The sequence below is a fragment of the Nonomuraea sp. NPDC054003 genome (genome assembly GCF_055585125.1).
In genome coordinates, this window is sequence record NZ_JBVJKR010000001.1 from 444,447 (window position 1) to 673,391 (window position 228,945).

Consider the following 228,945-nt stretch of genomic DNA (forward strand, 5'->3'; position numbering starts at 1 on the left):
TGTCCTCCGACGGCAGCCGCTCGTCGGAGCACACGAACCGGGCCGCGTCGAGCTCGAAGTCGCCGGCGAACACCGACAGCCGCGCCCACAGCAGCCGCTCGGCGGGCTCGCACAGCTCGTGGCTCCACCCGATGGCCGCCCGCAGCGTCTGGTGACGCGGCAGGGCCGTGCGGCTGGCCCCGGCCAGCAGGCTGAACCGGTCGGCCAGCAGGCCCAGGATCTGCTCCACCGACAGCGCGCGCAGCCGCACTGCGGCCAGCTCGATCGCGAGCGGGATGCCGTCGAGCCGGCGGCACAGCTCGGCCACCGCGTTGATGTTGTCCTCGTCGAGCATGAAGTCGGGCTGGACGGCCACCGCCCGGGCCGTGAACAGCTGCACCGACTCGTTGGTGAAGAGGTTCTCCATCGGGTCGTCGTCGGGCACCTGCAGCGGCGGCACCGGCACCACCTGCTCGTAGGGCAGGTGGAGCGACTGGCGGCTGGTGGCCAGCACCTTCAGGTTGGGCGCCGCCTCCAGCAGCTCGTGCACCAGCTCGGCGCAGCCCTCCACGAGGTGCTCGCAGGTGTCGATGATGAGCAGCATGTCGCGGTCGCCGACCCACTCCGAGAGCGTCTCGGACTCGGCGCGCGAGGACTGGTCGGCGATGCCGAGCGCGGAGGCGATCGTGTGGCGGACCATGCCCGCGTCCTGAAGCCGGGCCAGGTCGGCGAACCACACGCCGTCGGGGTAAAGACCGCGGACCTGGTGCGCCAGCCGCAGCACGGTGCGGGACTTGCCGACTCCGCCGATGCCCGTGACGGTGACCAGTCGCGACTCACCGAGGTGTCGCTTGAGGTTGGCGAGGAGGCGGGTCCGCCCCACGAAGCTCGTCAGCTCCGCCGGTAGATTGCCGTCTCGCCGCCATCCTGTCGGGGTGGCCATCAACGACCTCACGGGGGATAGGCGACAACCTGCCCTCGCATCGTACCGCCGCTCCCGCGGGGTGTCCCGGCACCGGATTCCGGCCCGGGAGGGGGTTTGTAGCACCGAGTAGCATGATTGCCGTGCAGGATTTTCTCCCGGAGCAGACCTCCGACGACACCGACCTCGGCTGGGGCGACTGGCGCGACGACGACCCCGACGCCTTCTACCTCGACAACCGCCCCCCTCACTGGGGATAGTCCCGGAGCTCGCCGCGGGTGGCGAAGGCGTCGGTCAGCTTCAGCATGCCGCGCAGCAGCAGCCGCCGCTTGAAGACCTGGTTGCGCAGCGCGATGCGCGCCCGCGTCGGCGGGGCCAGGAACGGCCCCGCGTTGCCCTTCATGGCGGCCTTCGCGTAGGGGCGCATCACCTCCTCGTACTCCGCGAACGCGGCCCGGTGGTCCCCGCCCGCCGCGGCCAGCTCGCCCGCCAGCGTGTACGCGCCCAGCACGGCCAGCCCGGAGCCGAAGCCGCCCAGCGTGTTGCCGTAGGCGGCGTCGCCCAGCAGCACCACCCGGCCGCGCGCGTAACGGCCGAGTTCCGTCCGGCTGATCGCGTCCACGTACACGTCGTCCACGGCGGCGATCTCCCGCAGCACCTCCGGGATCCGCCAGCCACCGCCCCGGTACGCGTCCGCCAGGACGCGCCGCTGCTCGTCCACGTCGAACCTGTCGTAGGCGAGCGGCCCTGAGGCGAAGACGAAGAACGACGCCGCCTCCGGCCCGCCCAGCGACACCATCCGGCCGGGCTCGTTGTACATCTCGCCGGCGCCGTCCACGTCCAGCCGGGCCAGGGCGTAGTAGTAGCCCAGGTGCCGCACGTACCGCTCCTCGGGGCCGAACGCCAGCCCCCGCACGGTCGAGTGGATGCCGTCCGCGCCCACCACGAGGTCGAACACGCCCGGCGCGCCCCGCTCGAACGCGACCCGGACCCCGTCCGCCGCCTCCTCCAGCGCGGCGATCGAGTCGCCGAACACGTAGGCGCAGTCGCCGGCGGTCCGCTCGTGGAGCAGCGCCGCCAGGTCGCCGCGCAGGATCTCCACCTCACCGCCGGTGAACTCGGCCGGCATGACCGCCAGCCGCCTGCCCGCGCCGTCCACGATGACCTGGTCACTCCCGCCGGTCTGGCGGCGCCGCACCTCCTCCAGCACGCCCATCCGCGCCAGGACCTCCAGCTGCGCGGCGCCCTTGAAGTCCACGGCCTGCCCGCCGGGCCGCGATCCCGGCGCCTTCTCCACGACGGTGACCTCGCACCCGTACCGGCTCAGCCAGTACGCGACCGCGGGCCCGGCGATGCCGGCGCCGGAGACGAGAATCTTGAGTTTCCGCATGTGTCCGAGGCTGCCGCCCGCCGCTGACAACCCGCCCCCGGTCCGCTGACAGCGTCGTCAGCGTCTCGCGGGCGCTCCGCCCTCCAGCAGCGCGAGCGCCTCCTGCCTGCTCATCGCCTTCCCTCGCGCGTACGCCTCGGCGAAGGCCTCCGCCCCGGACAGCGCCCGCCCTCCGGCGGCGGTACGCGCGGCGTGCCGATCACCCGTCACCGGCGCCCCCCGCAGCGCGACCGCCGCCCCCAGCAACACCCCCACCAGCCACCCGGCGTCCACCTCACCGGCGCCGGGCTCCGCAGGCGTCGCGACCGGCTCCCCGGCGTCCACCTCACCGGCGCCGGACTCTCCGGCGGTGCGCGTGTCCGATGGGCGGGTCCTCGTCCCGGCGAGGACGGCGGCGGCCCGGGCCTCGGCGGCGTCGGCCAGGACCGTGCCGAGCGGGACATCGCGCGCGACGGCGAGGATCTCGCCGGAGACGGCGTCCGCGCCGAGGGCCCCGGCGTCGCCCGCCTCGGCCAGGCGGGCGAGCCCGAGCAGCACCCGCACGCGGGCGTGCCGGGCCCCGAACACCGCGCCGTCCGACGCCGCGAGCGCCGCCTCCAGGAGGCGGCGGGCCTCCCGCAGGTCCCCTTCGAGCAGCGCGACCTCCGCCAGCCCCGCCGACACCGGCACCGGCACCTCGCGCCCCGCCCGCCGGGCCGCCTCCTCGGCCCGCCGGTAGCCCGCCAGGGCCTGAGCCGGATCTCCTTCGCGCAGGAAGGCCTCGGCGCGGTGGGCCAGCACATCCGCGGTCTCTTCCAGGGCGCCCAGCTCGTCCAGCAGCTCCAGCGCCTCCCGCCACAGCTCACGCGCCCGCGCCCACTCGCCGCGCCGCCCGGCGATGGTGGCCAGGGCGTCGAGCGCCTGCGCGGTCCCCCACCGCTCGCCGACCTGCCGGAACAGCGCCAGTACCGCCTCCAGCTCCCGCTCCGCCGCCCGGGGCTCCCCGTCCAGCCACCGGACCAGCGCCCAGCCGAGCCGGCCCAGCGCCATGCTCCACGGATCGGACCCCAGCACCCGATCGTCGGCCGGCCGCACGCCCGAGGCGAACGGGCCGGCCGTCATCCCCCACAGCGCCGCGGTGAACGGGTTGCGCAACGGCCGCCGGAACCCCCGTATGTACGCTTCGGCCCGCGCCCAGTGCTCCCGGCCGGCGAGGGGCGCGGCGTGCACCACGCACAGCACGTACTCCTCCTCCAGCCCTTCGACCGGGCCGTCCAGCAGCGCGGCGGCCGGCGACGCGGCCTGGCTCTGCCGCCCGCTCAGCCACCAGTACGTCGCCAGCGCCGACACCAGCCGCAAGGCCAGCGGCCTGTCGTGCCGGACGGCCCAGGTGAGCGCCGCCATCAGGTTGCCGTGGTCGGCCGACAGGAGGCGTAGCCGGCCGATCTGCTCCCCGCGCCGCAGCCACGGGTCGGCCTCCCGCGCCATGCCCTCGAACCAGCCGGCGTGCCGCTCCCGCACCCGTTCCCGCTCGCCCGCCCGGTCGAGCCGCCCGGCGCAGAACTCGCGGATGGTCTCCAGCATCCGGTAGCGGTCTCCGTCGAACAGCACCAGCGACTTGTCCACCAGCCCTTCGAGCGCGTCCGCGGCGTCCGGTCCGCACACGCCCAGGACCGCCTCCAGCGCGGCGCCCCCGGTGAACACCGAGAACCGCGCGGCCACCGCCCGCTCGTCCGGCGTGAGCAGGGACCAGCTCCACTCCACGGCGGCCCGCAGCGTCCGGTGCCGCCCGACGGCGCCCCGCTCGCCCCGGTCCAGCGCCAGGAACCGGCCGTCCTCCGCCAGCCGCCGCGCCACCTCCCGCACCCCGAAGGCGCGCAGCCGGGCCGCTGCCAGCTCGATCGCCAGCGGTATCCCGTCCAGCGCCGCGCAGACGCGCACGACGTCGGCCACGTTGCCCTCGTCCACGGCGAACCCGCTCCGCACGGCCGCCGCCCGCTCCGCGAACAGCCTGACCGCCGGGTACCGCAGCGCGTCCCGTACGGGCGAGTCCTCCCTGGGCGGCAGGCCGAGCGGCGCCAGGTCCAGCCGGGCCTCGCCGGTGATCCCCAGCGCCTCACGGCCGGTGGCGAGGATCCTCAGGTCCGGGCACTCGTCGAGCAGCGCGCGCACCAGCTCGGCGGCGGCTTCGACCACGTGCTCGCAGTTGTCCAGGACGAGCAGCGCCGGCCTCCCCGCCAGCGCCGCCACCAGCCGCCGCACCGGATCCCCGCCGCCCGGCGCGCGCAACCCGCCCTCCCGCGCCCCGAGCGCCCACAGGACCACCCGCGCCACCTCACCCACCGAAGGCGTGCTCCCTGCGGAGGGGAAGGCCGGGAGGGTGGAGAGGTCCGCGAAGAAGGCGGGCAGGGGGTCACGGGAGGCGGCTTCGACGGCGAGACGGGTCTTGCCGGTGCCGCCGGACCCGACGACCGTCACCAGGCGGGAGCCGCGCAGGGCGGCCAGCCGGTGGAGCTCCCGTTCCCGCCCCACGAAGCTCGTCAGCCGCGCGGGCAGCCCGCCCCCGGCGGGCGGGGCGGACTCCGGGCCGCGCAGTACGGCGAGGTGGGCGGCGGCCAGCTCGCCGGACGGGTCCACGCCCAGCTCGTCGGCCAGCAGCCGCCGCCCCTCCTCGAACGCCCCGAGCGCCTCCGCCTGCCGCCCCTGCGCCGCCAGGGCCCGTACGAGGAGAGCGCGCAGGCGTTCCCGGAGCGGGTGGGCGGCCACCAGCCGCCGCAGCTCGCCCACGGAGGGGCCGCCGGGCAGGCCCAGTTCGGCCTCCGCGAGGTCCTCGGCGGCGGACACCCGCAGGTCCTCCAGCCGCGTCGCGGCGGCCACCGCCGACGGCAGGTCCGCCAGCGGCGGCTCCCGCCACAGCGCCAGCCCCTCACGGAGGAGGGAGGCCGCCAGCGGCGGATCCCCCGCCTCCGCCGCCCGCCGTCCCTGGCGGACCAGCCGCTCGAAGCGGTGCACGTCCACGTCGTCAGGGTCGACGTCGAGCCGGTAGCCGGCGCCGGTGAACCCGATGAGCCCCGGCTCCAGCACCCGCCGCAGCCGCGACACCTGGGCCTGCACCGCGTTGGCCGCCCCCGCCGGCGGGTCCGCGCCGTACTGCCCGTCGATCAGGTCCTGTACCGCGACCGGACGGCCGGCCCCCAGCAGCAGCATCACCAGCAGCGCACGCGGCCGCCGCCCCGGCACGGAGACCGGCTCGCCCGCCGCCCGGCGTACCTCCAACGGCCCGAGCACCCTGAACCGCATGGGCCGACCCTACTCAGCTGACGACGTCCTTCACCCGGAAGCGGCGGAAGGCGATCGCGATGAGGATCGCCGCGTACGTGATCGACACCGAGGCGCCCTTGGCCATGCCGCTCCAGTCGAGCTCGGGGGCCAGGGCGTCGATCCAGGCGTTGTTCCAGAACGTCGGCAGGAACTCGCGTAGCACGCCCAGCGCCTCCACCGCCTGCAGGATGGTGCAGACGATCCAGAGCCCCACCGCGCCGCCCACCGCGCCCAGCGGCGAGTCGGTGACGGTGGAGATGAGGAACGCCAGCGCGGCCACGACGAGCTGGCTGACCAGCGCGTAACCGATCACGATGCCGAAGCGGGGCAGCACGTCGAGCGCCGGGATGGTCTCGCCGGTGCCGGGCACCTGGATGTCGTCCCAGCCGAAGGCCAGCGTGCCCGCCAGCAGGGCCATCAGCGGCAGGCAGATCACCGCGGCGGCCGAGTAGCCGAGCGCCACGACGAGCTTCTGCCGCAGCAGCCGGTCGCGCGGCACCGGCGCGGCGAGCAGGTAGCGCAGCGAGGACCAGCTCGCCTCGCTGGCCACGGTGTCGCCGCAGAACAGCGCGACCGCCACCACCAGCAGGAAGCTCGCCGAGGCCGACAGCGCGAACGCGGCGAAGTTGAGCCCGCTCTCCGTCGCCAGGTCGGAGATCCGCAGCCCCTGGCCGTTGCCGGGGCCCTGCGGCCCGAACTGGAAGGCGATGACCAGGATCCACGGCAGCGCCAGCAGCAGCCCGAACGCGACGATCGTGCGCCGCCGCTTGAACTGCCGGACGATCTCGACCCGCAGCGGCAGCGTACGCCGCGGCGCGTAGCCGGGTGCGGCCGTCATGCCTTGTCTCCGATCAGGTCGAGGAACACGTCTTCCAGGCGCGGGCCGTGCCCGTTGGTCACGGTGGCGGTGGCGGTGGCCGTGCTGAGCAGCACCGACACCGGCCCGGTGGTGACGAGCTTGCCGCGGTGCATCACCACCACGTGGCTGCAGGTCTGCTCCACCTCGGCCAGCAGGTGGCTGGAGACGATCACCGTGCGGCCGTCGCGCGCGTAGCGCTTGAGCACCTCGCGCATCTCCCTGATCTGGGGCGGGTCGAGGCCGTTCGTGGGCTCGTCCAGCACGAGCAGGTCGGGCAGGCCGAGCATGGCCTGGGCGATGGCCAGGCGCTGGCGCATGCCCTGGGAGTAGGTGCGCACCGCGCGCTCCAGCGCCTTGCCCAGCCCGGCGATCTCCAGGGCCTCGTCGAAGCGGGCGTCGGCGGCCGGGCGGCCGGTCGCGGCCCAGTAGAGCTCCAGGTTGTCGCGCCCGGACAGGTGGGGCAGGAAGCCCGGCCCTTCGACGAACGAGCCGAGCCTGGACAGCACCGGCGCGCCCGGGGTGACGGGCTCGCCGAAGATGCGGACCCCGCCGCCGTCGGGGCGGATGAGGCCCATCATCATGCGCATCGTGGTGGTCTTGCCGGCGCCGTTGGGGCCGAGCAGGCCCAGCACCTGGCCCTCCTCGACGCGGAACGACAGGCCGTCGACGGCGAGCTCGCCGTTGCGGTAGGCCTTGGTGAGCCCGCTGATCTCCAGCGGCGGCGCGTCGTCCGGCGCCGGGACGCGCTCGGTCGCGGGCGGCACGGCGGCGCGGCGGGCGCCGGTGCGGCCGGTGGCGAGCACGACCGCGGCGACGGCGATCGCCGCCAGCGGCATCGCCCACACCCACCAGGCGATCCCGGACGGCGGGGCGGCCAGCGAGGACACGGTCGGCACCGACAGGGCGGGCGAGACCAGCCCGATCCGGTAGGAGGCGGGCTCGGCCGGAGTGGCGTAGGCCATGTCGGTCGTGGACACCACCAGCCGCAGCCGGTGGCCGGTCTCGAAGCGGTGGTCGACCGCCGGCAGGGTGACGGTGGCCTCCGCGCTGCCGGCGCCCTCGGGGATCGTCACCCGGAACGGCGCGACCAGCCCGGCGGGCAGCGCCGGCGGCTGGAACGAGTCCGGCACGTCGAAGAGCTTGGCGAACAGCGTCACCTCGCCGCTGCCGTGGACCCTGACCTTGACCGAAGGGCTGCCGGTGAGCTGGAGCGGCGCGGTGAGCGCGGCCGACTCGAAGGCGGCGCTCTGGCCGGGCATGTCGATCGACAGACCGGTGGTGCCCTGGCCTCCGCCGCCGAGCAGGCCGCTCACTCCGGGCACGGTGGAGACGGCGGCGGGTGAGCCGCCCGGCGGGTTGGCGACGTGCTGCTCCGGCCCGCTCAGCGTGACGGCGGTGACGTCGGTGCCGCCGAGTCCGGGGTAGGCGTCGGCCTCGGGGTGCAGGCGGATGCGCTGGCGGGTGCCGGGGTCGCGGCCGCCGTCGCGGGTGATGGTGAAGGCGCTCACCGCGGCGGTGTCGTCGCCCTTCAGGTAGCGGCCGAACCAGGCCAGCGTCTGCTCCCGCAGCCAGTCGGCCTCGCCGTCGCCGCCGTCATGGCCGCCGTCGTACCAGGCCAGGGAGACGGGGGTGCCGGCGGCGGCGATGGCCCTGGCGTTCGCGTCGGCGTGGCCGAGCGGGAACAGCGAGTCGCGCTGGCCCTGGATGAGCAGCGTCGGCGCCTTGACGCGGCCCGCCACGTGGACCGGGCTGGAGGCCTTGAGCAGCTCGACGGCCTCCGGGGTGGCCTTGCCGGTCGTGGCGACGTCCTGGTAGATCTCGCAGATCGAGGGCAGGAAGCGTCCGCACCGCGCCTGCTCGGCGGTCATCGGCTGCGGCCGGCGGGTGAGCGCCTCCAGCCCCTCGGCGGCGCCGCCCTGGACCGCGCCGCCCTGGCCGAAGAAGATGCCGGCCCACATGCGCTTGAACACGCCGTTGGCGGGCCCGCCGCCCGCGGCGTCGGGGAAGAGCGCGTCGCCCAGGTCGGACCAGGTGATCTGGGGGACGATCGCGTCCACGCGGGGATCGTGGGCCGCGGTCAGCAGCGCGATGGCGCCGCCGTAGGAGGCGCCGGTGATGCCCACGCGCGGGTCGCCCGCCGCGTCGAGCAGCACCTCGGGACGCCCGGCCAGCCAGTCGATGAGCTGCTTGACGTCCTTGACCTCGTAGTCCGGCGAGTTCAGCGCGATCTCGCCGGTCGAGCCGCCGAAGCCGCGCGCCGACCAGGTCAGCACCGCGTAGCCCTGCCGGGCCAGCTCCGTCGCCTCCGCGCGGACGCTCCGCTTGCTGCCGCCGAAGCCGTGCGCGAGCAGCACGGCGGGCGCCCTGCCGCCTTCCGGCGGCGGGAAGAAGGTGACGTCGAGCTCGACCCGCTGGTCGTCGGACGGCCCGTCCACGACGGTGATGCGCTGGGCCTGTCCGCGCACCTCGGGCACGGACGGCCACACCAGCCACACCGTCACCCCGAGCAGAGCGAGCACCGCGACCAGCGCGGCCGTACGTTTCATGCGGGGAGCCTACTTTCCCGACCTGAGAAAACTCTGAGACGGCCCGCACACCGCCCCTGAGCCCCTCACAGATCGTCGGCGGACAGGCCCAGCTCCCTGGCGGCGGCGGTCTTGACCAGCTCGGTGACCCGGCGCCGGGGCAGCACGCGCCCGTGCACGTTCATCTGTATGGCCAGACCGTCGCCGAGCGCGAAGATCCTCCAGGTGGCGCCCTCCGGGTCGGGACAGGTGAAGTCCCCGGCGGCCACCCCCGCCTCGATGATGCTCTGCATCACCTGCCTGCTCTGCACGTCCAGCCTGCGGGAGGTGCGCTGCAGGTCCTTGTTGCGCATCGACTCCGCCCAGGCGTCGATCCACAGCCGCCATCCCTCGGGGGAGGCGGTGGGGGAGGAGAGCCTGAGCAGCGCCCGCAGCCGGTCGAGCGGCGGCTTCGGGGAGTGCTCGACGGCGGCGAGCGACTCCATATGGCGTCGTGCGGCGTACGCGAAAGCCTCGGCGAACAGCCGGTCCTTGGTCTCGAAGTGGTAGAAGAGCAGCGCCTGGCTGACGCCGGCTGCTCTGGCGATGTCGATGGTCCTGGTGTGCCCGAACCCCTGCGCGGCGATCACCTCGCAGGACGCCTTCAACAAATCATCACGCCGTAACCGGCCAAAACCTGGAGTCACAGGCCGTAACTCTAATCACCCCGCAGAGGCAATCGTAGGACGAAGCGGGCACCGCGGTCGGACTCTTCGATCGTGAGCCTTCCGCCGTGCTCGTGGGCGATCCCGCGGGCGATGGGCAGGCCGAGCCCGGTGCCGCCGACGTCGCGGCTGCGGGAGGCGTCCAGGCGGGCGAACCGCTCGAAGACGACCTCGCGATCCTCCGGCGCGATGCCGGCGCCGTCGTCGAGCACCTCCAGGGTGGCCTCGCCGTCCTTCCGGACGGTGATGATGATCGTGGACTCGGCGTGCCGCTCGGCGTTGTCGACCAGGTTGGTGATCAGGCGGCTGAGCCCCAGCCGGTCGCCGGTCACCAGCACGTTCGGCTGCAGGGTGGTGACCACCCGCTTGGTGCGCTGCCTGGCCGCCTCCGCGCGGGCCACCTCGGACAGGTCCAGCGGCTCCCGCTCGCCCGGCGCGCCCGCGTCCAGCTTGGCCAGCATGAGCAGGTCGGTCACGATGGCCTGCAGCCGGTCCAGGCTGTCGAGCAGTTCGCGGCCGGTCGTCGGCCAGTCGGTCTCGTCGGGATACAGCAGCGCCTCCTCCACCCGCGTGCGCATCGCGGTGATCGGGCTGCGCAGGTCGTGGGAGGCGTCGGAGACGAACCTGCGCTGCCGCTCGGCCGCGGACTCCAGCCGCTCCAGCGTGTGGTTCGCGGTGATGGCCAGCGCCCGGATCTCGTCGTCGTGGCCGGATACCGGCACCCGCATGCCGACGTCGGTGGCGGTGATCGTGGCGAGGCGGGCGCGGATGCGGTCCACCGGCTTCAGCGTCTTGGTGACCACCCGCCACGCGCCGATCGCGGCCAGCACCACCGGCGCCAGGAAGATCGCGGTCAGGGCGAGCGGCACCCGCGGCGTGACGTACCAGGGAACGATCTTCTCGGTCGTGTAGACCAGCCAGTCGCCGCCCGATGGCCCGGCGAAGCGGTGGGCGACGACCCAGTTGCACTGGCCGGGGTAGAGGGGCAGGTCACACTGTTCCGCGGTGGTGCTGACGGTGTTCTGCGGCGGCACCAGCGTGCTCATCCGCGGCTTCCCGGCGATGTCGGAGTTGGAGAGGAACACTCTGCCCGTCTCGTCGACCACCTGGATGTCGATCTGATGGTCGGACGCGAGCCGCTTCGGGGCGTCCCCGTGCTGGATCAGCTCGACCACCCGCATGGTCCTGCGCTCCAGCGCGTCGCGCTGGTAGCCGGCGGCCGACTGGTAGAGCGCGTACTGCAGGTAGCCGCCCGCCGCGGCGCACAGCACGGCCATGTACGCGGTGGCGATCATCGTCAGCCGCCCGCGCATGGACCTTATGAACCGTTTGACCACCTGCTCCCCTCCGTGGCCATGTCATCACATAGAGTCATCTTAATTCCAATTAGCGGAGATTCGGCGACAAATGGTGCAAATCTCCACCAGATCATTGCTCTGTACGGTCCGCGAAGGCGTGGCTAGAGTAAGTGAGCACTGATGCGAGGGAGTCGATGTGAACCCAGCGGACTACCAGCGCGCCGCCAGGGACTGGCTGGAGCGGAACGTCCCGTCGGAAGGGCGCGCGGACGGTGACCCGATCGCCCAGGCCAAGGACTTCATGGCCCGGTTCTACGACGCCGGATACTCCGGCATCACCTGGCCGGAGCGGTGGGGAGGCCAGGGCCTGACCCAGCAGGAGGAGCGCGCGTTCGCCGCCGCGGCCCGCGACTTCACCCTGCCCGTCTACGTGTTCTCCATCGGCCTGGGCATGACCGGCCCGACGCTGGTCGACCGGGGCACCGACGCCCAGCGCGAGCGGTTCGTCCGGCCGCTGCTGCGCGGCGAGGAGATCTGGTGCCAGCTCTTCTCCGAGCCCGGGGCCGGCAGTGACGTGGCCAGCCTGCAGACCAGGGCCGAGCGCGACGGCGACGACTGGATCGTCAACGGCCAGAAGGTGTGGACGTCGGTCGCCCAGCACGCCGACTGGGGGCTGCTGCTCGCCCGGACGAACGTGGACGTGCCCAAGCACAAGGGCCTGACCATGTTCGTGGTCGACATGCACCACCCCGGCGTCACCGTCAGGCCGCTGAAGGACATGAGCGGCCGGTCCAACTTCAACGAGATCTTCTTCGACGACGTGCACATCCCCGACGAGCACCGGGTCGGCGACGTCGACGACGGCTGGAGCGTCGCCGTCACGACACTGCTGCACGAGCGGCTGTCGATCTCCGCCGGGGTCGGCATGGGCGGCCAGAAGGACAACCCCGCCTCGCTGGAGGCGCTGCGCCGCACCGTCGACACGAGCGACCCGCTGGTCCGCGACGAGCTCGTCGAGCTGCACATCCGCTCGCGTGCCCTGGCCCTGTTCAACCAGCGGCTGGCCCAGGAGACCGAGGCGGGGGTGTTCCCCGGCGCCCGCGGCAGCGCCGCCAAGCTGCTGCTGGCCGAGCTGACCCTCTACCAGGCCGACCTCGCCACCCGGCTGGCCGGGCCCGAGTCGGTCGTCGGCGGCCACCCGCTCGGCACCGTGCTCGCCACCGCGCCGGGGCTGGCGCTCGGCGGCGGCACCAACGAGATCATGCGCAACATCGTCGGCGACCGGGTGCTCAACCTGCCGCCCGAACCCCGGGTGGACAAGACCGTGCCGTTCAAGGACCTGAAGGTGGGGACGCAGGCGTGAAACTCGTACCCAGCCAGGAGCAGCGCGAGCTGCGCGCCGCCGTCCGCGACTTCCTCGCCGCCGCCTCGCCGCCGGCCAAGGCCCGCCAGGGCCACGACCCCGAGGTGTACGCGCGGCTCAACGGCGAGCTCGGCCTGTCGGGGCTGATCGTCCCCGAGGAGTACGGGGGAGCGGGCGCGGGCTTCGCCGAGCTGGCGGTCGCGCTGGAGGAGACCGGGGCGGTGCTGCTCCCCGGCCCCTTCCTGGCCACCGTGTTCGCCGCGGTCGCGCTGACCCGGGCGCCCGACAAGGAGCTGCTGTCCGGCATCGCCGAGGGCCGCGTCGCCGCCACCCTCGCCCTGCCGGGAGCGGACGTCACGGCCGACGACACAGGCCGGCTCAGCGGCACGCTCCCGCAGGTGCTGTCCGGCATGGAGGCGGACGTGCTGCTCGTGACCGCCGGATCCGCGCTGCACGCCGTCGACCTCACCGCCGAGGGCGTCACCAGGACCCCGCTGGAAACCCTCGACATCACCCGCGGCCAGGCCCGGGTCGTCCTGGACGGCGCGCCCGCCCGGACGCTCGGCGAGCCCGCCGACGGGATCGCCGACCGGCTCGCCGTGGCGCTCGCCGCCGAGCAGCTGGGCGTGCTGCGGGCCGCGCTCGACGCCATCGTCGGCTACGCCAAGATCCGGGTCGCGTTCGGCCGCTACATCGGCTCGTACCAGGGCGTCAAGCACAAGCTCGCCGACATGCACGGCAAGCTGGAGCAGGCCGAGTCGATCGTCCGCTACGCCGCCTGGGCCGCCGACGAGGCCCCGGACGAGCTGCCGGGCGCCGCCGCGCTCGCCCAGGCGTACGTGGGCCGCGCCTGCTTCGAGGTGGCCCGCGACAGCCTGTTGCTGCACGGCGGCATCGGCTACACCTGGGAACACGACGCCCACCTCTACTTCAAGCGGGCCAAGACCGACGAGGTGCTGCTCGGCCCGCCCCGCATCCACCGTGCCAGGATCGCCGACCTGCTGGAGCTGTGATGGACATCAGCCAGTCGCCCGGCTTCTACGCCATCGCCCAGGCCGACCCCGACCGGGTCGCCGTCATCGACACCGACGGCTCGCGCACCACGTACGGCGAGCTGCACGCGCTGGTCAACCAGGTGTCCCACGGGCTGCGCGCGCGCGGCCTCGGCACCGGGGACGTGGTGGCCGGCGTGCTGCCCAACGGGCTCGACCAGGTCATCATGCTCATGGCCACCGGCCAGATCGGCCTGTACTACGTGCCGATCAACTGGCACCTCGCCGCGCCCGAGATCGACTACATCGTCAAGGACTCCGAGGCCAAGCTCGTCGTCACCAGCCAGGAGTACGCGGTCCCCGGCGCCGAGATCGGCACCGCGGGGCTCGCGGACGGGCAGCCCGCCACCGCGCCCGGCGACCGCACCGCCGGGGCCGTCATGTGGTACACCTCCGGCACCACCGGCCGCCCCAAGGGGGTGCAGCGGCCGCTGCCCGGCGCCGAGCCCGAGGCGATCGTGCCGATGTACACCTGGTTCCTGGGCGAGGTCGTCGACCTGAAGCCGGGCGACGGGATCCACCTGGTGACCTCGCCCATGTACCACTCCTCGCCGTGCGCCCACACCCAGTTCGCGCTGCACTTCGGCCACACCGTGGTGATCGCGCCCCGGTTCGAGCCGGAGACCGTGCTGGAGCTGATCGAGCGCCACCGGGTGACGAACGCGATGATGGTGCCGACCATGTTCCACCGGATGCTGCAACTGCCCGCCGAGGTCAGGCGGCGCCACGACCTCTCCAGCCTCCAGCAGGTCATCCACACCGCCGCCGCCTGCCCGGTCGCCGTCAAGCAAGGGATCATGGACTGGTGGGGGCCGGTGCTCTACGAGTACTACGGCTCCACCGAGTCCACCATCGCCTTCTCCGTCAAGCCGCACGACTGGCTGGCCAGGCCCGGCACCGTCGGGCGGCCCGCGCCCACCTTCGAAGCCAGGATCCTCGCCGAGGACGGGACCGAGCTGCCCCCGGGAGAGCCCGGCCTCGTCTACGTCAAGTCCAGCCTCGGCAAGTTCGAGTACCGCAAGGACCCGGCCAAGACCGCGGCCAGCATGCGCGGCGAGTGGTACGCCCCCGGCGACATCGGCTACCTGGACGAGGACGGCTTCCTGTTCCTGTGCGACCGGCGCACCGACCTCATCATCTCCGGCGGGGTCAACATCTACCCCGCCGAGATCGAGGCCGCGCTGCTGGAACACCCCTCGGTCGCCGACGTCGCCGTCATCGGGGTGCCCGACGAGGAGTGGGGCCACAAGGTGGTCGCCCTCGTCGAGCCGGCCGAGGGCGTCGCCGCCGGCCCGGAGCTGACCGCAGAGCTGCTCGCCCACTGCGGCCCGCGCATCGCCAGGTTCAAGCACCCGAGGGTGATCGAGTACCGGGAGCGGCTGCCCCGCACCCCGACGGGCAAGCTGTCGCGGTCCAAGGTCAGGCAGGAGTACCTCGACGCGGGCTGAACACCAGCTCCTCGGTGTAGCGCTCCGCACCCAGATAGAAGGAGGTCGACAGGGTCCGCTCGGCGGTGTCGAAGACGGTGCTCCAGAGCGTGCGGAACGGCCCGAACTCGGGCTGCCGCACCGCCTCCAGGCTGTCACGCAGGTCGCGGCCCGACAGCGTGACGCCCTTGCTGCGCTCGTACAGCGCGCGCAGCCGCCCGTACGTGCCGAGCGTGTTCCCGGTGTCGGCGGGCAGCGCCATCGGGTCCGGGTTGCGGTGCAGCAGGTGGTTGGTGACGCACAGCGGCCCGCCGCCGAACTCCACGACGTGCTCCGAGCCGTCCCTGCCGCGCTCCCACACGAACGCCCCGCCGTGCGCGTCGGCCACCAGGTAGTGTAGCGGCGTGCCGTGGTCGTACTGCTTGGCGCAGAGCAGCGCCTGCTTGGCCTGCTCGGCGGTCTCGCAGGTCTCCACCAGGAACCGGGGCAGCTGCACGCTGCTCAGCCCCACCTGGGGGGAGACGTTCTCCGGCGGGGACGCCTGGTCGATGTCGGCGATGAGCAGCGTCACCGCCAGCCCCGCCTCGTTGATCCCGTCCATGCACCCGTCCAGGTCGGACATCGTGATCACGGTGGAGGCCAGGCCGTCGTCCGGGACCGTGGTGATCACGTACGGGCGCGACGCCATCGGCAGCTCGCCCGGCGGCGGATCACCGCCCATGATCTCACTGGTGGTCAGCGTGAAGAAGTCGTAGTTGCGGCCGATCCTGCCGTGCCCGTCCGCCGACGCCGACGGCGGCACCCACAGGGCCGAGCAGGCGGAGCCCGCCGGGACGTACCCGAGCCCGTCGAGCGCCAGCTCGTCCTGGTCCGGGTCCAGGCCGAGCGCTTCGGCCGCGCCGTCCATCCGGGCGTGCTGCTGCGGCCAGTGCCGCTCGAACCAGGCCCGCCTGGCCCGGTTCACGGTGGGGTGCGACGGCTGCGGCCGCCAGCCGAGCCGCAGCGCCTCCTCGGTGAGGCGGCGGCCGATCTCGGTCTGGCCGCCCTCCACGGTCATGTGGCGGACGAGCTGGAAGTCGTCCCTGCTGCCCGCGACTTGGGTGATGTTCATGCCGCCGAGGCTGCCGCCCGCCGCTGACCGGGCCCTTACCGCTCGCTGACCGCCCGCCCGTAACGCTCCGCCAGCCGCCGCACGGCCTCCGCCAGCTCGGGCGGGTCCAGCACCTCGAAGTCCAGGCCCAGGAAGCCGATCCAGACGGCCATGCCGTCGAGGTCGTCGCTGCCCAGCTTGAGGACGCAGGTGTCCGGCCCGGCCGGCTCGATCTCCATCCGGTCGCCCAGCCCCAGCTCCCGCACCCGCTCGGCCGGGGCGTGCAGCAGCACGGTGCCGCGGTGACGCCACATGGCCGTGTTCACGCCGCGCTCCACGTACGCGGCCACGTCCCCGTCCTCCGGCAGCTCCCGCGTGGTGAACCGGGGGCCCGACGGGACGCGCGGCCTGAGACGGTCGACCCGGAACGTCCGCCAGTCCTGCCGGGTCACGTCGTAGCCCACCAGATACCAGCGGCCGCGCCGGTGCACCAGCCGGTACGGTTCCACGTCGCGGACGGTCGCCGACCCGTCGTGCCCGGTGTAGTCGAAGCGCAGCCGCTCCCGGTCACGGGCGGCGTTGGCGATCGTGGTCAGCAGCGCGGGCGGCACCGACGGGGCCTCGCCGGGGATCTGCACCGTGTACGCGTTCAGCGCGCCCACCCGCGCCCGCAGCCGGGACGGCAGCACCTGCTCCAGCTTGGCCAGCGCGCGCACCGACGACTCCTCGATGCCCTCCACGCCGCCCCCGGCGGCCCGGCCGAGCCCGACGGCGACGGCCACCGCCTCCTCGTCGTCCAGCAGCAGCGGCGGCAGCGCCGCCCCAGCGCCCAGGCGGTAGCCGCCGGCCACGCCCGGCGTGGCGTGCACCGGATAACCGAGGCTGCGCAGCCGCTCGACGTCGTTGCGAATCGTCCTGGTGGTGACCCCGAGCCGCGCCGACAGCTCGGGGCCGGTCCACTCCCGGTGCGCCTGGAGCAGAGAGAGCAGCTTGAGCAGGCGGGCGGAGGTCTCCAGCATGCCCGCCAGTCTGCCCCCTATCGCGGAAAGCGCGGTTCCTCGTTCAGCGGTCAGCCGCCGAATATCCGCTGCGCCTGCTGGATCAGCGTGAGCACGGTCACAGGTGGCTGTTCTGTTTACTGGCCGTTGAACTGTCAGTGACGATATGATTACCGAGTCGCTCGTCGAATGTATGCCTCCCCCGGCGCAGCGTGCGGCCTCGGGTGTCAGCGGGACTACTCGACACATGATGAGCGTCCAAGGCGGGTGAGCGTGCGCGGGTCCTACAAGTTCCCCCTCCGCCCCACCAGCAAGCAGGCCGTCGCGCTCGCGCAGTGTCTGGAGGAGCATCGCCAGTTGTACAACGCGGCGCTGGAACACCGCCGCACCGCCTACGCCAAGGCTGGCGTGAGCATACGATACGGCGATCAGTCGGCCGACCTCAAACACATCCGTGCCGGCGATCCGGACGGTCAGGGCCTGTGGTCGTTCTCCTCCCAGCAGGCCACGCTGCGCCGTCTGGACAAGGCGTTCGCCGCGTTCTTCTCCCGGGTCAAGGCCGGGCGCACGCCGGGCTTCCCCCGGTTCAAGGGGCGCAGCCGGTTCGGCACGGTGGACTGGCCGAAGGACGGCGACGGCTGCCGGTGGGACTCTCAGCCGCAGGACCCGTCCGCCACGTTCGTGCGATTGCAGGGCATCGGCCACGTCCGGGTACACCAGCACCGGCCGGTCCGCGGCCGCGTCAAGACGGTCAGCGTGAAGCGGGAAGGTAGCCGCTGGTACGTCGTGCTGTCGTGCGACGACGTCCCCACCGACCTCTTGCCGCCGACCGGCAGGGCGGTCGGCGTGGACATGGGCGTAGCCTCACTCGTGACGACGAGCGACGGCGCACAGGTGGGCAACCCGCGCGCTACCTGGTCGCATCCATGGGCAAGCTCGCCGCCGCTCAGCGTGATCTCGCCCGCAAGAAGCGGGGGAGCGAACGCCGCCGTAAAGCGGTCGCCCGTGTGGCCGCCCTCCATGCCAAGGTTCGGCGGCAGCGCCTCGATCACGCGCACAAGGCGGCGCTGGCCCTGGTCCGCGGCTACGACCTGATCGTGCGTGAGGACCTGCGGATCGCGAATATGACCCGCTCGGCGTCCGGCACGATCGAGCGGCCTGGCCGGAACGTCGCTCAAAAGTCGGGCCTGAACAGGTCGATCCTGGACGCGGGCTGGGGGGTGTTCTTGCAGATCCTCGCGTACAAGGCTGAAAGCGCCGGTCGAGAGCTGATCGCGGTGACCCCTGCCGGCACCTCCCGCACGTGTGCCCGATGCGGGCACTGCGCGAAGGAAAACCGCGTCACCCAAGCCGAGTTCGTGTGCACGGGGTGCGGGCATACCACGCATGCCGACGTGAACGCGGCGGTCAACATCTTGAGGGCAGGGCTTGCCCTTCGCGACACCGCGCAAGCGGCCTAGCGAGAAGCCGCTCCCTCCCCGGGAACGGAGGAGTCACGTTGATGAACCACTGCAAAGAAATCAATCCCGCTCCACGACATATTCCCCGTGACGGGTGAAACCGGTTACGCGAGCGCCCGCGGCCATGAGCCCGCCCAGCGTCTCGCGGGTCGCCAGCCGCCACTCCCGGGCCGCGCCGGGGTCCTGCCCGCGCAGCGTCTCGATGTCGGGCGGCGTCGCCACCAGCACCGTGCGCCCCTCGGCCGGCTTGACCAGCGGCCGCCCGCCCGCGTCGGCGAGCACGGCGGGGTAGCGGGCCTCCACCGCCGTGCCCGGCGGCCGGTCCAGCCGCCACACGGCCAGCAGCCGGTCGGACTCGTCGCCCTCGTTGATCTCGTCGGCCATCACCCCGTAGAACCGCTCCAGGTACGCCTCCGGCCTGGCCCCCAGCTTGACCAGGTTGAACCAGGCGTTCCTGCGGACCAGCGGGTCGAACGTCCAGGTGATCCGCTCCAGCCCGCGCCGCAGGCACCACTCCCGCTGGTGCAGCTTGAGCGCGGACCCGGCGCCCCGCCCCGGCAGCGCGCCGGTCACGTGCGAGTGCAGGGCCCGGTCCGCCGCCAGGAAGCCGACGGACGCGCCCACGAGCCGGCCGCCCTCGAAGGCGCCCGCGACGTAGCCGCCCGCGTGCGCGAAGGCGATCATCAGCTCGACCGGGACGGGCGCGTTGCGCGGGTCCGGGTGCCAGATGTCGTCGAAGAGCCGGTACGCCGCGTGGAACTCCTCCAACCGGCGCAGCTCGTGTATCTCCACCTGGTGGGTCTACCCGAGCGTGCCGGTGAGGAAGCGGTGCACGTTGCCGCCGATGATCTTCTGCACGTCCTTCTCCGGCAGGCCGCGCCCGAGCAGGCCCTCGGTCACCATGGGCAGCCCCGACGGGCCCTCCAGGCCGGGGATGGCGGCCAGCACGTCGACGCCGTAGCTCACCTCCTCGCACGGCGGCATCACGTCGGCCATCACCTCGCGGATGAAGTCCGGGCCCAGGCCGACGTGGTCGATCCCGGCCACTCCCGCGACGTGCTCGATGTGGTCGAGCAGGTGGTCGAGCGTCGCCTCGTGCTCGTGCTCGGTGAGGAACCCGGCGAAGAAGTTCACGCAGATCACCCCGCCGGTGGCGGCCACCCCGCGCAGCTGCTCGTCGGTGAGGTTGCGGTGGTGGTCGCGCAGCGCCCGCGCGGAGGAGTGGGTCGCCATGACCGGCCGGGTGGCCAGCTCCAGCACGTGCGCCACGCCCGACGCGCCCAGGTGGGACACGTCGAAGATCATGCCGAGCCGTTCCATCTCGCGCAGCGCGGCCACGCCGTGCGAGGTCAGCCCGCTGCCGGTGGCGTCCTCGCCGCTACCGTCGGCCAGCGGGGTGCGGCCCCAGTGGGCGATCGAGGCGATCCGCACGCCCAGCCGGTGCAGGGTGGGGATCAGCTCGACGCTGGCGTCCAGCCCCGGCATGCTCTCCATGGCCAGCACCAGGGCGATCAGCCCGTCGTCCAGCGCCGCGTCGACGCCCGCCGCGTCCGTGCAGAGCCGCACGTCGCCCGCGCTCCCCTCGGCTATCACGTGCGCGCACTCGATCATGCGCAGCGTCCGCCGCAGCGCGCCCTCGGGACGGTACGGATCGTCGATGAAGACCGGCAGCACCTGCAGCCGCACCCCGCCCTCCTTGAGCTGGGGCAGCCAGCGCTCGCGGAAGAACGCCGCCCAGCGCTCGGGCGGCCTGGCCGAGACCGCCATCAGCAGGTCGTTGTGGGTGTCGGCGACGACGGAGCGACGGTGCAGGGAAGACGTCATGAGCCGGACGCTACCGCGCGGGCCCGCGCCGCCGCCATGTCGGTCCGCACGAGCTCCGGCCCCCTTCTTGGTCGGCGGATTCAAACCTCCCTGTAGGCGGCGCGCGGGGGTTTGGCGGTCAGCCTGCGGTAGAGCATCGTGGTGCCCGGCCAGTTGTTGGTGACCCGGCCGTCGGCGGTCTTGTACCAGCTCCGGCAGCCGTCGCCCCACACCATGCGCCCCATCGCCTCGTCCAGCCGCCGGCGCCAGGCGTCCATGACCTCCGGCCGCACCTCCAGCCGGCGGCCGTCCGACAGGTGCGGCAGGCAGTTCATGATGTGGTTCACCTGGCATTCGATCATGTAGATGATCGAGTTGTGCCCGAGGTTGGTGTTGGGACCGTACAGCAGGAACATGTTCGGGAAGCCCGGCGCCGCGATGCCCAGGTAGGCCTCCGCGCCGCCGGCCCACCGGGTGGCGAGGTCCACGCCGTCGCGGCCCGTGACCCGCATCGGGGCGAGGAACTCGGTGCTGCGGAAGCCGGTCGCGTACACGATCGTGTCGGCCTCGTGCACCGACTCGGTCGTCTGCACGCCCTTCTCCGTGATGCGCACGATCTTGTCGGTCACCACGTCCACGTTGGGCCTGGTCAGGGCCGGGTAGAAGCGGCTGTCGATGACCACCCGCTTGCAGCCCGGCGGGTAGTCGGGGGTGAGCCTGGCCCGCAGCTCGGGGTCCTTCACCTGGTCGCGCAGGTGGTTCAGGGCGCGCCTGCGCAGCAGGTCCTCGCTCCAGCCTCGGGCCAGCGCCGGGTAGAGCGTGGCTTCCGCGTACCGGTAGATGTACTCGCGGTAGGCGCGCTGCAGGCCGGGCACGAACCGGAACGCCAGCCTGACCGCGGCGTTGAAGGTGGCGTCGGGCTTGGGGATCACCCAGTTCGGGGTGCGCTGGAACACCTCCAGGCGCTCCGCCTGCCGGGCGACGGGCGGGATGAGCTGGGCCGCCGACGAGCCGCTGCCGATCACCGCGACCCTGCGGCCGGTGAGATCCTGCGAGTGGTCCCAGCGGGAGGAGTGGAAGGACGTGCCGGCGAAGTCGTCCATGCCGGGGATGTCGGGCAGGCGGGGGCGGTTGAGCTGGCCGACCGCCATGACCAGGACGTCGAAGGCCTCGGTGGTGCCCGAGGCGGTGAGCTGCCACCGTGAGCCGTCGAAGGTGGCGTCGGTGACCTCGGTGCTGAACCTGATTTTTCGCCTGACGTCGTATTTGTCCGCGCAGTGTTCTAAATAGCCCAAGATTTCCGGCTGTTCCGGATATCTCCGGGTCCAGCTCGCGTACTTCTCGAACGAGTACGAATACAGATGCGACGGGATGTCGCAGCCCGCGCCGGGGTAGCTGTTGTCCCGCCATGTGCCGCCCAGCCCGCCCGCCTTCTCGAAGATCGTGTACGAGCGGATCCCGGCGCGTTCGAGCCGGATCGCCATGCATAGTCCGCCGAAGCCCGCGCCGATGATCGCGACCCTAGGTGTCATGCCACCCCTCCACCGAGTCAGGATCCACTTACATTACGCCGAACCAGGTTCAGTGCCCACCCCTCGCCCGGACTCGCCGCCATGACCGACGGAGATCGCGCCGGCCGATAGTCTGCCCTGGTGGCTGCATGGAACCTGACCGACGTGATCGACGTGCTGGAGGCGGCTTACCCGCCCGGCCGGGCCGAATCCTGGGACGCCGTGGGCCTGGTCTGCGGCGACCCGGCCCAGAGTGTGGAGAAGGTGCTGTTCGCGGTCGACCCGGTCGCCGCCGTCGCCGACGAGGCCGTTGAGTGGGGCGCCGACCTGATCGTCACGCACCACCCCCTCTACCTGCGCGGCACGACCACCGTCGCCGCCACCACGCCCAAGGGCAGGCTCGTCCACCGGCTCATCAAGAACGACATCGCCCTGTTCACCGCCCACACCAACGCCGACGTGGCCAACCCGGGCGTTTCCGACGCCCTGGCCCGCGCCGTCGGGCTGACCGGCGACCTGGTGCCGCTGCAGCCGTTCGCCGACGACCCGTGGCGTGGCCTGGGCCGCGTCGGCGACCTGCCGGAGGAGCTGACGCTGGGCGAGTTCGCCGCCCAGGCCGCCGCCGGGCTGCCCGCCACCGCCTGGGGCATCCGCGTCGCCGGCTCGCTGTCCCGCCGCGTCTCGCGTGTCGCGGTCAGCGGCGGCGCCGGCGACTCGCTCCTGGCCACCGCGCGCGCGGCGGGCGTGGACGTGTTCCTCACCGCCGACCTGCGCCACCACCCGGCCAGCGAGTTCGTCGAGGCGGGCGGGCCCGCGCTGATCGACGCCGCCCACTGGGCCACCGAATGGCCCTGGCTCGACACCGCCGCGTCCATCCTCACCGCCAGGGGCGTTAACGTTGAGACACGTGTCTCCGCCACGGTCACCGATGCTTGGACAAGAGGATATTGATCATGAAAGCAGCCCCCGAGGTCCAGAAGAGGCTCCTCGACCTCGCCGAGCTCGACTCCGCGCTCGACCGGCTGGCCCACCGCCGCCGCAGCCTGCCCGAGCTGGCGGAGATCGACGACCAGTCCAAACGCTACGCCAAGCACGCCACCGAGGTCATCGAGGCCGAGACCGAGGCCGGTGACCTGGCGCGGGAGCAGACCAAGGCCGAGAGCGACGTCGACACCGTCCGCACCCGCATCGAACGCGACCAGCAGCGTCTCGACTCCGGCGCCGTGTCCTCCGCGCGCGACCTGGCCGGCCTCCAGTCCGAGATCGTCTCCCTGAACAAGCGGCAGAGCGACCTCGAAGAGGTGGTGCTGGAGATCATGGAGCGCCGCGAGGCCGCCGACGCCCGCGCCGCCGACCTCAAGACCCGGCGCGACGAGGCCAGGGCGACCCTGGCCGACGCCGAGTCCCGCCGCGACGCCGCCCTCGCCGAGATCGACAAGGAGACGGGCGAGGTCCGGTCCCGCCGCGCCGCCGTCGTCGGCGACATCCCCGCCGACCTGCTCAAGCTGTACGACAAGCTGCGCGAGCAGTACGGGGTCGGCGCCGCCATGCTGCAGGGCGGCCGCTGCCAGGGCTGCAAGGTGGCGCTGTCCATCGCCGAGATGAACCAGATCAAGGCCGCCGCCGACGACGAGGTGGTGCGCTGCGACGAGTGCCGCCGCATCCTCGTCCGCACGGCGGAGTCGGGCCTGTGACCCCGTCCCCCCGCGCTGAGAGGAAAGAGTGACCGCCTACATCGTCGAGGCCGACGGTGGCTCCCGCGGCAACCCCGGCCCGGCCGGCTACGGCGCCGTCCTCCGCGACGCGGCCGACGGCCGGGCCCTCGCCGAGGCGGCCGAGGCCATCGGCGTCGCCACCAACAACGTCGCCGAGTACCGCGGCCTCATCGCCGGCCTCCGCCTGGCGCTCGACGTCGGCGGCGAGGGCGCACGGGTGGCCGTGCGGATGGACTCCAAGCTCGTCGTCGAGCAGATGGCGGGCCGCTGGAAGGTCAAGCACGAGGGCCTGCGCCCGCTCGCCCTCGAAGCGGGCAAGCTGGCCAGGCGGCTGCGGGTGACGGAGTGGACCTGGATCCCGCGCGCCCGCAACGAGCACGCCGACCGCCTGGCCAACGAAGCGATGGACGCGGCCGCCCAGGGCCTCTCCTGGAAGTCCGGCGGGACGCCGTCCGGGGGCGCGTCCGTTCTGGACACGGGCCCGCCGTCCGGAGGCACGCCGGCGCCGGGCACCACGCCCCGGTCCTCCACCCGAGCCCCCCGCCTCGTGGAGCAGACCGACCTCCTCGACCTGTCGGGCCCCACCGCCTCCGTCGCCACCACCCAGCAGCGCACCGCCAAGGGCACCGGCTGGGCCCCGCCCACCCGCGTCGCCACCTCGCTCGTCCTCCTGCGCCACGGCGAGACCCCGCTCTCCGTCGAACGCCGCTTCTCCGGCCTCGGCGACCCCGAGCTCACCGCCAACGGCCTCGCCCAGGCCGCCGCGGCCGCCGACAGGCTCACGCGCGACCCGTACAAGCTCGACGCCGTCGTCACCTCCCCTCTCACCCGCGCCAGGCAGACGGCCGAGACCGTCGCCGAGCGCGCCGGCCTGGACGTGGAGACCGACGAGGACCTCAGGGAGACGGACTTCGGCGCGTGGGAAGGCCACACGTTCACCGAGATCCAGCGCCGATGGCCCGCCGAGCTGGCCGCCTGGCTCGCCGACCCCGACGTCGCCCCGCCGGGCGGCGAGAGCTTCACCGCCGTCGCCGACCGCGTCACCCGCGCCCAGCGCCGCCTCATCGACAGGTACGAGGGCCGCACCGTCCTGCTGGTCTCCCACGTGACGCCCATCAAGACCCTGCTGCGCCTGGCCCTGGACGCGCCCCCGGCCGCCCTCTACCGGATGCACCTGGACCTGGCCTGCCTGTCGCTCATCGAGCACTACGCCGACGGCAACCCGGTGGTGAAGTCCTTCAACGACACCGCCCACCTCCGCTGACGGTTCGCGCTCTCGTACAAGTCCAGGAGCCGGTCGTGCCGGGCGCCGCCAGAACACCCGGCACGACCCCTGGCGCCACCGCCCCCCTCAGGCGATGACACCCCGTCATCTCATCGTGCGGATCTTGTCATTTGGTTGCGGACCGCTTGCATGCGCTAACCTCGACACCGGACGAGCCGGCCGGGCGACCGCGTCGGGCCTCTTCACGAGGCCCGCCGAGGAAGGTCCGGGCTCCACAGGGCAGGGTGGTCGGTAACGCCGACCCGGGGCGACCCGCGGGAAAGTGCCACAGAAAGCAAACCGCCTTCCGGATATCCGGGAGGTAAGGGTGAAAGGGTGGTGTAAGAGACCACCAGCGCCCACGGTGACGTGGGCGGCTCGGTAAACCCCACCCGGAGCAAGGTCAAGAAGGGACGTTCCCCCCGGGGACCGTCCCGCGTGCGCCGCTTGAGGGCTGCCCGCCCGAGGCGCACGGGTAGACCGCTCGAGGCCGCCGGCAACGACGGCCCTAGATGGATGGTCGCCCCTTCGCCTCGGCGAAGGACAGAACCCGGCCTACAGGCCGGCTCGTCCCCTCTCCGTCCCTGTGACCAGGGGCGGAGCACCGTTCAGGATTGCCTGTTCCGTCAGATTCGGACGCAGAAGCGCGTCAATCGCCCCGCGCCCGAGATCGTCTTGGTCCGGGAAGAGGCGCCCGTAGGTGTCCATCGTCTCGGCGATGGTGGCATGACCTAGACGGGTCTGGATCGCCTTCGGGCTGAGGTTCGCCTTCGCCCCATCACGACCGACCTCGGCGCACGACTGGGCAGCCCCGCGGCTGGCCCGCTACCCGGAGGGTGGGACGACCGCACACGGGCAGCTCAGGCGGTTGCTGCGCTTTGATATCGCGTTCAGACTTGTGAGTTGCCTCTGCGATCAGCCGAAAGTGATTCATCCTGCCAACCGTTATACGATAGCCTTACTTTCGTCGCTTATTAGGCGATTGTGTCCGATATATGAGCTTTCCTCTGTCGCCACTTAAAGGAGTGAAACGAGTGTCTGCCTCCTACCCTGACAACGGAACGGACGACACCTCGTCTCGGTACCCCAGTCGCACACCGTTGTGGCCCGCTCTGGCAATGGTCGCCTCTTGGATCCTTGGCATCCTGTGGATCGTCGTGTACTACGTGAACCCAAACCTCCCGCTTCTCAGCGAGCTGGGGAATTGGAACCTGCTCATCGGCTTCATGCTCCTCATCCTGGGTGTGGTTTTCGCGTTGATTCAAACAGTAGTAGCCATCGCGTCGGCACGCCGTAGACCCTGACCCCGCTGCCCGGCCAGAGACGACGCATCAATGCAGAGACGTGATTGGGTGATGAGCCCATAGGGCGCCAGTCCGGGAGTCGCACCAGGTGAACCTGCTAGAAGCAATTCCTCAGGTCAGAACCTCGATCGCGGATCAACACCAGGTCGGCGGAACCTTGCGACCAGAACCCGGCCTACAGGCGGGCTCGTCCTCCTCTGCCTCTGTGACCAGGGTGGAGCGCGGTTCAGAATCCGCGGTGGTGCTTGAACTGTTCTGAATGCAGAAAGCGCTGGACAGCGGCACTCTTGGCTTGAACGACAATCGGGCCGTCAAGGGGTGCGGGCCATATCTGAAGATAATGGTCATCGACGCCGTCATGTCTCGCGCCTTCCCAGTCCATGCCCTTGACGTGATACCGAATGCGGTAGGTTCCGGGCCCGGCCTGGAGAGGGGGCAGGGGCCACATCACGGCCGTGTCGTAGGTGAACCCGCTCATCTCCACTTCGCCCGACTTGGACACGTAACTGACTTCCACGATGTCCTCGTAGGTAGCGAGATCTGCCCCGGGGTCCCGGTCGGCGATTGTCACGGTGAAGTCGGCCGGCCCCCACTGATGGGTGATATGGAGGGTGACCCAACCCTTCTCCACCTCGATGATCCCAACGGACTGGGCGGGTGTTTCGGCGTAGCCGTCGGGTTCCCTGTCCTGCAGACCGGCGATGCCACAGTCGGCGACTTCGACTGTCACGCGTACGGTCCGATATCCGGCGTTACTCATGAGTGGAGAGCATAAATGCCACCACCGACAAGATCGCCTGGAGTCCAGTTCGTACAGGGCTGGATGTGCTGAAAGGACTTCGGTTTGTCTCTGTTCCACCACGAACCAGACGACGCCAGAAGCCCCAGGCAATAGCTGAAATCCAGTTCCGCAGCTGTGAGACGAGATCAAGGAGCACCCAAGGTCACGCCAGATGCGCAAAGCATCGTCTTCGCCCACCAGGCGCTCCGCGCCCAAGAGCTCAGGCTGTGTTTCCTGGGGGGCACGGCCCCCCAGACCCCCGCTCAAACCCGCTTCGCCGCGCCGTTGACCGTAGCCGTTCGATCAACCCCTCACGTTCACGTCCGTGCCTTGGTTGCCTTTCTGAACAGCTCGATAGACACATGCTGAGAACGGCGCGGGTCTGAGGCCACTGCTCAATGTCGGAGACCGTTGAACCCGGATGCCGCCTGCCAGTCCTTGACCTGGACGGATTGCGGGAACTTCTCGCCGAGGACTGTGCCCAGATCCTTGCTCCGATCAGCGATGGCAGAAGCCGGGCGCGAGAGCTGCAAGGCGGAAGCGCCCAAGGAGAGGGCGCTGTCGAGGTCGCGGAGCTGTGCTTTGGCGATGGCGAGGTCGAGCAGGCTGATTGCCCGCCGGGTGGGGGAGCTGCCGGGGGCGGAGGCGTAGAGGTCGAGTGCTTCCTTCGCGTGCGTCTCGGCCGACCGCGGATCACCCAGCCACAGGTACGAGGTGGTGGCGAAAGAGTGGAAACGGGCGACGTCGGCGGAGAACAGTCCGGCCTGGTGAGCAGGCAAGTGATCTGGCGCGGAGCGCAGGGTTCCAAGGCCTCTGCCGAGCCTGGCGTTGATCCGCATCGTCTGAGAGACCAGGCGCGCGGCGGCTGATCCGCCGGCGGGCGCGCGGGCTGCACCGGTTCGCGCCGCGCGAAGGGCCTCGGCCGGGCGATTGCCGTACAGCAGGATGGTCGCCTCCACGTCCTTGGCCCACCCTGCCGTTTCGGCGTGCTCTGCCTCGTCGGCGTGTCGCCAGGCGTCATGGGCGTAGGCGAGGGCGGTTCGTTGCTTGCCACCGTCGTGGGCGAGCCAGGCGAGGATGGTCGAGAGCCAGGCGGCGTCCACGTAGAGATCACGGCGCTGGCGCAGCGTGGTACGCCGCTGGAGCAGGGCGGCGACGCGACGACGGTCCTGCCGCGCTGGTTCCCACAACTCCGAGGCGGGTTGCGTCGCGTAGTCGGTGCCGTATGTGGCGATGGCCTGCCGTAGTTGGTCAAGTGTTGCCGCTCCCACGTCCGTTTCCTCGCTGTGGCGGGTGAACTCGCGGGGCTCGGCGTCCTCCGGCAGGCTGGCGAGAGCAGGCAGGAGGGCGGCGAATCTGAGGGCGTCTCGGCGGTTCGTAGGATCACCGTCCTCGGTGTCGGTCTCTTCTCCATTGATGGCAGCCGGCCCTTCAGGGAACAAGGCCGGTTCGTCGATCGACAGCGCGCGACAGTAGAGCAACCGGTAGCGCTCGCTCAGAACGGTGATCTTGCCTGACTCCCAGCGCCGGATGGAGCGTACGAGAGCATCATGATCGGGAAGGGCGTCGCGCTCGGAGCCTGCCGCTTGGCGCAACTGCCGAGCCATCGTGTGGACGTCCCAGCCGAGGGCCTTTCGCTGTGTACGGATGAGCGTGGCCCACTGGGGGAACCACGCGCTTCCTCGCACCATTTCACCTCCGTAAGCGCGCTAACACTGCAGTGCTCCTGATGCTGTCGATTGTCGCCCTTGTCGAAACCGCGGTCACCTCAAAGACACACACGGACACGGAGTGTGTCCGTCACTGCTCTTGATTGTCGCCCTCCGCGACCGCTCAGGCATGTCCTCTACTGGAATCCATGCGCTTTCGGCGGAGCGAGGGATGGGACATGGCGGAGCCGGTTGGGGTGGCGGATCGCTCACACTCTCTTGGGCAGGGCATGGTCTGGCGGCTCCGGGACGATGCGCAGGCGGTGGGGGACGCCCGCGACCTTCTCCGCCGTGCGCTCCTGCTGGTCGGTCTGCGGCCGGACCTCGTGGACGACGCGGTTCTGATGGTCAGCGAGCTGGTCACCAACGCGGTGCTGTACGGTGCCGCGCCGTACGAGCTGGTGGTACGGGTCGATCCGGTCGAAGTGGTCTGCATGGTGGTCGACGCCGGGGCCGCTCTCCCGCAGCTGCGGGGTACGGATGCTCAGGCCGAGAACGGCCGGGGGTTGTTGATCGTGGCGGAACTGTCGGCCGGGCTCTACGGCTGCATCCCACAGAGGTTCGCCACGTGCCCTGAGGTGGAGGGAAAGGCGACCTGGTTCGCGCTGCCCCGTACGGAGGGCTGGCGATGAGTATCACAGCTTCCACGCGACCCCTGTCTCGGTAGTCGGCGTTGATGGTGCGCCGGGCCAGGGCTTGGAGCGGTAGCAGGTCATCTACAGGGTGATGGCGTTCTTGGCGCGGTCGAGCGACTCCTCCGAGGCCGGCCCGCCCGGGTTCTCGGTCGCCAGCGCCTGGTTGAGCTCGACGAAGGGACGCATGCGCGTCTCGTACCGGGAAAGCGCCGTCGCGTGGTCGGCTGCGGCGAGTTCGGCGGCGAGCACGTACGCGCCGACGAGGGCGAGGCCGGTGCCCTGGCCCGACAGCGGCGAGGCGCAGTAGCCGGCGTCGCCGAGGAGCGTCACCCGGCCACGCGACCAGGAGTCCATCCGCACCTGCGCCATGGCGTCGAAGTAGAAGTCCGGCGCCGTCTCCATGGCCGCGAGCAGCTTGGGCACCTCCCAGCGCAGCCCGCCGCACCGCTCGGCGACGAGCCGGCGCTGGGCGTCGAGGTCGCGGTGGTCGTACGGTACGGGATCGGACTCGAAGCCCAGGTTGACTCGCAGTTCGGTGTTGTCGCGCACGGGGTAGACGCCGCCGCCCGCGCGGCCCTCGCGGATCCAGACCTGCCAGTCGTCCAGGCCGAGGAAGTTGTCGGCGGTGAAGATCGACAGGTAGGTGCCGAGGTGGTGGACGAACTCCTCCTCGGGGCCGAACGCCAGCCGCCGCACCGTGGAGTGCAGCCCGTCGGCGCCCACGACCAGGTCGAAGGTCCGCGGCCCGCCCTTCTCGAACGTCGCGCGCACGCCGTGCTCGTCCTGCTCCAGCGCGATGATCGAGTCGTCGAAGACATACTCGACGTCCTGCCTGGTCCGGTCGTACAGGAGGGTGGTCAGGTCCTCGCGCAGCAGCTCGATGTCGTCGTTGTCGAGGCGGCCGCTGCTGATGGCGTGCTCGGTGGACCGCATGATCTCGTTGCCGTCGCCGTCCAGCATGGACATGCCACGCATCCGGGTGCGTACCTCGCGCAGTGGGGCCAGCAGGCCCATCCGGTCGACCACGTCGAGGGCCACGCCGCGGATGTCGATGGCCTGACCGCCGGCGCGCGGCGCGGGCGCCCGCTCGACGACGGTGGGGGTGATGCCGTGGCGGCGCAGCCAGTAGGCGAGGGCGGGGCCGGCGACGCTCGCGCCGGAGATGAGGACGGTGGTCATGCTCGCTCCTTGTGTTGCGGTCTTCGCGGACCTGAATGTACAGCGTACTAATTGCGAGTGCAACGCTCTGACCTGCATTTATGTACTAGGACAGCGAGGGCTGTGCTAGTTTCTGTGCTAGTACAGATGGATGAAGGAGCAGGTCGTGACCGATCCCACCGGGCCGCCCTATCTGCGCATCGCCGCGGAGATCCGCCGGAGCATCGCCGACGGCCGGCTCAGGCCGGGCGACCGGGTGCCGTCCACCCGCCAGATCGCCAGGGAGCACGGGGTGGCGCTCGCCACGGCCACCAAGGTCCTCAACCGCCTGCGCGAGGAAGGGCTCGTGCACTCCAGACCCCGCGCCGGCACAGTGGTCGCCGCCCCCGCCGAGCCGCGCGAACCCGCCGAGCCGCCTGGCCCTGCTCAGCCCCCCGATCCCGCAGAGGCGGGTGATCACACCCCCGTCTCTGCGCGTGCCCCGGCGCGGGCGCGCGAGCCCGGGGACCAGCCGCGGCGTCGCGGGCCGCGACCGGCGGGGCAGCCCGACAGCGAGCTGAGCCGGGACCGGGTCGTGCGCGCCTCGATCGACCTGGCCGATGCCGAAGGGCTGGACGCGCTGTCCATGCGCGGCGTCGCCGCACGGCTCGGCGTGGCGACCATGACCATCTACCGCTACGTCGCGGGCAAGGAGGAGCTGGTCCTCCTCATGGCTGACGCCGCGTTCGGCGAGCTGGGCTATCCGGGCGAGCCGCGAGCCGGGTGGCGGGCCCAGGTCGAGCGCGCGGCGCGCACCCTGTGGGCGGTGCATCGCCGCCATCCGTGGCTCGCCCAGCTCAACTCGCTCTTCCGGCCGCTGCCGCTGTCCAACCTGCTGGCCCACGGCGAGCAGCTGCTCGCCGCGCTGGAGAGCCTCGGCCTGGACGAGACGACCAGGATGGACCTCCAGGTGGTGATCTACAGCCACGTCCAGGGCCTGGCCGTCCACCTCGAACGCGAGGTCCTGGCCGAGGCCGCCACCGGCCTGTCGGAGGAGCAGTGGATGGAGAGCCAGGGGCCCGCCCTCGGGTCGATCGCCGCGACCGGCGCCTATCCGGCCTTCTCGCGGCTCATGGCCGCGTTCGGCCGCGACGGCTACGACCTCGACCTCGACCGGCTGTTCGAGCTCGGCCTGCGCACCCTCCTCGACGGCCTGACGGTGCTCGTGGAGGAGCCCGGACAACACGGAAGGTCACGAATGAGATCGATGTCTTGATCGGCCCGACACCGGGCTGTTAGACAGGGGCAGCGGTTGCTCAGGCCCGAGGAACGGTGGTCCCCCCATGCAGCAGTCCGTTCTCACCACAGTCATGCTCCCCGCCGCGCTCGCACTGATCATGTTCGGGCTCGGGCTGTCCCTCACCCTCGGCGACTTCGCCCGCGTGGCGACCCGGCCCAAGGCCGTGGTCGTGGCCCTGGTCGCCCAGGTGCTCGTGCTGCCCGCCGCCTGCTTCGGCCTGGTCGTGCTGTTCGGCCTGGACCCGCTGCTCGCCGTCGGGATGATGCTGCTCGCCGCCTCACCCGGCGGGACGACGGCCAACCTCTACAGCCACCTGTTCGGCGGCGACGTGGCGCTCAACATCACCCTCACCGCCGTCAACTCTGTCCTGGCCGCCTTCACGCTGCCCGTGGTCGTCAACCTGTCGCTGAACCACTTTCTCGGCGACGGCCAGGACATCGGGCTGCAGGCGGACAAGGTGGTGCAGGTCTTCGCGATCGTGCTGGTGCCCGTCGTGATCGGCATGCTCGTACGGCGGCTCAGCGTGCGGTTCGCCGACCGGATGGACAAGCCGGTCAGGATCCTGTCGGCGCTGGTGCTGGCGGCGGTCATCGTCGGGGCGATCGTGCAGGAGCGGGAGCGGCTGGGTGGTTACATCGCCGCCGTCGGGCTGGTGGCGCTGCTGTTCAGCGTGATCAGCCTGACCGTGGGCTACTGGCTGCCCCGCCTGTTCAAGGTGGAGCGGCGGCAGGCGATCGCGTCCGGGATGGAGATCGGCATCCACAACAGCACACTGGCCATCACGATCGCGCTGAGCCCCTCGCTGCTGGCCAACTCGACGATGGCGGTGCCGCCCGCCGTCTACGGGGTGCTGATGTTCGGCACCACACTGGTCTTCGGCTATCTCGTACGCCGCCGCGCCGGCCTCGCCGAACCCGAGGAGCGCCTGCCGGCGGAAGCCTGAGCGTCCGCCGGGAAGGCGACCGCCGGTCAGCCGTCAGGAGGACGACCACCGGCGCGTCCGCGCCCTAGCTTGGGCGGAATGTTAGGCAACCCCGTGACCTTCCGCCGCACCGCGGCGGGCATCCTGCTCATCCTGGCCCCGCTGCTCCAGGCCGTCGCCGTCGTCGTCGACCCCGGCACCTGGGGCGACGACAGGGAAGCCGTCAGCTTCGGCGACAACCCGGCGCTCGCCCAGCTCCAGTCGGTGCTCTACCACTGGAGCTGGATCCTCATGGCCTTGGCCGCCCTCGGGCTCGTCCATCTCACCCGGCGCAAGGCCACCGCCTTCGGCCACGTGACCGGTGCCTTCACGGTCGTCGGCTACATCTCGGCCTCGGCCCTGTTGATGAGCGACCCCGTCGAGTGGTGGCTGGGACAGCGGTACCCGCCGGAGGAGTCACAGCGGATCATGGAGGAGATGCTCGGCCTGCCCGGCGTCATCTGGGGCTTCCAGCTGCCATGGTTGCTCTTCGGGACCCTCGGGCTGCCCCTGCTGACCGCGGCGGTGTGGCGGGCCGGGTTCGTCGGTTGGTGGGTTCCCGCGCTGGTCGCCGGCGGGTACGTGCTGTCCTTCCCGGTGCCGTACGGACCGCTGACAGCGGTCTTCTGGGCCCTGCCCGTCATCGGCCTCGGCTGGACAGGGCTGAAGATCCTGCGCATGGGGGACGCGGCGTGGGCCGCGTACTATCCGGCGGCCGTGCGGGCCGACGCCTGAGACCCGGGGGCTTACGCGGTGAAGGGCGGAGGCGGTGGTCCCACCGCCGCCGGCGGCCCTCGTCAGGGGACGCGGCTCGGCGGCGAGCGCCTCCGCCCTCCCGGCCCCTGGGAGTCAGGACCTCCGCGAAGAGCCACCTCGCGTACCCCGCACGCTAACCCCGGGCGGCCGGTCGAGTCTGTGCAGGAATACGCAGAACGGGCGCCCTAGGCTCACGCCTTCACGGAGAGCGAGGACGACACCGGCGGCAGCATGTGCACCCGGGCCGAGCCGATGTCGAAGTAGAGTCCCACCAGCTTCAGCCGGCCCGCGCGGACCTGGTCGTCGACCTTCCGGTAGGTGCGCAGGTTGTCCAGCTGCTGCTGCACGTTGACCTTGCAGAGCAGGTCGAGCGCGTCGGCGTCGAGCCGGTCGCCCGCGGTCTCGATGAACCTCGCCAGGCTGTGGTTGCCGTGACGCAGCCAGCGCCGCATCGACGGCAGGCTGCCCGCCTTCACCCCGCCGCTCAGCAGCCCGGCCATCGCCCCGCAGCCCGAGTGGCCGCACACCGTGATCGTGTGCACGCCCAGCACCTGCGTCGCGTACTCGATCGCCGCCCCCATCGAGTCGTCGTGCGGCTCGGTCCCGCGGCGCGGCACCAGGTTGCCGATGTTGCGCACGGTGAACAGGTCTCCCGGGCCGCTCGCGGTGATCAGGCTCGGCACGATCCGCGAGTCCGCGCACGTGATGAACAGGTGTGTCGGCTGCTGCTTGCGCGCCAGCTCGGTGAAGATGGGCCGCACCAGCGGAGCCGTGCGCCGGTGGAACTCCCGCGCGCCCTCGGTGAGCCGGCAGTCGGCCTGACCGGGCGTGCCGTGCGGCGGCTCCACCCGCTGCGAGGCGCGGGAGCGGCGGTGCGCCCACGGCAGCCACGACCGGTCGGGGCCGCTCGACAGGGTCTTCGCCGGATACATGCGCACCCCGCTGGCCGCCATCGCATACCACTCGTCGTGCAGCTCGTCGATGTCGACCGTGCCGCCGAGCCGTTCGTGGTCCAGCCGCCACGCGTGGATCGCCTCGAAGGCGGCGTTGTCCATGAAGTCGATGTTGAGGTCCAGGTCCACCGGCGCCCCGGCGGGGATGGCGCGCAGCTCCTGCGTCAGCCTCGGCACGCCGAGGAACGTGAGCGAGCCGGAGATCGTCGCGTGGTAGCGGCCGTCGGGCTGCTGCCGCGTCCGCACCGTCACCCCCGTCAGCCTGCGCAGCGCCAGCAGCGCCGCCAGCGCCAGCCCGAACAGCACGCCCTCGGCCAGCCCGAGCAGGATCACCGCCGCCATGGTCACGATGTAGACCGGCACCTCGCCATGGCCGTGGACCTTGCGGATGTGGCCCAGGTTGACCATCTGCACGCCGATGAACACCAGCAGCGCCGCCAGCGCCTCGATCGGGATCAGCTGGATCGACCACCCGAACCCGATCGCGAACACCAGCACCCACACCCCGTGCAGAATCGTCGAGACCCGGCTGCGGGCGCCCGCCCGCGCGTTCGTGGTGCTCCGCACGATCACGCCCGCCAGCGGCAGCCCGCCCAGCGCCCCGGACACCATGTTGGCCACGCCCTGCCCCGTCAGCTCCTGGTCGAGGTCGGCGCGCGGCCCGGTGTGCATGCTGTCGACCGCCACCGAGCACAGCAGCGACTCCACCCCGGCCAGCAGCGCCACCAGCAGCACCGCCCCCACGACCATGTGCCAGTCGCCCTGCGGCAGCACCGGGAACGTCCACTCGGTGAACGCGCCGGACAGGTCGATGCGGGTGACGTCCCACCCGAACGCCCAGGCCGTGACCGCCGCGACCAGCAGCGCCGCCAGCGGCGCGGGCACCACCTTGACCTGCTTGGGCAGCCGCATCCAGAGCGCGAGCACCCCGATCGTCAGCATCCCGACCGCGATCTTGTGGCCGTGCGGCTCGACGAGCTGGCCGGGCAGCTCGATGATGTTGGCCAGCGCCGAACGCTGCGGGCTGCCGCCGAGCACCACGTGCAGCTGCGACAGCGCGATCACCACGCCCACCCCGGCCAGCATGCCGTGCACGACCGCGGGGGAGACCGCCAGCGCCGCCCTGGCCGCCCGGAACACCCCCAGCAGGAGCTGCACCGCCCCCGCCAGCAAGGTGATCATGCAGGTGGCCCGCCAGCCGTAGGTCTGCACCAGGTCGGCCACCACCAGCGACAGGCCGGCCGCCGGGCCGCTCACCTGGACGGCGGAGCCGCCCAGCGCGCCCGCGACCACGCCGCCCACCACGGCGGCGATCAGCCCCGAGGCGAGCGGGGCGCCCGAGGCCATCGCGACGCCCAGCGAGAGGGGCACCGCGACGAGGAAGACCACGATCGAAGCGGGCACATCATGGCGGAGTGTGCTCAGCAGGCTACTCTGCGTAAGGCGGACCATGCGCAAACCCTAGCGGGGCCGACCCTCATTTGAGTGGCCCGCTAGGGGTTTTACGGATTCCTGTCTCGCTCCCGCGACGCCGATCAGCGGTAGTAGTCGGGGAACTCCTGCTCGGGCGTGGTGCGCCGGTGACCGCCGCCGTCGCGACCGGTCTCGGCCGCGCCGTACGTGTCCGCGCCGTAACCGGCGTTCGCCGGAGGTGCGGGCCAGGCCGCCTGGGAGGTGGCCGGGTTGGCGAAGTCGCCGGTCTCGTACGCGAACGACTGCGGCGACGGGGCGGGCATCGGCGTGGACGTCGGCGCGGCGAGCACGTCGTCGTAGGCCGGGACGGGCCTGGCGGGCGCGGCCGGGGCGGCGCTCGCGGGGGAGGGCCCGGACAGGGCGTCGGAGTCGTCGGCCACCGCCCAGCCCGCGCGCACCTCGTAGGAGGAGCGGTACGGCTGCTGCGGCTCCTGGAAAGCGGGCCAGGAGCCGCTCGTGGCGCCGGGCGCCGGGTCGTCGAGGATGTCGGGCGACGGGGTGGCGGGCCAGCCTCCGGACGCGGTGGTGGCGGGCTGCGCGGGCCAAGAGCCGCCCGGACCGGCGGCGGGGGAGCCCCCGTTGTAGGCGGGGAACGGGTCGCTGGTCGGCGCGGCGTTGATCGGCGCGGCGGGCACGGCCGGGAAGGAGCCGCTGGAGGCGGGGTCGACCGCGGGGAAGGAGCCGCTGCCCGCGCCGGGCGCGGCGGCGTATCCGCCGGTGGACTGCTGGGGGGCGCTCTGGGCGCGGCTCTGGCCGCGGCCCTGGGCCGCGCGGGAGCCGCCGGTCTGCCGGGCGTCGGGGCGCGGCGACGGCACCGGCTGGGCGCCCGCGCCGAGGATGCTCATCACGTCCGATGTCTGCGCCGAGAACGTGACCGTGCGCTGGTCGGCCAGGTCGGAGGCGGACGGCGCGGGACGCTGCACCGGCTCCACCAGGTCGGCCAGACCGGCGGCGGCGGGGCTCGGCGCCTTCGCCGGCCGCTGGGGCAGCGGAGCCTGGACGGTGGCCGCGTTGGGGTCGACGGCGGCGGCGTCGACCGGCGTGGGCCTGGTGCGACGGGGAGCGGGACGCTGGGCGGGGCGCTGGGTCTCGGTGGAACGGTCCCTGGCAGCCGGCTCACTCTCGCGCTCGGCCGGCCTGGACGCCGCCTTGCGGGCCGCGACCGTGCCGCCGGCGCCGAACCCGCCCTCCTCGGCGTCGCTGCGGATGTTGGCCCAGAACTCCTCGTCGTCGTCGTCCGAGCGAGGGTTGCCCCACTCGTCGACGCCCCGCTTGCCGCGTTGGCCGGTGCGGACCGGCTTGGGCTTCGGTTCGTCGATGGGGCTGAAGTCGGGGCTGAACTTGGTCATCTTCGGCTCGGCGGCCGCGAACTGATCAGTGGAGCGGGTGACCGTCCGCTCCTCCTTCTCGGCCATCTCCTTCAGACGTTCAGGAGGAAGCGAGCTCTCCCTGCGATTCATCGAACGCATGCCCAGTGCCACGACGACAAGCACGAGGAGCACAACAGCGACCAAGCTCACTACGACCGCAGTCATTGCACCACCCTCAAAGCCATGGCCTGCCTTCGGCACCGGTGAGATCGCGCGGCCATCGACGCGACCTGCCCCCTTTGATCACCAGCACCTAACAATTGGATCTGATTCTGTCGGACCACGACGAGCGTTGTCACACCCTAAGTGAAGAATTGGTAACCAGAACTACGCTCCGTGTCGTCCGTCTCACTCGATGTTCACCGCCGTGAGCCGGCCACGGGCGATGGTGCGATCCGCGATCCTCTTCAGGACCGTGGAAAGGGACGCGCCCTCCTCCACGTCGACCTTCCCGCTCAACGTGTAGACGCTGAAACGGTAGGTGCCCTTGCCCACGCAAGGGGGCTCGTAGCCCGCCTTGCCGCTGGTGACCTTGGCCTGACCTGACCCCTCCGGCGGGCTCTCGGCGGCGTTGGGCCCCAGCTCGGTCGTGGTGGCCGGGATGTTGTAGAGCACCCAGTAGACACCTGACGACTCGGCGGAGTTGGAGTCGACGACGATCGCGACGGTCTCGGCCTCCTCAAGAGGCCGGCTCGACCAGCGCAGCGGCGGGCTGCCCTGGCTGCCCTGGCACGAGAACTGCCGCGGCAGCGGCCTGCCCTCGCGCAGATCGGGGCTCGAGACGTTGATCCGCGCGATCTCCTGCGCCTCGGACGTGCCGATGATGGTGCCGCAACCGGACACGGTGAGCACAGACGCCACCGCCGTCACCATGACGGCGGCACGTCGCACTCGCCTCGTCCTGTTACACAGCCCCATGCCGCACGATGCTACGCGCGTCTCGGGCATGCGCCGACCGTTTCGGAAGGGTCGGTGGCCGGTAAAGCCCGGCAAATCCGCCACCGGCCGGAGCGGCAGAGGGGTGACGGTGGGCGCGGTCGCGAGCTCCGCCGTCCTCGATCAGGGGAAGCGGGGGCGAGACGTCCCGCCTGCCAAGATCACCTACCACCGCCTCCGCGCCGTGTCTGGCCTGCCGCTTCTCGACGCGGGCCACCCCGCGCCGCCGGACCGGATGATCGCCCGTTTCTGGGACGACCGGACGCTGTCCGCGGCGCGAAAAACGCCGCGGGCACCGCCTCCGCGCCCGCGAACCACCCTCCGAAAAAACCGCCCCCGAAGCCCTCGCCGATCACCACCCGACAACCACTGACCGATCCGTACGCGATCCGGCCCGCTGATTCGATACTGCTCGATCCAACCACGGGTCGAGCGGCGTGGCGGACGCGCGCCGCGTCGCCTCCGGGGGCGCTTGGGAGCTACCCGCCTTGAGGATGGTTTCCGGTGGGACGCCGGGCGTCCGAGGATGGCTCGGAAGGTCGTCCCTTCTTCAGAACCGGGCGGTCAGTGCCTCCCGAGCGATGCCCGAACGGCAGTCTGAATGGCCGGCTTCGTCGGTTAGGGGAAGGGTTCGTGCCAACGCCCGCCCGCCGCCGGCGAACAAGATGGTCAGCCTCGGATCGTCGGGCGTGAATGAGATCATTCACGCCCGACGCCGGAACACCCTGATCGCCAGCGGCGCGAACACCACCATGAACCCGGCCGCCCACAGCAAAGAGATCAGCGCCGGCCGGGCCACCTCGCCGCCGATCAGCAGGCCGCGGATCGCGTCGGAGAGATGTGTCACCGGGTTGACCCCCGCCCACGCCGCCAGCCAGGAAGGGAACGTGTCGGGGTTGACCAGCGCGCTGCTGGTGAACGTCAGCGGCATCATCACCGAGAAGGAGAACATCTGCACCTTCTCCGGATTGGACGCCGTCAGCCCGATCAGCACCGACATCCACGACATGGCCAGCGCCACCACCACGAGCAGCGCCAGCGCCCCCAGCAGGCCGGTCACCCCGGTCGTCACCCGGAACCCCAGCACCATGCCGAAGCCGATGAGCAACGCGAACGCCCACACCTGCTTGAACGTGTCGGCGATGATCCGCCCCGCGAGCGGCGCCGACCGCGCGATCGGCAGGCTGCGCAGCCGGTCGAAGACGCCCTTGGCGATGTCGGTGTTGAGGCCGATGGCCGTGGACAGCGTGTAGAACAGGGCGTTCTGCACCAGCAGCCCGGGCAGCGCGAACTGCAGGTAGTCACCGGTCGATCCGGAGATCGCGCCGCCGAACACGTACGTGAACAGCAGCAGGAACATGATCGGCTGGATGCTGAGATCGAGCAGCTCCCACGGGTTGTGCTTGATCTGCACCAGGCTGCGCCAGGCCAGCGTCAGGGTCTGGCTCACGGTGGCGCCGGGGCTCACCCGCCTGGGCGGCGCCGGCAACGTGGTCGCGGTCACGCGTAGGCCTCCTCGTCGTCCTTGGCCGGCTCCTCCGCGCGGTGCCCGGTCAGCGCCAGGAACACCTCGTCGAGGCTGGACTTGCGCAGCGTCAGCTCAGAGGCGACGATCCCCAGGTCGTCGAGGCGGCGGACCACGGCCGGCACCACGGCGGGGTCGCGCACGGCCACGGTCAGCCGCCCGCCCGACACCTCTGGAACCTCGCCCACGATCTCCTCGACCACCTCCGACACCACCGGCACCTGGTGTCCGGCCATCGGCCGCACCTCCAGCACCTGCGCGCCCGTGGTGGCCTTGAGCTCGTCGGACGTGCCCGAGGCGATCACCTTGCCATGGTCGAACACCACGATGTCGTCGGCGAGCTGGTCGGCCTCCTCCAGATACTGGGTGGTCAGCAGGACGGTCACGCCGTCGGCCATGAGCCCCCGCACGACGCCCCACAGCTCCGTGCGGCTACGCGGGTCGAGGCCGGTCGTCGGCTCGTCCAGGAACAGCACCTGAGGGCTGCCCACCAGGCTCGCCGCCAGGTCGAGCCGTCGGCGCATGCCTCCCGAGTAGGTCTTCGCGGCCCGCCCGCCCGCGTCGGACAGGTCGAACCGCTCCAGCAGGGCCGTGGCCCGCCCCCGCGCCTCACGCCTGGACAGGCCCAGCAGCCGGCCGATCATCACGAGGTTCTCGACGCCGGTCAGCATCTCGTCGACCGCCGCGTACTGGCCCGTCAGCCCGATCAGCGAGCGGACCTGGTGGGCCTGACTCGTCACGTCGAACCCGAGCACTGACGCCCGGCCGGCGTCGGGCGTCAGCAGCGTCGCCAGGACGCGCACGGCGGTGGTCTTGCCCGCGCCGTTGGGGCCCAGCACGCCCAGCAGCCTGCCGGGCGGCACGGCCAGGTCGACGCCGTCGAGCGCCCTGGTCTCCCCGTAACGTTTGACCAGGCCTTCGGCCTCGATCGCGTAGTGGTTCCCCGTCATGGGGACACTCTGCCTGAGCCCACCGACATTCTTCGGATCCGGATCCGGACACCGGTGACAGATCAGCGATATGCCACGAGCCCTAAGCTGGCCTTGTGACGTCATCAGGTCCTTTGCGCGATCCCGCCAACCGCGTCTCGCCCCGGGCCCGCGGGCTCTGGCTGCTGGAGGCGCTGATCGGGTTCGTGCTGCTGGTCGGCGGGTCGGTGCTGGTCGCCGGCTGGGTCGGCGGCAGCGGCTGGCCGTGGGTGCCGCAGTGGTTCGCCGCGCGGCCGTGGCTGCTGCCGGTCACGGTGGCGGTCCTGACCACGCCGTTCCTGCTGGCCGAGCCGTTCGTGCGGTACGCGGTGCACCGGTGGGAGCTCTCTGGTGACGTCGTCTACGCCCGGCAGGGGTTCCTGTCCAGGGAATGGGTGTTCGTGCCGGTGAGCCGCATCCAGACCGTCGACAAGGGGCAGGGATGGATGGAAAGGATGCTGGGGCTGGCGACGCTGGAGATCCGCACCGCCTCCCACGCCGGATCGTCGACGATCAAGGGGCTGGACTTCCGGGTGGCGGCGGAGCTCGCGGAGGCGCTGGCGCACCGCGCCGAGCAGCTCAGGGACGACGCGACATGACCGGCCCCACCGGCCACCCGCAGCCGTCCCCCGACCCACCGCCCGAGAGGACTCCCGGCGAAGACACCCCGGCCCCGAGCGCCGGCCCCACAGAGCAGACGCCTCATAAGAACCCTGCACCCCGCGAGGACGCCGCACCCCGCGAGGACGCCCCACCCCGCGAGGGCGTCGCGCCTGGGGAGGACGCCGCGCCTCGGGAGGGCATTCCAGCTCGCGATGACACCCCGCCTCGTGAGGGCAGCCTCTCTGAGGTGGGTCCGCATGGGGAGGCCGGGTCCGGTGCGGGTGGGGCGCCTTACGGGGGTGGATCTCCTGAGGGGCCGTATGCGTCTCCTGGCGGGCCGTACGGGGGTGGTGGGTCTCCTGGTGGGCCGTACGCGTCTGCTGGAGGGTCGTATGTGGGAGGGCCGCCGGGGCCGTTCTCGGTGCCGCTGCGGTTGAGCCCCAAGGTGCTGCTGATCGATCCCGTACGGATGCTGCCCTCGCTGCTGGTGCCCCTGGTCGGTGTGCTGGTGGTGGGCGGGTTCTCGCCCAGGTCCTACCTCTGGGCGGCGTTCGGCCTGGTCGGGACCGTGGTGTTCGCCCTCGTCCGATGGGCGACGTTCACGTACGAGATCGCCGGCGACCGGGTGGAGATCAAGCGCTCGCTCATCAGCCGTTCGATCCGCACCATCCCGCTGGAACGGGTGCGCGGCGTCGACGTGTCCACCCCGCCCATGCACCGCCTCCTCGGCCTGGCGGTCCTGAAGATCGACACCGGCGCGAGCGGGGGCGACGGCGAGGCCACCCTCGACGGCGTCACCGTCGGGGAGGCCGAACGGCTCAAACCCCTCCTGCTGCGCCGCGCCCGCACAGAGGCCACCCCCACCGCCAGACCCGAGGAGGAGAGGCACGCGGAGGGGGTGCCGTCGGAGCGGGTCATCTTCGCCGTCCCGCGCAGGTGGCTGCTGTACGGGCCGCTGTCGGGCGCGTACCTGCTGACCCCGTTCGCGCTCGCGGGCGGCGCCGTCGGCCTGGCCTTCCAGTGGGGCGACGACCTCGGCTTCGGCCGCAACGCCGCATGGAGCGTCGGAGAATGGCTGTGGCAGCGCCCCTCGCTGCTGGTGGCGGCCATGGTGCTGCTGATCGTGGCGATGCCGATCGCGGGCGGCGTCATGTACGCGGTCTTCAACTGGGACTTCCGGCTCAAGCGGCGCGACGGCTACCTGGTGGCCGAACGCGGGCTGATCAACCGGCGCAGCGTGTCGCTGGAGTCCCGGCGGGTGCGCGGCTACGAGATCGTCGACGGCCTCGCCGAACGCTGGGCCGGTGTCGTCCGCGCCTGGGCCATCGTGACCGGGCTCGGCGACTCAGAGACCCGCGGGCAGCTCCTGCCGGTGGTCCCCCGCGCGGACGCCACGGCGGTCACCGGCGACGCCATCGGCCCCTACCAGGCCGAACTGCGGCCCCACCCGCCGGTCGCCCGCAACCGCCGCCTGTTCAGGGCCGTCTTCCCGTGGCTCGTCCCGGCGGCGCTGGCCGGCCTGCTGCTCCTGCTGACAGGGCTGACCGTGTGGTGGGTGCTGCTCGTGGTCTCCCTCGTCATGGCCGCCCTGGGCGTTCCCCTGGGCCTCGACCGCTACCGCTCGCTCGGCCACGGCTACGACGGCGACCGCGTGGCGGTCCGCTCGGGCTCGCTCAGACGGTCGACGGCCGTGGTGGAACGCCGCGCCGTGGTGGGCTGGCGGCTCCACCAGACGTGGTTCCAGCGGCGGGCGGGCGTCCTCACCCTGACGGTGGGGGCCGGCGCCGGCAAGGGCGGATACTCGGCCATCGACGTCTCCGAAGCCCAGGGCAGGGATTTCCCCGCCGAGGTGACACCCGAGTGGCTGGCCCCGTTCCTCAACCCTCCACCCGGCCCGCACACCCCCTCCGATCCTCCGTCCACCGGCTGACCCCTGCCCCGGGTGTGACAGGGCACGGGCAGCCCTTCAGAGGCACTTCTTGTCAGCGGTCAGGACTGCCGGGTCACGCGTACGGTGAAGCGGGCGGCCAGGCGTCCGCCGCTTGCCTGGGCCGGGCAGGTGAGGCCGCAGTCAGTACAGACCCTGGCGGGCCCTGTGAGCTGAGGCCGCGGCGCGCTCGTACCTTGGCGGGCCCTGTGGGCTGGGGCAGTACAGACCGGGCGGGCCCTGCGAGTTCAGGCGGGTGCGCTCACGTGCATCCGTCGCTGTCAGTCCTGGCGGCGGGCGCCGAACATGATCTCGTCCCAGGTCGGCACCGAGGCGCGGCGTCCGCGCGAGCCCTTGCGGGACTGGCGGGCCGGCTTGGGCGCGGGCGTCGGCGCGGGAGGCTCCTCCTTGGCCGGAGGCTCCTCCTTGGCCGGAGGCTCCTGCTCGGCCTGGTCGTCCTTGCTCGGCCTGGCCGCGGGCACCGCCTTGGCCGCCGGCTTGGCGCCCTTGGGCTGATGCTTGCGGCCCCCACCGGTCTCCGTTTCGGCCTGGACCTCGGGAGCCTTCTTCTCCGCCGCCTCGGTCTCCCGTACGGGCGAGGCGGCGCTTTCGGGAGCCTTTCGTGCGGCGGGAGCACTGGCCGCCATGGGTCCCTCCGTGGCGGGCCCGGAGGCGTCGCCGGGCGATCCCGAACTCTGCGTTTCAGCGGCAGCGGGAGGCTCGGCGGCGGCAGCATGGGTCTCGGCCGCTGCGGCATCGGCGTCGGACACCGGGGCCTCGGCAGCCTGGGTCGTCGTGTCGGCGGCGGGTGCCGTGGATGTCTGCGCCTGGGCGGGCGCGGATTCCGGCTCCCGCGTGGGTGACGTACCGGGCTGCTCAGCCGTAGGCGCCGACTGCGCGGCGGGTGCGGTGCCCTGGTCAGCGGCTGGCGTCGCCTGTGTGGCGGATGTGGTGCCCTGATCAGCCGCGGGCGCCGACTGCGCGGTCGGTGTGGTGCCCTGCTCAGTGGTTGGCGTTGCCTGCGCGGCAGGTATGGCGCCCTGCGTAGGCGACGATGCCGCCTGCGCGTCAGGTGCGGTGCTTTGTGTGAGCGACGGTGCCGTCTGCGCAGGTGGTGTGGTGTCCTCTGCGGGCGACGGCGCCGACTGCGCGGCGGGTGCCGGGGTCTGAGTGGACGACGGCGGCGTCCGGGTGGCTGGTGCCGGAGTCTCTGTGGCGGTCGATGCCGTCTGGGTGGCCGGTGTTTCCTGCTGCTGAGCAGGTGCGTCGGCGCTGACGGAAGCGGCTTCCGGCTGGTGGTCGCTTGCCGGAGGGCCGGTGGTCACGGCGTCTGCCGCGACGTCCGCGTGGTCGTCGGTGCCGTCGGTGATACGTGCCGGGGCATCGGCGGGCCGGGTGGCGGCGTCGGCAGCGGCGGGTGCCGGTGCCTGGGCGGGTGTGGATTCCGGCTGCTGCGTGGGTGACGTCCCAGACTGCTCGGCCGGTGCCGTGTCCGGCGTTTCCTGCTGCTGGGCCGGTGTGGCGGACTGGGCGATGGCGGCTTCCGGACGCTGGGCCGCTCCGCCCGGCTCGGCGGAGGCGAAGGTCTCGGCGAAGGGCGTCTGAGTGGACGCGGCGGAGCCCTGATCCTGTACGGGCGCGGCCGGTGCCGCCGGAGTCTGGGCAGCGGGCGAGTCGTTGGTCGGCGCCTGAGTCGCCTCAGGAGCGGGAGGTCGCCCGACGGTCTCCGAGGACGCGGCGGCCGGAGCCGACTCCATGGGCACGGTGCTCTCGGACGTGGTCTCCCGGAAGGAGGAGCCGGTGGGCGCGCCGGAGGAGGACGGCCCCGCCGGAGCGGCGTCGGTGCGCGCCTGCGGGACGAACCGGTCCGCAGGCGGCTGAGCCGCCGTCGGACGCTCCGGCCGCGACGCCGCGCTCCGGTCCGGGTGTGCATCGGTCGGACGGGTCGTGCCGTGGTCTGTGCCCGGCACCACGCTCCGGTCGGAGTGTGAGCCGGTCGGACGGGCCACGCCGGGCTCTGCTCCCGGCACCACGCTCCGGTCCGGGTGTGGGCCGGTGGGGCGGTGGCCGGGACCGGTCGTGCGGTCGGGGGAGACGCGGTCGTCGGCGGGGGCGTAGAAGGGCTGGGGGCGGGACGGGCCGAGGTCCGGGAGCCATGGGGAAGGGCCGCCGCGGCGGGTGTCGTCGCGGGCGGGCGGCGCCGGGTCGGGGTCGCGGTCGAAGGCGGCCGGCGGAAGGTCCACGGGGAGCTCGCGGGCCGGCGGGTCGTAGCCGACCGCAGGCTCCTCGGGCTGGGAGCCCGGCCTGATGACGGACGGGAACGGCAGCGGGTCGGACGTCAGCGGCGGCACCGGCTGCAGCTTGGCCATCCGGGGCGCGAACGGCGTGACCGTGGTGTCCTCCACCACGGGATCGGGGTCGAAGTCGGCCGAGGACAGGCGGTGGGCCTCGTCGTCGTGCGGGCTGACGTGGCGGCGGCGCGGGTCGAAGAGCCACTCGGCGTGGCGCGTGTGACCGTTCCACACGTAGCCGAGCTTGACCCGCCACAGGCCGTCGTCGCGCTTGGCGGAGTCCCAGTCGATCTCGTCGGCGGGCACGCCGCGCCGGGTGAGCCGCTCGGCCACCAGCTCGCCCAGGGTCGGGCCGGCCGCGGTCTCGCCGGGCATGCGGACGGTGACGCGCTGCGCCTGCTGCGCGACGTACTCGCGCTCCTGGAGCACCGGCCCCTCGAACCAGCGGACCCGCTCGACCGGGATCCCGGCCGTGGCGGCGATCTCTTCCGCGGTCTCCCCGGCACGGATGCGGGCCTGGATCTCCTTGGGGCGCAACGGACTCTCCACTTCGATCTCGTACTGGCCGAGACGGGAGAAGTTGCCACGGACGGCAGCACGGAGCCGGTCGTCCACAGGAAGAGTGAAGCGCGTGCCCCGCCCGGCAGTAGCCAGCACGAGATAGGTGCCGTCCTCACTCACCGCGACGAGTCGGAGCTCCTGCATGCGAGTCCCTTCGTCAGCGTCGCCATTCTTCCCCCGGACCCTTGAGTCTCTCGCGTGTGCCGGTTGCCTGCCAGCACCGTACCCGGCATGTCCGAACATCGCCTTGCTGGGATAGCCGCGGGGCGTTGTGACGCCAGTCACATTTGACGAGTCCATCCTCTCAGAGCCCGCCCGTGCGCAGGAGGAGGTTAGACGTCCTCGTCGGATTCTGGCGAATCGGTTCGCACTTCGGGCGGGAGGCGGCCGGCGCGGTGAGGGCCGCGGTCGCGTACGGGGAGGGCAGGCCGGAACGTCGGGGCACGATCGACGAGGTTGCCGCCCCCGACGGGCGGAGGCACGGCGGGACACGCGTCCGCGCCCATTCTTTACCTGGGGGAGACCTGCCCGAGCACCCGGTCCAAATAGGCGTTGCCGAAGAGGCGGTCCGGGTCGAGGCGGTCGCGCAGGGCGGTGAAGTCGGCGAAGCGCGGGTAGACGCCCGAAAGGTACGCGGCGTCCTTGGTATGCAGCTTGCCCCAGTGCGGGCGGCCGCCCAGCCTGGTCATGATCTCCTCGACACCCTCGAAGTAGGCCGGGTTCGGGGTCTCACGGTAGATGTGGCAGGCCACGTACGCGCTCGGCCTGCCGTACGCGGTCGACAGCCAGGCGTCGCTCGGCGGCGTCACCCGCACCTCGACGGGGAAGCTGATCTGCCAGCCCATCCGGTCGATCAGGTCGCGCGTCTCGCGCAGCGCCTGCCCGAGCCGCTCGCGCGGGATCGCGTACTCCGTCTCCAGGAAGCGCACCTCCCGCCGCGCGGTGAAGATCTTGTACGAGGTGTCGACGGCTTCGGAGTCACTCAGGGCTGCGGCGCTGACGGCGTTGATCCGGGGGATCAGGCCGGGGAGGCGGGCGCCGACGGCGCAGGCGGCGCCGAACAGGGTGTTCTCCAGGAACACGGCGTCCAGCCAGTGCCGGAACGCGTTCGGCGGGTCGGGCGGGCCGGGATGCCGGTTGTTGGTCTTGACCAGGCACGCGTCGGTGTGCGGCAGCCAGAAGAAGTCCAGGTGCTCGTTCTCGGCGGTGAGGGCGTCGAGCGAGTCGAGGATGCGGCTGAGTGGCAGCCGCCTGCGCCGGTGGTGCAGCAGGAACGCGGGCTCCACCCGGAACGTCACCGCCGTCAGCACGCCGAGCGCGCCCAGCCCGACCCTGGCGGCGTCGAACAGGTCCTCGCCGGGCGCGGCGGTGACGAGCGAGCCGTCGGCCAGCACCAGTTCGAGGCCGGTCACCTGGTCGGCCAGGCCGCCGCTGTCGCGTCCGGTGCCGTGCGTGCCCGTCTGGATGGCGCCCGCGACCGTCTGCTCGGTGATGTCGCCCATGTTGGCCAGCGCCAGGCCGCGCCCGTCGAGCAGCGTGTTCAGCGTCTTGAGCGGGGTGCCGGCCAGGACCGTGACCTGGCCGTCCGCCCAGGAGCGGACGCCGGTCAGCCCTTCGGGGCGCAGCAGGATGCCGTCGGTGAGGGCCACCCCGGTGAAGGAGTGGCCCGTCCCGGCCATGCGCACCCGCCGCCCGCCCGCCGCGGCGTCCCGCACGGCCCGCGCCACGTCGTCGGCGGAGGCCGGCGTGCGCACCTCGGCGGGGGAGCAGGTCTGGTTGCCTGCCCAATTGGTGAACGCCATGCGCGCGGGTTCTCCTGGCTGGGGCTTCGTTCCGGTCAAACGTGAACGATACTCACTGTTCCCAGCCTTCGGGAAGCGGGAAGACGTCGCCCGGCTTGAGTTCCTCGTGCTTGATCACGTCGTCGACCGTGACCAGGTGGTAGCCGTTGCGCTGGAGGGTCTTGATGATCGACGGCATCGCGTCGACCGTCTGCTTCACCCAGTCGTGCATGAGGACGATGCTGTTGCCCTTGGCGACCGACAGGGTCTGCTTCTTGATCTTCTCTTCGTTCTTTGACTCCCAGTCACGGGAGCCGCCGGTCCACAGGATGATCGGCATGCCGAACTCGACCGCGATGTCCTGGACCTGCAGGTCCGACATCCCGTACGGGGGACGCAGCAGCTTGGGCTCGACCCCGGCCGCCTTCTTGATCGCGTCGTTGGTCTTCTTGATCTCGCTGCGGATCGTGGCCGCGGTGGACTTGGTGAAGTCGGGGTGCGCGTAGCTGTGGTTGCCGATCGCGTGCCCCTCCTTCACCATGCGCTTGACGTAGGCGGGGCGGCTCTTCACGTACTGGCCTTCGAGGAAGAACGTGGCCTTGGCGTCGTGCTCTTTCAGGATGTCCAGCAGCTTGCCCGCGTACTTGCCGGGCCCGTCGTCGAAGGTCAGCGCCACGCACTTCACCCGCGTGCAGTCGACCTCCTTCGCCTTGGGGTCGGCGACCGCCGGCGCGGGGGCCGCCATCACGGCAACCGCCGCGATAGCCAGGAGTGAAGTCAAATGTCGGGACATAACTGTAGTTTCCAATGTGAAGGGTGATGCGAGGGATGTCCCGACGGTAGCGGATCAGCTCTCCGCCGGTGAAGGCGCTCCGGGAAGTCTCAGCAAACCCGAACCTCCGATCCCCACCACCACGGCCAGCGCCGCGCACGCCACCGAGAACCCGTACGCGCCGGACGCCCCGACCATCTCGGTGAGCCGGCCGCCCGCCCACGCGCCGATCGCCACGCCGAACCCGATCGAGGTCGAGATCCACGCCATGCCCTCGGTGAGCAGCGACGGCGGCACCAGCCGCTCGGTCAGCGAGAAGCCGGTGATGAGCGTCGGCGAGATGGCCAGCCCGGCCACGAAGAGCGTGACCGCCATGACCCGCACGTCACCGACGAACATGATCGGCAGCAGCCCGACCACGAACACGCCGAGCGCCCGGACGAACCGGCCGCGCAGCGAGATCCGCCAGCGCCGCGAGCCGAACCAGAGCCCCGACACCATCGACCCGCCCGCGAACGCGGCCAGCAGGAACCCGGAGGCGCCCTTGACCCCGTGCTCGTCGGCGAACGCCACCGTGATCAGGTCGACCGAGCCGAAGACCGCGCCGAGCCCCAGATAGACGCAGGACAGCAGGGCGACGCCGGGGATGAGGATGGGGGTGCCGCCCGCCGAGCGGACCGGCCGCACCGGCGGCTGGGTGCGCCGCTGCAGGGCCAGCGCGACCGACCCGGTGAGCATCGCCACCAGCGCCACGGTCAGGCCCGCGTACGGGTTCACGGCCGTGGCCAGGACGGTCACCAGCGCCGGCCCGGTCACGAAGATCACCTCGTCGGCGACGGACTCGAAGGCGAAGGCGGTGTGCAGCTTCGCCGACCCGGGGTGCAGGTGGGACCAGCGCGCCCGGACCATCGACCCGAGCGACAGCGACGTGGCGCCGGTCACCAGCGCGGCGGCGTACAGCGTCCAGTCGGGCAGCCCGAGCCCGGCGCTGAGCATGAGCGCGACCAGCCCGAGCGCGTTGACCACGGCGAACGGCAGGATGACCCGGCCCTGCCCGAACCGGTCGGCGAGCCGCCCGGACAGGGGAGCGGCGACGGCGAAGGCGATGCTCAGCACCGCGGACACCGCCCCGGCCATCGCGAACGACCCGGTGAGGCCCTGGACCAGCAGCACCACGCCGATGCCGAGCATGGACATCGGCATCCGGCCGAAGAAGCCGGCCAGCACGAATCCCTTGACGCCGGGCCCTGTGAACAACCCCCGGTAAGGCCCGACCATCTCACTGTCTCCTTACTGTGCAGGCATAACTTCGCGCATCGTCTGTCCGGATGGCAACAGATTTCTTGGCGAGTGGGTTAACGTGTCCCGGGTGTCCGGTCTTCCCTCCTTGCGCGCGGTGCTGCTCATGGTCACCGCCGTGCTCGCGGTCACCATCGCGGCAGGCGGCGTGGTACTGGTCATGGGGGAGGATCCGTCCGCCGGCCCGGCGGCGCGGGAGACGGAGAAACGGCCCGAGAGGCAGACCGCGGGCCTGGACAAGCTCGTCCCCACCACGCCCCCGACCGCCGCTCCGGTGAAGGAGTTCGGCGAGGGCGGCGCCGGCGTCACCCCCACCCCGCCGCGCGTGCTCGCCATCGCGCCGGGCGAGGTGCCCAAGGAGACCCGCTTCGCGCTGTCGGCGCTCAAGCACGTGCAGAAGGCCATCGTGGTGGACGCGGGCTCTGTCAAGGTGGCCGGCACCGGGCTCAACCTGCTCGCGGTGGACCAGGCCGAGTTCCGCTCCTGGACACCCGAGGCGGTCGCCGGGCACCCCGGCGTGTGGAGCGCGCTGGCCAGGGGGGAGTTCGTGGCCGACGCGGCGGCCGTGCGCAAGTACGACCTCAAGCTCGGCGCGTACTACCAGGTGGACGGCGGGCCCCGGCTGCGGCTGGCCGCCTCCGCGCCGCTCGGCCTGACCGGGGTCGACGCGCTGGTCGGCACCGAGCTCGGCCGCGCGCTCGGGCTGGCCCCCGGCGTCGCGGTGCTGCTGCACGGCAAGGAAGGCAAGATCAGCGAGGCGGGCGTGCGCAAGGCGCTCGGCCAGGGCGCCCAGGTCGTCATGCTCGACAAGGCTCACCGGGAACGCGAGCAGCCGCAGCGGGCCGCCGTCACCACCGGCAGGCCGGGCAGCTACCTGGAGTTGTACCAGCAGGCGGCCACCCGCTGCCCCGGCCTGTCATGGACCGTGCTGGCCGCCATCGGCCAGGTGGAGAGCAGCCACGGCCGCAACAACGGCCCCTCCAGCGCGGGCGCGCTCGGGCCGATGCAGTTCATGCCCGCCACCTGGAAGGCCTACGGCGTGGACGGCGACGGCGACGGCAAGAAGGACATCTGGAGCCCGTACGACGCGGTGCCGGGAGCGGCGAACTACCTGTGCGCCGTCGGCGCCGGCCAGGGCGGCGAGAAGCTGCGCAAGGCCGTCTGGCACTACAACCACTCGTGGGACTACGTGAACAAGGTGCTCGGCATCGCCGACGCCTACGCCCGCTCCTACACCTGATCCGGCACCTGAGCGGGCCTGCGCTTCGGCGCCGGGCAGCAGGTGAGCGCGCAGGGCACCGGCTCCGGCTCGTCCATCAGCTCGCGCACCATCCGCACGAACGCCGGGTGGGTGCCGGCCGTCGACGCCCGCTCCATCGGCAGCCCGCGCTCCTCGGCCACCTGCCTGGCCTCGGTGTCGAGGTCGTAGACGACCTCCATGTGGTCGGAGACGAACCCGATCGGCACCAGCACCGCGGCCTCGGCGTCGAGCTCGCGCAGGTGGTCGCAGACGTCCGGCTCCAGCCACGGCACCTGCGGCGGGCCGCTGCGCGACTGCCACACCAGGTCCCACGGCGCGGTGCGGCCCAGCGCCCGGTTGACCAGCTCGGCCGTGCGGCGCAGCTGCGCCTCGTACAGGCCGCCCGACGGCCCCGCGGTCTCGGCCATGGAGACGGGGATGCTGTGGGCGGTGAAGACCAGCCGGGCGTGGTCGTGGCCGGCCCTGTCCTTGAGCCGGTCGAGCGCCTGCCGGGTGTGGTCGGCCATCGCCGCGACGAACCCGGGGTGGTCGCCGTAGTGGCGCAGCTTCACCAGCTCGGGGCCGCCGTCGAAGGAGATCCTGGCGATGTCCTCGTAGTACTGACGGCAGCTGGAGTAACCCGCGTAGGCGGAGGTGGCGAACACCGCGGCCCTGCGCACCCCGTCGCCGGCCATCCGGCGCACCGTCTCCTCGCCGAACGGGTGCCAGTTGCGGTTGCCCCAGTAGACCGGCACGCCCGCCACCGGGCGCAGCGCCTCGACCAGGTCGCGGTTCTGGCCGTTGATCGGGCTCACGCCGCCGAAGCCCTGATAGTGCTCGGCGACCTCCAGCAGCCGCTCGCGCGGGACCCCCCGGCCGCGCACCACGTTCTCCAGGAAGGGCATCACGTCGTCGGGACCCTCGGGACCGCCGAACGACAGCACCAGCAACGCGTCGTAATGTGCCACGTGAACAAGCCTATGGCGGCGTGCCGGTGGTCCCGCCAGGAGGTAGGTTCGGACAAGTGAGCCCCTTTGACGATATCCGTGACTATGTGGCCATCCCACGTGTCCACTCGCTGAAGCTCTCCCCCGACGACTCCCGGCTCGTCTCCGTGGTCCAGACACTCAATCCGGACGGCAAGTCGTACGGCACCGCGCTCTGGGCGATCCCCCTGGACGGCGAGCCGTACCGCCTGACCCGGTCGGCCAAGGGCGAGACGGCGGCCGAGTTCACCGGCACGGGCGACCTGCTGTTCACCAGCCCCCGCCCCGACCCCACCGTGAAGGACGGCGACGAGGAGGTGGCGGCGCTCTGGCTGCTGCCCGCGGCCGGCGGCGAGGCCCGCCGGATCGCCGCCCGCCCCGGCGGCGTCGGCGCCTTCAGGACCGCGGGTGACACGGTCGTGTTCGCCTCCGACGTGCTCGACGGCGAGGAGGCGGACGAGGCCGAGCGGCGCAAGGCTCGCAAGGACGCCGGGATCAGCGCGATCCTGCACGAGGGCTACCCGGTCCGCTACTGGGACCACGACCTCGGCCCCGGCCGCACCCGCCTGTTCGCCGGCAGGCTCGGCCCCGACGGCCTGGAGGACGTCCGCGACCTGACCCCCGACCCGGGCGAGGCGCTGCGCGACGCCGCCTTCACGCTCACCCCCGACGGCCGCACGGTGATCTCCACCTGGCGGATCCCGCTGTCCGACGCCGAGCAGCGCGTCGAGCTGGTCGCGATCGACGTGGAGTCAGGGGAGCGGCGCACGCTGGTCGGCGAGGAGGGCCACGACTTCGGCGGCCCGCTCGCCGTCTCGCCGGACGGCAGCAAGATCGCCTGCGTCCGGGAGCGGCACGCCGCCCTGGACCGGTCCGTCCGCATCGAGCTGTGGATCGGCGACCTGGCCACCGGCCAGGGGCGGGCGTACGCGCCGGACCTGTTCCCCTCGGACGTCGTGTGGGCGCCGGACTCCGCCGCCGTGCACATCGCCGCCGACCACCAGGGCCGCCGCCCGGTCTTCCGCGTCACGCTGGAGGACGGCGAGGTGACCAGGCTCACCGCGGACGACGCCTCGTACCTCGCGCTCAACGTCTCGTCCGACGGCGGGTCCCTGTACGCGCTGCGCAGCGGGGTCGCGCTGGCCCCCGGCCCGGCCAGGATCGGCCTCGGCGGCGACATCACCGACCTGCCCTCGCCCGCGCCACGCCCCGAGACCCCGGGTACCCTCACCGAGGTCACCGCCACCGCCGACGACGGCGTCACCATCCGCGGCTGGCTCGTGCTGCCGGAAGGCGCCTCCGCCGCCGACCCGGCGCCGCTGCTGCTGTGGATCCACGGCGGCCCGGTGGCCTCCTGGAACGACTGGCAGTGGCGCTGGCAGTCGTGGATCATGGCCAGGCACGGCTACGCCGTGTTGATGCCGGACCCCGCGCTGTCCACCGGCTACGGTCAGGGCATGATCGACCGCGGCTGGGGCGACTGGGGCCCGCGCACCATGGCCGACCTTGAGGCCATCGTGGACGCCGCGCTGACCAGGGACGACCTCGACGCCGGGCGCACGGCCGCGATGGGCGGTTCGTTCGGCGGCTACATGGCCAACTGGGTCGCCGGCCACACCGACCGCTACCGGGCGATCGTCACCCACGCCTCGCTGTGGCACCTCGACCAGTTCGCCGGCACCACCGACGCGGCCATGTACTGGCAGCGCGAGTTCGGCCCGGCGGGTTCGGAACGTTACAGCGAGCTCTCGCCGCACCTCGCCCTGGACAAGATCACCACTCCGATGCTCGTCATCCACGGCGACAAGGACTACCGCGTGCCCATCGGCGAGGGCCTGCGCCTGTGGTGGGACCTGCGGCGCAGCGGTGTGGAGTCGAAGTTCCTGTACTTCCCGGACGAGAACCACTGGATACTCAAGCCGGGCAACGTCGTCGCCTGGTACGAGTCCGTCCTGGCCTTCCTCGCTCACCACGTGCTCGGCGAGGAATGGAAGCGACCGGAGTCGGTGGCCTGATGCCCGGCACCACCACACCCGCCGGTTTCCTGCGGCTGGCCGAGGACATCGCCCGCGAGGCCGGTGACATGCTGCTGGCCAAGCGGCCCTCGATGTCCACCCGCTCGGCCGACATCGAGACCAAGTCCAGCCCCACCGACGTCGTCACCGTCCTGGACCGGGCCTCCGAGCAGCTCATCCGCGAGCGCATCCTGGCGGTCAGGCCGGGCGACCGGATCCTCGGCGAGGAGGAGGGCGACCGGCCCGGCGAGACCGACGTGCGCTGGGTCGTCGACCCGATCGACGGCACGGTCAACTTCCTGTACGGGCTGCCCGACTGGGCCGTGTCCATCGCGGTCGAGGTGCGCGGCCGGGTGGTGGCGGGCGTGGTGAACGTGGCGCCGCGCGGCGAGGTGTTCACCGCCGCCCTGGACGAGGGCGCCTGGCTCGGCGGCGAGCGGCTGCGGTGCAACCCGGCGCCGCCGCTCGGGCAGGCGCTGGTCGCCACCGGGTTCGCCTACGGCGCGGCGCGGCGGGCCGTCCAGGCCGAGGTGCTGACCGGGGTGCTGCCGCGCGTGCGCGACATCAGGCGCGGCGGATCGTGCGCCGCCGACCTGTGCTCGGTGGCGCTCGGCCGGGTCGACGCCTACTACGAGCGGGGCGTCAACTACTGGGACTACGCGGCGGGCGGACTGGTCGCCGCCGAGGCCGGGGCCAGGATCGGCGGCCTGCACGGCGGGCCGTGCGGTGGCGAGATGGCGCTCTGCGCGCCGCCGGGGCTGTTCGAGGAGCTGCACGACCTGCTCGCGGCGCTCGACCCGGCACGCGACTCCTGAGGTGAAGACGCCGACGGCCGGAGCCACTCCTTCGGGGCTCCGGCCGTCGGCGTGAAAACCACGTCAGCGCAACGGGATACCGTGATCGTCCGCTAGGCGGCGCAGATCCTCGATCTCGGCGGTGAGGGTGTCGGCGAGGTAGTCGTCACCGGCGCTCCTGGCTTCCCGAAGACCCTTGTAAGCCTGGTCGAGGCGGCTTTCGATCGTGGTCGTGAACTCGCCCATCTCACCTACTCTCTCAGGGGTTCGATTCGTGCGGGGCGAAGGCCCACCCGCCCGTGCGGAGCCCGAAGGGGGACACGGGCGCATGGGTGTCTCGCAGGCATACCCAGACCTCTCGCCGTCCGAAACATGGAATTCCCTGTGGGCTGCGTCACCTGTCCCTGGACATGCCTTACCGTGCGCTTATCGAAGCGAGGGGCACAATGAGTCATCAGAACCAGAGGAAGGTGTGGCAGCGTGCGCGTACTGGTGGTCGAGGATGAGAAGGTTCTCGCCGACGCTATCGCGACCGGTCTGCGGCGCGAGGCCATGGCCGTGGACGTCGCCTACGACGGCGGCGGGGCGCTCGAACGCACCTCCTACATCGACTACGACGTGATCGTGCTCGACCGTGACCTGCCGGTCGTGCACGGCGACGAGGTCTGCCGCCGCCTGGTCGGGCAGCGCACCGCGTCGCGGATCCTGATGCTGACCGCCTCGGGCGACGTGGACGACAAGGTGGAGGGGCTCGGCCTGGGCGCCGACGACTACCTCGCCAAGCCGTTCGTGTTCGTCGAGCTGGTGGCCCGGGTGCGGGCGCTCGGCCGCCGGTCGGCGCCGGCCCTGCCGCCCGTGCTGGAGCGCTCCGGCATCCGGCTCGACCCGGGCAAGCGGCTCGTGGAGCGTGACGGCCGGGAGATCGTGCTGACCAAGAAGGAGTTCGCCGTCCTGGAGGAGCTGCTGCGCGCCGAGGGCGCGGTGGTCAGCCAGGAGGACCTGCTCGACAAGGCATGGGACGAGAACATCGACCCGTTCACGAACGTGGTGCGGGTGACCATGATGACGCTGCGGAAGAAGCTGGGCGAGCCTCAGGTGATCGAGACCGTCCCCGGCGTGGGGTACAAGTTGTGACAGAACCGTCGGATCGGGAGCCGGGCCGTGAGTCGGTGCCGACGCATCCGATGATCAGCGTGCACTCGGCGCGGGCCGCCAGGCAGGGGCCGCCGCCCCCGCCGAGCGGGCCGCCCGCCTGGGACGGCCCGCCGCCGCCCGAGTACGGCCCGGTGAAGTACGACCCGGCGGCGGGCATCAAGGGGCTGACCGGGAAGGTCAGCATCCGCTGGCGGCTCACGCTCACCTACAGCGCGATGTTCTTCACGGCCGGCGCGATGCTGCTCGTGGTCATGTACTTCATCATCCGCTCGACGCTCTACACCGGGTTCGAGTTCCAGCTGCGGGTGCCCGGCTACATCTCCCCTGAGTTCAAGGAGGACCTGCAGCAGCAGGTGCAACTGCTGCGGGTGAACCAGATCAGTGAGGTGCTGGACACCCTCGTCAGACAGTCGATCCTGGTGCTGCTCGGCGTCGGCATCCTGGCGGTCATCCTCGGCTACTTCGTGGCCGACCGAGCCTTGCGGCCCGTCACCCAGATGACCGCGACCGCCCGCAAGCTCTCCGAGAGCACGCTGGCCCACCAGCGCATCGGCCTGGAAGGCCCGGACGACGAGCTGAAGGAGCTCGCCGACACCTTCGACGACATGCTCACCCGGCTCAACGCTGCCTTCGACACCCAGCGCCGGTTCGTCGCCAACGCCTCACACGAGCTGCGCACGCCGCTGACCATCAACAGGACGGTGCTGGAGATCGCGCTGTCCGACCCGGAGGCGTCCGAGGACCTCAAGGCGCTCGGCCGTACCCTCCTGGAGGTCAACGCGCGCAACGAGAAGCTCATCGAGGGCCTGCTGCTGCTGGCCAGGAGCGAGCGCGAGCTCGCGGTGCGCAAGCCTGTGGACGTCAAGGAGGTCGCGCAGACGGCCGTGGACCAGGTGACGCCGTTCGCCGCGGAGCACGGCGTCACGCTCACCACCGAACTGGTGAGCACCCCTACCATCGGCGATCCGGTGCTCCTGGAACGGTCGGTCAGCAATCTGCTGGAGAACGCCGTCAAGTACAACCTTCCCGAAAACGGAAAAGTCTGGATCCGTACGGGAATGGTGGACGGGGCCTTGGTTGTTCAGGTGGCCAACACGGGGCAGCATGTCCCGGCGTACGAGGTGAACAGCCTGTTCGAACCGTTCAGGAGGCTCAACGCCGACCGGGTGGATTCGGCCAAGGGAGCGGGTCTCGGGCTGTCCATCGTCCGTGCTGTGGTGCAGGCTCACGGCGGCAACGTCAACGCGGTGCCGCGGGAGGGTGGCGGACTAGTGGTGACGATCCGGCTGCCGCGACGTTGATCCGGCGTGTTGCCCCACGGGGGGCGTCTCGTTCGCGTCGCACATGTGGTTGGATGTGCCGTCGAACACGGTGGCGCATGACGCCAAGGCTGTGGGTTTCGCCATATTTGGCTAACCACTGCCGTCGGCAGCAGGCCCTGACGTGTTGGGAGGTTCGTCGTCCGTTTCCTCGGGGTACCGAGAGGAAATCTCCCCGGCGGAACGGGCACAAGATGAGCTTCCCGGACGTTAGAACACGCGCGATGAGCGCGAACACATATTGATGAGGGGGATGGAGTAAGCACGATGGCTACCGACTACGACAGCCCGCGCAAGACCGACGACGACCTGGGCGAAGACAGCCTCCAGGAACTCCAGGCGCGGCGCACTGACAAGTCGTCTGGCAGCATCGACATCGACGAGACCGACCTGGCCGAGTCGCTGGAGCTGCCCGGTGCGGATCTGTCGAACGAAGAGCTCAGCCTGCGCGTGATCCCGCGTCAGGCTGACGAGTTCACCTGCGCGCGCTGCTTCCTGGTGCACCACCGCAGCCAGCTGGCCTCGGAGAAGAACGGCCAGCAGATCTGCCGGGAGTGCGCCGCCTGATAAGGAGGCATACGCGTGGCATCACCTGATCGACACTCAGAAGACGAGGCCGCCGACCCCGGTCAAGAGGTCGGCGAACTCGTGGGCAGGCTCACCCAGCCGGGTGAGCTCGAACCGGCCGAGCGGCGCAAACTGCTCGGCCGACTCACACGCGCGCTTTCCGTGGGCGCGGCGAGAGCCAGGAAGTCCGGCGCCGGCCGCGGCCGCTGGCTGGCCGACGTCTTTCTCAACATCGCGCCCCGCATCCCGATCAGGGACCTGCACACGCTCTCCCAGCACCACCAGGGCCTGACCGGCGAGGAGCTCGCCGACGACCTGGTACGCACCGCCATGAAGGGCACGATGACGGTCGGCGCCATCGGCGGCGCGGTCGCGGCGGCCGAGTTCGCCGCTCCTCCTCTCCTCCTCTCCGCCCCCGCCCAGCTCGTCGCCGAGACCATCGTGGTGGCCGCCATCGAGGTCAAGCTCCTCGCCGAGCTGCACGAGGTGTACGGGGTGCACGTCGACGGCACCGGCGCCCAGCGCGCGATCGCGTTCACCGCCGCCTGGGCCAAGCAGCGCGGGATCGACCCGCTGGCCCCCTCCTCGGTGACGCTGGCGCTCGGCGCCGCGACCAAGACCGCGCTGCGCAACCGCCTGCTGAGGGTCCTCGGGCGCCACCTGACCACGTTCGGCCCGTTCCTCACCGGCGCCGTGGCCGGCGGCACGCTCAACCGCATGGCCACCAAGAAGCTCGCCGCCGCCATCCGCGACGACCTGCGGGTCAAGACGCTGCCGCCCGGCCAGCAGCGCGAGCGGTTAGGCCCGTAGCCCGCCGAACCGCACGTCCCCCTGCCCTCTGCCCCCGCTCATCTCAGCTCCCTGCTCCGCCCCCTGAACTCCGCCACCACCTTGCCGTCCGCCCTGCGCACCGTGACGTCGTAGACGCCGCTGCGCCCGTAGCGGGTGCGCTCGGCGGCCTCGGCCACCAGCACGTCGCCCTCGCGGACGGGCGAGACGAAGGTGATGTCGGCGCCGCCCGCGACCGTGACCGCGCCGTAGGTGTTGCACGCGCACGCGAACGCCGTGTCGGCCAGCAGGAACACGTAGCCGCCGTGACAGAGCGCGTGCCCGTTGATCATCTGGCCGGTGACCTTCATCCGGCACACGGCCCGGCCGGGATCCAGCTCGACCAGCTCGATGCCGAGCGCGGCGGAGGCGGTGTCGTCGTCCATCATGCGACGCGCGGTCTCCAATGGACCCTCCCGGATTACCGACCGACTGTTCGGTAATCACTTCACGCCTGACGGCGCCTGTCAAGCACGCGGGCCGTCACCCGTCGACTTCGACCAGGATCGGCGGGAAGAAGCGGATGATGGCCGGGTATGTCCTAGCTGCCGTCGCCTGACCGGGAGGGACCATGGCCAAGCCGTTCGCCTCGTCGGCGGACCTCGCCGACAAGACGCGCTCCTTCGAGGAACTGGCCGAAGGCGTGTACGCGCTGACCGCCGAGGGCGACCCCAACGTCGGCGCCGTCGAGGGCGAGGACTTCCTCGTCTGCTTCGAGGCCATGGCCACCCCCGTGGCCGCCCGCGAATGGCTGGCGCTGCTGCGCGAGCACACCGGCAAACCGGTCCGCTACCTCGTCCTGTCCCACTACCACGCGGTGCGGGTGCTGGGCGCGTCGGCGTTCGGCGCGGACGTGATCGTCGCGCACGAGAAGACCCGCGAGCTGATCGCCGAGCGCGGCGCGGAGGACTGGGCCAGCGAGTACGCCCGCATGCCCCGGCTGTTCAAGGAGCCCGCGTCGATCCCCGGCCTGACCTGGCCGACGCTCACCTTCGGCGACCGGCTCACCATCGACCTCGGCGGCGGGCGCGGCCGGCTGGAGCTGCACCACTGCGGGCGCGGCCACACCGAGGGCGACCTGGTGGCGTGGCTGCCGGAGCAGCGCGTCATGTTCGCCGGCGACCTGGTCGAGTCGCGGGCCGCCCTCTACACCGGCGACGCCTTCCACCGCGCATGGGCGTCGGCGACGCTGGACCGGGTGGCCTCGTTCGGCGCGCGGACGCTGGTCGGCGGCAGGGGAGCGGTGGCGCGCGGCCCGTCGGAGGTAGACGCGGCCATCGCCCAGACCCGCGAGTTCCTGCGGGTCATGCTGCGTGAGGTCGGCGCGGTCCACGAGCGCGGCGGCACGCTCAAGGAGGCGTTCCAGGCCGCGCACCGGGCGCTCGAACCCCGCTACGGCGCCTGGCCGATCTTCGAGCACTGCATGCCGTTCAACGTCTCCCGGCTGTGGGACGAGCTGGACGGGATCGAACGGCCGCGCGTCTGGACGGCGGAGCGCGACCGCGAGGTGTGGGCGCGGCTCCAGAGCTGAGGAGGGCCGATGCAGGACGCGCAGGTCATCGTGGTCGGCGCCGGGCCGGTGGGGCAGACCGCTGCGCTGCTGCTGGCCCGCTGGGGGGTGCGGGTGCTGGTCCTCGACGGGCGGCCGGGGCGCGAGCCGGCCGGGTCGAAGTCGATCTGCCAGCAGCGCGACGTGCTCGACATCTGGGCGGCCTGCGGCGCCGGCCGGATCGCGGAGGAGGGCCTGGCCTGGACCACGGCCCGCACGTACTACCGGGGCGAGGAGCTGTTCTCCTGGACCTTCGACGGCGGGCCCGGGCTGCCCGCGTGCGTGAACATCTCGCAGACCCGCACCGAGCAGATCCTCGACGCGGCGCTCGCCGCCCAGCCGCTGGCCGAGGTGCGGTGGGACCACCGGGTCACCGGTCTCGAACAGGACGGCGGCGGCGTGACCGTGCGCTGCGGCGACCGCGTGCTGCGCGCCCCGTACGCGGTGGTCTGCGCGGGCGCCCGCGGCCAGGAGCTGCGGCAGGCGCTCGGGGTGACGTTCGACGGCGAGACGTTCGACGACCAGTTCCTCATCTGCGACGTCCGCGCCGATCTGCCCGGCTGGGAGCACGAGCGGCGCTTCCACTTCGACCCGGTGTGGAACCCCGGCCGCCAGGTGCTCGTCCACCCCTGCCCCGGCTCCACCTACCGCATCGACTGGCAGATCCCGCCGCACGCCGTGCCCACCGACGAGGAGGTGGCGCGGAAGATCCGGACGATCGTCGGCGACCGGGACTACGAGCTGCTGTGGCAGACGACCTACCGCTTCCACTCGCGCGTCGCCTCGCGGATGCGGGCCGGGCGGGTGCTGCTGGCGGGCGACTGCGCCCACCTGGTCGCGCCGTTCGGGGCGCGCGGCCTGAACTCCGGGGTGCCCGACGCCGAGAACGCCGCGTGGAAGCTGGCGTTCGTGCTCAACGGGTGGGCGCCGGAGGAGCTGCTGGAGACGTACCACGACGAGCGGCACGCCGCCGCCCGCGAGAACCTGGAGGTCACGGCGGCCACCATGCGCTTCCTCGCGCCCCGTACGGACGAGGAGCGGGCGCGCAGGCGCGCGGCGCTGGAGACCGCGCTGGCCACCGGGCGGGCCGACGGCGTCGACTCCGGGCGGTTCGCCGAGCCCTTCTGGTACGTGGACTCGCCGCTCACGACCCCCGATCCCGGCCGGCCGTTCGCGGGCAGGCCGCCCAAGGGCGCGCTGTGCGATCCCTGCCCGGGGGTGATCGTGCCCGACGTACCGGTGCCCGGGGGACGGCTGCGCGAGTTCTGCCGCGACGGTTTCCTGGTACTCCTGGGCGAAATGTGTGATTCGGGTTTGTTTGCGCAGGTCCTGGGCAAGGTCTGTACGGCGCCGCTCGTAGTCCGCGAGCTCGCGGAGGTGGATGGGTCGGGCGTGCTCGCTGAGAGGCTCGGCGCCAGACCCGATGAGGCGTGGCTGATCAGGCCCGATGCCCATATCGCCGCGATCGTCCCCCGTGCGGGGCCGGACTCGGTGGTGGCCGCTGTGAGGCGCGCTTCGCGCCTTCCGTGACAGTGAGTCAAGGAGGAATTGGGTGGTTGGCCGTAGTTCGTTTCTGATCGTCGCGAACCGGTTGCCCGTCGACCGGGTCGTCGAGCAAGACGGAACGGCCTCGTGGCGCCGGAGCCCTGGTGGTCTCGTCACCGCCATCGCGCCGGTCATGCAGCGTCGCCACGGCGCCTGGCTGGGCTGGCCGGGGGCGCCGGACGAGGAGCTGGAGCCGTTCGAGCAGGACGGGATGAACCTCATCTCGATCCCGCTGACGGCCGAGGAGATCGAGCTCTACTACGAGGGTTTCTCCAACGCGACGCTCTGGCCGCTCTACCACGACGTGGTGGCGCCGCCGGTGTTCGAGCGGTCGATGTGGGAGGCGTACCGGGCGGTCAACGAGCGCTTCGCCCGCGCCGCGGCCGCGCACGCCGAGCAGGGCGCGGTCGTGTGGGTGCAGGACTACCAGCTGCAGCTCGTGCCCGCCATGCTGCGCGAGCTCAGGCCCGACCTGCGCATCGGCTTCTTCCTGCACATCCCGTTCCCGCCCGTCGAGCTGTTCTGGCAGCTTCCGTGGCGGCGCGAGCTGGTCCAGGGTCTGCTCGGCGCCGACCTGGTCGGTTTCCAGCTGCCCGGCGGGGCCGCGAACTTCCGCCGGTTGTGCCGCAGGCTGCTCGGCGTCCCGTACAAGGGCAGTGAGATCTTCCTGGAGGACCGGATCGTCCGCACGCAGGCGTTCCCGATCAGCGTGGACTTTGGCGAGCTGGACGAGATGGTGCGCCGGCCGGAGGTGGTCTCGCGCGCCAAGGAGATCAGGATGGAGCTGGGCGACCCCGAGCACGTGCTGCTCGGCGTGGACCGGCTCGACTACACCAAGGGCATCGGGCAGCGCCTGGAGGCGTTCGGCGAGCTGCTCAAGGACGGCCGGATCACCCCCGGCGAGGCGGTGTTCGTGCAGATCGCCACGCCCAGCCGGGAGCGGGTGGAGGAATACAGGCGCCTGCGCGACGACATCGAGCTGCAGGTGGGGCGGATCAACGGCGAGACCTCGGAGTTCGGCAGCCAGCCGATCCAGTACTTCCACCAGTCGTACCCGAAGGACGAGCTGGCCGCGCTCTACCTGGCGGCCGACGTCATGGTGGTCACGCCGCTGCGCGACGGGATGAACCTGGTCGCCAAGGAGTACGTCGCCTGCCACCACGATTTGAACGGGGCGCTGGTGCTCAGCGAGTTCGCCGGGGCGGCCGACGAGCTGCGCCAGGCGTTCCTGGTCAACCCGTACGACGTGGAGGACCTCAAGCGCCAGATGCTCGCCGCCATGCGGGCCACGCCGCACGAGCTGGCCCGGCGGATGCGGACGATGCGCCGCCGGGTCGCCACCTACGACGTGGACCGCTGGGCCAGCGAGTTTCTCAGCTCTCTGGAGTCACCGTCCGCTTCAGAGCCCGCCATGAGTCGTAGCGCTTCTTGGCGGTCCGGTTGACCACGATCTGCGCGACGGACATGCCGACGCCCATCACGACGGCGTAGCCGATCGCCTCACCCATGCTGACCTCGGGCGAGTCTGGGTCGATAGGCGGCTCCTTGCCGGTCGCCTTCACCCAGGCGAACCCGAGCAGCTTCCTGGCGGCCCAGGCTGTCACCAGCCCCACCAGGCCCCCGACGACTCGCCAGGCGATGTCGGGCTTGTCATCCGCCATGCGATCTCTCCTTCCCCTTTGTAACGAACCCTAGTCTGTGCCGCTTCGAGGCCCCGGCAAGCCGTACCATAAGGAGGCATGACTCAGCAGCGACTACGCCATGCGTCCATGCCCGAGAAACCCTCTCTCGACGGCCTGGAGCAGGTATGGGTAGCCCGCTGGGAAGAGCAGGGCACCTACCGGTTCGACCGGTCGAGGCCGCGCGAGCAGGTCTACTCGATCGACACGCCGCCGCCCACCGTCTCCGGCTCCCTGCACGTCGGTCACGTCTTCTCCTTCACCCACACCGACATCATGGCCCGCTACCAGCGCATGATCGGCAAGTCGGTGTTCTACCCGATCGGCTGGGACGACAACGGCCTGCCCACCGAGCGCCGCGTCCAGAACGTCTACGGCGTGCGCTGCGATCCGTCGTTGCCGTACGACCCCGACTTCGTGCCACCGGAGAAGCCCGGCAAACGTGAGGTCTCCATTTCCCGGCGCAACTTCGTGGAGCTCTGCCACAAGCTGACGGAGATCGACGAGCGGGCGTTCGAGGAGGTGTGGCGGCGGGTCGGCCTGTCGGTCGACTGGTCGCTGCTCTACACCACGATCAGCGACGAGTCGCGCCGGGTGTCGCAGCGGGCGTTCCTGCGCAACCTGCGGCGCGGCGAGGCCTACCTCGCCGAGGCGCCGACGCTGTGGGACGTCACCTTCCGCACCGCCGTCGCCCAGGCCGAGCTGGAGGACCGGGAGTGGCCCGGCGCGTTCCACAAGATCTCGTTCTACGGCGAGAAGGGGCCGGTCTGGATCGAGACGACCCGGCCGGAGCTGATCCCGGCCTGCGTGGCGCTGGTCGCCCACCCCGACGACGAGCGCTACCGGTCGCTGGTCGGCACCTCCGTGCTCACCCCGCTGTTCGGCGCCGAGGTGCCGGTGCTGGCCCACCACCTGGCCGAACCCGACAAGGGCACCGGCATCGCGATGATCTGCACGTTCGGCGACGTCACCGACGTGACCTGGTGGCGCGAGCTCGACCTGCCGACCCGCCCGGTCATCGGCTGGGACGGCCGGCTGCTGCCCGAGCCGCCCGAGGGCGTCGAGACCGATCCGTACAAGGAGCTGGCCGGCAAGACCGTCCACAGCGCCCGCGAGCGGATCGTGGAGCTGCTGCGCGAGTCCGGCGACCTGGAGGGCGACCCGCGGCCGGTGCGGCGGCCGGTCAAGTTCTACGAGCGCGGCGACAAGCCGCTCGAGATCGTCACCACCCGCCAGTGGTACATCCGCAACGGCGGGCGCGACGAGGCGCTGCGCGAGCGGCTGCTGGAGCGGGGACGCGAGCTGGCCTGGCACCCTCCGCACATGCGGGCCCGCTACGACAACTGGGTGGGCGGCCTGGCCGGTGACTGGCTGATCTCCCGTCAGCGGTTCTTCGGCGTGCCGTTCCCCGTCTGGTATCCACTCGACCAGGACGGGCAGCCGGTCTACGACGAGCCGATCCTGCCGCCGGAGGAGGCGCTGCCGGTCGACCCGTCGTCCGACGCCCCGCCCGGCTACGCCGAGGAGCTGCGGGGCGTGCCCGGCGGCTTCATGGCCGACCCCGACGTCATGGACACCTGGGCGACCTCGTCGCTCACGCCGCAGATCGCCGGGCGCTGGGAGACCGACGACGACCTGTTCCGCCGGGTCTTCCCGGCCGACCTGCGCCCGCAGTCCCACGAGATCATCCGCACCTGGCTGTTCGCCACCGTCGTCAGGTCCCACCTGGAGTTCGGCGGCCTGCCCTGGAGCGACGTGGCCATCTCCGGATGGATCCTCGACCCCGACCGCAAGAAGATGTCCAAGTCCAAGGGCAACGTGGTCACCCCGATGGACCTGCTGGAGCAGCACGGCTCCGACGCGGTCCGCTACTGGGCGGCCAACGGGCGCTACGGCGTCGACACGGCCTTCGACGCCGGACAGCTCAAGATCGGGCGCCGGCTGGCCATCAAGATCCTCAACGCGTCGAAGTTCGTGCTCGGGCTCGGCGAGGGCGGCGGCGAGGTCACCGAGCCGGTCGACCTGTCGATGCTCGCGGCGCTGTCCGGCGCGGTGCGCGAGGCCACCGAGGCCTTCGGCGGCTACGACCACACGCGGGCGCTGGAGGTCGCCGAGCGGTTCTTCTGGACCTTCTGCGACGACTACCTGGAGCTGGTCAAGGCCAGGGCCTACGGGAGCGACGCGGCGGCGGCGTCGGCCCACGAGGCGCTGCGCCGCGCGCTCGACGTGCAGCTGCGGCTGTTCGCGCCGTTCCTGCCGTTCGTCACCGAAGAGGTGTGGTCCTGGTGGCGCGAGGGCTCGGTGCACGGCGCCGCCTGGCCGGAGCCCGGGGCCGTCGCGGGCGACCCTGCGGTGCTGGAGGCCGCCTCCGAGGTGCTCCGCCAGGTGCGCAAGGCCAAGTCCGAGGCCAAGCAGTCGATGCGGGCGGAGGTGTCCAGGCTCACGGTGACCTCGCCCCGGGCCGGGCTGGTCCGGCTCGCCCAGGACGACCTGTGCGGCGCCGGGCACGTCGAGGAGTTCGTGCTGGAGCACGGCGAGGAGACCTCGATCGAGGTGGAGCTGGGCTGACGCGGGAGTTTCCCCGCGGGCGGGCTCGCCGCGGGAGGAATACGGGGCGGTCGATAGGCGCGCGTCCCGCGCTTGGACGTGCCAGTCTTGGAGTGTGCTGAGCGACCGCCCCACCAAACTCGTGCCGCCCGTGCTGGCCAAGATTGCGGCCTGGAGCCTGTGCCTGATCCTCACCGGCGTGGTCGTCTTCTACTTCGTCCAGGTCATCGCCCGGCTCAGCTTCGTGGTGCTGCCCGTGGCCATCGCCCTGCTGCTGACCGCGCTGCTCTACCCGATGACCAGGAGCCTGCGCCAGGCGGGCATGCGGCCCATCTACGCCACCTGGCTCACCATGATCGCGGCCCTGGCGGTCCTGGCCGGCACCGGCTGGCTCGTCGGGGCCCGCGCCACCGACGAGTTCCCCAACCTGGTCAAGCAGGTCCAGGCCACGGTGGGCGACGTGCAGGAATGGCTCGTGACCGGGCCGCTCCACCTGCAGCAGACGCAGATCACCCAGTACTTCAACGAGGTGGTCGCCCTCATCGAGGCCCAGCGCACGGCCATCACCGGCACGGTGCTGACCGCCGGGGCCGTGGCCGTCGAGGTGCTCGCCTCCATCGTGCTGCTGCTGTTCGTCACGTTCTTCCTGCTCAAGGACGGCGACCGGATCTGGGGCTGGTTCCTCAAGGGCTTCGGGCGGATGTCGCCGCGGGTCGACAGGGCGGGCCGGGCCGCGTGGAGCACGCTCTCCCACTACGTGCAGGGCAGCGTGCTCGTCGCCGCCGTGCACGGCGTGGTCATGGGCATCGTGCTGGCCGGCATGGGGGTGCCGCTCTGGGCGCCGCTGGCCGTGCTGATCTTCCTGGCCAGCTTCATCCCGATCGTCGGCATCTTCTTCGCCGGCACCGTCGCCACCCTGGTCACGCTCGGCGCCAAGGGCATCGTGTACGCGCTCATCTTCGTCGGCATCCTGGTGGTCGAGCAGCAGCTGGAGAACCACGTGCTGCAGCCCCTCATCGTGGGGCGGGCGCTGAAGTTCCACCCGCTGGCGATCATCCTGGCGCTGTCGGTGGGCGGCATCCTGGCGGGCATCGCCGGGGCCGTGGTGGCCGTGCCGGTGGCCGCGGTCATCTACCGGGCGCTCCCCGAGTTGATGACCGACCTGCCGGCGCTTCCACCACCCTCCATGGTGGCGGTCGCCCCACCGGTCGCCGCCGGCCCGGAGCTGCCCGGCGGCCCGGCCGGCTCCCAAGGGCCCGCCGACGACGGGAAACCCGGTGCGGCGGGACGATCCGGTGCTGACAGCGAGTAATCTCATCACCCGTGACCCGCTCCACCCTGACCACCCCGCCACCCGGCGCCGAGCCCCCGAAGACGCACCCTGACGGGCCGTCCGCGGGCGGCTCGCTCGGCTCCCACTTCAGCCGCTGCTTCGGCTGCGGCGACGACCACCCCACCGGTCTGCACATCGCCGCCGTCACCCCCGACGGCGCGAGCGTCGAGGCCGCGTTCACCGTGGGGGAGTCGCACCAGGGCGCGCCCGGGCTGGCGCACGGCGGCGTGCTCGCCAGCGCCATGGACGAGGTCATCGGAATGTCCATCTGGCTGCTTCGTAAGCCCTATGTCACGGCACGGCTGGAGACCGACTACCTTCTCCCCGTTCCCGTGGGCACGACACTCCACCTGCGCGCCTGGTGCACCGGGATAGCGGGCAGGAAGGCGTACCTTGAGGCTGAGGGGCGCGTGGGCGCCCCGGGCGGCCCGGTCGCCGTCCGGGCGGCGGCGCTGTTCATCGAGGTGGACATGACGCACTTCGCCGAACACGGCGACCTCGCGGCCCTGCAGGCCGAACACCAGGACTACGAGGTGAACCCGTGAGCGAGCCGGAGGTTCTCATCCAGCGGCTCGACCCCGGCCTGCCGCTGCCCTCCTACGCCCATCCCGGCGACGCCGGCGCCGACCTCTACGCCGCCGAGGACGCCGAGCTGCTGCCGGGTGAGCGGGCCGTCATCGGGACCGGCGTGGCGATCGCGCTGCCCGACGGCTACGCCGCGTTCGTGCATCCCCGCTCGGGGCTGGCCGCGCGCCACGGCGTCACGCTGGTGAACGCCCCCGGCACGGTCGACGCCGGCTACCGCGGCGAGATCAAGGTCACCTTGATCAACACCGACGCGAAGGAGCCTTTCAGGCTGCGCCGCGGCGACCGGATGGCCCAGCTCGTCTTCCAGCGGGTGGAGACGGCGGCCTTCCGCGAGGTCGGCGAGCTGCCCGGGTCGGCGCGGGGCACGGGCGGCCACGGTTCCACAGGACGTTGATACAGGGAGAGTGAGACACAGTGTTCCGTCGTCGCCGTCGTGAGCAGCAGGAGCAGGTGGCCGAGGCGACCGCTCAGGCGCCCACCCGCGAGTCCGGCCCGTGGGACGCCGACGAGCCCCACCCCGACACCGAGCGGATCGACCTGGGCGGCCTGCGGCTGCCCCACAACCCGGCCTTCGACGTCCGCCTGGCTTCGGTGGGCGACCAGCACGTCGGCGTCGTCGTGCTGTGGGAGGAGAGCTCGCTGCAGCTCCAGGCGCTGGCCGCGCCCAAGTCGTCCGGGCTGTGGGAGGAGGTCAGAGCCAAGATCAAGAACGCCGCCAAGACGCTGGAGGAGCGCGAGGGGCCGTTCGGTGCCGAGCTGGTGGGCAAGGTGACCGTGGAGGGCTCCGACAGGGCCGCCCGCTATATGGGCGTCGACGGGTCGCGCTGGTTCCTGCTGGCCGTGGTCAACGGCCGGGCGGCGGTCGACGACGAGCTGGCCGCCGCGTTCGTCGACTTCATCAAGGACATCGTGGTGGTGCGCGGCGACGAGCCGATGGCCCGCGAGGAGTCGATCCCGCTGCGCCGTCCGAACGACCAGGCCGCCGCCGAGCAGCCCGAGGTGCGTGACAACCCCTTCAGGCGAGGGCCGGAGATCAGCGAGATTCGCTGATCAGCCCTCATCGCATAGGCTGATTCATCATGAGTACGGCAGAGCCTCCCAAACGTGGGGGATTGCGCGGTCTCCTGAGCCGGCTGACCTCCAGCCAGTCCGAGATCGAGGCCCAGGAGCTGCGCGAAGACGCCGACGAGGCCGGCGCCACCCCCATCGCCGCGTGTGGCGGCCGCCGCCGCTTCTGCGTCGCCGGTACGCTACGTACTGTCACCCTGCGCCCGAGAGGCGGGGCGCCCGCGCTCGAAGCCGAGCTCTACGACGGCTCCGACGTGATCGACCTGGTCTGGCTCGGCCGCCGCAAGATCGCCGGCATCGAGCCGGGCCGCCCGGTCAAGGCCGAGGGCCTGGTGAGCATCCAGGACGGACGCAAGGTGATGTTCAATCCGCGATACGAGCTGCGCCCAGGGAGTTGATCAGGTGAGTGCCGAGGCCGAAGAGGCCGCCCACCAGACCGTCGAGGCGGCGGTCCGAGCCCAGCTCGCCAAGGCGTTCGGCGGCGTCCGGGGCATCGCCGAGGCGGCCGTCCCGACGATCGCCTTCACCCTGACCTGGATCATCACCGAAGAGCTCCGCCTGTCGCTCATGATCAGCATCGCGCTGGCGGTGCTGCTCCTGGTCGTCAGGCTGGTGCAGCGGTCGACGCCGCAGTTCGTCATCAACAGCCTGATCGGCATCGCCATCGGCGCGTTCTTCGCCAGCCGTACGGGTGAGGCCAAGGACTACTTCCTGCCCGGCATCCTGTGGAACGGCGCCTACGCGGTCGCGATGCTGGTCTCGATCGTCACCCGGTGGCCGGTCGTCGGATTCCTCATCGGGTCGGTGACCAACGACCCGGTCGGATGGCGCAAGGACCCGGGCATCGTCAAGCTCTGCACCCGGCTGACCTGGCTGCTCATGCTCCCGTGTGTGGTGCGGGTGGCGGTGCAGCTGCCGGTCTACCTGTTCGGCGGCGGCGACCAGGCGGTGGCGGCGCTGGGCTTCGCGAAGATCGTCATGGGGTGGCCGCTCCAGGTGGCGGCCCTGACGGCGATGGTCTGGGTGCTCGGCCGAGGCCGCACCCCGATCACTCCACCGGCCACCTGACCCCGCCCTGCCGGGACCCCGCGCGCCATGGCGGGGTCCCGCGCCGGGAGACGGGTCAGTGCTGGGAGAGCAGGCGGGCGAGCTCCTGCTCCACCTCCTGGTTGGCCACGAAGAGCAGCTCGTCGCCCGCCTCCAGCGGATCGTCGGAGGTGGGCACCAGCACCCTGCCCTCGCGCAGGATCGCCACCAGCGCCGCGTCGGTCGGCCACGGCACCGAGCCCGCCCGCTGGCCCACCACCGGCGCGTCCTCGGCCAGCGTGAGCTCGACCAGGTTGGCCTGACCCTGGCGGAACGTCATCAGCCGCACCAGGTCGCCGACGCTCACCGCCTCCTCGACCAGCGCGCTCAGCAGACGCGGCGTCGAGACGGCCACGTCGACCCCCCACGACTCGTTGAACAACCACTCGTTGTTGGGGTGGTTGATCCGCGCCACCACGCGCGGCACGCCGTACTCGGTCTTGGCCAGCAGCGACACGACGAGGTTGACCTTGTCGTCGCCGGAGGAGGCGACGACCACATGGCAGTTGTTGAGCCCGGCCTCGTCGAGCGAGGCGATCTCGCACGCGTCGGCGAGCAGCCACTCGGCCCGCGGCACACTGTCGATCTTGATCGCTCTAGGGTTGTTGTCGATGAGCAGCACCTCGTGGCCGTTCTCCAGGAGCTCGGCGGCGATGGAGCGGCCGACGGCCCCCGCTCCGGCGATGGCGACCCGCATCAGTCTTCCTCCTCCGGCGACGCGGCCAGCAGCTTGTTGACCCGGTCCATGTCGCGCTCAGCGGCGATCATGTGGAGGACGTCGCCCTCCTGCACCACCGTCGATCCGGTGATCACCACGGCCTCGCCCATCCGGTTGATGAACGCCGCCCGGGCCCGCGCCCGGTCCTCCAGGTCGACCACGCGGGTGCCGATCCACGCCGGGTTGACGTTCACCTCGGCCAGCACGACCGTGCCGGTCGGGTCGCGCCAGAGCGGCTCGGTGCCCTCCGGCAGGAGGCGGCGCAGGATCTGGTCGGCGGTCCACCGCACGGTGGCCACGGTGGGGATGCCGAGCCGCTGGTAGACCTCGGCCCGGCGCGGGTCGTAGATGCGGGCCACCACGTTGTCGATGCCGAACGTCTCCCGGGCCACCCGGGCGGAGATGATGTTGGAGTTGTCGCCGCTGGAGACGGCCACGTAGGCGGAGGCGGACTCGATGCCGGCCTCGGTGAGCACGTCGCGGTCGAAGCCGATGCCGGTCACCCGGCGGCCGCGGAACCCGGCCCGCAGGCGGCGGAACGCCTGTGGATCGCGGTCGATGATCGCGATCGAGTGGCCGTTGTCCTCGAGGATGTGGGCGAGGGTCGAGCCGACCCGGCCACATCCCATGATCACAATATGCATACTCCCCCGCACTTCGCGGTCATCTGGACGCTCGACACCAGTATGGACCGCGCCGGGCGCTCGCCGTCTGCCTGGATCCGGGAGCGGGCTAACATTCCGTAACGTGGCGAAAGTATCGGATCTCGTCAAACGCCTGCTCGTGGGACGAGCCCTGCGCAGCGGCCAGCTCCACGAGCAGCTCCTGCCGAAGCGCCTCGCGCTGCCGGTCTTCGCCAGCGACGCCCTCTCCTCCGTGGCGTACGCGCCCCAGGAGATCCTCGTCATCCTGTCCCTGGCGGGTGTGGCGTTCTACTCCTACAGCCCGTGGATCGCCATCGCGGTCATCGTCGTCATGATGACGGTGGTGGCGTCGTACCGGCAGAACGTGCACGCCTACCCCAGCGGCGGCGGCGACTACGAGGTGGCCTCCACCAACCTGGGGCAGAACGCCGGGCTCACGGTGGCCAGCGCGCTCATGGTCGACTACGTGCTCACCGTCGCGGTGTCGGTGGCCAACGGCGTCGACTACGTGGGCGCCACGATCCCGTTCGTCGCCGAGCACAAGCCCGGGGTCGCGATCGGCATCGTGATCTTTCTCACACTGGTCAACCTGCGCGGGCTGCGCGAGTCGGGGCTGGCGTTCGCGGTGCCGGTGTACGCGTTCATGTTCGCCGTGCTCGGCATGATCGCGATCGGCTCGTACGAGCTGGTCTTCCTCGGCATCGAGCTGCGCGCCCCCACCGCCGACTTCGGCATCGTGGCCGAGCAGAGCGACCTGACCGCCTTCGCCGCGGCGTTCCTGATCCTGCGGGCCTTCTCCACCGGCTGCGCGGCGCTCACCGGCGTCGAGGCCATCAGCAACGGCGTGCCGGCCTTCCGCAAGCCCCGGAGCCGCAACGCGGCGAAGACGCTGCTCATGATGGGCCTGATCGCGGTCGCCATGTTCGGCGGCATCACCGCGCTCGGCCTGGCGTCCGGCGTCAAGGTGGCGGATCCGTCGGTCGCCGCGACCGACCTGCTGCGGCCCGACGGCACTCCCGTCGGCCCCGGCTACCACCAGCAGCCGATCATCTCCCAGGTGGCCGACGCGGTCTTCGGCGGCGGCTCGGCCCCGTTCTACGTCATCTCGGGCGTGACCGCGCTGGTGTTGTTCCTGGCCGCCAACACCGCCTTCAACGGCTTCCCCGTGCTCGCCTCGATCCTGGCCCAGGACCGCTTCCTGCCGCGCCAGCTCCACACCCGCGGCGACCGGCTGGCCTTCTCCAACGGCATCATCATCCTGGCCCTGGCGGCGTGCCTGCTGCTGTGGGGCTTCCAGGCCGACGTCAGCCGCCTGCTCAACCTCTACATCGTCGGCGTCTTCGTGTCCTTCACGCTCAGCCAGACCGGCATGGTCATCCACTGGACGCGCCGGCTGCGTACCGAGGACGACCTGAAGGCCCGCCACCAGATGCACCGGTCGCGGACGATCAACTTCTTCGGCGCCGTGATGACCGGGCTGGTGCTGGTGGTCGTGCTGGTCACCAAGTTCGCGGTGGGCGCGTGGATCGTGTGCATCGCGATGCCGCTGCTGTTCCTCATGATGAAGGGCATCAGGCGCCACTACGACAACGTCGCGGCCGAGCTGGAGCTCACCGAGGACGTCGACATGACCACGCTGCCCGCCCGCAACCACGCGATCGTGCTGGTGTCCAAGGTGCACAAGCCGACCATGCGGGCGCTCGCCTACGCCCGCGCCACCCGGCCCTCCACGCTGGAGGCGATCACGGTCGGCGTCGAGGGCGAGGACGCGCGCCGCCTGCGGGAGGACTGGGAGCGCCGCGGCATCCAGGTGCCGCTGAAGATGCTCGACTCGCCCTACCGCGAGATCACCCAGCCGATCCTCGACTACGTCAAGTCCGTACGCCGCCGCTCCCCGCGCGACGTGGTGACCGTCTTCATCCCCGAGTACGTGGTCGGCCACTGGTGGGAGCACCTGCTGCACAACCAGAGCGCGTTCCGGCTGAAGGCGCGGCTGCTGTTCAAGCCGGGCGTGATGGTGACCAGCGTGCCGTGGCAGCTCCACTCGTCCACCCGGCTGTCCGGCCGTCCCGAGCCGCTCGCCCCCGGCGGGGTGCGCCGCCCGCTGCAGCGCTCGTCCGGCGAGAAGGACGTCAACCGCCGCTGATGCGGACGCCCAGGCGCGCGGAGTCCGCGGCGGTCCAGCCGGGGGGCGGGGCGACGGCCGCCCACCCGTACACGATGAGCGACCCGTAGCGGTGGCCGTAGCCGGGCGGGGTGCCCAGCCCGGCCGTCATGTCGCCCAGCACCTGCCAGAAGGTCACCAGGGGGAACCAGTTCATCTGCGGGTTGATCGCCGGCGCGCGCGGCTCCTCCAGCCAGGCCGGCCGGTCGAAGATGAGCCGGGGTGTCCACCACACCACCGGGTCGGAGGCGTTCTGCAGGTAGACCACCCGCGGGCGCGGCTCGCCCGCCAGGTCGGCGGGCCGCTGCGCGAACCGTACGATCTCGCCCGACCCGTAGACGGGCCGCCAGACCGGGCTGCCGGGGTCGCGCTCCGTCGTGAGCTCGTACCAGATGGGGTTGGCGTACGGTGAGCCGATGAAGAGGGCGCCGTCCGTACGGGCGACCATGTCGTCCAGCCCGCTGAACGCGCTCTCCATCGAGTAGGAGCCGAGGCTCTCGCCGCCCACCAGGAGCAGCGGCCGGTCGTCCGCGGGCAGCCGCTCCCAGCGCTCCCGGACCGCGTCGAACAGCGTCCGGCCGGCCACCGCCGCCCGGTCCCTGTCGACGAGGAACGACACCCAGCTCGGCAGGTACGAGTACTGCACGGCGACCGTGGCCGTGTCGCCGTTGTACATGTACTCCAGCGCCTCGCAGAGGCCGGGATCGACCCAGCCCGTGCCGGTGGTGCCCAGCACGGCCAGCACCGGCCGCTCGAACGCGCCGGTGCGCTCCAGCTCCCGCACCGCCAGGTCGGCCCGCGCGCGCGGCGTGGGCGCGGACTCCAGGCCCACGTACACCCTGATCGGCTGCTCGGCGGGCTTGCCGGAGAACGTCTCCAGCTCGCGCGGGGTCAGCGCGGCGCCGGTGAACGTGCGCCCCTCCTTGCCGAGTTCCTGCCAGCCCACCAGCGACCGCGGACCGCCCGACAGCTCCGGCGAGGCCGGGCGGCGCACGCCCGCCTGCGTGCTCTCGTTGGCCACCGACGAGACGTTGTTCATCGCGGCGACGAACCCGGAGAACAGCACGTCGTTGAAGAACACCGCGATCAGGAAGGCCACCAGGATCCCCCCGATCGCGTGTCCCACGACGTGCGGGACGTAGCGGTCGAGCCACCCGATCAGCTTGCGCCCGCCCAGCCGCACCAGCCGGGCCAGCGCCAGGAACACGCAGAACAGCACGGTGGCCAGCCCGATGATGACCGGCGGATACCAGGGGATCACGGTGTCCATGCCCATGAGCGCCCGCAGGTCGCGCTGCCAGCCGTAGCTGTAGGACAGCGCCGACACCGTCAGCGCCGCGCACACCCCGAGCATGACCTCCCAGGCCCGCCGCACCCACCGCGCGGGCGGCCGGTAGCGGATCACCGCGCGGCACCCGGCCCCGATCGACGCGCCCACGCCGTAGCCGAGTATGGCCGTGACGGCCCCCATCACCCCCTGGTACTCCCACGTACGCGGCAGCAGCGAGGGCGTCAGCGAGGCGCAGAAGAACAGCGTGGCGAGGAGCGTCCCGGCGAAGCCGAGCCTCCTGCGCACCACCCGCCCCGACTCCGTCACGATCGTCAACCGTAGTCGAGCGGGCCGGGCGGGATCCCTCCGGGCATAGGCTGTCGGGTGTGGAACAGGCATCGCTCGAGCTGACGGTAGGTCCGGTCGCCCACGGCGGCTGGTGCGTGGCACGCCATGAGGGCCGTGTGGTCTTCGTCCGCCACGCGCTGCCAGGGGAGCGGGTCGTGGCCGAGGTCACCGAGGAGACGAGCCGCTTCCTGCGGGCCGACGCGGTGCGCGTCATCGAGGCGTCGCCCGACAGGGTCGTGCCGCCCTGCCCGTACGCCGGCCCCGGCCTGTGCGGCGGCTGCGACTGGCAGCACGCCACCCTGGAGGCGCAGCGCCGGCTCAAGGCCGACGTGGTGGCCGAGCAGCTGCGCCGCCTCGCCGGCATCGAGCGCGAGGTCGTCGTCGAGGAGGTGCCCGGCGCCAAGGACGGGCTCGGCTGGCGCACCCGCGTCCAGTTCGCCGCCCTTTCCGACGGCCGGCTCGGCCTGCGCAGGCACCGCTCCCACGAGATCCAGCCGATCGACGCCTGCCTGATCGCCCACCCCGAGGTGGAGGCCGTCGGCGCCGAGTCGCACGACTGGCCGGGCGCCCGCGCGGTCGAGGTGATCGCCTCGTCCGGCGGCGAGCGGGCCGTCGTCGTCACCCCGCGCCACCGCCGCCCCGTCGCCGTGCCCGACCTCGACGCGCCCGCCGCCGTCCTGCTCGACGAGGGCAAGGGCCGCACCGCCGCGCGGCGCGGTTCCGGCGTGCTGCACGAGCGGGTGGGCGAGCGCGAGTTCCGGGTCGCGGGCAGCGGTTTCTGGCAGGTCCACCCGGGCGCCGCCGAGACCCTCCTCGACGCCGTCCTCGCCTACGCCGCCCCCGAGCCGGGGGAGTGGGCGCTCGACCTCTACTGCGGCGCCGGCCTGTTCGCGGCCGGCCTGGCCGAGGCGGTCGGCCCCGAGGGCGCCGTGTTCGGCCTGGAGTCGGAGGCCGCCGCCGTGCGCGACGCCCGCGCCAACCTGCGCGACCTGCCTCAGGCCAGGATCGAGCGCGGCCGCGTCGAGGACGCCCTCGACCGCTACCAGATCGAGCGCGCGGACCTCGTGGTCGTCGACCCGCCCCGCGCGGGCCTGGGCCGCGACGTGGTGTCCCGCGTCGCCGCCCTGGAGCCGTCACGCGTCGTGTACGTGTCCTGCGACCCCGCGACACTGGCCCGAGACCTCGCCTGGCTGGCCGAGCGCGGCTATCCGCTGGCCGACCTGCGGGCCTTCGACGCCTTCCCGATGACCCACCACGTGGAGTGCGTCGCCCTCCTGGTCAGAGCCGGACAGCCTTAGAGCCAGCCCATGCGCTGCGCCGTCCTGATCGCCTCCAGCCGGTTCTGCGCGTTCAGCTTGGTCATGGCGCTCGACAGGTAGTTGCGCACCGTGCCCTCGGTCAGGTGCAGCTCGCCCGCGATCCGCGCGATCGGGTGGCCGTCGGCGGCCAGCCGCAGCGCGTCGCGTTCCCGGTCGGTGAGCGGGCTGTCGCCGGCCGCCATCGCGGCGGCGGCCAGCTCGGCGTCGAGATAGCGCCCGCCCGACTGGACCTTGCGGATCGCCATGGCCAGCTCCTCGGCGGAGGCGTCCTTGCCGAGGAACCCGCTCACCCCGGCGGCCATGGCCCTGCGCAGGTAGCCGGGCCGGCCCAGGCTGGTCAGGATCACGATCTTGCACGTGGAGCTGATCCGCTCGGCGGCGCTCAGCCCGTCCATGCCGGGCATCTCGATGTCCAGCACCGCCACGTCCGGCCGGTGCTCCGCGACCGCGTCCACCACCTCGTCGCCCCTGCCCACCTGGGCCACGACCTCGATGCCGTCCTCCAGGTCGAGCAGCGCCGCCAGCGCGCCCCGGATGAGGTGCTCGTCGTCGGCCAGCAGCACGCGCGTGGTCATGCCGGCACCACCACCCTGAGCACGTACGAGCCGCCGGGCGTGGGCGCGGCCGAGAGCGTGCCCCCGGCGCCGCGCACGCGCTGGGCGAGCCCGCCGAGGCCGTTCGGCGCGTGCTCGCCCGGCGGGCCGATGACGCCGTCGTTGGTCATCTCCAGGATCCCCTCCTTGATGGTGATCGTGCAGTGCTCGGCCTTGCTGTGCTTGAGCACGTTGGTGGCGCCCTCGCGGACCACGGTGGCCAGCAGGGTGCGGGTCTCGGGCGGCAGCGCGCCGGCGTCGCACTCCACGGTGCAGCGCACGTCGGCCGCCTCCAGCACCGCGCGGACGCTGGCCAGCACCTCGTCGAAGTCGAGCGCCCGGTAGTTCTGCACGGCCGCGCGCACCTCGCGCAGCGACCGCCGGGCGACGTCGCGTACCTCGAACATCTCGCGGGAGGCCGCCTCGGGGTCGGCGCGCAGCAGGTCCTCGGCCCCCGCCGTCCTGGCGGCGATGCCGGTGAGGCTCTGGCCGAGCAGGTCGTTGAGGTCGCGGGCGAAGCGCAGCCGCTCCTCCGACACGGCCAGCAGGGCCCTGGCCTCCTGGCCCTCGTGCGCCTCCCTGGTGATGCTCCACAGCCACAGGTTCACCGGGATGCCGCCGGCGAGCAGGCCGGTGAACAGGACCTGCATGAGCAGCAGCGCCGGCTCGAACGCGCCGAGCACGAGGAAGAGGACGGTCACCGGCACCATGGACGCGGCCGACAGCAGGAGGGTGGTGCGCCCGCGGACCCACGGCGACACCATCGCCGGCCACAGCGCGATCGTCGGCACGGCCGCGAACGGCGTCAGCAGCAGCGCCATCACCCCGCCGGCGGCCAGCAGCCTGGTCGGCCGGGCCGCGCCCCTGACCGCCAGCCGGAAGACCCGCATCCCGAGCACCACGACCGAGACGACGAGCACGGCCCCGGCGGCGGCCAGCGGACCCGGCATGCCGCCGTCCCACGCCGCGTACACCATCATGAGCCCGATCAGGCCCAGCGCGAGGACGAAGTCCGTCGAGTAGACGATGAGCCAGCGGACCTTGTCGAGCTTGGTGGCGCGCCTCATGCCGGCACCCGGGCCCGCAGCACGAACTCCCCGTCGCGCACCGGCCCGGCGGAGAAGGCGCCGCCCGCGGCGGTCATCCGCTCGGCCAGGCCGCGCAGTCCGCTCCCGGCGCCGTTCGGGGTGCCGTTAACGGCGCTGTATTCGGGGCTGATCTTCGTGCCGTGCACGCCGTCGTTGCGCATCTCCAGCACGCCGTCGGCGAAGGTGATCGAGCAGCGGGAGGCGGAGCTGTGCTTGAGCACGTTCGTGGCGCCCTCGCGCACCACCCAGGCGAGCAGCGCGCGGGCGGCGGGCGGCAGCTCGCCGGTGCCCGCCTCGACGACGCACCGGGTGCCGGCGGCCTCCAGCACGGCGCGCGCCCTGGCCAGCTCCTCGTCCAGGTCCAGCGACCGGTAGCCGTCCACGGCGAGCTGGACCTCCGTCAGCGACTCGCCGGTCAGCCGCCGCACGTCGGCCATCTCGGCAGCGGCCTTGGCGGCGTCCTTGGTCGCGAGCTTGGCGGCCAGCTCGCTCTTGAGCGTGATGACGGACAGGCTGTGGCCGAGCAGGTCGTGCAGGTCGCGGGCGAAGCGCAGCCGCTCCTCGGCGACGGCGAGCCTGGACTTGGCCGCCTGGCTGTCGTGCGCGTCCCTGATCGTCCACCAGAGCCAGCGCCACGACCACATGGCCAGCGGCATCAGCACGGCGCCGCACAGCTGGATCAGCAGCACCGCCTGCCACGGACCGCCGTGCCCCGTCTGCATGACGGTGATGGCCGTGACCAGCGCCGTGCCCATCAGGGCGGTCGCCCAGAACGGCAGGTGGAGCAGGACGACGCTGAGCCAGAGGTACGCCACGACCTCCCAGGTCATGAACGAGCCGTCCCGCGGCATCGGCAGCAGGAGGACCGCCACCACCGCCACCCCGGACACGAGCAGCTTGACCGTGGGCCGGGGCCGGTTGTCGAAGGCGTCCCTGAGGATGAGGGAGAACATGACGAGGACCACCGTCATGCACGCGATGGAGGCCGCCGCGCCCACCCAGCCGATCATGCCCATCTGGGCCGCGACGGCGATCGTGGCGACGAAGGCGATGCCCATCAGGAGGACCATGCCGTCCATCCAGTAGATGAGGATCTTCTTCGCCGTTTCCGGCCTGGTGGCCACCCTGACTCCCCTAACCGCTCATAGGCCGCGTCCCGCAGCGAAAGCCTATAGTTCCGGCAAGGGTGGCTGTAATGGTCAGCTCCGCAAGGCCCTGGCCACCTCCGGGTCGGGGGCGGCGCCCCTCAGCGACAGCCACGCCAGCCCATGCCGGGCGGCGAACGCGGCCAGCTTCCGCGCGTCCGTCACACTCAGATCTCCCGGATCGGCCAGCACGCACGTCAACGCCAGCCGAGGCGGCCCGCCACCGATCCCGTCCGAGCCCGCCGCCCGGGCCAGCGCGCCGGCGGCGGCCCTGTCCGCGCCCGTCAGCCCGGACGGCTCGCCGGTGGCGGCTGCGGCCGCGTCAGCGGGCCGGGACAACTCGCCGGTGGTGGCCCTGTCCGCGCCCGTCAGCCTGGACGGCTCGCCGGTGGCGGCTTGGGCAGTGGCCGCCGACCGGGGCCGTTCGCCGGTGGCGGCCGCGGCCGTGCCCGCCGGCCTGGACGGTTGGCGGGTGGTGGTCTTGTTCGCGACTGTCGGTCCGTACGGGCTCGTGAGCTGGGTCTGGGCGGCTCGTACGGCCTTGGCGAGTCGTAGCAGGCGGCCCTCGGGGGCGTTCTGCGGCTCGATCTCGGCCAGCACGTTCACGGTGGCGAGGCGGGCGCCCGCCTCGCGGGTGAGGCGCAGCATCAGCGCGTCGCGCGCCGACAGCCCGTCGGGGTGGAGCGGCAGCGTGAAGCTGACGCTCAGCCGACGCTCCCGCTGCACGGCCCTGATCGCGCGGGCGCGGCGCAGCACCGTCGCCTGGTCGCCGGGGCGCGGCAGGTCGAAGTCGACGTAGCGGGCGTCGAAGGCGCCGACGGCCCGCCGGTAGGCGGCGGCCAGCGCGCCCGGCCTGGTGCAGGTGGCGGCCGCCTCGCCGGCCGGGCCGCCGAAGACCAGCCCGGCGTCGCCGCCGAGGGCGCGCAGCCCGGCGATCCGGTTGGCCACCGGGTCGTGGCCGAACGCCAGCCGCCCGGCCCACCGCTGCGCGCAGCCGTCGGGCGCGGCCGTCAGGTGGCCGAGCGCGTACCAGCGGGTGCCGGTGCGGCGCGCGTCGGTGGGAAGGTCGAAGCCCGGGTCGGCCGCGGTGTCGACGAACGTCACGAATCCGGACGGCCCCGGCGGGACCGGCGGCGGCGCGGGGGTGGCGCGGGCAGGCGGGGGAGAGGGCCGGGGCGTCGTCTGGTGGAGCGTGGCCCGGGCGGGCAGCAGCGAGAGCGCCGCCCCGGTGGCCACCGCCAGGACGCCCGCGGCCAGGAAAGCGAGCGGACGCGGGAGCGTACCTGCGGGTCTTCTGCGCCGTGAGGCCGACATTAGCCACTCCGAGTGATCACATGACTACGGAACGCGGTTGAGGGTGGACGTTAGCAAGCGTTCGGGGTGGCGCGCGGTCAATCTCCGGATGACGTCCGCTTTGGATCGATAATGGCGTCATGAAGTTGAGGATCTTCACCGAGCCCCAGCAGGGCGCCACCTATGACGAACTGCTCACCGTGGCCAGGACCGCCGAGCGGCTTGGCTTCGACGCGTTCTTCCGGTCTGACCACTATCAGCGCATCGGGGACGGCGACCCGGGCCCCGGCTCGACCGACGCCTGGATCACGCTGGCGGGGCTGGCCCGCGAGACCTCCACGATCAGGCTGGGCACCCTGGTGACGCCGACCACGTTCCGGCTCCCCGGGCCGCTGGCGATCAGCGTGGCCCAGGTCGACCAGATGAGCGGCGGCCGGGTCGAGCTGGGTCTGGGCACCGGCTGGTATGACGGCGAGCACGCCGCGTACGGCATCCCGTTCCCGCCCACGGCCGAGCGGTTCGGCCGTTTCGAGGAGCAGTTGGAGATCATCAAGGGGCTGTGGGCGGCGGAGAAGTCGTACTCCCACGACGGCCCCTACTACCGGGTCGTCGACTCGCCCGCGCTGCCCAAGCCGGCGCAGCGGCCGGGCCCGCCGATCATCGTCGGCGGCTTCGGCGCCAAGCGCACCCCGCGCCTGGCCGCGACGTACGCCGACGAGTACAACGTGCCCTTCCACACCGTGGAGGAGACCGCGACCGCGTTCGAGCGGGTGCGCCGGGCGGCCCAGGAGACGGGCAGGGACGTCCTGATGTCGGCGGCGCAGACCGTGTGCGTGGGCCGTGACCAGGCCGAGCTGGAGCGCAGGGCCGCCGCCGTCGGCACGCCGCTGGACGAGCTGCGCGAAGGAGGGCTGGCCGGGACCCCGGCCGAGGTGCTGGAGAAGATCGGCGCGTTCGGCTCGCTCGGCGCCGAGCGGATCTACCTGCAGGTGATGGACCTGGGGGATCTGGAGCACCTGGAGCTCATCGCCGCCGAGGTGCTGCCGCACGTGTAACTCGATGGCGGCGTTTCGCCGGGCTGGTGCACACTTGTCCGCGTGCTCCTGACGATCTCCACGACGGCGCGGCCCGCCACCGACCTCGGCTTCCTGCTGCACAAGCATCCCGACAGGGTGCAGCGGTTCGGCCAGTCGTTCGGCGAGGCGACCGTGTTCTATCCAGAGGCGGGGGAGGAGCGGTGCACCGCCGCGCTGCTGCTCGACGTCGACTCGGTCACGCTGGCCAGGTCGCGGGGCAAGAACACGCCCGACTTCAGCCTGGCCCAGTACGTCAACGACCGGCCCTACGCCGCGTCCTCGCTGCTGGCGGTGGCGCTGGCCGACGTGTTCCGCACCGCGCGGGCCGGGCGCTGCCATGCCCGGCCCGAGCTGGCGGCGGCGCCGCTGCCGTTGGAGATCCGGCTGCCGGCGCTGCCCTGCAGGGGCGGCCCCGAACTGGCCGAGCGGCTCTTCGCGCCGCTCGGCTGGCGGGTGAGCGCCCGGCCGGTGCCGCTCAACGAGGGCTTCCCCGAGTGGGGGGACTCGCGGTACGTGCGGCTGGAGCTGTCCGGCACGGTGCGGCTGGCCGACGCGCTCAACCACCTGTACGTGCTGCTTCCGGTGCTCGACGACGGCAAGCACTACTGGATCGCGTCCGACGAGATCGACAAGCTGGTCCGGGCCGGAGAGGGCTGGCTGTACGGGCATCCGGAGCGGGCCTTGATCACCCGCCGCTACCTGGGGCGGCGCTGGGCGCTGGCCCGCACCGCGCTGGCCCGGCTCGCCGAGCTGGGCGACGAGCCCGAGGAGCGGCTGGCGCCCGCGCTCGCCGAGGAGGCGCCGGAGGGCGAGACGGCCGCCGACGAGGCCGCCGCCGCCGAGGCCGAGGCGCGCGGCGCGACCGGAGCCGACGCCCCTGACGCTGGTGCGGAGGTGCGCGGTGGGGCCGGAGAGGACGCCCCTGATGCGGCGGGCGCCGGTGCTGAAGTGCCTGGGGGGAAGCGGGTGCCGTTGCACGCGCGGCGGCGGGCCGCCGTGCTGGAGGTGCTGGAGGAGCTCGGGGCGACCAGTGTCATCGACCTCGGCTGCGGTCAGGGCGAGCTGGTCGGCGCCTTGCTGGCCAGGCCGCGCTTCGCCCGCGTGGCGGGGATGGACGTCTCGGCGATGGCGCTGACCATCGCCGCGCGCAAGCTCAGGCTGGAGCGCATGCCCGACAGCAAGCGCGCCAGGCTCACCCTCTTCCAGGGCGCGCTCACGTACACCGACGGGCGCCTGGCCGGTTACGACGCCGCCGTGCTCATGGAAGTGGTCGAGCACGTGGACCCGCCGCGCCTGGCCGCGCTCGAACAGGTCGTGTTCGGCCACGCCAAGCCCGGCCACGTCGTCGTCACCACGCCCAACGTCGAGTACAACCCGCGCTACCCCTTCCTCACCGGCCTGCGCCACCCCGACCACCGCTTCGAGTGGACCCGCGCCGAGTTCGCGGCCTGGACCGCGAGAGTGGGCGAGCGCTACGGCTACCATGCCGAGCTGCGGCCGGTCGGCGAGGAGGACCCGGAGCTCGGCCCGCCCACCCAGATGGGAGTGTTCACCCGTGATCAGCGTTCCTGAGCTCTCCCTGGTGGTGCTCGTCGGCGTCTCCGGCAGCGGCAAGTCCACCTTCGCCGCCCGCCACTTCAGGCCGACGCAGGTCATCTCGTCCGACTTCTGCCGCGGTCTCGTCTCCGACGACGAGAACGACCAGAGCGCCACCCCGGACGCGTTCGACCTGCTGCACCACATCGTCGGCGTGCGCCTGTCGCGCGGGCTGCTCACCGTCGTGGACGCCACCAACGTGCAGTACGCCGCCCGCAAGAGCCTCGTCGACCTGGCCAGGCGGCACGACGTGCTGTGCGACGCGATCGTGCTGGACGTGCCGGAGGAAGTGGCGGTCGCGCGCAACGCGGCCAGGCCCGACCGCGACTTCGGCGCGCGGGTCGTCATCCGCCAGCGCAAGGAGCTGCGCCGCTCGCTGGGCAGGATCTCCCGCGACGGGTTCAGGAAGGTGCACGTCCTGCGGGGGGTGGAGCAGATCGAGAACGCCGCGGTCTCGTACGAGAAGGCCTGGACCGACCGGCGCGAGCTGACCGGCCCGTTCGACGTGATCGGCGACGTGCACGGCTGCCGGGCGGAGCTGGAGGCGCTGCTGGAGAAGCTCGGCTGGCGGCACGGCCCCCAGGGCGTGAGCCATCCCGAGGGCCGCACCGCCGTGTTCGTCGGCGACCTGGTCGACCGCGGGCCCGACACGCCGGGCGTGCTCCGCCTGGTCATGGACATGGTCGAGGCCGGCACCGCGATCTGCGTGGCCGGCAACCACGAGGCCAAGCTGGCCCGCGCGCTGGGCGGCCGCAAGGTCACGCTCGCGCACGGCCTGCGCGAGTCGCTCGACCAGCTCGCCGCCGAGCCGCCGGAGTTCGCCGACCGGGCGCGGGCCTTCATGGACGGGCTGATCAGCCACTACGTGCTCGACGGCGGGCGGCTGGTGGTGGCGCACGCCGGGCTCAAGGAGGCGTACCACGGGCGGGCCTCCGGCCGCGTGCGGGCCTTCGCGCTGTACGGCGACACCACCGGCGAGACCGACGAGTACGGCCTGCCGGTCCGCTACCCGTGGGCGCGGGAGTACCGGGGCACGGCCATGGTCGTCTACGGCCACACGCCGACCGTGCGGCCCGAGTGGGTCAACAACACGATCTGCCTCGACACCGGCTGCGTCTTCGGCGGCAGCCTGACCGCGCTGCGCTACCCGGAGCGGGAGCTGGTCCAGGTGCCCGCCCAGCAGGTCTGGTACGAGCCGGTCAAGCCGCTCGCCGCCCCCGAGCGCGACCCGGACCTGCTCGCCGTCGACGACGTCCGCGGCACCCGCCACGTCGAGACCAGGTTCGGCGGCCGGGTCAAGGTGAACGAGGAGAACGCCGCCGCGGCGCTGGAGGTGATGAGCCGGTTCGCGGTGGACCCGCGCTGGCTGGTCTACCTGCCGCCGACCATGGCGCCGCCCGAGACGTCCGCCCTCGACGGCTACCTGGAGCACCCGAACGAGGCGTTCGAGGAGTTCGCCGCCGCCGGGGTGGAGGAGGTCGTGTGCGAGGAGAAGCACATGGGCTCGCGCGCCGTGGCCGTGCTCGCCAGGACCCCCGAGGCGGCCGCCGAGCGGTTCGGCGTCACCGACGGCAGCTCCGGCGCCGTCTACACCCGCACCGGCCGGCCGTTCTTCGCCGACACCGGGCCGCTGGTGGAGCGGCTGCGCGCGGCCTGCGAACCGCTGTGGGACGCGCTCGGCTCCGACTGGGTCGCGCTCGACTGCGAGCTGCTGCCCTGGTCCGCCAAGGCAGGCGAGCTGATCAGGCGCCAGTACGCCTCGGTCGGCGCCGCCGCCCGCGCCGCGCTGCCCGACGCCGTCGCCGCGCTGGAGGCGGCGGCCGGGCGCGGGCTGGACGTGGCCGGGCTGCTCGACCGCACCCGCCGCCGCGCGGGCAACGCCGCGCTGTTCCGCGACGCGTACGCGCGCTACTGCTGGCCGGTCGACGGCCTGGAGGGGGTACGGGTCGCGCCCTTCCAGATCCTGGCGTGCCAGGGCAGGGCCACGGCGCTGGAGCCGCACGCCTGGCACCTGGAGACGCTGGCCACGCTCACCGCGCCGATCATCGCCCCGACCCGGCACGTCTTCGTCACGCTCGGCTCGGCCGGGTCCAGGGCCGCGGCCGTCGCGTGGTGGGAGTCGCTGACCGCCGCCGGCGGCGAGGGCATGGTGGTCAAGCCGGCCGCGCACGTGGCGGGGCGGGTGCAGCCGGGCGTCAAGGTCAGGGGCCGCGAGTACCTGCGGATCATCTACGGCCCCGACTACACCGAGTCGCTGGACGTGCTGCGCAGGCGTTTCCTCGGCAAGAAGCGCTCACTGGCGCTGCGCGAGCACGCGCTCGGCCTGGAGGCGCTGGCGCGGCTGGCGGACGGCGAGCCGGGCTGGCGGGTGCACGAGCCGGTGTTCGCCGTGCTCGCCCTGGAGTCGGAGCCCGTGGACCCGAGGCTGTGACCTCGGCGGGGACCCGGCGCCGGGACGGATCGGGTTTTCCGAAGACAAGGCGCTAGAAAAGGCGATCGCGGGTAGTTGCCTCCCCATCCAGGGGAGGGCTCGCATGGTAAGCCGGCACACCGGTCAGGAGAAACTCGGGCGCGTCATCTTCATCGCCGCATCGGCGGCCGTCGGGGGCTTCCTGTTCGGGTACGACAGCTCGGTCATCAACGGCGCCGTCGTGGGCATCCAGAACCACTTCGAGGTGGGCAGCGTCGAGATCGGCTTCGTGGTCGCCGTCGCGCTGCTCGGCTCCGTCGTCGGCGCCTGGTTCGGCGGCGGGTTCGCCGACCGGTGGGGGCGCACCAGGACCATGCAGATCGCGGCGATCGTCTTCGCCGTGAGCTCCATCGGCCAGATGCTGCCGTTCGCCGTCTGGGACCTGACGATGTGGCGCGCCCTGGCGGGGGTCGGGATCGGGATGGCGTCGGTGCTCGGCCCCGCCTACATCGCCGAGGTGGCCCCGCCCGCCTACCGCGGCAGGCTGGGATCGTTCCAGCAGCTCGCCATCGTGCTCGGCATCGCCACGTCGCAGCTGGTGAACTACGTGATCGCCCGGCTCGCGGGCGGCGACGTGAACAACCATCTGTGGGGCCTGCAGGCGTGGCAGTGGATGCTCGGCGCCTGTGTCGTGCCCGCGCTCGCCTACCTGTGGCTCGCCTCCGTCATCCCCGAGTCGCCGCGCTACCTCGTCATGGCGGGGGAGCCCCGGCGGGCCAAGGAGGTGCTGGCCCAGGTCGAGGGCGACGAAGGCGACCTGGACGAGCGCGTACGGGAGATCCAGCACGTGCTCAGGACCGAGCACCGGCCGACGCTCAAGGACCTGCGCGGCCGGGCGCTGGGACTGCTGCCGATCGTCTGGATCGGCATCATCCTGTCGGTCTTCCAGCAGTTCGTCGGCATCAACGTGATCTTCTACTACTCGTCGGTGCTGTGGCAGTCGGTGGGCATCAACCAGGCCGACTCGCTGCTGATCAGCTTCTCCAGCTCGATCATCAACATCGTCGGCACGTTCATCGCCATCGCCCTGGTGGACAGGATCGGCCGCAAGCCGCTGCTGCTCCTGGGCTCGGCCGGCATGGCCGTCTCGCTGGCCACCGCCGCCTGGGCGTTCAGCTTCGCCCGGCCGATCGAGGGCACGATGGCGCTGCCCGGCCCGCAGGGCGCGATCGCGCTGATCGCGGCGAACCTGTTCGTGCTGTTCTTCGCCCTGTCCTGGGGTGTCGTGGTCTGGGTGCTGCTGGGTGAGATGTTCCCCAACCGCATCCGCGCCGCCGCGCTGGGCGTGGCCGCCGCCGCCCAGTGGCTCGCCAACTGGGTGATCACCGTCACGTTCCCGGCGATGTCGGAGTGGAACCTGTCGCTCACGTACGCGATGTACGCGGCCTTCGCCGTGCTGTCGTTCCTCTTCGTCACCAGGTGGATCAAGGAGACGAAGGGCCGGAGGCTGGAGGAGATGGGCTAGCCGCCGGCCCTGGGCGCTCTCACCGCCGGGAGCCGAAGCGGCGGCGGACGAACATGAAGACCATGGCGCCGATCCAGATGAAGAAGAGGAACTTCAGCACGCCGAAGCCGCCCGCGAAGAGCCCCACCATCAGGAACACGAACAGGATCGGCACGATCGGCCCCGGCCCCCGGTGGCCGTGGTGCCGGGGGTGCATCGGCCCGCGATGGTGGTGTCCCATCTGGTGCCGGAACGCCTTCATCTGCTTGCGGTGCGCCCGCATCGCCTCCTGCCAGGAGGCGGCGTCCGGCCAGGGCCCCAGGTCGGCGATGGGGGCGGGCCTGGGGGGCCGGGCGGGCCCGTGGCCGGGCAGGTCGGCTGTGATGCGGGCCAGGTCGCGGCCGGTGCGGGCGGCCAGCGCCTGGTCGAGGCGCTCGTCGAGCTCCTCGTGGGTCAGCCGGCCCTGGGCGAAGTGCTCGCGCAGGGCGGTCATGGTCTGCTCGCGCTCCGCGTCGCCGATGCGGAGATCGTCATGGTCCATCACGGATGCCTCGCTCTCGCCGGGCCGGCTCATCGCCTCACTCCTCGCCCGGGTCGCCGTCGGCCAGGATCTGGTAGAGCTTGCGCCGGGTCTCAACCAGAGTCTTACGCGCTTCGCGGATCTGTGCGTCGCTCCCGGACTGGAGAATCTGCATCATCGCGAAAGCGGACTGCCGGGCGGTGTCCCACAGATCGGCCGTGTTGTCGTCGATGTCGGGCCGCATCTCGTCCCACGGGGCGCGGATCTCGTCGGCGTGCGCCTCGATGTAGGCGCGGCCCTCGCCGGTGAGGCGGAAGGTCTTGCGGCCCTCGTTCTCCTCCGCGATGATCAGCCCTTCGTCCGTGAGCTGCTGCAACGCCGGATAGACGGCGCCGGGGCTGGGCTTCCAGCCGCCCTCGCTGCGCTCGGCGATCTCCTGGATGATCTGGTAGCCGTTGCGCGGCTCCTCGGCCAGCAGCGCGAGGATCGCGGCTCGTACGTCACCGCGCTTGGCCTTGCGGGGCCTGCCGCCCCAGCCGCGGTGGCCGCCGAACGGGCCGCCGGGACCCCACGGGCCGCGCCCGAGGTCGAACGGGAACGGGCCAGGGCCTCTGCGCCCGCGGTGGCGGTGTTCGTGCCGGTGTTCGTGGTGGTGATGGTGACCCTGCTCGAACGCCTCGGCCACGGCCTTGACCGTGTCGCGCAGAGCCTTCTTCACCTCGTGCGCCTCGGGCCACTGGCCTCCCATGGCGTGGGCGGATGTCATGTCGTACTCCTCTCGACCGTTCTACGATGCTTCAAAGATATATCGACAGTGTGTCGATAGCAACCAATTCCGACAAGTGACTCAGATCACCAAAAACTTCGAGAGGGCCGGGAACAGGATCCAGGGGTACTACGTTGTTCCCATCAGACGAGGTCGTTCCGCGTCGGCAGGGCTGGGGGGTGCTGTCGCCGCTGGAGACGGCCTCGTCTGCATTTTCGGAACGTTCTAGGGACTTCCGGGCGACAGGCGGAAGCGGGCGCGGGGCGCTAGCATCCCGATCATGATGGGGCACACGCACGCGCTGACGGGGGCCATCGCCTGGCTGGGGCTCGCGCCCCCGCTCGCCGCACTGCCGCTGCTGAACGAGTCGTCCCGGTTCATCGAGACCGGCATCATGGCCACCGCGCTGAGCCCGGCCGAGCTGATCGCCGGCGCGATCATCTGCGCGGGCGCCGCCATGCTCCCCGACCTCGACCACCCGAGCGCCACCATCGCCCAGACCTTCGGTCCCGTCACCTGGCTGCTCAGCAAGGCGGTCTCGTGGCTGAGCGGCGGACACCGGGGCGCCACCCACTCGCTGGCGTTCGCGGTCGCGATCGGGCTGGGCGCCCACTGGCTGGCCGCCGCCTACCCGATCGGCCGCGACATCATGGTGGTGCTGCTCATCGGGCTGGCCCTGCGCGCGATCGGCATCGGCATCCCGGGCAAGAAGCTCGCCTCGGCCATGGTCAACATCGGCATGACGGCCGGGCTCTACGCCGTCTTCCTGTCCATGGACGTCGGGTACGCCTGGCTGGGGCTGGCCGTGGGCATCGGCTCCTTCATCCACGTGGTGGGCGACTGCATGACCGAGCGGGGCTGCCCGGTGCTCTGGCCGCTGTCGGTCAAGTTCGTGCTGCCGTGGAAGATCGGCATCAAGACGGGCAGGAAGTTCGAGCAGAAGATCCTGGCTCCCGTGCTCTCCGTCGCCATCGTCGGCCTGCTCTTCTGGCGGCTCGGGCCGCTTTAACTTGATGTCGAGATACTTTAGAGATATCTTGATGTCGAGACAATCTGCGGCCGGCGTGACTTAGGTTCACCTAACGTGAAGAACGCTTCCCCGGTGCGGCAGGATTCTTAGTGAGCTAACCGTCAATGGAGGAGGCGAATCACCGTGTCCGCGAACAGCTTCGGCAGCCGTGACACGCTGCGCGTCGGCGACGCGTCTTATGAGATTTTCCGGGTGGACGCCGTCGAAGGTGCTGCACGCCTCCCGTACAGCCTGAAGATCTTGCTGGAGAACCTCCTCCGCACCGAGGACGGCGCCAACATCACCGCCGACCACATCCGCGCGCTCGGCGGCTGGGACCCGAACGCGAAGCCGAGCGTGGAGATCCAGTTCACCCCCGGCCGCGTCATCATGCAGGACTTCACCGGCGTGCCCTGCGTGGTCGACCTCGCCACCATGCGCGAGGCGGTGCGCGACCTCGGCGGCGACCCGGCCCGCATCAACCCGCTGGCCCCCGCCGAGATGGTCATCGACCACTCGGTCATCGTCGACTACTTCGGCCACCCCGACGCCTTCCGGCGCAACGTCGAGCGCGAGTACGAACGCAACGGCGAGCGCTACCAGTTCCTGCGCTGGGGCCAGACGGCCTTCGACGAGTTCAAGGTCGTCCCGCCCGGCACCGGCATCGTCCACCAGGTCAACATCGAGCACCTCGCCCGCGTGGTCATGACGCGCGACGGCAAGGCCTACCCCGACACCTGCGTCGGCACCGACTCCCACACCACCATGGAGAACGGCATCGGCGTGCTCGGCTGGGGCGTCGGCGGCATCGAGGCCGAGGCCGCGATGCTCGGCCAGCCGATCTCCATGCTCATCCCGCGCGTGGTCGGCTTCAAGCTCAACGGCGAGCTGCCCGCCGGCGCCACCGCCACCGACCTGGTGCTCACCATCACCGAGATGCTGCGCGCGCACGGCGTGGTCGGCAAGTTCGTGGAGTTCTACGGCGAGGGCGTGTCGTCCGTGCCGGTGGCCGACCGGTCCACGATCGGCAACATGAGCCCCGAGTTCGGCTCCACCTGCGCCATCTTCCCGATCGACGGCCAGACCGTCGACTACCTCCGGCTCACCGGCCGCTCCGAGGAGCAGATCGAGCTCGTCGAGGCCTACGCCAAGGCCCAGGGCCTGTGGCTCGACCCGTCGGCCGCCGAGCCCCAGTTCTCCGAATACCTGGAGCTCGACCTCGCCACCGTCGTGCCGTCCATCGCCGGCCCCAAGCGCCCGCAGGACCGCATCGCGCTCTCCGACGCCAAGCAGGCCTGGCGGTCCGCCGTCAAGGACTACGCGGCGAGCATCCTGGGCCCGGCCGACGAGGCGTCCGCCGAGTCGTTCCCCGCCTCCGACTCCCCGGCGGTCAGCCACAGCGGCAACGGCGACAAGCCGCACTCCGCCCACCTCGAACGCGAGCGGCCGCACAACAAGGTGCCGGTCACGCTGGCCGACGGCACCTCGTTCGAGATCGACCACGGCATCGTGGCCATCGCCGCCATCACCTCCTGCACCAACACCTCCAACCCGTACGTGATGCTCGGCGCGGCCCTGCTGGCCCGCAACGCCGTCGACAAGGGCCTGACCCGCAAGCCGTGGGTCAAGACCTCGCTGGCGCCCGGCTCGCAGGTCGTCACGGGCTACTTCGAGCGCTCGGGCCTCCAGCCCTACCTCGACAAGCTCGGCTTCAACCTGGTCGGCTACGGCTGCACGACCTGCATCGGCAACTCGGGCCCGCTGCCCGAGGAGATCTCCCGGGCGGTGCACGACAACGACCTCGCGGTCACCGCCGTGCTGTCCGGCAACCGCAACTTCGAGGGTCGGATCAACCCCGACGTCAAGATGAACTACCTGGCCTCGCCGCCGCTCGTGGTCGCCTACGCGCTGGCCGGGACCATGGACATCGACCTCGACAACGAGCCGCTCGGCACGGGCAACGACGGCGAGCCCGTCTACCTGCGCGACATCTGGCCGGCGCCCGACGAGATCACCGACGTGGTCAACTCCTCCATCGGCCGCGAGATGTTCGAGCGCGACTACGCCGACGTGTTCGAGGGCGACGACCACTGGAAGTCGCTGTCGATCCCGACCGGCGACACCTTCGAGTGGGACCCCGACTCCACCTACGTCCGCAAGGCCCCCTACTTCGAGGGCATGCCGCGCGAGCCGGAGCCCGTCGCCGACATCTCAGGCGCCCGCGTGCTGGTCAAGGTCGGCGACTCGACCACCACCGACCACATCTCCCCGGCCGGCTCCATCAAGGTGGGCACGCCCGCCGCCGAGTACCTGCGCGAGCACGGGGTCAAGGTCAGGGACTTCAACTCGTACGGGTCGCGGCGCGGCAACCACGAGGTGATGATCCGCGGCACGTTCGCCAACATCCGGCTGCGCAACCAGATCGCGCCCGGCACCGAGGGCGGCTACACCCGCGACTTCACCCGGCCGGAGGCGCCGGTGTCGTTCATCTACGACGCCTCGGTCAACTACGCCGCCCAGGGCACCCCGCTCGTCGTGCTCGCGGGCAAGGAGTACGGCTCCGGCTCCTCGCGCGACTGGGCCGCCAAGGGCACCGCGCTGCTGGGCGTCCGCGCGGTCATCGCCGAGTCCTACGAGCGCATCCACCGCTCCAACCTGATCGGCATGGGCGTGCTGCCGCTGCAGTACCCCGAGGGCCAGACGGCCGACTCGCTCGGCCTGACGGGCGAGGAGACGTTCGACATCACCGGCGTCGAGGCGCTCAACGACGGCTCCGTCCCCGGGACCGTCCACGTCAAGGCCGGTGACGTCGAGTTCGACGCGGTCGTGCGCATCGACACGCCGGGCGAGGCCGACTACTACCGGCACGGCGGCATCATGCAGTACGTTCTGCGCGGCCTGCTCGCCAAGTGAACCTTCCGCGCCTCCGCCCGGCCACCAGCCGGCCGGAGGCGCGGGCCAGGGCGAGATCCTGTCGCGCCCGCATCGGGGGATCACCCGTGCCCACGAGACGCCGCCCGGCGACACACCCGTCGCCGGGCGGCTCTCCACGTCAGGACACTGCCGAGGGCGGGGCCGACCAGGTGTCGCAGGCGGAGGGGGAGACGGCGTGATGGCCGCGCTTGAGCCAGCGCACCCGGGTGGCGCCCGCGCCGTGGCTGCGCCGGTGCTCGTCGTCGCCGCTGGCGCGGGTGGCGTCGAGCAGCGCTGTCCAGTCGTCGCCGGTACGCTCCAGCGACCCCCACACGGCGCCCAGGAACACCCCCGACAGGCAGTCGGCCTGCAGCTCGTAGCGGCGGCCCAGCTCGGCCTGGCGACCGGGGCTCGCCTTGACCCGGGCCTCGTAGTGGCGCCGGGCGCCGGTCAGCGACTGCAGGTGGTGGCCGTACTCGTGGGCGGCGACCTTCAGCGGGTAGAGGTCCGTGCGGTTCTCGATCCAGTCGCCGGTGAGCGGGAACACCAGGACGCGGCGGTTGGTGCAGTAGAAGGCGGCGGCGCTCTCGGGCCACGGCACGCCGCACACACGCCGCTCGGGCTCGTCGTAGAAGCGCACCGCGGGCTTGCGGAAGGGACGCCGGTCGGCGGCGAAGTGCGCCTTCCATGACTTATCCAGACATTTCACGACTGTGGCTAGATACTCGCGCGTCCGCGGGATCCCGCCGTACGTGATCGCCGGCTCGGGGCACACCACCCGCGCCAGCTTCCCGCTCCCGGCGAACGGGTCCTTGTACGGGGCCGCGTGCGCGGGCAAGACGGGCACGGCTGCCGCAGCGACCACGCACAGCCCCAGGAACGCAGATCGGACTCGCACGATCACGCAGCCTAGAGGATCCGCGGCCCCCGCCGGTCCGGGCCCTCATCGGCCTGTCGAGTCGCTCCTGGCCCGCCTGATGTCACCCTCGTGCCGTACCGCCCAGTCCGCCAGCGCCGAGAGGGGGACCAGCAGGGACCGGCCGAGCGGGGTCAGGCTGTACTCGACGCTCGGCGGCACCGTCGGAAGCACCTCCCGCCGTACCAGCCCGTCGATCTCCAGGCCGCGCAGCGTACGGGTGAGCATGCGCTGGCTGATGCCCTCGACGGCGCGGTGCAGCTCGTTGTACCGGTGCGGCCGCCCGCCGAGCAGGACCACCAGGAGCACGCTCCACTTGTCCCCCACGCGCCGGAACACCTCACCGGCAGGACAGGCCGCGAGTTCGTCCGCCGGCACGGGGCGCGGCAGCTCGTACGCGAGCGCGGAGGGAACACCGGTGTGCGTATCGGACATGAAACTGCCTTCTTTCGCCCTCTGCCCGGATCCGCCCAGGATGGGCGGGCCATGATCTGACCTTACGGGGGAGGCGTACGATGCCGAAGAATGTGATCATCAGCGGGGGCACGGACGGGATGGGCCGCGCGACCGCGCTGGCCCGGCTGGCGCGGGGCGACCAGGTCACCGTGATCGGCAGCAGCGCCGCCAAGGGCCGCGCCCTGCTGGCCGAGGCGGACAGCGATCGCCTGCGGTTCCTGCGGGCGGACCTGTCGTCGATCGCCGAAGCGCGCCGGGCGATCGCCGAGATCGCCGGGCGGCACGGGACGGTGGACGCGCTGGCGCTGTTCGCCAACCGGGTGAACGCCCGCCGTCTGGAGACCGCCGACGGCCTGGAGTCCACGTTCGCCCTGTACTACCTGAGCCGTTACCTGCTGAGCCACGGCCTGCGCCCGCTGCTCGACGCCGCGCCCGATCCGGTCGTGGTGAACGTGGCCGGCGTCGGCGTCACGACGGGCCGGATCTTCTGGGACGACCCGCAGCTCACCCGCGGCTACGGTCAGGTACGCGCCCAGCTCCAGGCCGGCCGGGCCAACGACCTGCTCGGCGTCGCGTTCGCCCGGCACGCGGAAAGCCGCGCCAGATACGTGCTCTATCACCCCGGGTTCACCCGCAGCGGCCTGGACGGGCACCCGAACCCGCTGGTCCGCGCCGGGCTCAAGACGCTCGGCCGGCTCTTCGCCCGGCCGGTGGCCGACGCCGTGGCCCCCGTCGTGGCGTGGATCGACGCCCCGCCGCCGGCCCCGCTCACCGCCGTCGACCGCGGAAAACCGGTCCCGCTGTCGCTGCGTACGCTGGATCCGGACGACGCCGACCGGCTGGCCGCGTACACCGGGGACCTGCTGAAGGCCGTCGCCGGCTCTCCCGGATGACCCGGTCGCCGATCGCCGCCAGGTGGGGCGACGGAGGGTGAGCATGATGGAGTAGTCCGCATGGATGATCTGACGTTAGTGCTGCTAGTCGGCAGTTTGGCGGTTTTCGTCGGGGCGGTGGTCCAGGGGAGCGTGGGCTTCGGGATGGGCCTGGTGGCGGCTCCCGTGCTGACGCTGCTGGACCCTTCGCTGATGCCGGGCGCGATCCAGGTGACGAACATGACGTTGCCGCTGTTCACGCTGGCGGTGGAGTGGCGGCGCGTGGACTGGCGGGGGCTGGGTTTCGCGGTACTCGGCCGGTTGCCGGGCAGCGTCATCGGCGCCGCCATCGTGGTCTACATCTCCATCCACCACTTGGGCATCTTCGTGGGCGCCATGGTGCTCGTCGCGGTGATCCTCACGGCGCAGGCGGTGAGCCTGCCGCGGAACGGGTTCACGATCACCTCCGCGGGCTTCGTCTCCGGCATCACGGGCACCGCCACCGGCATCGGCGGGCCGCCCATCGCCCTCGTCTACCAGACCGCCAAGGGGCCGGAGATCCGGGCGACGCTGGCGATGTTCTTCTTCCTGAGCGCCGCCCAGTCTCTGGTTATCCTGGCCCTGGTCGGCCACCTGCCCGCCCGCGCGCTGGGCGCGGGCGCGGTGCTCGTCCTGCCGATGATCGCCGGCTTCCTCGTCTCGGCCCCGCTGCGCCGCTATCTCGACGGCGGCAAGGTCCGCATCGCCGTCCTCGTGGTGGCGGCGGTGTCGGCCGTCGTCCTGGTCGGCCAGAGCCTGGCGGGCGCGTGAGCCCGCCGGACGCGGGTCAGGAGGCCTTGCCGAGCCCTCGTACCAGGAGAGAGGCGGTCCTGGCGATGACGCCGTTGTCCACCTCGGCGTCGGCGGAGGGGCGCTGGATGTAGACGGCGATGATCACCGGGGCGCCCGACGGCGGCCAGGCGATCGCGATGTCACTGGCGGTCCCGTACACGCCGCCCGTGCCCGTCTTGTCGCCTGCCGTCCAGCCCTTGGGCAGACCGGCGAAGATGCGCTCCTTCCCCGTCTCGGTGGCCCGCATCCAGTCGGTCAGCCGCTTCCTGTCGGCCGCCACCAGGGCGTCCCCGACAGTGATCTTCTTCAGGTCGCGGGCCATCGACGCGGGCGTGATCGTGTCCCGCTTCTCGCCCGGCTTCCAGTCGTTCAGCTCGGTCTCCCATCGGTCGAGCCGTCCGGCCCGGTCGCCGAGCGAGCGGTAGTAGCGGGTCATGCCCGCCGGCCCGCCGATCTGCTTGAGCAGCACATTGGCGGCGGTGTTGTCACTCTGGGTGATGGTGGCGTGGCACAGCCGATCCGGGGTCATCCCGTTTCTGATGTTCTCCGGAAGGCCGGATACGGGGGAGTGGTCGACGACGTCCTTCTTCGTCCAGCGGAGGACGCGCTTCATCAGGCCGGGGTCCTCGGTGCGGGCCTTGTCCAGGATCGCGCCGCACAGGACGGCCTTGAACGTGGAGTTGCTCGGGAACCGCTCGCCGGCCCGGTGGCCGAAGGTCTTGCCGGTGCCCGTGTCGATGGCGAAGGCGCCGATGCGTCCCTGGTAGGAGGCTTCGAGCCGGCGCAGCTCCGCGCGGACGCCGTCCTCGCGGCCGGCCGGCGCGGCGACGGCGGCCTGCGGTCCCCAGACGCCTCCGGCGAGCACTGCGGACAACGTCAGGAAGGAGAATGCGAGCTTGGCTCGGGTCCTCCGGAAGTAGCGCTGCATGTCAAAGCCCCTGATTCAGATCTCGATCTCGTACGGGAACGAGCAGACCAGAGGTTCCGGCAAACTGTCCAATAGTGATATCGGTACCCCGTCGATATCGGGAACATCATGAGAGCAGGTAGGCGTGGCCCCGGACCGGCCTCATCCTGATCGACCGTCGTCGTCCCCAGATCGGTGGATCTCCTTCGCCATCGCCTGACCGGGAACCGCCGACCGGCTCGGTACGTATGACGACGTTGGGGAGAACAGGAGCATGGAGATCCGCATTCTCGGACCCGTCGAGGTCCGCAGGGACGGGGCGACGGTGCCGCTCGGCGGTGCGAAGCACCGTGCGCTGCTCGCGCTCCTGACGCTCAACGCCAACCGCGTCGTACCCCTCGACCGGCTGATCGCGGCGCTGTGGGGCGACGCCGTGCCCGCGACGGTCGCCAACCAGGTCCAGCAGGCGGTGTCCAAGCTGCGCCGGGTGCTGGGAGGGGACGCCACCGGAGCGTCCCCGCTCGTGCGCCGCTCGGCGGGTTATGTCCTGTGGCTGGACGAGGCGGCGAGCGATGTCGCGGCCTTCGAGCGCCTCGCCGAGCGTGGCCGCGCCGCGCTCGTCGAGGGCAGGCCGTCCGACGCCGCTCGTGACCTCGGCGCCGCGCTCGATCTGTGGCGAGGTCCGGCGTGCGGCGACACGACCGGCCCGCTGGTCATCCTCGAGCGGCCACGGCTTGAGGAGCGACGACTGGCCGTCCTGCACGACAGGATCGACGCCGATCTCGCGCTCGGCCGCCACGCCGAGCTGGCTGGCGAGCTGACGGCGCTGGTGGCCGGACATCCGCTGCGCGAGTCGTTACGCGAACGGCTCATGCTCGCGCTGTACAGGTCCGGCCGCCAGGCCGAGGCTCTGGAGGAGTACCAGCGGCTGTACCGCCTCCTCGACGAGGAGCTGGGGGTCCAGCCATGCCCGAGCGTGCGACGGCTGCACCGGCGGATGCTCGCCGGCGCACCCGATCTGGACGTCCCGCCGGCTTCGAGCCCACCGGCACCACCGGATCCGTCCGGCGGGCACGGGCTCAGGGAGACGCCGGTCGTCCCGCGCCAGCTTCCGGCGGGCACCGGTGACTTCGTCGGCCGGGACGAGCAGGTCAAGCTGCTCGACGGCCTGCTCCCCGACGCCGAGAGCCCCGCCCCGCGGGCCGTGGTGATCTCGGCCGTGTCCGGTACGGCCGGCATCGGCAAGACCGCGCTGGCGGTGCACTGGGCGCACCGGGTCGCCGGCCGTTTTCCCGACGGTCAGCTGTACGTGAACCTGAGGGGCTTCGACCCGGCCGGTCACGCGCTGACGCCGGCCGAATCGCTGCGCCGATGTCTCGACGCCCTCGGGGTATCACCGCGGCGGATCCCCGCCGACGTCGACGCCCAGGCAGGGCTCTACCGCAGCCTGCTGTCCGGCAAACGCGTGCTCGTCCTGCTGGACAATGCCCGGGACGAGGAACAGGTACGGCCCCTGCTCCCGGCCTCACCGGGTTGCCTCGCCTTGATCACCAGCCGCGACCGTCTTGCCGGCCTCGTCGCGACCGAGGCCGCCCGGCCGGTCAGTCTCGGCCTGCTCACCGGTGCCGAGGCGCGCGAGCTGCTCGCGCGCCGGCTCGGCCACGATCGGGTCGCCGCCGAGCCACAGGCCGTCGACACCATCGTCTCCCGCTGCGCGCGGCTCCCTCTCGCGCTGGCGGTGATGGCCGCCCGCGCCGCCGTCCAGCCCGGCTTCCCCTTGCGGGCGCTGGCCGGGCAGCTGTGCGACGCCCCGTCCGCCCTCGACGCCTTCGCGGGCACCGATCCCGCCACCGACCTCAGAGCGGTCTTCTCGCTCTCCTACACCAGGCTCCCGGCGGGCGCGGCCCGGCTCTTCCGGCTTCTGGCACTGCACCCGGGCCCGGACGTCTCCGTCGCCGCGGCCGCCGGGCTCGCCGGCGTGCCGGTCGCCGAGGTCCGGCCCCTGCTGAACACCCTCACCGCCGCCCAGCTGCTCGTCGAGCACCGTCCGGGCCGCTTCAGCTTCCACGACCTGCTCCGCGCCTACGCCGGCGAACTCGTCCGGGACCAGGAGACCGCCGCCGGATCGCGCGAGGCGCTGCGCCGGGTGCTCGACCACTACGCGCACACGGGCCATCGGGCGGCGCTGCTGATCAACCCGGCGCGCAGCGCGATCGAGTTCGGCGATCCCGCCCACGGGGTCACGGTTGACGAGCTCACCGACGACCGGCAGGCGCGGACCTGGTTCTCGGACGAGCGTCCCGCTCTGCTCGCGGCCGTCGGGCGGGCGGCGGCCGAGCGGTTCGACACCGCGGCGTGGCGGATCGCCTGGACTCTTGAGAACCACCTTGACTGGCAGGCTCAGTGGGACGACCTCGCCGGGACGCAGCGCGTCGCTCTCGCCGCGGCGGAGCGACTGGGCGATGTCCTCCAGCAGGTTCTGTCGCACCTGGCCCTGGGGTGCGCGCTCTGCAGCCTCGGCCGGTACGACGAGGCCCGGACCCATGCGGGGCGGGCCATGGAACTCGCGGCGGACCGCGCGGACGAGCGGGGGCAGGCGGAGGCGCACCACACGCTCGCCTGGATCCACGGGCAGCGCGGCGAGTTCGGCGAGGCCGTCCGTCACACGCGACTCGCCCTCGACCTGTACCGCGCCGCTGACATGCTGTTCGGGCAGGCCGAGGCGCTCGACGGGCTGGGCCGGCTGTACGCCGAGCTCGGCGAAGGCGACCGGGCCGTGCGATGCTGCCGGCAGGCGCTCGCCCTGTTCGAGCGGATCGGCGACCCCCGGGCGCAGGGCGGGGCCTGGGACAGTCTCGGGTACGCCCACCACCGTCTCGGCCGCCACGACGAGGCCGTCACCTGTTACCGCCGGGCCCTCGCTCTCCTGCGGACGGGGCTGGACCCCGTGACGGAGGCGGAGACGCTCGTTCACCTGGGTGACGCGTACGCGGCCCTGTGCGGCGACGAGCCGGCGCGACAGGCCTGGCGCGACGCGCTGGCCATCCTGGACGAGCTCGGCCACCCCGGCGCCGGACGAGTCCGCGCGAAGCTCCATACCGGCGACTGAGCCGCACTCCCCGGCACCCGCCGGGCACGAGCGTGCAAAGCCCGCGCATAAGCGTCGCGATAACCCCCGCGTCGCACACTGGTCCAGCCGGAGGCCTCCGGGCGGACCACTGGACGAAATCGGGAGGACGAAGCCAGATGACCTGGTCGCGACGGATCCGTTCAACCGCGGGAGCCGCGCTCGGCGCCCTCACTCTTGTGCTCTTCACGGCGACCCCGTCCAGTGCGGAGGAGCATCGCCACTTCAAGCTGGTCGCGCACAACGGGGTGGACTACGCGGGGAACTTCGCCGGGCCGGAGCCCCACCTTTCCGCGTGGCTCATCTTCCACTCCCAGAGGGAGGTGTTCCTCAGAGGACATGTTCACGACACGCAGGTCGACGGCTGGTGCGCGATGGTGTCGGTAACCGTCAACGACGGGTTCCCCGGTGCCGGCACCTTCCGCAGGGAGACCTGCGGTTACCTGACGAAGAAGTTCGTCGACGAGACCATCAACAAGACCCGCCTCTACACCATCAAAGTCGCGGTGGGCCTGCGTTATCCGCCCACCGGTCAGATCAGGTGGGGCGAGAGCGTGAAGTACCAGAACCCGTACTGGTGAACGTTTCTCCAGCGCTGATCGCCGGGAGTGCCTCGACGGGCGCTCCCGGCGCTCTTCCGGCGCATGCGTAGGCCCGCCGGGCCCGGGCAGGCGCTCCCGCATGAAGTCACGAGTTCTGACGAGTTCCGACGGCGTGAGCGTGCACGCGATCATCATGGACAAGGGCGACGAGGCCATGGCCGAGCTGCAGCGCTGGGCGGAGGAGCACGAGGTCACGGCGGCCTCGCTCACCGCGATCGGCGCGTTCAGCGGAGCCACGCTCGGCTATTTCGACCCGGAGCGCGGCGGCTACCTCCGCATCCCCGTCAGGGAGCAGGTCGAGGTCCTGAGCCTGACCGGCGACATCGCGGTCGCCGACGGGCGCCCGCAGATCCACGCGCACGCGGTCGTCGGCCTGCGCGACGGCGCCACCCGGGGCGGCCACCTCCTGGAGGCCACGGTCTGGCCCACGCTGGAGGTCATCGTGCGGGAGTCGCCGGTCTGGCTGCGCAAGCGCCACGACCCCGAGACCGGTCTCTGCCTGATCGACCTGCCGTCGTCCGGCTGATCGCGGCTCAGCCGGAACGCAGCTGCGAGATCTTGTCCTTGAACAGGGTGGAGGCGATGGACGCCTTGCGGGGCTGGCCGCGCAGGAACGCCTCCGCGAACTTCTTGGCCTGCTCGTAGGAGACCTTGCCCGGCATCGGCGGCTCGTCGGGATCCACGTCGACGTCCACCAGGGCCGGTCCGTCGTGCGCGAGCGCCGCGCGGACGGTCTCGTCCAGTTCGCCCGCCTCGGTGACCTTCCTGCCGAACCCGCCGCAGGAGCGCGCCCAGGCCGAGAAGTCGGCGACCGGCTCGGCGAAGCGCACGCCGTGCTCGGGGTAGCCGAGCACCATCTGCTCCCACAGGATCTGGCCGAGCGCGTTGTTGTTGTTGATGACCACCTTGATCGGCAGCCGGTGCCGGACCGCCGTCATGAACTCGGCCATCAGCATCGCGAAGCCGCCGTCGCCGACGAACGCGATCACCTGCCGGCCGGGGAACGCGTGCTGCATCGCGATCGCGTACGGCAGCCCCGGAGCCATCGTGGCCAGGTTGCCCGAGAGGTAGAAGCCGCGGTCGCCACGGATGGTCCAGTGCCTGGCGGCCCAGGTGGCGATGGTGCCGGAGTCACAGGTGAGGATCGCGTCGCCGGTCGCGGCCCGGTCGACGCAACTGATCAGGTACTGCGGCGCGATCGGCGAGCGCCGCGGCGACTCCAGCGCCCGCATGTCGGCGCGCCAGGCGTTCATCAGCTCGGTGTACCTGGCCAGGTGAGCGCGGTCGCCGGCGTGCTTGAGCAGCGGCAGCAGGGCGCGCAGGCCCTCCTTGGCGTCGCCGATCATCGGCACCTCGGTGGGCAGCCGCACGCCCGCCCTGACCGGGTCCGCCTCCAGCTGGACCACCCGCGCCGCCCCCGGCTCCGGCAGGTGCCTGGTGTAGGGGAAGTTGGTGCCGATCATGAACAGGGTGTCGCAGTCCTCGACGAGCTCCTCGCCGGGACGGGTGCCGAGCAGGCCGATCCCGCCCACCGCGTACGGCGAGTCGTCGGGGATGACGGCCTTGCCGGGCAGCGTCTTGATCACCGGTGCGCCGAGGGTCTCGGCCACGGCCAGCACCTCGGCGCGGGCGTGCAGGGCTCCGGCCCCGGCCAGGATCGCCGGGCGTTCGGCCCGGTTGAGCACGTCGGCGGCGGCCTGCAGGTCCTCGGCGCGGGGCACGCCCGGCGGGCTCAGGTAGACCGGGGCGGTGGCCGGCGGCCGCGCGGGCGCGACCTGCGGGTAGGGGTCGGCGCCCGCCTCGGCGATCTGCACGTCGTTCGGCAGGGTCAGGTGCGCGACCCCGCGCCGGGCGTAGGCGGTCCTGATCGCGATGTCCACGACGCCGGGCAGCTGGGCCGGGTTGTCGACGACGAGGTTGTACTCGGCGACGTCGGCGAACAGGTGCTGCAGGTGGACCTCCTGCTGGTAGCCGGTGCCCAGCACGCTCGTCTCCTGCATCCCGGTGATCGCCAGGACCGGCTGGTGGTCCAGCTTGGCGTCGTACAGGCCGTTGAGCAGGTGGATGCCGCCGGGGCCGCTGGTGGCCAGGCAGACGCCGATCCGGCCGGTGGCCTTGGCGTGCCCGGCCGCCATGAACGCGGCGGCCTCCTCGTGGTGGACGAGCACGAACCGGACCCGGTCGGAGTGGCGCCGCAGGCCCTCCATGATGCCGTTGATGCCGTCGCCCGGTATCCCGAAGACCGTGTCGACGCCCCATTCGGCCAGGCGTTCGATGAGCAGTTCGGATGCGATCGTAGCCATACCTGCCGCAGTGCCCCAGAGGGTCCACCCAAACATCGGGCAGGCGGGAAAGAAATCTCCGGATCGGCAGATATGGCGGCAGGACGGAGGTGGTCCTCGCCTCGGGCTGGACCGACGCCGAGCCCGTGCCCCCACGACCAGGTGGCGACCTGGGCCGAGGTGTCGATCCGGCGTCCTTGGCGTTTCTGGATTGTTACCGGAAACAACAAACTCCCCCTCCGAGAGGTCTTCCAAAGCAGGCCGTACCGGAATACGTTGCCGCAAACAACATTCATCCGGGCCCCTCCGGAAGAAAGGACCCTGCACCCATGCGCAAGGGGATCCTCAGTCTGACCGCCGCGGCGGCCGCACTAACTCTCGGTCTCACCGCCTGCGGGGGCGACGGCGGTCAGACCTCCACGACGACCTCGGCAGAGGCTTCGGCGGAGGCTTCACAGCCGGCCGCAGGCAAGATCGGCGTCATCCTGCCCGACAGCAAGTCGTCCGCACGCTGGGAGACGGCCGACCGGAAGTACCTGCAGGAGGCCTTCGAGGCCGCCGGCGTCGAGTACGACATCCAGAACGCGCAGAACGACAAGACCGCGTTCCAGACCATCGCCGACCAGATGATCACGAACGGCGCCACCGTCCTGATGATCGTCAACCTGGACAGCGGCACCGGCAAGACCGTGATCGACAAGGCCAGGTCGCAGGGCGTGGCCACCATCGACTACGACCGCCTGACGCTGGGCGGCAACGCCGCCTACTACGTCAGCTTCGACAACGAGAAGGTGGGCCAGCTCCAGGGCGAGGGCCTGTCGAAGTGCCTGGCCGACAAGGGCGCGGAGAAGCCCATCGTGGCCTACCTGAACGGCTCGCCGACCGACAACAACGCGACGCTGTTCAAGCAGGGCTACGACGGCGTGCTCAAGCCGAAGTTCGACTCCGGCGAGTACGTCAAGGGTCCCGAGCAGTCCGTGCCCGACTGGGACAACACGCAGGCCGGCACCCTCTTCGAGCAGATGCTCACCAGCGAGCCGAAGATCGCCGGCGTGCTCTCCGCCAACGACGGCCTCGGCAACGCGGCCATCACCGTGCTGAAGAAGAACAAGCTCAACGGCAAGGTGCCGGTCACCGGCCAGGACGCCACCGTGCAGGGCCTGCAGAACATCCTCGCGGGCGACCAGTGCATGACCGTCTACAAGGCCGTCAAGAAGGAGGCCGACGCCGCCGCCAAGCTCGCGGTCGCGCTGGCCAAGGGCGAGAAGCCGGCCGCGAGCGGCAGCGTCAAGGACCCGGAGACGGGCCAGGACGTCCCCGCCGAGCTGCTGGACCCGCAGGCCATCTACGCCGAGAACGTCAAGGACGTGGTGGCCGACGGTTACGTGACCAAGGAAGAGCTGTGCACCGGCGACTTCGCCGACAAGTGCACCGAGGCGGGAATCCAGTAACAACCAGGCACCTCGTAGAACCGGTAGAAGGCACGGCTCGCGCTCAGGGGCGCGGGCCGTGCCCCTCGTGAGGGAGCCCCATGACCCCCCTGCTCGAAGTCCGCGGGATCGACAAAAGCTTCGGTCCCGTGCAAGTCCTGCACGACGTGGCGTTCTCGGCCAACGCCGGAGAGGTGACCGCACTGGTCGGCGACAACGGCGCCGGCAAGTCGACGCTGGTCAAGTGCATAGGCGGCATCTACCCGATCGACTCGGGCGAGATCCTGTTCGACGGCAAGCCGGTGCACGTGCACGGTCCGCGCGACGCGGCCGCGCTCGGCATCGAGATCGTCTACCAGGACCTGGCGCTCTGCGACAACCTCGACATCGTCCAGAACATGTTCCTCGGCCGCGAACGCCGCCGCGGCATCATGCTGGACGAGGCCGCGATGGAGGAACAGGCCCAGGAGACGCTCACCGGCCTGTCGGTCCGCACGGTCAAGTCGATCAGGCAGCAGGTCTCCAGCCTGTCCGGCGGCCAGCGCCAGACCGTCGCCATCGCCAAGGCCGTGCTGTGGAACAGCAAGGTCGTCATCCTCGACGAGCCCACCGCCGCGCTGGGCGTCGCCCAGACCGCGCAGGTGCTCGAACTGGTGCGCAGGCTGGCCGACAAGGGCCTGGCCGTCGTGCTCATCTCGCACAACATGAACGACGTGTTCGCGGTGTCCGACAGGATCGCGGCCCTCTACCTCGGCAGGATGGCCGCCCAGGTCCGCACCGCCGACGTGACTCACGCGCAGGTCGTCGAACTGATCACATCCGGCCGCAGCGGAGACCTGGGGATCACGCAATGAACAAGGTCAAAGAACTGCCCGGCGACGCGATCGCCGCCGCGAAGACGTCGCCGTCGATCGGCCTCAGCGTCCGCGCCTACGCCGAGCGGGTGCGCGGCGGGGACATGGGCGCGCTGCCCGCGGTGCTCGGGCTGATCGTGCTCTGCACGGTGTTCGCCGTCGCCCGGCCGGCCTTCCTCACGGCGATCAACTTCGCCAACCTGTTCACCCAGGGCGCCGCGATCACGGTCATCGCGATGGGCCTGGTGTTCGTGCTGCTCGTCGGCGAGATCGACCTGTCGGCCGGGTTCGCCAGCGGCGTCTGCGCGGCGGTGCTCGCGGTGACGCTCACCAGCCTGGGCCTGCCCTGGTACGTCTGCGTGCTGGCCGCGATCGTCACCGGCGTGGTCATCGGCGTCACGCTCGGCGGCCTGGTGGCCAAAGTGGGCATCCCGTCGTTCGTGGTCACGCTGGCCGCGTTCCTCGCCTTCCAGGGCCTGGTGCTGGTGCTGGTCAGGGAAGGCACGAACATCTCGATCAGGGACGACGTGATCGTCGCGATCGCCACCAGGAACCTGCCGCCGTGGCTCGGCTGGGCCCTGTTCGCGGTCTGCGTGGCGGTCTACGCGGGCATCCAGCTCATCCGGGCCAGGAAGCGCGCCGCGCGCGGCCTGGTGGCCGACCCGATGTCGCTGATCGCCGCCCGGGTGGGGGCGCTCGTGGTCATCGGCGGCCTCGCGGTGTACGTGCTCAACCTGGAGCGCAGCCGCAACCCGCTGCTCACCTCGCTGACCGGTGTGCCGATCGTGGTGCCGATCATCCTGGCGCTGCTGGTGCTGTGGACGTTCGTGCTGCACCGTACCGCGTTCGGCCGGCACATCTACGCGGTCGGCGGGAACCCGGAGGCGGCCCGCAGGGCCGGCATCCCGGTGGACCGGATCAAGGTCGCCGCGTTCGTCATCTGCTCCTCGATGGCCGCGGTCGGCGGCATCATCGCCGCCTCGCGGGCCAGCTCCGTCGACCCGAACACCGGCGGCAGCTCGGTGCTGCTCTACGCGGTGGGCGCCGCCGTCATCGGCGGGACCAGCCTGTTCGGCGGCAAGGGCAGGGTGCTCGACGCCATACTCGGCGGCGCCGTGGTGGCGGTCATCGAGAACGGGATGGGCCTGATGGGGTACGGAGCGAGTGTGAAGTATCTGGTCACCGGATCGGTGCTGCTGCTCGCCGCGGGCGTGGACGCCATCGCGCGCAAACGGGCCTCCGCCGCTGGTCTAAGGTGATCAGCGACTTCCACCCGTTGAAGGAACCACAGCCTATGCGTGCCGGTCCGTCCCAGGAGGACATCAGGCGCCACAACCTCGGCGCGCTGCTGCGTCATGTCCATCTGGGCGGGCCGATCTCGCGCGCCGAGCTCACCTCCAGGATGGGGCTCAATCGCAGCACCATCATGGCGCTCACCTCCGACCTCACGGCGGCCGGGCTGGTGCGCGAGGAGCTGCCGCGCGAGACCGGCCGCGCCGGGCGGCCCTCCCTGGTGGTCCGTCCCGAGTCGTCGCGGGTGTACGTGTTCGCGTTCGACGTGGGGCCCGACCGGCTGGTGGCCGCCCGTGTCGGGCTGGGCGGGGTGATCCTCGACCGGCGGGAGCTGCCACGCCGGCGCGGCCCGTTCGAGCTGCCGGAGCTGGTCGGCGCGCTGGCCGGGTTCGCCCGGCAGATGCGACGCAAGACCAGGCCCGACACCGTGTGCGTGGGCGCCGCCGCGGCCGTGGCCGGCGGGGTGCGCAAGGGCGACGGCGTCATCACCTTCGGCCCCAACCTGATGAAACCCCATCAGGAGGTGCCGTTCGGTGAGGAACTGGGCCGCAGGCTCGGCCTCGGCCTGCCGGTGAGCGTGGGCAACGACGCCAACCTGGGCGCGCTGGCCGAGCACAGCCGCGGCCTGGGCGTGTCCGTCAAGGACCTCATCTACCTGCACGGCGACGTCGGCATCGGCGGCGGCATCATCGCGGGCGGCCACCTGCTGGGCGGCCACGACGGCTACGGCGGCGAGGTCGGCCACATGGTCGTCAACCCCGGCGGCAGGGCGTGCGGCTGCGGCTCGCACGGCTGCCTGGAGGCCGAGGTGGGGGAGCGGGCGCTGCTGGAGGCGGCGGGCCGGGCCAAGACGGACCAGAACGGGGACGCCCAGCAGGGCAAGCACGGCCGGGAGGCGGTGCGCGCCGTCGTCGACGCCGCCGACCGGGGCGACATCGTGGCCCAGGAGGCGCTCAAGCGGGTCGGCGACTGGCTCGGCCTGGGCGTCGCCAACCTGATCAACATCTTCAACCCGGAGATGGTCATCTTCGGCGGCATGCTCAGGGAGATCTACCTCGGCTCGGCGGCGCGGGTGCGCAGCCAGCTGACGCTGCACGCCATGACCCCCCAGCGCGAACGGTTGCGGCTGCGCACCTCGGCACTGGCCGACGACGCGACGCTGGTGGGCGCGGCCGAGCTGGCCTTCGCCCACGTCCTCGCGGACCCGCTGGAGGTGCTGGCCAGGGCGGGCGGCTAGGCGACCCGCGCGTTCGGCGCCGTCCAGGTGTTGCAGGCGCCGGCCGAGCCGCCGTCGTAGCCGCGGTCCTGCCAGTAGGCGAGGTTGCGCGGCTTGCCGTGGATCTCGCTCTCGCGGCTCCGCTTCACCCCGTCGATCCACTGCGCCCAGGTGATGTCGGAGTTGAGCGTGTCGAGCGTGGACCGGTAGAACACGCCGGCGAAGCACTCGGCCTGCATCTCCAGCCGGCGGCTCAGCGCCGCGCGCCGGGTCTTGCCGGAGCGCCAGTAGAGCGTGTTCTGCGCGTCCAGGATGCCGGTGAGCTCCTGTACGTGGTGGCCCCACTCGTGCGCGACCGAGTGCGCGAGGTTCAGCTTGATCTGGTCGCGCAGGTCACGCTTCATGATCCGGATCGCGACGGTGCGCTGCTGCGGGCAGTACTGCGCGCCGTTGGTGGTGATCTTCCCGCAGACCGAGCGGCTTCCGGTCGTGATCTGCAGCTTGGGCGGGCTGTAGCGCAGGCCCGCGGCCTTGAACCGGGCGGCCCAGAAGCGGTTGGCGCACCGGGCCAGTTCCTGCTGGAACCTCTTCACCGAGGCGGCGCTGCCCGGCCTGACCTCGGAGGTCGCGCAGGACATGGGGGCCGCGGTGCCCGACCGGTAGATCTTGTTCTTGGTGAGGACGGCCGGCAGCGCGGCGGTCGCGGTGGTGCTCGCGGCCGCCGCGCTGCTCGCCGTACCCGTGAGGCCCAGACCCGCGATCATGCAGGACGCCACTGCGATAAGGGGAATACGCACGATCGCGGATCTTAGACCAGTTCATGGTGTTTTGTTTACGCAACCTTGGCATTCGGCCGCGGAAGGCACGGCCGCGCCCGGTGACGCGGCCGTGTGTCAGGACGTCAGGCGACCGCCCTGGAGGACGCCTTCCAGGTGTTGCAGGAGCCCGGCTGCGCGGAGTTGTAGCCCCGCTCCATCCAGGCCGCCTGGCTCCGGCCCTTGCCGTGGTCGTTCTGCGCCCAGCCCTTGTGGCCGTTCTCGCGGAACCAGTTCACGGTGTGGTCCCAGTGCTCCTGGGGAACCGGCAGCGAATGGGCGATCGTCCGCATGAAGACCGCGGAGAAGCACTCGGCCTGGAGCTCGTGGCGGCGCGACAGCTGCAGCTGGGCCGAGCGGCCGGCCCGCTGCCTGGCCTGGAAGTAGTAGTTCGAGATGCCGGCCAGCTGCTGGACGTGGTGGCCGTACTCGTGGGCCATCAGCCGGGCGATGCCGACCGCGAACGGGTCGCGCAGCTCGCGCTTGGTGATCAGCATGTACATGGTGCGGTCGGCGCTGCAGTACACGCCGGCGGCACCCGAGACCCAGCGCCCGCAGGCGTTGTTGACCTTCCTGGTGACGATGCGCAGCCTCGGCTTGCTGAAGCGCAGGTTCGCCTTGCGGAACTGGGTGGCCCACGCCTTGTTCAGGCAGTTCGTCATCCGCTGGAGGAAGCGCTTGTACGCGGCCGTGCTGCCCCGCCGGATCTCGCCCGGCGAGCAGTTGGTGGCGGCCAGGCGGCCGGTCCGGTAGAGCCGGCTGTTCGTCGCCGCGGACTTCGGAGCTGCCTGCAGGGCCGCGACCTGCTGCGCCGCCGCGGGCTGGGTCGTGACCCGCTGCTGGACCCCGGGCTGGGCGCTGTGCGTCTGTGCGACCGCCGTCCCCGTGCCGGCCAGCGTGATGACCACGCCGGCCGCCGTGAGTGACGCCAGTTTCTTCATGGGGAGAGTGTTCATAATGTGCCAAAGACTAGGTCAAGAGCTGACAAATGTGGGTGGATTTAAGTCGATGGGTCTAGTGCGGCATCGGCGAACTAGACTCGTCCCAGTCGGCGAACAAGAGCAGAGGGGAGCCGGATCCGTGAGCGGGTTGCTGGGCTCGATCAAGGGACCGCACGACGTCAAACGGCTCGCGGCGGGAGACCTGCCGCTGCTGGCGGGTGAGATTCGCGACCTGCTCGTCGACTCGTGCGCGCGCTTCGGCGGCCACCTCGGCCCCAACCTCGGTGTGGTGGAACTCACCATCGCGATCCACCGCGTCTTCGACTCGCCGCGCGACCCGGTCATCTGGGACACCGGTCATCAGGCGTACGTGCACAAGCTGCTCACCGGCCGGGTGGCCGGCTTCGGCGCGCTCAAGCAGGAGGGCGGCCTGTCGGGCTACCCCAGCCAGGCCGAGTCCGAGCACGACTTCGTGGAGAACTCCCACGCCTCCACCGCCCTGTCCTACGCCGACGGCCTGGCCAAGGCGTTCAAGCTGCGCGGCGAGCGCGACCGCACCGCCGTCGCGGTGATCGGCGACGGCGCGCTCACCGGGGGCATGGCCTGGGAGGCGCTCAACAACATCGCCGCCGTCAAGGACCTGCCGGTCGTCATCGTGGTCAACGACAACGGGCGCTCCTACTCGCCGACCATCGGCGGCCTCGCCTCCCACCTGTCGTCGCTGCGCGTCGACCGCCGCTACGAGGACGCGCTGGAGTTCGTGAAGGAGAAGCTCGGGAACGTTCCCGTGCTCTACGACGCGCTCCACGGCCTCAAGAAGGGCGTCAAGGACGCCATCGCCCCGCAGGTCATGTTCGAGGACCTCGGCCTCAAGTACGTCGGCCCCATCGACGGCCACGACGAGCAGGCCATGGAGGCGGCGCTGCGCAGGGCCCGCGGCTTCCGCGGCCCGGTCATCGTGCACGCGCTCACCCAGAAGGGCCGCGGCTACAGCCCGGCGGAGAACCACGACGAGGACCAGTTCCACTCGCCGGGCGCCTTCGACCGCGCCACCGGCGCCGAGAAGCCCAAGGGCCGCATCTGGACCGACGTGTTCAGCGACGAGCTGGTCCGGCTCGGCAAGGAGCGCGACGATGTGGTCGCGATCACCGCCGCGATGCTCCACCCGACCGGCCTGGCGCGCTTCGCCGACGCCTTCCCCGACCGCACCTACGACGTCGGCATCGCCGAGCAGCACGCCCTGACCAGCGCCGCCGGTCTGGCCATGGGCGGACTCCACCCGGTCGTGGCCGTCTACGCCACCTTCCTCAACCGCGCCTTCGACCAGCTCCTCATGGACGTCGCCCTGCACCGGCTGCCCGTCACCGTGGCGCTCGACCGGGCCGGCGTGACCGGCGACGACGGCGCCAGCCACAACGGCATGTGGGACCTCTCCATCCTCCAGGTCGTGCCCGGCCTGCGGCTCGCCGTCCCGCGCGACGGCGAGCGGCTGACCGAGCTGCTGCGCGAGGCGGTGGCCGTCACCGACGGGCCGACCGTGCTGCGCTTCCCCAAGGGCCCCGTCGCCGAGGCGATCGAGCCCGTACGCAAGCTCGGCGGCATGGACGTCCTGCGCGACCCCGACACCTCCGACCCCGACGTGCTGCTGGTCGGCGTGGGCCCGATGGCGCACGTCTGCCTGGAGGCCGCCACCCTGCTCGACGCGCAGGGCATCAGCGCCACGGTGGTCGACCCGCGCTGGGTCAAGCCGCTCGACGAGGCCCTGATCGGCGCGTCGGCCGGACGCCGGCTCGTCGCCGTCGTCGAGGACAACGGCCGGGTCGGCGGCGTGGGCGACGCGGTCTCGCGGCTGCTGCGCGACGCCGACGTCGACGTGCCCGTGCGCAACTTCGGCATCCCGCAGCGCTTCCTCGACCACGCCAAGCGGGCCGTCATCCTCGGCCGGATCGGACTCAACGGCCAGGACCTCGCCCGCCAGATCACCGAGGCGGTCGCCAAGCGCAGCTCGCAGGTCGTCAGTCCTTCGTAGGAGAGCCTTCCCGGGTTACGCTCACGTGAGATTCCGCACCTCGCATGATCGCCCCGGACCCGGGAAGGATCACCGACCGTGGACATCTTTCGCACGAAGAGTGTCGAGCAGTCGATCCGTGACACCGAGGCGCCCGAGCACCGGCTCCGCAAGCGTCTCACCGCCGTCGACCTGACGGTCTTCGGCATCGGTGTGATCATCGGCACCGGCATCTTCGTGCTGACCGGTCAGGTCGCCAGGGAGATGGCCGGGCCGGCGGTGGCGATCTCGTTCGTGGTGGCCGGGGTGGTGTGCGGGCTGGCCGCGCTGTGCTACGCGGAGTTCGCCTCCACGATCCCCGTGGCCGGATCGGCCTACACCTTCTCCTTCGCCACGCTGGGCGAGTTCCCCGCCTGGATCATCGGCTGGGACCTGCTGCTGGAGATGGCGCTGGCAGCGGCCGTGGTCGCCGTCGGCTGGTCAGGCTACTTCAGCGCGCTGCTCACCTCGGCCGGCGTGCACCTGCCCCCGTCGATCGCGGGCGAGGACCCCGTGGTGGACGTGCCCGCGATGGCCGTCGTGCTCATCCTCACCGCGGTCCTGATCGCCGGCATCAAGCTGTCGTCCCGGGTCAACCTGGTCATCGTGATCATCAAGGTCACGGTCGTCCTGCTGGTGATCCTGGCCGGGCTGTTCTTCATCTCCATGGCCAACTACACGCCGTTCGTCCCCGAGCCGCAGCCGACCCCGGCGGTGGAGGGCGTGCAGGCGCCGCTCATCCAGGTGCTCTTCGGCATCACGCCGGTGGCGTTCGGCGTGCTGGGCATCTTCACCGCCGCGGCCATCGTGTTCTTCGCCTTCATCGGCTTCGACATCGTGGCCACCGCCGCGGAGGAGACCATCGAGCCGCAGCGCGCCCTGCCGCGCGGCATCCTCGGCTCGCTGGTGATCTGCACGCTGCTGTACGTGGCGGTCTCGCTGGTGGTGGTGGGCATGCAGCCCTACACCGAGCTGAGCACCGCCGCGCCGCTGGCCGACGCGTTCACCGCGGTCGGGCAGCCCTGGGCGGCGGCGCTCATCAGCATCGGCGCGATCGCCGGCCTGACCACCGTGGTGATGATCCTCATGCTGGGGCAGACCCGGGTGCTGTTCGCCATGTGCCGCGACGGGCTGCTGCCGCGCCCGCTGGCCAAGGTCCACCCGAGGACCGGCACGCCCGCGCTGCTCACCGCGATCGTCGGCGTGGTCGCCGCCCTGCTGGCCGGGTTCATCTCCCTGAGCGCGCTGGCCGAGCTGGTGAACATCGGCACGCTCTTCGCGTTCGTGGTGGTGTCCGCCGGTGTGATCATCCTGCGGCGCACCCGTCCGGACCTCCCGCGGGCCTTCAGGGCGCCGCTGGTGCCGCTGCTGCCGATCCTGTCGGTGCTCGCCTGCCTCTACCTGATGCTGAACCTGCCGGTCGAGACCTGGCTCCGGTTCCTCATCTGGATGGTCATCGGCGCGGTGCTCTACTTCGCGTACGGCTACCGCCACAGCATGGTGGCCGGGCCCGACCGGCGGTCGTGAGGGGCGGCCGGAGCCGCCCCCGCCGAGACTCGCGGATCAGGGCGTGAAGAGCGCCCCGCCTGCCGACTTCATCAGGCACGCGTTCGAGTACATCCGGCCGAACGAGATCGGCTCGCCGCGCCACCGGCCCGTCACGACCACGGCGGCGGGCCGGAACTCGCGCGTGCAGGCGGCCTTCGAGCTGCCCACCAGCCGGGCCGGATCGCCGCCGGCCCGCGCCAGCAGCTTGCAGGCCGCGCTCGCCGACCGGTGGGTGCCGCCCGCCGGACGGCAGGTGAGCGTGGCCGTCCGCGTGGGACCGTTCTTCACCGTGACCAGGATCCGCAGGACCGCTCCCGGCGTGCTTGCCGCGACCGCCGGGGCCGGGACCGTCAGGAGGGACCCGCACAGCGCGATCGCGCCGAACGCCTTCATCATGATCTTTTCCCTTCGTAGCACACGGCATCAGAGGCTACGACGGAGAGTGACGACCGGAGGGGAGGCCCGCCGGGCGAGCCTCCCCAAAGGCAGGTCAAGCGGGGAGCGAGGCGACTCCCGGCGGCAGGAACCGTGACGGCGAGTGACCGGCGCGGTCCAGGTACGGGGTGATGCCGCCCAGGTGGAACGGCCAGCCGGCGCCCAGGATCATGCACAGGTCGATGTCCTGCGGCGCCGCCACGACGCCCTCGTCCAGCATGATCCGGATCTCCCCGGCCAGCGCCCTCAGCACGCGCACGCGTACCTGATCGGCGGTGGACGGCCCGTCCGCGACGCCGGAGCCGCCCGCGAACAGCGCGACCGCCTCCTCGTCCAGCGAGAAGTCCGGCCGGTACACGCCCGGCTTGCCGGCGGCGACCAGCTTGGCCAGGTTGGCCGAGACCCCGAACCGGTCGGGGAACGCCTCGTGCAGCGTCTCCGCCACGTGCAGGCCCACCGCCGGGCCGACGAGCTGCAGCAGCGCGAACGGCGTCATCGGCAGCCCGAGCCGGTCCAGCGCGTGCTCGGCCGTCTCCAGCGGGGTGCCCTCGTCCACGGCCCCGATGACCTCGCCCATGAACCGGGTGAGCAGCCGGTTGACGACGAACGCGGGGGCGTCCTTGACCAGCACCGACGACTTCTTCAGCGCCTTGCCGACGGCGAACGCGGTGGCCAGCGTGGCGTCGTCGGTCGAGCCGCCCCTGACGATCTCCAGCAGCGGCATGACCGCGACCGGGTTGAAGAAGTGGAAGCCGACCAGCCGCTCCGGGTGCGCCAGGTCCTCGCCCATCGCGGTGACGCTCAGCGAGGAGGTGTTGGTGGCCAGCACGCAGTCGGCCCGCACCACGGCCTCCACCTCGGCGAACACCTGCTTCTTGACCGCCAGGTCCTCGAAGACCGCCTCGATCACGAAGTCGGCGTCGGCGAAGGCGTCCTTGGTCAGCGAGCCCGTCACCAGCGCCTTGAGCCGGTTGGCCTGGTCGGGCGAGACGCGGCCCTTGCCGGCCAGCTTGTCGACCTCGGCGTGCACGTACGAGACGCCCTTGTCGAGCCTGGCCTGGTCGAGGTCCGTCAGCACGACCGGGACCTGCAGCCGGCGGGCGAACAGCAGCGCCATCTGCGAGGCCATCAGGCCCGCGCCGACGACGCCGACCTTGGTGACCTTGCGCGCCAGCGACGCGTCCGGCGCGCCCGCGGGCCGCCTGGCCCGGCGCTGCACCAGGTCGAAGGAGTAGAGACCGGCCCGCAGTTCGTCGCTGAGCAGCAGGTCGGCGAGCGCCTCGTCCTCGGCGGCGAAGCCCTCGTCGCGGGAGGCGGTACGGGCCAGCGCGATCAGGTCGAGCGCCCGGTACGGTGCGGGAGCGGCGCCGTGGAGCTTCATGTCGACCAGGAAACGGGCGTCGGAGACCGCCTTGTCCCAGTCGGCGGCGGTGTGGTCGGGGCGCTCGACCGTCACCTCGCCGGTGAGCACGCGGGCCGCCCAGCGCAGCGACTCCTCCAGGAAGTCGGCCGGCTCGAACAGCGCGTCCGCGACGCCCAGCTCGAACGCCTCGCGGCCCCTGGTCATGCGGTTCTGCGCGAGCGGGTTCTCCACGATCAGCTTGATCGCGTTCGCCGGGCCTGTCAGGCGGGGGAGCAGCTGCGTGCCGCCCCAGCCCGGCACCAGGCCGAGCGAGCATTCCGGCAGCGCCACCGCCGGGACGCCCGAGGAGATCGTGCGGTAGGTGCAGTGCAGCGCCACCTCCAGGCCGCCGCCCATGGCCGCGCCGTTGACGAACGCGAACGACGGGACGTCCAGCTCGCCCAGCCGGCGGAACACGTGGTGGCCCAGGGCGCCGATCGCCAGCGCCTCCTCACGGGTGGTCAACGCCGCCGCGCCCTTCAGGTCGGCGCCGACGCCGAACACGAACGGCTTGCCGGTGACGCCCACCGCCGCCAGGTCGGTCCGCTCGGCGATCTCCGACAGCGCGCCGTTGAGCGCGAACAGGCCGTGCGGGCCGAACGTGTTGGGCTTGGTGTGGTCGAAGCCGTTGTCGAGCGTGATCAGCGCCATCGTGCCCGCGCCGCCGGGCAGCTCCACGTCGCGGACCAGGGCCTTGGTGACGACCTCGTCCGTGGCCCGCTCGGTCAGCAGCGCGCGCCAGGTGTCCAGAGTGCTCATGCCAGGTTCTCCCAGATCACGGTGCCGCCCATGCCCATGCCGACGCACATGGTGGTGATGCCGTAGCGCACGTCGGGGCGCTCGCCGAACTGGCGGGCGAGCTGCGTCATCAGCCGTACGCCGGAGGAGGCCAGCGGGTGGCCGAACGCGATCGCGCCGCCGTACGGGTTCACCCGGGGGTCGTCGTCGGCGAGGCCGAAGTGTTCCAGGAAGGCGAGGACCTGGACGGCGAACGCCTCGTTGATCTCGATCAGCCCAATATCCGACATTTCGAGATTCGCCAGGCGGAGGGCGCGCTCCGTGGACGGGATCGGGCCGACGCCCATGACCTCCGGGTCCACACCGGCGAACGCGTACGAGACGAGCCGCATCTTCGGCGTCAGGCCGAGCTCCGCGGCGACGTCGGCGGCCGCCACGACGCAGCCGGTCGCGCCGTCGTTGATGCCCGAGGAGTTGCCGGCCGTCACGTGGCCGTGCGGGCGGAACGGCGTCTTCAGCGTGCCCAGCGCCTCCAGGGTGGTGCCGGGACGCGGCGCCTCGTCCTGGGTGGCCAGGCCCCAGCCCTTCTCCGCCGTGCGCACCGCGGTCGGCACCAGGTCGGGCTGGATCTTGCCGTCCGCGTACGCCTTGGCCACCTTCTCCTGCGACAGCACCGCGTACGCGTCGGCGCGCTCCTTGGTGATCGTGGGATGGCGGTCGTGCAGGTTCTCCGCCGTCATGCCCATGACCAGGGCGCTCGGGTCGACCAGCTTCTCCGACAGGAACCGCGGGTTCGGGTCGACGCCCTCGCCCATCGGGTGGCGCCCCATGTGCTCGACGCCGCCCGCGATGGCCACGTCGTAGGCGCCGAAGGCGATGCCGCCGGCGACCGTGGTCACCGCGGTCATCGCGCCCGCGCACATCCGGTCGATCGCGTAGCCGGGCACGGACTTCGGCAGCCCGGCCAGCACCGCCGCCGAGCGGCCGATGGTCAGGCCCTGGTCGCCGATCTGGGTGGTGGCGGCGATGGCGACCTCGTCCACCCGCTCGGGCGGCAGGGCGGGGTTGCGCCGCATGAGTTCGCGGATGACGCGCACGACCAGGTCGTCAGCGCGGGTCTCCGCATACAGCCCCTTCGGCCCGGATCTGCCGAAAGGGGTGCGCACGCCGTCGACGAACACGACGTCACGAGAGGAAGGCACGGATCAGCTCCTCGTTGCTGGACAGCTTCCGCCCTTATGCTACTCATCAGTAACTACCGCGCACGCGACCCCCGCGGCGACCAGGGCGCAGATCACCACCGGATCGAGGTCCCACACCCTCCCCCTTACCCCCAGCACCCCGGTCACAGCCACCATCACCCCTGCTCTCCGCGTCACCGCCCGCACGCGCCCGAGGCGGGGACCCGCTCGATGCCTGGGCGCCCTCCCGCTCGTGGGCCCGGCGAGCCGGGCGGGGTCCCAGGGGTCGCTGGGAGGTGCGCCCGGGTGGGCGACGCGCGCTGCGAGGTCACGGGCCCACCAGGCGGCGAAGCAGACCGCCGCTCCCGCCCCGGCCCAGCCGAGCGCCGTCATCGCGCTATCCAGGACGGCGGCGAGCGGGGACTCCCCGAACAGGCCCGGCAGCGTGCCGCCGAGCAGCAGCACCACCGCCCACCCGCACGCCATGACCAGCCTGCCCACCGGCAGCAGCGGTGGGGGTGGCGGCACCGCGTACAGCTCCCGCTCCCGGCGCCGGGCGGCGCGCGCCCGCGACCCCCACACCACCTGCGTGACGGCCAGCGCGGCCAGCGCGCCGGCGAAGGACGCCAGCGAGAGCAGGGCGAGCGGCGCCGCCCACGCGCCGTCCGCCCGCTCGGCGAGCACCTGCGTGGCGGCCGGGAACAGGAGTGCGGCGGCCAGCGCCACACGGGCGCGGCGCCGCGCGTCCCGGACCCGCGCCCGCAGCGCCGCCACGGCCACGGCGCCGGGAGGGGGCGCGATCTCGCTCGTGAGCATGGTGGTCATGATGCGGGACAACGCTCCGTGACGTCCCGGTTTCGGCAAGCTGGAGTCACCGATCCACCGACTCCCGAATCCGCGTCCAGGTGAGCTGGAATCGTCAACGGTCCCGCCCGCGTCCAAGCGAGCGGGTGCCGTCAACTCGCGACGCGGGCGTCCGCGTGAGGTCGGTGGTCCCCGTCAGGTCGTGACCTCCCGTCCGCGTGAGTTGGAAGGCGTCAGGTCGTGACCTCCCGTCTGTGTGTTGGAAGGGTCGGTGGTCTCTGTCAGGTCGTGACCTCCCGTCTGTGTGAGTTGGGAACGTTGGGGGTGTCGGCCGCTCGTGACGCCCGCGCGCAAGTGAGCTGCTCGCGGCGCGGGCGTCTGTGCGGGCCGGAAACGTCGGGGTGTCGTCAGGTTGTGACGCCGGCGTCCACGGGGATGGCGGCGCCGGTGATGTTGCGGCCGCCCTCGCCGGCCAGGTGAGCCACGGTCGCGGCGATGTCCTCCGGTGAGCAGTAGCGGCCCAGCGCGGTGTACGAGCGTTCCTCGTCGGCGCCCGGCCCGTCGGCCGGGTTCATCTCGGTGTCGGTGGAGCCGGGATGGACCAGGTTGGCGGTGATGCCGCGGGAGCCGAGGTCGCGGGCCAGCCCTTTGGTGAGGCCGACGAGCGCGGACTTGCTCATCGCGTACAGCGTCCAGTCCGGGTACGGGACGCGCTCGGCCAGGCTGCTGCCGATCATGATGATCCGCCCGCCCTCCGGCAGGTGCCGCGCCGCGGCCTGGGCCAGCACGAACGACGCGCGGGCGTGCACCGCGAGCACGCGGTCCACCTCCTCAAGCGTGACATCCTCCAGCGGCCCGTACGGGGCGATGCCGGCGTTGCCGACCACCACGTCGAGCCGGCCCAGGGTGGCCACCGTGCGCTCGACCGCCGCCACCACCTCGCCCGCGTCCTCGGCCCTGGCCCTGATCGCCAGGCCACGCCGCCCCAGCGCCTCGGCCTCCGCGGTCACGGCCGCCGCCCGGCCGGCCTCGGCGGCGTACGTGATCGCCACGTCGAACCCGTCGGCGGCGAGCCGGCGGGCGATGGCGGCGCCGATCCCCCTGCTGCCTCCGGTGACCAGCGCGACCTTGCGTCCCATGATTCCTCCAATGAAACGGAATGGATTCCGCTTGAGATGGTAACCGGAATCGATTCCGCTTGTCTCGGGTGGAAGGATGGACGCCGTGAGAAGCGAGCGCAGCGACGCCGCCCGCAACCGGGCGAAGATCCTCGCCGCCGCCGCCGGCATCGTCGCCGAGCGGGGGGTGGAGGGCCTGGCGATGGCGGAGGTCGCCGCCGCGGCAGGGGTCGGCGTCGGCACGCTCTACCGCCGCTTCGGCGACCGCTCCGGGCTCGCCTACGCGCTCATCGACGAGCGGGAGCGCGAGTTCCAGGCGGCCTTCGTCGCGGGGCCGCCGCCGCTCGGGCCGGGGGCGGAGCCGCGCGAGCGCATCCGCGCGTTCCTGCACGCCCTGCTGGAGCGTACGGTCGAGCAGCTCGACCTGCTGCTGATGGCCGAGACGGCCGCGCCGCTGGCCCGCTTCGGCGGCGCCTACCAGGCCCACCACGCCCACCTGGCGATGCTGGTCGCGCAGGCGGCGCCCGGCGCCGACGCCGCCCCGCTGGCCGACGCGCTGCTGGCGCCGTTCGCCGCGCCGCTGCTGGCGCACCGGCTGCGCGAGGGTGTGACGCCCGAGCGGGTCAGGTCCGCGCTCGACGCCCTCCTCGCCGGGATCCGCTGAAGGCTCCGGCGTCTCCGACGGTGAGACGTCGAGTCACGGCTGGGGCCGATGTGACTGTGAGTAGTCTTCGGGAAACGAGTGAAATATCCGGACAGATGTTGGTTAAATCTGTTATGAAAGGTTGCACTCCGTATTCGCACTAGAAGAGGTTCAGCGTGGCGCGCGACGACAACGACAGGCCATACGACGACGGGCAGGGCAGGCCGGTGAACCCGGACCTGACCGGCGATGTCCTGTCTCCGCGCTGGAGCACGGATGACACCGACGAGCAGCCCGCCATCCAGGTCTCGGGCAACGAGACGTACATCCTGCCCCCGGACGACACCCCCGCCGGCGACCCGTACCCGGCCAAGGACGAGCCCTCCTACCTCGACGCCCCGTACGCCGAGAGCGGCTCGTACGCCGACAACGCCCCGTACGCCGACAACGCCCCGTACGCCGACAACGCCCCGTACGCCGACAACGCCCCGTACGCCGACAACGCCCCGTACGCCGAGAACGGCCCGTATGCCGAGGGCACCCAGTACGCCGAGAGCGGCTCGTACGCCGAAAGCGGCCCGTACGCCGCGAGCGGCGGTTACACCGACGACCAGGGCGCCTCCTACATCGACGGCTACCCCGACTCCCAGGGTCCGGTGTACACCGACGCCTTCGCCGAGAACGCGGCCGGCGAGTACGCGGGAGACGAGCCGAGCGACCCGCGCAGGCCCGCCGACGACCCCGATGGGGCCGGTTACCTGCCCCTCGACCGGGGCTACGAGGAGCCCGACGAGGAGCCCAAGCGCGGATTCCTCGGCTCCGGCTGGACCGGCTCCTCCAGCGACGGCGACGACCGCGGCAAGGACTACGGCAAGGACTACGACAACGGCGACGGCGAGGTGCGGCGCCGCACCAGGCTGCTGCTGGCCGCCGCCGCGGCCGTGGTGGTGCTCGGCGTGGGCGGCGGCTGGATGCTCACCAGCACCTCCTCCGACGACCCCTGCGCGGGCGGGCGGTGCGCCTCCGTCAGCGACCTCAGCTCGCCCTCCGCCGACGAGGAGGCGGAGACGGACGTCCCCATCGAGGAGGCGACCGATACGGCCACTCCCGAGCCCGAGGTCTCCGAGACCCCCACCACCGCGCCCACGACGCAGACCAGGGTCCGCCCGACCCGGACGGCCTCGGCCGAACCGGAGCCCGAGCCCGAGCCCACCCGCACCCGGACCCGTGCCGCCGAGCCGGACCCGGAGCCGTCGAGCAGGGCCACCCGCGCGCCGGTCAACGAGATGAACGAGGCCAAGGTCAGCGCCCGGCCCGAGCCGGACCGGACGGAGGACACCGAGTCGAGCGCGCCGACCAGCGATCCCGTCACCGACATGCCGCAGCCGGAGGAGACCAGGCGAGGCCTGCTGGACATCCTGTTCCCCTGGGGCTGAGACGTGTAAGGATGCGGTTCCGGACGCTTGTTTTCCGGCATACTGGAAACCGTTTTCCTGGAGGGTCCCTTGGTCACGCTGGAAGACGTCGCCAAGCAGGCGGGCGTCTCGCTCGCGACCGCCTCGCGGGTGCTCAACGGCAGCACCCGCCAGGTGGGCGCCACGCTGCGGGCGCGCGTCGAGCGCGCCGCCGACGAACTGGGCTACCGCGCCAACATCGCCGCCCAGACGCTCGCCCGCGGCGCCAGCAACGTCATCGGCATCGTGGTGCATGACCTGACCGACCCGTACTTCGCGGCCCTCGCCGACGGCGCCATGCGGGCCGCCGCCGGTGAGGGCCTGCTGGTGATGGTCGGCACCACCCACCGCGACCCCGAGCAGGAGATCGCGTACGTGTCCACCCTGCACGCGCAGCGGGTCCGCGCCGTGCTGCTGGCCGGGTCCCGCATGGCCGACCCCGAGGTCACCGGCCGTTTGGCCGCCGAGCTCGCCGCCTACCGCGCGAGCGGCGGGCGGGTGGCCTGCGTCGGCCAGGACCTGCTGGGCGTGAACACCGTCGCGCCCGCCAACCGGGAAGGCTCCGCCGCCCTGGCCCGCGCGCTGGCCGGGCTCGGCCACACCCGCTTCGCCGTGCTCGCCGGGCCGCCCCACCTGATGACCGCCGCCGACCGGTGCGCCGGGTTCACCTCGGCCCTGCGGGAGCTCGGGCTGCCGGAGCCGCTCGTCCTGCACGGCCCGTTCGACCGCGACGGCGGTTACGCGGCGGCCCGGCGCACCGGCGACGCGACCTGCGTGTTCGCCGTCAACGACGTGATGGCCGTGGGCGCGCTCGCCGCCTACCGGGAGCACAGCATCCGGGTTCCGCAGGACGTGTCGGTGGCCGGTTTCGACGACATCGCCACGCTGCGTGACCAGGTGCCCGCGCTGACGACGGTCCGGCTGCCGCTGAAGGACATGGGCGCGCGGGCGCTGGAGCTGGCGCTGACGACCGACGAGGGCGTGGTCGTGGAGCGGGTGGCCGGCGAGGTCGTGCTCCGCGAGAGCGTCCGAGACCTGCGGTGACGGGAGAACCCACCTGATGCGACTGGCCTTCAGCACCCTGGGCATGCCGGGCGCCGGCCTGGACGAGGCGATCGAGACCGGCCTGCGGGCCGGCTGCGCGGGGCTGGAGCTGCGGCTGCATCCCGACACCGGCGTGCACGCGGGGCTCGGCGGCCCGGAGCGGCTGTCGGTGCGGCGGCGCGTCGAGGACGCCGGGCTGGAGATCGCTGCCCTCGCCGGCTACGTCGGCGTCTGCGAGCCGGCGGACGACGAGGCGGTGATCGCGGCGCTCCGCGCCGACCTGGAACTGGCCGCCGACCTCGGCGCGCCGGGGGTGCGGGTGTTCCCGCGCGGCGACGATCCCGCGCTGGGCGCGCGCCGGCTCAAGGCGGTCTCCGGTACGGCGGCGGAGCTGGGCGTGCGGGTGCTGGTGGAGACCCACGACAAGATGGCCACCGGGGCCGCGGTGGCCGCCCTGCTGGCCGAGGCCGGCACCCCCGCGACGGCCGGCGCGCTCTGGGACCTGCTCCACCCGTGGCGCCACGGCGAGTCCCCGGCCGCCACGCTCGCCGCGCTCGGCCCGAGCCTGGCCTACGTCCAGGTCAAGGACGCGGTGTCGGCCGCCGACACCACCCCGGTGCCGATGTGGACGGGTTCCGTGCCGCTGGACGAGGCGGGCGAGCTGCTCCGCGCGGCCGGCTACCGCGGCTGGGTGTCGCTGGAGTGGGAGCGCACCTGGTATCCGCAGGTCGCGCCGGTGGAGGAGATCCTGCCGGGGGCCGCCGCGTGGGTGCGGCGGTTCGGCGTCTAGACGATTGATTCCAAGGGGGCGTGGGATATCCTTCTTCGCCGACGTGACGCACCAGATCCTCGAACAAGACATCCACGCCAACGCGAATGACCTCCGAGCCGTCGACGTCCGCGGCTGATACCGGCGACGTCGCCCCAGCCGCGCTGAGGGCCGGCGAGCCCTGCCTGAGAGCCGGCGAAGGTGCTCGCCTACCTGCCCGACAGGGGCAGCAGGGCTGGCGTACCGGGACGCGGGTGGCAGTCGAGCGCCTGGTCGAGGCGTGCGCGCGGGTCGACGTTCACGCGGGTTGACCAGGGACGACAAGGAGACAGCCGCGCAGACGCACATCACCGCCCCCGTACGGGGTAACCGGTACGGGATGCGGATCGAGGACTGGTTCCTGACCGAGGAGGAACGCGGCAACGGGGCGACCAGGCTCGGCCCGTGGACGACCGGCAACGACGTACGCCCGCTCGTCCACGGAGCGACCTATTTCGCCGAGCTGCGGGCCTGCGTCGAGCGGCTCGGCGAGGACGACCTGCTGCTGTTCGCCGACTGGCGCGGCGACCCCGACGAGCGCCTGACCCCCGACGGCCCGACCGTGGGCGAGGCGATGGCCGCGGCCGCGCGGCGCGGCGCCCTCGTACGCGGCCTCATCTGGCGCTCCCACATGGACCTGCTGCGTTTCAGCTCGGCCGAGAACCGCCGCCTCGGCAGGGAGATCGAGGACTCCGGCGGCCAGGCCCTGCTGGACACGCGGACCAAGCCGGGCGGCGCGCATCACCAGAAGTTCGTCATCCTGCGCCACGACGGCGACCCCGCCAGGGACGTCGCCTTCGTCGGCGGCATCGACCTGTGCCACAGCCGCCGCGACGACGCGGACCATCTGGGCGACCCGCAGAGCTGCCCCATGCCCGCCGTGTACGGTCACCGCCCGCCCTGGCACGACGTCCAGGTCGCCATCCACGGGCCGGCCGTCGCCGAGGTGGAGGCGGTCTTCTGCGAACGCTGGGAGGACCCCGCCCCCGAGACCCGCGACCCGCTGCGCCGGCTGCGCGACCACATCGGCCGGCTGGACGACGCCCCGCCGCTGCCGATGCCGGGTCCGCCTCCGCCGCCGGCCGGGCGGCACGCGGTGCAGTTATTGCGTACCTATCCGGCGCGGCGCGACCGCTATCCGTTCGCGCCGGACGGCGAGCGCAGCATCGCCCGCGCCTACCGCAAAGTGCTGGCCCGCGCCCGCTCCATCGTCTATCTGGAGGACCAGTACCTGTGGTCCACCGACGTCATCGAGCCGTTCGCGGAGGCGCTGGAGCGCGAGCCCGGCCTGCGCATGATCGTCGTCGTGCCGCGCCATCCCGACCAGGACGGCCTGCTGGCCGGCCCCGCCAGCCTGATCGGCCGCGCGGACGCCCTGGCCCGGCTGCGCGCCGCCGGCGGCGACCGGGTCGCCGTCTACGACCTGGAGAACCACCGGGGCACGCCGATCTACGTGCACGCCAAGGCCTGCGTGGTGGACGACGTGTGGGCCACGGTCGGCTCCGACAACGTCAACCTGCGCTCGTGGACGTACGACTCGGAGCTGAGCTGCGCGGTGCTGGACGAGCGGGAGGACCCGCGTCCGCCGTACGGCGCGCTGCGCTTCGCCCGCGACCTGCGGCTGACCCTCATGGCCGAGCACCTGGACCTACCCGGCGGCGAGCAGGACGAGCTGTGCGATCCGGCCGCCGCCTTCGCGGCGTTCGCGCGGGCCGCGTCCCGGCTGGAGGAGTGGCACCGGGGCGGCGAAGAAGGGCCGCGCCCGCCGGGCCGGCTGCGCCCGCACCCGGAGCCCACCCTGTCGAGGCTGCAGAAGGCGCTGGCCATGCCCCTCTACCGGTTCGCGGTGGACCCGGACGGGCGGCCGGCCGAGCTTCGGCGGTCGGGCCGGTTCTGACCGCTCCACGGCGGACACACGATCGCTGGCATCACCAACCGCCTGCGACCACTGATCCCACACCCCTTGCAATCAATCATCCAGAGGGGGGCGCTTAGATGGGGGAATGTCCCAGCTGAGAAACAAGGTGCTCGTCGTCGGTATGGACGGCCTGCGCTTCGACCGGCTGCGCGCGCTGCGCCCGCCGGTCCTGACGTCGCTGATGTCCGCGGGCGCGTACGGCACGAGCCTGCTCCCGTACGGGGAGGAGGACGCGCCGCGGACGGAGTCGCCCGGCGAGGTCGTCCCCGAGCCGCCGGCGGAGCCGGCTCCGCCCGGGGAACGCGTGATCAGGGCGCGGACCGACTCCGGGCCTGGCTGGTCGTCGATCGCCAGCGGGGTGTGGCCGGACAAGCATGGCGTGGTGGACAACGGGTTCGCCGGAGCACAGTTCACGAAATATCCGGACTTCTTGTCGCGGGCGCAGGCCGCGCGCCCCGACCTCACGACGGCGGCGTTCTTCTCCTGGGCGGCCCTCGACGAGCACGGCGCCTTCGGCCGGACCATCGGCCACCGGCTCGTCCTCGACGGTTACGCGCTCACCTTCGCCGGCGCCGACAAGCAGGTCACCGCCGAGGCCGGGCGTCACCTGGCGGAGGCGGGCCCCGACCTGTCGTTCGTCTACCTGGGCGACACCGACGAGGTGGCGCACGAGCTGGGGCCGTTCTGCCCCGAGTACACCGCCGCGCTCATGACCCAGGACACCGCCCTGGGCGGCTTCCTCGACGCGATCCGCGCCCGGCCCTCGTACGCGGGGGAGCGGTGGACGGTTCTGGTGACCACCGACCACGGCCACGTCGACGAGGGCGGCCACGGCGGCGCCTCGGACGAGGAGCGGACGGTGTTCGTCATCGCCGCCCGGCTGGGCGCCGACCTGGGCGGCGTGCCGCTGGCCGGGCCGCGGCCGGTGGACGTGGGCCCGACGGCGCTGGCCCAGCTCGGCATCCCGGTGGACCCGGCGTGGGACCTGGACGGTGTGCCGCTGCCGATCTGATTGTTCATCAAGTGTTGAATTTATCGCCCACTAGGGGAAGACTCGTGTTCAGGGACCACGAGGGGCGGGAGGCCCGATGGTGCTTGACCTTTCCCAGGTGCGCGGCGGGATGCTGGCGGAAGCCGGCGGGAAGGCCGCCAACCTCGGCGAGCTGATCGGGGCGGGCCTGCCGGTGCCGCCGGGCTGGGTGGTGACCACCGACGCCTACCGGCGGGTCGCCGCCGAGGCGGGCCTGGACGGGCTGATCGCCGCCGGCGGTGACGGGCTGGCGGAGAAGGCCAGGGAACGGCTGCTCGCCACCCCCGTCCCGCCGGACATCGCGCGGGCCGTCGCCGTCGCGTACGAGAAGCTGCCGGCGGGCGCGGCGGTGGCGGTGCGGTCGTCGGCCACGGCCGAGGACCTGCCGCACGCCAGCTTCGCCGGCCAGCAGGACACCTACCTCAACGTGACGGGCGCCGAGGCGGTGCTCGACGCGGTGCGCCGCTGCTGGGCCTCGCTCTGGACCGACAGGGCCGTCGCCTACCGCGAGGCCAACGACGTCGATCACGCCGGCGTCAGCCTGGCCGTCGTGGTGCAGGAGATGGTGGACGCCCGGGTGGCCGGCGTGATGTTCACCGCCAACCCGGTGACCGGCAGGCGGCACGAGGCGGTCATCGACGCCGCCCCCGGTCTCGGTGAGGCCGTCGTGTCGGGCGCGGTCAACCCCGACCGGTTCGTCGCCGACGCCCGCACCGGCGAGATCCGCGAGCGCCGCGCGGGCGACAAGCGGCTGCTCGTCCGGGCCCTGCCGGGCGGTGGCACCGAGCGGCTCGACACGCCGCCGCGCGACGGGTTCTGCCTCACCGACGACCAGGTGCGGGAGCTGGCCGCGCTGGGCGCCAGGGTCGAGGAGCACTACGGCGCCCCGCAGGACACCGAGTGGGCCATCGGCGCCGACGGCGGGCTGTGGCTGACCCAGGCCAGGCCGATCACCACCCTGTACCCGCTGCCCGAGCCCCGGGACGGCCTGCGGGTGTACTTCTCGTTCAACGTCGCGCAGGGCGTCATGGGCCCCCTCACGCCGCTGGGGCAGGCGACGATCAAGCTGCTCGCCTCCGGCGCCGCGGGCGCGTTCGGGCGCCCGCCCACCGACCCGCGCGAGGGGCCGCCGGTGCTGGTCTCGGCGGGGGAGCGGCTCTGGATCGACATCACCACCCCGCTGCGCAGCCGCGCGGGACGGGTGATCCTGCCCCGGGTCATGCAGATTGGTGAGGCCCGCACCGTGGCGCTGGTGCGCGAGCTGGCCGCCGACCCCCGGCTGCCGGTGACGCACACCTCGCGCCGCCCGCTCCTGCGGGCCGCCGCCCACTTCGGCCGCCGCCTGCGGGTCCCCGCCAAGGTGCTGCGGGCGCTCACCCGCCCGGAACGCGCGCTCGCGTACACCCGCAAGCTGGGCGAGGACCTCGACGGGCACCTGCGGCTGCCCGAGACGGCCACGCCCGCCGACCGGTTGCGGCACGCCCAGCGGATGCTCGGCGGCGCCTTCCCCGCGATCGTCTCGATCATGCCGACGGCGCTCACCGGATACGGGCTGTACGCGCTGGCCGCCAGGCTGTCCGGGACGCCGCTGGGCGAGATGCAGGAGGTGCTGCGCAGCGTCCCGAACAACCCGACCACCGAGATGGACCTGGAGCTGTGGCGGCTCGCCACGCGCATCGAACCGGAGGTGTTCCGGCGCGAGCCGGTCGCCGAGCTGGTCCGCCGCTACCGCGCCGGCACGCTGCCTCCCGTCGCCCAGCGCGAGATCACCGCGTTCCTCGGCCTGTACGGGCACCGCGGCGTCGCCGAGATCGACATCGGCGTGCCCCGCTGGTCGGAGGAGCCGGGCCACATCCTCGGCGCGCTGGCCAACTACCTGCGCATGGACGCGGACGCCGACCACGCCCCGGCAGCGCTGTTCGCCAGGGGCGAGGTGGCGGCCCGGCGGGCGGTGGACGAGGCCGTGGCCGCCGCGCGCCGCCGCGGCCGGCTCCGCGCCGCCGTCGTGCGGTTCGCCCTGGGCCGCGCCCGGCAGTTCGCCGGGCTCCGCGAGCTGCCCAAGTTCTACGCGGTCAAGGCTATCGCGGGCGTACGGGCGAGCCTGCTGGAGGTGGGCGGCCACCTGGTGGGCGAGGGCGTGCTGGACTCGGCGCAGGACGTGTTCTTCCTGGACTTCGCCGAGCTGGAGGCGGCGGTGGCCGGGCAGGGCGGTGACGTCCGGGAGACCGTCGCCGCCCGCCGGGCCGTCCACGAGCGGGAACGCCGCCGCAGGCACGTGCCGCGGGTCATGCTGTCGGACGGCACCGAGCCCGAGGCGGCGATGGCCGGCGCGGCGCCGGAGGGGGCGATCACCGGCACCCCCGCCTCGTCGGGCACCGTCACGGGGACGGCGCGGGTGGTGCTCGACCCGGTCGGCGCCCAGCTGGAGCCCGGCGAGATCCTGGTCTGCCCGTCCACCGACCCCGGCTGGACGCCGCTGTTCCTGACCGCGGGCGGCCTCGTCATGGAGATGGGCGGCGCCATGTCGCACGGCGCGGTGGTGGCGCGGGAGTACGGCATCCCCGCCGTCGTCGGCGTCCCCGACGCCACCCACCGCATCGCGTCGGGCGCTCAGGTCACGGTGAACGGCGCCGCCGGCACGGTCACCACGCCCGCGTAGCGCTCCTTCATCGTGGCCACCACCTCGTCAGGGTCCGCCGCCCAGACGTCGGCGTTGAAGATCTCCACCTCGACGTCGCCGGCGTAGCCGGCGGCGGCCACCGCCCGGGTGATCGGCGGGAAGTCGATCACCCCGTCGCCCATCATGCCCCGGCCCAGCAGCACGTCCGCCGGCAGCGGGTGCAGGTAGTCGCACACCTGGTAGGAGGCGATCCGCCGGCCCGCCCTGGCGATCTGCTCGTGGAGCGCCGGGTCCCACCACACGTGGAAGGTGTCGACCACCACGCCGACCTGCTCCTCCGGGTACGGCAGCGCCAGGTCGAGCGCCTGCCCGAGCGTGGAGAGCACGGCCCGGTCCGGGCAGTAGACCGGGTGCAGCGGCTCCAGGGCCAGCTTCACCCCGCGCTCTCCCGCGTACGGGGCCAGCGAGGCGAGGGCCTCGGCCACCCGCTCCCGCGCCCCCGCGACATCGCGCGAGAACCCGGCCGGCAGCGGCTCTCCCGGCCGCACCCCCGGCAGCCCGCCGACCACCATCACCAGGCAGGCCGCGCCCAGCTCGGCGGCCTCGTCGACGGCCCGCCGGTTGTCCTCCAGCGCCTGCGCGAACGCCCGCCGGCCCTCCTCGCCGGGCAGCCCGCCCGCCGTCAGGAAGCCGCCCCGGCACAGCGACGAGACCCGCAGCCCGGCCTCGCGCACCAGCTTGGCGCTGCGCGTGAGCCCCGTCTCGGCCACCTTCTCCCGCCACAGGCCGACGGCCTCCAGCCCGTGCCTGGCGCAGCCGTCGACCGCCTCGGGCAGCGACCACCGCCGTGTCGTCCACTGGTTCAGCGACAGGCTCACAGCCCGTTCACCTCCAGCAGCGCCCGCATCCGGCGCACCGCGAGCTCCTGGTCGGCCAGCAGCCCCGCCCGGTCGGCCAGCCGGAACACCTCCGCCAGATGCGTCAGCGACCGGGCCGACTGCGCGCCGTTCACCATCGCGAACGCGTCCTGGTGCCCGTTCAGCCACGCCAGGAACACGATCCCGGTCTTGTAATGGAACGTCGGCGTCTCGAAGATCTTGCGCGACAACGGCACCGTCGGCGCCAGGATCTCCTCGTACGAGGCCAGCAGCCGGTCCCTGTCCGGCCCGGCGGGCGCGGCCTCGGCGGCGTCCAGCGCCCGCAGCGCCGCGGCGGCGGCCGGGGCGATCGCGTCGAAGATGCCCAGCAGCGCGTGCGAGCCCGTCCTGATCAGCGACGGATAGTTGAAGTCGTCGCCGGTGTAGAGCCTGACGCCCGCGGGCAGCGCGGCGCGCAGCCGCACCTCGTGCTCCTCGTCCAGCAGCGACACCTTCACCCCGTCCACCATCGGGGCGTGCGCGTGGACCAGCTCCAGGAACGACTCCGTGGCCGCCGCGACGTCGCGCGCCCCCCAGTAGCCGGCCAGCTGGGGGTCGAACATCTCGCCCAGCCAGTGCAGGATCACCGGCCGGTCCGCCAGCCCGAACAGCTTCCCGTACACCCGGTGGTAGTCCTTCGGGCCGGCCGCCACCCGGGCGAGCTGCCGCGACGCCATGACGATCACTCCGGCGCCGGTCTCCTGGACGGTCTCCACCTGTTCGGCGTACGCGGCGACGATGGCGTCCAGGTCGTCCGCGCCGGGCGCGTGATCGGTCCCGGCGCCGCACGCGACCAGCTCCGCCGGGTCGCCGAGCGTCCGCGCCTCGGCGGCGCTGCGCCTGATCAGCTCACGGGTGGCGGCCCAGTCCAGGCCCATGTTGCGCTGCGCGGTGTCCATCGCGTCGGCCACCCGCAGCCCGTACGACCACAGATGGCGGCGGAAACGCAGCGTGGCTTCCCAGTCGACGGAGGCCGGCGCGCCGGGGGTGTTGTCGCCGAGCGGGTCGGCCACCACGTGCGCCGCCGCGTAGACCACGCGGCTGGTGGCGGGGCCACCGCCGGCCGGCCAGGTCACCGGCTCGCTCAGCGTGTACGGGCCGCCGGGCAGGTCGATCCTCACAGCTGCGGCACCTCGATCCTGCGGCCCTCCGCCGACGAGCGCAGGCCCAGCTCGGCCAGCTGCACGCCGCGCGCGCCCGACGCGAAGTCGTACGGGAACGGCGCGTCCTCCAGGACGTGGCGGACGTACAGCTCCCACTGGATCTTGAAGCCGTTGTCGAACTCGGCGTTGTCGGGCACCGTCTGCCAGTCGTCGCGGAAGCGGGCGGTCACCGGCAGGTCGGGGTTCCACACCGGCTTGGGGGTGGCGGCGCGATGCTGCGCCCGGCAGTCGCGCAGGCCCGCGACGGCGCTGCCGTGGGTGCCGTCCACCTGGAACTCCACCAGCTCGTCCCGGTTGACGCGGACCGTCCAGGAGGAGTTGATCTGCGCGACGACGCCGCCCTCCAGCTCGAAGATCCCGTAGGCGGCGTCGTCGGCCGTGGCCGCGTAGCGGTCGCCCCGCTCGTCCACCCGCTCGGGGATGTGCGTGGCGGCGTGCGCGTACACCGAGGTGACCCGGCCGAAGAGGTTCTCCATCACGTAGTGCCAGTGCGGGAACATGTCGAGCACGATGCCGCCGCCGTCCTCCGACCGGTAGTTCCACGACGGGCGCTGCGCCTCCTGCCAGTCGCCCTCGAACACCCAGTAGCCGAACTCGCCGCGCACCGACAGGATCCGGCCGAAGAAGCCGCCGTCGACCAGGCGCTTGAGCTTCAGCAGGCCCGGCAGGAACAGCTTGTCCTGCACCACGCCGTTCTTGACGCCCTTGGCCGCGGCGGCCTCCGCCAGCGCGACCGCCTCCTGCACCGACTCGGCGGTGGGCTTCTCGGCGTAGATGTGCTTGCCCGCGTCGATGGCCTTGAGCACGGCCTTGACCCGGGCCGAGGTGACCTGGGCGTCGAAGTAGATCAGGTTGCCGTCGTCGGCCAGCGCGGCGTCGAGGTCGGTGGTGTGGTCGGGGATGCCGTGGGCGGCCGCGATCCGGGCGAGCTTGTCGGCGTTCCTGCCGACGAGCACCGGCCTGAGGGTGACCCTGCTGCCGTCGGAGAGCGTCACACCGCCCTGTTCGTTGATCGCCAAAACGGAGCGGACCAGATGCTGCCGGTAGCCCATCCGTCCGGTGACGCCGTTCATGACGACGCCGATGGTGCGCACGCTCATGGGGATCCTTTCAGGGAAAGCGCTTTCCCGAACCGTACGGCGGAGCCGCCTGAGGCGTCAAGAGCCGCTCAGTCCTCGCTCGCGAGCTCCAGCCTGGCCAGCGCCTTCGCGATCGGGTGGGCGGTGAGTGAGAGCTGCCACTCGCGGGCGCCGAGCTTGCGCAGGCGGGCGGCGACGCTCTCGTCGGTGATGTCCTCGGGCGGCTCCCACGTGAGCCTGCGCACCGCGTCCGGCTGCAGCAGGTTCTCCGTGGGCATGCGGTGCTCCTCGGCCAGCGCCGCCACCACGGCGCGCGCCGCCGCGAGCCGCTTGGCGGCGGCCGGATCGCGGTCGGGCCAGCGGTTGGCCGGCGGCGGCCCGTCGCCGGGCGTGCTCGGCTGCGGGAGCTGGCTGTCGGGCAGGTTGCGCGCCCTGGCCACGGCGGCCAGCCAGTCGTTCATGTGGCGGCGGGCGCTGCGCCCGGTGAAGGCGGTGATCTCGGTGAGCGCCTTCTTGGTGCGGGGGACCTCCAGCGCGGCCGTCACGATCGCGGCGTCGGGCAGCACCCGGCCGGGGGCCAGGTCGTTCTCGCTGGCGATCCGGTCGCGCATGGTCCACAGCTCGCGCACGATGGCCAGGGCGCGCACGTTGCGCACCTTGTGGATGCCCGACGTGCGCCGCCACGGGTCGGCCCGCGGCATCGGCGGCGGCGTGTTGAGCACCGCCTCGAACTCCTCGCGCGCCCACTCCAGCTTGCCGGCCTCCGCCAGCTCGCGGTGGAGCGCGTCACGGAGCTCCACCAGCACCTCCACGTCGAGCGCGGCGTAGCGCAGCCACGCCTCGGGCAGCGGCCTGGTCGACCAGTCGGCGGCCGAATGCCCCTTCTCCAGCCGCAGGCCCAGCACGGTCTCCACCATCGTGCCGAGCCCCACCCGCTCGTAGCCGAGCAGCCGGCCCGCCAGCTCGGTGTCGAAGATGTAGCGCGGCCGGAAGCCCAGCTCCAGCAGGCACGGCAGGTCCTGGGACGCGGCGTGCAGCACGATCTCCGTCTCGGCGACGGCCGCGTCGAGCCCCGACAGGTCGGGGCAGGAGACCGGGTCGATCAGCGCGGTGCCGGCGCCCTCGCGGCGCAGCTGCACGAGGTAGGCGCGGTTGCCGTAGCGGTAGCCGGAGGCGCGCTCGGCGTCGACGGCCACCGGCCCGGAGCCGGAGGCGAACGCCTCGACGGTGCGGGAGTAGGCGGCGTCGTCGGCCACGATCGGCGGGATGCCGTCGCGCGGCTCCAGGAGCGGGACGACGGTTCTCTCTTCGGTCATGAGGTCACCGCCCTCGTGACACCGGTGCTGTGTTGTCTGGTGCCCTCACGTCGTTCGGTCACTCTCCGGATCTTCGGGTCTGCGGGGCATGGCGGCCACGTCAGGGGGAAGCGGCGGGATCCCGGCAGCCACGCACATGAGGTCGCACCAGGCGGCGACATGTCCGGACAGATCCTCCTGCGCGGGGGACCAGGACGCCCGCAGCTCGAGCTCGGTGGTGACCGGATCGTCGGCCTTGTTGCCGAAACCCTCGGACACCGCTCTTGTCACGGTACCGCCGGCGGCGGAGTAGTCGGCGTGGTGAGCGTCGAGCGCTTCGGTCAGCCAGCTCCACGCGACCGGCCCGAGCATCGGGTCGGAGGTGATCTCCGGCTCCATGTCGGCCCGCACGTAGGCCACCAGCCGGAACGGCCCGTCCCAGCCGCGCTGGCCGTCGGGGTCGTAGAGCAGGATCAGCCGGCCGACCGCCAGCTCGTCGTCGTCGCGGTAGACCGAGGCGCCGATGGCCGCCGAGTGGGGGGCCAGGCGCTGCGGCGCGGGCAGCTCCTCCAGCTCGATCTCCGGCCTGACCTCGGCCGGACGCAGGCTCTCGACCGCGCGGAGGAACGCCGCGGGAGCCGACGGCCCGTCACCGAGGGTCATAGTCGAAGAGTAGGCCGGAGCGGGACGGAAGGGGACCACGGGGGTGCTCATCGTGCGTGGTCACACCGTCGCCAGCAGGCGGACCGGGCGGGCGGTCTGAGCCGAACCGAGGAGGATCGCGTGGCCGCACGAGACGCAGGCCCACTCCGGGCACTCACCCGGCTCGTGCCCGTCGGCGCAGCCCGGCTGCTCGAACGGCCGCTCGCCGGCACAGGACGCGCAGTGCTCGCTGCGGCACTCCGCGGAACTCCACAACGCTGTCATGAACCGGGGCCTTTCTTCGGGTCGTGGCTCCGACGGTGGCACGAGCGACTGACATTTCCGCGCAACGCGCTCGGCGTGTCCCGAAAGTGGATGCCGAATCGATGCCGCGCGGTGCCTTTGCCGATAATTGGCCCACCCGAGACCGGCATCCGGCCGTCCCGAGGGGCGACCTCGACCCCGCGGGCCGGCGTTGAAACGTCCACCCCCACATCTGATCATGAATCGGGGGTGAACCGGCGGGATTTTCCGCACAACGCGCCGATGGCGGGACCGCCACCCCGTCATGGCACCCTTGAAGGGTGAACCTCGACGACTCCGCCTTCCTGCGCGCCTGCCGCCGCCAGGAGGTCCCGCACACCCCTGTCTGGTACATGCGCCAGGCCGGGCGTTCGCTGCCCGAATACCTCAAGGTGCGCGAGGGCGTGCCCATGCTCACCGCCTGCGCCACGCCCGACCTGATCGTCGAGATCACCATGCAGCCGGTCCGCCGCTACGGCGTCGACGCGGCCATCTTCTTCAGCGACATCGTGGTGCCGCTCAAGGCCATCGGCATCGACCTCGACATCAAGCCGGGCGTCGGCCCGGTCGTCGCCGACCCCATCCGCGACCGGGCCGGGCTCGGCGCGCTGCGCCCGCTGGAGCCCGGCGACGTGCCGTACGTCACCGAGGCGATCGAGGCGCTCACCGGCGAGCTGGGCGGCACGCCGCTGATCGGCTTCGCCGGCGCCCCGTTCACGCTCGGCTCCTACCTGATCGAGGGCGGGCCGTCCAAGAACCACGACCGCACCAAGGCCATGATGTACGGCGAGCCCGAGCTGTGGCACGACCTGATGGACCGGCTGGCCGGCATCGTCCTCGAACACCTGCGCGTCCAGATCCGGGCCGGCGCCTCCGCCGTCCAGCTGTTCGACTCCTGGGTGGGCGCGGTGGCGGCCGACGACTACCGCGAGTTCGTGCTGCCCCACACCCGCCGCATCTTCGAGGGCCTGGCCGGCCTCGGCGTGCCGCGCATCCACTTCGGCGTCGGCACCGGCGAGCTGCTGGGGCTGCTCGGCGAGGCGGGGGCCGACGTGGTCGGCGTCGACTGGAGGGTGCCGCTCGACGAGGCGGCCCGCCGGGTCGGGCCGGGCAAGGCGCTGCAGGGCAACCTCGACCCGGCCGTCCTGCTGGCCCCGTGGGAGGTCGTCGAGCGCAAGGCCCGCGAGGTGCTGCGGCGCGGCGCGGCGGCCGAGGGCCATGTGTTCAACCTCGGCCACGGCGTGCTGCCGTCCGTCGACCCCGACCAGCTCAAGCGGCTCACGGACCTGGTCCACGAGTTCTGAGCGGGTCAGGCCGCCGACGGGTCCGGCGCGGGTGTCCTGCGACGTCGCCGCCGCCGTACCATCACCAGCGCGAGCACGACCGGCGGGGTGATCACCGCCAGCCACGGCAGGGCCGCCCCGAGCGCCGTGACCAGCACCATCAGGAAGGTCACGAGAGAGTCCCAGCCCGCGCGCAGGCCGCCGAGGAACCCCGCGGGTTCGTCGGCCGGCAGCGACACCGCCGCGGCCGGGCCCACCAGCCGCAGCGTGAGCGTGGCCATGGCGGTCTGCTCGGCCAGGCTCTTGCGCTGGGCCTGCAGCGACTCCAGGTCGGCCGCGCGGGTGGCGATCTCGCGCTCCACGTCCAGCACCTGGCCGATCGTGTCCGCCTTGGTGAGCAGCGTGCGCAGCGACTCGAGCGCCCGCTCGGCCGACTTCACCCTGCTCTCCACGTCGGCCACCTGGACCGTGACGTCCTCCGTCTCCTGGTTCAGCGACAGCCGTTCGCCCAGGTCCCGCCCGAGCCGGGTCAGCACGTCCGGGTAACGCGCGGGCGGGATCTTGAACTCCAGCTCCGCCGACGCGCTCGCCCGCTCGGACGACCGGCTCTCCTCCTTGGCCAGATGGCCGCCCGCCCCGGTGACGGCGTCCTTGGCCTGCTGGGCGGCCGCCGTCACGTCCTTCACCCGCACCGTCATCCGGCCGGTGTAGATGACCTGCCGGTCCTGCCGGGTGACCTCCACCCCGGAGGCGGGGTTGCGCCCGCCTGAGTCCTGCTTCTGGGCTTCGGCCCTGGCCGGAGCCTCCGAGGCCATGACGGAGGCCTCGCCGGTCGCGTAGGCCGGGGCGGCCGCGGAGTCGGCCGCCGACCCGCCGCCGCCGGCGCAGCCGGTCACCATCAGGGTCGCGCACCCCGTCACCAGCGCGGCGATCATCTGTGCTCTCCTCATGCCCCTGAGACGGCTCCCGGCCTGGGCCGGTTTGATGGCAAGGATCACGTTACGGTCACGCCCCCGAGCAGCTGACCGGCCCTCCGGGGCGGTAGCGTCGGAAAGCGTGGAAGGTAATCGGGCACACGTGGCCGTCATCGGCGGCGGGATCTCCGGCCTGGCCGCCGCCTGGCACCTCAGGCAGAGCGCGGGCGAGCGGGTCAAGGTGACGGTGGTCGAGGGCGCCCCCCGCATCGGCGGCAAGCTGTACGCCACGGAGGTGGCCGGGGTGAGCCTCGACGCCGGCGCCGAGGCCATGCTCGCCAGGCGGCCGGAGGGCAAGGACCTCGCCAAGGCGGTCGGGCTCGGCGACGACCTGATGAACCCCGGCGCCGCCTCGTCGGCCATCTACGCCAGGGGTGTTCTCCGGTCGCTGCCCAAGGGGCAGGTCATGGGCGTGCCGTCCGACCTGGCCGAGCTGGCCAGATCCGGCATCCTGTCGGCTGGCGGCCTGCTGCGGGTGCCGCTCGACCAGATCATGCCCGCGACCCTGGTCCGCACGGACGTGTCCGTCGCCGCCTACATCCGGGCGCGGATGGGCGGCGAGGTGCTCGACCGGCTGGTCGAGCCGCTGCTGGGCGGCGTCTACGCGGGCCGCTCCGACATGCTCTCGCTGGAGGCGACGATGCCGCGCGTCGCCGCCGCGGCCCGCGCCGAGCGGTCCCTGCTCGCCGCCGCCCGCCACATCGTGGCAGAGACCCCGAAGGACGCCGGCCCGGTCTTCACCACGCTCCGCAACGGCATGGGCAGCCTGCCGGAGGCCGTCGCCAAGGCGTCCGGGGCCGACGTCAGGACCGGCGTCACCGTACGCGAACTGCACCGCACCCCGCACGGCTGGCGGCTCGTCGCCGGGCCGGTGCCGAGGCCCGAGACCATCGAGGCCGACGCGGTGATCGTCGCCGTGCCCGCCCCCGCCGCGGCCCGCATGCTGAAGGCCGAGGTGCCGGGGGCGGCCGCCGAGCTGGCGCGCGTCGAGTACGCCAGCATGGCCGTCGTCACCCTCGCTTACCCTGCCGGCGCCTTCCCCGAGCGGCCCGCGCGCAGCGGCTACCTGGTGCCGCCGGTCGAGGGGCGGGCCGTCAAGGCGGTCACGTTCAGCTCGGTCAAGTGGCCCCACCTCTCGCGCGACCTCGTGCTGGTGCGCTGCTCGATCGGCCGGATCGGCGAGGAACACCTGCTGCAACGCGACGACGCGGAGCTGGTCTCGGTGGCCATGGCCGAGATGAGCGAGGTCATGGGGGCGCGCGGGCTCCCGCTCGACACCCGCGTCACCCGGTGGGGCGGAGCCCTGCCGCAGTACAACGTGGGTCACATCGACCGGGTGGCGCGCGTGCACGCCGCCGTCGCCGGGCAGCCGGCGCTGGCGGTGTGCGGGGCCGCCTACGACGGGCTGGGGATCCCCGCCTGCCTGGCGACCGCGCGCACGGCCGCCTCCCGGATCCTGGACCACCTGTCCCGACGAGGAGAATCGACATCATGACGCAGGACGCAGCGCGGCCGAAGGCCCGCGATCTCAATCAGGTGATCCGCTACACCATGTGGTCGGTGTTCCAGGCGAGCGCGCCTGTCACCGGCGCCCGCGACGCGGTCGGCGAGGAGGTCGAGGAGCTCCTGGAGCAGGCCGCGGGCAAGGACGTCGTCACCCGGGGCCTCTACGACGTGGGCGGGTTCCGCGCCGACGCCGACTTCATGTTCTGGTGGCACGCCCCGACGGCGGAGGCCCTGCAGGAGGTCTACTCCCGCTTCCGCCGCACCGAGCTGGGCCGCCACAGCCGCCCGGTCTGGTCGGCGATGGCGCTCCACCGGCCCGCCGAGTTCAACAAGTCGCACATCCCGGCGTTCCTGGCCGAGGAGGAGCCGCGGGCCTACGTGTGCGTCTACCCGTTCGTCCGCTCGCTGGAGTGGTACCTCCTGGAGGACTCCGAGCGCCGGGCGATGCTCGCCGAGCACGGCCGGATGGCGCGCGACTACCCCGACGTGCGGGCCAACACCGTCTCCTCCTTCGCGCTCAGCGACTACGAGTGGATGCTGGCGTTCGAGGCCGACGAGCTGCACCGCATCGTCGACCTGATGCGCACCCTGCGCGGCGCCGAGGCCCGGCGGCACACCCGGCTGGAGATCCCCTTCTACACCGGCACCCGCAAGCCGGTCCGCGAGCTGGTGGCCGATCTGCCCTGAGCCTTCCCGGCTGTCTCAGCGGGTGACCGCGTCCTGCTCGGCGTCCGGCGACTCCGCGGCCGGCGGTTCGTCCGGGCGGCCGGTGCCGAGGACGAGCGCCGCCAGCAGCACCACCGCGCAGACCACGCCCAGCATCACCCGGTAGTCGAGAGCCGCGATCAAGCTGGCGCCCACGGCGATGGAGGCGACCTGCGGCACGGTCACCCCGAACTCGAACGCGGCGAAGACGCGTCCGCGCAGATCCTCCGGGGTGCGCCGCTGGAGCGAGGTGGTGGCGCCGATGACGATCCACGGCGCCGCCACGCCCAGCACCAGCATGCCCGCGATGACCACCGGGGCGATCGGCACGGTCAGCAGCAGGCTGCTCGCGCCGACCATGACGAGCGCGACGACCACCAGCCCCCGCTCGCCGGCGCGGCGGATCACCCCGCCCGCGAGCGCGCCGCCGGCGATGGTGCCGACCGCCTGCGCCCCGGCGAGCACGGCGAGGAAGGTGGCCTGGCGCGCCAGCCCCTCGGTGACGACGGCGATGGCGATGGACTCGAAGAAGCCGATGACGAGCATCGTGAGCGCGCAGGCGATGACGAGCCTGCGCAGGTTGGCGGCGTCGCGCAGGAAGCGCAGCCCGCCCGTGGTCTCGGCTATCAGGGACTGGCCGGTCCTGGTGGGGCGCGGCTCGGAGACCCGGATGAGGAGTACGGCCACGGCCGCCACGACGAAGACCACCGCGTCGATCACCACGACGACCTGGGCGCCCTGCCAGACGAACACCCCGGCGCCGATGATCGGGGCGAACACCCGCAGGAGGCCGCGCATCGCCTGCACCGTGCCGTTGGCGTCGCCGAGCTGGTCTTCCGGGACGACGGCGGGCAGGAGGGCGTTCTGCGCGGGCCCGGTGACGCTGCCCAGCGCGCCGTACAGGAACATGATCACGTAGACGAGCCAGACGTCGTCCCGGTCGTCGACCAGCAGGAGCAGGAGGACGACGGCCGCCGAGGACAGGTACGAGGCGGCCAGGAGCGGGCGGCGGCGGAAGCGGTCCACCAGCAGGCCCGACAGGGGTAACACCAGGCTGCCGCCGGCGAAGGCGAACATGACGAGCCCGGCGGCCGGCGTGCTTCCCGTGAGCGTTTTCACCCAAATGGCCATTGCCAGGAAAAGCGCGTAGTCGCCGAGATTGGAAAGCACGTCACCGAGAATGTAGAAGCGCATCTGCGGGCGCTTGAGTAGTTGCGCCATTTTCGGCTCTCTTCCCATCGCGGCTGCTTATCGGGCGTCACTGTAACACCGGCCGGAGGCGGCCCGGCCCAACCTGGCGCGAACTTGCCACCTTGCCGTCCCCCTGCTCGTGGCGGGGCGCGACCCCGGGATAGCTTCCTGCTCAGCACGCGGAGTTTCGTGGAATTCCCACTCTTGCGAATTGGCGTGGTCCACATGGAAAATCAGATATTCGAGGCCGCGGAACGGCTCGCGGATAAACTCGACGTCCCTTCCGGTGCGGTGGTCGCGGCGGCCGGGCTGGTGGTGCTCGCCCGCCGGGCCGGCGCCGATGAGCTGAGCGGTGAGATCTGCGGGCACGAGGTCCGGCTGCCGTGGCGGGCGCCCCTGAGCGCGGTGGCCGGGCACGCCGCGGCCGTGCCCGGGGTGGCCGGTCCTGTGGTGCCGGTGAGCGCGGGCGGGCGGACGCTCGTGGCCGACCTCGGCGCCCGCTCCGTCGAGGCGGAGCCGCTGCTGCGCGGGCACCTGGCCGCCGTCCTCGCCGCGGATGCCGAGCAGCCGGCGGGGCGGGCGTGGCTGTGGGGCGAGGAGGACGAGCGCGTCGTCGCGGGCGCCCACACCGAGCGCGCCTGGGACACCGACCGCACCGTGGCGTCGATGATCCGGGAGCACATGGTCTCCCGGCCCGGCGAGGTGGCCGTCGAGCAGGGTGGCGAGGTCGTCACGTACCGGCGGCTCGGCGAGCTGACGGCGGCCGTCGCCGCGGGCTTCGCGCGGGCCGGGGTCGCCCGTGGCGACCTGGTCGGCATCGGCCTGCCGCGCCGGATCGAGACCATCGCGGCGCTGCTGGCCACCTGGTCGCTGGGCGCCGGGTTCCTGCCGCTCGACCCGGCGCACCCGCCGCTCCGGCTGGGCCGCCAGCTTGAGGCGGCCGGAGCGCGGTACGCGGTGCTGCCGTCCGGCGTCGACGTCCCCGGCTGCGTCCAGCTCAGCCTGGACACCGGCGCCGAAGCCGCGACCGCACCGCCGGACTTTCCGGTGGAGCTCGACGGTGTCGCCTACGCGCTGTCCACGTCGGGTTCCACCGGCACGCCGAAGGCGGTCGCCATCCCGCACGCCGCGCTGCGGCACTGCGTGGGCGCCATCGCTCACCTGATCGGCGCCGACCGTCCGCGCGTCACGTGCATGGCCACGCTGACGTTCGACATGTCGACCATGGAGATCTTCCTGCCGCTCGCGACCGGCGGCCGCCTCCTGCTGGTCGGCGAGGACCTGCAGCGGGACCCGGAACGACTGGCGGCCTGGCTCTCCGGCAGACGCCTGGACCTGGTCCAGGCCACGCCCACCACCTGGCGGATGACCGTGCCGTACCTGGAGCCGGGCAGCCTGGCCGGCGCGGACGTCATCGCGGGCGGCGAGGCGCTCAGCGCCGCTCTGGCCGCCGGGCTGCAGCGCACCGGAGCCCGCGTGTGGAACGGCTACGGGCCGACCGAGACCACCATCTACACGGTCCTCCATCACGTGCCCGATCCGCCGGCGGATCCGGTGCCGATCGGCAGGCCGCTGCCCGGCATCCGCGCCGCCGTGCTCGACCAGTGGGACCGCGCGGCCCCTGTCGGGCAGATCGGCGAGCTGGTGCTGAGCGGTCCGCAGCTCGCGCTCGGCTACGTCGGCGACCCCGCGCGGACGGCCGCCGTCTTCCAGGAGCATCCCGGCCTGGGCCGGGTGTACCGGACCGGCGACCTGTGCGCGTGGCGCCAGGACGGCACGCTGGCCTACCACGGCCGCGTCGACCACCAGGTGAAGCTGCGCGGCCAGCGCGTCGAGCTGGAGGAGATCGAGGCCGTCGCCGAGCGGCACCGGCAGGTCGTCAGGGCGGCGGCGGTGGTGGTGGAGCACGGCGCCAACGACAAGCGGCTGGTGCTGTACGCGCAGGCGGACGGCCTGCGCGGGGCCGAGCTGCGGGAGCACCTGGAGCAGTGGCTCCCGCGCGCGCTGATGCCGCAGCACGTCGCGATCCTGCCCGCCCTTCCCCTGACGGGCAGCCAGAAGATCGACAGGTCCGCGCTCCAGACGCACGCGGAGACCCTCGTGGAGGCGCGATGAGAATCCTGGGTATCAGTGGCCTGCACGACTCCGAGGAGTTCAAGCGGCGCGAACTGCCGGGGCTGTCGGAGCGGGAGTACCGCATCAGCCAGGGCCGCGACTCGGCGGCGGCGCTGGTCGTGGACGGCCGGATCGTGGCCGCCGCGGCCGAGGAGCGGTTCACCGGCGACAAGTCCACCGGCCGCTTCCCGGTCAACGCCATCAGGTTCTGCCTCGACAGGGCCGGGCTCGGCCTGGACGACCTGGACCTGATCGGCCACGGCTTCGCCCACGAGCGGTCCGAGCTGGAGTCCGGTGACGGCTACCTGGCCAGGCGCTTCACGGAGGTGTACGACCCGGAACGCCAGGTGGGCTGGTTCGCCGAGCACTTCCCCGGCGCGGCGGTGCGTTCCCGCTTCACGCCGGTCCCGCACCACCTGGCCCACGCGGCCAGCGCGTACTACGTGAGCGGGTTCGACGACTGCCTGGTGCTCGTGGCCGACGGCCGGGGCGAGACCGAGAGCCTGACCGTGCTCGCCGGGACCGGCGGCAAGCTGGAGGTCCTGCACACGGTCCCCGCCATGCACTCGCTCGGCACCCTCTACGGCGTGTTCACCCTGTACCTGGGCTTCGAGATGGCTCTCGACGAGTACAAGATGATGGGCCTGGCGTCGTACGGCGACCGCACCCGCTACGAGCGCGAAATGCGGCAGCTGGTGCGCCTGCGCCCCGGCCCCGAGTTCGCCCTCCCGCTGCTGGCCCGCGACGGCGACCTGCTGCAGCGCGAGACGCACCGGGGCGTGCTGGCCGTACTGGAAGAGACGTTCGGACCGGCCAGGGAGCCGGGCGGGCCGATCGAGCGGCGGCACATGGACGTCGCGGCGGCGGCGCAGGCGGCGCTGGAGAACTGCCTGCTGCACGTGCTGCGGCACTTCCGCCGCCAGACCGGGCTGCGGGACCTGTGCTACGCGGGCGGTGTCGCGCTCAACTGCACGGCCAACGGGCTCATCCTGCGCAGCCGCCTGTTCGACCGGGTCTTCGTGCCGCCGGGCGCGGGCGACGACGGGACGGCGGTGGGCTCGGCGCTCTACCTGCACGCGACGCGCAAGCCGGAGACGCCGATCCAGCCGATGCGGATGCCGTACTGGGGCAACGCGTACGAGTCCGGCGAGATCGCCGAGCATCTGGCGGCCAGGGAGGACGTGCGGGCCCGGCGGGTGACGGACGAGGCGGAGCTGCTGGCGGAGACCGCCGAGGCGCTGGAGCGGGGCGAGGTGGTGGCCTGGTTCCAGGGCGGCATGGAGTTCGGCCCGCGCGCGCTCGGCTGCCGCAGCATCCTGGCCGACCCGCGCGAGGCGCGCATGCGCGACCACATCAACAACCTGATCAAGAAGCGGGAGGACTTCAGGCCCTTCGCCCCGGTGGTTACCGAGGCGGACGCGTCGACGTTCTTCGAGATCGGGCGCGGGCGGGAACGGCAGTACGCGCACATGCTGTTCACCACGCGCACCCGCCCCGAGCACCGCGACCGGCTGGGCGCCGTCACCCACGTCGACGGCACCGCCCGGGTCCAGGCGGTCGGGCCCGACGCCAACCCCCTCCTGCACGGCCTCCTGGAGGCCTTCGGCGCGCGCACCGGGATGCCCGTGCTGCTGAACACCTCGTTCAACATGCGCGGCCAGCCGATCGTGCGCACGCCGCGCGAGGCGGTCGACACCTTCCTGCGCGCCGGCCTGGACCGGCTGGTCATCGGCGACCACGTGGTGCTGCCGGGGAGCACGTCGTGAACCGCGCGACCACGCTCCCGGCCGACGTCGCGCCGACCGTGCGGCCCGGCTACGTCCGCGGGCACCTGTCGGCCGGCCTCTCCGTCCCGGCCGCACCGGGGACGCCCTTGGCCTGGCTCGCGGCGGCGGCGATGGCGTTGATCGCCGCGCCGGACTCGGACGAGGTCATGGTGGGCGCGGTGGGCGCGTCAGGCGCGGCGGGCACAGCAGGCACAGCAGGCACGGCGGGTGCGGCGGGAGGCGGGCTGGTGGCCCTGAGTTCCGCCGTGCACGGCCAAACCCGGCTGGGCGACCTGCTGAGCTCCGCCTCGGGCGACGGCACCCGGCTGAGCGCGGACCGGGGCGACGAGCCCCGGATGCTGGTGGCGGCCGGGATCGGGCGGGCCGAGGCCCAGCGGGTGGCACTGGAGCTGCGTGACTGCGACTGCGTGTTCCTGCTGAACGGCACCGCGGACGGCTGGCTGCTGGAGTGCGACTACGACGCCGACCGCTACACCGAGCCGGCGATGCGCTGGCACCTGGACCGCCTGGAGACGCTCCTGCTGCTCCTGGCCGAGGAGCCGGACACGCCGCTGGCGGATGTGGTGGTCGCCGCCGAACCGGTGGCGGCGCCCCGGGACTGGGACGAGATCCCTTACGTCGCCCCGCGCACCCCCACCGAGCGGAAGCTGGCGGCCATCTGGGCCGAGGTGCTGGAGGTCCCCAGGGTCGGCGTGGACGACGACTTCTTCGCCGTCGGCGGCCATTCCATCCTGGCCGCCATGGCGCTGAGCAGGATCCGCGCGGCCTTCGGGGTCGAGGTGCACTTCGACGAGCTGTTCACCGCCCCGACGCTGGCCGCCTGTGCCAAGGTCGTCGAACGCGCCGCGGCCGGCCCGGCCCGCCCGCTGACCGGCGCGTCCGGGCCCGCCGTGGCGTCGCTGGAGCAGGAGCGCCTGTGGTTCCTGGAGCAGTGGCGTCCCGGCACCGCGCTCTACAACGTGCCGCTGGTGCTGGAGCTGACCGGGCCGGTGGACCCCGACCGGCTGGGCGAGGCGCTGCAGCGCGTGGCCGACCGCCATCCGGCGCTGCGCACCGCCTTCGAGAGCGTGGACGGCCGGCCGAGGCCGCTGACCCGCGACGCCGAGGTGCCGTGGCGGCGGGAGGAGGCCGACGACCGGGCGCACGCCTGGCGGCTGGTGCGCGAACACGTCGCCGAGCCGTTCGACCTGAGCGTCCCGCCGCTGGTCAGGGGCGGGCTGGTCAGCTTCGCGGCGGACCGGCACCTGCTGTACCTGTGCATCCACCACCTGGCCGTCGACGGCTGGTCGCTGGGTCACCTGCTCGACGACCTGGGCGTGGCCTACCGCGGGCTGCCGCTGCCGCCGCCGGACGAGTTCGGCTACGCCGACTACGCGGCCTGGCAGCGCGGCCGTCCCGTCGCCGACGACCTGCGGTGGTGGCGTTCCTATCTGGCGGGGCTGCCGCCGGTGCTGGAGCTCCCTGGTGACCGGCCGCGCCCGGCGGTGCAGAGCTTCCTCGGCGGCACCGGACGCCGGGTGCTGCCGCCGGATCTGGCCGCGGCCCTGGCGGACTTCGCGCGGTCGCGCTCGGCGACCGTGTTCGACGTGGCGCTGTCGGCCTTCGCGCTGCTGTTGCGCCGCTGGACGGGCCGGAGCGACCTGCCGATCGCCACCCCGGTGGCGGCCAGGCCGCTGCCCGAGCTGGAGCCGCTCGTCGGCTTCTTCGTCAACACCCTGGTCGTCCGCGCCGACGTGAGCGGCGACCCGAGCTTCGCGCAGCTCGTCGAGAGGGTACGGCACAGCGCGACCGCCGCGCTCGGCCACCAGGAGCTGCCGTTCTCCCTTCTGGTGGAGGCGCTGCAGCCGGAGCGGGCGCTGAGCCACGCGCCGGTGGTGCAGGTGGCCTTCGCGCACTACCGGCCCTCGCACCACGACTGGGAACTGGCCGACGGGCTGGCGGCACGGCTGCGGCAGGCCGACACCGGGACGGCCAAGTTCGACCTCATGTTCACCCTGCACGAGGCGCCGGGGGAGATGCTGCTGGAGGTGGAGTACGCCGCCGACCTGCTGGACGCGGCCACCGCCGACCGGCTGGCCGACCAGTGGCTGGAGCTGGTGCGCGGGCTGCTGGCGGGGCCGGGGGAGCCGGTGTCGCGGATCGGCGTGCTGCCTCCCGGCCAGCGACGCCGGCTCACGAGCTGGGCCCGCGCCGCTGACGAGCAGGCGAGCTGGGACCGCGTCACGGACGCCGGTGCCACGATCCCGGAGCTGGTCGCCCGGCAGGTGGCCGATCGCGGTGACGCGGTGGCCGTGTCGGCGGGACGTGTCCAGCTCACCTACGCCGAGCTCTGGGCCAGGTCCGGAGCGCTGGCCGCACGGCTCGGGCCGCGTCGCGGCGAGCTGGTCGGCCTGGCCTGTCACCGCGGCGCCGACCTGGTCGTCGCCATGCTCGCGATCCTGCGCACCGGTGCGGCCTACGTGCCGTTCGACTCTTCCTACCCGGCGGCCCGGCTGTCCTTCATGATGGAGGACACCGGCGTGGGCACGCTCGTCGGCCACCGCGACCTGCTGGCCGCGCTGCCGCGTACGGGAACCGAGACGATCGCGATCGACGGCGACCTGAGCCCGGCGACCGGACCCGAGGTGTCGATCCGTCCCGAGGACGCCGCCTACGTCATCTACACCTCCGGTTCCACGGGCCGCCCCAAGGGCGTCGTCGTCCCACACCGCGGCGTCGTCCGCCTGGTGCACGGCGCCGACTACGTCCCGCTGGACACCACGACCGTGCTCGCCCAGGTGTCCAACGCCTCCTTCGACGCCATCACCTTCGAGGTCTGGGGCGCGCTGGCCAACGGCGGCAGGGTGGTCGTCGTCCCGCCCGCGACGGTCCTGGCGCCGTCGGCGCTGACCGAGCTGCTCCGGGCCGAGCACGTCACCACGCTCTTCCTGACCACCTCCCTGTTCAACGCCGTCACCACCGAGGAGCCGGGCGCCTTCGCCACCGTCGACCACCTCTGCGTCGGCGGTGAAGCGCTCGACGTGGCCAGGGTGGGCGAGGTGCTGCGCGGCGGGCGCGGTCCGCGCACCCTGTACGACGCCTACGGCCCGACCGAGGTCACCACCTTCTCCGTCTGCCAACCGCTCGCCGAGCCGCCCACCACCCGGGGCCCCATCGGCCGGCCGATCTCCGGCACCACCGCTTACGTGGTCGACCTGGACACCGGTGACCTCGCCCCCGAGGGGGTGCCGGGCGAGCTGTGGCTCGGGGGCCCCGGCGTGGCCTGGGGCTATTGGCGGCGGCCCGGCGCCACCGCCGGTGCCTTCGTTGCCGACCCCTTCTCCGTCGAGCCGGGGCGACGGCTCTACCGCACCGGTGACCTGGCGCGCTGGACGCCCGCCGGGACCCTCGAATACCTCGGCCGCATCGACAGGCAGTTGAAGATCCGCGGATTCCGCGTCGAGCCCGGCGAGGTCGAGCTGGCCCTGTCGGCGCTGCCCGGCGTGCGGGCCTGCGCCGTCGTCGCGCGCAACCCGCAGGACGCCCCGGTGGAGCTGATCGCCTACCTCCAGCCCGCAGGCGGAGCCGGGCTGACGTCCGGGGCGGTGCGCGAGACCCTGGCCCGTGAGCTGCCCGATCATCTGGTGCCCGCCCACGTGATCCTGGTGGACCGGATCCCCTTCGGCCCCAACGGCAAGGTCGAGACGTCCTCGCTGCCGGTGCCCGAGGAGGGGCGCGCCGAGACCGAGGCGGTCGCCCCCGCGGGTCCGGTGGAGGAACTGCTCGCCGAGATCTGGGCCGAGGTGCTCGGCCTGGAGCGGCTGGGCGCCACCGACGACTTCTTCGAGCTCGGCGGCCACTCGCTGCACGCCGTCAAGGTCACCACTCGGGCCGAGCGCGCCCTGCGCACCTCGATGTCGGTCCGCGACCTGTTCCGGCACAAGACCGTCCGGCGTCTGGCCGCCGCGTTACGCGAGGCGGATCCCGACCGGCTGGACCGGATAGCCGCCATCGTCCTGCAGGTACGGCACGCCCGCGTGGGCGCGGAGGAAGAGATCGCAGATGCACACTGACCGCGCACAAGAGCTGCTGATCGACAAGCTGCTCGCCGAGGCAGGCCTCGGCGACACGGTCGCCGCCTCGCCGGCGGTGCCCCGCAGGCGGCCGGGCGACGACCCGCTGTCGTCCGGCCAGGAGCGGCTCTGGTTCCTCGACCAGTGGCGGCCCGGCACCCCCCTCTACAACGTGCCCGTGCTGCTGGAACTGCACGGTCCCGCCGACCCGGAAGAGCTGCGCCGTGCCGTACAGGGGCTGGCCGACCGGCACGCGGTGCTGCGCACCGCCTTCACCGTGGGCACCGACGGCCGTCCGCGCACGCGGGTCCACGAGCGGGCCGACGTGCCGTGGCGCCACGAGGAGGCGTCCGCCTGGCCGGTCGCCACGAGGCTCGCCGGCGAGCGGGTCAGGGAGCCCTTCGACCTGGCGGCGGCGCCGCTGCTGCGCGCCGGCCTGATCAGCCGCACCGCCGAGCACCACCTGCTGTGGATCTCTTTCCACCACATCGCCGTCGACGGCTGGTCGCTCGGGCTGCTGCTGGACGAGCTGGCGGGCGGCGAGCCCGCCGAGCCTCCCGTCGAGTACGCCGACTACGCGGCGTGGGAGCGGGCCAGGCCGCTGGAGGAGGGGCTGGCCTGGTGGCGTGAGCACCTGGAGGGCCTGCCGCCGCTGCTCGAACTGCCCGCCGACCGCCGCCGCCCGCCGGTCCAGGAGTACGGCGGCGCCACCGAGCACTTCCTTCTCCCCGCCCCCGAACAGGTCCGCGACCTGGCCAGGGCGTCCGGCGCGACCGTGTTCGAGGTGCTCTTCTCGGCCTTCGCGCTGGTGCTCGGCCGCTGGAGCGGGCGCACCGACCTGGTGATCGGCACGCCGGTCGCCGGAAGGCCGGCTCCCGAGCTGGAGGAGCTCGTCGGCTTCTTCGTCAACACGCTCGTCGTCCGGGCCGACCTGAGCGGCGACCCCACCTTCGCCGAACTGCTGGAGCGGGTGCGCGAGTCGTCGGCGCAGTCGCAGGCGCACCAGCAGGTGCCGTTCGCGGCGCTGGTCGACGCGCTGCAGCCGGAGCGCGAGCTGTCACACCCGCCCCTGGTCCAGGTGCAGTTCGGCCTGCACAGGCAGGAGCGCTCCCGCTGGCGGCTGGGCGCCGCCGAGGCGGTCCAGCTGCCCGCCGACACCGGCACCGCCAAGTTCGACCTGACCGTCACCGTGGTCGACTGCGACGGCGAGCTGCGCGTCGAGCTGGAGTACGCGACCGCGCTCTTCGACGCCGGGACCGCGCGGCGGCTGGCCGACCAGTGGCAGACCCTGCTCGCCGGTCTGCTGGCCGCGCCCCACCTGCCCGTCTCGCGCATCAGCGCGCTGCCGGAAGCCGAGCAGCGGCTCATCGAAGGCTGGTCGGGCCCGGCCCGCCGGATCGAACCGGGCACGACCCTGCCCGGTCTGGTCGCCGAGCAGGTCAGGGCGCGGCCGGATGCCGTGGCCATCACCGACGGACCGCTGCGGCTCACCTACGCCGAGCTGTGGGAGCGGTCGGGCGCCCTGGCCGCGCGGCTGGGCTCGGGGCCGGGCGACCTGGTCGGCCTGGCCTGCCGGCGCAGCGCGGAGCTCGTCGTCGGGATGCTCGCCATCCTGCGCACCGGCGCGGCCTACGTGCCGCTCGACCCCGCCTACCCGGCGGCGCGGCTGGCGTTCATGCTGGCCGACGCCGAGCTGGAGATCGTGGTCACGCAGCGCGGCGTCGAGCTGCCGGACGGGGACCACCGCACGGTCCTGGCCGACGCGCCGGCCGCCGAGGCCGACTACGACGGCCGCGGGCCGGACCCCGGCGACCTGGCCTACCTGATCTACACCTCCGGCTCCACCGGCACGCCCAAGGCCGTCATGGTCACCCACCACAACGTGGTCAGGCTGCTGGAGAGCACCCGGCCCGCCTACGGCTTCGGCCCCGATGACGTCTGGACGCTCCTGCACTCCAGCTCCTTCGACGTCTCCGTCTGGGAGGTGTGGAACTGCCTGGCCACCGGCGGCCGGCTGGTCGTCGTGAGCCACTGGGAGAGCCGCGAGCCCGAGGCGTACTACGACCTCGTGGCCCGCGAGCGGGTGACCGTGCTGAACGCCACCCCGGCCGTCTTCCGCCAGTTCGTCGGCGTGGACGAGCGCCGGGCCGCCGAGCTGGCGCTGCGGCTGGTCGTCTTCGCGGGTGACGCGCTCGACCGGGACTCGGTGCGACGCTGGTGGGAGCGCCACCCCGAGGACGCCCCGCGGCTGGTCAACATGTACGGCATCACCGAGACCACCGTGCACAGCACCTACGCCCCGCTCACCGGTGACCTGCTGGACGGGCGGACGAGCCCGATCGGCGTGCCCCTGCCCGACCTGGGCATCCACGTCCTGGACCGCGACGGGCTGCCGGTCGCGGCCGGGGTGATCGGCGAGATCCACGTCAGCGGCGACGGTGTGGCGCGCGGCTACTGGAAGCGGCCCGACCTGACCGCCCAGCGCTTCCTGCCGGACCCGTTCTCGGGCCGGCCGGGGGCGCGCATGTACCGCAGCGGCGACCTGGCGAGCTGGCGGCCCGACGGCACACTGGAGTTCCACGGCCGCGCCGACCACCAGCTCAAGATCCGCGGCTTCCGCATCGAGCCGGGCGAGGTCGAGGCCGCCGTCTGCGAGCACCCCCGGGCAGGCCGGTGCGTCGTCGTCGCGCACGGCTCGCCGGAGCGACGCCTGGTCGCCTACGTCGAGTCGCGCGGCGAGCTGAGCGTCGAGGAGGTGCACGAGTTCCTGGAGCCCAGGTTGCCCGCGCACCTCATCCCCTCGGTCGTGATCATCCTCGACGAACTGCCGCAGAGCCGCAACGGCAAGATCGACCGGGCCGCGCTGCCCGACCCCGCCGAGGAGCGGCCCGCGCTGGGCCGGGCCCACGTCGCGCCGCGCACGGAGACCGAGCGGGTGCTGGCCGCCGTCTGGGCCGAGGTGCTCGAACTGGAGCAGGTGGGCGTCACCGACAACTTCTTCCACCTGGGCGGCGACTCCATCCGCAGCGTCCAGGTGCTGGCGCTGGCCCGCGAGCGCGGGCTCGACTTCGAGCTGCAGCGGCTCTTCCAGCTGCCGACCGTGGCGCAGCTGGCCACCGGCATCACGCCCGCCGCGCCGGTGGAGCGGGAGCGGGAGCTGTTCGCGCTGGTGTCGGAGCAGGACCGGGCCAGGCTGCCCGAGGACGTGGTCGACGCCTACCCGATGGCCGCGCTGCAGGTCGGGATGGTCTTCCACATGGAGTCCGACGACCGCATGCTCTACCAGAACGTCGACAGCTTCCACCTGCGGGCGCCGTGGGACGAGCAGGCGTTCCGCGAGGCGACCGCGCAGGTGGTGCGGCGCCACGACATCCTGCGGACCTCGTTCCACCTCAGCGGCTACAGCGACATGCTGCAGCTCGTCCACCGCGCCGCCGAGCTGCCGATCGAGGTGGCGGACCTGCGCGGGATGGACGCCGAGGAGCAGGGGCGGATCATCGGCGAGCTGGTCGACCGGGAGCGCGAGCGCCCCTTCGACCTGGCCAGGCCTCCGCTGTGGCGCTTCTTCGTCCACCGGCGCGGCGACGACACCTTCCAGTGGACGCTGGTCGAGCACCACGCCATCCTCGACGGCTGGAGCCTGCACTCGACGATCGCCGAGATCCTGGAGCGATACCTCGCTCTGCTGAAGGACCCCGCCGCCGCGGCCGAGCCGCCTCCGGCCTCCACCTACCGCGACTACGTCGAGGCGGAACGGCAGGCGGTGGAGTCGGGCGAGGAACGCGCCTGGTGGAGTGAGCGGCTGGCCGGCCTGGAGCGGCTGACGCTGCCCCGCTGGCCGGCGGAGTGCCCCACCGACGAGATCGCCCCGGCGTACACGGTGGAGGACTGGACCCTTCCCGAGGGCAGCAGCGAGTTCTACGCCTGGCGCGAGACCAAGATCCCGGCCGATCTGTGCCAGGGGCTGGAGCGGGTCGCCGAGCAGCTCGGGGTGCCGTTGAAGAGCGTGCTGCTGGCCGTGCACCTGCGCGTGCTCGCCTACCTGGCGGGTACCGAGGACGTCGTCACCGGCATGGCGTTCAACGGGCGGCTGGAGGAGGCCGACGGCACCGAGTCGCGCGGCCTGTTCCTCAACTCGCTGCCGATCAGGGCGCGGGTCGGCGGCACCTGGGCGGAGCTCATCAGGGCCGTCTTCGAGGAGGAGAACGCCCTGCTGCCGCACCGCCGCTTCCCCATGTCGCAGATCCAGCAGCTGGTGGGCGGCGGCCCGCTGTACGAGACGCACTTCGTCTACAACCACTTCCACGTGCTGAAGGACGTGCTCGACGGCGGCGAGGTCGCCTTCGTCGACCCCAAGCTGGACGCCTTCACCACGGTGCGGGTCGAGCCGACCAACTACCCGTTCGTCTGCGGCTTCCTGCGCAACCCGCGCTCGGGCACGGGGCTGCTGATGAGCCTCGACTTCCACTCCGGCGAGTTCGCGCCCGAGCAGGTCCGCCGCATCCGCGACTCCTACCTGACCGCCCTGCACCAGGTCGTCGCCGCCCCGCGGTCGCCGGTCGCCGCCGCGTCGCTGGCCGCCCCGGCCGAGCGGGCGCAGGTGGAGCGCTGGAACGCCACGCGACGCCCGGCGCCGCTGGAGCGGTCGCTGGAAGAGCTGGTGGCCGAGCACGTACGGCTCAGGCCGGGAAGCGTGGCCGTGGTGGACGGAGACGTACGACTGAGCTACGCGCGGCTGTGGGAGCGCGCGGGAGCGGTCGCCGGGCGGCTCCGCGAGGCGGGCGTGCGGCCCGGCGACCTGGTGGGGCTGTGCGCCGAGCGCTCTGCCGACCTGGTCACGGCGATCGTCGGCATCCTGCGGGCGGGCGGGTCGTACGTCCCGCTCGACCCGTCGTACCCCGCGGAGCGGCTGTCGTTCATGCTGGCCGACACCGGCGCGGGCGTGGTGCTCGGGCACCGCCGCCTGCTGGCCGGCCTGCCGCTCTCCGAAGGACAGGGCATGCCCCTGGAGGACATCGCCGAGCAGACCGGCACGGTGGAAGGGACGGGCCACGGCGGCGGCGACCGGGTGGCGACCGTCGTCTACACCTCCGGCTCCACCGGCAGGCCCAAGGGCGTCGCGGTGGCGCACCGCGGCATCGTGCGCCTGGTGTGCGGCACCGACTACGTGCGGCTCGGCCCCGACAGCGTGGTGGCCCAGCTGTCGAACGCCTCCTTCGACCCGCTGCTGTTCGAGCTGTGGGGCGCGCTGCTCAACGGCGGCCGCCTGGTGATCGTCCCCAACGAGACGGTGCTGTCGCCGCCCCGCCTGGCCGACCTGGTCAAGGCGGAAGGCGTCACCACGCTCGCCCTGGTCACCGCGCTGTTCAACTCGGCGGTCGGCGCCGAGCCCGCCGTGTTCTCCAACGTCGGCCAGGTCTACATCGGCGGCGAGCGCGTCAACCTGGCCAGCCTGCGCCAGGCGGGTCACCCCGGCCTGCACAACATCTACGGCCCGACCGAGGTGACCAGCATCTCCACCTGCCTGCCGCTGGCGGACATCCCCGCCACCAACGGCCAGATCGGCCCGCCGATCGCCAACACCCAGGCCTGGGTCGTGAGCACGACCCTCTCCCCGGCCCCTGTCGGCGTGCCGGGCGAGCTGTGGCTGGGCGGCCCCGGCGTGGCCGTCGGCTACTGGCGGCGGCCCGGCCTGACCGCCGACCGCTTCGTCGCCGACCCGTTCTCCGGCACGCCGGGGGCCCGGCTCTACCGCACCGGCGACCTGGCCCGCTGGCGGCCCGACGGCACGCTGGAGTTCCTCGGCCGCCGCGACCACCAGGTCAAGGTCAGGGGCTTCCGGGTGGAGCTGGGCGAGGTGGAGGCGTCCCTGGCCGCGCACCCGGCGGTGGCCACGTGCGTGGTGACCGCGCCCGCGGGCAGGCTTCTCGCCTACGTCCAGCCGAACGCGGCCGTCAGCGCCGAGGAACTGCTCGGCCACCTCGCCGGACGGCTGCCGGAGCACATGGTCCCCACCACCGTCATGATCATGGACCGGCTCCCGCTGAACCCCAACGGCAAGATCGACCGCGCCGCGCTCCCGGTCCCCGACGCCGACCGGCCCGCCGCCCGCACCCCCTACGTGGCGCCCCGCGACCCCGTCGAGGAGGCGATCGCGGACATCTGGCGCGACGTGCTGCAGATCGAGCGGCCCGGCGTGGAGGACGACTTCTTCGAGCTCGGCGGCAACTCGCTCGACGCCGTCCAGATCGCCTTCCGCATCCGCACCGCGTTCGGCGTGGATCTCGGCATCAAGCAGATCCTGGCCGAACCCCGCATCTCGGCGCTGGCCGTACGTCTCGCCGCGGAGCTCGACCGGCTCGTCCTGGCCCTGCCGGACGACGAGCTCGCGCGGCTCCTGCCGTCCGAGTCATGAGAGGACCCGCACGCATGTCGGAGACCTTCGCCGCGCGGATCGCGCAGCTGCCGCCGGAGCGGCGCAAGCTCCTGCTGGAGCGGCTGGCAGGCGAGCGGCGGCCGCGCGCGCCGCGCACCGGGGAGCCGCCGGCCCTCTCCTTCGCGCAGGAACGGCTGTGGTTCCTGTGGTCCATGGCGCCGGACAGCTCCGCCTACAACGCCCCCGCCGCGGTACGGCTGCGCGGCCCGCTCGACGCCGAGGCGCTGGGCCGGGCGGTCGACGGGGTGGTGGCCAGGCACGAGATCCTGCGCACCCGCTACGTCGCGGAGGGCGGCGTGCCCGCCCAGGTCGTCGACCCCGCCGCCCCTGTCGGGCTGCCGGTCGTCCCGGTGACGGAGGGCGAGCTGCGCCGGCTGGCCGACCGGGAGTGCGCGGCCCCGTTCGACCTGGAGCGCGGTCCGGTGCTGCGCGCCACGCTGTTCAGGCTGGCGCCGGACGACCACGTGCTCCTCCTGGTCATCCACCACATCGCCGCCGACGGCTGGTCGCTGCCCATCCTGTGGCGGGAGCTGGACGCGCTCTACCGCGGCCAGGACCTGCCCGCGCTGGAGATCCAGTACGCCGACCACGCCCACCGCCAGCGTGCCGAGTCCGGCGGCGACGGGCTGGACCACTGGTGCGGCCAGCTGGCCGGGGTGGAGGAACTGGCCCTGCCGCTGGACCGGCCGCGCCCGCCGGAACCCGCCCACCGGGGGCAGCTCGTGCCGGTCCGGGTGCCTGACGACAGCGCCGCGCGGCTGCGCGAGCTGGCCAGGCGGAACGGCTCGACCCCGTTCATGGTGCTGCTCGCCGCGGTCCAGGCACTGCTGTCGCGGGTGACCGGTCAGCACGACATCGCCGTGGGCACCCCCACGGCGGGACGGGATCGGCAGGACGTCGCGCCGCTGATCGGCTTCTTCGTCAACACGCTGGTCGTCAGGACCGGCACGGCCGGCGACCCCACCTTCCGCGAGCTGCTGGCCAGGACCAAGGAAAGCGTCCTGAACGCCTTCGCCCACCAGCACATCCCGTTCGAGCGCGTCGTCGAGCGGCTCAACCCGGTGCGCGAGGCCGGGCGCAACCCGCTGTTCGACGTCATGGTCACCGGCGACAGCGACGCGGCGGGCGCGCGGCCCGAGCTCGGCGGGCTGGCGGTGGAGCCGTACCCGTGCGACGGCGGCGGCGCCCTGTTCGACCTGACCTTCAGCCTGGACGACTCCTTCGCGGGCACGCTGGAGTACGACGCGGAGCTGTTCGACCCGGGCACCGCCGAGCGCCTGGCCGGCCGGCTGGCCGAGCTGCTGCGGCAGGCCGCGGCCGACCCCGACCGGCCCGTCTCCGCGTACGACCTGATCAGCGAGGCCGAACGGCGGCGGCTGGCCGGATGGAACTCCACCGGGCTCGCCTTCGACCCGGAGACCGGGCTGGAGGCGAGCTTCGAGGCCTGTGCCGACGCCGCGCCCGGCGACCTGGCCCTGGTGTGCGGCGCGGAGCGGCTGACCTACGGCCAGGTGGAGGAGCGGGCCAACCGGCTCGCCCACCTGATCGCCGAGCTCGGCGCCGGGATCGACGACGTGGTGGCGGTCTGTGTGGGCCGCGGCCCAGACTCGGTGATCGCCCCACTGGCTGTGCTCAAGGCGGGCGCCGCCTTCTTCCCCGTCGACCCCGACCAGCCCGCGGACCGGCTGGCCGCCATGTTCGCCGGGGTCGCCCCCGCGGTCGTGCTGACCGGACCCGGCTTCGGCGCGGACGTCCCGCCGGGGCCGTGGCGCGTCGCCGACGTCGCCGGGGCGGCCGGGCGGCCCGCGCACCGGCCCGGACGGCGGGTGCACCCCGACGCGCTGGCCTACGTCATCCACACCTCGGGCTCGACCGGCACGCCCAAGGGCGTCATGGGCACCAGGAGGGGCCTGGCCAACCTCCGGGCCGACTGGGCCGCCCGCGAGCTCGCGGTCCGCCGCTGGCTGACGGTCGCCAGCCCGTCCTTCGACGTCTTCCTCGGTGACGTGGTCAGGAGCCTGACCTTCGGAGCGAGCCTGGTGATCGCGCCGCGCGCCCTGGCGCTCGACCCGGCCGCGCTGGCCGGCGCGCTGGCCGCCGAGCGGATCGAGGCGTTCGACAGCATCCCCGCCGTCCTGCACGGCCTGGCGGGACACGTGGCGGCCGGCGGACCGGAGCTGCCCGAGCTGCGGCTGCTGGTCTCCGGCGGCGACGCCCTGCCGGTGGCCGACTGCGACGCCCTCATGGCGACGTTCGGCCCCCGGGTGCGGGTGCTGAACGCGTGGGGCGCCACCGAGACCACCATCGACAGCACCATCCACGAGGCGCGCCGGGGCGCCCGCACCGTCTCGGGGATCGTGCCCGTCGGCCTCGCCGCCGCCAACACCGCCGTCCACGTGCTCGACGAACACGGCCGCCAGGTGCCGATCGGCGTCGTGGGCGAGCTGCACGTCGGCGGCCCCGGCGTCGCGCGCGGCTACGCGAACCAGCCCGCCGCGACCGCAGCGAGCTTCGTGCCCGACCCGTTCGCCGCGACGCCCGGCTCACGCCTGTACCGGACGGGAGACAGAGGGCGGCGGCTGCCCGACGGCAGCATCGAGTTCCTCGGCCGTGACGACGACCAGGTGAAGATCCGCGGGCACCGGGTGGAGCCCGGCGAGGTGCGCGCCGTCCTGCGCGCGCATCCCGCGGTGGCCGACTGCCACGTGCTGGCCTGGCCGGACGGGCGTGACCACCGCCTGGTCGGCTACGCCGTGCCGGACGGCGCAGCGGACGCCGCCGCGCTGCGCGACTTCTGCAACGAGCGGCTGCCGCGGCCGATGTGGCTGTCGTCCGTGGTCCTGGTGGACGAGCTGCCGCGCACGCTGAGCGGCAAGGTCGACCGCTCGCGCCTGCCGGACCCGGGCCCGGGGACGCAGGGCAGGCGGGCCGCCTACGAGGCGCCGCGCACGGAGCTGGAGGTGGCCGTGGCCGCGATCTGGCGGCGCGTGCTCGACCTCGACGGCACTCCCGGCGCCGAGATCGGCGCGCACGACGACTTCTTCGACCTCGGCGGCCACTCCATGCTCGCCACGCGGCTCCGGTTCGCGCTGCGGCAGGAGCTCGGCGCCGACCTCCCGGTCACCACCGTCTTCGAGGCGCCGACCGTGGCCGCCATGGCCGCCCGCGTCGCCGCCGCCCGCCCGGCGCCCGCCCCGATCGAGCCGGCACCGCGCGAGAGCGCGCTGCCGCTGTCGTTCGCGCAGGAACGGCTCTGGTTCCTGTGGAAACTCGCGCCCGGCAGCACCGCCTACAACATGCCGGTCTCGGTACGGCTGCGCGGCCCGCTCGACCGGGCCGCCCTCGCCCGCGCGCTCAGCGGCGTCGTCGCCAGGCACGAGATCCTCCGCACCCGCTACGTCGAGACCGACGGCCGGCCCCGCCAGGTCATCGACCCGCCCGCCCCTGTCGAGCTGGGCGACGGGCTCGACGACGCCCTGGAGCGGCCCTTCGACCTGGAGCACGGACCCGTGCTGCGGGCCAGGCTGCACCGCGAGCCGGACGGCGCGCACCTGCTGCTGCTGGTCTTCCACCACATCGCCTGCGACGGCTGGTCGCTGCCCGTCCTGTGGGACGAGCTGGCCGCCCTCTACCAGGGCCGCGAGCTGCCGAGACTCGACGTCCAGTACGCCGACCACGCCGTCCACCAGCGGTCCGCGGCCGAGCCGGGAAGCCTGGAGCACTGGACGGCCCGGCTGGCCGGCCTGGAACCACTCGACCTGCCCGCCGACCGGCCGCGCTCGCACACGGTCGCGGGACACGGCGACCACGTCCCGCTCGACCTGCCGACCGACGGCATGCACCGGCTCGCCCGCGAGCACGGCGTCACCGTCTACATGGTGCTGCTCGCCGCCGTGCACGCGCTGCTGTCGCGGCTGACCGGCCGGCACGACGTCGCCGTGGGCACCCCGGTCACCGGCCGCGACCACCCCGCCACCGAGCCGCTGATCGGCTTCTTCGTCAACACCCTGGTGCTGCGCGGCGACACCACGGGCGACCCTGACTTCGCCGAGCTGCTGCGGCGCACCAGGCGGACCGTCCTGGAGGCGTTCGCCCACCAGGACACCCCGTTCGAGCGCATCGTCGAGCGGCTCAACCCGGTGCGCGTGCCCGGCCGCAACCCGCTGTTCGACGTGCTGGTCACCTACTCCAAGGAGGAGCGCCGCGACGTCTGGACGCTGCCCGGCCTGGACGTGGAGCGGCTGGACACCCGGGTGCCCACAGCCCAGTTCGACCTGACCTTCGCCGTGCACGAGACCGGCGGCAGGCTGCACGGCGCGCTGCACTACGCGTGCGAGCAGTTCGACCGGCCGACGGCCGAGGCGATGGCGGCCCGGCTGACGCGGCTGCTCGGCGCGGCCGTCGCCGGCCCGGCCGAGCCGGTCTCGCGGCTGCCGCTGCTCAGCGCCGAGGAGAGCGGCTGGGCGGAGGGCCCCCGCCGCGACGCGGACCCCGAACCGCTGCCGCACGTCTTCTCCGGCCATGTCGCGCGTACGCCGGACGCCCCGGCGCTCGTCGCCGGAACGGCCACGTGGACCTACGCCGAGCTCGACCGCGAGGCCAACCGGATCGCCCACCACCTGATCGCGGCGGGCGCCGGACCGGAGAGCGTCGTCGCGCTCGCCCTGCCGCGCTCGGCCGAGCTGATCGCCGCCATCCTGGGCGTGCTCAAGGCCGGCGCCGCCTACCTGCCGCTCGACGTGAGCCACCCCGCCGAGCGCGTCGCGTCGACGCTGCGCGACGCCCGGCCCGGGCTCCTGCTCACCTGCCGCGCGGCGGACGTGCCGTACGAGCGCAGACTGCTGGTGGAGGAACTGGGCGGCGGGCCCGACCACGACCCGGGCACGCCGCTGACGCCGGAGACGGCGGCCTACGTCGTCTACACCTCGGGCTCCACCGGCACCCCCAAGGGCGTCGTGCTGGAGCATCGCGGTCTGGCGAACCTGACGGCCAACCTGGGCGAGCGGCTGGACGCCGCGGGCGGGCCCGCGCACCGGGTGCTGCAGCTCGTCTCTCCCGGTTTCGACGTGATGGTCTCCGAACTGGCGACGGCGTTCACGCGCGGCGGCTGCCTGGTGGTCGCGCCGGCCACGTACACCGGCGAGGAGCTCGGCGCCTTCCTGCGGGAGCAGCGGGTCAGCCTGGCCCACGTGCCGCCCGCGATCCTGGCCACCGTGCCGCGCGAGCCGTTCCCCGACCTGCGCGTGCTCGTCGTCGGCGGCGAGGGCTGCCCGGCCGGGCTGATGGAGTGGTGGTCCACCGGCCGCACGATGATCAACGCGTACGGTCCCAGCGAGGTGACCGTCGACGCGACCGCCTGGCGCTGCGAGCCGGGCACGATGCTCATCGGCCACCCGCTGCCCCGCGTCCAGGCGCACCTGCTGGACGCCGCCCTCCAGCCGGTGCCCCCCGGAAGCCGCGGCGAGCTGTACGTCGGCGGCCCCGGCGTCGGCCGCGGCTACCTCGGCAGGCCGGGGCTGACCGCGGCGCGCTTCGTCGCCTGGCACGGCGGCGCCCGCCTCTACCGGACCGGCGACCTGGCCCGGCGGCTGCCCGGCGGCGCGCTGGAGTTCCTCGGCCGCGCCGACGACCAGATCAAGCTGCGCGGTCACCGCATCGAACCGGCCGAGATCGAGCACGCGCTGGGCCGGGCGCCCGGCGTCACCTCGGCGGCGGTGATCTCCCGGGGCGACCAGCTGATCGCCTACGTCGTGCCCGCCCGCGCCAACCCGGCCGCCGTCATGGCGCACGCCCGCACCCAGCTGCCCACCCACCTGCTGCCCGCGGCGATCCTGCCGCTGGACGCGCTGCCTCTCACCCCCAACGGCAAGCTCGACAAGGCCGCCCTGCCCGAGCCGCCGGCCACCCGGCACCGGCCGCCCCGCACGCCGCGCGAGGAGACGCTGCTGCGGCTGTTCAACGACACGCTCAACGCCACCCACCTGGGCATCGACGACGACTTCTTCGCCAACGGCGGCCACTCCATCCTGGCCACCCGGCTGATCAGCCGCATCCGCGGCGCGCTGAGCGCGACGCTGACCATCCGCGACCTGTTCGACCATCCGACCGTGGCGGGGCTGGCGGAGGTGCTGCGCGAGGACGCCAGGCCCGCGCTGCGCCCGATGGCCAGGCCTGACCGGCTGCCGCTGTCCTTCACCCAGCGCCGCCTGTGGTTCCTGAACCGGCTGGAGGACGCGGGCGACCACGCCCAGAACACGCTCACCTGCCTGCGGCTGCGCGGGCCGCTGGCCACCACCGCGCTGGCCGCCGCGCTCACCGACGTGGTGGCCAGGCACGAGCCGCTCCGCACCGTCTTCCCCGAGGACGCCAGCGGTCCGTACCAGCGGATTCTCGCCCCCGCCGTCCTCGGCCTGGCCCCCGAGCCGGTCACCGAGGACGACCTGCCCGGCCTGCTGACCGACGTCGCCTCGCAGGGCTTCGACCTGACCCGCGAGACGCCGCTGCGCGCCAGGCTCTTCCAGCCGGCGGCGGACGAGTACGTGCTGCTCCTGGTCGTGCACCACATCGCCTGCGACGGCTGGTCGATGGCGCCGCTCGCGCGCGACCTGGCCGAGGCCTACCGCGCCAGGCTGGAGAACCGGGCTCCCGGCTGGCGGCCGCTGCCCGTGCGCTACGCCGACTTCGCGCTCTGGCAGGACCCGGGCGACGACCACCTGGACTTCTGGCGCACCACCCTGGAGGGCCTGCCCGACCAGCTGGAGCTGCCCACGGACCGGCCGCGCCCGGCGATCGCCAGCTACCGCGGCGACACCGTGCCCTTCACCATCCCCGCCGGGGTGCACGGGCGCATGGCCGAGGTGGCGCGCGAGCACGGCGTCAGCCTCTTCATGGTCACGCAGGCGGCGCTCGCCGCGCTGCTCACCCGGCTGGGCGCGGGGAGCGACATCCCGATCGGCACCGCGGTGGCCGGCCGTACGGACGAGAGTCTCGACGACCTGGTCGGCTGCTTCATCAACACGCTGGTGCTGCGCACCGACACCTCGGGCGACCCGAGCTTCGGCGAGCTGCTCGCCCGGGTGCGGCACGCGAACCTGGCCGCCTACGAGCACCAGGAGACCCCGTTCGAGCGGGTCGTCGAGGCGGTCAACCCGACCAGGACGCTCGCCCGCTTCCCACTCTTCCAGGTGCTGCTGGTCTTCCAGAACAACGCCGCCGCCGACCTGTCCTTCCCCGGCGTGCGCTCGGCCCACGAGCCGGTACGGCACGGCACCGCGGACTACGACCTGACCCTCGACGTCATCGAGCGCTACGACGAGTGCGGCCGCCCCGAGGGGATGGACGCCTACCTGGAGTACGCCGTCGACCTGTTCGACCGCTCGACAGCCGAGTCCATGGCCGAGCGCCTGCTGCGCCTGCTGGAGGCCGCCGTCGAGGACCCGGGCACCCGCGTCGGGGCGCTGCCCGTGCTCACGTTCGACGAGCTGGAGCTGGAGTTCGCCCGCTCGCGCGGTCCCCGGATCGAGCCGCCGGAGCTGACCGTGCCGGAGAGCTTCGCACGGCAGGCCGCCAGGACCCCGGACGCCGTCGCCGTCGTGGCGGGTGACCGCCGGTGGAGCTTCGCCGAGCTCAACCGCCGGGCCAACGCCATCGCCCACCACCTCCGCGCCCGGGGCGCGGGACCGGAGCAGCTGATCGCGCTGGCGCTGCCCCGGGGCGCCGAGATGATCGCGGCGGTGCTGGGCGTGCTGAAGGCGGGCGCCGCCTACCTGCCGCTGGACCTGGAGCACCCGGCGGAGCGCATCGCCTACACGCTGGACGACGCGCGACCGCTGCTGGTGCTGGCCACGCGGGAGAGCGCGGTGCCGTACGAGCGGACCGCGCTGCTGGAGGAGGTGCCCGACGGCCCCGGCCACGACCCGGGCACGCCGCCGCGCCCCGGGCACGCCGCCTACGTCATCTACACCTCCGGCTCCACCGGGCGGCCCAAGGGCGTGGTGCTGGAACACCGCGGCCTGGCACACCTGCTCGGCGCGCACCGGCACGGGCTGTTCACCGCGGCCCGCGGCGAGCGGCTGCGCATCGGCTTCGTGGTGCCGCTGACCTTCGACACCTCGTGGGACTCGATGCTGTGGCTGATGGACGGCCACGAGCTGCACGTCATCGACGACGTCACCCGCCGGACGCCGGAGGACCTGGTCGACTACATCGACGTGCACCGCATCGGCTTCGTCGACCTCACCCCCGTCTTCATGGAGCAACTGGTCGCCGCCGGGCTGTTCGCGCCGGGCAGGCACCACCCGAAGGCGCTGATGGTCGGCGGCGAGGCGGTCTCGGCGGGGCTGTGGCGGTCGATGCGGGAAGCGCCCGTCACCGACAGCTACAACTACTACGGCCAGACCGAGTGCACCAACGACAGCACCGGATACCGGGTGCGCGACGGCGACATCCCGCTGATCGGCCACCCGCTGGCCAACACCGAGGTGCTGCTGCTCGACGACAACCTGCTGCCGGTGCCGCCCGGCGTGCGCGGCGAGCTGTACATCGGCGGCCCCGGCGTCGGCCGCGGCTACCTCGGCCGGCCGGGCCTGACCGCCCAGCGCTTCGTGGCCGCCCCCGGCGGGCGGCGCTGGTACCGCACGGGCGACCAGGCCAGGCGGCGGGCCGACGGCGCGCTGGAGTTCGTCGGCCGGGCCGACAACCAGGTCAAACTGCGCGGCCACCGCATCGAGCTGGCCGAGATCGAGAACACGCTCGGGCAGGCGCCCGGCGTCGCCCAGGCGGCGGTCATCGTCCGCGACGACCAGCTCGTGGCCTACGTGACCCCCGAGCACGCGGACCCGGCGCGGCTGCACAGCCACGCCCTGGCCCACCTGCCGACCCACATGCTGCCCGCCGCCTACCTGCCGCTGCCCGAGCTGCCGCTCAACGCCAACGGCAAGCTCGACCGCCGGGCGCTGCCGGAACCGCCGCGCACCGGGCACAGGCCGCCGCGCACCCCGCGCGAGCACACCCTGCTCGGCCTGTTCACCGAGGTCCTGGAGCGGCCGGAACTCGGGGTCGACGACAACTTCTTCGCCGCCGGCGGCCACTCCATCCTGGCCGCCCGGCTGATCAGCAGGGTGCGTTCGACGCTCGGCGCCTCGCTCAGCATCCGCGACCTGTTCGCCGCGCCCACGGTGGCCGAACTGACCGAGCGCCTGTCCGGCGGCGGCGCCGGCGACGACCCGTTCGACGTGCTGCTGCCGCTGCGGCCCTCGGGCACGCTGCCGCCGCTGTTCTGCGTGCATCCGGTCGGCGGCGTCAGCTGGTGCTACAGCAGTCTGCTGCCGCACATCGAGCCGGACCGGCCGGTCTACGGCCTGCAGGCCACCGGACCCGACCAGCCCGGCTCGGTGGCCGAGATGGCCGAGCGCTACCTGGAGGTCATCCGCCGCGTGCGGCCGGAAGGGCCCTACCACCTGCTCGGCTGGTCGTTCGGCGGCCTGGTGGCGCACGCCATGGCCGAGCGGCTGCCGGGTGAGGTCGGGCTGCTGGCCCTGCTCGACGGCTATCCCGCCTTCTCGGGCGCGGAGCGGCCGGGCATCGAGGACGCCGCCGAGGCCCGCGCCCTGCTCATGGACTCCGTCGGCTACGCGGCCGACCTCGACGAGGAGCTCGTCGCGTCGATGACGGAGACCGTGCTGCGCAACTCCAAGCTGCTCGACACCCACCGGCCCGGCCGCTACGACGGCGACGCTCACCTGTTCGTCGCCACCCGGACCTGGCCGGCCGGGCTGTCGGCGGCCGGGATCTGGGCGCCGCACGTGGCGGGACGGCTGGCCGTACACGAGATCGACTGCGACCACGACGCCATGGCCAGGGCCGAGGCGATGGCCCTGATCGGGCCGATCGTGGCCGGACACTGCCGGGAGGCATGAAGCGATGTTCAAAGTCGTCGTCAACCACGAGGAGCAGTACTCCGTCTGGCCCGAGGGCCGCGACAATCCCGCCGGCTGGACCGACGAGGGGGTCCGCGGCAGCCGTGAGGAGTGTCTGGAGCACATCTCGGCCATCTGGACCGACATGCGGCCGCTCAGCCTGAGAGGACAGCACTGATGATCAACGACGTGGTGATCGTGGGCGGCGGGACCGCGGGCTGGATGACCGCCACCTACCTCAAGAGGGCCTTCGGCGACCGGGTCTCCGTCACCCTGGTCGAATCGCCCCGAATCCCCACCATCGGGGTGGGCGAGGCGACCTTCAGCACCGTCCGCCACTTCTTCGACTATCTCGGCCTCGACGAGCGGGAGTGGATGCCGCAGTGCTCCGCCTCCTACAAGCTGGCCATCCGCTTCCAGAACTGGCGCGGCGACGGCACCCACTTCTACCACCCGTTCGAGCGGCTGCGGGTGAGCAACGGGTTCACCCTCGCCGACTGGCACCTGCAACTGAACGGCGCGGCCGAGCCGTTCGACCGGCACTGCTACCTCACCCCGTGGCTGTGCGAGGCCCGGCGCTCGCCGAGGCTCCTCGACGGAAGCCTCTTCGCCTCCGGGCTGGACGGCTCGCTGGGCCGCTCCACCCTGGACGAGCAGCGGGCCCAGTTCCCGTACGCCTACCACTTCGACGCCGCGCAGCTCGCCGCCTACCTCACCGGCATCGGCGTACGGGGCGGCGTGCGCCACGTGCTCGACGACGTCACCGCGGTCGGCCGGGACGAGCGGGGCTGGATCAGCCACGTCTCCACCAAGGAGCACGGCGACGTGACCGGGCAGCTCTTCGTCGACTGCACCGGCTTCCGTGGCCTGCTGATCAACCAGACGCTCGGCGAGCGCTTCCGCTCCTTCACCGACGTGCTGCCCAACAACCGCGCCGTCGCGCTCCGCGTCCCGCGCGAGGAGCAGGAGCTGATCAACCCGTACACCACGGCGACGGCCATGGACGCGGGCTGGATCTGGACCATCCCGCTCTACGGCCGCAACGGCACCGGCTACGTCTACTCCGACGAGTACTGCTCCCCGGAGGAGGCCGAGCGCACGCTGCGCGCCTTCGCCGCACCCGGCCGCGACGACCTGGAGGCCAACCACATCCGGATGCGGATCGGCCGCAACGAGCGTTCCTGGGTCGGCAACTGCGTCGCGGTCGGCCTGTCCAGCGGGTTCGTCGAACCCCTGGAGTCGACCGGCATCTTCTTCATCCAGCACGCCATCGAGCAGCTGGTCAAGCACTTCCCCGACGAGCGGTGGGAGCCGCGCCTGATCGACGGCTACAACGACAGGGTCGCCAGGGTGATCGACGGGGTGCGGGAGTTCCTGGTGCTGCACTACCGCGCCGCCGCCCGCGCCGACACGCCGTTCTGGAAGGAGACGAAGGTCCGCCCGATCCCGGAGTGGCTGGCCGGGTTCCTGCCGGTCGCGGCCACCCGGCTCCCGGACGAGAGCACGATCTACCCCTACTACCACGGGTTCGAGCTCTACTCGTGGATCACGATGCTGCTCGGCCTGGGCCACTACAAGCCCGGCCCGCGCCCCGCGCTCGCCCATCTCGACCCCGCGGGGGCCAGGGCGGAGTTCGCCGACCTGCGCGCCGGGGCCCAGCGGATGGCGGCGGCGCTGCCCGCCGCCCACGAGTACCTGACGAGCTTGCGTTGACCCCGCTCGCCGAGTCCTGCCGCGCGTTCATGAGCGCCTATCCGACGGGCGTGGCGGTGGTGACGGCGATGAGCTCGGACGGCGAACCCTGCGGGCTCACCTGCTCCTCGCTGATCAGCGTCACGCTCACCCCGCCGACGCTGCTGGTCAGCATGAACGTGCACAGCCGCACCCTGGCGGCCACCGTCGACGCCGGCGGATTCGGCGTCAACCTGCTGCCCGCCAGGTCGCGGCCGGCCGCCGAGCTGTTCTCGTCGCTCACCGCCGACCGGTTCTCCGCAATCCGGTGGGCTCCCGCGGGACCGCGGCGGCTGCCCCGGCTGGAGGAGGACCTGCACGGCTGGGCGGAGTGCGCGGTGGAGCAGGTCCTGACCGTCGGGGACCACGCGGTCGTGCTCGGCCGGGTGGTCGACATCGCCAGTGACCCCGAATCCCCGCTCATGTACGGCTTCCGGGAATACGCCACGTGGCACCGGGACGCGGAAAGGACCCTTCGTGCTTGACATCGCCCTGGTCAACATGCCGTTCGCCGACCGCAGGCGGCCGTCGTTCGCGCTGAGCCAGCTCTCCTCGCTGGTGCAGCGCGACTTCGGCGACGAGGCCAGAGTACGGGTCTGCTACCTCAACCACGACGTGGTGCGCTTCTTCGGCGCCGAGCTGTACGACGCCGTCGCCGAGGGCATGGAGCACCACGTCGCCGGCATCGGCGACTGGCTCTTCGGCCAGGTCGCCTTCCCGGACGCGCCCGACAACGGCGAGGAGTACTTCAGCCGCTACTTCGCCGGCCCCGCGCACGCGGCTCTGCGGGCCCGGCTGATGCGGCACCGCGAGCGGCTGGGCGAGTTCTGCGCCCACCTGGCGGAGAAGTACCGGCTGGCCGAGGCCGACGTGGTCGGGTTCAGCTCGATGTTCATGCAGACCGTGCCCAGCCTGGCCATGGCGGCCGTCGTCAAGGAGCGCTCGCCCGGCACCGTCACGGTCATGGGCGGCGCCAACTGCGAGGCGCCGATGGGCGCGGCCCTCGTGGAGCACGCCGGTCAGCTCGACTACGCCTTCTCGGGCCCCGCCCTGCGGAGCTTCCCCCGCTTCCTGCGCGCGGTGATCGACGGCGACGAGGAGACCCCGCACCGCATCCCCGGCGTCGTGTCGCGGCGCAACTGCCAGGAGGATCGCTACCGGCGGGCCATCGGCGCCGACACCGACATCGACGACTGCCTGGAGCCCGACTACGCCTCGTTCGTCTCGTCCTTCGACGAGCTGACCGCGGCCGTCGAGGACAAGGTCGAGCCGATCCTGTTCTTCGAGACCTCGCGCGGCTGCTGGTGGGGTGAGCGCTCGCACTGCACGTTCTGCGGGCTCAACGGGCAGGGCATGGCCTATCGCGCGATGGCGCCGGACCGGGCCGTCGCCCAGTTCGAGCGGCTCTTCGAGTACGCGCCCTGGTGCACCGTCTACTCCTGCACGGACAACATCATGCCGCTGGAGTACCTCACCGAGGTCCTGCCCCGGCTGCGGCCGCCCTCCGGCGCGTCGATCTTCTACGAGGTCAAGGTCGGCCTCGACCAGCAGGACATGAGCGAGATGGCCAGGGCCGGCGTCGACCGGATCCAGCCCGGCATCGAGGCGCTGTCGACGGGCACGCTGAAACTGATGAAGAAGGGCTCCTCGGCGTTCCAGAACATCCAGCTGCTGAAGAACTGCGTGCGGTACGGCATCGCCCCGGCGTGGAACCTGCTCATCGGCTTCCCCGGCGAGCCGGAGTCGACCTTCGCCAAGTATCTCGACGACCTGCCGTCGCTGGCCCACCTGCCGCCGCCGGAAGGCGTCTTCCCGGTACGGTTCGACCGCTACAGCCCCTACTTCAACCAGGCCGGCGACTTCGGCCTCGACCTGCACCCGGTGGACCACTACCGGCTCACCTACCCCTTCCCCGAGGAGTCGCTGAGCCGGCTGGCCTACTACTTCAACGACCGGGCCGTCGCACCGTACATGATCGGCGTGGCCAGGTGGATCCGCCCGCTCACCGCGGCCGTGGCCGACTGGTCACGCGGCTGGGAGGACGGCGACCCGCCCGTCCTGCGGCTGGAGGAGGAGGCCGGGTCGTGGTTCGTGCGCGACTCCCGCCCGGGGACGGCGTCCCGGTACGCGCTGGACGAGGCGGTGGCGCGCACGCTGCTCGTCCTCGAACGCCCCACCCGCGTGGACCGCCTGACCCCCGAGCAGGCCGGGCACCTCGGCGAGCTGCGCGAGCGCGGCCTGATCTTCACCGAGGGGGAGCGGGCGATGAGCCTGGTGCTGGCCGAGACCGGGACCGATCCGATGCCCCGGCCGCGGCGCTCACTGGTCAGCTCCCGCCGCCGGCCGCTCGTGCTGACGACCGGCTAGACGGCATCTTTGTGCCAGTCACGCGGCCGGGCCCGCCGGGCCTGCGGGCCCGGTGATGTGATCGAAGTCCCGACACCGGAGAGCGTGATGCACGACTTCGACCACTGGGCGGAGCTCTACCTCGCCTGGACCGCGATGGGCGGCGCCGATCCACGGGAGATCGCCTACTACCAGCGGCTGACCGGCAGTGCGGACGGGTCCGTCGCCGATCTCGGCATCGGCGCGGGCCGGTTGGCCGCCGAGCTCAAACCCCGGGTCGGGGTGGACGTCTCGGCGGCGATGCTGCGCGCGGCCCGCGAGCGGCTGGGCGACGGCGTCCGGCTGATCCAGGCAGACCTGGCGGCCTGCGAGCTGCCCGAGCCGGTGGCGCTGCAGTACTGCGGCCAGAACACCCTCAACCATCTGCCGCGCGGGGCCGTCCGCGACGCGCTGGCCTGCGCGTTCCGCAACGCCCTGCCGGGCGGGCGGCTCGCCTTCGAGGTCGTCCAGCCGCGCCCCGAGCGGCAGAAGGCCCGGGACGGCGTGCCCAGGCTGCGGGTCTGGGACGAGCGGCGGGCCGTGTGGGAGGTCACCCGCATGCTGGACAAGCAGGGGCTGGAGGTGGAGATGATCGGGCTGCTCGAAGCGCTCGACGAGCGCCGGGTGGTGGACCGGCGCTACTTCCCGCCGATCCGGATGTGCTTCCTGACCATGGCCGAGATCGAGCGGTGGGCGGGCGAGACGGGCTGGGAGGTGGAGAGCGCGCACGCCGGGTTCACCGGCGAGCCGCTCGCGCCCGGTTCCTCGACGGCCGTGTGGTGCCTGCGCAGGCCGGCATGAACGGGCCCGTCGTCAGCGCGGAGCAGGTGGTCGCGACCCTTGAGCTGATCACCGGCCAGGAGCTGGAGACGCCCGGCGAGGTGCTCTACGCCGCCAGGCGCGAGCAGCCCTCTCTGGTGGCGACGCTGCTCAGCGCCTGGGAGAGCGAGGGGCGGCGGCTCAGCCCGGCCCTGGCGCACGAGCTGGAGCAGCAGCGCGGCCGGATGGCCTTCTACCGCGACCAGTGGGCGCGCCTGCCGGACCGGCCCGTCTCGCTCAAGGGGCTGGAGTTCGCCGACCGCTATCCGGGTGGCCTGCTCAGGTACATGAACGACCTCGACCTCTGGATACCCGACCGCGACCGGCTGTGGGCGCTGACCGGGTGGCTGCTCGCCGAGGGCTGGTCGATGCACACCGCCTCGTTCGTCAGGCTCGGCGGCGCGACCCAGGTGATCGTCAGCCTGCGACGCCTGCCGGATGATCCGTACGCCCTGCCGTACGGGATCGAGCTGAGCACGCTCGCCTACATCGGCGACGGGATCGCGGCGCCGCACCGCACGGAGGCGCCGGCGGACCCGGTGGTCAAGAACCTCCTGGCACTGTTGTACGAGCGGTTCGAGCAGCCCTACCGGGTCAGGGACCTGATCGACGCCGCGCTGCTGCTCGGCGGCGCGGACGAGGCCACGCTCGCCCGGTGCGCGCCGGCGGTCGGCGCGGCGGAGCTCTGGCCCGAGTACGCCGAGCTGGCGCGGCTGCTGCGGCAGAGCCCGTTCGACGTGCCGGACCTGCCGGGCGAGCGCCGGGCGCAGGTCCGGCAGAGCCGGTCGCGGCGGCGCGCCAGGGTGCTGAGGGCGCTGCGCCGGCCGCTCCGCCTGGCGGCCACGACGCTGCAGCTGCGCAGGCCGGGAACGGCGATCCTGGAACGGCTGAGCCCGCGGGCCGCGCTGGAGGCGGGGCTGATCCTCTTCGCGCTGCCGGTCGAGGGCGGCGAGCGTGCGGACGTGCTGACGCTGCGTGAGTACGGCGGGGCGATGTGGGCGCACACGCCGGTGGGACGGTTCATCCTGGTCCACGGGACTGAGGTGGACGAGGACCTGCTGGCCGGGGCTGAGCCGGTGGGCGCGCTGTGAGCCGCCCGGTCCACGTCGCCGAGCGCGGCGCGGCGCCCGCCTGGCTGGCGCATCGGCCCGGCGCCGCGGTGACCACGGTCAGCGTGTGGCTGCGCGCCGGTTCCCGGCACGAGCGGCCCGGCGTCGAGGGCGGCACCCACCTGCTTGAGCACATCCTGATGCAGGTCCCGTCGGCCGGCGGGGAGCGGGTGATCGACCTGCTGGAGGATCTCGGCGGCGAGGCGAACGCGATCACCAGCCGTGAGCATCTGGTCCTGTACGCGCGGGTGCCGAGCGAGGAGGCGGCCGCGGCGCTGGACATCCTGGCCCGCGCCCTGGCCGAGCCCGAGCTGAGCGCGCCGGTGCTGGAGGCCGAGCGCAAGGTCGTCCAAGAGGAGCTGCGGCTGGCCGCGGCGGACCCCCTGGACGTGGTCCACGACATCTTCTTCGGGCTGGCCTATCCGGGCCACCCGCTGGGCAGGCCGGTCGGCGGGACGATCGAGGAGGTCGGCAGGCTGGAGCTGGACGCGCTGCGCGACCATCACCGGCGCTTCCTCGGCTCGGCCGGCGTGGTGGTGTGCGGCGGCGCCGACCCCGACGACCTGCTGCGCGTCCTGGACAAGGGACCGCTGGCCGCGCTGCCGCCGTGGCAGGAGAGCGATCCCGGCGAGCCGCCCGCCTGGGGCGGCGGGCGCGAAGCGCTGCGGCTGAACGCCGACACCACCGGGGTGGTGCTGGGCGGCCCGGCGGCCGCGTACCGGGATCCGCTGCGCCACCGCTGGCCCGTGCTGATGGAGCTGCTGGCCGGGGCCAGCTCGGCGCTGCTCACCGAGGAGCTGCGCAACCGGCGGGGGCTCTGCTACGAGCTGTGGCCGATGGTGGCCCCCTACCGCGACGCGGGGACCTGGCGGGTCTTCCTCGCCACCGCGCCCGAACATCTGGACGAGGTCGTCGACCGCGCGACGGAACTGCTCGCCGAGCCGCGCTGGACGGAGGCGGAGGTGACGCGGGCCGCCAGGCGCGCGGCCGGGCTGCTGCGGCTGGAAGCGGAGCAGTCGCTGGAAGAGGTCCTGCTGTACGGCAAGCACGCCCTGGTGGCGGGCACCCCCCACTGGACCCTCGCCGACGAGCTCGCGGCGATGGAGGCGGTGCGCGGGCCCGGCCTGGCCGAGATCCCTGGCCCGCTCGCCGTGGCGACCGCGGGCGGCGCGTAATGGCGTCTTGCTGCCAACAAACGCGGCGGCCCGCGAGAAGGCTGCGGGAAACAGCGACCATGGGGCCCAGGAAATCGCCGTGTGGAAAGGAGAGAAATGGACCGGCAGCGTCGAGTCAGTCTTCGCCCCAAGCTGACCAGGAAATGAGGCAGGAAAACATGGACCGGCGCCATTTCGTCGTCCGTCGTCCCAAGCTCCGGAGAAAGTGAGACGATCCCATGGATCGGCACATCTACATTGTCATCAAACGCCCCCGCGTCCGGAAATCCCGTAAGAGCTAGAAACTAAGGAAGTGACGGATGGCCGAGATCGTGTGGGACAGGACGATCCTGTTCCTGTTTCCGCCCGACGCGTTGATGCGGCATCTCGTCACTCCGGTCCTGGAACGGCTGGAGGAGCACGGGTTCGAGCCGACTCGCTACGAGGTGCTGTGGCACCGGCCGCCCGGGCAGGACGCCTTCCAGGAAACCAAGATCACTTCCGTCTGGAAGGCCTACTTCTACCGGCAGGTCGACGTGGTGTTCGATCTCGGGCCGAGCCTCGCCCTGCTGGTAGAGGACAGGTCGTCCGCGCCGGAGCCGCACCGGCGGCTGCGTGCCCTGAAGGGCGCCAGCGACCCGGCGGCGGCCGAGCCCGGCACGATCAGGCGTGACCTGCGCGGCGTCAACGTGCTGCTGGACCTGGTGCACAGCTCCGACAGCCCGGAGGATTCCCGGCACGAGGCCGGGATCTTCATGGGCGAGGGCCACGGCACGGCGCTCCACGGCGACCAGGGGCCGCTCCGCGACCTGGTGGCGCTCCTGGAGGCCGGTGTGCCGCGCGAGAGCAGGGAGTTCGACGACGTGCGCGCCGGGTTGCGCTCGCGGGTCGTGGCCGCGCTCTGGCACGAGCTCGACGACGGGGCGCGCAAGCTGGCCCCCGAGCTGGCCGTGTCGGCCAGGGACGGCGCGGGCGCCGAGCTCGCCGCGCTGCTCCCCGCCGGCCATCCGCTGGCCGAGCTCCTGGCCTGCGAGTTCCTGCCGGAAGGCGAGCGTCTCGACCTGCGGCGGGCGGCGGCCAAGCTGGCGGTCCACGGGGTGTCGATGGACCGATGGGAGCACGCGGTGCTGCAGACGTCGATGTTGTTCCCGCCGCTGCGCCGCTGGCAGTGAGCCCGTCACGGCGACAGCGTGGTCGTCCTGGCGCTCCACTCGATCAGCGGCTTGAGCTCCGGGTCCAGCGCCAGCACCCAGATCGGCAGTTCGACGGCCCGGCATCCCCGTGACAGCTTCGCCCGCCAGGCACCGTGCCCGTAGTGCAGGCGGCTGACCCCGGCCTCGGCGGCGTGGCGGGCCGGCTCGTAGAAGGCGGTCGCGAAGTACGTGTGCCGCGCCTCGTGGAGGTCGTACGCCATGGCCGTGCTCACGCAGTACCAGGTGCCCCTGTGGGGGACGAAGAGCCCGTATCCCACGAGCCGCTCGCCGAGCTCCGCGCCGAACAGCAGCGCGCCGCCCGAGCAGAGCGCCCGCAGACGGCGGGCCACGGCCGCCGGATCGGGGCTGCCGCCATATTTCCGGGAATGTCCGCACTTCAGTTCGACCATCCCCGGCACAGGCCGTCCGATCTCGGTCATACGGAGCCGCACCCCCGCCTCCGCCAGCCGCCGCGTCTCCCGCCGCGCTTCCTTCGCCCGGCGCGCCGGCAAGGGCGTGCCCGGGGTGAGCTCGCACGAGTACGACATCGGCATCCCGGTGAAGCCCTGCCCGCCGAGCGCCCGCTCCAGCGCCGGCCCCCGCGTGTACAGGAACGCCACCGCCCGCAGCCCGCGTGCCCGCGCCCAGACGACGATCTCGGACACCAGGGTCTCCACCGCCGCGGCGTCGTCCCCGGCCGGGCCGAGCGCGTGACACTCGTACCCGGGCAGCATGACCACCAGGTGCGGCGTGCATCCGGGCCAGGCCGCCCGCCGGGCCCGCGCCGCCCTGGTGGCCGCGCTCAGCGGCAGCTTCGGGGTGTCCGCCGTCAGCAGGTGCCCGAGGTCGAACACCTCGCCCGGACACGGCCGCTCAGCGACGGTCCCGTGCAGGATCGCCCCGCCCAGCTCGAAGGTGTACGGCGAGCCGGGCACCCGCCCGCCCATGGCGGCCAGCCAGCGGCCGGCGCTGAACAGCGGTCCCTCGGCCGGGAGCAGCCCGGCGGTCACCCGCATCAGACCTTCACCAGGCACGCGTCGAGCCCGAGCCGGCTCAGCCCGTGCCTGAGCTTGAACCGTGGGTTGCCCCGCCCGCCCTCCAGGACCTCGCATCCCTCGCGCAAGGCCTGCTCGGCGGTCGCGGCGTGCAGGAGCGCATACGGGCTGAACCCGCCCGTCACGTCGTAGTCCACCCCGCACGCCCAGGCGTGGAAGCGGCGGCCGTCGCGCAGCGCGATCCCGGCCGCGACGAGCCGCTCCTCCTGGCGGATCTCGATGGCGAGCGCCAGGTCGCCCAGCCCGGTGACGAAGCCGGCGAACAGCTCGGGCGGGTAGAAGCCGCCGGTGCCGTGTCGGGCCGCGGTCCTGGCGCACAGCCGCCCGATCTCCATGAGGTCCGCCTCGCCCGCGATCCCGACCCGCTGCCACACGCCGGACTCCTCCGCTCTGCGCCGGCCCCGGCGCAGGTTGGCGCGCGCCTTCCGGGTGGCGTGGACGAAGGGGTGCGGCAGTCCGCGCAGGTCGAGACGGAAACGGTCCTCGATGTGCTCGGCGGAAAAGCCCAGCTCCACGAGACCGGCGCGGAGCGGTGAGTCGTGCGCGACGTTGACGAAGCCGTACCAGTCGGCCTCCAGCTCCAGGGCCAGGCCGCGCATCGCGTCGGCCACGGCCTCCAGCGCCGGCGCGCCGGGCAGCCAGGCGTCGTAACAGTGCCAGACGTGGCTCAGCAGGCCGCGCTCCGCGCCGGTCACCGGGTAGCGGGCACGCAGTTGGCCGAGGGGGTCCAGCCCGTCCATCAGCGAGACGGGAAGCACCGCGACCGGACGCCCGCCCTCGCGCACCACCAAATAGCGGAATGACTGCACGGCCCCCAGCGGATGACGGGCGTAGGACCGCAAATAGCGATGCCGATAGAAAACCGGCGCCCCGCAGGACGAGACAATCGCATCCCATTCCGCGCCGTCAAGGGCGTCGATTGACGTGAAGATGCCAATTTCCAGGCTGTCGCTCATATCGCCCTTTCGCCGACTGTAGAAACGATATTAAGCACAATGAACAGCGAGGAGAAAGCCGTGGCCCAAGTCGTCTTCCATAACAAGGTGGGCGGTTCCGAAACTCTGGAGGCCGCCGCCGGCCGGCCGCTCACGGAGGTCCTGACCGCCCACGGCATCCCCGTCAACGCGGTCATCACCACCCGCAACGGGAAGATCGTCCCCGAGGAGACGACGATCGTCGGCGAGCACGACGTCATCGAACTGCGCCAGGTGCGCCACTACGACCTCGACGTCACCCGCCGGCCCGCGACCACGGTGTACGGCACGCCCGACCCGATCTACACCAAGTCCATCCTGTTCGACACCATGGGCCGCCTGGAGCGGCGCGTGGAGCAGTTCGACGAGGAGAGCTTCGTCCGCTACGTCGAGGAGACCTTCGTCCAGAGCGTGCTCGGCCACGGCGTGCTCCAGGCGGACGACAACGTGGTCATCGGCCTGTCGGGCGGCCGCGACAGCGTCGCCTTCCTGAAGCTGCTCGAACGCACCAGGCACCGGCTGCCCGCCTTCACGATGACCTCGGTGACGATCACCGGCCTGCCCGACTGGGAGGAGCCGGCCACCTTCGCCGCCGCCCGCGCCTCGGCCGAAGGGCTCGGCATCGACCAGGTCATCGTCGACGCCTCCGACATCGAGCGGGTCTTCAAGCTCCGCCGCCCCTTCGTGGAGGCGATGAACGAGGTGGTCGGCGGCGACCGGAGCCACCTGAACATGGTCGTGGGCCACCAGGTGCTGCGGCGCATGCTGGAGGACCACGCCCAGCGGATCGGCGCCGGGACGGTCGCGTTCGGGTTCAACGGCGACGACCTGGTAGCCAGCATGGTCACGTGGCTCACCAGCGGCTTCCGGATGGGCGGCATCCCGGTCAGGCAGATCGGCGGGATGCGCTACGTCTTCCCGCTCTACCGCATCCCGAAGAAGGAGCTGACGATCTACCTGGAGCTGGTCGCTCCCGAGCTGAACCGCCAGGGCACCCCCGGCCGCTTCACCACCGGCCCGCAGGAGCGCTCGATGGCCTACGCCATGGCCGACCACCTGTACGGCCTGTGGCCCGGCATCGACTACTACCTGTTCGAGTCGTTCTCCACCATGCAGCGCTACATGTTCCCGCTGGTCGAAGAGAAGTGCCGGGTCTGCGAAGGCGTCTACGTCGCGCAGGAGGGCGTGCGCAACCCCGTCGACATCTGCGACGTGTGCGACTTCTTCGCGCGCCAGGAGTACGCGTGACCCGTTGGTACGCCGAGTACTTCACCGCCGACTACTGGAGCTTCGCCCGGCACGAGTACACCAGGGAGCGCACCGCCGCGGAGACCGCCTACCTGCTGCAGGTCCTGGGCGAGCACGCGCCGGGACGGCGGCTGCTCGACCTCGGGTGCGGCACCGGCCGGCACGCCGTCGAGCTGGCCCGCCACGGCTACCGGGTGACCGGGGTCGACGTGTGCGCGTGGGCGCTGGAGCAGGCCAGGTCGGCGGCCGCCCGGGAGGGCGTGCGGGTCGGCCTGATCGAGGGCGACCTGCTGGAGCGGGTCGAGCTGCCGGAGGCCGACGCGGCGATCTGCGTGCAGGCCTTCGGCTGGGGACGGGACGACGAGCAGCTCGCCCTGCTCCGGCGGGTGCGTGAACGCATGGTGCCGGGCGGGCTGCTGGTTCTCGACCACTCGAACGTCGCGGCCATCCTGAGCCGGTACCGGGCCCGCGACCGCTTCGAAGCGGCCGGCGACACCTTCGACTTCCTGCGTTCCTACGACCCGCTGGACGGCCGGAGCCGCGGCGAGCTGCGCGTGGCGCACGCCGACGGCCGCGTCGCCGTGCTGCGCGACGACGTCAGGCTCTACCTGCCGAGCGAGGTCGTGTCGCTGGTGCGGGCGGCGGGCTTCGAGCTGGTACGGGCCGACGCCGGCTTCACCGCCGGCGCCGCCGTCCAGCCGGAGACCCGTTACGTCCAGGTCCTCGCCGTCGCGGCGCCGCGCCCCCGTCCCGCCGTGCTCGGTCACCGGGGCCGCGGCGCCGAGGTGGACCTGCGATGGGCGCCCGACGAGATCGACTTCGTACGGGACGCGATCGACGACGCCTGGGCCGCCGTCGGCGATCCCCGGGAACCCGCCCGCGCCTACTCCCTGGACGACCCGTACGGCTCGGGGAGCGCCGCCCCGGTGCTCGCCCGCCACTTCGGCGTGCCGCTCGACCCCGGCCAGGTGGTGACGGGGGCGGGCACGACCGGGCTGCTCCACGCGCTGGCCGGGCCCGGCAGGCTGCTGCACACCGCGCACGCCCACCCCGACCTGCCCGCCTGGTCCGCGCAGCGCGGCGCGGAGCTGCGCGTGTACACGCCCGGCCAGGACGTGGCGGGCGAACGGCCGACGACCGTCCTGCTGGAACGGCCCGGCGTGCGCGGTGACGTGCTGCCGCTGGAGCAGGTGGCGGAGCTCGCCGAGGCCGCCGCCGCCGCGGGCGGGATGCTCGTCGTCGACGAGGCCTGCGCCAACTACCTCGGCCCGCGGGCCAGCGCGGTGCCGCTGACCACCCGGGTGCCCGGCCTGGTCGTGCTGCGCAGCCTGTCGAAGGGCTACTGCTGCGGCGGGCTGCGCGCGGGCTTCGCGATGTGCTCCCCTGATGTGGCGGGCGCGGTCCGCCAGGCGGTGCCGCCCCTGGGGATGTCGGCGTTGTCGCTGGAGGTGGCGCTGCGGCTGCTCGACCAGGGCGACGTGCTGGCCCCGCTGCGGCAGGCCGTCGCGGCGGCCAAGCCGGAGCTGGTGGAGATGCTGAGCGGGCTCGGCTGCCGGGTGGAACGTGGGCATCCCGCGCTGCCCTGGGTGGTGACCGAGGACGAGCTGCCGCCGTGGCTGGCCGGGCGGCGGCTGCCGGGCCTGACCCGGGTCAGCGTGCCGCTCTCGGCCGTCCGCCGCGCCGCGCTCCGCCGGGCCGCGGCATGAGGACCGTGGGCGACGCCGTACAGGATGCGTTCGACCGTTGCGACGTGCGGCGGGCGGTCGAGGACGTCGCGGAGCTGGCCGCGTTCGACCGATACCAGGCGTCCGACGGGATCCGCGCGGCCGCCGAGTACGTCGCCGGCCGGGCGGAGCGGGCGGGCCTGAGCGACGTGCGGCTCCTGGAGTTCCCCGCCGACGGCGCCAGGCGCTGGTGGAGCTTCCGCGCCCCGCTCTCCTGGACCCCGGTGCGGGCCGCGATCGACGACGTCGTGCGCTACCCGGAGCAGCCGTTCGCGCTGGCGGCGGGTTCGGCGGCGACCCCGCCCGGCGGCGTCGCCGTCACCGTGGCGCCTCTGGCGGACGCCGGTGAGGGCGCGCTGGCCGTACACGACGACCCCGGCACGCCGGTGCCCGTCGCGATCGCGCGAGCCGCGAGCGCCGGGGCGTTCGGCCTGGTCACCGACCGCCTGCCCGGCCCCGGCAGGGTCGAGCTGCCGGCCGGGAGCGGCCTGGCCGCCTTCAGCGTCACCCCTGAGCAGGCGGCCGAGCTGCTGCGGCGCGGCCGGGTCCGGGTCGAGGTCGAGACGCACCGGCGGGCGGCCATGCCCGTCGTCACCGGGCTGCTGCCCGGGACCGGGCCGGAGGAGGTGCTGCTCTCGGCGCACCTGTGCCATCCGCGCCCGAGCGTCAACGACAACGCCTCGGGGGCCGCCGCGCTGCTGAGCGTGGCCAGGATGCTCGCGGGGCGGCGGGGGAAGCACGGCATCAGGTTCGTCTGGGGTCCCGAGTTCACCGGGATGGCCGCCTACCTGCACGACGTCGCCGCCCGCCCGCCGGTGGCCGCCGTGAACGTGGACATGGCGGGGCAGGATCAGCGCCGGTGCGGCGGGCCGCTCATCGTCGAGCGCAGCCCCGACCACCTGCCCGGCTTCGTCAACGCGCTCACCGAGCACGTCGTGGCGGCGCTGCCGCAGGACGCGCGCTCCTACTCGGGCGCGGTGGCCTGCGACACCTGGGCCTGGCGTGCCACGCCGTTCGTCGGGGCCTCCGACCACAGCCTGCTCGTGGACGCCTCCATCGGCTGCCCGACGGTGTCGCTCGGGCACTGGCCCGACCGGTTCAACCACAGCGCCGCCGACACGCTCGACAAGCTCGACCCGGCGGAGCTGCGCCGTACGGCCACGGTCGCGGGCGCGGTCGCGGCGGTGCTGGCCGGGCTCGCGGGCGAGCGCGCCGAACTGGAGGACATCGCGGTGGGCTGGGGGGCGGCGCGGTTGCTCGGCTGCCGGCAGGGGTCACGGGCGCTGCTGCGGCACCGTACGGCCGTCGCCCTGGGCGCCCTGGACGGCGCGGAGGCGCTCCACGGCCGCGCGGGCGGCCGGGCACGCGCCTGGCTGGCCGGCCTCGCGGATCACGTGGCCGCGCTCTCACCGGCCGGAGCGGGCGCCGCGCTGTCGCCGGCGGGTGAGGGCGGCGTGCTGTCCCCGGCCGGTGAAGGCGCCGTGCTGTCACCGGCGGGTGAGCGCGCCGCGCTCTCACCGGTCGGTGAAGGCGGCGAGGTGTTCGCCGGGCCGGCGCTCAGTCGTGCCTGGGATGGGCCGTTCAACCTGCGCGGGCTGGCCGAGGCGGCGAGTCCCGCCGGGCGCGTGTGGCTGGATCGGCAGGCGGCGCGGGCCCGGGCCCGCTCCTACGCCCTCATGCTGGCCCTCGCCCACGGCATCGACGGCGCAAGAGACCGGGCGGCGCTCGCCGCCTACGCGGAGTGCGCGGCCGAGCTGCCGGTGCCGGAGGAGTTCGCGCACGAGTTCCTGGCCGTGCTCGTCGAGGCCGGCTGGGCGAAGGAGGGCTGATGCGCGAGTTGCTGCGCGACCGCCGGTTCCTGCTGCTGTTCTTCGGTCAGACGGTGAACATGATCGGGGACCGGGCGCTCCTGGTGGTGCTGGGCATCTACGTCAAGGAGCTGACCGGCTCGGACACGATGGCCGGGGTGGTGTTCATCCTGCTGGCGGTGCCGTCGTTCTTCGCGCCGCTGACCGGGCTGCTCGTCGACAGGTTCCCGAGGCGCAAGGTCCTGATCGTCAACGACCTGCTGGCCGGGGCGCTGGTGCTCTGCCTGCTGCTCGTCAGGCATCCGGGCGATCTGTGGATCGTGTTCGCGGTCACGCTCGGCTACGGCTTCGCCAACCACGTCTTCAACGCGGCCAGGGGCGGACTGATCCACTCCATGGTCCCCGAGCGGCTGCTCGGCGACGCGAACGGGCTGCTCAGCTCACTCGGCCAGGGACTGCGGGTGCTCGGCCCGCTGATCGGCGCGGCGCTGTACGTGGCGCTGGGGCTGTCCGCGGTGGCGATCCTGGACACGGCGACGTTCCTGGTGTCGGTGCTGGTGCTGCTCATGCTCCGGCGGGCGCCCGACCTGGCCGCTCCGGCGCCCCGGGAGCCCGGCCGGTTCCGCGCCGATCTGCTGGCGGGGGTGCGCCACATCATGGGCGACCGGGAGCTGCGCGGCGGCGTGCTGGCGGTGGCCGCGGCGCTGTGCGCGGCGGGGCTGGTCAACCCGGCCATGTTCGCCGCCGTGGAGCAGGGGCTCGGCCGGCCGGCCGCGTTCGTCGGGGTCATCGCCGCTTTCCAGGGCGCGGGTTCGGTCGCCGGGGGCTTCGTCGTCGCCGTGCTCATCAGGCGGTACGGGGAGCATCGCGCGGCGGCTGTGGGCTTCGGGCTCAGCGCGGCGGGCCTGGCCCTGGTGATTCCCGCGACGGAGGTGACGATGTGCGCGAGCGGCGTTCTGGTGGGTCTTTCCATCCCGATTCTCATGGTGGCCACGACGACACTCGTGCAGCGCCGTACCACGAGCGGTATGCAGGGCCGCGCGCTTACCGCAATGGACGCGATCATCGACCTGCCGTTCGTGATGTCCATGGGGATCGGGGCGCTCGTCGTGGGGTTCCTCGATTTCCGGGTGATCTACGCGGCGGCGGCGGTGATTTTCGCCATGGTGACCGCGTCAGTGCTGGTGGGGCGAGGGTGGCGGATTGATGCCATCCTGGCGAAAGTTGATTGACCAAAACAATCACGATTTTTATCGTTGAATCACAGAAAATGGGCTGAAAGGCCCGGCCCAATTCCAGGAGGCGCCCGTGTTGCATGAAAGCATCCAGACCAGTGTGAAAACCCCCATCATGACGACTCCGGAATTCGTCGAGAAGATGCTCGCCGCGCGCCAGGAAGTTCAGGTCGTGAAGTTCCGCACGACGTGCACCGACTGCGTGCCGAACTACTGACATGACCGAGGCCGGGACGTTCGCGCGCCCCGGGCTCGACCTGCGTGCCGTCCCCGGGCTGGTTCTGTCGGAACTGGACCGGGGCGGTCGCGGCGTGCTCGTCCTGGCCGTGGACGGGCTCTCCTGGCTGGTCGCCCGGCGGGTCTGGCGGTCCGCCGAGCTCTCCTGCCTGGCCTCCACCTTTCCCAGCACCTCGGCCACCGCCTGGCTCACCTCGGTCACCGGCGCGCCGGTGACCGAGCATCTGACGGTGGGCGCCGCCTATCGCGAGCGGGCCGGCGGTCCGCTCGTCAACGCGATCACCGGGGACGTCCTGGCGGGAGCGGCGGCGCCGCGCGAACCGGTCCGCCCGCTGCCCACGGTCTTCGAGCGGGCGGAGGGCGCCGAGGCGGTGGTGGTGGGCCGCGAGCTCGACCTGCTGTCCGGTCCCTGGGTGGACGCGCTCACCCGCGGCGCCGCGCGGCAGCCGGCGCGCGAGGCGCTGACCCGCGACCCGTACCGCCTGGTGGCGGGGGTGGCGGCGGACGTCGGAGCGGCGATCGGCGCGCGGCGGACCCGCCCGCTGCTGCTGTGGGTCTACGTCAACCTCGACGACCACCTGCACCGGCACGGCTACGACGAGCGGGCCGTACAGGCGCTGGCCGAGCTGGAGCGGCACGCGACCGCGTGGGCTCGCCGGGGGTGGCACGTGCTCGCCTACGCCGACCACGGCCTGGTTCCCGTCGCCTCCGACCCCGGCCTGGCGCGACGCTGGGCGGAGGTGGACACGCCCGAGCTGTGCGAGCTGCCGGGCGGCGGGGCCGGCCGGGTGCGCTGGCTCTACCCGCACCCGGGCAGGGAGCGGGAGGTGGCGGAACGTCTCGCCGAGGCCCTGGACGGCCATGCCATGGTGCTGCCCGCGACCGCGCTCGGCGAGCTGGGCCTGATGGAGTCCGCCGGCCCGGTGCGGGAGCGGCTCGGCGCGGTGATGGCGATCGCCACCTCACCGCGCTTCCCGCTCCCCGATCCCGGACTGTCCTACGAGCACGGGGCGATCAGCGACGGGGAGACGCTGGTCCCGCTGGCGCGCTGGGTCAGATCCAGCCGCGCCTGACGGCCTCCGCCCCGGCCTGGAAGCGGCTGGTGGCGTTGAGTCGCTCCATCACTCCCGCCACCCGCCTGGCGAACGTGCGCTTGCTGAGGTGCAGCCGGGCGGCGGCGCGGTCGTCGGTGAGCCCGTCGTCGAGCGCCCGCAGCACCTCGTCCTGCCCCTCGTCTTCGTGAGCGCCGCTGCGCCGGTCGTCGAGGATGTGGCAGATGGTGTCGAAGACACCCGCCACGGAGGCCGCGACCACAGGATGGGGGATCCTCTCCAGCCGCCCGGTGTGGGCGGGGCCGGGGTGCGCGACGTAGGCGACGACGCGATCCCGTACGAGCACCTGATAGGGCAGGCCGGTCACCGCCCGGACGGTCGCGCCCGCCTGGCAGGCCTGCGAGAGAGGGGACGTGCGGCCGGGCCGGCCGGGCCCGTGGAGGATGCGGACGGCGACCCGGCGCCGGGCGAGCTGGGCGAACAGGCGCGGCAGGGCGGGGTGTATGCGCTCGGGCTCGGCGGACAGCACGAGCAACTCGGCGTGGGTCTGCTCCGCCAGTTCCAGCTCCAGGAGGGGGAGCCCGAGCTGCGCCGCGGAGTGGTCGGCGGGTTTGAAGGGGAGGGTTCTGCTGGTGTTAGGAGACATCGATACCAACCCGGTTGCCAGTCGAAGTATCACTACTTCGCACGCTAGAGGGGAGGTATGTGCATGCGATTTCGGTGCGTTATCGGTCACTCTGACTGAAGTGTCATCACAGTAGATGTGGACATTTTTTGTCATTTCTTGTTATATCGCCTATGCGTGGATATCTTACGATTTCCCCGTATGGAGTCGGCGGGAACGCCATGGCCCTAGCTGAGACGACCCAGTGGGTGTGTGCATGGAGTTCCGCGTCCTCGGTCCACTGACGGTGATCACGGGCAACCTGCAGATCCCGCTGGGCGGGCCGCGACGGCGCATCATGCTGGCGACCCTCCTGCTCAACGTGGGCCGGGTCGTCTCGACCGACAGGCTCAGCGCCGCGATCTGGGGCCAGAACCCGCCCGCCACCGCCCGCAACCAGGTGGCCATCTGCGTGTCGGGGCTGCGCCGGGAGTTCGCCGCCGCGGGAGTGGCCCACGACCCCATCGTCACCGTCTCCTCCGGCTACCTGCTGCGGCTCGCCGACGACGACAGGTTCGACGTCAAACAGGTCGAGGAGGCGCTGCGCCAGGCGCGCACGGCCCGGACCGCGGGCGACCTGGAGAAGGCGTCCGAACAGCTCTCCTCGGCCCTGGCCGTGTGGCGGGGCGACCCGCTGACCGGCGTCGAGGGAGAGCTGGTGCGCGCCGAGTCCGAGCGGCTCGGCGAGTGGCGCCTGGCCATCCTGGAGGAGTACTTCGAGGTCGAGCTGGAACTGTCGCACGATCTCCAGATCGTCGGCGAGCTGGCCGCGCTGGTCGCCGAGTACCCGTTGCGCGAGCGCCTGCGCGGCCTGCTCATGCTGGCCCAGAGCAGGGCCGGGCGCCGCGCCGAGGCGCTGGCCACCTACCAGGAGGGCTACCGGCTCAGCATCGAGCGGCTGGGGCTCGAACCCGGCGCCGAGCTGGCCGGCCTGAACGAGGCGATCCTGCGCGGGGAGACGGGCCAGCGGCAGGGCCGCCTCGTCATGGAACACGCCGCGCCGGAGGCGGCGCCGGCCGTGCCCGCCCAGCTGCCGCCCGACGTGACCGGCTTCGTCGCCCGCGACGCCGAGCTCGGGCGGCTCGACGCGCTCCTCGACCGCAAGTCCCAGGCGTGCCAGCCGTTCATCGCCGTCATCACCGGGATGGGCGGGGTCGGCAAGAGCGGCCTGGCCGTCCACTGGTCGCATCGCGTCGCCCCGCGCTTCCCCGACGGCCAGCTCTTCGTCGACCTCAACGGCTACTCGGAGACGGGCCCGCCGGTCTCACCCTTCGACGTGCTCGACACCCTCCTGCGCGCGCTGAACGTGACCCGCCAGCATCCCCTGACCACGCTGGAGGAACGGGCCGCCCTGTTCCGGACCGTCCTGGCCGGGCGCCGGCTGCTGCTCGTGCTCGACAACGCGCGCGACTCCAGCCAGGTCAGGCCCCTCCTGCCCGGCGCGCCCGGCTGCGCCGTGATCGTGACCAGCCGCGACCAGCTCGCCGGGCTCATCACCCTGGAGGGCGCGACCCCGCTCCGGCTGGACGTGCTGCCGCCCGACCAGGGCGTGGACGTGCTCGCGTGCATCGCGGGGGAGCAGCGGGTGCACGCCGACCCGGAGGGGGCCAGGCAACTCAGCGAGCTGTGCGGCGGGCTGGTGCTGGCGCTGCGCGTGGCGGCCGCCCGGCTGGCCGTGCGGCCGTCGTGGACCAGCGCCGACCTCGTCGCCAGGCTCACCGACGAGAGCCGCCGGCTCGACGAGCTCAGCCAGGGCGAGGTGGACCTGCGCACCAAGTTCATCCTCAGCTACCGCGACCTGTCGCCGCAGGCGGCCATCATGTTCAGGCGGCTGGCGCTGCTGGACGTGGCCGAGTTCGGCCCGTGGCTGGGCGCCGCCCTGCTGGAGATGGATCCGGAGCGGGCCCAGGACCTGATCGAGCAGCTCGTCGACGCGCAGCTGCTGGAGCTGAGCCAGCCCTGGCCCGGCGGCCAGGCCCGCTACCGCTTCCACGACCTGCTGCGCCTCTACGCGCGCGAGCGCGCCCTGATCGAGGAGAGCGAGCAGGAGCGCAACGCCGCGCTGCGCCGGGCCCTGGGCTGCTGGCTGGCCCTGGCCGAGGCCGCCCACGCCCGCCTGCTCGGCGGCGACTACGCCGTCCTGCACGGCCCCGCGGAGCGCCGCAGACTGCCCTTCGCCGTGATCGACCGGATGATGCCCGACCCGATCGAATGGTTCGAGGCCGAGCGCCCGCACCTGCTGGCGGCGATCGGCCAGGCGGCCGCGCTCGGCTTCAGCGCGCTCTGCTGGGACCTCACGATGACCTCGGCGACGTTCTTCGAGGTACGCAGCTACTACGACGACTGGCGCTCGGCGCACGAGCTCGCGCTCGCCGCCGCCCGCCGCGACGGCGACGTCCGCGGCGAGGCCGCCATGACCTACGGCCTGGGCAGCCTGGAACTGTTCCGCCAGCGCTACGACGACGCCGACAGCCTCCTGCGTAAGGCGGTGCGCATGTTCGAGGAACAGGGCGAGGAGCACGGCCACGCGCTGGCCCTGCGCAACCTCGCCCTGCTCGATCGCATCGCCGGCCGGTTCGACCTGGCGCTCGAGCGCTACGCGCAGGCTGGAGAGATGCTCCGCGCGCTCGGCGACCACGCCGCCGGGGCGCACGTCATGGCCAGCACCGCGCAGGTGCTCCTGGAAAGGGGCGCGTACGGCGAGGCCGAACCCCTGCTCAGGGCCGCGGTGAGCACCTTCGAGGAGATCGGCTACCAGCGGGGCCTGGCCCAGGCGCTCTACCGGTTCGGCGAGGTGCTGCTGCTCACCCAGCGCGTCGACGCCGCCCGCCAGACCTTGGAGAAGGCGCTGGAGACGGTGCGGGAGCTGCGCGACGTGGTGGGCGAGTCCTACGTGCTGCGGGTCCTGGGTGAGACCTACGCGCAGCAGGGCCGTACGGACGCCGCGGAAGGCGCGCTGCTCACCTCCCGGCAGATCGCCCAGCGGGTCGGTGAGCAGTTCGTGGTGGGGGGCACCTCGCTCGCGCTGGGCAACCTCTACTTCGGGACGGGGAACGCGACGTCGGCCCGCAACAACCTGACGCTCGCCTCGAAGGTCTTCGAGGAGCTGGGCGCCAGGATCTGGCACGCGCGGGCGCTGGAGGCGCTGGCGGCGACGGAGGCCATGCTCCGCAACGACCAGGGCGCCCACGAGCTGTGGGCTCGCGCGGCCGCCCTGCTCGCGGAGGACGAGGGGCACTGAGCTACGTCAGGGAAGCTTGCCGATCATGCGCTCGCCTGGCCAGGGCAGCTGGATGTCGCGCTCGCCGGTCCAGTGGAAGTTCCTGAACGGATCGACATCCGGCTGCGCCACGGCGGGCGAGACGAGCAGGGCGGTGAGGAAGGCGGTCGCGATGCTCACCAAGGTGATGCGGCGCTTCATGGGAGTCCTTTCTCGGAGAAGTGTCGATCTGTCACGTGGGTCCCGCTAAAAAGTAACGTCGCCGGCCCGCAGGGTCGAGGAGAGCGGCCAGGCCGCGGGCCCCGGCACATCCGTGGTGCCGCCCGTGCCGAAGGCGGACGTGGTCGCGCCGGCGATCTCGCCGCCGTCCACGACCAGCTCCTGCCCGGTCAGGAACGCGGCGGCCGGCGAGGCCAGGTAGTGGAAGGCCGCGCCGATCTCCGACGGCTGCGCGTGCCTGCCGAGCGGGATGGAGCGGTTGACCTCCTCCAGCATCTCCGGGGTGTACTCCGCCTCCTGCATGGGCGTCAGCACCGCGCCCGGACTGACGCACGCCACCCGGATGTTCGGGCTGAGCTCCAGCGCGAAGGTGCGGCACAGGGCCAGGACGCCGGCCTTGGTGGCGTTGTAGTCGGCGTAGTACGGATAGGCGCGTGAGGCGTTGACGGACGCCGTCGCCAGCAGCACGCCACGCCCCTGCCTCGTCATGTAACCGGCCGCGCAACGCCAGAGGCCCAGCACGCCCAGCAGGTTGACGTCCACGACGCGGCGGGCGGTGGCCTCGTCGAGGTTGAGCACGCCGTGCCTGACGCTGATGCCCGCGTTGGCGATCACCACGTCCAGCCGGCCCTGGTCCGTCCAGACCGCCGCCACGGCCGCCTCTATCGCCGGCCAGTCGGTCACGTCCGCCTCGACCCAGGTGACACCCGGGCTCGGCGCGGCGATCGGCGGCTGCACGTCGAGGTTGAAGACGGTGTCACCGGAGCGCGCGAAGTGCTCGGCGGCGGCGAACCCGATCCCGCTGGACGCGCCGGAGATGACCACGGTACGCATGGCAGCACCCCTTAGAAGATCACCCGAGGGCTGGTCGTCGCCCGGTTGCCGATGGACCTGCGCAGGTTCCTGCTGACCGTCAGCTTCTTCAGCCACCGGTCGGTGCCGTCGTAGCGGGGATGGAACGGCCTGCGCCCGTGGACGGCGAGGTAGTTGTCGACGATCAGCAGGCTGCCCGGCCCGACGGCCACGTCCTGCTGCCCGGCCTCCAGCCCGGCCACCAGCGCGTCGAGCGCGCTCTCGGCCTCCGGATCCCCGTCCGCGCAGGTCATGAACGGGCGGTCGAGCCGCAGGTACGGGTTGCCCGGCTCGCCGACGAGCACGGGGACGGCCTCGGGCCTGTCGCGCATCTCGCGCATCAGCGCCAGCGCGGGATGGCCAGGCTGGGTCGCCTCCAGCTGCCGCAGGTGCTCGTCGTCGGGCATGATGTGGAAGCGCGGGCGCGACAGCAGCCGGGCCTGCTCCGGCGACAGCTCCACGTCACGCACCGACGCCACGACCGTGGGCACGCGCTCGTGGTTGCGCAGCCCGAACAGCAGAAGATAGTCGCAGCGCAGCGGGTGGAACCCGTCCTCGGTGTGGAACTCCAGCGACGACTGGCTGCCGTGACCGCTCTGCTGCATCTCGTCGCCGCGGATCGGCACGATGTTCTGGATCATCCGCCCTCCCTGCAGGGTGGACCAGGCGAACGGCTCGCCCAGCACCATCCCGCACAGGGCGAGATAGACCTCCGCGTCGCCCGCGGCGGCCGACTGCGAGGGGACCGACCAGTGGCCGGGCGTCGGCCCGACGGCGTCGTCGTCGATCGGGAAGCCGTGCACCAGGCACAACGCGGCCGGCTCCGTGCGGCGGAAGTCCTCCAGGAAGCGGCGCAGCCCCACCGGCAGCTCCTCGCGGATGTGCCAGCAGCGGTCGAAGAAGCCCGGGTCGGCGGGATCCTCGCCGAGCGCCCTGACCCGCTCGCCGACGGCCGTGATCGAGTCCACCTCTTTGCCGTCGAGGACGTATTCGATCGTGTCGGCGCTCATGCCAGTGCGCTCCTCACGCCGGCGGGCCGGATGTCGGTCCAGTTGCTCTCGACGTACTCCAGGCTCTCGGCGCGGGAGGCCGGGCCGAAGGCGACGCTCCAGCCGCTGGGGACGGGGAAGGCCGACGGCCACAGCGAGTGCTGCTCCTCGGCGTTCACCAGGACCAGGAAGGAGCCGTTCTCGTCGTCGAACGGGTTGCTCATGTCAGCTCTCCGGGCTCAGGTCGAACAGGACGCCGCGGGGAGGGGCGGCGAAGTCCCGCTCACCGTTCAGCACCCAGCCGGACTCGCGGAACGCCTCACGCCACTCCGTACGGGTGGGCAGGTAGACGCCCATCGCGGCGTGCACGAGCTCGAAGCCCAGGGTGAAGATCGTCGTGTCCGCCCCCGGCGGTTCCTCGCTGCGGACCACGTCGCACAGCAGGAGCCGCCGCGCGTCGGGGAAGGCCGTGCGGAGCTTGCGCAGGCCCGCCACGCAGGTGGTCTTCGGCCAGAAGTCGTGGCCCAGGAAGACGCAGGTGATGAGGTCGACGCCGGCGAACTCGGGCAGCGGGTCGAGGTCGCGCACGTCGCCGGTGACGACGCCGATCCGGCCGGCGAGACCGGCCTGCGCCACCGAGGACGCCGCCAGTTCCACCGCCGAGGGCGCGATGTCGACGCCCACCCCGCGCACGCCGGGCCGGCGGGAGACCGCGTCGATCAGCCGCTGGCCGGAACCGCAGCCGAGATCGGCGATGGCCGAGTAGTCAAGCTCGCCGAGCAACTCGACGAAGTGCGGCTCGACCTCGGTCTCGCCGATCAGCTTGGAGCCGACCGCCACCGCCCGCATGTCCCTGGTGTAGAAGTCGCCGGTGCGGTTCGCGGTCCTGCTCACCTCGGGCAGGACGGAGAACAGCTCGCCGCAGCCGCGGACCATCCAGTAGAAGTATCCCCGCGCGCGGTAGGCGTCGTCGAAGCGCGGCCCGGTGACCGCCTTGTCGTCGGCGACCTCGACGATCTCCGCCCAGGAGAGCGTCACCAGCAGCTGGCGCACCAGCCGCGGGTCGAGCCCGTCCGCGTTCGCCGTCTCGATCGAGTAGCTGTCCTCCCGCCTGAGCGCGTCGAGGATGCCCAGCTCGCCGGCGGCCGACAGTGACACCGCGACGAGGTAGGACGAGAAGACGTCGGCGACCGGGCCGCGGGTGAAAGCCGTGTGCATCGGGTTCTCCATTTCGGTCGGCATCGTGCTCACGCCTGCTCCGCCCACAGCGCGTCCATGGTCTCGTGGGACGTGACCGTCTCCAGGTCGGGCTTGGACGCGTACCCCATGTTGACGATCGTCCGCACGCCAGCGGTGATCGGATAGACGCGGTGCAGCGTGGTGTTGGTGCGCATCACGTAGAGGTCGCCGGCCCCCACCTCGAACGACCAGATGGGGTTGTCGAGCAGCGCGCGGTGGATGGCGGGGTCGCTCTTGTCCCAGCTGGTGCCGGCGACGCACTGGACGAACCCGCCGTGCTCCGGTGGCGGGCACTGCACCAGCCACACCAGCGCGAAGCTGTAGTCGTCCCAGTGCCAGCCGTGGGTGTCACCGCTGTGCTCCAGACGGGTGATCACATACTGCTCGGGCTCGTACGGGCAGGCCAGCACGGGCTCGCCGACGATCTCGGCGAGCAGGCCGACGAGGGCCTCCGACCGGTACACGGCGGGGATGAGGGCGCTGTGCTCGGCGATCTCGGATCGCGTCACGTTGCGCATCCGGCGGGGCGTGCCGCCGGTTTCCTTGAACCTGAGGTCGCGCCGGACCCCGGATTCCTCGATGAGGGAGAGCACGTCGTCGGCCACGGCCTGCTTGACACTCGCGGGCGCCAGGAACGACACCATCGCGAATCCGCGCTCGGCGAACTCGCGCCGGGCGGCCGCCACCTCGCCGGACAATCCGGCGTGGCGTACGTGCTGGTTCAGCTCCTGCACAATTCGGGCATTCACTGCGGGGATCCTTCGCTTCTCCTGAGGGGATCTCGCTGCCTCGGACCGTAGAACCGTGGCGGAGGCCGGAGAAGCGTCCGCCGCCGTTGTGGCGAGAAATCGCCATTCGCTCGCCGCCCCGGCCGGGGCCGTACGGAGGCTTCCTACGCTGAGGGCCATGCTCACTGGGGTCCCGCTGTTCCTCCTGCAGCTCGTCGTGATCCTGGCCTCGGCCGTCCTCCTGGGCCGGCTGGCCTCCCGGCTCGGCCAGCCGGCGATCGTGGGCGAACTGGCGGCCGGGGTCCTGCTCGGGCCCGCCGTTCTGGGACAGTTGGCGCCGGGCTGGGCCCAGTGGCTGCCGCGGCCCGGCTCGGGCGCGCTCATCGACGCCGTCGCCCAGCTCGGGCTCCTGCTGCTCGTCGGACTCACCGCCGCCGAGCTCGACCTGGGCAGGCTGCGCGAGCAGGCGGGCACGCTGGCCCGGGTCAGCGCCTGGGCGCTGGTCCTGCCGCTCGTGCTGGGCGCGGCGGCGGGCTTCGTGGTGCCGGCGGCCCTCCTGGGGCCGGCCGCCGACCGGGTCACGTTCGCCGCCTACCTCGGCGTGGCGCTGTCGGTCACCGCCATCCCGGTCATCTCCCGTACGCTCAGCGACCTGCGCCTGCTCGGCCACCGCGTCGGCCAGATCACCCTGGCCTCCGGCGCCTGCCAGGACTCGGTCGCCTGGATACTGCTCGCGGTCGTCGGCGCCATGGCCACCAGCGGCGCGGGGCCGGAAACGATCGGGATGCCGCTGCTGTGGCTGGCGGTCATGCTCCTGGCGGCCCTGGTGCTGCGGCCGGTCGCCCGGCGCGTGCTGAGCGTGGCCGACCCGGCGCCCGTCATGACCATGTCGGCCGTCGTGATCATCGCCGGCGCGCTCGCCGCGCACCTCGCCGGACTGGAGCCGGTCGTCGGCGCCTTCGTCGCCGGGCTGGTCGCCGGAGCCGCCAAGGGCGAGGGCGCACGGCACCTGGCCGGGCTGCGCACCGCCGTCATCGCCGTCCTCGCCCCGGTCTTCCTGGCCTTCGCCGGGCTGCACCTGGACCTCGCGGCACTGGCCGAGCCGGTGGTCGCCCTGACCGCGGCGGGACTGCTGGCCCTGGCCGTGGCGGGCAAGCTGGCCGGCGGCTACATCGGCGCCCGCACCAGCGGGATGCCCCGCTGGGAGTCGTTCGCCATCGGCGCGGGGCTGAACTCGCGGGGCCTCATCGAGATCATCGTCGCCACCGTCGGACTCCGGCTGGGCATCCTGACACCGGCCGCGTACTCGATCGTCGTCCTGATCGCGGTGGCCACCTCCTTGCTGGCGCCACCGCTGCTGCGGGCGGCCTTCGAGCGAGCACCAGAACAGAACGGAGAGCGGCATGGCCGTGGCGCGAGTGAACGGGACCACCCTGACCTACACCGACCAGGGCACCGGTGACCCCGTGATCCTGGTGATGGGCACCGGCAGCCCCGGGCACGTCTGGCACCTGCACCAGGCGCCCGCGCTGCTGGCCGCCGGCTACCGCGTCATCACCTTCGACAACCGCGGCCTGACGCCGGACTCCGGGACGCCGCCCGAGATCGATGACCTGGTCGGCGACCTCGCCGGGCTGGCCGAGACCCTGTGCGGAGGGCGCTGCCGCCTCGTCGGCGTGTCGATGGGCGCGCACGTCGTCCAGGAGCTCCTGCTGCAGCGGCCGGAACTGGTGAAGCAGGCCGTGCTGATGGCCACGCGCGGACGGCCCGACCACTTCCGCGCCAGGCTCGCCGCGGCCGAGGCCGAGCTGAACTTCGGTCCGGTGGAGCTGCCCGCCGCCTACGGCGCGGCGCTGCGCGCGGTGCTCAGCCTGTCGCCGCACACGCTCAACGACGAGAGCCGGGCCCGGCACTGGCTGGACCTCTTCGAACTCTTCCCGACGGCCAAGGCGGTCATGCGCGCCCAGAGCAAACTGGAGATCATGGACGACCGGCTGGGGGACTACCGCGCCATCCGCGGCCGCTGCCTGGTCGTCGGCTTCGAGGACGACCTCATCACGCCGCCGCACCTCGGTCAGGAGGTCGCCACCGCCATCCCCGGCGCGAGGTACGCGCAGGTCGCCAAGTGCGGGCACTACGGGTATCTGGAGCAGCCGGACGAGGTCAACTCCCTGATGGTGGACTTCTTCGCGACCGCCTAGGGACGCGCGGCGCCCGCGCGTCCCCTGATCTCACCGCACCCGCACCCGGGTCTTCGTGCACACCTCGCACCGCTGCGTGACGACGCGGCCGATCGTCTCGATCGTCACCCACCGGTGACGAAAATGGATCCGGCTCACGGCGATGGTCTACCCGCCACCTCTGTCCGATACGCCGTGTCAACGAGCTGTCACTCCACGGGTTCGAGTCTCAGCGAGATCGAGTTGATGCAGAAGCGGTCGTCGGTCGGCGTCGGGTAGCCCTCGCCGTGGAAGACGTGCCCCAGATGGGAGTCGCAGCGCGCGCACCGCACCTCGGTGCGGACCATGCCGTGGCTGCGGTCCTCGATCAGCGTCACCGCGTCGGAGTCGGACGGCTGGAAGAAGCTCGGCCAGCCGCAGTGGGACTCGAACTTGGTGTCGGACCTGAACAGCTCGGCGCCGCACGCCCGGCAGGCGTAGACGCCCTCGGTCTTGGTGTCGACGTACTCGCCGGTGAACGGGCGCTCGGTGCCCGCCTCCCGCAGCACATGAAACTCCTCCGGAGAGAGCTGGACCCGCCATTCGGTCTCGCTCTTGACCACCTTGTCCATACGTTCAGCGTACGAGATGCGGCAAAAAGAGATCTCCATAGGGGGAGCATCCTTTCTGGGGCGAATTCGCGTCTTTGTCAGCAAGGGGGTGTCATCGCCTCCTGCAAAGGGGCGAGACCACTCGCCGGATCGCCAGAGCGGCACAGCCCACGCCCGTGCTGGCGCCGCCGGCGATCGCCACGGCCGGCCGGGTGGCGCGCCAGCGCCCGGAACGGCGGCGCGAGTGGTCTCGTTGACGGGCCCGTTCCGTCGAGCTCCCGGTCCCGCCACCGGTGCGGCTCCGGGACGGGCCCCCTTCTCTCGCCCGGTGGTTTGTCGGAGGCGCGGGGTAGGTTCGTTCCCATGGCATCGCCGTACATCGAGCTTGAGGTGGGAGACCGCACCGTCAAGGTGACGAATCCCGGCAAGATCTACTTTCCGGAGATCGGCGCGACGAAGCGCGAGCTGGTCGAGTACTACGTCAGTGTGGGCGAGGGCGCGCTCCGGGCGCTGAGAGACCGGCCCACCAACCTCAAGCGCCACCCCGACGGGGTGCAGAGCGAGGCCATCTACCAGAAGCGGATGCCCGCCAAGCGCCCCGACTGGGTGGAGACCGCGACCGTCACCTTCCCCAGCGGCCGGACGGCCGAGTCGCTGAAGGTCACCGAGGTCGCCGCCATCGCCTACTGCGCCAACCTGGGCACCATCGACTTCCACCCCTGGCAGGTCCGCGCCCCCGACGTCGAACACCCCGACGAGCTGCGCGTCGACCTCGATCCGCAGCCCGGCGTGGGCTTCGACGCGGTGCGCAAGGCCGCGTTCCTGACCAGGGACGTGCTGGAGGAGCTCGGCATGCCCGGGTTCGTCAAGACCTCGGGCAACCGCGGCGTCCACATCGCGGTGCGCATCGAGCCGAGGTGGGACTTCGTGCAGGTGCGCCACGCCGGCATCGCGCTGGCCAGGGCCGTCGAGGAGCGCGACCCCGGCCTGGTCACCACCGCCTGGTGGAAGGAGGAGCGGGGCGACCGGGTGTTCATCGACTTCAACCAGAACGCCCGCGACCGCACGGTGGTCAGCGCCTACTCGGTCCGGGCCCGCCCGCACGCGCCGGTCTCGACCCCGCTCACCTGGCCCGAGCTGGAAGACGCCGACCCGCGCGACTTCGACATCCGCACGGTCCCCGCGAGGTTCGCCGAGCTGGGGGACGTGCACGCCGCCATCGACGACCAGGCCTACTCGATCGAGACCCTCCTCGACCTGTACGCGAAGGACGAGCGCGGCGACATGCCCTATCCGCCCAACTATCCGAAAATGCCCGGCGAGCCGAAGCGCGTGCAGCCCAGCAAGGCCCGCGACGACTGACCACTCCCGTGCTCCCGGCGGGGGAGTGGTCACGGGTCGCGCGGGAGCCCCAGCGCGCGCTCGGCGATGATGTTGAGCTGCACTTCGGTCGTCCCGCCGCCGATCGTGAAGGCGCGGGTGGTGAGGATCATGCGGCTCCAGTAGGGGTCGGCGGGCGCCAGCGCCCAGCAGAACTCGGCCACCGCCTGGGCGTGCCGCATGCCGAGCAGCTTACGGACGCTGGACGCGGTGGCGACCCCGCTGTCCTTGCCGCCTCTTGCGCCGGTGGCGACGCTGCTCTCTTTACCGCCTCTGCTGCTGGTGGCGACCCCGCTGTCCTTGCCGCCGCTGGTGCCGGTGGCGAGCTGGGCGAGGGTCACGCGCAGGCCGAGGGCGGAGATGGCCTGGCCCTCGGCCCACAGCCGGCCCGCCTGCTCGCGCTGCGCCGTCCGCAGCGGCAGCCGGGCGGCGAACGCGGCCATGTCCGTGTGCCTCGACCCCGGCCCCCACGAGTCGCCGAGCGCGACCCGTTCGTGCGAGAGGGTGTCGCGGGCCACCCGCCAGCCGCCGTCCACCTCGCCGACGACCTGCTCGTCCGGCACGAACACGTCGTCGAGGAAGACCTCGTTGAACAACTCGTCGCCGTTGATCTCCTTGAGCGGCCTGACGGTGACGCCGGGCGCGGCCATGTCCACGAGGAAGTACGTGATGCCCTCGTGCTTGGGCTTGCCGGGGGAGGTCCTGGCCAGGCAGATGCCCCAGTGGGCGTACTGGGCCAGGGACGTCCAGATCTTCTGCCCGGTCAGCGTCCAGCCGCCCTCCACGCGGACCGCCCTGGTCGACAGCCCCGCCAGGTCCGAGCCGGCGCCCGGCTCGCTGAACAGCTGGCACCACACGATCTCGCCGGCGAACGTCCCGGGCAGGAAGCGTTCCCGCTGCTCCCGGGTCCCGTGCCGGACGATGGACGGCACGGCCCACGCGCCGATGCCCAGGTTCGGGCGTCTCAGGTCGCGGAACTCCTCGTGGATGATCACCTGTTCGAGCGGTGACGCCCCGCGGCCCCACGGCTCCGGCAGGTGCGGCATGATCCACCCCTCCTCGGCGAACCGCCGCCGGCGCTCGGACGGATCGGCGGCCCGAAGCGACGCGGCGTGCGCCCGCACCGAGTCCCTGACCGGGGCGGCGTCCTCGGGCAGATCAGGCTCCATCGTCCGCCGCACCCCCGCGAGAGCCAGCGCCGCCACCTCATCGGCCCACACCCCCGGATCCCCGGCCACCATCCGATCCGACAACGCCCGGCGGTAGTAGCGGTGCGCGTCGTGCTCGAACGTGTAGCCGATGCCGCCGAGCACCTGGATCGCATCCGCCGCACACCGCACCCCGGCCTCCGCCCCGAGCACCCCGGCCACCGCCACAGCCAGCCGCACCTCCGGCGCCAAGGTGGTCGCCTCCTCGACGAGCTGCGCCTGCGGCGGTAGGGCGGTCCCGGTGTCGGCTATCGCGTGCCTCGTCCCGGGGACGGCACCCGCGTGCGAACTGCCGGACCGGGCCTCCGCATTGTGCTGCCCGGGTTGTGTGGGTTGTGCGGGCTGTTCGGGCTGCCCGTGGCTCCCGTGCCGTCCGGCGTCGTCCAGGGCTCTGGCGGCGTCCCATACGGCGGCGCGGGCCTGCTCCAGGGTTACCAGGGCGGCTGCCAGCCGGTGCTTGACGCCCTGGAACTGCCCGATGGGCCGACCGAACTGCTCGCGTACTTCGGCGTACTCCGAGGCCGTGGCCACGGCCCAGGCCGCGACCCCGCAGGCGTCCGCGCCGAGCAGCACCGCGGCCAGCTCCCGTACCGGCACCGCGCCGAGCACGCGTTCCCGCGGCACGTCCGTGACGGTCACGGTGCACAGGTCACGGTCCAGGTCGACACCTGCGGCGGGCTCCGCCACGACGTCCCCGCGATCGAGCAACGCCCAGCCGTCCGCACCTACCGGCACCAGAAACAGATCGGCCCCCGCCGCCCCGAGCGCGAGCGCGGCAGTCGGGCGCGCCGCGCCGGGTGACAGAGCGGCGGTGACGCCGCTCGCCCCGGGTGCCGGGGTGGTGGGACCGTCTGTGATGGGCAGGACTGGGGCGGCGGAGCCGTCTGTGACGGGAAGGACGTTCGGGGTGGCGGGACCGTCTGTGACGGGCAGGACGACGGTGGCGGTGAGGGAGCCGTTGGCGAGGCCGTCGGTCAGGTCCTTGGCGGCGGGGGAGCGGGCCGCCGCCGCGGCGGCGAGCACCGTCGGCAGGTACGGTCCGGGGACGCGCAGCTCGCCGAGCGCCTCCAGTGCCACGCACAGCTCCAGCAGCCCGTACCCCTGCCCACCCCGCTCCTCCGGCAGGTGCAGCCCGAGCACCCCCTGCCGGGCCAGCGCACCATGGTCCGCACCCCGCTCCGCCAGCCCGCGCACGGACCCCGCGAGCGCCCGATGGTCAGTGGTCAGCCCGATTCCCATGGACCGAACCTAGAACGTTGTTCGGTCCTTCTCCACCCCCAACGTGAAGCCAGGGCGGGGAAAATCGGTGGCGCTTCCGGATCGGGCCTGGTTACGCTCCCGATGTCCATGTACGAGTCATACGGGCGGTCACGCCCTGGAAAGCGGGGGGTTTATGCCCGGGACCGCGCCACGCGCGCCTCGTCGTACCGTCATACGGACCCGTACATGACACGTCATCCCTGACCGTCCCGAGGCCCGCACGGCGCTTCCTTGCTGCCCTTTCCCATCATGTCCGGCAAGGAGTACCCCAGGGTGTCCACCCACAAGACCCGTCAGGTCCTGACCGATACGTTCACCTGCGTACGGTGCGGGCTGACCGTGACCGGAGCCGCCCCCGGAGGCGGCCGCCGCAACCACTGCCCGAGCTGCCTGCACTCGCTGCACGTGCTCGACCGTGCCGAGGGCGGGCCGTCCGAGTGCGGATCACGCATGGCGCCGATCTCCATCGCGGTGCTGCGCGGCGGCGACTGGATGCTCATCCATCGCTGCACCCGCTGCGGAGAGCTGACGTCCAACCCGATCAGCGGCGACGACAACCAGCTCATCCTCATGCGCATGGCCGTCCGCCCGCTCGCCGAGCCGCCGTTCCCGCTGGAAACGTTCGGCGACCTGTGACGGGAGCGGACCGCATGCCACGCAGGAAACCGGCGGAGCGCCGGCCGCAGCGGCGCAAGGACGTCACGCACGGCGAGCCGGGCGACGCGTTCCGGTGCGTCGGCTGCCGCCTCGACGTGCCCGTCACCGCGCCGGGCACCGCGCACCGCAACCACTGCCCGAACTGCCTGACCAGCAGACATGTCGACCACCGCGTACCCGGTGACCGCCGGGCGGCGTGCCGGGGCCGCATGGCGCCGGTCAGCGTCACGGTGCGGGACGACGGCGAGTGGCTGATCATCCACCACTGCCAGACGTGCGGCGGGCTCAGCGCCAACCGCATCGCGGGCGACGACAACGCGCTCGTCCTGGTCCGCATCGCGATGCGACCGCTGTCGGACGACCGGCTGCGGGTCGGCGCGCTGCTCTCGCTGTGACCCGAGGGCCCCGGGCGACCCCCGGGGCCCTCGACAGCCCGGCCCGCTCCCGGCAGAGCTATGGCGTGGCGGCGCTCCCGGACCATGGAAAGATCGGCTTCATGACGATCGTGTCGGGCGACTTCGAGCTGACCATGGACGAACTGCGCGTCGTGGCGCGCTACGTGGCCGAGAGCGCCCAGGACGTCCTCCCGGTGTTCGAGGAGGCCGTGCCGGGCGATCTCCGCCCGCGCGCGGCCATCGACGCCGCATGGGAGTTCGTCAACGGCGCGAGAAGGACCAAGCTGCAGCGTGTCACCTCGCTGGACGCCCATCGGGCCGCCAGGGAGGCGGGCGCCGAAGCCGCGCGTCTCGCCGCGCGCTCCGCCGGTGACGCCGCGTCCGCCGCTTACCTGCACCCGATAGCGAAGGCCACCCAGGTGGGCCACATCCCGCGCGCCGCCGCGAGTGCCGCACGCGTCGCCGAGCTGAACGCGGGCGGCGATCCCGCGGTCGGAGACATGATGATCGACCAGGCGCGGCAGCGCGCCACACCCACCCTGATCGCCGTTCTGTGCCGGTATCCCCTCGCGCCGACCGCCAAGAACCGTGTCGCGCAGCTCATGAGCACCTTGGACGCTTCCCTGCGCGCGTCCCGCTGAGAAGGCGCCACAGCACACGGGTCCTCAGTCGCCGAACTCCAGTCGCAGGGCGTGGGTGAAGTCGGCGATCGCCTCCTCGTGGCGGTCCTCCTCCTGGAAGATCTCGCCGCGCACCCGGTAGGCCCACACGTACTCGGCGTCCAGCTCGATCGCCCGGTCGAGGTCCTTCAGCGCGGCCTCGTTGTCGCCCAGCTCGCTCAGCACCGCGCCGCGGCTGCCGAGCGCGCGGTCGTGGTCGGGAGCCAGCTCGACGGCCCGGTTCAGGTCAGCCAGCGCGTCCTCGTACTGGTCGATCATGCGCAGCGCCTCCCCGCGCCGGCTCAGGGCGCGCACGAGGTTGGGGTCGATCTCCAGGGCGCTGGTGTAGTCGGCGATGGCTTCGGAGTAGAGGCCCAGCCGCTGGTAGAGGTCGCCCCTGGACACCCAGGAGTGCGCCAGGCTGCCGTCCAGCTCGATGATCTTGGCATGCTCGGCCAGCGCCTCGTCCAGCCGGTCCAGGTCCGCGAGCGCGTCCGCCCTGGCCTCCAGGATCCACAGCGAGTCCGGTGACAGGGTCAGCGCGTGCTCGAAGTCCGCCATGGCCTCCTCGTGGCGGTCGAGCGCCGCGTACGCCTGGCCGCGCGAGCCCAGCGCGTACGCGCTGTCGGGCTCCATCCGCAGCGCCTCGTCGAAGTCGGAGATCGCGGCCTCGTACCGCTCGATGAGCCGGTGGCTCTCGCCGCGCAGCCGCCAGGCGCGCGCGTTGTCCGGCACGAGGGCGATCGACTCGGTCAGGTCCGCGATCGCCGCGTCGTGCCGCCCCAGCGCGATGTACGACTCGGCGCGGCTGCGCAGCACCGACGCCCGCGACCGGGCCGCGCCCTCGTTGATCTCCTCGCTCATGGGGGGAAATCTATCGGCCCTTTGTCGATCATGACGCCCTTTCGCCGCCACCGCCGCCCGCCGTCCGGGGCGGTCATAGGATCGGGGCATGGAACTGGCCCCCGGCGTGCACGTCGCCGTCACCGACCGCCATGGCGGCGTCAGCGCGCCGCCGTACGCGACGCGCAACCTCGGCGGCCTGACCGGCGACGACCCCGCCGCCGTGCGCGCCAACCGCGCCGGCGTCGCGGCCGAGCTGGGTGTGCGGGCGATCGTGTTCATGAGGCAGGTCCACGGCGCCGGGGTCGCGTACGTGAGCGAGCCGTTCGGCGACGACCCGCCGCCGGTCGACGCGGTGTTCACCACGGAGCCGCGGCTGGCGCTGGCGTCCCTGGGCGCCGACTGCCCGGCGGTGCTGGTGGCCGATCCGGTGGCGCGCATGGCCGGTGCCGCGCATTCCGGGCGTCCCGGCACGGAAGCGGGGATCTCCACTGCGCTGGTCGAGGCCATGGCGGCCAAGGGCGCCGAGCCGGGGCGGATGGTGGCGTTCGTCGGGCCCGGGGCGTGCGGGCGCTGCTACGAGGTGCCCGCCGAGCTCCGCGACCAGGTGGCCGCGAAGGTGCCGCCCGCCCGTTCCACCACCTCCTGGGACACCCCCGCGCTCGACCTGCGCGCCGGCATCGAGGCGCAGCTCCGCGACGCGGGCGTGCCCGACGTGCGCCACGACGCCCGCTGCACCATCGAGTCCGGCGAGCTCTACTCCCACCGCCGCCGGGACGCCGGCCGCTTCGCGGGACTCATCTGGCTCGCCTAGCCCCGCGAAGATCTGGTCCAGTCCATGGACGCCGGGATCGCTGGTCACACAGCGGTTCAGCCTTGGCGAATCCGTTGACGCGTGGACGGAAGCCCGCACGCCGGGCCGGCATGCGTTCAGTCCAGGATGCGGAGTCTCCATGGATAGTTCGCGGGGCCCACCTCATCGCACGCCCACGCCTTCGCGCCCTGGGCGCCGACGTAGGCCACCCCGGTGTCGCGGCACTCCTGCCAGGTCATGTAATAGCCCTCGCACCACCACACGAACGGCGCGGAGACCCCTGAGAGCTGCGCCGGCGCCTCGCAGTCCTGCGACGCCGCGCCGGCGTTCCCGGGGAGTGCCAGGCACAGTCCGACCGCGGTCACGAGGCCCGCGAACAGGGTCGTGACGGTCCTCTTGCGAATCATCGTCTTGCTCCCTTCGGTTTGCTCTCCGCCCTGTATGGAGCGGAGTCACTCGGTGCGATCTTCATCCTCATGCGCCTGGATGGACCGGGCCAGGGCGTCATGAGGACGTTCGCCGGACATGACGAAGGAAGCGGAAACGGGCGAGGGCGACCTCAGGGCGAGCCGTCCGGGGTCAGGCGCCGGGGCGGTTGAAGACGAAGTTGACCGCGACGATGCCCAGCCAGATCACCAGGAGCGCGGGGTTGAGCGCGCCGAGCGCGGCGAGCGCGATCGTGGCCCCCGTGCCGAGCGCCAGCGAGACGATGGCGAGCGCGAGCCGCTGGCCGTCGGTCGGGCCGGGCCGTCGCCTGGCGGGAGCGGCCCGGAGACGTTCGTCGACCCGCCGGTCGACCTCCTGCCCCACCTTGTCGAGGAACGACGCCGCGATGGCTTCCTCGAAGTCGGGGCCGAGATCACGGCGGGCGGCGAGGGCCGCCTTCAGTTCTTCACTGCTGCTCATACAGCGATATATAGACGATGGTCAGGGTCAGCGGGCAAGGATGTCGTCAAGGTTGTAGGAGACCGGCCGTTCGAGCTGCTCGTACGTGCACGACTCCGGCGTGCGGTCGGGCCGCCAGCGCCGCCACTGCGCGGTGTGGCGGAACCGGTCGCCCTCCATCTGATCGTAGGCGACCTCGATCACCAGCTCCGGCCGGAGCGGGATGAACGACAGGTCCTTCTTGGCGTTCCAGCGCGAGATCGCCCCCGGCACCCGCTGGCCCCCGGTGGCGGGCGTGGCGGCCGGCCGGCCCAGGTTGGCCTGCGCCTGCTCGGCCCAGTGGCCCCACGGATGCTCGCCCAGCTCGGCGAGGTACGGCATGAGCTCCTCCACCAGCTCGGCCCGGCGCGCCATCGGGAACGAGGCCGCCACCCCCACGTGGTGGAGCCTGCCGTCGTCGCCGTAGAGGCCGAGCAGGATGGAGCCCACGATCGGCCCCGTCTTGTGCTCGCGGTAGCCGGCGATCACCACGTCGGCGGTGCGCTCGTGCTTGACCTTGAACATCACCCGCTTGTCGGGCGTGTAGGGCTGGTCGCCCGGCTTGACGATGATGCCGTCGAGCCCGGCGCCCTCGAACATCTCGAACCACTCGCCGGCCTGCTCGTCGCTCTTGGTCACCGGGGTGAGCCGCACCGACCGGCCCTTCTGGGGGAACAGCTCCTCCAGGCGGGCCCGCCGGTCGGCGAACGGCGCGTCCATCAGCGCCTCGTCGCCGACGGCCAGCAGGTCGAAGGCGACGAACGAGGCCGGGGTCTGCTCCGACAGCATCTTGACCCGCGAGGCCGCGGGGTGGATGCGCTGCTGCAGCGCCTCGAAGTCGAGCTCCGAGCCGCTCGGCAGCACGATCTCACCGTCGACGACGCACCGCTCGGGCAGCTCCGCCTTGACGGCCTCGACCAGCTCGGGGAAGTAGCGGGTGAACGGCCGCTCGTTGCGGCTGCCGAGATAGACCTCGTCGCGGTCGCGGAACACGATGCACCGGAACCCGTCCCACTTCGGCTCGTAGAACAGGGTGCCGTCCTGCTTCGGCATCGCCTTGACCGGCTTGGCCAGCATCGGCCCCACCGGCGGCCTGACCGGCAGGTCGAGATCGGGGATCGGCTCCGGCTCCTTGGGCTTCCGCGCCGGCCTGGGCGTCGTCGGCTCGCTCATGGTCACATCTCCCTCGTGTAGCGGCAGAAGAGGACGCCCTCCTCCTCCAGCACCTGGCCCAGCCGGAGCCGCTCCCGCGACGGCTCACCGTCGAGGATCCGCGCCGCGTCCCCGCCCAGCAGCAGCGGGCTCACCGACAGGCACAGCTCGTCGACCAGCCCGGCGGCCGCGAGCTGGGCGTTGAGCCGCGGCCCGCCCTCGCACAGCACCCGGGTCAGCCCGCGCGCGTGCAGCGCGGCCACCGCGCCGGCCAGGTCGACCCGCTCGCCGCCGGCCACGATCACCCCGCCGGCCTCGGCCGCCGCCTCGCGCCGGTCGGCGGGCGCGCTCTCGCAGGTGATCACCAGGGTCGGGCTCACCGCCTCGCGGAACAGCGGCGCGCCGAAGTCGAGGTCGAGGCCGCGGCTGACGACGGCGAGCGGCGCGGCCGCCGGCCGCCCCGCGCGCAGCTCGCGCCAGGACTCGCGCGGCCTGACCGGCCCGTAGCCCTCGGCCCGCACGGTCGCGGCGCCTACCAGGACCACGTCGGCCAGCCCGCGCAGCACCCCGAACACCCGCTTGTCGGCCTTGCCGGACAGCCCTCCGGACAACCCCTTGTCCCAGGCCGCGCCGTCGGCGCTGGCCACCATGTTGAGGCGCAGCCAGGGCCTGCCCTCCGGGTAGGCGTAGGCCTGCACGATGTCCGGATCGTCTTTTATGTCGGGAAGGATGCGGCGCACCCCTCTACCTTGGCACACGCCTCCGACAAGTCACTCTCGCGGCCTGCGCAGCACCTGCATCGAACGCGACGTCACCGCCACCACGTCGCCCGCCCGCCACCGCTCGTCGCCGAACAGCCCCTCCGAGCTGTCGTTGGCGGTGTCGAGCTCCAGCAGCCAGCCCGCCCCGAACGTCTCGCCGGGCAGCGTGAAGGCCATGTCCTCGTGATGGGCGTTGATCAGCAGCAGGAACGAGTCGTCGGAGATCCGCTCGCCGCGGGGCCCGGGCTCGGTGATCGCGTCACCGTTCAGATAGACCATCAGCGACTTGGCGTAGCCGACGTGCCAGTCGGCCGCCGTCATCTCGGCGCCCCCGGGCGTCAGCCACACCAGGTCGCGCTCGCCGTTCTCGGGGTGACGGCCGTGGAAGAACCGCCGCCGCTGGAACACCGGGTGTCTGCTGCGCAGCTTCGCCAGCTTGCGCACGAACTCCAGCAGCTGCGCCTCCGTGCGCAGCGCCGACCAGTCGACCCAGGCGATCTCGTTGTCCTGGCAGTAGGCGTTGTTGTTGCCCCGCTGCGTGCGGCCGAGCTCGTCGCCGTGGGACAGCATCGGCACGCCCTGCGACAGGAACAGCGTGGCCAGGAAATTGCGCCGCTGCCGGTGGCGCAGCCGCACGATCGCCGGATCCTCCACCGGCCCCTCGGCGCCGCAGTTCCACGACCGGTTGTCGTCGGTGCCGTCGCGGTTGTCCTCGCCGTTGGCCTCGTTGTGCTTGCGGTTGTACGAGACGAGATCGGTGAGCGTGAACCCGTCGTGGCACGTCACGAAGTTGATCGAGGCCACCGGCCGCCGCCCCGACGTCTCGTAGAGGTCGGCCGAGCCCGTCAGCCGCGAGGCGAAGTCCGGCAGCGCCGAGTGCGTGCCCCGCCAGAAGTCGCGGACCGTGTCGCGGTACTTGCCGTTCCACTCCGTCCACAGCGGCGGGAAGTTGCCCACCTGGTAGCCGCCGGGCCCGACGTCCCACGGCTCGGCGATCAGCTTGACCTGCGAGATCACCGGATCCTGCTGGATCAGGTCGAAGAACGCGCTCAGCCGGTCGACGTCGTGCAGCTCGCGCGCCAGCGCCGACGCCAGGTCGAACCGGAACCCGTCGACGTGCATCTCCAGCACCCAGTAGCGCAGCGAGTCCATGATCAGCTGCAGCGCGTGCGGGGACCGCACGTTCAGCGAGTTGCCGCAGCCCGTGTAGTCCAGGTAGTAGCGGCGGTCGGCGTCGTGCAGCCGGTAGTAGGCGGCGTTGTCGATGCCCCTGAACCCGAGCGTCGGCCCCATGTGGTCGCCCTCGGCGGTGTGGTTGTAGACCACGTCGAGGATCACCTCGATGCCCGCCTCGTGCAGCGCCCGCACCATGGCCTTGAACTCCTGCACCTGCTCGCCGCGCGTGCCGGAGCTGGAGTAGTCGCCGTGCGGGGCGAGGTAGGCCATCGTGTTGTAGCCCCAGTAGTTCGTCAGCCCGCGCGCCACCAGGAAGTGCTCCGGCATGAAGTGGTGGACCGGCATGAGCTCGACCGCCGTCACCCCCAGCGACAGCAGGTGGTCGACGACCGCCGGATGCCCCACCCCCGCGTACGTGCCGCGCAGCTCCTCCGGCACGTCCGGATGGCGCATGGTGAGCCCGCGCACGTGCGTCTCGTAGATCACGGTCTGGTGGTACGGGACGCGCGGCGGACGGTCGTTGCCCCACTCGAAGAACGGATTGATCACCACGTTCTTCGGCATGAAGGGAGCGCTGTCGACCCGGTTGACCTTCGCCGGGTCGGTGAAGTGGTAGGAGAAGACCGCCTCGTTCCACTGCAGCTCACCGTCGACCGCCTTCGCGTACGGGTCGAGCAGCAGCTTGGCGGGGTTGCACCGGTGGCCGTGCGCGGGCTGGTAGGGGCCGTGCACGCGGTAACCGTAACGCTGGCCCGGCATGATGCCGGGCAGGTAACCATGCCAGACGAACCCATCCACCTCGGACAGATCGACGCGCTCCTCGGAGCCGTCATCGTGGAACAGGCACAGCTCGACCCGCTCGGCCACCTCGGAGAACACCGCGAAACCGGTGCCCACGCCATCCCAGGTAGCGCCGAGTGGATAGGGTTCGCCCGGCCAGACGTCGCGCATGTGACCTTATTGTCGCATGCGATCGGGTCTTGCTACAGCAGTTCGGCGTTCAGCGTGATCGTGGTGCCGGTCAGGGCCTTGCTGACCGGGCAGTTGACCTTGGCGGTCTCGGCCGCCTGCTGGAACTGCTCGGCGGTGACGCCCGGCACGTGGGCCTTGACCGTGAGCACGATGCCGGTGATGCCCTCACCCGGCTGGAAGGTGACGTCGGCGCTGGTCTGCACCGACTCCGGCGGCGTGCCCGCGCCGGCCAGCCCGTGCGAGAGCGCCATGGAGAAGCAGGCGGAGTGGGCCGCGGCGATGAGCTCCTCGGGCGAGGTCTTGCCGTTGGCGGCCTCGGCCCTGGACGGCCAGGACACCTCGAAGCTCCCGACCCCTGAGGTGTCGAGCGAAACAGTGCCGGAACCGTCGAGCAGCGCGCCCTTCCACTGCGTCGTGGCGGTGCGGGTCGTGGCCATGCGAGTGCTCCCTCTTGTTGATGGACGACCTTCCGACCCTATCGCGGGGCGGGAAAGCGGCCGTGGCCGACATCCGTCTGCCGTTTCGCGGCGAATGATGAAATGCTGGGTCGCGGCGCACCCGCCGTCTAGTCCGGATCATCGGGAGTGTGGTGCCAGTGGAGGCACCGTACGACGACCGCCTGCTGCACCAGCGGGTGGTCGGCGGCGACGAGGCCGCACTCGGAGAGATCTACGATCGGCTCGCCTCGCTGATCTTCGGCCTGTCCCTGCGCGTGACGAGGGACCGGGTGATCGCCGAGGACATCACCCAGGAGGTCTTCCTGGTCTTCTGGGAGCGTCCGCTGGCGTACGACCCGGAGCGCGGCACCCTGCGCGCGTGGCTCGCCACGATCGCGCACCGCCGCGCCGTCGACCACGTGCGCGCGGAGGAGCGCAGGCGCGTGTCCGTGATCGGTCCCAGGCTCTTCCAGCGGGAGCCCGAGAGGCTGGAGGACACGGTGCTCGCCGGCGACGAGGCCGATCGGGTGCGGCAGGCCGTCATGGCCCTGCCGGACGCGTTACGCCAGGCCGTCGAGCTGGCCTACTTCGGGGGCAGGACCTACCGGCAGGTGGGGGAGGAGCTGGGCGTGCCCGAGGGCACGGCCAAGTCGCGCATCCGGCTGGCGCTGCGCCGCCTGGCGGAGGCGCTGGCGGAGGAAGAGGTGTGATGGAGCCGCTCGAGCGTCTGTATCTGGACGCGCTGCTCGAAGAGCCGGCGGAGCCGAAGGGCTCGCTGCGTCCGCAACTGCTGGCCGGAGCCCGGGCGCGGCGCCGCCCGGCGGCTCCCACGGCGCCGTGGGCGGAGCCCTACGCGGGCCGGGTCGCCGCCATGGACGCCCTGCTGGCCGCCGCCGTGGACGACGACTGGTCGCGCGTCATCGTCGAGGGCTGGACGCTGCAGGAGCTCGTCGCCCACCTGGCCGCCAAGGACGGCCTGGTCGCGGCCGGCGTCGGCGCCCCCGTCCTGGGGCCCGAACTCGCCGCCGCCGACGCGCTCGGCCGCACCGCCGACGTGCAGGCGTACGAGCGGGCGCGCAGCCCCGAGCAGACCCGCCGCGACTGGCGGGCGCAGGCCGACGCCCTCTGCCGCCACCTGGCCACGGTCCCGCCCGGCACCACAGCCTCGGTCGACGGCCTGACGGTCCCGGTCCGCGACCACGTGCTCGCCAGGATGCTCGAAACCTGGATCCACACCGACGACGCGGCCAGGGTGGCCGGAGTCAGGCTGCCGGAGCCCGTCCCCGAGCACGTCCACCCGACGGCCGACCTGTGCGCCCGGCTGCTGCCGTGGACGATGCTGCTGTCCGGGCTCGACGGGTCAGGGCGCAGCGTGCTGGTGACGCTCACCGGAGCGGGCGGCGGCGAGTGGCACGTGGCGCTGGGCGTCGAGGACGCCCCCGCGTCCGGTCCCCCGGACGCGCGGATCACCGCGGGCGTGGTCGAGTTCTGCTTCCTGCTGGGCGGCCGGGGCGACCCCGAGCGCTTCCCCGCGCGGCTGGACGGCGACGTGGGCCTGGCCCGCGACGTGCTGCGCACGGCCCCGGCCCTGTCAGGACCCTGACGGCCCCGGGGATCGCTCAGGCGTTCCGGACGTCGCCGACCAGCTCGTGCAGCTCGGGGTCGTCGGACTCGGCCAGGACCCGCTCGGCGCCGCGGGCCGCGCGCGGGTCGCCCCGTCTGGCCAGGCCGCGCGCCGCCTCCGCCACCGTGCGCAGCACCTCGTCGTCCAGCCGGGCCGCCAGCGCGTCGCGGATCCCGGGCGTGTCCGCGTCCAGCCCGGCCAGGCCCGCCGTGGCCCAGTCGCGCACCTCGCCGTCGTCGTCGCCGGTCATCTCGACCAGCAGCGCCACCCCTTCGGCGTGGTCCGGCGTCAGCACGTCGGCCAGCGCGATGGCGTCGGTCATGGTGCGCTGGTGACCGGGGCGGGTGATGAGGCCGAGCACGAGCGGCAGCGCCCGCGGGTCACCCTGGTGGCCGAGCGCCGCCAGCACCGAACGCAGCACCTGCGGGCCGGACTCGGTGACCGTCATCCGCCGCAGCAGCGGCAGCGTCCGCTCCAGGTAGGGCTTGTCGTCGCCGGTCACGCCGAACTGGGCGATCGCGTCCACGCCGAACTCGCGCTCCCTGGCGTCCTCGCTCACGCACAGCCGCGCCAGCGCCTCGTACGTCTCCTCGTCGCCCCGCGCGGCCAGCGCGTCGGCCGCCGCCCACCACGTCTCGGCGTCCTCGTCCAGGTCGCGGTGCGCGAGCGCGCGCGCCAGCAGCCGCTCGACCGGCGCCCACTCGCCCGCCGCCGCCTCCAGCAGGGTCGCGATGGCGGCATGGCCGCGCTGCGCCGCCACCTGCTCGGTCTCCGACCCGTCGGGAGAGGTGGCGGTGACCGTGACCAGCCCGGTGCCGTCGCCCGCCCACTGGCGGTGCACCGCGTACGTCCAGCCCTCCTGCTCGACCTGGTCGAGCAGCGCGCTCTCCAGGTGCACGCCCACCCAGTCGGCGGCGATCTCCAGCGGCGTGTCGCCGTCGCCGTCGTACTTGGCGGCGTCCGCGCCGGCGTCGAGCAGCTCACGGACCACGCCGAGCGCGCCGCGGCGGGCGGCGAGCGTGAGCGGCGTGTCACCCGTCTCGTTGGCGGCGTCGACGTCGGCGCCCGCCTCGATCAGCACCCGCGCGGTGCCCGCCGCGCCGTTGGTGGCGGCCCACATCAGGGCGGTCCAGCCGCCGCTCTCCCTGGTGTCCACGCCGGCGCCGGCGGCCAGCAGCATCCCGGCGACCTCCACCCGGTCGCGGGCGGCGGCCGCGCACAGCGGCAGGCCGCCCTCGTCGCCCTCGTACGGCCGGTCGGGGCCGGCGCCCTCGGCGAGCAGCTCGCCGACGGTCTTCTCGTCGCCGTCCAGCGCGGCCCGGTAGAGCTGTTCCTCATGCATGACAACGGACCCTAGCCTGGCCCGGCCGCGCCCCGGGACCATGCTGGGGTCCGTGTCACTATCTGGTACGGGGTGCGTGTCGATAGTGGTTCACCCCATTTCCTCCTTGGGGAGGACCGCGACACCGTCAAAACGCGATATGTTGCGAGTATGACTGACCCCGGGGAGGTACGCGCCTCCGACGCCGAGCGCGAGGCCGTGGTCGAGCTGCTTCGCGAGGCCTCCGTCGAAGGCAGGCTCACCCTTGCCGAGCTCACCGACCGCACCGAGGCCGCCTACACCGCCACCACCCAGACCGAGCTCGCCCTGCTCACGCAGGACCTGCCCGCCACCGCGGCCTTCACGCCGCCCGCGGAGCGGCGCGAGGGCAAGAAACGGCGCTGGTTCGTCGGAGTCCTGGGCGACACCAAACGGCGCGGCACCTGGCGCATCGACCAGGAGCTGGGGGCGGTGGCCGTGATGGGCGACGTCGTGCTCGACCTGCGCGAGGCCGAGGTGCGCACCGGCGTGGTGGAGATCATGGCCGTCTCCGTCATGGGCGACGTGAAGATCATCGTCCCCGACGGGGTGAACGTCGACCTCGACGGCATGGCCATCATGGGCGACAAACGGGTCGACGTGCAGGAGGCGCCGCGGGGCATGAACGTGCCGATGGTGCGGGTCCACGCCTACGCGATCATGGGCGACGTGAAGGTGCTCGGCGACTCCCGGGCCAAGCCCATCAAGCGCGGCTGGTCGGCCTGGCGCGAGCACTGGCGCCAGCTCCACGGCGACGACCACGGCGACCGCTCCCTCGGCCGCGGCTACTGACCCCACCCCGGCACCGGCGCCCCGGGCGCGTTCCGTAGGGCATGTGGTGGCGCGCCTGAGTGATCGGCGTCCGTGGGCACGGCTTCGCACATCGGGGTCTCGTACGGTCAGGCGGTCCTGACCGCGCCCGGGCGCGTTCCCATGGCCCTGCGGTGTCGCGCCCGGGCGCGTTCCGTACGGTATGCGGCGGCGCGCCTGAGTGATCGGCGTCCGTGGGCACGGCTTCGCACATCGGCGTCTCGTACGGTCAGGTGGTCCTGACCGCGCCCGGGCGCGTTTCCGCGGCCCTGCGGTGTCGCGCCTGGGCGCGTTCCGTAGGGCATGTGGTGGCGCGCCTGAGTGATCGGCGTCCGTGGGCACGGCTTCGCGCATCGGCGTCTCGTACGGTCAGGCCGTCCTGAGGTCGCCTGCCGGGGACCGCAGCGCGGACTCGTACCGTTCCAGCAGCACCTGGGCCAGCTCGGGTGCGGGCCCGAGCACGTCGGCGACCACGTCGGCGCCCGCCTCCAGGGTGGTGTGGCGCACCTTGTCGGCGAAGTAGCCCGGCGCCAGCAGATAGGGCGCGACCGCCACCCGAGGCGCACCCGCCTCCTTGAGCCTGGCGACGGCCTCAGCGGGCGTCGGCGCCGCCGCCGACGCGTAGGCGGCCTCCACGGCCCACCACCCGCACCCCGCCCCCGTGGCGGCCCATACAGAGCCGCCGTCGAACCGCCCGGCGTGGGACGGCACAACCTCCGCCCATGCCGCGCCCGAACCCGCGGCGTGGGACTGCGCGGCTTCCGAGCCCGCGGCGTGGGATCGCGCGGCACCCGAACCCGCGGCGTGGGACTGCGCGGCACCTGAGCCCGCGGTGCGGGATCGCGTGGCACCCGAGCTTGTAGCACGAGACTGCGCGGGCTCCCATACCCCCTCGGGAGACCCGGCCGCGCAGGGGGTGGTGCCGGGGCGGGCGGCGAAGGAGCGGGCCGCGAAGGACGGCGCGGCGGCGGGGCGGCGCCAGGCGCGGGCGAGCCGGGCGATCACCTCGTTGGCGCGCGCGTCGCTGGAGCCCGCCGACACCAGGACGACCGCGGTGTCCGGGTCGCCGGCGGGCACGCCCGCCTCCTCCAGGCGCCGCTCAAGGGCGGCCGTCAGCAGCGGGTGCGGACCCAGGGTCGTGCCGTAGCGGACGCTCAGCCGAGGCTCGCGGGCGCGCGCCTCACGCAGCGCCGCGGGCAGGTCGACCCGGCTGTGGTAGGCCTCGGTCAGCAGCAGCGGCAGCACCACCGCGTCGGTCAGGCCGTGCAGCGCCTGCCCGAGGGTGGGAGTGGCGTGGTCGAGGTAGGCGGAGCGCACCGGAAGCCAGGGGCGCAGCCGCCGCACCTCTTCGAGCAGCGCCTCCACGGTGGCGGCGGCACGGGGATCTCGCGAACCGTGCGCGACCGCCACCAGTGGGACGCTCGGGCCGGCCCCGTCTGCCAACGGAACCGGCCGGCCGGGGGTCACAGGTGAATGCCGCATTCGACCTTCCCCAGCCCCGCCCAGCGGCCGCTGCGCGGATCCTCTCCCTCCAGGACCTGCCGGGTGCACGGCGCGCACCCGATGGAGGGGTAGTCGTCGTAGTGCAACGGGTTGATCAGCACCCCGTTGTCGGAGATGTAGTTGTCGACGTCCTCCTGGGTCCAGGAGGCGATCGGGTTGATCTTCACCATCTGCCGCTTGGCGTCCCACTCCACGACCTTCGTGCCGGTGCGCGAGGGGGACTCGTCGCGGCGGATGCCGCTGATCCACGCGAGGTACGGCTCCAGCGCCCGGTTGAGCGGCTCCACCTTGCGCAGGAAGCAGCACAGGTCGGGGTTGCGGCCGAACAGCCGCGGGCCGAGGTCGCGATCCTGCTCCTCGACCGTGCGCGACGGCTTCACATTGATCACGTTGACGTCGTAGACCTGCTCCACGGCGTCGCGGGTGCCGACCGTCTCGGCGAAGTGGTAGCCGGTGTCGACGAACAGCACGTCCACCCCCGGCTTCACCCGGCTCACCAGGTCGATCAGCAGCGCGTCGCTCATGGACGAGGTCAGGCACAGCCGGTCCCCGAACGTGGCCGCCGCCCAGCGGATGACCTCGCGGGCGGAGGCGTCCTCCAGGAAGACCGCGGCGGACTCGACGATGTCCTGCAGGTCGAGGACGCCGCGCTGCTGCCGCAGATCGATTTCGATGTCGGCGAGCGTCATATGTTGACCCCGATTCCGAGAAACTTCAGCTTGAACGCACGAGCGCAGGAGCGGCAGTACCAGCCCCCGTCATCCTGGTAGGGCTCCAGATCCTCGTCGCCGCAGTACGGGCAGTGGAACGGGACCGCGCGGCCGCTCATTTGAGATCGGCCTCGTCGGCGCGCTGCACCCAGTCGGCGAAGGTCTCGCCTTCCTTCTTCTGCTCGTCGAAGTGGCGCGCGACCCGCTCCACGTAGTCGGGCAGCGCCGCCGCGGTGGTCTTGAGCCCGCGCACCTTGCGGCCGAAGCCGGAGTTGACGCCCAGCGAGCCGCCCAGGTGGATCTGGAAGCCCTCGACCTGCTTGCCGTTCTCGTCCAGGACGAGCTGGCCCTTGAGCCCGATGTCGGCCGTCTGGATGCGGGCGCAGGAGTTGGGGCAGCCGTTGACGTTGATGGTGAGCGGCTCGGTGAACTCCGGCAGGCGCCGCTCCAGCTCGTCGATCAGGTGGTCGGCGGTGTTCTTGGTGTCGACGATGGCCAGCTTGCAGAACTCGATGCCGGTGCAGGCCATCGTCTGGCGGCGGAACGTGGACGGCTTCACCCGCAGGTCGTTGGCCTCCAGATCGGCCACCAGCGAGTCGACCCGCTCGGGGGCGACGTCGAGGATGACCATCTTCTGCTCGACCGTGGTGCGCACCCGGCCGGAGCCGTGACGCTCGGCGATGTCGGCGATCAGGTGGAGCTGGTCGCCGCTGAGCCGGCCGACCCTGGGCGCGAACCCGACGTAGAACAGGCCGTCCTTCTGGCGGAAGACGCCCACGTGGTCGCGGCGGTTGGCGCGCGGCTGCTCGGGCGCGGGCCCGTCGGGCAGCGGCTCCTTGAGGTACTCGGTCTCCAGCACCTCGCGGAACTTCTCCGGCCCCCAGTCGTTCATCAGGAACTTCAGCCGGGCCCGGTGGCGCAGCCGCCGGTAGCCGTAGTCGCGGAAGATGCCGATGACGCCGCCGAACACGTCGCCCGCCTGCTCCGGCGCCACGAACACGCCCAGGCGCTTGCCCAGCATCGGGTTGGTCGACAGGCCGCCGCCGACCCACAGGTCGTAGCCCTTCTCGCCCCGCTCGTTGACCACGCCGACGAACGCCACGTCGTTGATCTCGTGCACCGTGCAGTGGGAGGGGCAGCCGCTCAGCGCCGTCTTGAACTTGCGCGGCAGGTTGGAGTAGGCGGGGTCGCCGATGTAGCGCTCGTGGATCTCGCGGATCTGCTCGGTGGCGTCGAGCACCTCGTCCTCCTCGATCCCGGCCAGCGGGCAGCCCAGGATCGTGCGCGGGGTGTCGCCGCAGGCCTCCGTGGTCGACAGGCCCACGGCCTCCAGCCGCTGCCAGATGTCCGGCACCGACTCGATCTCGATCCAGTGGAGCTGGATGTTCTGCCGGTCGGTCACGTCGGCGGTGCCGCGCCCGTACTCGTTGGAGAGGTCGGCGATCACCCGGAGCTGGCGCAGGTCGAGCTGGCCGCCGTCGATGCGGATGCGCATCATGAAGTAGCGGTCGTCGAGCTCCTCCGGCTCCAGGATCGCGGTCTTGCCGCCGTCGATCCCGGGCCTGCGCTGGGTGTAGATGCCGTACCAGCGCATGCGCCCGCGCAGGTCGGCGGGGTCGATCGAGTCGAAGCCCCGCTTGGAGTAGACGTCGATGATCCGCTGGCGGACGTTCAGCCCGTCGTCGTTCTTCTTCAGCTCTTCGTTCTTGTTCAGCGGCTCCCGGTAACCGAGAGCCCACTGACCTTCGCCGCGCGGGCGCTTGTGATGCCGGCTGGCAGGGGTGCTCATTGCGCGTCCTTAGAGATCATGGGCGCGCGCACGCGGATGTCCTCCTGCCTCGTCATCGAGTGCAGGGGAAGAAGGAGTGCGACGCGCTCAGCGGTGGGAAACGAGTGGTTACCGGGCGTCGCAACAGATGGCACTGCGGACACGCAGAAGGTCGACGTGGCGTCGGCCGACAAGCATGGGGTCCGCTGGCATGCTTATGAAGATACTCTGGCCGTCCGAGATGTCCAATACCGGGTCCAGAGTCTGGACTCGATCATCCCTGACGCGGCCAGTCGAGCTCCGACTCCTGGGCCTCTTCGGCGGGCAGATGCTGGCAGTCGCACCACGAGCCGCCCCGGCAGTCGTCGTGGCGTCTGTCCTTGCAGCTGTCGCAGATCACGACAGCATTATCGCCCCGGGCTAGGCTGGCGTCGTGGATCTCATGGCCGAGCTGCTCGACGACCTCCGCGCCGAAACCGCCTCACTCGAAACGCTCCTGGAGCCGCTGCGTCCCGGCGACTGGGAGCTGCCCACGCCCGCCGCCGGATGGGCGGTGCGCGACCAGGTGAGCCATCTGGCCTGGTTCGACGACGCCGCCCGCACCGCGATCACCGATCCGGACGCCTTCCGCGGCCTGCTCGCCGCCGCGGCCACGACCACCCCCGACGACCTGGCCGCGCGATCGCGCGAGATGCCCGCCGGCGAGCTGCGCGCCTGGTTCGCCTCCTCGCGCGCCCGGCTCGTCGAGGCGCTCGCCCCGCTGCCGCCCAAGCACCGGCTGCCCTGGTACGGAGTCGACATGTCGGCGGCGTCGTTCGCCACCGCCCGCCTGATGGAGACGTGGGCGCACGGCCAGGACGTCGCCGACGCCCTCGGCCGCACCCGCGAGCCCACCGACAGGCTCCGCCACGTGGCCCGCATCGGGGTCATGGCCCTGCCCTACTCGTTCGCCGTACGCGGCCTGCCCGTGCCGGCCGAGCCGGTGCGGGTGGAGCTGACGACGCCCGGCGGAGAGCTGTGGACGGCGGGCCCGGAGGGCGCCGCGGGCGTGGTGCGCGGGCCGATGCTCGACTTCTGCCTCGCCGTCACCCAGCGCGCCCACCTCTCCGACACCGCCCTGGAGGTCACCGGCGAGCCGGCGGCCGCGTGGATGCCGATCGCGCAGGCGTACGCGGGCCCGCCGGGGCGGGGACGCCCGCCGGGATCACGCTGACGGGCGCCCGGTGACATGCTGGAAGCATGCGCACGCTCCTGAACGTCATCTGGCTCGTCTTCGCCGGGATCTGGCTCGCCATCGGATACGCCGTCGCCGGGATCATCTGCTGCATCCTGATCATCACGATCCCGTTCGGCATCGCCTCGTTCCGCATCGCGGCCTACGCCCTGTGGCCGTTCGGCCGGACCGTGGTGCGCGACCCCGAGGCCGGCGTCTTCTCGCTCATCGGCAACATCATCTGGTGCGTCGTGGCCGGCATCTGGCTGGCCATCGGGCACGTGCTCACGTCGATCCCGCTGTTCATCTCGATCATCGGCATCCCGATGGGCATCGCCAACATCAAGATGATCCCCGTCTCGCTGCTGCCGCTGGGAGCGCGCATCGAGGACAACGACTAGGGCAGGACAAGCTGGGACGTAAGCTGAGCCGGAGAGTCACTGCGACAGAGCGTTGGGTGCCATGACGTCCACGGAAGCGCCAAGCGGGTCCAAGAGGCCCGCCGCCTCGGCCGCCCGGGCCAGGCTGAGCTGGGTGCGCGACACGAGGTCGTGGGCGACCGTGCGCGCCACCACGAACGCCGGGGTCAACTACCGCGTCACCGGCCTGGCGGGCGAGGCGGCGTTCTTCGCCCTGCTGTCGCTGCCGCCGTTCGTGCTCGGCCTGATCGGCGTGCTGGCCAAGCTCGGCGGCTGGATCGGCAAGCAGGCCGTGGTCGACATAGAGGCGTGGGTCATCCATCAGGCCGGCTTGCTGTTCACCGCCGACACGATCGACACCGTGGTCCGCCCGCTGCTCGCCGACGTGCTCAGGGACGACGCCAGCAAGGTGTCGATCATCTCGCTGGGCTTCCTGCTGTCGCTCTGGTCCGGTTCGCGTGCGCTGTACGTCTACGTCGATCTCATCTCCGTCTCCTACGGGCTGGGGGAGGAGCGCGGCATCATCCGCACCCGGCTGATGTCCTTCGGCCTGTACGTGATCGGCCTGGTCGTCGGCATCGTCGTGATGCCCATCCTGGTCATCGGCCCGACGCTGCTCAAAGGGGCGCTGCCCGCCGACTACGCCGCCGCCGTCGACCTGCTCTACTGGCCCGTGGTGGTCGTCGGTTCCGTGCTGTTCCTGTGCGTGCTCTACCATGTCAGCGTGCCCGTGCGCACCCGCTGGTTCCGCGAGCTGCCCGGGGCCATCCTGGCGCTGTTCCTGTGGATCGTGTGCGCCGCGGTGCTGCGCGCGGTGCTCGCCGCCTGGTTCTCGCCCGTGTCCGTGTACGGGTCGCTCGCGGCGCCCATAGCCCTGCTGCTGTGGCTCTACATCACGGCCCTGGCCGTGCTCATCGGGGCGATACTCAACGCCGAGGTCGACCGGCTCTGGCCCGGCGACGGCCGCGCGAAATGAGATCGGGCCCCCGATGACCGCGGAGAAGGCCCAGATCACGGCGGAGTGAGCTTCCCGGCATCCGATATCGTCAATGACGTCGCGACTGGCGCATCAGGTGGGAACGACCACCGGGGAGCGGGAAGGAGCGGAGGCCGGGCGCCTGGGTCTTCGCAAGACACGTCAATATGACAGGAGAGTCATGGGTTCTCTCGCTAGCGTCGACCCTGAGATCGCCGAGCTGATCAAGGCGGAGGAGCGGCGCCAGGCCGACACGGTCAAGCTCATCGCCTCGGAGAACTACGTCTCCAAGGCCGTGCTCGAAGCCACCGGCACCGTCCTGACCAACAAATACTCCGAGGGCTACGTCGGCAAGCGCTACTACGAGGGCCAGCAGGTCATCGACCAGGTCGAGACCGTCGCCGTCGAGCGGGCCAAGGCGCTGTTCGGCGTCAACCACGCCAACGTCCAGCCCTACTCGGGTTCTCCCGCCAACCTCGCCATCTACATGGCGTTCCTGCAGCCGGGCGACACCGTGATGGGCATGGGCCTGCCGTTCGGCGGCCACCTCACCCACGGCTGGTCCGTCTCCGCCACCGGCAAGTGGTTCAACCCGGTCCGCTACGGCGTCCGCCAGGACACCGGCCGCATCGACCTCGACCAGGTGCGCGAGCTCGCCCTCGAACACCGGCCCAAGCTGATCTTCTGCGGCGGCACCGCCATCCCGCGCACCATCGACTTCGAGGGCTTCGCCGCCATAGCCCGTGAGGTCGGCGCCGTCCTGGCCGCCGACATCGCGCACATCGCCGGCCTCGTCGCCGGCGGCGCCCACCCGTCGCCGGTCGGCCACGCCGACGTCATCTCCACCACCACCCACAAGACGCTGCGCGGCCCGCGCGGCGCCATGCTCATGGCGACGACCGACGAGCACGCCACCGCGCTCAACAAGGCCGTCTTCCCCGGCCTGCAGGGCGGCCCGCACAACCACACCACCGCCGCCATCGCCGTCGCGCTGCGCGAGGCCGCGACCGACGACTTCAAGGCCTACGCCCACCAGGTCGTCGCCAACGCCAAGGCCCTGGCCGAAGAGCTCGCCTCGCGCGGCTTCGACCTGGTCTCCGGCGGCACCGACAACCACCTGATCCTGCTCGACCTCACCCCCAAGGGCATCGGCGGCAAGCCGGCCGCCCAGGCGCTCGACCGGGCGGGCCTGGAGACCAACTACAACGCGGTGCCGTTCGACACCCGCAAGCCGTTCGACCCGTCGGGCATCCGCATCGGCACCCCCTCCGTCACCTCGCGCGGGATGAAGGAGGCGGAGATGCGGCAGATCGGCGCGTGGATGGACGAGGTCGTCACCGCCCTGGCCAAGGGCGACGCCGAGGACGTCATCACCCGCGTCCACCGCGAGGTCAGCGAGCTCACCGCCCAGTTCCCGGCCCCCGGCCTGTAACCCTCACGGAGTTCCCGCCACGGTGTTCTGAAAGAGCACGCTTTACGGCCGGCCGGAACGCCTCCGGCAGGGGACGCCCCGCCGCACGGGCTCCCGTGGTGCGGCGGGGCGTCGTCGCGGCCGGGGCGGGCCGGACGGCCCCGGGGCGACGGCCGGGTGGCGGTGAGGGGGAAGACCGCCACTGGCCGGCGGACCCGTCCGGACGGTTCCCGAACGTCCCGGCGGGCCGGTGCGAACTCGGGGTGACCGGCATGTCCCCTGACATGCCGGTCACTTCCTTGGAGGGAATCCCTGTTCTGACAGGCAGTACGGCCCCCGGATCGCCCCGGGTTCAACAATTCGCGAAAAATTTTCCCGTACCGTCGAAAAGCCCTCCCACCGCAGGTGAGAGGGCTCGTGGCGGAAGCGTCAGACGTCGACGGTGAGCAGGTTGCGGCCGGTCGCGGTGATGACCTCAAACCGGTCGATCTTGTCGACGGTCAGCGCGGCCGCGCCGTGCATGTAGAGCGGCTCCGGGTTGGCCTCGGTGCCGTAACCGGCCGGCGGCACCGACCAGCCCATCATGACCCGGCGGTCGCCGCTCGTGCCGACGGCCACCAGCTCGCACTCCAGCGGCCCCTTCACCCCCGACAGCTTGAGCGCCGCGTGGGTGCCCCAGCCCTTGGACTCCAGCACCAGCCCGCCTGTCACGCCGTCCCTGCCGGTGCCCGGCACCGGCGTGCCCATCGCGTAGAACTGCTCGGCGGGGCCGAGCTGGGTGTGGGCGGCCGGCGGGGCGTTCCGCGCGCCGATCTGGGCGCCGAGCACCAGCCCGCCCGCCACCAGCGAGATGCCCGCCGCGATCCCGACGAGGAACGTCCCCCTGCGCGAGCGCCGGTCGGCGGCCTGCTTGCGGTGCAGCAGGTCGATCACCTCGGCCGGCTCCTCCTCAGGGGGGTCGTCGGTCACCGGCCCCAGCCCGTGCAGCGCCTGGGCCACCCCCGCCAGGTCGGACAGCTCGGCGGCGCAGGCACGGCAGCCGAGGAGGTGCGTCTCGAACGCCATCCGGTCGTCGTCGTCCAGCAGGCCCAGGGCGTAGGCGCCCACGTCGGTGTGCTCCACTCGCGAGGTCACGCCGTCACCCCCCTCTCCTCCAGTGCCACGCGCAGCGCGCGCACCGCGTAGTAGACCCGGGACTTGACGGTGCCCACGGGGATGCCGAGCGCCCGCGCGGCGTCGTTGACGGAACGATCGCGCAGGATCGTCTCGTTGAGGATCTCGCGATGCGCGGGCGACAGGGCCTTGAGCGCTTCGGACACGACCACCTGGTGCAGCAGCTGCTCCATCTCATCCGGCACGGGCATGTGCTCCAGCGGGCCGTCGCCCTGCTCCTGGGGGCGGGCGTCCCTTCGCCGCCGGTCATCGATCACGATACGTCGGGCGACGGTCGCCAGCCAGGGCATCAGCGAGGCCGCGTCGGGATCGAGCTGCTCGGCGCTGCGCCAGGCGCGGATCATGGTCTCCTGTACGACGTCCTCGGCCCACTGCCGGTCACCCGCGGTCAGCCGCACGACGAAGGCCAGCAACGGCCGGTGGTACTGCCGGTAGAGAGCCGACACGACCATCTCCGGGTCCGGCCGTACGCGCCTCAACCACTGCCGTAACCGCGGCTTGCCCATGGGGGCTGCTCCCTCGGCCGAGGGTGGGGGATACGTGCTCAGTCGCATCATTCCCCTTTCTCGAGTCCGTCGGCAGGTGGTACGGACCACGGCGCCCCGACGGTTCAACCGCGGGGTGGCCGAAAACCCGTTGCGGTCCCGCGCGGCCGGTGCGTAGAGTCACCGGCAACGGATCGAGGAGGTGAGGACTATGCGGGTCGTCCTGTTCTGCCTGCCGTCAGTCCCCCTCCGGGTGCTCGCCTGAGACCACCCGGGTTCCTTCTCAACCTCAAGGGTGCAATTCCGTTGTCTTACGATCTTTCTCTGCTCGGCTGGACCGATTCCCGCGCCGCCGAGCTGCCCTCCGACACCGTGCCCGGCCGCGTCTCCCGCGTCGACCGCGGCGCGGCCGAGGTCGTCACGAGCGCCGGCCGGCATCACGCCCGCTACGGCGCCCGCGTCCGCAGGGCGTCCGCCGCCGACCCGGTCGCGCTGCCCTGCGTGGGCGACTGGGCCGCGCTCAAGCCGCTGCCCGCGGGTGACTACGAGCTCGCCGAGCTCCTGCCCAGGACGACCGCGTTCGTCCGCGGCGGCGTCAGCCGCGACTCCCGCGGCGGGCTGTCCGGCGACGGCCAGGGCCAGGTGCTCGCGGCCAACGTCGACATCGTGTTCGTCGCCGAACCGTCCATGCACGCCACCGACCTGGCCGACCTGGGCCGCATCGAGCGCCTGACGGCGCTCGCCTGGGAGTCCGGCGGCACTCCGGTGGTGCTCGTCACCAAGTCCGACCTGTTCGGGCCCGGCCTGGGCGATCTGCTCGACGACGTGCGGCAGGCCGCGCCCGGCGTCGACGTGCACGCGGTCTCCTCCATCCGCGGCGAGGGGGTCGAGCTCGTCCGCGACTATCTGGACGGGTCCCGTACCGCCGTCGTGCTCGGCCCCTCGGGGGCCGGCAAGTCCACCCTCGTCAACGCGCTCGCGGGCGGCGAGGTGATGGAGACCCAGCGGGTGCGCGCCGCCGACGGGCGCGGCCGGCACACCACCGTCCACCGGGAGCTCATCCCGCTGCCCGGGGGCGGGCTCGTCATCGACACGCCTGGCATCAGGCGGGTCGGCCTGTATGACATGAACGAGGGCGTGGAGCGGGTCTTCTCCGACCTGGAGGCGCTGGCGGCGGAGTGCCGCTTCCACGACTGCGGCCACGAGACCGAGCCCGGGTGCGCGGTGCTGGCGGCGCTGGAGAACGGCGAGCTGCCGGAGCGGCGGCTGGAGAGCTGGCGCAAGCTCCAGCGGGAGGCGGCGTGGATGGCCTCCCGGACGGACGCCAGGCTGCGCAAGGACCTGCAGAGCAAGTGGAAGTCCATCCACAAGGAGATGCGCCGCTCGGGCCGCAACCGGCCGTGACGCCCTCCCGGGGAGCGGGCCCGCACGGGCCCCTCCCCGGCGGGCCTGCCCGTCGGCGGCGTGGGTACGGGTTTCCGTATGGAGTGCGTGTTCGTCGACCGTGCGCAAGCGGGGGAGCGGCTGGCCGAGCGGCTGGCGGGCATCCCCGGCCCGGTGGTGCTCGCGCTGCCGCGTGGCGGGGTGGAGGTGGCGGAGCCGATCGTGCGCCGGCTCGGCGGAGTGCTGGACGTGCTCGTCACCCGCAAGATCGGCTACCCGCCGTCGCCGGAGTTCGGCGTGGGGGCGATCGCCGAGGGCGGTGAGCCGGTGTTCGACCTGCCGTTGCTGCACCGGCTGGGGCTGACGCCGGAGGACCTGGCCGGCGAGGTGGCCGCCGAGCGGCGGGAGCTGGCCCGCCGGGTGGCGGTGTACCGGGGTGACCGGCCGCTGCCCGACCTGGCGGGCCGCGAGGTGGTGGTGGCCGACGACGGGCTGGCCACCGGGGTGACCGCGCGGGCCGCGCTGCGGGCGGTGGCCGCGGCCGGGCCCGGGAGGGTGACGCTCGCCGTTCCGGTGGGCGCCAGGGACACGGTCAGCGCCATGCGGGAGGAGGCCGACGAGGTGGTGGTGCTCTGCGTGCCGGCCGACTTCCGCGCGGTCGGGCAGTGGTACGAGCATTTCGGCCAGCTCTCCGACGCCGACGTGCTGGAGGTGCTGGCCCGGAACCGTTAGAGCGGCAGCACCGCCCACACGAGCTTGCGCGCGCCGCCGGGCGTGAGCCAGCCCCAGGCGCGGCAGAGGGCGCCCACCAGGCGCAGCCCGCGACCGTACTCCGCGAAAACGTCGGCGCCGCCGGTGACCGGCGGCGCCGTGCTGTGATCGCTCACAACGCAGGCCAGTTCGGTCCTGTCCATCAGCAGCCGCAGGTCGATCGCGCCGCCGCCGTGGCGCATGGCGTTGGTGACCAGCTCGGAGGTGATGAGCTGGGCGTCGAACACGGCCCGCTCGGCCCCCCACGAGCCGAGCGTCTGGTCGACGAACCGTCTTGCCACCGAGACGCACCCGGGCTCGAACGTGCTGAGCTCGTGGAAGCCGAAGAGGCGATCGCGCTCGGCGGGCCGACCCTCGATCAGGACGGCCGTCAGCCATCCTGGTGGCCTGAGACCGCTGGCGGTTTGCGGTCCCGGGTCGAAAGTCGTCATGCTGGCCCCCGAAGCGCGTTCTGGTGTCCAAGACCATCTTTACGGCGTGACGTCGGCGATGCAAGACTCTTTCGTGATTTACGGATGCAAATCGCATCTGCACGTGCAGATGCGATAGAGAGCGGTGAGCGTGAGCGCGGAGCGGGCGAAGCGGATGGAAAGCGACATTCTGCGACATTCTCCGGGTAGCCCGACCGTCCTGCGGATCCTGCTGGGCACGCAGCTCCGCAGACTCCGCACCGGCAAGGGGATCTCCCGGGAGGACGCCGGCTACTCCATCCGCGCGTCCCATGCCAAGATCAGCAGGCTGGAGCTGGGCCAGGTCAGCTTCAAGGAGCGCGACGTGGCCGACCTGCTCACCCTCTACGGCGTCACGGACCCCGGCGACCGGGCGCCGCTGCTGGAACTGGCCAGGAAGGCCAATGAGCCCGGCTGGTGGCACAAGTACAGCGATCTGCTGCCGAGCTGGTTCGAGATCTACATCGGGCTGGAGGGCGCCGCCTCGGTCATCCGGACCTACGAGAACCAGTTCGTGCCCGGCCTGCTGCAGACGCCCGCCTACGCCAGGGCGGTGATCGAGCTGGCCCACGAGAACGCCCCGGCCGGCGAGCTGGAGCGCAGGGTCCAGTTGCGGACGGCCCGCCAGCGGCGGCTGACTGGGGAGAGCCCGCTCACGCTCTGGGCGGTGATCGACGAGGCGGCGGTGCGCCGGGTGCTCGGCGGGCCCGAGGTCATGCGCGAGCAGATCGAGCACCTGCTGGAGCTCATCGCCCACCACAATGTCACGTTGCAGATCATGCCGTTCGACCGGGGCGGGCACGCCGCCGCCGGCGGCCCGTTCAGCATCCTGCGCTTCCCCGAGCGTGAGCTGCCCGACGTGGTCTACATGGAGCAGCTGACGAGCGCGCTCTACCTGGACAAGGTCGCCGATTCCGAGCACTACGTGAAGGTCATGGACCGGCTGAGCGTGCAGGCGGAGCAGCCCCGGCAGACCCGGGCGTTCCTGGAGCGGCTGCTGAACGGCTGAGTCCCTGTGACCCATCACATAGGGATTTTTGGCCATCCGGTATATGGCCTCCGGTTCGTCCCTCTATTCTCGGCTCGTAAGCACGGATGCACGTGCATCCGTAAGGGCCGAGGAGCAACACCCATGCACGAGTTCCGCAACGGAACGCCCGCCGGTCGACTCTCCGCCGACTGGCGCAAGAGCGCGCGGAGCAATCCCAACGGCAACTGCGTCGAGGTGGCGACCCTGCCCACAGGGGAGGTGGCCATGCGCAACTCGCGGTTTCCCGACGGTCCCGCGCTCGTCTACACGCGAGCCGAGATCACCGCGTTCGTCCTGGGCGCCAAAGACGGAGAGTTCGACGACCTGCTGGTGTGACCAGCCCTAGCCCGCCGACCGGCGGGCACGCGAAAGCCGCCGTCCGGATCGGACGGCGGCTTCTTTCATGCGCGGTTCTTTCGTGCGGGGCGAGGTCCGCCTGATCAGGCAGTTGTCCCGACCGGGTTCTCCGGAGCCCGGCGTGCCGGGCCCCGGTCATCGGGACAACTGCGTGATCACACGATCTTCGGAGACGCTGCCGGGTGTGTCAGGCGGCGGAGATGCCGGCGCTGGCGGCGCGGCGCATGCGACGGCGACGCTCGGAGGCGCGCTCGTCCTCGTTGAGGCCACCCCACGTGCCGTACTTCTCCGGACGGGACAGTGCGTAGTCAAGGCACTCCGTGCGGACGGGGCACTGGGCGCAGATCGCCTTGGCCTTCCGCTCACGTACGTCACGCTCGGGCTGCCGCTCCCCGTCGGGGCCGAAGAAGAGCACGAGGTCCTCACCCCGGCACGCGGCATCATCCTGCCAACCCCAGCTGGGGCGCGGGCGGGCGAGCTGCCGACGTACCTGAGACATGAGAAAACCACCTTCGTGAGAGGTATTTCGGTAATTGAGCCGCATCGGACGCTTTGGGCGTCACTGTTCCAACGCAATGGAGGACCGTGATGTTCCCTTTGTCAGGCGTAGGCAGGCGTGGCGTACCGCACAGGCGAAAGCCTGTCCAGCGAAACCAGCCGGTAGGTGGCGGCCTTGTCGGCGCAAACCGAGCCACACGGCGCTTGCCGCGCCGAGGGCTGGACCACAACCTTGAACCGGACGTCGCCGCAGCGCACGATGGCTTCGGTGACGTCGCCGTCCGACTTGGAGGATTCCACGGTCACCGCGCCGACGGAGCACTCTCCCGTATGGGTTCGGGCGAAGTGCTCGACGGCTTGCAATGGCTCAGGGATACCCGCGCGTCCCCGGAAACGGTCGAGAATGATCTCGCCCGACCGGTACGCGTTAGCCGCTGCGATCGCAGCAGCCTGAGACATGCTGCCGTAGAAAATTCCGTGTGGCAAGCACACGAGGTTGGCGGCGTACCGATCGCCGCCAACGTGTGACGTTTCCCACACCCTTTCTGGCAGTTTTTCCGCCAGAGCACGGGCGAGGGGCAGTCCGATGCGGGCGCAGCACGCGTTGCGCTTGGCATGCGTGCACACCAGAAATACCGGCTCGTCTTCAAGTATGCAGGACTCGGGGACCACTCCGGCCACCAGCGCGTCCAGGTCAAGATCGTCAGGACCTGCGATGACGCCGCCGGCGAGCCACGGCCGGTCGCCGATCCCGTACCCGACTAGCACGCGGATGCCCTGATCCCGCGTCCGGGTGCGGCGGCCCGGTCGGCGGATGAGCTGCGGCCTGATGCCCCGGGCGAGCGCCCGCGCCACCAGTTCGGCGATGTTCTCAGGAAGTTCGAAGCTTTCCAGGTGTGACGGCCACGGGCCCGCGTACTCGACCAGGAGCCAGAGCCGCGCGCCCGCCGTGGCGCTCGCGAGAGTGGGGACGCCACCCGTGTGACATCCCCTCGCGTGTTCGCAGCCCTTCGCCACACCTTCCCCCTTCCAACGGTTAGGTAAGACTAACCTAACGGGTTGGGGAGGATCAGCCGAACATGCCCTCCGCGGCCTCCAGCGCCCGTTCGCGGTCCGCCGCCACCAGGCCGATCCGGGTGCGCCGGTCGAGCAGGTCGCCGGCGTCGAGCGCGCCCTCGTGCCGCACGGACCAGAGCAGGTCGCCCCGGGTCAGGCCGAGACCGACCGGCTCGGGGCAGGACTCGACCAGCGGCCGGGCCGCCGCCGCCTCCGCGCCGTAGCGCTCGGCGAGCCCGCGCGGCGTCCCCGCGGCCGGCCGGCCCGCTCCCACCAGCGGGATGGCGGCCGTCCGGCTCGGGCCCGCGCGCAGCCCGCGCACCGCGACCGCCCGGTCCACGGCGTCCTGGGCCATCCGCCGGTAGGTGGTCAGCTTGCCGCCGACGACCGTGACGAGCCCGCCCGAGGACAGCACCGCGTGCCGCCGCGACAGATCCGCCGTGCGCCCGCCCGCCCCCGGGTCCCCGCGCCCGTCCCCGTACCCGCCCGTGTGTCCGTCCCCGTGCCCGCTCGTGTGCCCGCCGCTCGCCAGGAGCGGTCTGAGGCCCGCGTACGCGCCCGCCACGGCCTTCCTCGGCACTTCGATCTCCAGGACGCCGTTCAGCACGTCCAGGAGCGTCCTGACGTCCTCCTCGGGCGCCTCGGGGACGTCGGGCACCGGCCCGTCCACCGCGACGTCCGTGAGCCCCACGTACACCCGCCCGTCCGCTTGCGGCAGGACGAGCGCGAAACGGTTGCTCTCGCCCGGGATCGGCACGTGGAGCCCGGCCCGCAGCCCCGGCAGCGCGCCCGCCGGGAGCACCAGGTGGGTGCCGCGCGAGGGCCGCAGCCGCACCCTCGGGTCCAGCCCGCCGGCCCACACGCCGGTCGCGTTGACCACCGCCCGCGCCCTGATCTCGAACTCCTCGCCGGTCAGCTCGTCACGCACCCGGGCGCCGTCCGGGCGCAGCTCCAGCGCGCGGCAGCGGGTCAGGATCCGGGCCCCGTGCGCGGCCGCCGTCCTGGCGACGGCGACCACGAGCCGGGCGTCGTCGAGCACCCGCCCGTCCCACGACAGCAGCCCGCCGCGCAGCCCGTCCGCGCGCAGCACCGGGGCCAGCTCGCGGACCCGGCCCGCCGGCAGCGCCGACGGGCCCGGCAGCAGCCGCCGCGGGGTGCCCGCCGCGCGCCGCAGCCCGTCCCCCAGCAGGTAGCCGGTCATCACCGTCGCGGCCCGCGCCCCGGTGACCCCCGGCGTCAGCGGCAGCACGTACGGGTGCGCCCTGACCAGGTGCGGGGCGGTGCGGGTGAGCAGGACGCCGCGCTCCACCGCGCTCTCGTACGCGACCCCCACCTGCCCCTTGGCCAGATAGCGCAGGCCGCCGTGGATCAGCTTCGAACTCCACCTGGAGGTGCCGAAGGCGAGGTCCTGGGCGTCGATCGCGGCGACGCCCAGCCCTCGCGAGGCCGCGTCCAGCGCCGCGCCCGCCCCGGTCGCGCCCAGCCCGACCACCAGCACGTCCACCCGCTCCTCGGCGGTGCGGGCCAGCTCGCGCGCCCTCCGGGCGGCGTTCAGCGAGCTGCCCGGCACGACCCCGCTCACCGTCCCGCCGGGCGCGCGAGATAGGACTCCAGCAGGGTCGCGAGCTCGGCGTCGAGGTCGTCGAGGGTGAGCGGATCGAGCATGGTGGGCGCTGACAGCAGGAACGACTGGGCGACCAGCAGCACCGCCCTGGCCCTGCGCGGGTCGCCGAGTACGGGCTCCAGCACCGCGAGCACCGCCTCCTGGCTGGCCCCCCGCCGGTCGAGCAGATAGGGGAGCAGCAGCTCGGGATCCGCCTCCACGATCTTGCGCCAGAGCGGGTGCCCGCGCAGCCCGCGCACCCCGGCCACCACCGCGCCCACCGGATCGGCCAGGTCGAGCCCGCTGATCACCCGTACCCACTCGCGCGTCATCAGGTCGGCGACCAGCGCCCGCATGTCCGGCCAGTGCCGGTAGATCGTCATCCGCGAGACCCCGGCCCGCCGCGCCACGTCCGTGAGCGTGGTGCGGCGCACCCCGTAGGCCAGCACGCAGTCGCGGGCCGCGTCCAGCACGCCGTCATTGTGACGAATAGCCGTCATATGTCACAGTGTAACCGTGCGATCGGAACCGATGCTCTGGTCCGGCTGGGGCGACCCGGCCAAGGCCCGCGAGCTTCCAGAACAGGTCCGCCGGCTGCTCCACGATCTGCTGGGCGTGCGCGCGCCGGCGGTCCCCGCCGCCGGGCTGGAGTCCGTACGGGTGCCGCCCGCCGCGCTGGAGCCCCGGCTGCTCGACGCGCTCGCCGGCCTGGTCGGCGACGGGCACGTGCTGACCACGCACGAGGCGCGGGTCCGGCACGCCCGTGGCAAGTCCACCCCCGACCTGCTGCGGATGCGCTCCGGGGATGGCGCCGGCGCGCCGGACGCCGTCGTGCTGCCCGGCGGCCACGACGAGGTGGCGCGGGTGCTGCGGCTGTGCGCGGCCGAGCGGATCGCGGTCGTGCCGTTCGGCGGCGGCACCTCCGTCGTCGGCGGGCTCACGGCCGCCCGCGACGGCTTCGCCGGGGTGATCTCGCTCGACCTGGGCCGGATGGACCGGCTGGTCGAGGTCGACGCCGAGTCGATGACCGCGGTGTTCGAGCCCGGCGTGCCCGCCCCCGAGGCCGAGCGCCTGCTGGCCGCGCACGGCCTCACGCTGGGCCACTTCCCCCAGTCCTTCGAGTACGCCACGCTGGGCGGCTTCGCCGCGGCCCGCTCCAGCGGCCAGGCGTCGGCGGGATACGGCCGCTTCGACGACATGGTGACCGGGCTGACCGTCGCCACCCCCGAGGGCGACCTGGACCTGGGCCGGGCGCCCAAGTCGGCGGCCGGGCCCGACCTGCGCCAGCTCGTGCTCGGGTCCGAGGGCGCCTTCGGCGTCATCACCTCGCTCCGGCTGCGGGTGCGCCGCGCCCCGGCCGAGAAGGTGTACGAGGGCTGGCGCCTGCCCGGCTTCGCCGCCGGCACGGCCGCGCTGCGGGCGCTCGCCCAGGACGGCCCGCTGCCCACGGTCCTGCGGCTCTCCGACGAGACCGAGACCATGATCGGCCTGGCCCGCCCCGACCGGATCGGCGGCGGCGAGGCCGGCTGCCTGGTGATCGCCGGCTACGAGGGCGCCTCGGTGTCCGCCCGCCGCGAGGCCGCCGCCGCGGTGCTGTCCGGCCACGGCGGCGTCCCTCTCGGCGAGGAGCCCGGTCAAGGATGGGCGCACGGCCGCTTCTCCGCGCCGTACCTGCGCGACTCGCTGCTCGCCGCGGGCGCCACCGTGGAGACGCTGGAGACGGCCGGCTTCTGGGCCGACCTGCCGCGCCTGTACGACGCGGTCCGGCTCGCGCTGCTCGGCGCGCTCGGCTCGCCGCTGGTCATGTGCCACATCTCCCACGTGTACGAGACCGGCGCGTCGCTCTACTTCACCGTCGTCACCGCGCAGGAGGACGACCCGGTGGCGCAGTGGGAGCGGGCCAAGGAGGCGGCGAACACCGCCATCGTCGAGGCGGGCGGCACCATCTCGCACCATCACGGGGTCGGCCGCGACCATCGCGCCGCCTACGCCGCCGAGATCGGCCCGCTCGGCGTGGCGATCCTGCGCGCGGTCAAGGACCGGGTGGATCCGCGGGGGGTGCTGAACCCGGGAGCGCTCGTCTAGTCGAGCTCGACGACCCTGGACGCCTCCTCCGCCGCCTCGGCGGCCTCGCCGAAGCGGCGGAGCGCCCTGTAGGCGGCGGCCAGCGCGTGCAGGGAGCGCGCCAGCGGGGCCCCGCCCGCCCTCCTGGCCAGCGCCACCGACTCCTCGGCCGGGGGCAGCGCCTCGGCCGGGCACTTACGTCTCAGCTGCAGGGACGCCTCCATGATCAGGGCGCGCACCAGCAGGGAGGTGTGCTCGGGGTGCTCGGCCGCCAGATCGCGGCTCATCGCCACGGCACGGCTCACCTGGCGCAGCGCCTCGCGCGCGCTCCTCGTGGCGGCGTACGCGAGCAGGCCCTCGACGGCATCCACCTGCGTGGTGTTCCGCCTGAGCGCGTCATCGGAACCGTTCCGGGCCATGGCTAGCCCTCCCCTTGGCGACGACAACCGCTTGCTTGGGGCGACTGAGGTTACACCATCGTGAACCAGCTGTGTCGGCAACGGCACGCTCTGTTCGGATGCGCGCGACGTGATCTACGGGCAAAGATGGGGTCATGGTGGAATCAACGGCTGAACGGGGGAAGCGGGCATCCTCGCGGGTGTCCGAGGAGGGCGCCGGATGGGTGTGCCAGGAGATCGGCACGTTCGACCGGCTGCGGCCGAAGGACGAGGGCTTCACCTGGCTGAACCCGGTCACTCTGTGGAAGTCCCGCAACGAGATACTCGCCGGCCTGTTCGGCGACCCGTCCGGCGAGGTGCGCGAGCAGTGGGTGGCCGCCCTGCGCGGGCGCGGCACGGACCCCGATTTCCGGATCGCGCCCGAGGTCGGCGAGAGCTTCGACTTCCTGCTCGTCGGCGACACCGGTGAGGGCGACGCGTCCCAGTACGCGGTGGTGCCCGGCATGCTGAAGGCGGGGGAGGGCACCGCGTTCGCGATCCTGGCCAGCGACATCATCTACCCGGCCGGGTCGGGCAACGACTACCGCGACAAGTTCTTCCGCCCTTACCAGGACTTCGACGCGCCGATCTACGCGATCCCCGGCAACCACGACTGGTACGACGGGCTCGGCGGGTTCATGCGGGTCTTCTGCGACGCCTCGCTCAAGCCCAGGCCCGACCGGGGGCTGCGCGGGCTGCTGTGGCGCAAGCCCGAGACGATCGACGAGCCGGCCCTGGCCGAGGCCCGCGCGCTGCGCGGCCGCCCGGCCCAGCAGGTGACGCAGCCCGGACCGTACTGGGTGATCGACACCCCGAGCCTGCTCATCGTGGGCGTCGACACCGGCATCAAGGGCACCATCGACAAGGGCCAGACCGCGTGGCTGCGCCGCGTGTCGCTCGACCCCCGGCCGAAGCTCCTGGTCACCGGCAAGCCGATCTACACCGGCAACGCCTACAAGCCCTCCGCGCTGGAGGGCGGCGGCACCATCGACGACATCGTGCGCGACCCGCGCCACCGCTACGTGGCGGCCATCGGCGGCGACGTGCACAACTACCAGCGCTACCCGGTCCAGGTCGGCGACCGGGTCATCCAGTACGTCGTGTCCGGCGGCGGCGGCGCGTTCATGCACGCCACCCACACCATCCGGCGCGTCGACGTGGGCGGCGTGCACGAGGACGACTACCGCTGCTACCCGCTGCGCGGCGACTCGCTGTCCTTCTACAGCCAGCTCTACGCCAAGCGGCTGCGGATGAAGTGGCTCTGCCTCACCCCTGACGAGGCCGCCTGCATCATGGCCGAGCAGATCAAGAACACGCCGGTGCGGCCGGCCGGCGGCGCCGTGACGATCACCCGGCGGATGCGGTGGGCGGCGCGGCTGCTCGGGTCCTGGCCGTGGCCGTTCCGGCTGCCGGTGGACCGGGTGTTCCAGCACTTCCTGTCCGAGCTGTCCGACTGGGACACCCCGCCGTTCTTCAAGCAGTTCCTGCGCCTGTCGGTCACCCCCGACGCGCTCACCATCCGGTGCCACGCCGCCACCGGGTGCCTGCGGCAGGAGCTCGAACCCCCCATCGAGGACGAGGTGCGCATCTCTTTGTCGTAGCCGCCTGGCACCCTGGAGTCGTGTACGTGGTGCTGGCCGGAGAGCGGCTCCTTCCCGCGGGCGGGCCGCCCCGCCCCGCCGGGCCCGGCGCGGTGCGCGAGCTGGAGGCGTCGCGGCCGCGGTGGGT

Annotated in this window: 190 protein-coding genes, 1 other RNA gene, 2 pseudogenes and 1 riboswitch (2 of these 194 running past the window's edge); of the genes and pseudogenes, 103 read left to right on the forward strand and 90 right to left on the reverse strand. The window is 72.4% G+C overall.

Annotated elements, in window-relative coordinates; all coding sequences use genetic code 11:
* The 7 genes from ACZ6YG_RS01850 to ACZ6YG_RS01880 all read right to left on the reverse strand — a co-directional run.
* Nucleotides 1–934, reverse strand: the start of a protein-coding gene (locus tag ACZ6YG_RS01850) for an ATP-binding protein (RefSeq protein WP_308248751.1). The gene continues 1,193 nt to the left of window position 1, outside the view; only the first 934 of its 2,127 coding nucleotides appear in the window; the start codon lies at nt 932–934; its stop codon lies beyond the left edge, outside the window.
* 214 nt (nt 935–1,148) lie between these two features.
* A complete protein-coding gene (locus tag ACZ6YG_RS01855; protein WP_397197650.1) occupies nt 1,149–2,291 on the reverse strand; it encodes an FAD-dependent monooxygenase in 1,143 nt (380 codons plus the stop codon).
* Nucleotides 2,292–2,348: 57 nt separating this feature from the next.
* Complete coding sequence (locus ACZ6YG_RS01860; protein WP_466016936.1) at nt 2,349–5,570, reverse strand: AfsR/SARP family transcriptional regulator; 3,222 nt, start codon at nt 5,568–5,570, stop codon at nt 2,349–2,351.
* 13 nt (nt 5,571–5,583) lie between these two features.
* On the reverse strand, nt 5,584–6,429 hold the full coding sequence (locus ACZ6YG_RS01865) for an ABC transporter permease (RefSeq protein WP_148030267.1): 846 nt from the start codon (nt 6,427–6,429) through the stop codon (nt 5,584–5,586).
* Entirely contained in the window at nt 6,426–8,996 is a 2,571-nt protein-coding gene (locus tag ACZ6YG_RS01870; RefSeq protein ID WP_466016937.1) for a CocE/NonD family hydrolase, read from the reverse strand. Before ACZ6YG_RS01870 ends, ACZ6YG_RS01865 begins: the two co-directional genes overlap by 4 nt.
* Before the next feature lie 65 nt (nt 8,997–9,061).
* Nucleotides 9,062–9,622 carry a TetR/AcrR family transcriptional regulator gene (locus ACZ6YG_RS01875; protein WP_466016938.1) on the reverse strand — a complete coding sequence of 187 codons (561 nt, stop codon included), beginning with the start codon at nt 9,620–9,622 and terminating at the stop codon, nt 9,062–9,064.
* Nucleotides 9,623–9,672: 50 nt separating this feature from the next.
* The gene (locus tag ACZ6YG_RS01880) at nt 9,673–10,992 is read right to left on the reverse strand and encodes a sensor histidine kinase (RefSeq protein ID WP_466016939.1); all 1,320 of its coding nucleotides are present in this window, start codon (nt 10,990–10,992) and stop codon (nt 9,673–9,675) included.
* Between the two features lie 181 nt (nt 10,993–11,173).
* Here ACZ6YG_RS01880 and ACZ6YG_RS01885 point away from each other — a divergent pair, with 181 nt between their 5' ends.
* Genes ACZ6YG_RS01885 through ACZ6YG_RS01895 form a run of 3 tightly spaced genes read left to right on the forward strand, consistent with a single transcriptional unit; the run spans nt 11,174 to nt 14,840 of the window.
* Nucleotides 11,174–12,340, forward strand: coding sequence for an acyl-CoA dehydrogenase family protein (locus ACZ6YG_RS01885; RefSeq protein ID WP_466016940.1), 1,167 nt, complete (start codon nt 11,174–11,176; stop codon nt 12,338–12,340).
* On the forward strand, nt 12,337–13,353 hold the full coding sequence (locus ACZ6YG_RS01890) for an acyl-CoA dehydrogenase family protein (RefSeq protein ID WP_148030271.1): 1,017 nt from the start codon (nt 12,337–12,339) through the stop codon (nt 13,351–13,353). Before ACZ6YG_RS01885 ends, ACZ6YG_RS01890 begins: the two co-directional genes overlap by 4 nt.
* Nucleotides 13,353–14,840 (forward strand): AMP-binding protein, encoded by a 1,488-nt coding sequence (locus tag ACZ6YG_RS01895; protein WP_466016941.1) that lies wholly within the window; start codon nt 13,353–13,355, stop codon nt 14,838–14,840. The genes ACZ6YG_RS01890 and ACZ6YG_RS01895 overlap by 1 nt, the downstream gene beginning before the upstream one ends.
* Here the strand turns inward: ACZ6YG_RS01895 and ACZ6YG_RS01900 are convergent.
* Together ACZ6YG_RS01900 and ACZ6YG_RS01905 are read right to left on the reverse strand one after the other, a co-directional pair.
* Nucleotides 14,812–15,930, reverse strand: coding sequence for a C45 family autoproteolytic acyltransferase/hydolase (locus ACZ6YG_RS01900; protein ID WP_466016942.1), 1,119 nt, complete (start codon nt 15,928–15,930; stop codon nt 14,812–14,814). The genes ACZ6YG_RS01895 and ACZ6YG_RS01900 overlap by 29 nt on opposite strands.
* Before the next feature lie 35 nt (nt 15,931–15,965).
* On the reverse strand, nt 15,966–16,928 hold the full coding sequence (locus ACZ6YG_RS01905) for a helix-turn-helix transcriptional regulator (RefSeq protein WP_148030274.1): 963 nt from the start codon (nt 16,926–16,928) through the stop codon (nt 15,966–15,968).
* 168 nt (nt 16,929–17,096) lie between these two features.
* On the opposite strand from ACZ6YG_RS01905, the pseudogene ACZ6YG_RS01910 reads away from it, so the two are divergent.
* A pseudogene (locus tag ACZ6YG_RS01910) lies at nt 17,097–17,744 on the forward strand (RNA-guided endonuclease InsQ/TnpB family protein); the annotation flags it as partial.
* Nucleotides 17,745–17,833: 89 nt separating this feature from the next.
* Nucleotides 17,834–18,367, forward strand: a complete 534-nt coding sequence (locus ACZ6YG_RS01915) for an RNA-guided endonuclease InsQ/TnpB family protein (RefSeq protein WP_466016943.1) — start codon at nt 17,834–17,836, stop codon at nt 18,365–18,367.
* Nucleotides 18,368–18,427: 60 nt separating this feature from the next.
* On the opposite strand, the gene ACZ6YG_RS01920 is transcribed toward ACZ6YG_RS01915, so the two are convergent.
* The 3 genes from ACZ6YG_RS01920 to ACZ6YG_RS01930 all read right to left on the reverse strand — a co-directional run bounded on the left by ACZ6YG_RS01920 (nt 18,428) and on the right by ACZ6YG_RS01930 (nt 21,702).
* Complete coding sequence (locus ACZ6YG_RS01920) at nt 18,428–19,159, reverse strand: GNAT family N-acetyltransferase (RefSeq protein ID WP_466016944.1); 732 nt, start codon at nt 19,157–19,159, stop codon at nt 18,428–18,430.
* A 9-nt stretch (nt 19,160–19,168) separates the two neighbouring features.
* Complete coding sequence (locus tag ACZ6YG_RS01925) at nt 19,169–20,191, reverse strand: dipeptidase (RefSeq protein WP_466016945.1); 1,023 nt, start codon at nt 20,189–20,191, stop codon at nt 19,169–19,171.
* An 80-nt stretch (nt 20,192–20,271) separates the two neighbouring features.
* Entirely contained in the window at nt 20,272–21,702 is a 1,431-nt protein-coding gene (locus ACZ6YG_RS01930) for a flavin-containing monooxygenase (protein ID WP_219543104.1), read from the reverse strand.
* 120 nt (nt 21,703–21,822) lie between these two features.
* On the opposite strand from ACZ6YG_RS01930, the gene ACZ6YG_RS01935 reads away from it, so the two are divergent.
* The 5 genes from ACZ6YG_RS01935 (at nt 21,823) to ACZ6YG_RS01955 (ending at nt 25,964) form a co-directional block, all read left to right on the forward strand.
* Nucleotides 21,823–22,632 carry a Nif3-like dinuclear metal center hexameric protein gene (locus ACZ6YG_RS01935; RefSeq protein WP_261808398.1) on the forward strand — a complete coding sequence of 270 codons (810 nt, stop codon included), beginning with the start codon at nt 21,823–21,825 and terminating at the stop codon, nt 22,630–22,632.
* Nucleotides 22,633–22,634: 2 nt separating this feature from the next.
* Nucleotides 22,635–23,375, forward strand: coding sequence for a zinc ribbon domain-containing protein (locus ACZ6YG_RS01940; RefSeq protein WP_466016946.1), 741 nt, complete (start codon nt 22,635–22,637; stop codon nt 23,373–23,375).
* Nucleotides 23,376–23,403: 28 nt separating this feature from the next.
* Entirely contained in the window at nt 23,404–24,660 is a 1,257-nt protein-coding gene (locus tag ACZ6YG_RS01945; RefSeq protein WP_466016947.1) for a bifunctional RNase H/acid phosphatase, read from the forward strand.
* 172 nt (nt 24,661–24,832) lie between these two features.
* Nucleotides 24,833–25,234, forward strand: an RNA gene (gene rnpB, locus ACZ6YG_RS01950) — RNase P RNA component class A.
* A 421-nt stretch (nt 25,235–25,655) separates the two neighbouring features.
* Complete coding sequence (locus tag ACZ6YG_RS01955) at nt 25,656–25,964, forward strand: cell division protein CrgA (RefSeq protein WP_466016948.1); 309 nt, start codon at nt 25,656–25,658, stop codon at nt 25,962–25,964.
* Nucleotides 25,965–26,190: 226 nt separating this feature from the next.
* On the opposite strand, the gene ACZ6YG_RS01960 is transcribed toward ACZ6YG_RS01955, so the two are convergent.
* Together ACZ6YG_RS01960 and ACZ6YG_RS01965 are read right to left on the reverse strand one after the other, a co-directional pair.
* On the reverse strand, nt 26,191–26,724 hold the full coding sequence (locus ACZ6YG_RS01960) for a hypothetical protein (RefSeq protein ID WP_466016949.1): 534 nt from the start codon (nt 26,722–26,724) through the stop codon (nt 26,191–26,193).
* A gap of 416 nt (nt 26,725–27,140) precedes the next feature.
* Entirely contained in the window at nt 27,141–28,352 is a 1,212-nt protein-coding gene (locus ACZ6YG_RS01965; RefSeq protein ID WP_466016950.1) for a tetratricopeptide repeat protein, read from the reverse strand.
* A gap of 281 nt (nt 28,353–28,633) precedes the next feature.
* On the opposite strand from ACZ6YG_RS01965, the gene ACZ6YG_RS01970 reads away from it, so the two are divergent.
* Entirely contained in the window at nt 28,634–29,086 is a 453-nt protein-coding gene (locus tag ACZ6YG_RS01970; RefSeq protein WP_466016951.1) for an ATP-binding protein, read from the forward strand.
* Between the two features lie 84 nt (nt 29,087–29,170).
* Here ACZ6YG_RS01970 and ACZ6YG_RS01975 read toward each other — a convergent pair whose 3' ends face one another.
* Nucleotides 29,171–30,268, reverse strand: a complete 1,098-nt coding sequence (locus tag ACZ6YG_RS01975; RefSeq protein ID WP_466016952.1) for an FAD-dependent monooxygenase — start codon at nt 30,266–30,268, stop codon at nt 29,171–29,173.
* Nucleotides 30,269–30,413: 145 nt separating this feature from the next.
* On the opposite strand from ACZ6YG_RS01975, the gene ACZ6YG_RS01980 reads away from it, so the two are divergent.
* The 3 genes from ACZ6YG_RS01980 to ACZ6YG_RS01990 all read left to right on the forward strand — a co-directional run bounded on the left by ACZ6YG_RS01980 (nt 30,414) and on the right by ACZ6YG_RS01990 (nt 33,222).
* Nucleotides 30,414–31,502 carry a TetR/AcrR family transcriptional regulator C-terminal domain-containing protein gene (locus tag ACZ6YG_RS01980; RefSeq protein WP_466016953.1) on the forward strand — a complete coding sequence of 363 codons (1,089 nt, stop codon included), beginning with the start codon at nt 30,414–30,416 and terminating at the stop codon, nt 31,500–31,502.
* A gap of 67 nt (nt 31,503–31,569) precedes the next feature.
* Nucleotides 31,570–32,469, forward strand: a complete 900-nt coding sequence (locus ACZ6YG_RS01985; RefSeq protein ID WP_466016954.1) for a bile acid:sodium symporter family protein — start codon at nt 31,570–31,572, stop codon at nt 32,467–32,469.
* A 78-nt stretch (nt 32,470–32,547) separates the two neighbouring features.
* Nucleotides 32,548–33,222: a hypothetical protein gene (locus ACZ6YG_RS01990; protein ID WP_397197627.1), complete on the forward strand. Its 675-nt coding sequence runs from the start codon at nt 32,548–32,550 to the stop codon at nt 33,220–33,222.
* 212 nt (nt 33,223–33,434) lie between these two features.
* On the opposite strand, the gene ACZ6YG_RS01995 is transcribed toward ACZ6YG_RS01990, so the two are convergent.
* From ACZ6YG_RS01995 to ACZ6YG_RS02015, 5 genes are all read right to left on the reverse strand, one after another.
* Nucleotides 33,435–35,600, reverse strand: a complete 2,166-nt coding sequence (locus tag ACZ6YG_RS01995) for a SulP family inorganic anion transporter (RefSeq protein ID WP_466016955.1) — start codon at nt 35,598–35,600, stop codon at nt 33,435–33,437.
* A 131-nt stretch (nt 35,601–35,731) separates the two neighbouring features.
* Entirely contained in the window at nt 35,732–37,084 is a 1,353-nt protein-coding gene (locus ACZ6YG_RS02000; RefSeq protein WP_466016956.1) for a hypothetical protein, read from the reverse strand.
* Nucleotides 37,085–37,387: 303 nt separating this feature from the next.
* A complete protein-coding gene (locus ACZ6YG_RS02005; protein ID WP_261808401.1) occupies nt 37,388–37,900 on the reverse strand; it encodes a YbhB/YbcL family Raf kinase inhibitor-like protein in 513 nt (170 codons plus the stop codon).
* Nucleotides 37,901–38,678: 778 nt separating this feature from the next.
* On the reverse strand, nt 38,679–39,479 hold the full coding sequence (locus tag ACZ6YG_RS02010; RefSeq protein WP_148030291.1) for an ABC transporter permease: 801 nt from the start codon (nt 39,477–39,479) through the stop codon (nt 38,679–38,681).
* Entirely contained in the window at nt 39,476–40,450 is a 975-nt protein-coding gene (locus ACZ6YG_RS02015; protein WP_397197624.1) for an ATP-binding cassette domain-containing protein, read from the reverse strand. The genes ACZ6YG_RS02010 and ACZ6YG_RS02015 overlap by 4 nt, the downstream gene beginning before the upstream one ends.
* 95 nt (nt 40,451–40,545) lie before the next feature.
* On the opposite strand from ACZ6YG_RS02015, the gene ACZ6YG_RS02020 reads away from it, so the two are divergent.
* Together ACZ6YG_RS02020 and ACZ6YG_RS02025 are read left to right on the forward strand one after the other, a co-directional pair.
* Complete coding sequence (locus tag ACZ6YG_RS02020) at nt 40,546–41,067, forward strand: PH domain-containing protein (protein WP_261808402.1); 522 nt, start codon at nt 40,546–40,548, stop codon at nt 41,065–41,067.
* A gap of 398 nt (nt 41,068–41,465) precedes the next feature.
* Nucleotides 41,466–43,001, forward strand: coding sequence for a PH domain-containing protein (locus ACZ6YG_RS02025; protein WP_466016957.1), 1,536 nt, complete (start codon nt 41,466–41,468; stop codon nt 42,999–43,001).
* 278 nt (nt 43,002–43,279) lie between these two features.
* On the opposite strand, the gene sepH is transcribed toward ACZ6YG_RS02025, so the two are convergent.
* The 4 genes from sepH to ACZ6YG_RS02045 form a co-directional block, all read right to left on the reverse strand.
* Entirely contained in the window at nt 43,280–45,994 is a 2,715-nt protein-coding gene (sepH, locus tag ACZ6YG_RS02030; protein ID WP_466016958.1) for a septation protein SepH, read from the reverse strand.
* A gap of 365 nt (nt 45,995–46,359) precedes the next feature.
* Nucleotides 46,360–47,652: a D-arabinono-1,4-lactone oxidase gene (locus ACZ6YG_RS02035; RefSeq protein ID WP_466016959.1), complete on the reverse strand. Its 1,293-nt coding sequence runs from the start codon at nt 47,650–47,652 to the stop codon at nt 46,360–46,362.
* Between the two features lie 52 nt (nt 47,653–47,704).
* Complete coding sequence (locus ACZ6YG_RS02040; protein ID WP_466016960.1) at nt 47,705–48,376, reverse strand: polysaccharide deacetylase family protein; 672 nt, start codon at nt 48,374–48,376, stop codon at nt 47,705–47,707.
* A 102-nt stretch (nt 48,377–48,478) separates the two neighbouring features.
* Nucleotides 48,479–49,681 (reverse strand): MFS transporter, encoded by a 1,203-nt coding sequence (locus ACZ6YG_RS02045; RefSeq protein WP_466016961.1) that lies wholly within the window; start codon nt 49,679–49,681, stop codon nt 48,479–48,481.
* Nucleotides 49,682–49,772: 91 nt separating this feature from the next.
* Between ACZ6YG_RS02045 and ACZ6YG_RS02050 the strand changes: the two genes are divergently transcribed.
* Nucleotides 49,773–50,942 (forward strand): lytic transglycosylase domain-containing protein, encoded by a 1,170-nt coding sequence (locus ACZ6YG_RS02050; protein WP_466016962.1) that lies wholly within the window; start codon nt 49,773–49,775, stop codon nt 50,940–50,942.
* Here ACZ6YG_RS02050 and ACZ6YG_RS02055 read toward each other — a convergent pair.
* Complete coding sequence (locus ACZ6YG_RS02055; RefSeq protein WP_466016963.1) at nt 50,933–51,910, reverse strand: ferrochelatase; 978 nt, start codon at nt 51,908–51,910, stop codon at nt 50,933–50,935. The genes ACZ6YG_RS02050 and ACZ6YG_RS02055 overlap by 10 nt on opposite strands.
* 86 nt (nt 51,911–51,996) lie before the next feature.
* On the opposite strand from ACZ6YG_RS02055, the gene ACZ6YG_RS02060 reads away from it, so the two are divergent.
* Nucleotides 51,997–53,943 carry an alpha/beta hydrolase family protein gene (locus tag ACZ6YG_RS02060; RefSeq protein WP_466016964.1) on the forward strand — a complete coding sequence of 649 codons (1,947 nt, stop codon included), beginning with the start codon at nt 51,997–51,999 and terminating at the stop codon, nt 53,941–53,943.
* Nucleotides 53,943–54,758: an inositol monophosphatase family protein gene (locus ACZ6YG_RS02065; RefSeq protein ID WP_466016965.1), complete on the forward strand. Its 816-nt coding sequence runs from the start codon at nt 53,943–53,945 to the stop codon at nt 54,756–54,758. Before ACZ6YG_RS02060 ends, ACZ6YG_RS02065 begins: the two co-directional genes overlap by 1 nt.
* 63 nt (nt 54,759–54,821) lie before the next feature.
* On the opposite strand, the gene ACZ6YG_RS02070 is transcribed toward ACZ6YG_RS02065, so the two are convergent.
* On the reverse strand, nt 54,822–54,983 hold the full coding sequence (locus tag ACZ6YG_RS02070; protein WP_187281037.1) for a hypothetical protein: 162 nt from the start codon (nt 54,981–54,983) through the stop codon (nt 54,822–54,824).
* A gap of 234 nt (nt 54,984–55,217) precedes the next feature.
* Here ACZ6YG_RS02070 and ACZ6YG_RS02075 point away from each other — a divergent pair, with 234 nt between their 5' ends.
* The 4 genes from ACZ6YG_RS02075 (at nt 55,218) to ACZ6YG_RS02090 (ending at nt 58,588) form a co-directional block, all read left to right on the forward strand.
* Nucleotides 55,218–55,871 carry a response regulator transcription factor gene (locus tag ACZ6YG_RS02075; protein WP_219543126.1) on the forward strand — a complete coding sequence of 218 codons (654 nt, stop codon included), beginning with the start codon at nt 55,218–55,220 and terminating at the stop codon, nt 55,869–55,871.
* Nucleotides 55,868–57,193, forward strand: a complete 1,326-nt coding sequence (locus tag ACZ6YG_RS02080) for a sensor histidine kinase (RefSeq protein ID WP_466016966.1) — start codon at nt 55,868–55,870, stop codon at nt 57,191–57,193. The genes ACZ6YG_RS02075 and ACZ6YG_RS02080 overlap by 4 nt, the downstream gene beginning before the upstream one ends.
* 285 nt (nt 57,194–57,478) lie before the next feature.
* Nucleotides 57,479–57,778 (forward strand): DUF4193 domain-containing protein, encoded by a 300-nt coding sequence (locus ACZ6YG_RS02085; RefSeq protein WP_148030302.1) that lies wholly within the window; start codon nt 57,479–57,481, stop codon nt 57,776–57,778.
* A gap of 15 nt (nt 57,779–57,793) precedes the next feature.
* Nucleotides 57,794–58,588, forward strand: a complete 795-nt coding sequence (locus tag ACZ6YG_RS02090; RefSeq protein WP_466016967.1) for a hypothetical protein — start codon at nt 57,794–57,796, stop codon at nt 58,586–58,588.
* Between the two features lie 38 nt (nt 58,589–58,626).
* Here ACZ6YG_RS02090 and paaI read toward each other — a convergent pair whose 3' ends face one another.
* Nucleotides 58,627–58,995 carry a hydroxyphenylacetyl-CoA thioesterase PaaI gene (paaI, locus tag ACZ6YG_RS02095; RefSeq protein WP_148034405.1) on the reverse strand — a complete coding sequence of 123 codons (369 nt, stop codon included), beginning with the start codon at nt 58,993–58,995 and terminating at the stop codon, nt 58,627–58,629.
* Between the two features lie 182 nt (nt 58,996–59,177).
* On the opposite strand from paaI, the gene ACZ6YG_RS02100 reads away from it, so the two are divergent.
* From ACZ6YG_RS02100 to ACZ6YG_RS02110, 3 genes are read left to right on the forward strand one after another with little or no spacing between them, the layout of a single operon-like run.
* Nucleotides 59,178–60,137, forward strand: a complete 960-nt coding sequence (locus ACZ6YG_RS02100) for an MBL fold metallo-hydrolase (protein ID WP_466016968.1) — start codon at nt 59,178–59,180, stop codon at nt 60,135–60,137.
* A 9-nt stretch (nt 60,138–60,146) separates the two neighbouring features.
* Nucleotides 60,147–61,685 carry an FAD-dependent monooxygenase gene (locus ACZ6YG_RS02105; protein WP_466016969.1) on the forward strand — a complete coding sequence of 513 codons (1,539 nt, stop codon included), beginning with the start codon at nt 60,147–60,149 and terminating at the stop codon, nt 61,683–61,685.
* A 22-nt stretch (nt 61,686–61,707) separates the two neighbouring features.
* Nucleotides 61,708–63,144 carry an alpha,alpha-trehalose-phosphate synthase (UDP-forming) gene (locus ACZ6YG_RS02110; RefSeq protein ID WP_466016970.1) on the forward strand — a complete coding sequence of 479 codons (1,437 nt, stop codon included), beginning with the start codon at nt 61,708–61,710 and terminating at the stop codon, nt 63,142–63,144.
* Here the strand turns inward: ACZ6YG_RS02110 and ACZ6YG_RS02115 are convergent.
* Nucleotides 63,074–63,361: a DUF4235 domain-containing protein gene (locus tag ACZ6YG_RS02115; RefSeq protein ID WP_148030306.1), complete on the reverse strand. Its 288-nt coding sequence runs from the start codon at nt 63,359–63,361 to the stop codon at nt 63,074–63,076. The genes ACZ6YG_RS02110 and ACZ6YG_RS02115 overlap by 71 nt on opposite strands.
* A 108-nt stretch (nt 63,362–63,469) precedes the next feature.
* Here ACZ6YG_RS02115 and valS point away from each other — a divergent pair, with 108 nt between their 5' ends.
* The 7 genes from valS (at nt 63,470) to ACZ6YG_RS02150 (ending at nt 69,983) form a co-directional block, all read left to right on the forward strand.
* Nucleotides 63,470–65,947 carry a valine--tRNA ligase gene (gene valS, locus ACZ6YG_RS02120; protein ID WP_466016971.1) on the forward strand — a complete coding sequence of 826 codons (2,478 nt, stop codon included), beginning with the start codon at nt 63,470–63,472 and terminating at the stop codon, nt 65,945–65,947.
* Nucleotides 65,948–66,041: 94 nt separating this feature from the next.
* The gene (locus ACZ6YG_RS02125) at nt 66,042–67,238 is read left to right on the forward strand and encodes an AI-2E family transporter (protein ID WP_466016972.1); all 1,197 of its coding nucleotides are present in this window, start codon (nt 66,042–66,044) and stop codon (nt 67,236–67,238) included.
* An 11-nt stretch (nt 67,239–67,249) separates the two neighbouring features.
* Nucleotides 67,250–67,804 carry a PaaI family thioesterase gene (locus ACZ6YG_RS02130; protein WP_148030309.1) on the forward strand — a complete coding sequence of 185 codons (555 nt, stop codon included), beginning with the start codon at nt 67,250–67,252 and terminating at the stop codon, nt 67,802–67,804.
* Nucleotides 67,801–68,241, forward strand: a complete 441-nt coding sequence (dut, locus tag ACZ6YG_RS02135) for a dUTP diphosphatase (protein ID WP_148030310.1) — start codon at nt 67,801–67,803, stop codon at nt 68,239–68,241. The genes ACZ6YG_RS02130 and dut overlap by 4 nt, the downstream gene beginning before the upstream one ends.
* Before the next feature lie 20 nt (nt 68,242–68,261).
* Nucleotides 68,262–68,897, forward strand: a complete 636-nt coding sequence (locus tag ACZ6YG_RS02140) for a DUF3710 domain-containing protein (RefSeq protein ID WP_466016973.1) — start codon at nt 68,262–68,264, stop codon at nt 68,895–68,897.
* A 29-nt stretch (nt 68,898–68,926) separates the two neighbouring features.
* Complete coding sequence (locus ACZ6YG_RS02145) at nt 68,927–69,313, forward strand: OB-fold nucleic acid binding domain-containing protein (RefSeq protein ID WP_148030311.1); 387 nt, start codon at nt 68,927–68,929, stop codon at nt 69,311–69,313.
* A 4-nt stretch (nt 69,314–69,317) separates the two neighbouring features.
* The gene (locus ACZ6YG_RS02150; RefSeq protein ID WP_148030312.1) at nt 69,318–69,983 is read left to right on the forward strand and encodes a DUF3159 domain-containing protein; all 666 of its coding nucleotides are present in this window, start codon (nt 69,318–69,320) and stop codon (nt 69,981–69,983) included.
* A 55-nt stretch (nt 69,984–70,038) separates the two neighbouring features.
* On the opposite strand, the gene ACZ6YG_RS02155 is transcribed toward ACZ6YG_RS02150, so the two are convergent.
* Complete coding sequence (locus ACZ6YG_RS02155; protein ID WP_148030313.1) at nt 70,039–70,698, reverse strand: potassium channel family protein; 660 nt, start codon at nt 70,696–70,698, stop codon at nt 70,039–70,041.
* The gene (locus ACZ6YG_RS02160) at nt 70,698–71,363 is read right to left on the reverse strand and encodes a potassium channel family protein (RefSeq protein WP_466016974.1); all 666 of its coding nucleotides are present in this window, start codon (nt 71,361–71,363) and stop codon (nt 70,698–70,700) included. The genes ACZ6YG_RS02155 and ACZ6YG_RS02160 overlap by 1 nt, the downstream gene beginning before the upstream one ends.
* 103 nt (nt 71,364–71,466) lie before the next feature.
* Between ACZ6YG_RS02160 and ACZ6YG_RS02165 the strand changes: the two genes are divergently transcribed.
* Nucleotides 71,467–73,509: an APC family permease gene (locus tag ACZ6YG_RS02165; protein WP_466016975.1), complete on the forward strand. Its 2,043-nt coding sequence runs from the start codon at nt 71,467–71,469 to the stop codon at nt 73,507–73,509.
* Here the strand turns inward: ACZ6YG_RS02165 and ACZ6YG_RS02170 are convergent.
* Nucleotides 73,496–75,124: an alpha/beta hydrolase gene (locus ACZ6YG_RS02170; protein WP_466016976.1), complete on the reverse strand. Its 1,629-nt coding sequence runs from the start codon at nt 75,122–75,124 to the stop codon at nt 73,496–73,498. The two genes, ACZ6YG_RS02165 and ACZ6YG_RS02170, sit on opposite strands and share 14 nt — an antisense overlap.
* Nucleotides 75,125–75,183: 59 nt before the next feature.
* Here ACZ6YG_RS02170 and ACZ6YG_RS02175 point away from each other — a divergent pair, with 59 nt between their 5' ends.
* The gene (locus ACZ6YG_RS02175) at nt 75,184–76,443 is read left to right on the forward strand and encodes a class I SAM-dependent RNA methyltransferase (protein ID WP_308248759.1); all 1,260 of its coding nucleotides are present in this window, start codon (nt 75,184–75,186) and stop codon (nt 76,441–76,443) included.
* Here ACZ6YG_RS02175 and ACZ6YG_RS02180 read toward each other — a convergent pair.
* From ACZ6YG_RS02180 to ACZ6YG_RS02195, 4 genes are all read right to left on the reverse strand, one after another.
* Entirely contained in the window at nt 76,440–77,039 is a 600-nt protein-coding gene (locus ACZ6YG_RS02180) for a response regulator transcription factor (protein WP_219543137.1), read from the reverse strand. The genes ACZ6YG_RS02175 and ACZ6YG_RS02180 overlap by 4 nt on opposite strands.
* A complete protein-coding gene (locus tag ACZ6YG_RS02185) occupies nt 77,036–78,124 on the reverse strand; it encodes a sensor histidine kinase (protein ID WP_466016977.1) in 1,089 nt (362 codons plus the stop codon). Before ACZ6YG_RS02185 ends, ACZ6YG_RS02180 begins: the two co-directional genes overlap by 4 nt.
* Nucleotides 78,121–79,269, reverse strand: coding sequence for a sensor histidine kinase (locus tag ACZ6YG_RS02190; protein WP_466016978.1), 1,149 nt, complete (start codon nt 79,267–79,269; stop codon nt 78,121–78,123). Before ACZ6YG_RS02190 ends, ACZ6YG_RS02185 begins: the two co-directional genes overlap by 4 nt.
* Nucleotides 79,270–79,344: 75 nt before the next feature.
* Nucleotides 79,345–80,604, reverse strand: a complete 1,260-nt coding sequence (locus ACZ6YG_RS02195; protein WP_466016979.1) for a glycoside hydrolase family 18 protein — start codon at nt 80,602–80,604, stop codon at nt 79,345–79,347.
* A 119-nt stretch (nt 80,605–80,723) separates the two neighbouring features.
* On the opposite strand from ACZ6YG_RS02195, the gene ACZ6YG_RS02200 reads away from it, so the two are divergent.
* From ACZ6YG_RS02200 to ACZ6YG_RS02215, 4 genes are all read left to right on the forward strand, one after another.
* Complete coding sequence (locus ACZ6YG_RS02200) at nt 80,724–81,638, forward strand: LLM class F420-dependent oxidoreductase (protein WP_397197615.1); 915 nt, start codon at nt 80,724–80,726, stop codon at nt 81,636–81,638.
* Between the two features lie 42 nt (nt 81,639–81,680).
* Nucleotides 81,681–83,231, forward strand: coding sequence for a 3' terminal RNA ribose 2'-O-methyltransferase Hen1 (locus ACZ6YG_RS02205; protein WP_466016980.1), 1,551 nt, complete (start codon nt 81,681–81,683; stop codon nt 83,229–83,231).
* Entirely contained in the window at nt 83,215–85,686 is a 2,472-nt protein-coding gene (locus tag ACZ6YG_RS02210) for a polynucleotide kinase-phosphatase (protein WP_466016981.1), read from the forward strand. The genes ACZ6YG_RS02205 and ACZ6YG_RS02210 overlap by 17 nt, the downstream gene beginning before the upstream one ends.
* Before the next feature lie 103 nt (nt 85,687–85,789).
* The gene (locus tag ACZ6YG_RS02215; RefSeq protein WP_397197612.1) at nt 85,790–87,190 is read left to right on the forward strand and encodes a sugar porter family MFS transporter; all 1,401 of its coding nucleotides are present in this window, start codon (nt 85,790–85,792) and stop codon (nt 87,188–87,190) included.
* Between the two features lie 19 nt (nt 87,191–87,209).
* Here ACZ6YG_RS02215 and ACZ6YG_RS02220 read toward each other — a convergent pair whose 3' ends face one another.
* On the reverse strand, nt 87,210–87,743 hold the full coding sequence (locus ACZ6YG_RS02220; RefSeq protein ID WP_397197611.1) for a DUF1707 SHOCT-like domain-containing protein: 534 nt from the start codon (nt 87,741–87,743) through the stop codon (nt 87,210–87,212).
* Nucleotides 87,744–87,747: 4 nt separating this feature from the next.
* Entirely contained in the window at nt 87,748–88,455 is a 708-nt protein-coding gene (locus ACZ6YG_RS02225; protein WP_466016982.1) for a PadR family transcriptional regulator, read from the reverse strand.
* A 280-nt stretch (nt 88,456–88,735) separates the two neighbouring features.
* Between ACZ6YG_RS02225 and ACZ6YG_RS02230 the strand changes: the two genes are divergently transcribed.
* A complete protein-coding gene (locus tag ACZ6YG_RS02230) occupies nt 88,736–89,464 on the forward strand; it encodes a metal-dependent hydrolase (protein ID WP_466016983.1) in 729 nt (242 codons plus the stop codon).
* Between the two features lie 138 nt (nt 89,465–89,602).
* Complete coding sequence (gene acnA, locus ACZ6YG_RS02235) at nt 89,603–92,377, forward strand: aconitate hydratase AcnA (RefSeq protein ID WP_222709111.1); 2,775 nt, start codon at nt 89,603–89,605, stop codon at nt 92,375–92,377.
* A gap of 139 nt (nt 92,378–92,516) precedes the next feature.
* On the opposite strand, the gene ACZ6YG_RS02240 is transcribed toward acnA, so the two are convergent.
* Both ACZ6YG_RS02240 and ACZ6YG_RS02245 read right to left on the reverse strand, forming a co-directional pair.
* Nucleotides 92,517–93,275, reverse strand: coding sequence for a neutral zinc metallopeptidase (locus ACZ6YG_RS02240; RefSeq protein ID WP_148030330.1), 759 nt, complete (start codon nt 93,273–93,275; stop codon nt 92,517–92,519).
* A 45-nt stretch (nt 93,276–93,320) separates the two neighbouring features.
* Nucleotides 93,321–93,728, reverse strand: coding sequence for a winged helix-turn-helix transcriptional regulator (locus tag ACZ6YG_RS02245; RefSeq protein ID WP_148030331.1), 408 nt, complete (start codon nt 93,726–93,728; stop codon nt 93,321–93,323).
* A gap of 80 nt (nt 93,729–93,808) precedes the next feature.
* Between ACZ6YG_RS02245 and ACZ6YG_RS02250 the strand changes: the two genes are divergently transcribed.
* Nucleotides 93,809–94,642 carry an SDR family NAD(P)-dependent oxidoreductase gene (locus ACZ6YG_RS02250; RefSeq protein ID WP_148030332.1) on the forward strand — a complete coding sequence of 278 codons (834 nt, stop codon included), beginning with the start codon at nt 93,809–93,811 and terminating at the stop codon, nt 94,640–94,642.
* Nucleotides 94,643–94,702: 60 nt separating this feature from the next.
* Nucleotides 94,703–95,431 carry a sulfite exporter TauE/SafE family protein gene (locus ACZ6YG_RS02255; RefSeq protein ID WP_466016984.1) on the forward strand — a complete coding sequence of 243 codons (729 nt, stop codon included), beginning with the start codon at nt 94,703–94,705 and terminating at the stop codon, nt 95,429–95,431.
* 16 nt (nt 95,432–95,447) lie between these two features.
* Here ACZ6YG_RS02255 and bla read toward each other — a convergent pair whose 3' ends face one another.
* A complete protein-coding gene (gene bla, locus ACZ6YG_RS02260) occupies nt 95,448–96,380 on the reverse strand; it encodes a class A beta-lactamase (RefSeq protein WP_466016985.1) in 933 nt (310 codons plus the stop codon).
* Between the two features lie 253 nt (nt 96,381–96,633).
* Between bla and ACZ6YG_RS02265 the strand changes: the two genes are divergently transcribed.
* The 3 genes from ACZ6YG_RS02265 (at nt 96,634) to ACZ6YG_RS02275 (ending at nt 100,614) form a co-directional block, all read left to right on the forward strand.
* A complete protein-coding gene (locus ACZ6YG_RS02265) occupies nt 96,634–99,468 on the forward strand; it encodes an AfsR/SARP family transcriptional regulator (RefSeq protein ID WP_466016986.1) in 2,835 nt (944 codons plus the stop codon).
* A 137-nt stretch (nt 99,469–99,605) separates the two neighbouring features.
* The gene (locus tag ACZ6YG_RS02270; RefSeq protein ID WP_466016987.1) at nt 99,606–100,067 is read left to right on the forward strand and encodes a hypothetical protein; all 462 of its coding nucleotides are present in this window, start codon (nt 99,606–99,608) and stop codon (nt 100,065–100,067) included.
* A gap of 100 nt (nt 100,068–100,167) precedes the next feature.
* Nucleotides 100,168–100,614 (forward strand): PPC domain-containing DNA-binding protein, encoded by a 447-nt coding sequence (locus ACZ6YG_RS02275; protein WP_148030337.1) that lies wholly within the window; start codon nt 100,168–100,170, stop codon nt 100,612–100,614.
* Nucleotides 100,615–100,621: 7 nt separating this feature from the next.
* Here ACZ6YG_RS02275 and ACZ6YG_RS02280 read toward each other — a convergent pair whose 3' ends face one another.
* Nucleotides 100,622–102,391, reverse strand: a complete 1,770-nt coding sequence (locus tag ACZ6YG_RS02280; RefSeq protein WP_466016988.1) for a thiamine pyrophosphate-dependent enzyme — start codon at nt 102,389–102,391, stop codon at nt 100,622–100,624.
* Between the two features lie 308 nt (nt 102,392–102,699).
* Here ACZ6YG_RS02280 and ACZ6YG_RS02285 point away from each other — a divergent pair, with 308 nt between their 5' ends.
* The 4 genes from ACZ6YG_RS02285 to ACZ6YG_RS02300 all read left to right on the forward strand — a co-directional run bounded on the left by ACZ6YG_RS02285 (nt 102,700) and on the right by ACZ6YG_RS02300 (nt 107,184).
* The gene (locus ACZ6YG_RS02285; protein ID WP_148030339.1) at nt 102,700–103,821 is read left to right on the forward strand and encodes a sugar ABC transporter substrate-binding protein; all 1,122 of its coding nucleotides are present in this window, start codon (nt 102,700–102,702) and stop codon (nt 103,819–103,821) included.
* A gap of 80 nt (nt 103,822–103,901) precedes the next feature.
* Entirely contained in the window at nt 103,902–104,654 is a 753-nt protein-coding gene (locus ACZ6YG_RS02290; protein ID WP_148030340.1) for an ATP-binding cassette domain-containing protein, read from the forward strand.
* Nucleotides 104,651–105,913, forward strand: a complete 1,263-nt coding sequence (locus ACZ6YG_RS02295) for a sugar ABC transporter permease (protein ID WP_466016989.1) — start codon at nt 104,651–104,653, stop codon at nt 105,911–105,913. Before ACZ6YG_RS02290 ends, ACZ6YG_RS02295 begins: the two co-directional genes overlap by 4 nt.
* Nucleotides 105,914–105,948: 35 nt before the next feature.
* Nucleotides 105,949–107,184, forward strand: a complete 1,236-nt coding sequence (locus ACZ6YG_RS02300; protein WP_271277582.1) for an ROK family transcriptional regulator — start codon at nt 105,949–105,951, stop codon at nt 107,182–107,184.
* Here the strand turns inward: ACZ6YG_RS02300 and ACZ6YG_RS02305 are convergent.
* On the reverse strand, nt 107,181–107,960 hold the full coding sequence (locus tag ACZ6YG_RS02305; RefSeq protein WP_466016990.1) for a neutral zinc metallopeptidase: 780 nt from the start codon (nt 107,958–107,960) through the stop codon (nt 107,181–107,183). The genes ACZ6YG_RS02300 and ACZ6YG_RS02305 overlap by 4 nt on opposite strands.
* A 104-nt stretch (nt 107,961–108,064) precedes the next feature.
* Complete coding sequence (locus ACZ6YG_RS02310; protein ID WP_466016991.1) at nt 108,065–108,919, reverse strand: neutral zinc metallopeptidase; 855 nt, start codon at nt 108,917–108,919, stop codon at nt 108,065–108,067.
* 148 nt (nt 108,920–109,067) lie between these two features.
* Here ACZ6YG_RS02310 and dxs point away from each other — a divergent pair, with 148 nt between their 5' ends.
* Both dxs and ACZ6YG_RS02320 read left to right on the forward strand, forming a co-directional pair.
* On the forward strand, nt 109,068–110,948 hold the full coding sequence (dxs, locus tag ACZ6YG_RS02315; RefSeq protein WP_466017168.1) for a 1-deoxy-D-xylulose-5-phosphate synthase: 1,881 nt from the start codon (nt 109,068–109,070) through the stop codon (nt 110,946–110,948).
* A 78-nt stretch (nt 110,949–111,026) separates the two neighbouring features.
* Nucleotides 111,027–112,493 (forward strand): amino acid permease, encoded by a 1,467-nt coding sequence (locus ACZ6YG_RS02320; RefSeq protein ID WP_364229983.1) that lies wholly within the window; start codon nt 111,027–111,029, stop codon nt 112,491–112,493.
* A 36-nt stretch (nt 112,494–112,529) separates the two neighbouring features.
* Here ACZ6YG_RS02320 and ACZ6YG_RS02325 read toward each other — a convergent pair whose 3' ends face one another.
* From ACZ6YG_RS02325 to ACZ6YG_RS02345, 5 genes are all read right to left on the reverse strand, one after another.
* Nucleotides 112,530–112,910, reverse strand: a complete 381-nt coding sequence (locus ACZ6YG_RS02325; RefSeq protein WP_148030347.1) for an SSI family serine proteinase inhibitor — start codon at nt 112,908–112,910, stop codon at nt 112,530–112,532.
* Nucleotides 112,911–113,004: 94 nt separating this feature from the next.
* Nucleotides 113,005–115,110, reverse strand: a complete 2,106-nt coding sequence (locus tag ACZ6YG_RS02330; RefSeq protein WP_466016992.1) for a 3-hydroxyacyl-CoA dehydrogenase NAD-binding domain-containing protein — start codon at nt 115,108–115,110, stop codon at nt 113,005–113,007.
* On the reverse strand, nt 115,107–116,291 hold the full coding sequence (locus tag ACZ6YG_RS02335) for a thiolase family protein (protein WP_219543167.1): 1,185 nt from the start codon (nt 116,289–116,291) through the stop codon (nt 115,107–115,109). The genes ACZ6YG_RS02330 and ACZ6YG_RS02335 overlap by 4 nt, the downstream gene beginning before the upstream one ends.
* A gap of 39 nt (nt 116,292–116,330) precedes the next feature.
* Nucleotides 116,331–117,095: a hypothetical protein gene (locus tag ACZ6YG_RS02340; RefSeq protein ID WP_466016993.1), complete on the reverse strand. Its 765-nt coding sequence runs from the start codon at nt 117,093–117,095 to the stop codon at nt 116,331–116,333.
* A gap of 386 nt (nt 117,096–117,481) precedes the next feature.
* Nucleotides 117,482–118,213 (reverse strand): SDR family NAD(P)-dependent oxidoreductase, encoded by a 732-nt coding sequence (locus ACZ6YG_RS02345; RefSeq protein ID WP_466016994.1) that lies wholly within the window; start codon nt 118,211–118,213, stop codon nt 117,482–117,484.
* A 76-nt stretch (nt 118,214–118,289) separates the two neighbouring features.
* Between ACZ6YG_RS02345 and ACZ6YG_RS02350 the strand changes: the two genes are divergently transcribed.
* The 7 genes from ACZ6YG_RS02350 (at nt 118,290) to ACZ6YG_RS02380 (ending at nt 127,748) form a co-directional block, all read left to right on the forward strand.
* Nucleotides 118,290–118,856, forward strand: a complete 567-nt coding sequence (locus ACZ6YG_RS02350; RefSeq protein ID WP_466016995.1) for a TetR/AcrR family transcriptional regulator — start codon at nt 118,290–118,292, stop codon at nt 118,854–118,856.
* A 155-nt stretch (nt 118,857–119,011) separates the two neighbouring features.
* Nucleotides 119,012–120,271, forward strand: coding sequence for a hypothetical protein (locus tag ACZ6YG_RS02355; protein WP_466016996.1), 1,260 nt, complete (start codon nt 119,012–119,014; stop codon nt 120,269–120,271).
* A 69-nt stretch (nt 120,272–120,340) separates the two neighbouring features.
* Complete coding sequence (locus ACZ6YG_RS02360; protein ID WP_466016997.1) at nt 120,341–121,333, forward strand: LacI family DNA-binding transcriptional regulator; 993 nt, start codon at nt 120,341–120,343, stop codon at nt 121,331–121,333.
* Between the two features lie 16 nt (nt 121,334–121,349).
* Nucleotides 121,350–122,123 carry a sugar phosphate isomerase/epimerase family protein gene (locus ACZ6YG_RS02365; RefSeq protein ID WP_466016998.1) on the forward strand — a complete coding sequence of 258 codons (774 nt, stop codon included), beginning with the start codon at nt 121,350–121,352 and terminating at the stop codon, nt 122,121–122,123.
* A gap of 286 nt (nt 122,124–122,409) precedes the next feature.
* Complete coding sequence (locus ACZ6YG_RS02370) at nt 122,410–124,038, forward strand: phospholipase D family protein (RefSeq protein WP_466016999.1); 1,629 nt, start codon at nt 122,410–122,412, stop codon at nt 124,036–124,038.
* A gap of 106 nt (nt 124,039–124,144) precedes the next feature.
* Nucleotides 124,145–125,071, forward strand: coding sequence for an alkaline phosphatase family protein (locus tag ACZ6YG_RS02375; RefSeq protein WP_271277592.1), 927 nt, complete (start codon nt 124,145–124,147; stop codon nt 125,069–125,071).
* 76 nt (nt 125,072–125,147) lie between these two features.
* Complete coding sequence (locus tag ACZ6YG_RS02380) at nt 125,148–127,748, forward strand: PEP/pyruvate-binding domain-containing protein (protein WP_466017000.1); 2,601 nt, start codon at nt 125,148–125,150, stop codon at nt 127,746–127,748.
* Here the strand turns inward: ACZ6YG_RS02380 and ACZ6YG_RS02385 are convergent.
* The 6 genes from ACZ6YG_RS02385 to ACZ6YG_RS02410 form a co-directional block, all read right to left on the reverse strand.
* Complete coding sequence (locus ACZ6YG_RS02385; RefSeq protein WP_466017001.1) at nt 127,700–128,587, reverse strand: sugar phosphate isomerase/epimerase family protein; 888 nt, start codon at nt 128,585–128,587, stop codon at nt 127,700–127,702. The genes ACZ6YG_RS02380 and ACZ6YG_RS02385 overlap by 49 nt on opposite strands.
* Nucleotides 128,584–129,747 (reverse strand): dihydrodipicolinate synthase family protein, encoded by a 1,164-nt coding sequence (locus tag ACZ6YG_RS02390; RefSeq protein WP_466017002.1) that lies wholly within the window; start codon nt 129,745–129,747, stop codon nt 128,584–128,586. Before ACZ6YG_RS02390 ends, ACZ6YG_RS02385 begins: the two co-directional genes overlap by 4 nt.
* Complete coding sequence (locus tag ACZ6YG_RS02395; RefSeq protein WP_466017003.1) at nt 129,744–130,889, reverse strand: Gfo/Idh/MocA family protein; 1,146 nt, start codon at nt 130,887–130,889, stop codon at nt 129,744–129,746. The genes ACZ6YG_RS02390 and ACZ6YG_RS02395 overlap by 4 nt, the downstream gene beginning before the upstream one ends.
* A 68-nt stretch (nt 130,890–130,957) precedes the next feature.
* Entirely contained in the window at nt 130,958–132,184 is a 1,227-nt protein-coding gene (locus ACZ6YG_RS02400) for a ribonuclease D (protein ID WP_364229959.1), read from the reverse strand.
* Between the two features lie 45 nt (nt 132,185–132,229).
* Nucleotides 132,230–132,826, reverse strand: coding sequence for a DUF3000 domain-containing protein (locus ACZ6YG_RS02405; protein WP_148030361.1), 597 nt, complete (start codon nt 132,824–132,826; stop codon nt 132,230–132,232).
* Nucleotides 132,827–132,886: 60 nt separating this feature from the next.
* Complete coding sequence (locus ACZ6YG_RS02410; protein WP_148030362.1) at nt 132,887–133,090, reverse strand: hypothetical protein; 204 nt, start codon at nt 133,088–133,090, stop codon at nt 132,887–132,889.
* A 323-nt stretch (nt 133,091–133,413) separates the two neighbouring features.
* On the opposite strand from ACZ6YG_RS02410, the gene hemE reads away from it, so the two are divergent.
* Nucleotides 133,414–134,412 carry a uroporphyrinogen decarboxylase gene (hemE, locus tag ACZ6YG_RS02415; protein ID WP_364230417.1) on the forward strand — a complete coding sequence of 333 codons (999 nt, stop codon included), beginning with the start codon at nt 133,414–133,416 and terminating at the stop codon, nt 134,410–134,412.
* 5 nt (nt 134,413–134,417) lie between these two features.
* Here the strand turns inward: hemE and ACZ6YG_RS02420 are convergent, their stop codons facing one another.
* A complete protein-coding gene (locus tag ACZ6YG_RS02420) occupies nt 134,418–135,326 on the reverse strand; it encodes a DUF4349 domain-containing protein (RefSeq protein ID WP_466017004.1) in 909 nt (302 codons plus the stop codon).
* Nucleotides 135,327–135,447: 121 nt separating this feature from the next.
* On the opposite strand from ACZ6YG_RS02420, the gene hemG reads away from it, so the two are divergent.
* The gene (gene hemG, locus ACZ6YG_RS02425) at nt 135,448–136,860 is read left to right on the forward strand and encodes a protoporphyrinogen oxidase (RefSeq protein WP_466017005.1); all 1,413 of its coding nucleotides are present in this window, start codon (nt 135,448–135,450) and stop codon (nt 136,858–136,860) included.
* On the forward strand, nt 136,857–137,558 hold the full coding sequence (gene hemQ, locus ACZ6YG_RS02430; protein ID WP_148030366.1) for a hydrogen peroxide-dependent heme synthase: 702 nt from the start codon (nt 136,857–136,859) through the stop codon (nt 137,556–137,558). Before hemG ends, hemQ begins: the two co-directional genes overlap by 4 nt.
* Before the next feature lie 15 nt (nt 137,559–137,573).
* Here hemQ and ACZ6YG_RS02435 read toward each other — a convergent pair whose 3' ends face one another.
* On the reverse strand, nt 137,574–138,797 hold the full coding sequence (locus ACZ6YG_RS02435) for an MFS transporter (RefSeq protein WP_187281040.1): 1,224 nt from the start codon (nt 138,795–138,797) through the stop codon (nt 137,574–137,576).
* Between the two features lie 195 nt (nt 138,798–138,992).
* Here ACZ6YG_RS02435 and ACZ6YG_RS02440 point away from each other — a divergent pair, with 195 nt between their 5' ends.
* From ACZ6YG_RS02440 to ACZ6YG_RS02500, 13 genes are all read left to right on the forward strand, one after another.
* On the forward strand, nt 138,993–140,882 hold the full coding sequence (locus ACZ6YG_RS02440; protein ID WP_466017006.1) for an amino acid adenylation domain-containing protein: 1,890 nt from the start codon (nt 138,993–138,995) through the stop codon (nt 140,880–140,882).
* On the forward strand, nt 140,879–142,648 hold the full coding sequence (locus ACZ6YG_RS02445; protein WP_466017007.1) for a carbamoyltransferase family protein: 1,770 nt from the start codon (nt 140,879–140,881) through the stop codon (nt 142,646–142,648). Before ACZ6YG_RS02440 ends, ACZ6YG_RS02445 begins: the two co-directional genes overlap by 4 nt.
* Nucleotides 142,645–146,721 (forward strand): amino acid adenylation domain-containing protein, encoded by a 4,077-nt coding sequence (locus tag ACZ6YG_RS02450; RefSeq protein WP_466017008.1) that lies wholly within the window; start codon nt 142,645–142,647, stop codon nt 146,719–146,721. The genes ACZ6YG_RS02445 and ACZ6YG_RS02450 overlap by 4 nt, the downstream gene beginning before the upstream one ends.
* Complete coding sequence (locus tag ACZ6YG_RS02455; RefSeq protein WP_466017009.1) at nt 146,711–153,136, forward strand: amino acid adenylation domain-containing protein; 6,426 nt, start codon at nt 146,711–146,713, stop codon at nt 153,134–153,136. The genes ACZ6YG_RS02450 and ACZ6YG_RS02455 overlap by 11 nt, the downstream gene beginning before the upstream one ends.
* A 14-nt stretch (nt 153,137–153,150) precedes the next feature.
* Nucleotides 153,151–163,074, forward strand: coding sequence for a non-ribosomal peptide synthetase (locus ACZ6YG_RS02460; protein WP_466017010.1), 9,924 nt, complete (start codon nt 153,151–153,153; stop codon nt 163,072–163,074).
* Nucleotides 163,075–163,078: 4 nt separating this feature from the next.
* Nucleotides 163,079–163,252, forward strand: coding sequence for an MbtH family protein (locus ACZ6YG_RS02465; RefSeq protein ID WP_148030373.1), 174 nt, complete (start codon nt 163,079–163,081; stop codon nt 163,250–163,252).
* Entirely contained in the window at nt 163,252–164,787 is a 1,536-nt protein-coding gene (locus ACZ6YG_RS02470; RefSeq protein ID WP_148030374.1) for a tryptophan halogenase family protein, read from the forward strand. Before ACZ6YG_RS02465 ends, ACZ6YG_RS02470 begins: the two co-directional genes overlap by 1 nt.
* Complete coding sequence (locus ACZ6YG_RS02475) at nt 164,784–165,290, forward strand: flavin reductase family protein (protein ID WP_148030375.1); 507 nt, start codon at nt 164,784–164,786, stop codon at nt 165,288–165,290. Before ACZ6YG_RS02470 ends, ACZ6YG_RS02475 begins: the two co-directional genes overlap by 4 nt.
* Nucleotides 165,283–167,172 (forward strand): RiPP maturation radical SAM C-methyltransferase, encoded by a 1,890-nt coding sequence (locus tag ACZ6YG_RS02480; RefSeq protein WP_466017011.1) that lies wholly within the window; start codon nt 165,283–165,285, stop codon nt 167,170–167,172. Before ACZ6YG_RS02475 ends, ACZ6YG_RS02480 begins: the two co-directional genes overlap by 8 nt.
* Before the next feature lie 87 nt (nt 167,173–167,259).
* Nucleotides 167,260–167,991 (forward strand): class I SAM-dependent DNA methyltransferase, encoded by a 732-nt coding sequence (locus ACZ6YG_RS02485; protein WP_148030377.1) that lies wholly within the window; start codon nt 167,260–167,262, stop codon nt 167,989–167,991.
* Nucleotides 167,988–169,100, forward strand: a complete 1,113-nt coding sequence (locus ACZ6YG_RS02490) for a hypothetical protein (protein ID WP_466017012.1) — start codon at nt 167,988–167,990, stop codon at nt 169,098–169,100. Before ACZ6YG_RS02485 ends, ACZ6YG_RS02490 begins: the two co-directional genes overlap by 4 nt.
* Complete coding sequence (locus tag ACZ6YG_RS02495; protein ID WP_466017013.1) at nt 169,097–170,293, forward strand: M16 family metallopeptidase; 1,197 nt, start codon at nt 169,097–169,099, stop codon at nt 170,291–170,293. The genes ACZ6YG_RS02490 and ACZ6YG_RS02495 overlap by 4 nt, the downstream gene beginning before the upstream one ends.
* Before the next feature lie 299 nt (nt 170,294–170,592).
* The gene (locus ACZ6YG_RS02500) at nt 170,593–171,444 is read left to right on the forward strand and encodes a nucleoside-diphosphate kinase (RefSeq protein WP_148030380.1); all 852 of its coding nucleotides are present in this window, start codon (nt 170,593–170,595) and stop codon (nt 171,442–171,444) included.
* Nucleotides 171,445–171,449: 5 nt separating this feature from the next.
* Here the strand turns inward: ACZ6YG_RS02500 and ACZ6YG_RS02505 are convergent, their stop codons facing one another.
* Both ACZ6YG_RS02505 and ACZ6YG_RS02510 read right to left on the reverse strand, forming a co-directional pair.
* Nucleotides 171,450–172,481: a GNAT family N-acetyltransferase gene (locus ACZ6YG_RS02505; RefSeq protein ID WP_148030381.1), complete on the reverse strand. Its 1,032-nt coding sequence runs from the start codon at nt 172,479–172,481 to the stop codon at nt 171,450–171,452.
* Nucleotides 172,481–173,329, reverse strand: a complete 849-nt coding sequence (locus tag ACZ6YG_RS02510; protein WP_466017014.1) for a GNAT family N-acetyltransferase — start codon at nt 173,327–173,329, stop codon at nt 172,481–172,483. The genes ACZ6YG_RS02505 and ACZ6YG_RS02510 overlap by 1 nt, the downstream gene beginning before the upstream one ends.
* A gap of 207 nt (nt 173,330–173,536) precedes the next feature.
* Here ACZ6YG_RS02510 and ACZ6YG_RS02515 point away from each other — a divergent pair, with 207 nt between their 5' ends.
* From ACZ6YG_RS02515 to ACZ6YG_RS02540, 6 genes are all read left to right on the forward strand, one after another.
* Nucleotides 173,537–174,742, forward strand: a complete 1,206-nt coding sequence (locus ACZ6YG_RS02515) for a tRNA lysidine(34) synthetase (protein ID WP_246639155.1) — start codon at nt 173,537–173,539, stop codon at nt 174,740–174,742.
* On the forward strand, nt 174,739–176,448 hold the full coding sequence (locus tag ACZ6YG_RS02520; RefSeq protein WP_466017015.1) for an aminotransferase class I/II-fold pyridoxal phosphate-dependent enzyme: 1,710 nt from the start codon (nt 174,739–174,741) through the stop codon (nt 176,446–176,448). The genes ACZ6YG_RS02515 and ACZ6YG_RS02520 overlap by 4 nt, the downstream gene beginning before the upstream one ends.
* Before the next feature lie 5 nt (nt 176,449–176,453).
* The gene (locus ACZ6YG_RS02525; RefSeq protein WP_466017016.1) at nt 176,454–178,295 is read left to right on the forward strand and encodes a DUF4910 domain-containing protein; all 1,842 of its coding nucleotides are present in this window, start codon (nt 176,454–176,456) and stop codon (nt 178,293–178,295) included.
* Nucleotides 178,295–179,506, forward strand: coding sequence for an MFS transporter (locus tag ACZ6YG_RS02530; RefSeq protein ID WP_466017017.1), 1,212 nt, complete (start codon nt 178,295–178,297; stop codon nt 179,504–179,506). Before ACZ6YG_RS02525 ends, ACZ6YG_RS02530 begins: the two co-directional genes overlap by 1 nt.
* 76 nt (nt 179,507–179,582) lie before the next feature.
* Nucleotides 179,583–179,726, forward strand: coding sequence for a hypothetical protein (locus ACZ6YG_RS02535; RefSeq protein WP_219543193.1), 144 nt, complete (start codon nt 179,583–179,585; stop codon nt 179,724–179,726).
* 1 nt (nt 179,727) lies between these two features.
* Nucleotides 179,728–180,819 carry an alkaline phosphatase family protein gene (locus ACZ6YG_RS02540; protein ID WP_466017018.1) on the forward strand — a complete coding sequence of 364 codons (1,092 nt, stop codon included), beginning with the start codon at nt 179,728–179,730 and terminating at the stop codon, nt 180,817–180,819.
* On the opposite strand, the gene ACZ6YG_RS02545 is transcribed toward ACZ6YG_RS02540, so the two are convergent.
* Nucleotides 180,800–181,444 (reverse strand): helix-turn-helix transcriptional regulator, encoded by a 645-nt coding sequence (locus ACZ6YG_RS02545; protein ID WP_466017019.1) that lies wholly within the window; start codon nt 181,442–181,444, stop codon nt 180,800–180,802. The two genes, ACZ6YG_RS02540 and ACZ6YG_RS02545, sit on opposite strands and share 20 nt — an antisense overlap.
* Before the next feature lie 235 nt (nt 181,445–181,679).
* On the opposite strand from ACZ6YG_RS02545, the gene ACZ6YG_RS02550 reads away from it, so the two are divergent.
* Nucleotides 181,680–184,703: an AfsR/SARP family transcriptional regulator gene (locus tag ACZ6YG_RS02550; RefSeq protein ID WP_466017020.1), complete on the forward strand. Its 3,024-nt coding sequence runs from the start codon at nt 181,680–181,682 to the stop codon at nt 184,701–184,703.
* A 6-nt stretch (nt 184,704–184,709) separates the two neighbouring features.
* Here the strand turns inward: ACZ6YG_RS02550 and ACZ6YG_RS02555 are convergent, their stop codons facing one another.
* Genes ACZ6YG_RS02555 through ACZ6YG_RS02580 form a run of 6 tightly spaced genes read right to left on the reverse strand, consistent with a single transcriptional unit; the run spans nt 184,710 to nt 188,730 of the window.
* Complete coding sequence (locus tag ACZ6YG_RS02555) at nt 184,710–184,883, reverse strand: hypothetical protein (RefSeq protein WP_187281045.1); 174 nt, start codon at nt 184,881–184,883, stop codon at nt 184,710–184,712.
* A gap of 45 nt (nt 184,884–184,928) precedes the next feature.
* Nucleotides 184,929–185,735: an SDR family NAD(P)-dependent oxidoreductase gene (locus tag ACZ6YG_RS02560; RefSeq protein WP_219543197.1), complete on the reverse strand. Its 807-nt coding sequence runs from the start codon at nt 185,733–185,735 to the stop codon at nt 184,929–184,931.
* A gap of 11 nt (nt 185,736–185,746) precedes the next feature.
* Nucleotides 185,747–186,763 (reverse strand): guanitoxin biosynthesis L-enduracididine beta-hydroxylase GntD, encoded by a 1,017-nt coding sequence (gntD, locus tag ACZ6YG_RS02565; protein WP_148030391.1) that lies wholly within the window; start codon nt 186,761–186,763, stop codon nt 185,747–185,749.
* On the reverse strand, nt 186,760–186,966 hold the full coding sequence (locus ACZ6YG_RS02570) for an MbtH family protein (protein ID WP_148030392.1): 207 nt from the start codon (nt 186,964–186,966) through the stop codon (nt 186,760–186,762). Before ACZ6YG_RS02570 ends, gntD begins: the two co-directional genes overlap by 4 nt.
* 1 nt (nt 186,967) lies before the next feature.
* Nucleotides 186,968–187,984 (reverse strand): methyltransferase domain-containing protein, encoded by a 1,017-nt coding sequence (locus tag ACZ6YG_RS02575; RefSeq protein ID WP_466017169.1) that lies wholly within the window; start codon nt 187,982–187,984, stop codon nt 186,968–186,970.
* Between the two features lie 5 nt (nt 187,985–187,989).
* Nucleotides 187,990–188,730, reverse strand: a complete 741-nt coding sequence (locus ACZ6YG_RS02580) for a HalD/BesD family halogenase (protein ID WP_364229924.1) — start codon at nt 188,728–188,730, stop codon at nt 187,990–187,992.
* A gap of 157 nt (nt 188,731–188,887) precedes the next feature.
* Here ACZ6YG_RS02580 and ACZ6YG_RS02585 point away from each other — a divergent pair, with 157 nt between their 5' ends.
* Together ACZ6YG_RS02585 and ACZ6YG_RS02590 are read left to right on the forward strand one after the other, a co-directional pair.
* Nucleotides 188,888–190,171, forward strand: a complete 1,284-nt coding sequence (locus ACZ6YG_RS02585) for a cation:proton antiporter (protein WP_364229922.1) — start codon at nt 188,888–188,890, stop codon at nt 190,169–190,171.
* Nucleotides 190,113–190,910, forward strand: a complete 798-nt coding sequence (locus tag ACZ6YG_RS02590; RefSeq protein ID WP_466017021.1) for an alpha/beta fold hydrolase — start codon at nt 190,113–190,115, stop codon at nt 190,908–190,910. Before ACZ6YG_RS02585 ends, ACZ6YG_RS02590 begins: the two co-directional genes overlap by 59 nt.
* Nucleotides 190,911–191,098: 188 nt before the next feature.
* On the opposite strand, the gene msrB is transcribed toward ACZ6YG_RS02590, so the two are convergent.
* Nucleotides 191,099–191,500: a peptide-methionine (R)-S-oxide reductase MsrB gene (gene msrB, locus ACZ6YG_RS02595; protein WP_148030397.1), complete on the reverse strand. Its 402-nt coding sequence runs from the start codon at nt 191,498–191,500 to the stop codon at nt 191,099–191,101.
* Nucleotides 191,501–191,842: 342 nt separating this feature from the next.
* Here msrB and ligD point away from each other — a divergent pair, with 342 nt between their 5' ends.
* Nucleotides 191,843–192,841 (forward strand): non-homologous end-joining DNA ligase, encoded by a 999-nt coding sequence (ligD, locus tag ACZ6YG_RS02600; RefSeq protein ID WP_364229918.1) that lies wholly within the window; start codon nt 191,843–191,845, stop codon nt 192,839–192,841.
* A 29-nt stretch (nt 192,842–192,870) separates the two neighbouring features.
* Here ligD and ACZ6YG_RS02605 read toward each other — a convergent pair whose 3' ends face one another.
* Nucleotides 192,871–195,306 (reverse strand): acyl-CoA dehydrogenase, encoded by a 2,436-nt coding sequence (locus ACZ6YG_RS02605; protein ID WP_466017022.1) that lies wholly within the window; start codon nt 195,304–195,306, stop codon nt 192,871–192,873.
* A 270-nt stretch (nt 195,307–195,576) separates the two neighbouring features.
* On the opposite strand from ACZ6YG_RS02605, the gene ACZ6YG_RS02610 reads away from it, so the two are divergent.
* The 3 genes from ACZ6YG_RS02610 to ACZ6YG_RS02620 all read left to right on the forward strand — a co-directional run bounded on the left by ACZ6YG_RS02610 (nt 195,577) and on the right by ACZ6YG_RS02620 (nt 197,020).
* Nucleotides 195,577–195,963, forward strand: coding sequence for an RNHCP domain-containing protein (locus ACZ6YG_RS02610; protein WP_148030400.1), 387 nt, complete (start codon nt 195,577–195,579; stop codon nt 195,961–195,963).
* A gap of 14 nt (nt 195,964–195,977) precedes the next feature.
* On the forward strand, nt 195,978–196,379 hold the full coding sequence (locus ACZ6YG_RS02615; protein WP_466017023.1) for an RNHCP domain-containing protein: 402 nt from the start codon (nt 195,978–195,980) through the stop codon (nt 196,377–196,379).
* A 101-nt stretch (nt 196,380–196,480) separates the two neighbouring features.
* The gene (locus tag ACZ6YG_RS02620; protein ID WP_466017024.1) at nt 196,481–197,020 is read left to right on the forward strand and encodes a putative immunity protein; all 540 of its coding nucleotides are present in this window, start codon (nt 196,481–196,483) and stop codon (nt 197,018–197,020) included.
* Between the two features lie 24 nt (nt 197,021–197,044).
* Here ACZ6YG_RS02620 and ACZ6YG_RS02625 read toward each other — a convergent pair whose 3' ends face one another.
* Nucleotides 197,045–197,902 carry a tetratricopeptide repeat protein gene (locus tag ACZ6YG_RS02625; RefSeq protein ID WP_466017025.1) on the reverse strand — a complete coding sequence of 286 codons (858 nt, stop codon included), beginning with the start codon at nt 197,900–197,902 and terminating at the stop codon, nt 197,045–197,047.
* Between the two features lie 88 nt (nt 197,903–197,990).
* Here ACZ6YG_RS02625 and pgeF point away from each other — a divergent pair, with 88 nt between their 5' ends.
* Entirely contained in the window at nt 197,991–198,695 is a 705-nt protein-coding gene (gene pgeF, locus ACZ6YG_RS02630) for a peptidoglycan editing factor PgeF (protein ID WP_466017026.1), read from the forward strand.
* Between the two features lie 116 nt (nt 198,696–198,811).
* Here the strand turns inward: pgeF and ACZ6YG_RS02635 are convergent, their stop codons facing one another.
* From ACZ6YG_RS02635 to ACZ6YG_RS02660, 6 genes are all read right to left on the reverse strand, one after another.
* Nucleotides 198,812–199,102 (reverse strand): hypothetical protein, encoded by a 291-nt coding sequence (locus ACZ6YG_RS02635; RefSeq protein WP_148030404.1) that lies wholly within the window; start codon nt 199,100–199,102, stop codon nt 198,812–198,814.
* 172 nt (nt 199,103–199,274) lie between these two features.
* Nucleotides 199,275–199,601 carry a hypothetical protein gene (locus tag ACZ6YG_RS02640; RefSeq protein ID WP_148030405.1) on the reverse strand — a complete coding sequence of 109 codons (327 nt, stop codon included), beginning with the start codon at nt 199,599–199,601 and terminating at the stop codon, nt 199,275–199,277.
* A 27-nt stretch (nt 199,602–199,628) separates the two neighbouring features.
* The gene (locus tag ACZ6YG_RS02645) at nt 199,629–200,792 is read right to left on the reverse strand and encodes an ATP-dependent DNA ligase (protein WP_466017027.1); all 1,164 of its coding nucleotides are present in this window, start codon (nt 200,790–200,792) and stop codon (nt 199,629–199,631) included.
* A 2-nt stretch (nt 200,793–200,794) separates the two neighbouring features.
* Nucleotides 200,795–201,511, reverse strand: coding sequence for a pyrimidine reductase family protein (locus ACZ6YG_RS02650; RefSeq protein ID WP_466017028.1), 717 nt, complete (start codon nt 201,509–201,511; stop codon nt 200,795–200,797).
* 30 nt (nt 201,512–201,541) lie between these two features.
* A complete protein-coding gene (glgX, locus tag ACZ6YG_RS02655) occupies nt 201,542–203,659 on the reverse strand; it encodes a glycogen debranching protein GlgX (protein WP_466017029.1) in 2,118 nt (705 codons plus the stop codon).
* Nucleotides 203,660–203,691: 32 nt separating this feature from the next.
* Nucleotides 203,692–204,117, reverse strand: coding sequence for an OsmC family peroxiredoxin (locus ACZ6YG_RS02660; protein ID WP_148030409.1), 426 nt, complete (start codon nt 204,115–204,117; stop codon nt 203,692–203,694).
* Nucleotides 204,118–204,266: 149 nt separating this feature from the next.
* On the opposite strand from ACZ6YG_RS02660, the gene ACZ6YG_RS02665 reads away from it, so the two are divergent.
* Both ACZ6YG_RS02665 and ACZ6YG_RS02670 read left to right on the forward strand, forming a co-directional pair.
* Nucleotides 204,267–204,827 (forward strand): sigma-70 family RNA polymerase sigma factor, encoded by a 561-nt coding sequence (locus ACZ6YG_RS02665; protein WP_219543210.1) that lies wholly within the window; start codon nt 204,267–204,269, stop codon nt 204,825–204,827.
* Entirely contained in the window at nt 204,824–205,720 is an 897-nt protein-coding gene (locus ACZ6YG_RS02670; protein WP_378525135.1) for a maleylpyruvate isomerase family mycothiol-dependent enzyme, read from the forward strand. Before ACZ6YG_RS02665 ends, ACZ6YG_RS02670 begins: the two co-directional genes overlap by 4 nt.
* Before the next feature lie 16 nt (nt 205,721–205,736).
* Here ACZ6YG_RS02670 and ACZ6YG_RS02675 read toward each other — a convergent pair whose 3' ends face one another.
* A complete protein-coding gene (locus ACZ6YG_RS02675; protein WP_466017030.1) occupies nt 205,737–207,083 on the reverse strand; it encodes an ankyrin repeat domain-containing protein in 1,347 nt (448 codons plus the stop codon).
* A 150-nt stretch (nt 207,084–207,233) separates the two neighbouring features.
* Between ACZ6YG_RS02675 and ACZ6YG_RS02680 the strand changes: the two genes are divergently transcribed.
* A complete protein-coding gene (locus ACZ6YG_RS02680) occupies nt 207,234–207,893 on the forward strand; it encodes a DUF1707 SHOCT-like domain-containing protein (RefSeq protein ID WP_466017031.1) in 660 nt (219 codons plus the stop codon).
* Nucleotides 207,894–208,280: 387 nt separating this feature from the next.
* Here ACZ6YG_RS02680 and ACZ6YG_RS02685 read toward each other — a convergent pair whose 3' ends face one another.
* From ACZ6YG_RS02685 to ACZ6YG_RS02715, 7 genes and pseudogenes are all read right to left on the reverse strand, one after another.
* Nucleotides 208,281–208,622: a CbiX/SirB N-terminal domain-containing protein gene (locus ACZ6YG_RS02685; RefSeq protein ID WP_466017170.1), complete on the reverse strand. Its 342-nt coding sequence runs from the start codon at nt 208,620–208,622 to the stop codon at nt 208,281–208,283.
* Nucleotides 208,623–208,871: 249 nt separating this feature from the next.
* A pseudogene (locus ACZ6YG_RS02690) lies at nt 208,872–209,393 on the reverse strand (sirohydrochlorin chelatase); the annotation flags it as partial.
* Nucleotides 209,375–210,103: a phosphoadenylyl-sulfate reductase gene (locus tag ACZ6YG_RS02695; protein WP_364229898.1), complete on the reverse strand. Its 729-nt coding sequence runs from the start codon at nt 210,101–210,103 to the stop codon at nt 209,375–209,377. The pseudogene ACZ6YG_RS02690 and the gene ACZ6YG_RS02695, both read right to left, overlap by 19 nt.
* Complete coding sequence (locus ACZ6YG_RS02700; protein WP_148030414.1) at nt 210,100–210,243, reverse strand: Insertion element protein; 144 nt, start codon at nt 210,241–210,243, stop codon at nt 210,100–210,102. Before ACZ6YG_RS02700 ends, ACZ6YG_RS02695 begins: the two co-directional genes overlap by 4 nt.
* Nucleotides 210,240–211,913 (reverse strand): nitrite/sulfite reductase, encoded by a 1,674-nt coding sequence (locus ACZ6YG_RS02705; protein ID WP_148030415.1) that lies wholly within the window; start codon nt 211,911–211,913, stop codon nt 210,240–210,242. Before ACZ6YG_RS02705 ends, ACZ6YG_RS02700 begins: the two co-directional genes overlap by 4 nt.
* A 108-nt stretch (nt 211,914–212,021) precedes the next feature.
* Entirely contained in the window at nt 212,022–212,105 is an 84-nt protein-coding gene (locus tag ACZ6YG_RS02710) for a putative leader peptide (RefSeq protein ID WP_354532976.1), read from the reverse strand.
* A 61-nt stretch (nt 212,106–212,166) separates the two neighbouring features.
* A complete protein-coding gene (locus tag ACZ6YG_RS02715; RefSeq protein ID WP_261808413.1) occupies nt 212,167–212,292 on the reverse strand; it encodes a hypothetical protein in 126 nt (41 codons plus the stop codon).
* 42 nt (nt 212,293–212,334) lie between these two features.
* Between ACZ6YG_RS02715 and ACZ6YG_RS02720 the strand changes: the two genes are divergently transcribed.
* From ACZ6YG_RS02720 to glyA, 4 genes are all read left to right on the forward strand, one after another.
* Nucleotides 212,335–213,105 (forward strand): TIGR03084 family metal-binding protein, encoded by a 771-nt coding sequence (locus tag ACZ6YG_RS02720; RefSeq protein ID WP_148034412.1) that lies wholly within the window; start codon nt 212,335–212,337, stop codon nt 213,103–213,105.
* A 26-nt stretch (nt 213,106–213,131) separates the two neighbouring features.
* Nucleotides 213,132–213,506, forward strand: a complete 375-nt coding sequence (locus ACZ6YG_RS02725; protein ID WP_148030416.1) for a YccF domain-containing protein — start codon at nt 213,132–213,134, stop codon at nt 213,504–213,506.
* Nucleotides 213,507–213,567: 61 nt separating this feature from the next.
* Complete coding sequence (locus ACZ6YG_RS02730) at nt 213,568–214,500, forward strand: YihY/virulence factor BrkB family protein (RefSeq protein ID WP_261808414.1); 933 nt, start codon at nt 213,568–213,570, stop codon at nt 214,498–214,500.
* A 71-nt stretch (nt 214,501–214,571) separates the two neighbouring features.
* Nucleotides 214,572–214,655, forward strand: a riboswitch (ZMP/ZTP riboswitch).
* A 26-nt stretch (nt 214,656–214,681) separates the two neighbouring features.
* Complete coding sequence (gene glyA / locus ACZ6YG_RS02735; protein WP_219543215.1) at nt 214,682–215,932, forward strand: serine hydroxymethyltransferase; 1,251 nt, start codon at nt 214,682–214,684, stop codon at nt 215,930–215,932.
* Nucleotides 215,933–216,340: 408 nt separating this feature from the next.
* Here glyA and ACZ6YG_RS02740 read toward each other — a convergent pair whose 3' ends face one another.
* Nucleotides 216,341–217,045: an anti-sigma factor family protein gene (locus ACZ6YG_RS02740; RefSeq protein WP_466017032.1), complete on the reverse strand. Its 705-nt coding sequence runs from the start codon at nt 217,043–217,045 to the stop codon at nt 216,341–216,343.
* Nucleotides 217,042–217,590: a sigma-70 family RNA polymerase sigma factor gene (locus ACZ6YG_RS02745; RefSeq protein WP_246639158.1), complete on the reverse strand. Its 549-nt coding sequence runs from the start codon at nt 217,588–217,590 to the stop codon at nt 217,042–217,044. The genes ACZ6YG_RS02740 and ACZ6YG_RS02745 overlap by 4 nt, the downstream gene beginning before the upstream one ends.
* A gap of 285 nt (nt 217,591–217,875) precedes the next feature.
* Between ACZ6YG_RS02745 and rsgA the strand changes: the two genes are divergently transcribed.
* Together rsgA and ACZ6YG_RS02755 are read left to right on the forward strand one after the other, a co-directional pair.
* Complete coding sequence (gene rsgA / locus ACZ6YG_RS02750) at nt 217,876–218,973, forward strand: ribosome small subunit-dependent GTPase A (protein ID WP_466017033.1); 1,098 nt, start codon at nt 217,876–217,878, stop codon at nt 218,971–218,973.
* Nucleotides 218,974–219,051: 78 nt separating this feature from the next.
* Nucleotides 219,052–219,684 (forward strand): phosphoribosyltransferase, encoded by a 633-nt coding sequence (locus ACZ6YG_RS02755; RefSeq protein WP_466017034.1) that lies wholly within the window; start codon nt 219,052–219,054, stop codon nt 219,682–219,684.
* Here the strand turns inward: ACZ6YG_RS02755 and ACZ6YG_RS02760 are convergent.
* A complete protein-coding gene (locus ACZ6YG_RS02760; protein WP_148030422.1) occupies nt 219,681–220,154 on the reverse strand; it encodes an ATP-binding protein in 474 nt (157 codons plus the stop codon). The genes ACZ6YG_RS02755 and ACZ6YG_RS02760 overlap by 4 nt on opposite strands.
* A 154-nt stretch (nt 220,155–220,308) precedes the next feature.
* Between ACZ6YG_RS02760 and ACZ6YG_RS02765 the strand changes: the two genes are divergently transcribed.
* Nucleotides 220,309–221,181 carry a helix-turn-helix domain-containing protein gene (locus tag ACZ6YG_RS02765; RefSeq protein WP_364230410.1) on the forward strand — a complete coding sequence of 291 codons (873 nt, stop codon included), beginning with the start codon at nt 220,309–220,311 and terminating at the stop codon, nt 221,179–221,181.
* 123 nt (nt 221,182–221,304) lie between these two features.
* Nucleotides 221,305–221,538 (forward strand): DUF397 domain-containing protein, encoded by a 234-nt coding sequence (locus ACZ6YG_RS02770; protein ID WP_148030423.1) that lies wholly within the window; start codon nt 221,305–221,307, stop codon nt 221,536–221,538.
* A gap of 208 nt (nt 221,539–221,746) precedes the next feature.
* On the opposite strand, the gene ACZ6YG_RS02775 is transcribed toward ACZ6YG_RS02770, so the two are convergent.
* The 4 genes from ACZ6YG_RS02775 to ACZ6YG_RS02790 form a co-directional block, all read right to left on the reverse strand.
* A complete protein-coding gene (locus ACZ6YG_RS02775; RefSeq protein ID WP_101784355.1) occupies nt 221,747–222,058 on the reverse strand; it encodes a WhiB family transcriptional regulator in 312 nt (103 codons plus the stop codon).
* Nucleotides 222,059–222,159: 101 nt separating this feature from the next.
* The gene (locus tag ACZ6YG_RS02780) at nt 222,160–223,074 is read right to left on the reverse strand and encodes a sucrase ferredoxin (protein WP_148030424.1); all 915 of its coding nucleotides are present in this window, start codon (nt 223,072–223,074) and stop codon (nt 222,160–222,162) included.
* Nucleotides 223,075–223,126: 52 nt separating this feature from the next.
* A complete protein-coding gene (locus ACZ6YG_RS02785) occupies nt 223,127–224,695 on the reverse strand; it encodes a glycerol-3-phosphate dehydrogenase/oxidase (protein ID WP_466017035.1) in 1,569 nt (522 codons plus the stop codon).
* Nucleotides 224,692–225,216 (reverse strand): TetR/AcrR family transcriptional regulator, encoded by a 525-nt coding sequence (locus ACZ6YG_RS02790; protein WP_466017036.1) that lies wholly within the window; start codon nt 225,214–225,216, stop codon nt 224,692–224,694. Before ACZ6YG_RS02790 ends, ACZ6YG_RS02785 begins: the two co-directional genes overlap by 4 nt.
* 31 nt (nt 225,217–225,247) lie before the next feature.
* Here ACZ6YG_RS02790 and ACZ6YG_RS02795 point away from each other — a divergent pair, with 31 nt between their 5' ends.
* Nucleotides 225,248–226,801 (forward strand): FAD-binding oxidoreductase, encoded by a 1,554-nt coding sequence (locus ACZ6YG_RS02795; protein ID WP_466017171.1) that lies wholly within the window; start codon nt 225,248–225,250, stop codon nt 226,799–226,801.
* Here ACZ6YG_RS02795 and ACZ6YG_RS02800 read toward each other — a convergent pair.
* A complete protein-coding gene (locus tag ACZ6YG_RS02800; protein ID WP_148030427.1) occupies nt 226,798–227,199 on the reverse strand; it encodes a hypothetical protein in 402 nt (133 codons plus the stop codon). The two genes, ACZ6YG_RS02795 and ACZ6YG_RS02800, sit on opposite strands and share 4 nt — an antisense overlap.
* 134 nt (nt 227,200–227,333) lie before the next feature.
* Between ACZ6YG_RS02800 and ACZ6YG_RS02805 the strand changes: the two genes are divergently transcribed.
* Both ACZ6YG_RS02805 and ACZ6YG_RS02810 read left to right on the forward strand, forming a co-directional pair.
* Nucleotides 227,334–228,818 carry a metallophosphoesterase family protein gene (locus ACZ6YG_RS02805; RefSeq protein WP_466017037.1) on the forward strand — a complete coding sequence of 495 codons (1,485 nt, stop codon included), beginning with the start codon at nt 227,334–227,336 and terminating at the stop codon, nt 228,816–228,818.
* A 20-nt stretch (nt 228,819–228,838) separates the two neighbouring features.
* On the forward strand, nt 228,839–228,945 hold the 5' portion of the coding sequence (locus ACZ6YG_RS02810) for a bifunctional 3'-5' exonuclease/DNA polymerase (RefSeq protein ID WP_466017038.1). 1,453 nt of this gene lie beyond the right edge of the window; the window shows 107 of its 1,560 coding nt (coding positions 1–107); it begins with the start codon at nt 228,839–228,841; its stop codon lies off the right edge, out of view.

Excerpts from the sequence above, each read along its gene's own strand:
- ACZ6YG_RS02605 (WP_466017022.1), bottom strand. The coding sequence starts at position 195,306 with ATGGGAATCGGGCTGACCACTGACCATCGGGCGCTCGCGGGGTCCGTG.
- ACZ6YG_RS02100 (WP_466016968.1), top strand. The coding sequence starts at position 59,178 with ATGGCCAAGCCGTTCGCCTCGTCGGCGGACCTCGCCGACAAGACGCGC.
- ACZ6YG_RS02000 (WP_466016956.1), bottom strand. The coding sequence starts at position 37,084 with ATGGCCGAGAAGGAGGAGCGGACGGTCACCCGCTCCACTGATCAGTTC.
- ACZ6YG_RS02760 (WP_148030422.1), bottom strand. The coding sequence starts at position 220,154 with ATGACGACTTTCGACCCGGGACCGCAAACCGCCAGCGGTCTCAGGCCA.
- ACZ6YG_RS02575 (WP_466017169.1), bottom strand. The coding sequence starts at position 187,984 with ATGCCGACCGAAATGGAGAACCCGATGCACACGGCTTTCACCCGCGGC.
- ACZ6YG_RS02275 (WP_148030337.1), top strand. The coding sequence starts at position 100,168 with ATGAAGTCACGAGTTCTGACGAGTTCCGACGGCGTGAGCGTGCACGCG.
- ACZ6YG_RS02720 (WP_148034412.1), top strand. The coding sequence starts at position 212,335 with ATGGCCGAGCTGCTCGACGACCTCCGCGCCGAAACCGCCTCACTCGAA.
- ACZ6YG_RS01925 (WP_466016945.1), bottom strand. The coding sequence starts at position 20,191 with ATGACGTCTTCCCTGCACCGTCGCTCCGTCGTCGCCGACACCCACAAC.
- ACZ6YG_RS02300 (WP_271277582.1), top strand. The coding sequence starts at position 105,949 with ATGCGTGCCGGTCCGTCCCAGGAGGACATCAGGCGCCACAACCTCGGC.
- ACZ6YG_RS02070 (WP_187281037.1), bottom strand. The coding sequence starts at position 54,983 with ATGGGCGAGTTCACGACCACGATCGAAAGCCGCCTCGACCAGGCTTAC.
- ACZ6YG_RS02700 (WP_148030414.1), bottom strand. The coding sequence starts at position 210,243 with ATGAGCGGCCGCGCGGTCCCGTTCCACTGCCCGTACTGCGGCGACGAG.
- ACZ6YG_RS02590 (WP_466017021.1), top strand. The coding sequence starts at position 190,113 with ATGGCCGTGGCGCGAGTGAACGGGACCACCCTGACCTACACCGACCAG.
- ACZ6YG_RS02185 (WP_466016977.1), bottom strand. The coding sequence starts at position 78,124 with ATGAGGCGCGCCACCAAGCTCGACAAGGTCCGCTGGCTCATCGTCTAC.
- ACZ6YG_RS02365 (WP_466016998.1), top strand. The coding sequence starts at position 121,350 with ATGCGACTGGCCTTCAGCACCCTGGGCATGCCGGGCGCCGGCCTGGAC.
- ACZ6YG_RS02410 (WP_148030362.1), bottom strand. The coding sequence starts at position 133,090 with ATGACAGCGTTGTGGAGTTCCGCGGAGTGCCGCAGCGAGCACTGCGCG.
- ACZ6YG_RS02455 (WP_466017009.1), top strand. The coding sequence starts at position 146,711 with ATGCACACTGACCGCGCACAAGAGCTGCTGATCGACAAGCTGCTCGCC.
- pgeF (WP_466017026.1), top strand. The coding sequence starts at position 197,991 with ATGGAACTGGCCCCCGGCGTGCACGTCGCCGTCACCGACCGCCATGGC.
- ACZ6YG_RS02250 (WP_148030332.1), top strand. The coding sequence starts at position 93,809 with ATGCCGAAGAATGTGATCATCAGCGGGGGCACGGACGGGATGGGCCGC.
- ACZ6YG_RS01955 (WP_466016948.1), top strand. The coding sequence starts at position 25,656 with ATGAGCTTTCCTCTGTCGCCACTTAAAGGAGTGAAACGAGTGTCTGCC.
- ACZ6YG_RS02805 (WP_466017037.1), top strand. The coding sequence starts at position 227,334 with ATGGTGGAATCAACGGCTGAACGGGGGAAGCGGGCATCCTCGCGGGTG.
- ACZ6YG_RS02765 (WP_364230410.1), top strand. The coding sequence starts at position 220,309 with ATGGAAAGCGACATTCTGCGACATTCTCCGGGTAGCCCGACCGTCCTG.
- ACZ6YG_RS02445 (WP_466017007.1), top strand. The coding sequence starts at position 140,879 with ATGAGAATCCTGGGTATCAGTGGCCTGCACGACTCCGAGGAGTTCAAG.
- ACZ6YG_RS02460 (WP_466017010.1), top strand. The coding sequence starts at position 153,151 with ATGTCGGAGACCTTCGCCGCGCGGATCGCGCAGCTGCCGCCGGAGCGG.
- ACZ6YG_RS02040 (WP_466016960.1), bottom strand. The coding sequence starts at position 48,376 with ATGGCGGCCCCCGCGCCGGCGGTCGCCGACCCCAAGGCGAAGGAGGTC.
- ACZ6YG_RS02640 (WP_148030405.1), bottom strand. The coding sequence starts at position 199,601 with ATGAGCAGCAGTGAAGAACTGAAGGCGGCCCTCGCCGCCCGCCGTGAT.
- ACZ6YG_RS02145 (WP_148030311.1), top strand. The coding sequence starts at position 68,927 with ATGAGTACGGCAGAGCCTCCCAAACGTGGGGGATTGCGCGGTCTCCTG.
- ACZ6YG_RS02195 (WP_466016979.1), bottom strand. The coding sequence starts at position 80,604 with ATGTCGGCCTCACGGCGCAGAAGACCCGCAGGTACGCTCCCGCGTCCG.
- gntD (WP_148030391.1), bottom strand. The coding sequence starts at position 186,763 with ATGAGCGCCGACACGATCGAATACGTCCTCGACGGCAAAGAGGTGGAC.
- ACZ6YG_RS02015 (WP_397197624.1), bottom strand. The coding sequence starts at position 40,450 with ATGACGGGGAACCACTACGCGATCGAGGCCGAAGGCCTGGTCAAACGT.
- ACZ6YG_RS02160 (WP_466016974.1), bottom strand. The coding sequence starts at position 71,363 with ATGCATATTGTGATCATGGGATGTGGCCGGGTCGGCTCGACCCTCGCC.
- msrB (WP_148030397.1), bottom strand. The coding sequence starts at position 191,500 with ATGGACAAGGTGGTCAAGAGCGAGACCGAATGGCGGGTCCAGCTCTCT.
- ACZ6YG_RS01930 (WP_219543104.1), bottom strand. The coding sequence starts at position 21,702 with ATGACACCTAGGGTCGCGATCATCGGCGCGGGCTTCGGCGGACTATGC.
- ACZ6YG_RS02730 (WP_261808414.1), top strand. The coding sequence starts at position 213,568 with ATGACGTCCACGGAAGCGCCAAGCGGGTCCAAGAGGCCCGCCGCCTCG.
- ACZ6YG_RS02550 (WP_466017020.1), top strand. The coding sequence starts at position 181,680 with ATGGAGTTCCGCGTCCTCGGTCCACTGACGGTGATCACGGGCAACCTG.
- ACZ6YG_RS02155 (WP_148030313.1), bottom strand. The coding sequence starts at position 70,698 with ATGCGGGTCGCCATCGCCGGAGCGGGGGCCGTCGGCCGCTCCATCGCC.
- ACZ6YG_RS02310 (WP_466016991.1), bottom strand. The coding sequence starts at position 108,919 with ATGAAGAAACTGGCGTCACTCACGGCGGCCGGCGTGGTCATCACGCTG.
- ACZ6YG_RS01985 (WP_466016954.1), top strand. The coding sequence starts at position 31,570 with ATGCAGCAGTCCGTTCTCACCACAGTCATGCTCCCCGCCGCGCTCGCA.
- ACZ6YG_RS02395 (WP_466017003.1), bottom strand. The coding sequence starts at position 130,889 with ATGAGCGTGCGCACCATCGGCGTCGTCATGAACGGCGTCACCGGACGG.
- ACZ6YG_RS02615 (WP_466017023.1), top strand. The coding sequence starts at position 195,978 with ATGCCACGCAGGAAACCGGCGGAGCGCCGGCCGCAGCGGCGCAAGGAC.
- ACZ6YG_RS02660 (WP_148030409.1), bottom strand. The coding sequence starts at position 204,117 with ATGGCCACGACCCGCACCGCCACGACGCAGTGGAAGGGCGCGCTGCTC.
- ACZ6YG_RS02045 (WP_466016961.1), bottom strand. The coding sequence starts at position 49,681 with ATGGTCGGGCCTTACCGGGGGTTGTTCACAGGGCCCGGCGTCAAGGGA.
- ACZ6YG_RS02065 (WP_466016965.1), top strand. The coding sequence starts at position 53,943 with ATGCCCGGCACCACCACACCCGCCGGTTTCCTGCGGCTGGCCGAGGAC.
- ACZ6YG_RS01860 (WP_466016936.1), bottom strand. The coding sequence starts at position 5,570 with ATGCGGTTCAGGGTGCTCGGGCCGTTGGAGGTACGCCGGGCGGCGGGC.
- ACZ6YG_RS01915 (WP_466016943.1), top strand. The coding sequence starts at position 17,834 with ATGGGCAAGCTCGCCGCCGCTCAGCGTGATCTCGCCCGCAAGAAGCGG.
- ACZ6YG_RS02435 (WP_187281040.1), bottom strand. The coding sequence starts at position 138,797 with ATGGCGCAACTACTCAAGCGCCCGCAGATGCGCTTCTACATTCTCGGT.
- ACZ6YG_RS02345 (WP_466016994.1), bottom strand. The coding sequence starts at position 118,213 with ATGGGACGCAAGGTCGCGCTGGTCACCGGAGGCAGCAGGGGGATCGGC.
- ACZ6YG_RS02490 (WP_466017012.1), top strand. The coding sequence starts at position 167,988 with ATGAACGGGCCCGTCGTCAGCGCGGAGCAGGTGGTCGCGACCCTTGAG.
- ACZ6YG_RS02610 (WP_148030400.1), top strand. The coding sequence starts at position 195,577 with ATGTCCGGCAAGGAGTACCCCAGGGTGTCCACCCACAAGACCCGTCAG.
- ACZ6YG_RS02285 (WP_148030339.1), top strand. The coding sequence starts at position 102,700 with ATGCGCAAGGGGATCCTCAGTCTGACCGCCGCGGCGGCCGCACTAACT.
- ACZ6YG_RS02230 (WP_466016983.1), top strand. The coding sequence starts at position 88,736 with ATGATGGGGCACACGCACGCGCTGACGGGGGCCATCGCCTGGCTGGGG.
- ACZ6YG_RS02755 (WP_466017034.1), top strand. The coding sequence starts at position 219,052 with ATGGAGTGCGTGTTCGTCGACCGTGCGCAAGCGGGGGAGCGGCTGGCC.
- ACZ6YG_RS02115 (WP_148030306.1), bottom strand. The coding sequence starts at position 63,361 with ATGGCGGATGACAAGCCCGACATCGCCTGGCGAGTCGTCGGGGGCCTG.
- ligD (WP_364229918.1), top strand. The coding sequence starts at position 191,843 with ATGGCATCGCCGTACATCGAGCTTGAGGTGGGAGACCGCACCGTCAAG.
- ACZ6YG_RS02340 (WP_466016993.1), bottom strand. The coding sequence starts at position 117,095 with ATGACCACCATGCTCACGAGCGAGATCGCGCCCCCTCCCGGCGCCGTG.
- ACZ6YG_RS02695 (WP_364229898.1), bottom strand. The coding sequence starts at position 210,103 with ATGACGCTCGCCGACATCGAAATCGATCTGCGGCAGCAGCGCGGCGTC.
- ACZ6YG_RS02705 (WP_148030415.1), bottom strand. The coding sequence starts at position 211,913 with ATGAGCACCCCTGCCAGCCGGCATCACAAGCGCCCGCGCGGCGAAGGT.
- ACZ6YG_RS02540 (WP_466017018.1), top strand. The coding sequence starts at position 179,728 with ATGACCGAGGCCGGGACGTTCGCGCGCCCCGGGCTCGACCTGCGTGCC.
- ACZ6YG_RS02225 (WP_466016982.1), bottom strand. The coding sequence starts at position 88,455 with ATGACATCCGCCCACGCCATGGGAGGCCAGTGGCCCGAGGCGCACGAG.
- ACZ6YG_RS02270 (WP_466016987.1), top strand. The coding sequence starts at position 99,606 with ATGACCTGGTCGCGACGGATCCGTTCAACCGCGGGAGCCGCGCTCGGC.
- ACZ6YG_RS01880 (WP_466016939.1), bottom strand. The coding sequence starts at position 10,992 with ATGCGCGGGCGGCTGACGATGATCGCCACCGCGTACATGGCCGTGCTG.
- hemQ (WP_148030366.1), top strand. The coding sequence starts at position 136,857 with ATGACGCAGGACGCAGCGCGGCCGAAGGCCCGCGATCTCAATCAGGTG.
- ACZ6YG_RS02035 (WP_466016959.1), bottom strand. The coding sequence starts at position 47,652 with ATGGCGTTCACCAATTGGGCAGGCAACCAGACCTGCTCCCCCGCCGAG.
- ACZ6YG_RS02800 (WP_148030427.1), bottom strand. The coding sequence starts at position 227,199 with ATGGCCCGGAACGGTTCCGATGACGCGCTCAGGCGGAACACCACGCAG.
- ACZ6YG_RS02220 (WP_397197611.1), bottom strand. The coding sequence starts at position 87,743 with ATGAGCCGGCCCGGCGAGAGCGAGGCATCCGTGATGGACCATGACGAT.
- ACZ6YG_RS01940 (WP_466016946.1), top strand. The coding sequence starts at position 22,635 with ATGAAAGCAGCCCCCGAGGTCCAGAAGAGGCTCCTCGACCTCGCCGAG.
- ACZ6YG_RS02105 (WP_466016969.1), top strand. The coding sequence starts at position 60,147 with ATGCAGGACGCGCAGGTCATCGTGGTCGGCGCCGGGCCGGTGGGGCAG.
- ACZ6YG_RS02555 (WP_187281045.1), bottom strand. The coding sequence starts at position 184,883 with ATGAAGCGCCGCATCACCTTGGTGAGCATCGCGACCGCCTTCCTCACC.
- ACZ6YG_RS01970 (WP_466016951.1), top strand. The coding sequence starts at position 28,634 with ATGGCGGAGCCGGTTGGGGTGGCGGATCGCTCACACTCTCTTGGGCAG.
- ACZ6YG_RS02560 (WP_219543197.1), bottom strand. The coding sequence starts at position 185,735 with ATGCGTACCGTGGTCATCTCCGGCGCGTCCAGCGGGATCGGGTTCGCC.
- ACZ6YG_RS02795 (WP_466017171.1), top strand. The coding sequence starts at position 225,248 with ATGCTCTGGTCCGGCTGGGGCGACCCGGCCAAGGCCCGCGAGCTTCCA.
- ACZ6YG_RS02680 (WP_466017031.1), top strand. The coding sequence starts at position 207,234 with ATGACTGACCCCGGGGAGGTACGCGCCTCCGACGCCGAGCGCGAGGCC.
- ACZ6YG_RS02405 (WP_148030361.1), bottom strand. The coding sequence starts at position 132,826 with ATGACCCTCGGTGACGGGCCGTCGGCTCCCGCGGCGTTCCTCCGCGCG.
- ACZ6YG_RS01865 (WP_148030267.1), bottom strand. The coding sequence starts at position 6,429 with ATGACGGCCGCACCCGGCTACGCGCCGCGGCGTACGCTGCCGCTGCGG.
- ACZ6YG_RS02375 (WP_271277592.1), top strand. The coding sequence starts at position 124,145 with ATGTCCCAGCTGAGAAACAAGGTGCTCGTCGTCGGTATGGACGGCCTG.
- ACZ6YG_RS01905 (WP_148030274.1), bottom strand. The coding sequence starts at position 16,928 with ATGCTGGAGACCTCCGCCCGCCTGCTCAAGCTGCTCTCTCTGCTCCAG.
- ACZ6YG_RS02725 (WP_148030416.1), top strand. The coding sequence starts at position 213,132 with ATGCGCACGCTCCTGAACGTCATCTGGCTCGTCTTCGCCGGGATCTGG.
- ACZ6YG_RS02465 (WP_148030373.1), top strand. The coding sequence starts at position 163,079 with ATGTTCAAAGTCGTCGTCAACCACGAGGAGCAGTACTCCGTCTGGCCC.
- paaI (WP_148034405.1), bottom strand. The coding sequence starts at position 58,995 with ATGATGGACGACGACACCGCCTCCGCCGCGCTCGGCATCGAGCTGGTC.
- ACZ6YG_RS02545 (WP_466017019.1), bottom strand. The coding sequence starts at position 181,444 with ATGTCTCCTAACACCAGCAGAACCCTCCCCTTCAAACCCGCCGACCAC.
- ACZ6YG_RS02180 (WP_219543137.1), bottom strand. The coding sequence starts at position 77,039 with ATGACCACGCGCGTGCTGCTGGCCGACGACGAGCACCTCATCCGGGGC.
- ACZ6YG_RS02350 (WP_466016995.1), top strand. The coding sequence starts at position 118,290 with ATGGACGCCGTGAGAAGCGAGCGCAGCGACGCCGCCCGCAACCGGGCG.
- ACZ6YG_RS02710 (WP_354532976.1), bottom strand. The coding sequence starts at position 212,105 with ATGCCAGCGGACCCCATGCTTGTCGGCCGACGCCACGTCGACCTTCTG.
- ACZ6YG_RS02215 (WP_397197612.1), top strand. The coding sequence starts at position 85,790 with ATGGTAAGCCGGCACACCGGTCAGGAGAAACTCGGGCGCGTCATCTTC.
- ACZ6YG_RS02675 (WP_466017030.1), bottom strand. The coding sequence starts at position 207,083 with ATGCATGAGGAACAGCTCTACCGGGCCGCGCTGGACGGCGACGAGAAG.
- ACZ6YG_RS02440 (WP_466017006.1), top strand. The coding sequence starts at position 138,993 with ATGGAAAATCAGATATTCGAGGCCGCGGAACGGCTCGCGGATAAACTC.
- ACZ6YG_RS02265 (WP_466016986.1), top strand. The coding sequence starts at position 96,634 with ATGGAGATCCGCATTCTCGGACCCGTCGAGGTCCGCAGGGACGGGGCG.
- ACZ6YG_RS02570 (WP_148030392.1), bottom strand. The coding sequence starts at position 186,966 with ATGAGCAACCCGTTCGACGACGAGAACGGCTCCTTCCTGGTCCTGGTG.
- ACZ6YG_RS02290 (WP_148030340.1), top strand. The coding sequence starts at position 103,902 with ATGACCCCCCTGCTCGAAGTCCGCGGGATCGACAAAAGCTTCGGTCCC.
- ACZ6YG_RS01855 (WP_397197650.1), bottom strand. The coding sequence starts at position 2,291 with ATGCGGAAACTCAAGATTCTCGTCTCCGGCGCCGGCATCGCCGGGCCC.
- sepH (WP_466016958.1), bottom strand. The coding sequence starts at position 45,994 with ATGCAGGAGCTCCGACTCGTCGCGGTGAGTGAGGACGGCACCTATCTC.
- ACZ6YG_RS01965 (WP_466016950.1), bottom strand. The coding sequence starts at position 28,352 with ATGGCTCGGCAGTTGCGCCAAGCGGCAGGCTCCGAGCGCGACGCCCTT.
- ACZ6YG_RS02745 (WP_246639158.1), bottom strand. The coding sequence starts at position 217,590 with ATGGGCAAGCCGCGGTTACGGCAGTGGTTGAGGCGCGTACGGCCGGAC.
- glyA (WP_219543215.1), top strand. The coding sequence starts at position 214,682 with ATGGGTTCTCTCGCTAGCGTCGACCCTGAGATCGCCGAGCTGATCAAG.
- ACZ6YG_RS02505 (WP_148030381.1), bottom strand. The coding sequence starts at position 172,481 with ATGCGGGTGACCGCCGGGCTGCTCCCGGCCGAGGGACCGCTGTTCAGC.
- ACZ6YG_RS02470 (WP_148030374.1), top strand. The coding sequence starts at position 163,252 with ATGATCAACGACGTGGTGATCGTGGGCGGCGGGACCGCGGGCTGGATG.
- ACZ6YG_RS01990 (WP_397197627.1), top strand. The coding sequence starts at position 32,548 with ATGTTAGGCAACCCCGTGACCTTCCGCCGCACCGCGGCGGGCATCCTG.
- ACZ6YG_RS02770 (WP_148030423.1), top strand. The coding sequence starts at position 221,305 with ATGCACGAGTTCCGCAACGGAACGCCCGCCGGTCGACTCTCCGCCGAC.
- ACZ6YG_RS02645 (WP_466017027.1), bottom strand. The coding sequence starts at position 200,792 with ATGAGCGAGCCGACGACGCCCAGGCCGGCGCGGAAGCCCAAGGAGCCG.
- ACZ6YG_RS02625 (WP_466017025.1), bottom strand. The coding sequence starts at position 197,902 with ATGAGCGAGGAGATCAACGAGGGCGCGGCCCGGTCGCGGGCGTCGGTG.
- ACZ6YG_RS02325 (WP_148030347.1), bottom strand. The coding sequence starts at position 112,910 with ATGATGAAGGCGTTCGGCGCGATCGCGCTGTGCGGGTCCCTCCTGACG.
- ACZ6YG_RS02280 (WP_466016988.1), bottom strand. The coding sequence starts at position 102,391 with ATGGCTACGATCGCATCCGAACTGCTCATCGAACGCCTGGCCGAATGG.
- bla (WP_466016985.1), bottom strand. The coding sequence starts at position 96,380 with ATGCAGCGCTACTTCCGGAGGACCCGAGCCAAGCTCGCATTCTCCTTC.
- ACZ6YG_RS02295 (WP_466016989.1), top strand. The coding sequence starts at position 104,651 with ATGAACAAGGTCAAAGAACTGCCCGGCGACGCGATCGCCGCCGCGAAG.
- ACZ6YG_RS02775 (WP_101784355.1), bottom strand. The coding sequence starts at position 222,058 with ATGTCTCAGGTACGTCGGCAGCTCGCCCGCCCGCGCCCCAGCTGGGGT.
- ACZ6YG_RS02530 (WP_466017017.1), top strand. The coding sequence starts at position 178,295 with ATGCGCGAGTTGCTGCGCGACCGCCGGTTCCTGCTGCTGTTCTTCGGT.
- ACZ6YG_RS02380 (WP_466017000.1), top strand. The coding sequence starts at position 125,148 with ATGGTGCTTGACCTTTCCCAGGTGCGCGGCGGGATGCTGGCGGAAGCC.
- ACZ6YG_RS01900 (WP_466016942.1), bottom strand. The coding sequence starts at position 15,930 with ATGAACATCACCCAAGTCGCGGGCAGCAGGGACGACTTCCAGCTCGTC.
- ACZ6YG_RS02485 (WP_148030377.1), top strand. The coding sequence starts at position 167,260 with ATGCACGACTTCGACCACTGGGCGGAGCTCTACCTCGCCTGGACCGCG.
- ACZ6YG_RS02790 (WP_466017036.1), bottom strand. The coding sequence starts at position 225,216 with ATGACGGCTATTCGTCACAATGACGGCGTGCTGGACGCGGCCCGCGAC.
- ACZ6YG_RS02400 (WP_364229959.1), bottom strand. The coding sequence starts at position 132,184 with ATGACCGAAGAGAGAACCGTCGTCCCGCTCCTGGAGCCGCGCGACGGC.
- ACZ6YG_RS01960 (WP_466016949.1), bottom strand. The coding sequence starts at position 26,724 with ATGAGTAACGCCGGATATCGGACCGTACGCGTGACAGTCGAAGTCGCC.
- ACZ6YG_RS02585 (WP_364229922.1), top strand. The coding sequence starts at position 188,888 with ATGCTCACTGGGGTCCCGCTGTTCCTCCTGCAGCTCGTCGTGATCCTG.
- ACZ6YG_RS02085 (WP_148030302.1), top strand. The coding sequence starts at position 57,479 with ATGGCTACCGACTACGACAGCCCGCGCAAGACCGACGACGACCTGGGC.
- ACZ6YG_RS01870 (WP_466016937.1), bottom strand. The coding sequence starts at position 8,996 with ATGAAACGTACGGCCGCGCTGGTCGCGGTGCTCGCTCTGCTCGGGGTG.
- ACZ6YG_RS02620 (WP_466017024.1), top strand. The coding sequence starts at position 196,481 with ATGACGATCGTGTCGGGCGACTTCGAGCTGACCATGGACGAACTGCGC.
- ACZ6YG_RS02500 (WP_148030380.1), top strand. The coding sequence starts at position 170,593 with ATGGCCGAGATCGTGTGGGACAGGACGATCCTGTTCCTGTTTCCGCCC.
- ACZ6YG_RS02635 (WP_148030404.1), bottom strand. The coding sequence starts at position 199,102 with ATGATTCGCAAGAGGACCGTCACGACCCTGTTCGCGGGCCTCGTGACC.
- ACZ6YG_RS01975 (WP_466016952.1), bottom strand. The coding sequence starts at position 30,268 with ATGACCACCGTCCTCATCTCCGGCGCGAGCGTCGCCGGCCCCGCCCTC.
- ACZ6YG_RS02420 (WP_466017004.1), bottom strand. The coding sequence starts at position 135,326 with ATGATCGCCGCGCTGGTGACGGGGTGCGCGACCCTGATGGTGACCGGC.
- glgX (WP_466017029.1), bottom strand. The coding sequence starts at position 203,659 with ATGCGCGACGTCTGGCCGGGCGAACCCTATCCACTCGGCGCTACCTGG.
- ACZ6YG_RS02255 (WP_466016984.1), top strand. The coding sequence starts at position 94,703 with ATGGATGATCTGACGTTAGTGCTGCTAGTCGGCAGTTTGGCGGTTTTC.
- ACZ6YG_RS02200 (WP_397197615.1), top strand. The coding sequence starts at position 80,724 with ATGAAGTTGAGGATCTTCACCGAGCCCCAGCAGGGCGCCACCTATGAC.
- valS (WP_466016971.1), top strand. The coding sequence starts at position 63,470 with ATGCCCGAGAAACCCTCTCTCGACGGCCTGGAGCAGGTATGGGTAGCC.
- ACZ6YG_RS02245 (WP_148030331.1), bottom strand. The coding sequence starts at position 93,728 with ATGTCCGATACGCACACCGGTGTTCCCTCCGCGCTCGCGTACGAGCTG.
- ACZ6YG_RS01895 (WP_466016941.1), top strand. The coding sequence starts at position 13,353 with ATGGACATCAGCCAGTCGCCCGGCTTCTACGCCATCGCCCAGGCCGAC.
- ACZ6YG_RS02330 (WP_466016992.1), bottom strand. The coding sequence starts at position 115,110 with ATGAGCACTCTGGACACCTGGCGCGCGCTGCTGACCGAGCGGGCCACG.